The organism is Chitinophaga sp. 10T418, assembly GCF_056394125.1.
Map to the genome: position 1 here is coordinate 57,672 of NZ_JBFTHG010000004.1, position 230,686 is coordinate 288,357.

201 protein-coding genes, 2 tRNA genes and 1 pseudogene are annotated in these 230,686 nt (G+C 43.7%); 74 read left to right on the top strand and 130 right to left on the bottom strand.

Annotated elements, in window-relative coordinates:
• Positions 1-234 precede the first annotated feature (234 nt).
• Positions 235-816, top strand: a complete 582-nt coding sequence (locus AC1DCV_RS12330; protein WP_331964447.1) for a sigma-70 family RNA polymerase sigma factor — start codon at positions 235-237, stop codon at positions 814-816.
• 108 nt (positions 817-924) lie between these two features.
• Here AC1DCV_RS12330 and AC1DCV_RS12335 read toward each other — a convergent pair whose 3' ends face one another.
• Positions 925-2,124: a thiolase family protein gene (locus AC1DCV_RS12335; RefSeq protein ID WP_477023454.1), complete on the bottom strand. Its 1,200-nt coding sequence runs from the start codon at positions 2,122-2,124 to the stop codon at positions 925-927.
• A 209-nt stretch (positions 2,125-2,333) separates the two neighbouring features.
• Between AC1DCV_RS12335 and AC1DCV_RS12340 the strand changes: the two genes are divergently transcribed.
• From AC1DCV_RS12340 to AC1DCV_RS12355, 4 genes are all read left to right on the top strand, one after another.
• A complete protein-coding gene (locus AC1DCV_RS12340; RefSeq protein WP_477023455.1) occupies positions 2,334-4,280 on the top strand; it encodes a hypothetical protein in 1,947 nt (648 codons plus the stop codon).
• 151 nt (positions 4,281-4,431) lie between these two features.
• Positions 4,432-5,475 carry a dual-specificity RNA methyltransferase RlmN gene (gene rlmN, locus AC1DCV_RS12345; protein ID WP_477023456.1) on the top strand — a complete coding sequence of 348 codons (1,044 nt, stop codon included), beginning with the start codon at positions 4,432-4,434 and terminating at the stop codon, positions 5,473-5,475.
• A gap of 57 nt (positions 5,476-5,532) precedes the next feature.
• Positions 5,533-7,305 (top strand): pseudouridine synthase, encoded by a 1,773-nt coding sequence (locus AC1DCV_RS12350; RefSeq protein WP_477023457.1) that lies wholly within the window; start codon positions 5,533-5,535, stop codon positions 7,303-7,305.
• Between the two features lie 15 nt (positions 7,306-7,320).
• Positions 7,321-8,067 carry an RluA family pseudouridine synthase gene (locus AC1DCV_RS12355; protein WP_477023458.1) on the top strand — a complete coding sequence of 249 codons (747 nt, stop codon included), beginning with the start codon at positions 7,321-7,323 and terminating at the stop codon, positions 8,065-8,067.
• Positions 8,068-8,731: 664 nt separating this feature from the next.
• On the opposite strand, the gene AC1DCV_RS12360 is transcribed toward AC1DCV_RS12355, so the two are convergent.
• Positions 8,732-9,367 carry a peroxiredoxin gene (locus AC1DCV_RS12360; RefSeq protein WP_133807389.1) on the bottom strand — a complete coding sequence of 212 codons (636 nt, stop codon included), beginning with the start codon at positions 9,365-9,367 and terminating at the stop codon, positions 8,732-8,734.
• 215 nt (positions 9,368-9,582) lie between these two features.
• Complete coding sequence (locus AC1DCV_RS12365; protein WP_441576447.1) at positions 9,583-10,203, bottom strand: hypothetical protein; 621 nt, start codon at positions 10,201-10,203, stop codon at positions 9,583-9,585.
• A gap of 139 nt (positions 10,204-10,342) precedes the next feature.
• On the opposite strand from AC1DCV_RS12365, the gene AC1DCV_RS12370 reads away from it, so the two are divergent.
• On the top strand, positions 10,343-11,347 hold the full coding sequence (locus AC1DCV_RS12370) for a helix-turn-helix transcriptional regulator (RefSeq protein WP_441576446.1): 1,005 nt from the start codon (positions 10,343-10,345) through the stop codon (positions 11,345-11,347).
• A 69-nt stretch (positions 11,348-11,416) separates the two neighbouring features.
• Here the strand turns inward: AC1DCV_RS12370 and AC1DCV_RS12375 are convergent, their stop codons facing one another.
• Entirely contained in the window at positions 11,417-12,133 is a 717-nt protein-coding gene (locus AC1DCV_RS12375) for a hypothetical protein (RefSeq protein ID WP_477023459.1), read from the bottom strand.
• A gap of 119 nt (positions 12,134-12,252) precedes the next feature.
• Here AC1DCV_RS12375 and ade point away from each other — a divergent pair, with 119 nt between their 5' ends.
• Positions 12,253-13,896 carry an adenine deaminase gene (gene ade / locus AC1DCV_RS12380; protein ID WP_477023460.1) on the top strand — a complete coding sequence of 548 codons (1,644 nt, stop codon included), beginning with the start codon at positions 12,253-12,255 and terminating at the stop codon, positions 13,894-13,896.
• A gap of 104 nt (positions 13,897-14,000) precedes the next feature.
• On the opposite strand, the gene AC1DCV_RS12385 is transcribed toward ade, so the two are convergent.
• Positions 14,001-15,089, bottom strand: a complete 1,089-nt coding sequence (locus tag AC1DCV_RS12385) for an anhydro-N-acetylmuramic acid kinase (protein ID WP_477023461.1) — start codon at positions 15,087-15,089, stop codon at positions 14,001-14,003.
• A gap of 99 nt (positions 15,090-15,188) precedes the next feature.
• On the opposite strand from AC1DCV_RS12385, the gene AC1DCV_RS12390 reads away from it, so the two are divergent.
• From AC1DCV_RS12390 to AC1DCV_RS12410, 5 genes are all read left to right on the top strand, one after another.
• Positions 15,189-17,114 carry a vWA domain-containing protein gene (locus tag AC1DCV_RS12390; RefSeq protein WP_477023462.1) on the top strand — a complete coding sequence of 642 codons (1,926 nt, stop codon included), beginning with the start codon at positions 15,189-15,191 and terminating at the stop codon, positions 17,112-17,114.
• Positions 17,115-17,157: 43 nt separating this feature from the next.
• Positions 17,158-17,811: a uracil phosphoribosyltransferase gene (gene upp, locus AC1DCV_RS12395; protein ID WP_477023463.1), complete on the top strand. Its 654-nt coding sequence runs from the start codon at positions 17,158-17,160 to the stop codon at positions 17,809-17,811.
• A 171-nt stretch (positions 17,812-17,982) separates the two neighbouring features.
• Positions 17,983-18,996: a PorP/SprF family type IX secretion system membrane protein gene (locus tag AC1DCV_RS12400; protein WP_441576440.1), complete on the top strand. Its 1,014-nt coding sequence runs from the start codon at positions 17,983-17,985 to the stop codon at positions 18,994-18,996.
• 188 nt (positions 18,997-19,184) lie between these two features.
• Positions 19,185-19,949, top strand: coding sequence for an EI24 domain-containing protein (locus AC1DCV_RS12405; RefSeq protein ID WP_477023464.1), 765 nt, complete (start codon positions 19,185-19,187; stop codon positions 19,947-19,949).
• Positions 19,949-20,662, top strand: coding sequence for an SAM-dependent methyltransferase (locus tag AC1DCV_RS12410; RefSeq protein WP_477023465.1), 714 nt, complete (start codon positions 19,949-19,951; stop codon positions 20,660-20,662). Before AC1DCV_RS12405 ends, AC1DCV_RS12410 begins: the two co-directional genes overlap by 1 nt.
• A 104-nt stretch (positions 20,663-20,766) precedes the next feature.
• On the opposite strand, the gene AC1DCV_RS12415 is transcribed toward AC1DCV_RS12410, so the two are convergent.
• Positions 20,767-21,156 carry a hypothetical protein gene (locus AC1DCV_RS12415; protein WP_477023466.1) on the bottom strand — a complete coding sequence of 130 codons (390 nt, stop codon included), beginning with the start codon at positions 21,154-21,156 and terminating at the stop codon, positions 20,767-20,769.
• A gap of 23 nt (positions 21,157-21,179) precedes the next feature.
• Positions 21,180-22,553, bottom strand: coding sequence for a M20/M25/M40 family metallo-hydrolase (locus AC1DCV_RS12420; protein ID WP_477023467.1), 1,374 nt, complete (start codon positions 22,551-22,553; stop codon positions 21,180-21,182).
• Between the two features lie 221 nt (positions 22,554-22,774).
• On the opposite strand from AC1DCV_RS12420, the gene bshA reads away from it, so the two are divergent.
• On the top strand, positions 22,775-23,914 hold the full coding sequence (bshA, locus tag AC1DCV_RS12425; RefSeq protein WP_441576435.1) for an N-acetyl-alpha-D-glucosaminyl L-malate synthase BshA: 1,140 nt from the start codon (positions 22,775-22,777) through the stop codon (positions 23,912-23,914).
• On the opposite strand, the gene AC1DCV_RS12430 is transcribed toward bshA, so the two are convergent.
• The 8 genes from AC1DCV_RS12430 to porU all read right to left on the bottom strand — a co-directional run bounded on the left by AC1DCV_RS12430 (position 23,911) and on the right by porU (position 35,321).
• Positions 23,911-25,296 (bottom strand): murein hydrolase activator EnvC family protein, encoded by a 1,386-nt coding sequence (locus AC1DCV_RS12430; RefSeq protein ID WP_477023468.1) that lies wholly within the window; start codon positions 25,294-25,296, stop codon positions 23,911-23,913. The genes bshA and AC1DCV_RS12430 overlap by 4 nt on opposite strands.
• Before the next feature lie 89 nt (positions 25,297-25,385).
• Positions 25,386-26,840, bottom strand: a complete 1,455-nt coding sequence (locus AC1DCV_RS12435) for a murein hydrolase activator EnvC family protein (protein WP_477023469.1) — start codon at positions 26,838-26,840, stop codon at positions 25,386-25,388.
• Between the two features lie 90 nt (positions 26,841-26,930).
• On the bottom strand, positions 26,931-27,767 hold the full coding sequence (gene lolB1 / locus AC1DCV_RS12440) for a lipoprotein insertase outer membrane protein LolB1 (RefSeq protein ID WP_477023470.1): 837 nt from the start codon (positions 27,765-27,767) through the stop codon (positions 26,931-26,933).
• Between the two features lie 26 nt (positions 27,768-27,793).
• Positions 27,794-29,530 carry a tetratricopeptide repeat protein gene (locus tag AC1DCV_RS12445; protein WP_477023471.1) on the bottom strand — a complete coding sequence of 579 codons (1,737 nt, stop codon included), beginning with the start codon at positions 29,528-29,530 and terminating at the stop codon, positions 27,794-27,796.
• A 3-nt stretch (positions 29,531-29,533) separates the two neighbouring features.
• On the bottom strand, positions 29,534-29,977 hold the full coding sequence (gene dut / locus AC1DCV_RS12450) for a dUTP diphosphatase (RefSeq protein ID WP_429042288.1): 444 nt from the start codon (positions 29,975-29,977) through the stop codon (positions 29,534-29,536).
• Between the two features lie 37 nt (positions 29,978-30,014).
• A complete protein-coding gene (ispF, locus tag AC1DCV_RS12455) occupies positions 30,015-30,503 on the bottom strand; it encodes a 2-C-methyl-D-erythritol 2,4-cyclodiphosphate synthase (protein WP_441576429.1) in 489 nt (162 codons plus the stop codon).
• A 129-nt stretch (positions 30,504-30,632) separates the two neighbouring features.
• Positions 30,633-31,808 carry a type IX secretion system outer membrane channel protein PorV gene (gene porV, locus AC1DCV_RS12460; RefSeq protein WP_477023472.1) on the bottom strand — a complete coding sequence of 392 codons (1,176 nt, stop codon included), beginning with the start codon at positions 31,806-31,808 and terminating at the stop codon, positions 30,633-30,635.
• A gap of 105 nt (positions 31,809-31,913) precedes the next feature.
• A complete protein-coding gene (porU, locus tag AC1DCV_RS12465; protein ID WP_477023473.1) occupies positions 31,914-35,321 on the bottom strand; it encodes a type IX secretion system sortase PorU in 3,408 nt (1,135 codons plus the stop codon).
• Positions 35,322-35,474: 153 nt separating this feature from the next.
• On the opposite strand from porU, the gene AC1DCV_RS12470 reads away from it, so the two are divergent.
• A complete protein-coding gene (locus AC1DCV_RS12470; protein WP_331972568.1) occupies positions 35,475-37,025 on the top strand; it encodes an SUMF1/EgtB/PvdO family nonheme iron enzyme in 1,551 nt (516 codons plus the stop codon).
• Between the two features lie 75 nt (positions 37,026-37,100).
• Here AC1DCV_RS12470 and bcp read toward each other — a convergent pair whose 3' ends face one another.
• The 7 genes and pseudogenes from bcp to AC1DCV_RS12505 form a co-directional block, all read right to left on the bottom strand.
• A complete protein-coding gene (bcp, locus tag AC1DCV_RS12475; protein WP_477023474.1) occupies positions 37,101-37,562 on the bottom strand; it encodes a thioredoxin-dependent thiol peroxidase in 462 nt (153 codons plus the stop codon).
• A gap of 1,367 nt (positions 37,563-38,929) precedes the next feature.
• Positions 38,930-39,319, bottom strand: a pseudogene (locus AC1DCV_RS12480) (M23 family metallopeptidase); the annotation flags it as partial.
• Between the two features lie 128 nt (positions 39,320-39,447).
• Complete coding sequence (locus AC1DCV_RS12485) at positions 39,448-40,257, bottom strand: ABC transporter ATP-binding protein (protein WP_477023475.1); 810 nt, start codon at positions 40,255-40,257, stop codon at positions 39,448-39,450.
• Positions 40,257-41,033: an ABC transporter permease gene (locus AC1DCV_RS12490; protein ID WP_477023476.1), complete on the bottom strand. Its 777-nt coding sequence runs from the start codon at positions 41,031-41,033 to the stop codon at positions 40,257-40,259. The genes AC1DCV_RS12485 and AC1DCV_RS12490 overlap by 1 nt, the downstream gene beginning before the upstream one ends.
• An 85-nt stretch (positions 41,034-41,118) precedes the next feature.
• A complete protein-coding gene (locus AC1DCV_RS12495) occupies positions 41,119-42,885 on the bottom strand; it encodes an OmpA family protein (RefSeq protein ID WP_477023477.1) in 1,767 nt (588 codons plus the stop codon).
• A gap of 31 nt (positions 42,886-42,916) precedes the next feature.
• Entirely contained in the window at positions 42,917-43,906 is a 990-nt protein-coding gene (locus AC1DCV_RS12500; protein WP_441576422.1) for a hypothetical protein, read from the bottom strand.
• A gap of 4 nt (positions 43,907-43,910) precedes the next feature.
• Positions 43,911-44,591, bottom strand: a complete 681-nt coding sequence (locus tag AC1DCV_RS12505; protein ID WP_477023478.1) for a hypothetical protein — start codon at positions 44,589-44,591, stop codon at positions 43,911-43,913.
• A gap of 358 nt (positions 44,592-44,949) precedes the next feature.
• Between AC1DCV_RS12505 and gldA the strand changes: the two genes are divergently transcribed.
• The 8 genes from gldA to AC1DCV_RS12545 all read left to right on the top strand — a co-directional run bounded on the left by gldA (position 44,950) and on the right by AC1DCV_RS12545 (position 51,982).
• Positions 44,950-45,864, top strand: coding sequence for a gliding motility-associated ABC transporter ATP-binding subunit GldA (gene gldA / locus AC1DCV_RS12510; RefSeq protein ID WP_477023479.1), 915 nt, complete (start codon positions 44,950-44,952; stop codon positions 45,862-45,864).
• Between the two features lie 137 nt (positions 45,865-46,001).
• Entirely contained in the window at positions 46,002-47,291 is a 1,290-nt protein-coding gene (gene eno / locus AC1DCV_RS12515) for a phosphopyruvate hydratase (protein WP_441576419.1), read from the top strand.
• Between the two features lie 99 nt (positions 47,292-47,390).
• Positions 47,391-47,705: an FtsB family cell division protein gene (locus AC1DCV_RS12520; RefSeq protein ID WP_477023480.1), complete on the top strand. Its 315-nt coding sequence runs from the start codon at positions 47,391-47,393 to the stop codon at positions 47,703-47,705.
• Positions 47,706-47,812: 107 nt separating this feature from the next.
• Entirely contained in the window at positions 47,813-48,031 is a 219-nt protein-coding gene (locus tag AC1DCV_RS12525; RefSeq protein ID WP_331969349.1) for a hypothetical protein, read from the top strand.
• Positions 48,032-48,071: 40 nt separating this feature from the next.
• A complete protein-coding gene (nth, locus tag AC1DCV_RS12530; protein ID WP_477023481.1) occupies positions 48,072-48,719 on the top strand; it encodes an endonuclease III in 648 nt (215 codons plus the stop codon).
• Positions 48,720-48,721: 2 nt separating this feature from the next.
• The gene (locus AC1DCV_RS12535) at positions 48,722-49,450 is read left to right on the top strand and encodes a YqjF family protein (RefSeq protein ID WP_477023482.1); all 729 of its coding nucleotides are present in this window, start codon (positions 48,722-48,724) and stop codon (positions 49,448-49,450) included.
• Between the two features lie 103 nt (positions 49,451-49,553).
• Positions 49,554-50,771, top strand: coding sequence for a nucleoside permease (locus tag AC1DCV_RS12540; RefSeq protein WP_477023483.1), 1,218 nt, complete (start codon positions 49,554-49,556; stop codon positions 50,769-50,771).
• Positions 50,772-50,791: 20 nt separating this feature from the next.
• Entirely contained in the window at positions 50,792-51,982 is a 1,191-nt protein-coding gene (locus AC1DCV_RS12545; protein ID WP_477023484.1) for a Gfo/Idh/MocA family protein, read from the top strand.
• A 96-nt stretch (positions 51,983-52,078) separates the two neighbouring features.
• On the opposite strand, the gene AC1DCV_RS12550 is transcribed toward AC1DCV_RS12545, so the two are convergent.
• Positions 52,079-52,669, bottom strand: coding sequence for a DUF6134 family protein (locus AC1DCV_RS12550; protein ID WP_477023485.1), 591 nt, complete (start codon positions 52,667-52,669; stop codon positions 52,079-52,081).
• A gap of 135 nt (positions 52,670-52,804) precedes the next feature.
• The gene (locus tag AC1DCV_RS12555; protein WP_441576412.1) at positions 52,805-54,655 is read right to left on the bottom strand and encodes a 2-oxoacid:acceptor oxidoreductase subunit alpha; all 1,851 of its coding nucleotides are present in this window, start codon (positions 54,653-54,655) and stop codon (positions 52,805-52,807) included.
• 281 nt (positions 54,656-54,936) lie between these two features.
• Between AC1DCV_RS12555 and AC1DCV_RS12560 the strand changes: the two genes are divergently transcribed.
• The 3 genes from AC1DCV_RS12560 (at position 54,937) to AC1DCV_RS12570 (ending at position 57,211) form a co-directional block, all read left to right on the top strand.
• On the top strand, positions 54,937-55,683 hold the full coding sequence (locus AC1DCV_RS12560; RefSeq protein ID WP_477023486.1) for a Bax inhibitor-1/YccA family protein: 747 nt from the start codon (positions 54,937-54,939) through the stop codon (positions 55,681-55,683).
• Between the two features lie 257 nt (positions 55,684-55,940).
• Positions 55,941-56,258 carry a carboxypeptidase-like regulatory domain-containing protein gene (locus AC1DCV_RS12565; RefSeq protein ID WP_441576410.1) on the top strand — a complete coding sequence of 106 codons (318 nt, stop codon included), beginning with the start codon at positions 55,941-55,943 and terminating at the stop codon, positions 56,256-56,258.
• A gap of 206 nt (positions 56,259-56,464) precedes the next feature.
• Positions 56,465-57,211 (top strand): head GIN domain-containing protein, encoded by a 747-nt coding sequence (locus AC1DCV_RS12570; protein ID WP_477023487.1) that lies wholly within the window; start codon positions 56,465-56,467, stop codon positions 57,209-57,211.
• A gap of 106 nt (positions 57,212-57,317) precedes the next feature.
• Here AC1DCV_RS12570 and AC1DCV_RS12575 read toward each other — a convergent pair whose 3' ends face one another.
• The 6 genes from AC1DCV_RS12575 to AC1DCV_RS12600 all read right to left on the bottom strand — a co-directional run bounded on the left by AC1DCV_RS12575 (position 57,318) and on the right by AC1DCV_RS12600 (position 67,128).
• Positions 57,318-58,739 (bottom strand): 2'-5' RNA ligase family protein, encoded by a 1,422-nt coding sequence (locus AC1DCV_RS12575; RefSeq protein WP_477023488.1) that lies wholly within the window; start codon positions 58,737-58,739, stop codon positions 57,318-57,320.
• A gap of 9 nt (positions 58,740-58,748) precedes the next feature.
• Entirely contained in the window at positions 58,749-60,017 is a 1,269-nt protein-coding gene (kynU, locus tag AC1DCV_RS12580; RefSeq protein ID WP_477023489.1) for a kynureninase, read from the bottom strand.
• Between the two features lie 391 nt (positions 60,018-60,408).
• Complete coding sequence (locus tag AC1DCV_RS12585) at positions 60,409-63,960, bottom strand: efflux RND transporter permease subunit (protein WP_477023490.1); 3,552 nt, start codon at positions 63,958-63,960, stop codon at positions 60,409-60,411.
• A gap of 29 nt (positions 63,961-63,989) precedes the next feature.
• A complete protein-coding gene (locus tag AC1DCV_RS12590; RefSeq protein WP_477023491.1) occupies positions 63,990-65,114 on the bottom strand; it encodes an efflux RND transporter periplasmic adaptor subunit in 1,125 nt (374 codons plus the stop codon).
• Positions 65,115-65,150: 36 nt separating this feature from the next.
• Entirely contained in the window at positions 65,151-66,512 is a 1,362-nt protein-coding gene (locus AC1DCV_RS12595) for a TolC family protein (RefSeq protein ID WP_477023492.1), read from the bottom strand.
• A gap of 4 nt (positions 66,513-66,516) precedes the next feature.
• Complete coding sequence (locus AC1DCV_RS12600) at positions 66,517-67,128, bottom strand: TetR/AcrR family transcriptional regulator (RefSeq protein WP_477023493.1); 612 nt, start codon at positions 67,126-67,128, stop codon at positions 66,517-66,519.
• 243 nt (positions 67,129-67,371) lie between these two features.
• On the opposite strand from AC1DCV_RS12600, the gene AC1DCV_RS12605 reads away from it, so the two are divergent.
• The 12 genes from AC1DCV_RS12605 (at position 67,372) to AC1DCV_RS12660 (ending at position 79,639) form a co-directional block, all read left to right on the top strand.
• Positions 67,372-67,980 (top strand): DUF502 domain-containing protein, encoded by a 609-nt coding sequence (locus tag AC1DCV_RS12605; protein ID WP_441576402.1) that lies wholly within the window; start codon positions 67,372-67,374, stop codon positions 67,978-67,980.
• A 112-nt stretch (positions 67,981-68,092) separates the two neighbouring features.
• Entirely contained in the window at positions 68,093-69,073 is a 981-nt protein-coding gene (locus AC1DCV_RS12610; RefSeq protein WP_477023494.1) for a zinc dependent phospholipase C family protein, read from the top strand.
• 152 nt (positions 69,074-69,225) lie between these two features.
• Positions 69,226-70,335 carry a 3-phosphoserine/phosphohydroxythreonine transaminase gene (serC, locus tag AC1DCV_RS12615; RefSeq protein WP_477023495.1) on the top strand — a complete coding sequence of 370 codons (1,110 nt, stop codon included), beginning with the start codon at positions 69,226-69,228 and terminating at the stop codon, positions 70,333-70,335.
• Positions 70,336-70,472: 137 nt separating this feature from the next.
• Positions 70,473-71,717, top strand: a complete 1,245-nt coding sequence (locus AC1DCV_RS12620) for a DUF1015 domain-containing protein (protein ID WP_477023496.1) — start codon at positions 70,473-70,475, stop codon at positions 71,715-71,717.
• Between the two features lie 65 nt (positions 71,718-71,782).
• Positions 71,783-72,616, top strand: a complete 834-nt coding sequence (locus tag AC1DCV_RS12625; RefSeq protein WP_477023497.1) for a lysostaphin resistance A-like protein — start codon at positions 71,783-71,785, stop codon at positions 72,614-72,616.
• A 98-nt stretch (positions 72,617-72,714) separates the two neighbouring features.
• Positions 72,715-73,788, top strand: coding sequence for a tetratricopeptide repeat protein (locus AC1DCV_RS12630; protein ID WP_477023498.1), 1,074 nt, complete (start codon positions 72,715-72,717; stop codon positions 73,786-73,788).
• Between the two features lie 94 nt (positions 73,789-73,882).
• Positions 73,883-75,538, top strand: coding sequence for a phenylacetic acid degradation protein PaaN (gene paaN, locus AC1DCV_RS12635; protein WP_477023499.1), 1,656 nt, complete (start codon positions 73,883-73,885; stop codon positions 75,536-75,538).
• 64 nt (positions 75,539-75,602) lie between these two features.
• Positions 75,603-76,268, top strand: a complete 666-nt coding sequence (locus tag AC1DCV_RS12640; RefSeq protein ID WP_477023500.1) for a YceI family protein — start codon at positions 75,603-75,605, stop codon at positions 76,266-76,268.
• A gap of 84 nt (positions 76,269-76,352) precedes the next feature.
• Positions 76,353-76,640: a 2TM domain-containing protein gene (locus AC1DCV_RS12645; RefSeq protein WP_477023501.1), complete on the top strand. Its 288-nt coding sequence runs from the start codon at positions 76,353-76,355 to the stop codon at positions 76,638-76,640.
• A gap of 31 nt (positions 76,641-76,671) precedes the next feature.
• The gene (locus AC1DCV_RS12650; protein ID WP_477023502.1) at positions 76,672-78,489 is read left to right on the top strand and encodes an AMP-dependent synthetase/ligase; all 1,818 of its coding nucleotides are present in this window, start codon (positions 76,672-76,674) and stop codon (positions 78,487-78,489) included.
• Positions 78,490-78,540: 51 nt separating this feature from the next.
• Positions 78,541-78,615 (top strand) — tRNA-Arg (locus tag AC1DCV_RS12655).
• A gap of 280 nt (positions 78,616-78,895) precedes the next feature.
• Positions 78,896-79,639 (top strand): hypothetical protein, encoded by a 744-nt coding sequence (locus AC1DCV_RS12660; protein WP_477023503.1) that lies wholly within the window; start codon positions 78,896-78,898, stop codon positions 79,637-79,639.
• A gap of 376 nt (positions 79,640-80,015) precedes the next feature.
• Here AC1DCV_RS12660 and AC1DCV_RS12665 read toward each other — a convergent pair whose 3' ends face one another.
• A complete protein-coding gene (locus AC1DCV_RS12665; protein ID WP_477023504.1) occupies positions 80,016-80,705 on the bottom strand; it encodes a hypothetical protein in 690 nt (229 codons plus the stop codon).
• A 296-nt stretch (positions 80,706-81,001) separates the two neighbouring features.
• Here AC1DCV_RS12665 and AC1DCV_RS12670 point away from each other — a divergent pair, with 296 nt between their 5' ends.
• The 3 genes from AC1DCV_RS12670 (at position 81,002) to AC1DCV_RS12680 (ending at position 83,180) form a co-directional block, all read left to right on the top strand.
• Positions 81,002-81,904, top strand: a complete 903-nt coding sequence (locus tag AC1DCV_RS12670) for a helix-turn-helix domain-containing protein (protein ID WP_477023505.1) — start codon at positions 81,002-81,004, stop codon at positions 81,902-81,904.
• 220 nt (positions 81,905-82,124) lie between these two features.
• On the top strand, positions 82,125-82,709 hold the full coding sequence (locus AC1DCV_RS12675; protein WP_477023506.1) for a 2'-5' RNA ligase family protein: 585 nt from the start codon (positions 82,125-82,127) through the stop codon (positions 82,707-82,709).
• Between the two features lie 33 nt (positions 82,710-82,742).
• Complete coding sequence (locus AC1DCV_RS12680; protein WP_477023507.1) at positions 82,743-83,180, top strand: GNAT family N-acetyltransferase; 438 nt, start codon at positions 82,743-82,745, stop codon at positions 83,178-83,180.
• Positions 83,181-83,229: 49 nt separating this feature from the next.
• On the opposite strand, the gene AC1DCV_RS12685 is transcribed toward AC1DCV_RS12680, so the two are convergent.
• The 5 genes from AC1DCV_RS12685 to AC1DCV_RS12705 all read right to left on the bottom strand — a co-directional run bounded on the left by AC1DCV_RS12685 (position 83,230) and on the right by AC1DCV_RS12705 (position 86,291).
• Entirely contained in the window at positions 83,230-83,589 is a 360-nt protein-coding gene (locus AC1DCV_RS12685) for a DUF4180 domain-containing protein (RefSeq protein WP_477023508.1), read from the bottom strand.
• A 74-nt stretch (positions 83,590-83,663) separates the two neighbouring features.
• The gene (locus AC1DCV_RS12690; RefSeq protein ID WP_477023509.1) at positions 83,664-83,951 is read right to left on the bottom strand and encodes a hypothetical protein; all 288 of its coding nucleotides are present in this window, start codon (positions 83,949-83,951) and stop codon (positions 83,664-83,666) included.
• Between the two features lie 175 nt (positions 83,952-84,126).
• Positions 84,127-84,867, bottom strand: coding sequence for a hypothetical protein (locus AC1DCV_RS12695; protein WP_477023510.1), 741 nt, complete (start codon positions 84,865-84,867; stop codon positions 84,127-84,129).
• A gap of 78 nt (positions 84,868-84,945) precedes the next feature.
• Positions 84,946-85,893, bottom strand: coding sequence for a polysaccharide deacetylase family protein (locus AC1DCV_RS12700; RefSeq protein WP_477023511.1), 948 nt, complete (start codon positions 85,891-85,893; stop codon positions 84,946-84,948).
• Entirely contained in the window at positions 85,893-86,291 is a 399-nt protein-coding gene (locus AC1DCV_RS12705) for a DoxX family membrane protein (RefSeq protein ID WP_441576378.1), read from the bottom strand. The genes AC1DCV_RS12700 and AC1DCV_RS12705 overlap by 1 nt, the downstream gene beginning before the upstream one ends.
• Before the next feature lie 85 nt (positions 86,292-86,376).
• On the opposite strand from AC1DCV_RS12705, the gene AC1DCV_RS12710 reads away from it, so the two are divergent.
• Positions 86,377-87,222 (top strand): AraC family transcriptional regulator, encoded by an 846-nt coding sequence (locus AC1DCV_RS12710; RefSeq protein ID WP_477023512.1) that lies wholly within the window; start codon positions 86,377-86,379, stop codon positions 87,220-87,222.
• A 60-nt stretch (positions 87,223-87,282) separates the two neighbouring features.
• Here the strand turns inward: AC1DCV_RS12710 and AC1DCV_RS12715 are convergent, their stop codons facing one another.
• Positions 87,283-87,564, bottom strand: coding sequence for a hypothetical protein (locus AC1DCV_RS12715; protein WP_441576376.1), 282 nt, complete (start codon positions 87,562-87,564; stop codon positions 87,283-87,285).
• Positions 87,565-87,710: 146 nt separating this feature from the next.
• On the opposite strand from AC1DCV_RS12715, the gene AC1DCV_RS12720 reads away from it, so the two are divergent.
• Positions 87,711-88,298, top strand: coding sequence for an SMI1/KNR4 family protein (locus tag AC1DCV_RS12720; protein WP_477023513.1), 588 nt, complete (start codon positions 87,711-87,713; stop codon positions 88,296-88,298).
• Here AC1DCV_RS12720 and AC1DCV_RS12725 read toward each other — a convergent pair.
• A complete protein-coding gene (locus tag AC1DCV_RS12725) occupies positions 88,286-89,281 on the bottom strand; it encodes an AraC family transcriptional regulator (RefSeq protein ID WP_477023514.1) in 996 nt (331 codons plus the stop codon). The two genes, AC1DCV_RS12720 and AC1DCV_RS12725, sit on opposite strands and share 13 nt — an antisense overlap.
• Before the next feature lie 144 nt (positions 89,282-89,425).
• Between AC1DCV_RS12725 and AC1DCV_RS12730 the strand changes: the two genes are divergently transcribed.
• Positions 89,426-89,821: a nuclear transport factor 2 family protein gene (locus AC1DCV_RS12730; RefSeq protein WP_477023515.1), complete on the top strand. Its 396-nt coding sequence runs from the start codon at positions 89,426-89,428 to the stop codon at positions 89,819-89,821.
• Positions 89,822-89,971: 150 nt separating this feature from the next.
• Here the strand turns inward: AC1DCV_RS12730 and AC1DCV_RS12735 are convergent, their stop codons facing one another.
• Positions 89,972-90,538, bottom strand: a complete 567-nt coding sequence (locus AC1DCV_RS12735) for a hypothetical protein (protein WP_477023516.1) — start codon at positions 90,536-90,538, stop codon at positions 89,972-89,974.
• A 21-nt stretch (positions 90,539-90,559) separates the two neighbouring features.
• Positions 90,560-90,706, bottom strand: coding sequence for a hypothetical protein (locus AC1DCV_RS12740; RefSeq protein WP_477023517.1), 147 nt, complete (start codon positions 90,704-90,706; stop codon positions 90,560-90,562).
• Between the two features lie 523 nt (positions 90,707-91,229).
• Here AC1DCV_RS12740 and AC1DCV_RS12745 point away from each other — a divergent pair.
• Positions 91,230-91,535 carry a hypothetical protein gene (locus AC1DCV_RS12745; protein WP_477023518.1) on the top strand — a complete coding sequence of 102 codons (306 nt, stop codon included), beginning with the start codon at positions 91,230-91,232 and terminating at the stop codon, positions 91,533-91,535.
• A gap of 43 nt (positions 91,536-91,578) precedes the next feature.
• On the opposite strand, the gene AC1DCV_RS12750 is transcribed toward AC1DCV_RS12745, so the two are convergent.
• On the bottom strand, positions 91,579-92,148 hold the full coding sequence (locus AC1DCV_RS12750; protein ID WP_477023519.1) for a GNAT family N-acetyltransferase: 570 nt from the start codon (positions 92,146-92,148) through the stop codon (positions 91,579-91,581).
• A 21-nt stretch (positions 92,149-92,169) separates the two neighbouring features.
• Here AC1DCV_RS12750 and AC1DCV_RS12755 point away from each other — a divergent pair, with 21 nt between their 5' ends.
• Complete coding sequence (locus AC1DCV_RS12755) at positions 92,170-92,496, top strand: hypothetical protein (protein WP_477023520.1); 327 nt, start codon at positions 92,170-92,172, stop codon at positions 92,494-92,496.
• Between the two features lie 14 nt (positions 92,497-92,510).
• On the opposite strand, the gene AC1DCV_RS12760 is transcribed toward AC1DCV_RS12755, so the two are convergent.
• The 8 genes from AC1DCV_RS12760 to AC1DCV_RS12795 all read right to left on the bottom strand — a co-directional run bounded on the left by AC1DCV_RS12760 (position 92,511) and on the right by AC1DCV_RS12795 (position 101,974).
• Positions 92,511-93,731 carry an ABC transporter permease gene (locus AC1DCV_RS12760; RefSeq protein ID WP_477023521.1) on the bottom strand — a complete coding sequence of 407 codons (1,221 nt, stop codon included), beginning with the start codon at positions 93,729-93,731 and terminating at the stop codon, positions 92,511-92,513.
• 13 nt (positions 93,732-93,744) lie between these two features.
• Positions 93,745-94,497: an ABC transporter ATP-binding protein gene (locus tag AC1DCV_RS12765; RefSeq protein ID WP_441576367.1), complete on the bottom strand. Its 753-nt coding sequence runs from the start codon at positions 94,495-94,497 to the stop codon at positions 93,745-93,747.
• The gene (locus AC1DCV_RS12770; RefSeq protein WP_477023522.1) at positions 94,494-95,720 is read right to left on the bottom strand and encodes an efflux RND transporter periplasmic adaptor subunit; all 1,227 of its coding nucleotides are present in this window, start codon (positions 95,718-95,720) and stop codon (positions 94,494-94,496) included. The genes AC1DCV_RS12765 and AC1DCV_RS12770 overlap by 4 nt, the downstream gene beginning before the upstream one ends.
• Positions 95,721-95,733: 13 nt before the next feature.
• Positions 95,734-97,083 (bottom strand): TolC family protein, encoded by a 1,350-nt coding sequence (locus AC1DCV_RS12775; protein WP_477023523.1) that lies wholly within the window; start codon positions 97,081-97,083, stop codon positions 95,734-95,736.
• Positions 97,084-97,272: 189 nt separating this feature from the next.
• A complete protein-coding gene (locus AC1DCV_RS12780; RefSeq protein ID WP_477023524.1) occupies positions 97,273-97,734 on the bottom strand; it encodes a DUF983 domain-containing protein in 462 nt (153 codons plus the stop codon).
• A 14-nt stretch (positions 97,735-97,748) separates the two neighbouring features.
• Positions 97,749-98,627, bottom strand: coding sequence for a helix-turn-helix transcriptional regulator (locus AC1DCV_RS12785; RefSeq protein ID WP_477023525.1), 879 nt, complete (start codon positions 98,625-98,627; stop codon positions 97,749-97,751).
• A gap of 170 nt (positions 98,628-98,797) precedes the next feature.
• Positions 98,798-101,194, bottom strand: a complete 2,397-nt coding sequence (locus tag AC1DCV_RS12790; RefSeq protein WP_477023526.1) for a S9 family peptidase — start codon at positions 101,192-101,194, stop codon at positions 98,798-98,800.
• An 84-nt stretch (positions 101,195-101,278) separates the two neighbouring features.
• Positions 101,279-101,974: a sterol desaturase family protein gene (locus tag AC1DCV_RS12795; protein WP_477023527.1), complete on the bottom strand. Its 696-nt coding sequence runs from the start codon at positions 101,972-101,974 to the stop codon at positions 101,279-101,281.
• An 87-nt stretch (positions 101,975-102,061) separates the two neighbouring features.
• On the opposite strand from AC1DCV_RS12795, the gene AC1DCV_RS12800 reads away from it, so the two are divergent.
• The 12 genes from AC1DCV_RS12800 (at position 102,062) to AC1DCV_RS12855 (ending at position 113,350) form a co-directional block, all read left to right on the top strand.
• Entirely contained in the window at positions 102,062-102,742 is a 681-nt protein-coding gene (locus tag AC1DCV_RS12800) for a FadR/GntR family transcriptional regulator (RefSeq protein ID WP_477023528.1), read from the top strand.
• Positions 102,743-102,940: 198 nt separating this feature from the next.
• Complete coding sequence (locus AC1DCV_RS12805; RefSeq protein ID WP_477023529.1) at positions 102,941-104,161, top strand: MFS transporter; 1,221 nt, start codon at positions 102,941-102,943, stop codon at positions 104,159-104,161.
• Positions 104,162-104,234: 73 nt separating this feature from the next.
• Positions 104,235-105,107 (top strand): EamA family transporter, encoded by an 873-nt coding sequence (locus AC1DCV_RS12810; protein ID WP_477023530.1) that lies wholly within the window; start codon positions 104,235-104,237, stop codon positions 105,105-105,107.
• Positions 105,108-105,174: 67 nt separating this feature from the next.
• Positions 105,175-105,825 (top strand): tetratricopeptide repeat protein, encoded by a 651-nt coding sequence (locus tag AC1DCV_RS12815; protein WP_370908523.1) that lies wholly within the window; start codon positions 105,175-105,177, stop codon positions 105,823-105,825.
• A gap of 110 nt (positions 105,826-105,935) precedes the next feature.
• A complete protein-coding gene (locus tag AC1DCV_RS12820) occupies positions 105,936-107,879 on the top strand; it encodes a TonB-dependent receptor plug domain-containing protein (RefSeq protein WP_477023531.1) in 1,944 nt (647 codons plus the stop codon).
• Positions 107,880-107,896: 17 nt separating this feature from the next.
• Positions 107,897-108,490, top strand: a complete 594-nt coding sequence (locus tag AC1DCV_RS12825) for a DUF6580 family putative transport protein (protein ID WP_477023532.1) — start codon at positions 107,897-107,899, stop codon at positions 108,488-108,490.
• A 186-nt stretch (positions 108,491-108,676) separates the two neighbouring features.
• Positions 108,677-110,011, top strand: a complete 1,335-nt coding sequence (locus tag AC1DCV_RS12830) for a DUF5074 domain-containing protein (RefSeq protein WP_477023533.1) — start codon at positions 108,677-108,679, stop codon at positions 110,009-110,011.
• 103 nt (positions 110,012-110,114) lie between these two features.
• Positions 110,115-110,627, top strand: coding sequence for a bifunctional adenosylcobinamide kinase/adenosylcobinamide-phosphate guanylyltransferase (cobU, locus tag AC1DCV_RS12835; RefSeq protein ID WP_477023534.1), 513 nt, complete (start codon positions 110,115-110,117; stop codon positions 110,625-110,627).
• A 13-nt stretch (positions 110,628-110,640) separates the two neighbouring features.
• Positions 110,641-111,687 carry a nicotinate-nucleotide--dimethylbenzimidazole phosphoribosyltransferase gene (cobT, locus tag AC1DCV_RS12840; RefSeq protein ID WP_477023535.1) on the top strand — a complete coding sequence of 349 codons (1,047 nt, stop codon included), beginning with the start codon at positions 110,641-110,643 and terminating at the stop codon, positions 111,685-111,687.
• Positions 111,684-112,460 (top strand): adenosylcobinamide-GDP ribazoletransferase, encoded by a 777-nt coding sequence (locus AC1DCV_RS12845; RefSeq protein ID WP_477023536.1) that lies wholly within the window; start codon positions 111,684-111,686, stop codon positions 112,458-112,460. Before cobT ends, AC1DCV_RS12845 begins: the two co-directional genes overlap by 4 nt.
• On the top strand, positions 112,427-113,002 hold the full coding sequence (gene cobC, locus AC1DCV_RS12850) for an alpha-ribazole phosphatase (RefSeq protein ID WP_477023537.1): 576 nt from the start codon (positions 112,427-112,429) through the stop codon (positions 113,000-113,002). The genes AC1DCV_RS12845 and cobC overlap by 34 nt, the downstream gene beginning before the upstream one ends.
• A 129-nt stretch (positions 113,003-113,131) precedes the next feature.
• On the top strand, positions 113,132-113,350 hold the full coding sequence (locus AC1DCV_RS12855; protein ID WP_441576350.1) for a Sec-independent protein translocase subunit TatA/TatB: 219 nt from the start codon (positions 113,132-113,134) through the stop codon (positions 113,348-113,350).
• Positions 113,351-113,427: 77 nt separating this feature from the next.
• Here AC1DCV_RS12855 and AC1DCV_RS12860 read toward each other — a convergent pair whose 3' ends face one another.
• From AC1DCV_RS12860 to AC1DCV_RS12875, 4 genes are all read right to left on the bottom strand, one after another.
• Entirely contained in the window at positions 113,428-114,777 is a 1,350-nt protein-coding gene (locus AC1DCV_RS12860; protein ID WP_477023538.1) for a DUF5690 family protein, read from the bottom strand.
• A gap of 193 nt (positions 114,778-114,970) precedes the next feature.
• A complete protein-coding gene (locus AC1DCV_RS12865) occupies positions 114,971-116,557 on the bottom strand; it encodes a SusD/RagB family nutrient-binding outer membrane lipoprotein (protein WP_477023539.1) in 1,587 nt (528 codons plus the stop codon).
• Between the two features lie 28 nt (positions 116,558-116,585).
• On the bottom strand, positions 116,586-119,798 hold the full coding sequence (locus AC1DCV_RS12870; RefSeq protein ID WP_477023540.1) for a SusC/RagA family TonB-linked outer membrane protein: 3,213 nt from the start codon (positions 119,796-119,798) through the stop codon (positions 116,586-116,588).
• A 110-nt stretch (positions 119,799-119,908) separates the two neighbouring features.
• Positions 119,909-120,493 carry a helix-turn-helix domain-containing protein gene (locus tag AC1DCV_RS12875; RefSeq protein WP_133807488.1) on the bottom strand — a complete coding sequence of 195 codons (585 nt, stop codon included), beginning with the start codon at positions 120,491-120,493 and terminating at the stop codon, positions 119,909-119,911.
• Between the two features lie 86 nt (positions 120,494-120,579).
• Here AC1DCV_RS12875 and AC1DCV_RS12880 point away from each other — a divergent pair, with 86 nt between their 5' ends.
• From AC1DCV_RS12880 to AC1DCV_RS12895, 4 genes are all read left to right on the top strand, one after another.
• Positions 120,580-121,146: a MarC family protein gene (locus AC1DCV_RS12880; protein ID WP_331960556.1), complete on the top strand. Its 567-nt coding sequence runs from the start codon at positions 120,580-120,582 to the stop codon at positions 121,144-121,146.
• A 47-nt stretch (positions 121,147-121,193) separates the two neighbouring features.
• Positions 121,194-121,265, top strand: a tRNA-Arg gene (locus AC1DCV_RS12885).
• Positions 121,266-121,578: 313 nt separating this feature from the next.
• On the top strand, positions 121,579-122,589 hold the full coding sequence (locus AC1DCV_RS12890; protein WP_477023541.1) for a phage integrase SAM-like domain-containing protein: 1,011 nt from the start codon (positions 121,579-121,581) through the stop codon (positions 122,587-122,589).
• A 93-nt stretch (positions 122,590-122,682) separates the two neighbouring features.
• Positions 122,683-123,129: a hypothetical protein gene (locus AC1DCV_RS12895; protein WP_477023542.1), complete on the top strand. Its 447-nt coding sequence runs from the start codon at positions 122,683-122,685 to the stop codon at positions 123,127-123,129.
• Here AC1DCV_RS12895 and AC1DCV_RS12900 read toward each other — a convergent pair.
• Positions 123,126-123,341 carry a helix-turn-helix domain-containing protein gene (locus tag AC1DCV_RS12900; protein WP_477023543.1) on the bottom strand — a complete coding sequence of 72 codons (216 nt, stop codon included), beginning with the start codon at positions 123,339-123,341 and terminating at the stop codon, positions 123,126-123,128. The genes AC1DCV_RS12895 and AC1DCV_RS12900 overlap by 4 nt on opposite strands.
• A gap of 1,402 nt (positions 123,342-124,743) precedes the next feature.
• On the opposite strand from AC1DCV_RS12900, the gene AC1DCV_RS12905 reads away from it, so the two are divergent.
• From AC1DCV_RS12905 to AC1DCV_RS12915, 3 genes are all read left to right on the top strand, one after another.
• Entirely contained in the window at positions 124,744-125,229 is a 486-nt protein-coding gene (locus AC1DCV_RS12905; RefSeq protein WP_477023544.1) for a hypothetical protein, read from the top strand.
• An 11-nt stretch (positions 125,230-125,240) separates the two neighbouring features.
• On the top strand, positions 125,241-126,077 hold the full coding sequence (locus AC1DCV_RS12910; protein WP_477023545.1) for a hypothetical protein: 837 nt from the start codon (positions 125,241-125,243) through the stop codon (positions 126,075-126,077).
• 426 nt (positions 126,078-126,503) lie between these two features.
• The gene (locus tag AC1DCV_RS12915) at positions 126,504-127,901 is read left to right on the top strand and encodes a hypothetical protein (protein WP_477023546.1); all 1,398 of its coding nucleotides are present in this window, start codon (positions 126,504-126,506) and stop codon (positions 127,899-127,901) included.
• A gap of 57 nt (positions 127,902-127,958) precedes the next feature.
• Here AC1DCV_RS12915 and AC1DCV_RS12920 read toward each other — a convergent pair whose 3' ends face one another.
• The 23 genes from AC1DCV_RS12920 to AC1DCV_RS13030 all read right to left on the bottom strand — a co-directional run bounded on the left by AC1DCV_RS12920 (position 127,959) and on the right by AC1DCV_RS13030 (position 154,600).
• The gene (locus tag AC1DCV_RS12920; RefSeq protein WP_477023547.1) at positions 127,959-128,630 is read right to left on the bottom strand and encodes a carboxypeptidase-like regulatory domain-containing protein; all 672 of its coding nucleotides are present in this window, start codon (positions 128,628-128,630) and stop codon (positions 127,959-127,961) included.
• 201 nt (positions 128,631-128,831) lie between these two features.
• Positions 128,832-130,742 carry an ABC-F family ATP-binding cassette domain-containing protein gene (locus AC1DCV_RS12925; protein ID WP_477023548.1) on the bottom strand — a complete coding sequence of 637 codons (1,911 nt, stop codon included), beginning with the start codon at positions 130,740-130,742 and terminating at the stop codon, positions 128,832-128,834.
• 243 nt (positions 130,743-130,985) lie between these two features.
• Entirely contained in the window at positions 130,986-132,566 is a 1,581-nt protein-coding gene (locus AC1DCV_RS12930) for a hypothetical protein (protein ID WP_477023549.1), read from the bottom strand.
• A gap of 95 nt (positions 132,567-132,661) precedes the next feature.
• Positions 132,662-133,588, bottom strand: a complete 927-nt coding sequence (locus AC1DCV_RS12935) for a GDP-L-fucose synthase family protein (RefSeq protein ID WP_477023550.1) — start codon at positions 133,586-133,588, stop codon at positions 132,662-132,664.
• Position 133,589: 1 nt separating this feature from the next.
• Positions 133,590-134,702: a GDP-mannose 4,6-dehydratase gene (gene gmd / locus AC1DCV_RS12940; protein WP_477023551.1), complete on the bottom strand. Its 1,113-nt coding sequence runs from the start codon at positions 134,700-134,702 to the stop codon at positions 133,590-133,592.
• Positions 134,703-134,750: 48 nt separating this feature from the next.
• Positions 134,751-135,806: a DUF1972 domain-containing protein gene (locus tag AC1DCV_RS12945; protein ID WP_477023552.1), complete on the bottom strand. Its 1,056-nt coding sequence runs from the start codon at positions 135,804-135,806 to the stop codon at positions 134,751-134,753.
• A gap of 38 nt (positions 135,807-135,844) precedes the next feature.
• A complete protein-coding gene (locus AC1DCV_RS12950; RefSeq protein ID WP_477023553.1) occupies positions 135,845-136,786 on the bottom strand; it encodes a glycosyltransferase family 4 protein in 942 nt (313 codons plus the stop codon).
• Between the two features lie 176 nt (positions 136,787-136,962).
• On the bottom strand, positions 136,963-138,192 hold the full coding sequence (locus tag AC1DCV_RS12955; RefSeq protein WP_477023554.1) for a hypothetical protein: 1,230 nt from the start codon (positions 138,190-138,192) through the stop codon (positions 136,963-136,965).
• 4 nt (positions 138,193-138,196) lie between these two features.
• Positions 138,197-139,396, bottom strand: a complete 1,200-nt coding sequence (locus AC1DCV_RS12960) for a glycosyltransferase family 4 protein (protein WP_477023555.1) — start codon at positions 139,394-139,396, stop codon at positions 138,197-138,199.
• An 8-nt stretch (positions 139,397-139,404) separates the two neighbouring features.
• Positions 139,405-139,935: an acyltransferase gene (locus AC1DCV_RS12965; RefSeq protein ID WP_477023556.1), complete on the bottom strand. Its 531-nt coding sequence runs from the start codon at positions 139,933-139,935 to the stop codon at positions 139,405-139,407.
• Positions 139,936-139,966: 31 nt separating this feature from the next.
• Entirely contained in the window at positions 139,967-141,079 is a 1,113-nt protein-coding gene (locus AC1DCV_RS12970) for an N-acetyl sugar amidotransferase (protein WP_477023557.1), read from the bottom strand.
• Positions 141,072-141,836, bottom strand: coding sequence for an AglZ/HisF2 family acetamidino modification protein (locus AC1DCV_RS12975; protein WP_477023558.1), 765 nt, complete (start codon positions 141,834-141,836; stop codon positions 141,072-141,074). Before AC1DCV_RS12975 ends, AC1DCV_RS12970 begins: the two co-directional genes overlap by 8 nt.
• Before the next feature lie 10 nt (positions 141,837-141,846).
• Positions 141,847-142,464 carry an imidazole glycerol phosphate synthase subunit HisH gene (hisH, locus tag AC1DCV_RS12980; protein ID WP_477023559.1) on the bottom strand — a complete coding sequence of 206 codons (618 nt, stop codon included), beginning with the start codon at positions 142,462-142,464 and terminating at the stop codon, positions 141,847-141,849.
• 254 nt (positions 142,465-142,718) lie between these two features.
• Positions 142,719-144,107 carry a lipopolysaccharide biosynthesis protein gene (locus tag AC1DCV_RS12985; RefSeq protein ID WP_477023560.1) on the bottom strand — a complete coding sequence of 463 codons (1,389 nt, stop codon included), beginning with the start codon at positions 144,105-144,107 and terminating at the stop codon, positions 142,719-142,721.
• On the bottom strand, positions 144,104-145,252 hold the full coding sequence (locus tag AC1DCV_RS12990) for a glycosyltransferase (protein WP_477023561.1): 1,149 nt from the start codon (positions 145,250-145,252) through the stop codon (positions 144,104-144,106). The genes AC1DCV_RS12985 and AC1DCV_RS12990 overlap by 4 nt, the downstream gene beginning before the upstream one ends.
• On the bottom strand, positions 145,233-146,381 hold the full coding sequence (gene wecB / locus AC1DCV_RS12995; protein WP_477023562.1) for a non-hydrolyzing UDP-N-acetylglucosamine 2-epimerase: 1,149 nt from the start codon (positions 146,379-146,381) through the stop codon (positions 145,233-145,235). The genes AC1DCV_RS12990 and wecB overlap by 20 nt, the downstream gene beginning before the upstream one ends.
• Before the next feature lie 11 nt (positions 146,382-146,392).
• Positions 146,393-147,046 (bottom strand): methyltransferase domain-containing protein, encoded by a 654-nt coding sequence (locus tag AC1DCV_RS13000; RefSeq protein WP_477023563.1) that lies wholly within the window; start codon positions 147,044-147,046, stop codon positions 146,393-146,395.
• Between the two features lie 11 nt (positions 147,047-147,057).
• A complete protein-coding gene (locus AC1DCV_RS13005) occupies positions 147,058-148,095 on the bottom strand; it encodes a Gfo/Idh/MocA family protein (protein WP_477023564.1) in 1,038 nt (345 codons plus the stop codon).
• Complete coding sequence (locus AC1DCV_RS13010) at positions 148,095-148,664, bottom strand: acyltransferase (protein WP_477023565.1); 570 nt, start codon at positions 148,662-148,664, stop codon at positions 148,095-148,097. The genes AC1DCV_RS13005 and AC1DCV_RS13010 overlap by 1 nt, the downstream gene beginning before the upstream one ends.
• Before the next feature lie 13 nt (positions 148,665-148,677).
• A complete protein-coding gene (locus AC1DCV_RS13015) occupies positions 148,678-149,805 on the bottom strand; it encodes a DegT/DnrJ/EryC1/StrS family aminotransferase (protein ID WP_477023566.1) in 1,128 nt (375 codons plus the stop codon).
• A gap of 8 nt (positions 149,806-149,813) precedes the next feature.
• Entirely contained in the window at positions 149,814-151,097 is a 1,284-nt protein-coding gene (locus AC1DCV_RS13020) for a nucleotide sugar dehydrogenase (protein WP_477023567.1), read from the bottom strand.
• Positions 151,098-151,116: 19 nt separating this feature from the next.
• Positions 151,117-152,193 carry a lipopolysaccharide biosynthesis protein gene (locus tag AC1DCV_RS13025; RefSeq protein ID WP_477023568.1) on the bottom strand — a complete coding sequence of 359 codons (1,077 nt, stop codon included), beginning with the start codon at positions 152,191-152,193 and terminating at the stop codon, positions 151,117-151,119.
• A 31-nt stretch (positions 152,194-152,224) separates the two neighbouring features.
• Positions 152,225-154,600, bottom strand: a complete 2,376-nt coding sequence (locus tag AC1DCV_RS13030; protein ID WP_477023569.1) for an SLBB domain-containing protein — start codon at positions 154,598-154,600, stop codon at positions 152,225-152,227.
• A gap of 637 nt (positions 154,601-155,237) precedes the next feature.
• On the opposite strand from AC1DCV_RS13030, the gene AC1DCV_RS13035 reads away from it, so the two are divergent.
• Entirely contained in the window at positions 155,238-155,738 is a 501-nt protein-coding gene (locus AC1DCV_RS13035; protein WP_441577800.1) for an RNA polymerase sigma factor, read from the top strand.
• 68 nt (positions 155,739-155,806) lie between these two features.
• On the opposite strand, the gene AC1DCV_RS13040 is transcribed toward AC1DCV_RS13035, so the two are convergent.
• The 13 genes from AC1DCV_RS13040 to AC1DCV_RS13100 all read right to left on the bottom strand — a co-directional run bounded on the left by AC1DCV_RS13040 (position 155,807) and on the right by AC1DCV_RS13100 (position 177,506).
• On the bottom strand, positions 155,807-157,024 hold the full coding sequence (locus AC1DCV_RS13040; RefSeq protein ID WP_477023570.1) for a sterol desaturase family protein: 1,218 nt from the start codon (positions 157,022-157,024) through the stop codon (positions 155,807-155,809).
• Between the two features lie 223 nt (positions 157,025-157,247).
• Positions 157,248-158,660, bottom strand: coding sequence for an RtcB family protein (locus AC1DCV_RS13045; RefSeq protein WP_477023571.1), 1,413 nt, complete (start codon positions 158,658-158,660; stop codon positions 157,248-157,250).
• Positions 158,642-159,412: a hypothetical protein gene (locus tag AC1DCV_RS13050; RefSeq protein ID WP_477023572.1), complete on the bottom strand. Its 771-nt coding sequence runs from the start codon at positions 159,410-159,412 to the stop codon at positions 158,642-158,644. Before AC1DCV_RS13050 ends, AC1DCV_RS13045 begins: the two co-directional genes overlap by 19 nt.
• An 88-nt stretch (positions 159,413-159,500) precedes the next feature.
• The gene (locus tag AC1DCV_RS13055; RefSeq protein WP_477023573.1) at positions 159,501-160,289 is read right to left on the bottom strand and encodes a hypothetical protein; all 789 of its coding nucleotides are present in this window, start codon (positions 160,287-160,289) and stop codon (positions 159,501-159,503) included.
• 87 nt (positions 160,290-160,376) lie between these two features.
• Positions 160,377-161,441, bottom strand: a complete 1,065-nt coding sequence (locus AC1DCV_RS13060) for an AAA family ATPase (protein ID WP_477023574.1) — start codon at positions 161,439-161,441, stop codon at positions 160,377-160,379.
• A gap of 1,000 nt (positions 161,442-162,441) precedes the next feature.
• On the bottom strand, positions 162,442-163,011 hold the full coding sequence (locus AC1DCV_RS13065) for a DinB family protein (protein WP_477023575.1): 570 nt from the start codon (positions 163,009-163,011) through the stop codon (positions 162,442-162,444).
• Between the two features lie 578 nt (positions 163,012-163,589).
• Positions 163,590-164,672, bottom strand: a complete 1,083-nt coding sequence (locus AC1DCV_RS13070) for a PA0069 family radical SAM protein (protein WP_477023576.1) — start codon at positions 164,670-164,672, stop codon at positions 163,590-163,592.
• Positions 164,673-164,717: 45 nt separating this feature from the next.
• On the bottom strand, positions 164,718-166,565 hold the full coding sequence (locus AC1DCV_RS13075) for a glycosyl hydrolase family 28-related protein (RefSeq protein WP_477023577.1): 1,848 nt from the start codon (positions 166,563-166,565) through the stop codon (positions 164,718-164,720).
• A 123-nt stretch (positions 166,566-166,688) separates the two neighbouring features.
• Positions 166,689-168,467 carry a MutS-related protein gene (locus AC1DCV_RS13080; RefSeq protein WP_477023578.1) on the bottom strand — a complete coding sequence of 593 codons (1,779 nt, stop codon included), beginning with the start codon at positions 168,465-168,467 and terminating at the stop codon, positions 166,689-166,691.
• 130 nt (positions 168,468-168,597) lie between these two features.
• Positions 168,598-170,028, bottom strand: coding sequence for a glycoside hydrolase family 125 protein (locus tag AC1DCV_RS13085; protein ID WP_441577791.1), 1,431 nt, complete (start codon positions 170,026-170,028; stop codon positions 168,598-168,600).
• A 64-nt stretch (positions 170,029-170,092) separates the two neighbouring features.
• Positions 170,093-172,522 (bottom strand): beta-propeller fold lactonase family protein, encoded by a 2,430-nt coding sequence (locus tag AC1DCV_RS13090; RefSeq protein ID WP_477023579.1) that lies wholly within the window; start codon positions 172,520-172,522, stop codon positions 170,093-170,095.
• 213 nt (positions 172,523-172,735) lie between these two features.
• The gene (locus AC1DCV_RS13095) at positions 172,736-176,137 is read right to left on the bottom strand and encodes a methylmalonyl-CoA mutase family protein (RefSeq protein ID WP_477023580.1); all 3,402 of its coding nucleotides are present in this window, start codon (positions 176,135-176,137) and stop codon (positions 172,736-172,738) included.
• A gap of 649 nt (positions 176,138-176,786) precedes the next feature.
• Positions 176,787-177,506 carry an NUDIX hydrolase gene (locus AC1DCV_RS13100; protein WP_441577788.1) on the bottom strand — a complete coding sequence of 240 codons (720 nt, stop codon included), beginning with the start codon at positions 177,504-177,506 and terminating at the stop codon, positions 176,787-176,789.
• A gap of 165 nt (positions 177,507-177,671) precedes the next feature.
• Between AC1DCV_RS13100 and ligA the strand changes: the two genes are divergently transcribed.
• Positions 177,672-179,786: an NAD-dependent DNA ligase LigA gene (ligA, locus tag AC1DCV_RS13105; protein ID WP_477023581.1), complete on the top strand. Its 2,115-nt coding sequence runs from the start codon at positions 177,672-177,674 to the stop codon at positions 179,784-179,786.
• A 114-nt stretch (positions 179,787-179,900) separates the two neighbouring features.
• Positions 179,901-180,338: a nucleoside deaminase gene (locus AC1DCV_RS13110; protein WP_441577786.1), complete on the top strand. Its 438-nt coding sequence runs from the start codon at positions 179,901-179,903 to the stop codon at positions 180,336-180,338.
• Here AC1DCV_RS13110 and AC1DCV_RS13115 read toward each other — a convergent pair whose 3' ends face one another.
• The 3 genes from AC1DCV_RS13115 to AC1DCV_RS13125 form a co-directional block, all read right to left on the bottom strand.
• Positions 180,339-181,268: an SPFH domain-containing protein gene (locus tag AC1DCV_RS13115; RefSeq protein WP_477023582.1), complete on the bottom strand. Its 930-nt coding sequence runs from the start codon at positions 181,266-181,268 to the stop codon at positions 180,339-180,341. It abuts the gene before it with no gap.
• A gap of 196 nt (positions 181,269-181,464) precedes the next feature.
• Entirely contained in the window at positions 181,465-181,680 is a 216-nt protein-coding gene (locus AC1DCV_RS13120) for a hypothetical protein (RefSeq protein ID WP_477023583.1), read from the bottom strand.
• A 286-nt stretch (positions 181,681-181,966) separates the two neighbouring features.
• Positions 181,967-182,671: a LuxR C-terminal-related transcriptional regulator gene (locus AC1DCV_RS13125; protein ID WP_477023584.1), complete on the bottom strand. Its 705-nt coding sequence runs from the start codon at positions 182,669-182,671 to the stop codon at positions 181,967-181,969.
• A gap of 301 nt (positions 182,672-182,972) precedes the next feature.
• On the opposite strand from AC1DCV_RS13125, the gene AC1DCV_RS13130 reads away from it, so the two are divergent.
• On the top strand, positions 182,973-183,578 hold the full coding sequence (locus AC1DCV_RS13130) for a superoxide dismutase (protein ID WP_477023585.1): 606 nt from the start codon (positions 182,973-182,975) through the stop codon (positions 183,576-183,578).
• A gap of 105 nt (positions 183,579-183,683) precedes the next feature.
• On the opposite strand, the gene AC1DCV_RS13135 is transcribed toward AC1DCV_RS13130, so the two are convergent.
• From AC1DCV_RS13135 to AC1DCV_RS13240, 22 genes are all read right to left on the bottom strand, one after another.
• Positions 183,684-185,078: a Gfo/Idh/MocA family protein gene (locus AC1DCV_RS13135; RefSeq protein ID WP_477023586.1), complete on the bottom strand. Its 1,395-nt coding sequence runs from the start codon at positions 185,076-185,078 to the stop codon at positions 183,684-183,686.
• 183 nt (positions 185,079-185,261) lie between these two features.
• Positions 185,262-186,935 carry a S41 family peptidase gene (locus AC1DCV_RS13140; protein WP_477023587.1) on the bottom strand — a complete coding sequence of 558 codons (1,674 nt, stop codon included), beginning with the start codon at positions 186,933-186,935 and terminating at the stop codon, positions 185,262-185,264.
• 50 nt (positions 186,936-186,985) lie between these two features.
• Complete coding sequence (yidD, locus tag AC1DCV_RS13145; protein ID WP_441577780.1) at positions 186,986-187,216, bottom strand: membrane protein insertion efficiency factor YidD; 231 nt, start codon at positions 187,214-187,216, stop codon at positions 186,986-186,988.
• A 111-nt stretch (positions 187,217-187,327) separates the two neighbouring features.
• Positions 187,328-187,720, bottom strand: coding sequence for a ribonuclease P protein component (locus tag AC1DCV_RS13150; protein ID WP_477023942.1), 393 nt, complete (start codon positions 187,718-187,720; stop codon positions 187,328-187,330).
• Positions 187,721-187,733: 13 nt separating this feature from the next.
• On the bottom strand, positions 187,734-187,889 hold the full coding sequence (rpmH, locus tag AC1DCV_RS13155) for a 50S ribosomal protein L34 (protein ID WP_012788729.1): 156 nt from the start codon (positions 187,887-187,889) through the stop codon (positions 187,734-187,736).
• 180 nt (positions 187,890-188,069) lie between these two features.
• The gene (locus AC1DCV_RS13160) at positions 188,070-188,579 is read right to left on the bottom strand and encodes an OmpH/Skp family outer membrane protein (protein WP_477023588.1); all 510 of its coding nucleotides are present in this window, start codon (positions 188,577-188,579) and stop codon (positions 188,070-188,072) included.
• 57 nt (positions 188,580-188,636) lie between these two features.
• Positions 188,637-189,152 (bottom strand): OmpH/Skp family outer membrane protein, encoded by a 516-nt coding sequence (locus tag AC1DCV_RS13165; protein ID WP_291925254.1) that lies wholly within the window; start codon positions 189,150-189,152, stop codon positions 188,637-188,639.
• A gap of 66 nt (positions 189,153-189,218) precedes the next feature.
• The gene (locus AC1DCV_RS13170) at positions 189,219-191,975 is read right to left on the bottom strand and encodes a BamA/OMP85 family outer membrane protein (protein WP_477023589.1); all 2,757 of its coding nucleotides are present in this window, start codon (positions 191,973-191,975) and stop codon (positions 189,219-189,221) included.
• Positions 191,956-192,717: an isoprenyl transferase gene (locus tag AC1DCV_RS13175; protein WP_477023590.1), complete on the bottom strand. Its 762-nt coding sequence runs from the start codon at positions 192,715-192,717 to the stop codon at positions 191,956-191,958. The genes AC1DCV_RS13170 and AC1DCV_RS13175 overlap by 20 nt, the downstream gene beginning before the upstream one ends.
• A 219-nt stretch (positions 192,718-192,936) precedes the next feature.
• Entirely contained in the window at positions 192,937-193,803 is an 867-nt protein-coding gene (porG, locus tag AC1DCV_RS13180) for a type IX secretion system protein PorG (RefSeq protein ID WP_441577776.1), read from the bottom strand.
• Between the two features lie 155 nt (positions 193,804-193,958).
• The gene (locus tag AC1DCV_RS13185) at positions 193,959-194,849 is read right to left on the bottom strand and encodes an NAD kinase (RefSeq protein WP_441577775.1); all 891 of its coding nucleotides are present in this window, start codon (positions 194,847-194,849) and stop codon (positions 193,959-193,961) included.
• An 86-nt stretch (positions 194,850-194,935) separates the two neighbouring features.
• A complete protein-coding gene (locus AC1DCV_RS13190; protein WP_477023591.1) occupies positions 194,936-196,348 on the bottom strand; it encodes a POTRA domain-containing protein in 1,413 nt (470 codons plus the stop codon).
• A gap of 185 nt (positions 196,349-196,533) precedes the next feature.
• Positions 196,534-197,193, bottom strand: a complete 660-nt coding sequence (locus AC1DCV_RS13195; protein ID WP_331959711.1) for a CBS domain-containing protein — start codon at positions 197,191-197,193, stop codon at positions 196,534-196,536.
• A gap of 118 nt (positions 197,194-197,311) precedes the next feature.
• Positions 197,312-198,088 carry an alpha/beta fold hydrolase gene (locus tag AC1DCV_RS13200; RefSeq protein ID WP_441577773.1) on the bottom strand — a complete coding sequence of 259 codons (777 nt, stop codon included), beginning with the start codon at positions 198,086-198,088 and terminating at the stop codon, positions 197,312-197,314.
• Between the two features lie 71 nt (positions 198,089-198,159).
• The gene (locus tag AC1DCV_RS13205; protein ID WP_477023592.1) at positions 198,160-198,702 is read right to left on the bottom strand and encodes a CvpA family protein; all 543 of its coding nucleotides are present in this window, start codon (positions 198,700-198,702) and stop codon (positions 198,160-198,162) included.
• 100 nt (positions 198,703-198,802) lie between these two features.
• Entirely contained in the window at positions 198,803-199,255 is a 453-nt protein-coding gene (locus tag AC1DCV_RS13210; protein ID WP_441577771.1) for a GatB/YqeY domain-containing protein, read from the bottom strand.
• 18 nt (positions 199,256-199,273) lie between these two features.
• Entirely contained in the window at positions 199,274-199,621 is a 348-nt protein-coding gene (gene gldC, locus AC1DCV_RS13215; RefSeq protein WP_477023593.1) for a gliding motility protein GldC, read from the bottom strand.
• 118 nt (positions 199,622-199,739) lie between these two features.
• Complete coding sequence (locus AC1DCV_RS13220; protein WP_477023594.1) at positions 199,740-200,855, bottom strand: glycosyltransferase; 1,116 nt, start codon at positions 200,853-200,855, stop codon at positions 199,740-199,742.
• Between the two features lie 76 nt (positions 200,856-200,931).
• The gene (locus AC1DCV_RS13225; protein WP_477023595.1) at positions 200,932-201,366 is read right to left on the bottom strand and encodes a hypothetical protein; all 435 of its coding nucleotides are present in this window, start codon (positions 201,364-201,366) and stop codon (positions 200,932-200,934) included.
• A gap of 47 nt (positions 201,367-201,413) precedes the next feature.
• Positions 201,414-202,535: an ABC transporter permease gene (locus AC1DCV_RS13230; RefSeq protein WP_477023943.1), complete on the bottom strand. Its 1,122-nt coding sequence runs from the start codon at positions 202,533-202,535 to the stop codon at positions 201,414-201,416.
• A gap of 20 nt (positions 202,536-202,555) precedes the next feature.
• Positions 202,556-203,698: a glycosyltransferase gene (locus AC1DCV_RS13235; protein ID WP_477023596.1), complete on the bottom strand. Its 1,143-nt coding sequence runs from the start codon at positions 203,696-203,698 to the stop codon at positions 202,556-202,558.
• A gap of 5 nt (positions 203,699-203,703) precedes the next feature.
• Positions 203,704-204,480 carry an alpha/beta fold hydrolase gene (locus AC1DCV_RS13240; protein WP_477023597.1) on the bottom strand — a complete coding sequence of 259 codons (777 nt, stop codon included), beginning with the start codon at positions 204,478-204,480 and terminating at the stop codon, positions 203,704-203,706.
• Positions 204,481-204,762: 282 nt separating this feature from the next.
• On the opposite strand from AC1DCV_RS13240, the gene AC1DCV_RS13245 reads away from it, so the two are divergent.
• Positions 204,763-206,556, top strand: coding sequence for an acyl-CoA dehydrogenase family protein (locus AC1DCV_RS13245; RefSeq protein WP_477023598.1), 1,794 nt, complete (start codon positions 204,763-204,765; stop codon positions 206,554-206,556).
• Between the two features lie 159 nt (positions 206,557-206,715).
• Positions 206,716-208,461 (top strand): N-acetylmuramoyl-L-alanine amidase, encoded by a 1,746-nt coding sequence (locus AC1DCV_RS13250; protein WP_477023599.1) that lies wholly within the window; start codon positions 206,716-206,718, stop codon positions 208,459-208,461.
• A 123-nt stretch (positions 208,462-208,584) separates the two neighbouring features.
• On the opposite strand, the gene AC1DCV_RS13255 is transcribed toward AC1DCV_RS13250, so the two are convergent.
• Complete coding sequence (locus tag AC1DCV_RS13255) at positions 208,585-210,801, bottom strand: transferrin receptor-like dimerization domain-containing protein (protein ID WP_477023600.1); 2,217 nt, start codon at positions 210,799-210,801, stop codon at positions 208,585-208,587.
• A 235-nt stretch (positions 210,802-211,036) separates the two neighbouring features.
• Between AC1DCV_RS13255 and AC1DCV_RS13260 the strand changes: the two genes are divergently transcribed.
• On the top strand, positions 211,037-211,381 hold the full coding sequence (locus tag AC1DCV_RS13260; RefSeq protein WP_133807561.1) for a carboxymuconolactone decarboxylase family protein: 345 nt from the start codon (positions 211,037-211,039) through the stop codon (positions 211,379-211,381).
• A 64-nt stretch (positions 211,382-211,445) separates the two neighbouring features.
• Positions 211,446-212,486 (top strand): 2-oxoacid:ferredoxin oxidoreductase subunit beta, encoded by a 1,041-nt coding sequence (locus AC1DCV_RS13265; RefSeq protein ID WP_477023601.1) that lies wholly within the window; start codon positions 211,446-211,448, stop codon positions 212,484-212,486.
• 72 nt (positions 212,487-212,558) lie between these two features.
• Here AC1DCV_RS13265 and AC1DCV_RS13270 read toward each other — a convergent pair whose 3' ends face one another.
• Both AC1DCV_RS13270 and AC1DCV_RS13275 read right to left on the bottom strand, forming a co-directional pair.
• Positions 212,559-213,197 carry a LysE family translocator gene (locus AC1DCV_RS13270; RefSeq protein ID WP_441577761.1) on the bottom strand — a complete coding sequence of 213 codons (639 nt, stop codon included), beginning with the start codon at positions 213,195-213,197 and terminating at the stop codon, positions 212,559-212,561.
• A gap of 29 nt (positions 213,198-213,226) precedes the next feature.
• On the bottom strand, positions 213,227-214,765 hold the full coding sequence (locus AC1DCV_RS13275) for a GH3 family acyl-acid amido synthetase (protein WP_477023602.1): 1,539 nt from the start codon (positions 214,763-214,765) through the stop codon (positions 213,227-213,229).
• Positions 214,766-214,944: 179 nt separating this feature from the next.
• On the opposite strand from AC1DCV_RS13275, the gene AC1DCV_RS13280 reads away from it, so the two are divergent.
• Together AC1DCV_RS13280 and thiL are read left to right on the top strand one after the other, a co-directional pair.
• On the top strand, positions 214,945-215,715 hold the full coding sequence (locus tag AC1DCV_RS13280) for an inositol monophosphatase family protein (RefSeq protein WP_477023603.1): 771 nt from the start codon (positions 214,945-214,947) through the stop codon (positions 215,713-215,715).
• A gap of 2 nt (positions 215,716-215,717) precedes the next feature.
• Complete coding sequence (gene thiL / locus AC1DCV_RS13285) at positions 215,718-216,752, top strand: thiamine-phosphate kinase (protein ID WP_441577758.1); 1,035 nt, start codon at positions 215,718-215,720, stop codon at positions 216,750-216,752.
• An 83-nt stretch (positions 216,753-216,835) separates the two neighbouring features.
• On the opposite strand, the gene AC1DCV_RS13290 is transcribed toward thiL, so the two are convergent.
• From AC1DCV_RS13290 to tatC, 12 genes are all read right to left on the bottom strand, one after another.
• Positions 216,836-218,515, bottom strand: coding sequence for an ArnT family glycosyltransferase (locus AC1DCV_RS13290; RefSeq protein ID WP_477023604.1), 1,680 nt, complete (start codon positions 218,513-218,515; stop codon positions 216,836-216,838).
• Positions 218,516-218,555: 40 nt separating this feature from the next.
• Complete coding sequence (gene nagA, locus AC1DCV_RS13295) at positions 218,556-219,659, bottom strand: N-acetylglucosamine-6-phosphate deacetylase (RefSeq protein WP_477023605.1); 1,104 nt, start codon at positions 219,657-219,659, stop codon at positions 218,556-218,558.
• 11 nt (positions 219,660-219,670) lie between these two features.
• Positions 219,671-220,069 (bottom strand): SMU1112c/YaeR family gloxylase I-like metalloprotein, encoded by a 399-nt coding sequence (gene gloA2 / locus AC1DCV_RS13300; RefSeq protein WP_477023606.1) that lies wholly within the window; start codon positions 220,067-220,069, stop codon positions 219,671-219,673.
• Positions 220,070-220,196: 127 nt separating this feature from the next.
• On the bottom strand, positions 220,197-221,000 hold the full coding sequence (locus AC1DCV_RS13305) for an amidohydrolase (protein WP_477023607.1): 804 nt from the start codon (positions 220,998-221,000) through the stop codon (positions 220,197-220,199).
• Between the two features lie 65 nt (positions 221,001-221,065).
• A complete protein-coding gene (locus AC1DCV_RS13310) occupies positions 221,066-221,524 on the bottom strand; it encodes a regulatory protein RecX (RefSeq protein WP_441577753.1) in 459 nt (152 codons plus the stop codon).
• Positions 221,525-221,640: 116 nt separating this feature from the next.
• A complete protein-coding gene (locus AC1DCV_RS13315; protein WP_441577752.1) occupies positions 221,641-223,974 on the bottom strand; it encodes an ATP-dependent helicase in 2,334 nt (777 codons plus the stop codon).
• 199 nt (positions 223,975-224,173) lie between these two features.
• A complete protein-coding gene (locus AC1DCV_RS13320; protein ID WP_477023608.1) occupies positions 224,174-225,244 on the bottom strand; it encodes a fatty acid desaturase family protein in 1,071 nt (356 codons plus the stop codon).
• Between the two features lie 405 nt (positions 225,245-225,649).
• Positions 225,650-226,150, bottom strand: coding sequence for an RNA polymerase sigma factor (locus AC1DCV_RS13325; RefSeq protein ID WP_078669945.1), 501 nt, complete (start codon positions 226,148-226,150; stop codon positions 225,650-225,652).
• A 299-nt stretch (positions 226,151-226,449) separates the two neighbouring features.
• Positions 226,450-226,983, bottom strand: a complete 534-nt coding sequence (locus AC1DCV_RS13330; RefSeq protein ID WP_477023609.1) for an HdeD family acid-resistance protein — start codon at positions 226,981-226,983, stop codon at positions 226,450-226,452.
• Between the two features lie 594 nt (positions 226,984-227,577).
• On the bottom strand, positions 227,578-229,104 hold the full coding sequence (locus AC1DCV_RS13335) for a M28 family peptidase (RefSeq protein WP_477023610.1): 1,527 nt from the start codon (positions 229,102-229,104) through the stop codon (positions 227,578-227,580).
• Positions 229,105-229,233: 129 nt separating this feature from the next.
• On the bottom strand, positions 229,234-229,692 hold the full coding sequence (gene rpiB / locus AC1DCV_RS13340; protein ID WP_477023611.1) for a ribose 5-phosphate isomerase B: 459 nt from the start codon (positions 229,690-229,692) through the stop codon (positions 229,234-229,236).
• A 29-nt stretch (positions 229,693-229,721) separates the two neighbouring features.
• Entirely contained in the window at positions 229,722-230,579 is an 858-nt protein-coding gene (gene tatC / locus AC1DCV_RS13345) for a twin-arginine translocase subunit TatC (RefSeq protein ID WP_477023612.1), read from the bottom strand.
• Positions 230,580-230,686 lie beyond the last annotated feature (107 nt).

A 230,686-nucleotide genomic window follows, 5' to 3' on the forward strand; every position in this document is an offset into this window, starting at 1 on the left:
GCGTCCACAATACGCTATAAGCTAATAACGAAAGGCGAAAAGCTATTTTTTATTATTTGTTTTATTGAACTATTCTTTTATATTTGCATAGGACCAGATCTATCTCGCTGGATTTACCAAAAATTTATCTTTAACTTAAACTGTTCAATATCGCCTAAACTCTACTTAATTAAAACAACCAAACTGGCTGTAATACTGTAATTTATTTACTAACCCGCCTAGTTGTAGAAGTTTATGCAAGTAATGTACAAATTGTGCGATGAGCAGTTGATTACTCTCTTTAAAAAGGGACATTCTTCCGCATTAGAAGAGTTGGTGCACCGTCACAAAGACAAGGTGTTCACTTCTATCCTATTACTGGTGAAAGATTCTTTCCTCGCAGAGGATATTTTCCAGGACACCTTCATTAAGATTATTGATACTATCAGAGCTGAACGTTATACAGAGAAAGGGAAGTTTTTACCCTGGGCGATGCGCATTGCACATAATCTGTGTGTAGATCATTTCAGGAAGATCAAGCGTACACCTATGATAAGAACAGGTGATGATAAAGACATCTTTGATGTACTGGGATTCAGTGACAGTTGCGCAGAAGAAAAAATGATTACCCGCCAAAGCCATGACCGCGTTCGCAGAATGCTGGACATGCTGCCGGAAGAGCAACGGGAAGTAATTATTCTCCGCCATTACGCAGAACTAAGTTTTAAAGAAATTGCAGATCTCACGCAAGTGAGTATTAATACAGCATTAGGTCGGATGCGCTACGGTCTGATCAATCTCCGGAAAATGATGACGGAGAAACAAATCTGTCTATGATGAACCCTTTTTTTTGCTTGCCAGCAACGAGCGGCCGGATGTAATGTCCGACCGCTCGGTATTTTAGGGAAACCCTACTGAACTTTTCCTGCTCCTCTTATTCAAAAACTACACCTTTTCAAATATCATTGCAGCGCCCTGCCCTACACCCACACACATGGTAGCAAGGCCGTATTTAGCCCCTGGTCTGCGTTTCATTTCATGTAATAACGTGGTAGTAATACGTACACCGCTACAACCCAACGGATGCCCGATGGCAATCGCTCCTCCATTCACATTTACGATATCAGGATTCAACGCCAGGTCACGTATACATGCTATTGATTGCGCCGCGAAAGCTTCATTCAACTCCGCCAGGTGCAACTGATCTATAGTGATACCTGCACGTTGCAACGCTTTCGTGGAAGCTGGTACCGGACCTATTCCCATGATAGAAGGGTCCACTCCCGCCACCGCCATACTCTTTATCTGCGCCAGTGGTTGCAGGTTAAACTGTTTCAACGCTTTTTCAGATACAATCAATACTGCAGCTGCACCATCATTGATACCGGAAGAATTTCCCGCTGTCACAGAACCATTTTTTGCAAAAGCAGGACGCAGTCCGGAAAGCTTTTCCAACGTGGTTTCCCGGGGATGCTCATCTTTTGAAAAGATCACCTGTTCCTCTTTATTAGGTGTAATTTCTACCGGCACAATTTCATCCTGCCATCTACCGGCATCCAATGCCTGTTTGTAAAGGGTTTGGCTGCGTAAAGCAAAAATGTCCTGTTCTTCTCTTCCGATATTCCATTGGTTTGCTACATTTTCTGCTGTTTCTCCCATTGCGTACGGATGATACATGTCTGCCAGCTGCTTATTGGTAAAGCGCCAGCCGATAGTAGTATCATATATCTCCGTTTTGCGGCTGAAAGCTCCATCTGACTTCGGCATTACAAATGGTGCCCGGGTCATACTTTCCACGCCGCCGGCCAGGTACACATCGCCTTCTCCGCACATCACTGCACGGGCAGCATCCATAATGGCCTGCATACCGGAAGCGCATAAACGATTTACGGTATTACCAGCTACTGTTACCGGTAATCCGGCCAACAAAGCAGCCATACGGGCAACATTCCTGTTATCTTCTCCGGCCTGATTGGCTGCTCCGGCTATCAGATCTTCAATTACAGCGGGATCTAAAGTCGCATTTCTTTTCATTAATGCTTTGATCACATGCGCCAGCAGGTCGTCCGGGCGGACAGTGCTTAGAGCGCCACCATAGCGGCCTATAGGTGTACGTACTGCATCTACTATGTAAGCAACTTGCATGTAAGTGTTTTGGTTTATATGCAAATAAAACATATCCTGCCAACTCGGCCAATAAAACATCGCCCTCATTTATTGCGGCAGAAATACAAAACCCGCCAGATATAATCCTATTACCGCCTTTCACGAAATGGTGCTTGATCCATTTCCGCAGTTAGTTAGCTTTGCAACCTATCATTTATCATATTTAATAAATATTAACCCCAAAAAGAATGAAACACGTACGTAGCCTCCTGTGGCTCGCAGCCCTGCTGTGCACCATTCCCATGATCACCAAAGCGCAGGTACCACCAGGAGAAAATGATGCAAATCTGTCTGAATTACTTTACAGACCTATTAAGCCTACCGCTAAAATGATGGAAGGTGAAGAACCTTCCCGGCAACAAAAACCGGTAGCTAATCCTGCTTTACGCAGCAATGTTAATGTAAGGGCGCTGAGGGCCGCGCCTAAATGGAATCGCATTACTGACGGCAAAGCTGAGCTGATCAGTGTAGACAACCTCCATTTACTTCCCCCTAACAAGGTGACTGTTATGAAGGGAAATATGCCTGCATTCTGCACCACACCTACCGTTACAATTGGATGCTGTGGCTATACCATTAAAGACCAGGCAGCTAATAAAAATCTCTTTTATGCATCGCCCGCTTCTGTATTTGGCAATGAAGCAGATGCGCGGACCTACGCAGAAAGCCTGACGCCCAAAGTGCCTTTCTTCATGCCGTTTACAAATAGTAAAGTGTATCCTGCCGGCGCCTGGATCTATGACAGTGGAAGCGGCCATGGCTCTGTAGATTTTCTTAAAACATCCGATGCCTATGGTCCTGGAATTGACCCCACTTTTGGTGTGTATGCCTCGGCTTCCGGCAAAGTGGTAACCGCCATGTGGGATGCCTTCTTTGGTAATGTGGTGATCATAGAGCATACCGGCTCCGATGGAACGCTTTACCGCACTGGCTATTTCCACCTGCGCGGTGGTTTTGATCATGATGTACAAAACGCGAAAAATACACCTGTAAGCGACCCATCTAACAAAGATGCGCGGGATACCAAGTACAAGAAATTCGCTAATCTTCCTAACCCTTCCAAACTGTTATGGGGTACCAATGAACAGAAGCTGAAGGTAAAAGCCGGAGATCAGGTATATGCAGGCCAGCAGATCGCCTGGTCCGGCAACACCGGCTTTGGCGGCGCAGGATGGGGGCTTAACCAGGATGGTACGCCCAGTGATCCTAATACCGCTAATAATCACCTTCACTTTATGCTATGGATTAAAAGCCCTAATCCTTCTACAGGTGTAGACTGGATGGAGGTAGATGCCTATGGCGTTTACGCTAAAGCTGATAACAGTAACATTGATTGTTATGACATAGGTGCCAACAGTGCCTTTAACCGCTTCTTTGCACCTTTCTATCCTTCTTTTCACAATGTGCCGGTAGAGCATATCACCCGCTACTGGGGCTATTATACCGGTATGGGCATGGCGCTGCAAACCCTGAGCGTACATAAGTCAGGCAACAAATACCTGGCCTCCGGCTCTTTCCAGTATGGGCTGCCATCGCAATGGTATTGCCGTATTAATATGAGCGCCACCCAATACCAGCAATACTTTGATGAGTATTATGGCAAGGGCTATATTCCCCGTCAGATTTCTGTGACCAACGATAATTCCGGTAATCCACTGTTTACCGTGATCTGGAAGCAACGTGGTGGTGAAAACTTTGCAGCCGTACACAATGTTACAGATGATGTTTACGCCGCCAAATGGAAAACTTACGTAGAGCAGGGAAAAATGCGGGTAACAGAACATGTAGCGTATTATGTGGGAGGCAAACGCTATCATGCCGGTGTTTTTGGTAGCAGCAATCCGGGTGGATTTTATATGTATTATGGCATGAATACCACCGATTTTGCCAAAAAATTCGATGAAATGAATAAGGCGGGTCTGATGACCGTGAATGTGAATGTGGAGGAAAACGGTAACCAGAACAACGTAGGAGGACTCTGGTGGCCTAAAAGCAAAGCATATTATTCTTACATGAATATGAGTCCGGCTGATTACCAGGCCAAATTCAACGACCTCACAGGCCAGGGATTTCAGTTGTATCGTATCCAGGGATACGACAATTCTTCCCGCTTTGCGGCGATATGGATGAAATAAACYGAATACATAACTTACACAGATGCCACAGCTGGAAACGGCTGTGGCATTACTTTTAAAGGCACATTCTGTCAGTACGCCAATATTACGTATCTTTGCCGTTACTTTCCGACTGCCGTAAGGCAGCCATTTGCTCAATTAATGGTCAATAATGAAGTCTGACAATAAAAACATCCGGCATTTAAGTTTACCGGCTTTACAGGAATATTTCGGGTCAATAGGTGAAAAGCCTTTCCGCGCAAAACAGGTGTATGAGTGGCTCTGGCTGCGTCATGCTGATAGTTTTGAAGCTATGACCAATCTCTCCAAGGAATTAAGACAAAAGCTAACAGAACATTTTTCATTGCCAGCTGTAAAGGTGGATACTGTACAACAGAGCAGCGATGGTACCATTAAGAGTCGTTTCCGCTTACATGATAACCACCTGGTAGAAGGTGTGCTGATCCCGACAGATAGCAGGCAAACCGCCTGTGTGTCTTCCCAGGTAGGATGTAGTTTAAGCTGTAAGTTTTGCGCTACGGGCTATATGGATCGTGCACGTAACCTGGACTACGATGAAATTTATGATGAAGTGGCGCTGATAAACCAGCAAGCCCTGAAATCATATGGCAAAAAACTGAGCAATATCGTATTTATGGGCATGGGTGAGCCCCTGCTCAACTATAAGAACGTATTGCATGCCATAGAACGCATTACTTCTCCTGATGGTTTGGGAATGTCGCCCAAGCGTATTACCGTGTCAACCGCTGGTGTGGCCAAAATGATCCGGCAGCTGGGTGACGATAAAGTACGTTTTAACCTCGCCATTTCTTTACATGCCGCGAATGATAAAAAGCGCAGTGAAATCATGCCTATCAACGATTCCAACAATTTGAAGGAATTGATAGCTGCACTGAACTACTTCTACAAGGCTACCGAAAATGAAATTTCTTTCGAATATATTCTCTTCAAAGATTTTAACGACTCAAAAGAAGATGCAGATGAGTTGATTAAAATTTACCGGCAGGTACCTGCCGACCTGGTGAACATTATCGAATACAATCCGATCGATGCGGCCCGTTTTCAAAAGCCGGATTCACAGACCGCAGAAGAGTTCATGGAATATCTTACAAAAAACCGGGTGAATGCAAGGCTGCGCCGCAGTCGTGGTAAAGATATCGATGCTGCATGTGGACAACTGGCCAATAAAGGCTGATCATACAATAATATTTCTATTGGTCATGCACGCATGATCATCAATCAATAATAATTTATGAAGAAAAAACAACCTGCTAAAAAAGGGTTTGGCCCATCAAGGGATAATAAGTTTGGTAAAAGCGACAAACCAGCAGGCAACCGCAACCGCTCCTCCGCCGATGGCGAAAGGCCAGGAAGGGCATCTGCAAAAGATAACCGCAGTGGAGATGACAGACCATCTTCCCGTAAACCACGCTTTGAAGGCGAGAAATCGGGTGATGAGAAACCTTCTTTCCGCAAACGCACCTTCGACAGTACCGGCAGGCCAGCCCGCAAACACGGACCGGCTACCGATAGCCTAGGCAACGATAAGCCGCAGCGCAAACGTACTTTCAGCAGCGATAGTGAAGATAAACCTAAGCGCAGCTTTGGTAACAGTGAAGACAGACCTAAGCGCAGCTTTGGGGATAAAGATGAAAGACCTAAACGCAGCTTCGGTAACAGTGAAGACAGACCTAAGCGTAGCTTCGGTGATAAAGACGAAAGACCTAAACGCAGTTTCGGTAGCAGCGAAGACAGACCTAAGCGTAGCTTCGGTGATAAAGACGAAAGACCTAAACGCAGTTTCGGTAGCAGCGAAGACAGACCTAAACGTAGCTTCGGTGATAAAGACGAGAAACGCTCTTTCGGCGGCCACAAACGTGACGACAAACCTGGCGCGCGTAAACGCTTTGACAGCGATGAAAAGCCTGCACACAAACGCGGTGGCTTCGACAGCGACAAAAAAGACAAACCAGCCGGTGATCGTGCATTCAGCGCATTCAGAAAAGATGGCGAACGCCCGGAACGTACCCGTAGCTTCGATAAAGAAGACAACGGTGGTGCAAAACCACCACGTAAACGTACCTACGGAGCAGGAGCCAAAAAAGGCGACGATAGCGCTTTCCACTTTCACGGTGAAAATAAAAAAGGTGGAAAATCCGCCGAAAGAGATACTCCGAGCGGGTTTAACCGTAAAAAGTTCTTTGATAAAACCAATGAACGTTTCGCGGATAAACAAGATAAAAAAAAAGGCGGCAAAGTAAGGGGCGATCAAGAACAAGAAGGTAAGGAAAGCATTTTTGGCCCCGGTGAAATGCCGTTGAACAAATTTGTAGCCCATTGTGGTCTTTGCTCCCGCAGAAAAGCGGTAGACCTGATCAAAGAAGGAAAGGTAACCGTAAATGGTAAGGTAGTAATTGAACCGGCTACCAAAGTTACCAGCAGTGATGTGGTAACAATGCAGGATAAAAAGATTACGCCAACCAAAAACCTGGTATACATTCTTCTCAACAAACCGAAAGGCTACATCACCACTACTGATGATCCTGAAGGCCGCAAAACCGTAATGGATCTGATCCAGGACGCTGCTGAAAATGAAAGGGTGTATCCTGTGGGCCGCTTGGACCGCAATACTTCCGGTCTGTTGCTGCTCACCAACGATGGTGAACTGGCACAAACATTGGCACATCCCAAGCACAACATCAAAAAGATTTACCAGGTAGAACTGGATAAGCCGCTGACAAAAGGCGACTTTGAAAAAATCGTTGAAGGTGTCACCCTGGAAGATGGTGTTGCCTTTGTAGATGCACTCGGCTACGTAGATCCTAAGGATAAAAAGCAAGTGGGCATTGAAATTCACAGCGGTAAAAACCGTATTGTGCGTCGTATTTTTGAGCACCTGGAGTATACGGTAGAAAAGCTGGATCGTGTAATGTACGCAGGTCTTACCAAAAAAACATTGAACCGCGGCCAATGGCGCTTCCTCAATGAAAAAGAGGTCATCCTGCTGAAACATTTTAAAAAATAACTGCCGAATAACCTGATGCGATTAGTTGATCATATTATACTCGAAACGCCTGATTTTGTTGTTGTAAACAAGCCGTCAGGAATGCTTACCCTGCCTGATCGTCATGATAATGAGTTAGCATCGCTGATTGCTATCATGAAAAAGGCTTATGGTGAAATATTTACGGTGCATAGACTGGACCGTGAAACCAGTGGTATTATCCTGTTTGCACGCAACGAAGCAGCACATAAATACTTCTCTCAGCTTTTTGAAAGCAGGGACGTGAAAAAGTTTTACCTGGGGCTGGTAAGTGGCCAGCCTACGCCCAAGCAAGGCAATGTAAGTGAAGGGATTATGGAACACCCAGTACAGAAAGGTAAAATGGTCACCAACAGAAAAGGCAAGCCCTCCTCTACTGATTATGAAGTGTTGGAAGAATTTGGTCTTTATAGCCTGGTAAGAATGCAGATTCACACCGGCCGTACGCACCAGATCAGGGTTCACATGAAATTCCTGGGGCATCCAATTGCTGTAGATGAATTTTATGGAAGTGCTGAACCAGTGCTGTTATCCAGTATCAAGAAGAAATTCAAACTGGGCAAGCATACAGAAGAAGAGCGTCCTTTATTGAGCAGACTGGCGTTACATGCGTCAATGCTGATCTTTAAGGATCCAAATGGCAAAGAATATACTATTGAGGCACCTTTGCCGAAAGATATGAGCGCCCTGCTGACGCAGTTGCGTAAGCATCGTGGCAAACAGCCTGTGGGCAGCGAAGAATAATGCGGGTTTTGTCTTTGTTCAGGATGATACTGATGTAGATGATTTTCACGATTTTTTCTTTGTGATACAGATGATTTTAAAAGAAGAGGGAAGATATAAGCGGATAAGTTCGCTAATATCTTCCCTCTTCTTTTTAGCCATAATCCGGAAAATCGTGAAAATCATCTACATCAGTATCATCCCGTCCCAAGGCAAAAATGGTATATCTCTTTCCATTGCTTCAGCCTGGTACAGAAGCAGTGCTGCTGGCCAGTTCTGACCTCCATCCATCTTCTGATGCAATTTCATCCTGGTCATATATCCGGAACTCGCCCCTGCATCAAGTCCACCTCATCCCCGCATCAAGTCCACCTCAAGTCCACCTCTACTGTAGTGATACTATACGTACTCAGCGGGTGCTAAGCATAGCATCGATATCCGTGATGCAGGCTGTCAGGTAGCTACTAGCCTTAGATCTGCAGCATTCTTCCTTTATAGATTGACTAAACTTTATGCTTAAAATTTACACTATCTCCCTGGTTTTCAACTTGGTCTGGTATAATCCTGAGCAAAGACAAAAACTTACGCGCATAAAAAAAACGGGGAGAAATCCCCGTTTCGTAAAAATCAAAAACMAACCATTAAAAAATCTTTATAAGAAGAGCCTTTCGGCTTCTTTGTGGTATTATTTGTTTGGCTGCGGTGTTGTTCTCAGGTAAGGCTTGATAATTTTATGGCCTTTCGGAAAACGTGCAGGGATATCTGCAGTAGGCACTGCTGCCGTAACGATTACATCTTCACCATCTTTCCAGTCTGCCGGAGTAGCTACACTGTATTTAGCAGTCAACTGCAGAGAATCAAGTACACGCAGTACTTCAACGAAATTTCTGCCGGTAGAGGCCGGATAAGTGATGATGAGTTTTACTTTTTTGTCTGGTCCTATGATAAACAAGGATCTTACTGTAAAAGTTTCAGAGGCATTTGGATGAATCATGTCATACAAATTAGCCACTGTTTTATTCTCATCTGCAATAATAGGAAAAGTTACGTCACACTGTTGTGTTTCGTTAATATCATTTATCCAGCTCAGGTGTTTATCCAATGGATCTACACTGACAGCCAGTACTTTAGTATTGCGTTTTGCGAATTCCTCCGCTAATAAAGCCGTTTTACCTAACTCAGTAGTACATACCGGAGTAAAATCTGCCGGGTGCGAAAACAATATACCCCAACCCTCACCGAGGAAATCGTAAAAATCTATCTCTCCTAAAGTGGTATTGGCTTTGAAATTAGGAGCAACATCTCCCAGTCTTAAACTCATAGTACTACGATTTAATTGACCAAAAATAGCATTTTCCTACAAAATTTATAGACTTTAAGGGAATTTTTTCTCAATTTAACTGATATTTTTTCCTGGGAGAGGGAATTGGGGCTAACAAACAATGTACAACAGGGTTAATTCAAATGGATACTAAGGGGTTAAGGTCAACAGATAAAAGGGGCACTACAATAGATAAAAATATGGATGACAGGGGTTTAAGTATTTGAGGTATGTAGCTGCCAGGCATAATAAGCCATACTGAATTTGTTATCATCCTCCAATCCGGCTTTTATTCGGGCAGCTTCATCCCCGAGTTCTATCTCAATAAATCCAAGGTATAGGTTATAGGCATCATGGAGTAATTGTATGCAGTACTCCATTCTCTCGTGAATATCATCGGCATCATAGCGTGCAGCGGGTGGCAGGATGGGCACAACAGGTAGTTGTACTACCCTTTCTATATAGTAACACTCTTCATCCGCATATGCCTCCCAGTTATCATCCTGCTGCAGGCAGGGCCTTCTCATATAAAAAATCAGGTTATCAAAAACCACTGTCGTGCCCAGTTCCGCTTCCAGATCAATAATATCCGGAACACGACACATGTCTTCCAGCTTTTTCACAATCGTCATCTGCACAGCGTCATGCTTATCCTGGCTGAAACGCAGCATGGTATTCATTACTTCATAAGTCGTTACAAAATCACAGGGGTACCACACATTATCCTGTAGCACCTGGCCCCAGAGCGTCAGGTAATTGGAATCATCCATAATGATCTGCCCAATTGAAATAGCCTGCATCTGCGTAATAGCTGTTGTTGTATTTACCTTATTCATAACCATCAGGTTTTAATAACAATACAAATCTAACCGCGCTGCACGCAAAGAATTTGCGTAGTGATCTTTTCGCTATAATTTTTTTATTCCTGTTTGCAAAAGCTGGAATTGCGTATTTTTATTACCTAAATTTTATCTTTTGCCAAAGAACAAAGACGCGGTGTCGCGCTACCGTTGGATTGACGAGCGCCTGCGCAACAAGCAGAAGCCCAAACCTACCCTGGAAGACCTGATAGAATATGTATCTGATAAAATGGGAACAGGAATATCTGTCCGTACCATCCAGAAAGACATCCAGGACATGCGCCAGGACCCGGAACTGAATTATATGGCGCCTATTGTGTACGACCGCAGTAGTGGCACCTACCGCTATTCGGAAGAAGGTTTTTCCATTGGTAACTCTCCTATTGAAGAAGCAGATCTGCAGGGACTGGAAATAGCAATCGGCATACTGGAACAATTCCGCAGTTTACCGGTGGTACAACAGTTTGAAGATGCTATTCTGAAAATAGCCGCCAGCCTCAAAATGAACAGGGAAGCCCTGCAACATAAAGGCCTGATCAAGTTTACCCGCACGTCTCAATACAAAGGAGCAGAGCATATTCCGGAAATAGTAGACGCCATCAAAAACCTGGAAGTTATACGCATCGCCTACCAGAGCTTTGACCGCGATGAGCCCAAGGAACATTGGGTAGAACCTTATCACCTGCGTGAATATCAGCACCGCTTTTACCTCATCGGAAAAAGCCAGCAAACCCGCGGAGGCGCTGTAGTTACATTTGCACTGGACAGGGTCGTGAAACTCTGGCCTACCAATAAACATTTTGATGAAAAGAATTTTGATGATGCCAGCTATTTTCAACACGCTATCGGCATCACGGTACATGACGGAGAACCCGAAAATGTACTGCTGAGTTTTGTGCCCCGGCAAGGGAAATATGTGAAATCACAGCCTATTCACGCTTCTCAGAAAGTAGTAGAAGATAACAGCAAAGAATGCCGTATATCCCTGAACGTTGTTATCAACCCGGAACTCACCATGACCCTGCTCAGTTATGGCGCCCAGGTAAAAGTGCTGCAGCCGGCACACCTGGCAAAAAAAATGGCAGAAGAAGCCAAAGCAATGACCACACTATATAAATAATGAGCAATTCAGATCAGCCGGTGATAAAGAAACATTTCCGGTAACACCAGCTGATCTGAATGAAAAATATTACTGTGGCTTTGAAAACAGAGTATCTGCCACCGGCTGATTCGTTTCTATCTTCATAATGTTGATTTTCACTCCACCCGGACTCTGTTCAGTAGTACCCGGATACGCAAGCCCGTCCGGCGTTTTCTTATAATCAGACATCATTGTTACTACTTCCACATCCTGCCCCTGGAGATTCACATTATTAGTAGCTTTCACTAACAAATAAGTTTTGGCATCCAGGAAAGCGGTACCCACTAAACCATCTGCTGACGTGATTTTCAGCTTATAGGCAGGAGATCCGTTTACAGAATCTTTTCCTAACAACTCTACCTTTTTGCCTTTGTTTTTATAATCATACAACTCTCCTCTTACATCCAGCTGGCTCTGCATCAGCTTCTGCATCTGAGGATCCATATCCTGTGCCTGCGTTTGCATCATCACCGGCATCAGGCTCCATCCATTGGTCCGCGTTACTACCTGAATGTTATCCGATCCCTGTACAGTAAACACTAAACGCATGGCTTCATCCTGCTTCACCCATCTTTTGATAGGTACCGTCATACCCTGCACTTCCATGTTGCCCTCTATATACTGCGATTTAATATCTTTCAGCTTCGATTGTCCGCCCATGGCGACAATATTCTTTGCGATGATTTCATCTACAGTTTGAGCATAAGTGGCTGCCCCTGCTATCAACAGCGCCGCTAACAGCGTAAAAAATTTAATCCTTGTCATAAAAGAATTTTTGATGCCCGTTTTTTAGGCAAATAAAGATAACCAAAAAACATCTCCTGCGCATCTTTCCAAAAAATAAGCCAGGCTTGAAAATGCGACCTATTCCTTAGATTTACAGCATGAATACATTCCAGATTTCAGGCAACCTGGTTGATATACTGCAACAGGAAATATATCCGGCCACACTGCATATCGAAGAAGGCTATATCCGCAGGATTGAACGCAACAACAACAAATATCCGAACTACCTGCTCCCAGGCTTTACAGATGCTCATGTACACATAGAAAGCTCCATGCTCATTCCTTCGGAATTTGCGCGGCTGGCGGTTGTTCACGGCACCATTGCTACTGTCAGCGACCCTCATGAAATCGCCAATGTAATGGGCATAAAAGGAGTGGAATACATGCTGGAGAATGGGAAAAAAGTACCTTTCCGGTTTAACTTTGGTGCGCCCTCCTGTGTACCGGCTACGATTTTTGAAACAGCTGGCGCTACTGTCAGCGTGGCCGACGTGGAAACACTGCTGCAACGCGATGATATCAAATACCTTACTGAAATGATGAATTTCCCGGGCGTACTGCACAAAGACCCGGAAGTACTGGCCAAAATAGCCGCCGCCAAAAAAGTGAATAAGCCCGTGGATGGCCATGCTCCAGGCCTTCGCGGCGAAGCTGCCCGCGAATATATCGCAGCCGGCATCAGCACCGATCATGAATGTTTTACGATAGAAGAAGCACTGGATAAACTGCAACATGGCATGCATATTCTCATCCGGGAAGGAAGCGCCGCCAAAAACTTTGAAGCACTATATCCCCTGTTGCACGACCATGCCACCAGGATCATGTTCTGCAGTGATGACAAGCATCCTGACAACCTCGAAGAAGGACATATTAACCTGCTGGTAAAACGCTCGCTGGCTTACGGCATTGATCTCTTTAAAATATTACTGGCCGCCTGTATCAACCCGGTACTGCATTACAAGCTGGATAACGGGTTACTGAAGGAGAATGATCCGGCAGATTTTATTATAGTAGATGATCTTCAAAACTTTAACATTCTCGCAACATATATCCGCGGTATAAAAGTCGCGGAAAACGGCCATACACTCATCGATTCCATTCCTTCTACACCGGTTAACAATTTTGTATGCGCACCAGTAAAGGCAGATGATTTTCGTATACCCGTTAGTGATAGTAGCGCTACCATCCTGCCGGCAAAAGTGATAGAAGCCTTGGACGGACAACTGATTACCAATGCCATCACCGCATCATTACCTGTCAGCAATGGTGTATTACAAGGCAGCACCGAAAAAGATATTTTAAAACTGGCAGTGGTAAACCGATACCGGGCAGCACCACCTGCAGTAGCATTTATCAGGGGATTTGGTCTGCAACATGGCGCCATAGCATCTTCTGTTGCCCACGATAGCCATAATATTATTGCAGTAGGTACTGATGATGAAAGTCTTGCTGCTGCCATCAATGCCGTGATAGCCGAACAGGGTGGCATCAGCGTGGTAACCAACAACACAGCACAGGTATTGCCATTACCCGTAGCCGGATTAATGAGTAACCTCGACGGATATACGGTGGCCGCACAATACAGCGCACTCGACAAAGCAGCCAAGGATCTGGGTTCCACACTGGCATCTCCTTTTATGACCCTGTCGTTTATGGCCCTGCTGGTCATCCCCCATTTAAAACTGAGCGACCTCGGACTATTTGATGGAGATACTTTTCAGCTTTTAGCTGTTAGCCATTAGCTTTTAGCAAAAATGCAGCGAAAACATCAGCAAAAGTTAAACAATAACTACGCTCATGTCTTCGCTGCATTTTTGCTAAAAGCTAAAAGCTAATGGCTAAAAGCTTAACAGGTCCATAGTGCTCCGTTAATCGAATCTCTCGAAGCACCTGTAACCCCACTCAATATATTATCTTCCTGTCTCCAGCGCAAAGTTCCAATCAGGGCCATTATCAGCGCTTCTTTAAAACTCACGGCCTGTTCATCAGGTATTTCAATAGTAATGCCCAGTGGTTCCAGCTGTTGCTGAATAGTATTAACGAGAAAAGTGTTAAAAGCGCCCCCACCGGTGATCAGCATTTTTCCCGGTCCTTCCGGCATTTGTGCTTTCAATGCTTTTACGGCATTTGTTACCTGCGTAGCTATATGCTCTACATAGGTACGCAGCTTACCCTGCACAGATATGCGCATAGGTGCTATTATAGGCAGTACGGTATTTATACCAAAGTCGTTGGCCAGCGATTTGGGCCAGGGGGCGGTATAATAAGAGAGTTGATTCAGTTGCTCCAGTAAGCTATTGTCCGCTACCCCACCTGCTGCCAGGGCGCCACCGTCATCATATGGCTTGTTCAGCGCTGCCGCCAGGGCATTCAGCACCCTGTTGGCCGGGCAAATATCGAAGGCCACAAATTGCTCCGGCAGTTGTGCCGAAATATTGGCAATGCCACCCAGGTTCAGCCAGTACTGGTATCCCGGGAACAGGTATTTTTCACCAATAGGGACAATAGGTGCTCCCTGTCCGCCCAGCGCCACATCTACGGCACGCAGGTCCGAGATGACGGGTAAACTGGTCACCGCCGTGATAGCTGCGCCATCTCCCAGTTGTGCCGTCATTTTATCTGCCGGCATATGGAAGGTAGTATGGCCATGGGAGGCAATGAAATGTATTTTATGATCCAGTTGATTCTTTTCTATAAAAGAGAGGATACGTTGCCCGGTATAATGTCCGTAAGCGGTGTGCAGCAACAGGTAATCCCTGGCCGACAGCGTAGTGGCCTGGGACAGTTTCTCCACCCATTCCGGCTCATAAGGCAGGCTCTCCGAGGCTTTGATCGCATAGGTCCACTGTCCGCGTATCTCCGTCAGTTCTGCAAAAACTATATCCAGTCCGTCTAATGAGCTACCAGACATGGTGCCAATCACGTTATATACCATTGACAAAAATTTCAGCAAAGGTAGTTTTAAAATATTTTTTTTACGATTTATGGAAACGGGGACCTCCAGACCATCCTATTGGCAGAAAATGATATCGCCATGAAAAAATATCTTGCTTTACTATTGCTCAACTGCCTGGTGGCATTTACTGCGGCTGCCCGGCAACAGCGAACCATCACCGGTATAGTAACCGACAAAGTTGCCTCCTCCCCCATCGCCAATGCAGTGGTACGTGTAAAAGGCACAGATTTTTTAACGGCTACAGACGCCAAAGGAGCTTTCAGCCTGAAAGTACCGGCAGGGGCGTTAACTATTGAGATAACTGCTACCAATTACAAACAGGCGGAGGTAAAACTCACCGCCACCCAAACCACCTTGAATGTGAAGCTAAACAAGCTACAGCAGGTGATCAAAGCAGGTCAGAAGAACCGGTATGTTATGAAGGAAACTCAGACTCTATATGGTTCCAGAGCCCCTTCGGCAATTGTTGAATATGCTGTTCCAGCTACACAGGGAGATAACGTACAAAGGGCATTGGCTGGCCGTGTTGCCGGTGTAACCGCCAATGCAGCTCCTCCCAGTTATTATTACAGCCCGACTCCTAATACAGAAGATTACAGCACCATCAACGAAAATACCTTCCACGCCGCTACTGATCAGCCTTTAAGCACCTTCAGTATTGATGTGGACCGGGCCTCCTACAGCAATATGCGCCGATTCCTGAATAATGGCGAGCTGCCACCTCCGGATGCGGTAAGAGTAGAAGAAATGATCAATTACTTTGATTATCGCTATAAGGCGCCCACTGGTAAAGATCCGGTGGCCATTTATGCCGACATGGCCGTCTGCCCCTGGAATACCGGCCACCAGCTGGTTCGCATTGCTTTAAAAAGCAAACAGGTAGACACCAAAGACCTTCCTGCCACCAACCTGGTATTCCTGCTGGATGTTTCGGGCTCTATGGATGAGGAGAATAAATTACCCCTGGTAAAACGGGCATTTAAAGTGCTGGCGGAACAACTGCGGCCTCAGGATAAAGTAGCGATTGTAGTCTATGCCGGTGCAGCGGGTGTAGTATTACCTGCTACCAGTGGTAACGACAAGAAAAAGATATTGACCGCATTAGAACAATTACAGGCTGGTGGCTCTACCGCAGGTGGAGAAGGAATAAAACTGGCCTATAATATTGCAAACGAACTACATTCCAAAAACAGTAACACCCGGGTGATACTGGCCACAGACGGCGATTTTAACGTAGGTATTTCCAGTGAAGGAGACCTCACCAGCTTAATAGAAAGCGAAAGACAAAAAGGCGTTTCCCTTTCTGTGCTGGGCTTTGGCATGGGTAACTTAAAAGATAATACGCTGGAATTGCTGGCCGATAAAGGCAATGGTAACTACGCTTACATTGATAATTTTGAAGAAGCCCGCAGAACGTTTGTGACCGAATTTGGGGGTACCCTCTTTACCGTAGCCAAAGATGTGAAACTACAGGTAGAATTCAATCCGCAGTTCGTGCAGGCATACCGGTTAGTGGGTTATGAAAACAGGATGTTGCAGAATGAAGATTTCAACAACGATAAGAAAGATGCCGGTGATATGGGCGTAGGCCATACGGTGACGGCACTTTACGAGATCATTCCCTCCGGCAAAAAAGGAGAAACCGTCAATTGGGTGGATCCGCTGAAATATCAGCAGGGCAAAATACTGGGCAACCAGAGCGAGGTATTGACGGTAAAGCTGCGCTACAAGCAGCCTTCCGCTGATGAAAGTCAATTGATGGAAAAGGTATTGCCTTATAATAACCAGGCCATCACCGCTGCACCGGAAGATTTTCGTATGGCTACTGCAGTAGCCGCTTTTGGTCAATTGCTCCGCCACTCCGCATTCAAAGGCACTGCTACTTACGAACAGGTACTGTCCTGGGCCGGAAATGCACGTGGTGAAGATGCCGAAGGCTACCGGGCCGAATTTATACAGCTGGTGAAGAAAGCCAGGTTGCTGGACAAAGAGGACAAAGAGTAGTTACACTATTTTTTGGTAATTTGCGGCCTCAAAGGGATAGCTCATGATTATCAATTTAAGTGAAACCAATTCATTGGTTGGAGAATGGTTAAGCGAGATCAGAAATGTGGAGGTTCAGCAGGACCGTATGCGCTTCCGGCGTAATATGGAACGACTGGGGGAAGTAGCAGCATATGAGATCAGTAAAACGCTGGATTACGAAGACAAAGAAGTGACTACCCCTATGGGTATTGCTACTTGCCGGGTATTGAAAGCACAGCCGGTATTGGCCACTATTTTACGGGCCGGACTGGCACTGCACCAGGGTTTGCTGCATTACTTTGATAAAGCAGATCATGCCTTTGTTTCTGCCTATCGCAAACATAATCACGATGGTTCTTTTGATATCAGCCTGGAATATGTCAGCACCCCTTCCATAGATGGACAGGTACTGATCCTTTCCGATCCAATGCTGGCTACCGGCGCCTCCCTGGTGAAAACAATCGAACACCTGGAAGAAATTGGCAAACCCAGTCATATTCACCTGGTAGTAGCTATTGCCTGCACCGTTGGAATCGAATATGTGCTGCGTAATACGAAAGCTAATCTGACCATCTGGGCCGGAGATATTGATGACGAATTGACTGCCAAGGGCTATATAGTACCGGGGTTAGGTGATGCAGGAGATCTGGCTTTTGGAAATAAATTACAACAATAACACTGAATATATCGTTTTACGAATAGCAGTTTTGTATCTTTAAAAGAGCATAGCTGCTATTCGTATTTTATTTCATCAACTTTTTTATACATGGATTTAATTTGAGATATGATTTAATTGACGTACCTTCACCCGTATTGCATAATACCCTATGCTTTAAGCTTTACTAATATGAAAAGAGCTTTACTATTCCTGGCCATATTGCTTTATGTGAATCCTTTGCGGGCGCAAGACCCGCACTTTTCGCAGTTTTTTGCCTCACCGCTTACACTTAATCCAGCTTATACAGGTTTGTTTTCAGGAGATTATCGCTTATCAGGTAACTACCGTTCACAATGGCGTAGTATTGCCACGCCGTTTGTAACAGGTACCGCTGCGATAGACTTCGGCATCCTGAAAAATGTCATTTCTTATACCGATATCTGGGGAGTGGGCTTTATGGCGATGTATGACAGAAGTGGCGGTGGTGCGCTTACTTCCAGTTACCTTTCTTTCAGCACAGCCTACCACAAAGGACTTGATCCGGAAGGAAATCATACGCTGGCGATAGGTTTGCAAGGTACACTGGTGCAAAAAAGATTGGATAACAGCAAACTGCAGTTCGAAAATCAGATAGACAATAACGGGTATAATCCTATGATTCCCAGTAATGAAACGCTGGTGAATCCTAAAATATCTTATTTCGATCCTAACGTTGGTATTTTGTACAACGGCCTGATCGGGGAATCTTCCAATATTTACCTGGGAGCCTCCTATTACCATATTACCCAGCCTACAGAGTCTTTTATGAACCTCACCCAGAACCGGCTCAGCTACCGCTGGACGGTACACGGCGGAGGATCTGTTCCTGTTAATGGAAAAGACCGCTTTCACGGAAGTATTCTGTATATGAAGCAAAGTACTGCCTCTGAACTTACTTTTGGCGGTGCCTACGGATTCTCTCTCAGCGATATGGACGACAACCCTACCACTTTTTATGTGGGTAGCTGGTATCGCCTGAAAGATGCGATCATCCCCTACATTGGTATGGAAATCAAAGGTTTCCAGGTCGGTCTCACCTACGATACCAACGTATCTACCCTCAACCCTGCCTCCCATTACCGCGGTGGTATGGAAATCTCACTGATCTATATTCATACCCGGAACGAAAATAATAAGTACAAGACGCTCTGTCCACGATTCTAGTGGAGCAGAAAGCAAAAGGCAGAAAGCAAAAAGCGATCGCTTTTTGCTTTCTGCCTTTTGCTTTCTGCTCAGTTAAGCAGGATATTCATTAAAACTATAGTAATCATAGTTATTTTTGCCTTAGTTTCGTTGCTCTTTCATAAAACAGGAACAAACACACATTTAGTTACACTAAAAATAATCAGGCGTTGTTTTCATTCAGAGAAGTACTGTCGGCTGTTCAGTCTTACGGAAAAGCCCACCAATTTATACTGCAGCATAAATTATGGAAATGGATACTGGTACCAGGTATTATTTATTGCCTGTTATTTTTTACCGGCTTTTACTTTGTATGGGGATATTCTGGTGACTTCGTGGAATATCTGACTAAGCTGATGCACATTACAGAGTGGGTACAGGACCTGGAAAGCAGCTGGATAAGTTTTCTTTTTATATTAGTCGCCTTCTCTATCAGAATCGTTTTTGTTTTCTGGTATTTCTCTTACTTCAAATATTTGTTCCTGATAGTGGCATCTCCTGTTTTTTCTTATTTATCAGAGAAGACAGAGGCCATTCTTGATCACAAAGATTTCCCCTTCAGTTGGTCGCAACTGGGACAGGATATCCTGAGAGGTATCAAAATGTCCTGCCGCAATATTGTTTATCAGACAGCCGCCATCCTGGTATTGTTACTGGTATCATTTATACCTGTGATTGGCTGGCTCACTCCGATGGTAGGATTCTTTATTGAATCTTATTTTTACGGTTTTTCTATGATGGATTACAGTTGTGAACGACATAAATTAAATATGTCGCAGAGCATCGATTTTATACGGCAGCACCGGGGCATGGCCCTGGGTAATGGAATGGTGTTTTACCTGTTCATGCTTATTCCTGTGTTGGGTTGGATGCTGGCGCCTTCTTATGCAGTGATTGCTGCTACTATTGACTTACAAGCTAAAAGATTGAAATAATGAATACCCCTGGCAAAGTGTACCTTGTTCCTACTGTGCTGAGCGCCGATGCCTTGTTTAGCATTCCTGCATATGTAACTGCTATTGTGCAGCAGCTATCTGTTTTTTATGTAGAAAATGAACGCACCGCCCGCCGCTATTTAAAAGCGCTGGACAGAAATATAAATATAGACGCCCTGCAGTTGCTGATCATGAATGAAAATCAGCCACCAGACCTGGCACTCGCAAAAAAGTTATTACTCGAAGGCAAGGATATTGGTGTGCTGAGTGAAGCCGGATGCCCTGCTATTGCAGATCCGGGAAACCTGATCGTACAGGTGGCTCACAGCATAAATGCGAGGGTAATACCAATGATTGGCCCCAACTCTATGCTGCTGGCCCTGATGGCGTCTGGCTTGAATGGTCAAAACTTCCAGTTTGCAGGCTATCTGCCCATCAAACCACCGGAAAGAACAAAAATGATCCGCGAACTGGAACAGGAATCTGAAAAGAAAAACCAAACACAGCTGTTTATAGAAACCCCTTACCGCAACAACCAGTTAATGAAAGATATACTGGATAACTGCAAGGACTATACGAAAGTATGTGTGGCAGCAGATATCACTGCTCCTACTGAATATATTAAAACGAAGACTGTGAAAGAATGGAAACAACAGATACCTGACCTTCACAAGAGGCCAGCCATATTTTTACTGTTGGCAGCAAGCGAATAAAAAATTACGAATTACGGATTTGCAGGTAGATGATAAACGCGGATATTATCCTATAGTTTATCTACCTGCAAATCCGTAATTCGTAATATGAAATTCGTAATTCTCTATGGAAGCTCCTGCTTGTTGGGATCGTTAATAGAAATAACACTGTCCACAATAAACGGACTGTAACCTCTCCAGGGAATAGCACCCAGGTACTCTTTATAATGCAGCTCTACTACTTTACCACTGGCAGTCATCAATTGCTGCGCAACCCGTTCATTGCTCACGGAAAACTGGAATTCATTTGACTGAATCGTTCCTACCACCTTCCCCCGGTATCCTGACTGTATCAGTTTTCCTTCATAGGTTTTAAAGACAAACCCCTTATTCACAAAATAATTCAGCTCACCTGCCTTTACTCCCTGTCCGAAAACAAAATAGTATTTATAGAAGAATATACCTCCCAGTACCAGTATAATAATACTTACAACAATAAAGACAAAGCGACCCATAAGGACATTTTAGTGATGGATGATCAGAAATTCAGATCTACAAGATAAATCAAACCGGCCATACCAAAAGCACCCAATTCCAGCTCTCTTTTATTCACCGCTTCAAATACATCGTTCGCGGCATGATGAATGTCGAAATAACGTTGTGAGTCAGGATAAAGTTCAGCCATAGGTGTACCCAATGCCTCATTCAGCTGACCTACATCTGTTCCACCTCCTTCTTCTGCAAAATCATAGATACCGTAGGGCTCAAACAGCGGTTTCCAACTGGCGATTTTTGCTTTTTTAGCAGCATCCATGGTAGTGGAAAAACCGCGTGGAGTAAAGCCACCTGCATCACTTTCCAGGGCAAAGATGTGTTTCTCGTTCTTCGCCTTGGCTACTGCCGCATATTTGGTACCGCCACGGGTGCCATTTTCTTCGTTGGCAAACAATACCACTCTTAATGTATGTTCCGGCTTTATTCCCAGCGCTTTGAAAGCCCTTAATACTTCAATAGACTGCACGCAGCCCGCTCCGTCATCATGTGCGCCTTCAGCTACATCCCAGGAATCGAGGTGGCCCCCCACGGTGAGGTATTGATCCGGATATTTGCTTCCCTTCAGTTCCCCGATCACATTATGACCCACTACATCTTTCAGCATTTCGCAGTTGGTACGCAGGAATACTTTGGCATCGATGTCGTCTTTAATGCGCTGGCTCAGGCGATCGGCATCTTCCAAACCAATGGCCACTGCAGGGATCTTAGGATAGGCACTGTCGTAGCGCATAGCGCCTGTATGCGGGAAGTTATTGGCGCCGTGAGACATAGAGCGCACAATGACTGCCAAAGCGCCGTATTTAGCCGCCCTGCTGGCTCCCACCCCACGATACATCACGGCATCGCGATAGGAATGGAATGTTTTTATATAAGTGGGATTGAAATGAACATTATAGAAAACGATCTTTCCCTTTACCTTGTCTTTTTTAGCTTCCAGGTCATCAAAAGAAGCGACTTCCAGCACTTCTGCCGTCACTCCGTCCGGGCCGCTGCCAACAGAGTTTCCCAAAGCCAGGACATTCAGTGGTGGTATAAAATCGCGGCGTTTGGAGATAATACGGGCTTCTTCCCTGGCTCCCCTCACCCAATGCGGCACCATGCACTCCTGCAGGTATACCGTATCAGCACCTGCTGCCTTCAGCGCAGCTACACCCCATTGTTCTGCCTTCGGCATCTGAGGAGATCCGGCTAAACGGCCACCAATGTTTTTGGTGAGGTTGCGCAGATTTTCGTAAGCAGTGCTGTGAGTTAAGACTTCGTCAGCTAATTTTTTCAGGGTGGCTGAATCTTTCTCCTGCGCCATTGCCAGGGCAGGCAATGAACAGGCTAATAAAATTGGCACAATATATTTTCTCATGTAGCAGGTTAATTTATGGTTAAAACTACTAAAAAAGCCGAAGGCAAAAAGCATAAAGCCAAAAGCTACCAAAGCGGATAAGCAAGAAGGGCTCTTGCGAATATATGATAAATAAAAGCACTTTATGTCTCCTGCCGTTATCATCCGCTTCAGTGGCTTTTTGCTTTATGCTTTAACCTTTCTGCTTTTTAGTACCTTTGCAGAATGCAAAAAATTAACTCATGCGCATAGGAATAGTATGTTACCCTACTTACGGTGGTAGTGGGGTACTGGCCACCGAGCTGGGTAAAGCTCTGGCAGACAAAGGCCACATGGTCCACTTTATCACATATCAACAGCCTGTAAGGCTTAACGCGTTTCACGCTAATATATATTATCACGAAGTACAGGTTCCCACATATCCACTTTTTGACTTCCCTCCTTATGAGTCTGCACTGAGCAGCACCATGGTGGATGTGATCATTAACCAGAAGCTGGATCTGCTGCACGTACATTATGCGATTCCACATGCCTCTACGGCATATATGGCGAAGCAAATCGTGAAAAAACATGGCAGAACGGTTCCCTTCATCACCACTTTGCACGGTACTGACATTACCCTGGTGGGTAAGGATAAGACCTACGAGCCGGTAGTTACCTTTTCCATCAATGAATCAGATGCTATTACCGCAGTATCTGAAAACCTGCGGGATGAAACCTACAAGTCCTTCCCAATAGAAAAGGATATCACGGTGATCTACAACTTTGTGGATACCCAGCGTTTCAGCCGCCGGGAACTACCTCATTTCAGGCAGGCGATAGCTCCTAACGGTGAAAAAATATTGCTGCACGTATCCAACTTCCGTAAAGTGAAGCGGGTACCTGATGTAGTGAAAATATTTGCCCTGGTACGCAAAGAATTACCTGCCAAATTACTACTGGTAGGTGATGGTCCGGACAGACCTTCTATTGAATGTCTCTGCCGGGAACTCGGTATTTGCGAAGATGTAAGATTTGTAGGAAAACAAGAGCAACTGGAAGATGTGATGTCTATCAGTGACCTGTTCCTGCTGCCATCAGAATATGAAAGCTTCGGTTTGGCGGCGCTGGAAGCCATGGCGGCACAAGTGCCCGTGATCTCTTCCAACGCAGGTGGTTTACCTGAGATCAACATTCCCGGCCAGACCGGCTACATGAGTAATGTAGGCGATGTGGAAGGTATGGCGGCTCATGCCATCAAGTTGCTGACAGACGAAACATTGCTGGCACATGTACGGAAAGGTGCGTTGGAACAAGCCCAACGCTTTCATATAGATAATATCATTCCTCAATACGAGGCTTTATACGAAGAAGTATTGCTAAAACAGGTACAATTGCTTTAACGGGAACGGATCCATTTTTCAGGATTCTGTTTCACCATATTCCGGTATATCTGTAATTCTATCTCACCGGTATTACTACCAGGCCCGGAGGCGGCAGCACCCAGTGTTTGGCCACGTTTTACATTAGCACCTTTGCTAACACGTACATCCAGTAATCTCACATAATTGGTAAAATATTTTCCATGGCGTAGGGTAACCATATACCCTGCGCCTGGTACCATAAATACCATAATTACTTCTCCGTCAAAAATGGCTTTTACCGCAGCACCTCTTGCTGTAGCGATGATAATGCCATTATGATCTACTTCAATTTTACCCACCCTTCCGGTGCCGAAATGCCCGGTAATACGACCAGCTTCCACCGGCCATGGTAAACGGCCACGATTGGCTTCAAAGTCGCGCGACAGCGATAATGCTTCCGGTGTAGCTACCAGCACATCTTCGCTGGAGGTCTTCGCTACCGGGGCATCCTCTTCTTCTTCCTTCTCCTCTGCTACTGGTTTCGCAGGTGGTTTTTTATGTGCTTTTCTGGCTGCTTCCAACGCCGCTTTTCTACGGGCTGCCGCCAGCTCCCGCTGCTGTTTACGTTTTGCATCAGCAGCCTTTTTCCTTGCCAGTGCCTGTGCGGCGGCTTTTTTCTGTGCAGCTGCAATTTCGCGCCGGATGGCATCCTGGATGGCCTGGTCTACCTGCCGGGCTTCTGCCTTACTTTTATTGATACGCTGCTGTAGTTCCTGTTCCTGGTCTTTCAGCTGGGCAATAGTTTGATCCGTTTCCTTTTTATCAGCAATAAGGGTTACCCGCTGTTGCTGTTCTGTATGTAATGCACCGGCTTTTTGTGCCTTTTGTTCCTGTAATACCACCAACTTTTGTCCCAGTAACGCTTTGGTAGACAGGAGGTTTTCGGCCTGTTTCCGTCTGTTTTCCCGGTATTGCTGCAGGTATTGATAACGGCGCAGTGCATCATTAAAGCTGGTAGCGGAGAAAAAGAAGCTCAATACATCATAGGAGTCCCGGGTTTTATAGGCATACACTACCAGCTGCGCGTAGCGGGCCCGCAGGGAATCGACTTCTTTCTCCAGCGTTTGTACGTTATCGTTAGTACTGCTGATGTCTCCTTCAATTAAGCTGATTTCTTTGTTAATATTTACGATCTGCGCATTGCGGGAGGCAATCTTATTTTGTAACTCCCGCTGCAGACTGAGGTTCTGGCGGGTAGATTTTTTCGTTTGCTGCAGGGTTTTATTGGCTTCTTCTATTTCTTTCAACAGTTCCTGCTTACGGTTTTCCAGTGCCGTGCGCGATTGCCTGTCACCCCGCTGTGCATACAACAGCGCAGGCAATAGCCATAGAGCCATCAAAAGAGGGATCAACTTTCTCAAAAAAAATGCATTTGGTTAGTAAGCGCAAAGCTGAAAGCATCATCAAATGCTTCCAGCTTTTATCTCTTATAGTTTCAGTTCTAGTTAAATTATCTTCTCCGGATCCACTGCTCAGGATTCTGTTTGGTAATACCTTTCCATATCTGCAGTTCCACCTCACCGGTGTTTTCAATATCGTTGGTGCTGGCAGTACCTATCACCTGACCGGTTTTAACATTATCACCTTTCTTCACCCGGGTAGTTTGCAAACGTACATAAGTAGTGAAGTATTGTCCATGACGGATAATAATTACATATCCAGAGCCTGGCATTACCACTACAGATTTCACTTCACCATCGAAGATGGATTTCACGGCGCCGCCTTTGTTGGTAGCAATCACAATACCATCTGACGGTACCTGGATATGTTCCATTACGGCGTGTTGGTGAATACCAAAATGTTCAATGATGTTACCGGCATCTACCGGCCATGGGAGTTTACCACGGTTAGCTTCAAAACTTTCTGACAATGCCAGTGCTTCCGGTGTTGCTTCCAGTACGTTTTCGGTACGGGTAGTTTTTTCCGGTTCCGGGGTCGGCTCAGGTGTTCTAACCGGAGCTGGGGCCGGTTTTTCCGGCGCAGGGGCAGGGGTATTGTTAGCAGTATTATTGTTATTATTTGCAGCAGCGGCGGCAGCAGCAGCCCTGGCTTTTTCTGCGGCAGCGAGTGCAGCGGCTTTACGTGCCTCTTCATCGCGTCTGCGTTTTTCTTCTGCGGCCTTACGGCGGGCTGTTTCCTCCTCTATAGCTTTACGGCGGGCATCTTCAATTTCTTTACGGATTACCGCCCTGATAGCCACCTGTACTTTCTGGGCATCTTTATTACGCTGGTTGATATCTGTTATCAACTCTTTTTCCCGTCCCTTCAGTTTATTTAAAACTTCATCTTTTTCTTTCTTATCTACTTCCAGGGTAGTTCTTTGTTCCTGTTCTGTTTTAAGTGCATCGGAACGTTTTACCCGTTGTGATTCCAGGTTCTGTATTTTCTGATTTAGCTGATCCTGTGTGCTCACAATATTATCTGCCTGTCTACGGCGGTATTCGCGGTATTGTTTTAGATACTGGAAGCGTTTCACTGCATCATTAAAACTTTGGGCAGAAAATACGAAGTTCAGCATATCGTAGGAAGAGCGGTTCTTATAAGCATATACCACCAGGAGTGCATATTGTGCTTTCAGGGTATCCAGGTCTTTCTGCAGGGTTTTTACATCCCGGTATGCGGAGTTGATATCGCCGTTGATAAAGTTTATTTCTTCATTGATATTGTTGATCAACCGGGAACGCAGCGTAATTTTATCACGTAGTGCACGAAGTTGGCCAAGACTTTCCCTGGTAGACTTCTTGGTTTCCTTTAGTTGTTCATTTGCCTCATCTATTTCTCTTTGCAGCTCCTTTTTTCTTCGCTCCAGTTCCTCCCGCGATTGCTGCTGCTGCCCATTATTCTGGGCAACCAACATGGCTGGCATTAACCATAGCATCAACATCAACGGGATAATCTTCTTCAAATACAACATGACTGATTTTAGTAACTGCAAATTAAATAAATATACAACGTTTATTAGTTTAATGAAGATGACATTTGCTCAGTTGCCATTTTACATGCGTTTATAGCTTGATGGCATACTAAACGGAAAACTGAGTGGGATATCAAAATCATAGCGCGTAAAATCCAGCGCTACTTTCGTTACATTTTTCTCTTCCACATATATACGGCGGGTAGTAGGGAATTTACGCCCGGCTACTTTGGTATAATCTCCATAGGTAAGTTCACAGGAGCGCTTTACGGCGCTGGCGCTATCCTTATCCATCACTTTGCTCTGTTGTAATCCGTAATCATCTGCAAACACATTAAACAGGCTTACAAACTTCGAATGATTACAACTGAACGAAATAATAGAAGGCGTTTTCACCACCTGGTATACAGAGTCTGTCAGGTATACCGGATTCCCAATGAGCATATCCTGCAGGGTCTGGAAATCAAATGGTATATTCAGCAGCTCCTCTGCATCAGACATCTTCCGGAGAAATAATTGTTTATCCAGACGATTATACATTTTAAGGCTATCCGGCGTAATCACTGCCCTTATCACTTCATCTACAATCGGAGCCGAAATAGATATCCAGATGATGCTATCTTTTTTAATACGAAAAGTAGCATTCAGGTTATTATGGCTTTTTTTATCTGTTTCAAATGCCAGCTTCATTTTGCCGGAAAAAGTATTAAAATCGATATGATTGGCATGTATTCCCTTCAGCATATCGCTGGTAAACCGGGCCAGTTCCTCGTTAGATGAACTGTCTTTTACCACTGTTACCTTACTGGTATCAGCGGCCGGAAAGGAACTACGGGCCAGTTTTTTGGGATGGCGGCAGGCCACCATACCCAGGCCTATGGTTACTATTAAAAGTGTGACGATCGTTTTTCTCTTCATTGAGCGATGAACTTATAGCTAAAAGCTTATTGAATATATCTTTTTTCAGCGATCTTACGGGCGAGGTCTACAGAGGAAGCTCCTTTGTCTTTCGCCATCTGCCAGTATTCTACTGCTTTTGTTACTTCTTTCAGATTAAACAGGATATCCCCGTAATGCTCCAATACATTCGGGTTTTTCTGTGCGTCCGGATATTGTAGTGCTTTTTCGATCCACTGTTTTGCTTCTCCAAACTTTTCCTGCCGGAAAAGAATCCAGGCGTAGGTATCCATGTAGGTTGGACTTTCCGGTTCCAGATCCAGGGATTGTTTTGACAACTCAGCGGCTCTATCCAGGTTTTCCCCCCGTAAAGAGAGGTAATAGCTGTAATTGTTCATGATCAGCGCATCTTTAGGGCGGAGTACCAGTGCCTTTTCGTAGCTGCTGTCTGATTGACGGTGTTGCCCGGTAGCATGGTAAGAATCACCCAGCAGAGAATAAATATCTCCCAGGAATTTCTTTTCCCCGTTACCGATTTCCAATGCGGCATTCAAAGAATTAATCGCATTAGAATATTGTTGCAAAAGAAAACTGGCTACACCTTTAAAATAATAGCCCATAAATTCTTTCGGGAATTTGGTGGTCACGTTATTGCTGAGTGTCAGCAAAGCGGTGGGATCTTCTTTGCGGGAGTAAATCCACATCAGTTGATACCAGACAGAGAAGCGGGTATCATCCAGGCTCAGGGCCTTTTTATAGCTGGCTTCTGCGCTGTCGAGCATATCGGCCTGGGAAAACATATCACCGCGCAAGGCGTATGCTTTGGCGTCTTTCGGGTGTGCTTTAATAATCAGGGAGGTAAGATGCAGGCCTTCTTCCAGCTTGGTAGTATCCGTGTTCATCATCTGGAGATAAGGATACACGTAAGCTACTTTTTCATCGATGCTATAACCCGGATTGGCAAATGCTTTGGTAAGATTTGCCCAGTAAGTGTTGATATCATTATTCTTCTTTGCGTAAGAAGCTAATGCAATCAATGCTCTTGGATTGTTCGGATCTTTTGTGAGGATGGTACGGTATACATCTGCTGCATCTACGATACGATCGTTGGCGTCATATATTTCTGCCAGCAGGTAGTAGTACCTGATTTCCTGAGGCTCCTGGTTAATGAGTTTTTTTATTTCCGCTGCAGCTTCATCTACCATGCTCATTTTGAGCAACAGTTTTTGTTTTTGGTAGATGAGTTCTTCGACTATGCCTACTTTACTTTCCAGCTGATTAAATGCAGCCAGTGCAGATGCCGCTTTATTGGCCTTTGCCAGTAACACGCCCTTGTTGTAGAGATAGTCTTCGTTATCAGGATACTTATTGGTGAGTCCTTCGAAAACGAAAGCGGCGCTGTCGAACTTTTCATTCACTGCATATGCATCGGCCAGGGTTACCTGGAACCAATGGTTTTCAGGATCCAACGCTACCGCACGGCGGGCAAAAATGAGTGCGTTGCCGGCGTTTTGTACTTCTATGAAGAGACGAGCCAGTTCATAATTAACAGTAGCATTATTTTTATTCAGCCGCAGATAGTCAGCATACTGGGTTATAGCCGTGCGATAGTCGCCCAGCATTTTAGATCGCTGAGCGGCAAAGAAAAGGCTATCTGCCCGCTGTGAAAGCACAGCAGCATTCTTAACGGAAGTGTTGCCACGTGATGCAGATTGTCTGGCACCACTACACGCCCCCATTAATAAAATACCTGCCAGCCCTATAACGGTGAAGTATATCCGCATTTATCAGGATTTACCGGTATGTCCAAAACCACCTACGCCTCTTACTGTTTCAGTGAGCACAGTTACCGGTTCTATTACCGCCTGCACAAAAGGGGCGATGATCATTTGGGCAATACGATCGCCGGGTTGTATGGTTTGCGGTTCGTTGGATAAGTTGATCATAATGATTTTAATCTCCCCGCGGTAGTCGGCATCTATGGTACCGGGCGTATTCAGCAGGGTTAATCCCTGTTTGATCGCCAGKCCGCTACGGGGACGGATTTGAGCTTCATATCCTGTTGGTAATTCCATGAATAAACCTGTAGGGATCAGCATCCTTTCCAGTGACTGTAATGTAACTGCTGTTTCCAAATGTGCGCGGAGGTCCATTCCTGCCGCATCTGCCGTTGCATAAGCCGGTAATTCATTACCAGACTTATTGATGATTTTCACTATAATATCCGCCATTTAACAAAGATATTTTAAAATAATTACGAATTGCGAATTACTGGGTGATATGCTCCAGCAATACTACAGCGTGTGCTGTAACGCCTTCCTCGCGGCCTACGAAGCCTAGTTTTTCAGTAGTGGTAGCCTTCACAGATACGTCTTCTATACCGATATGCAGGGTTTCTGCAATCACGGCCTGCATAGCAGCTACGTATGGTTTTATTTTAGGCGCCTCCAAACAAAGAGTGCTATCTACATTTACCACCTGGTAACCTTTCTCCCCGATCAGTTGTGCACAACGGGCTAATAATATTTTACTGTCGATGTTTTTATAGGCATTATCCGTGTCCGGAAAATGTACCCCGATATCACCTAAGGAAAGCGCACCCAACATAGCATCACAGATAGCATGTAACAGCACATCGGCATCACTGTGTCCCAGCGCTCCTTTATGATGAGGTACCAGTACACCGCCCAGCCAGAATTCACGGCCTTCTACCAGCTGATGAAAATCTACCCCCAGTCCAATACGTATCCTACTCATATTTGTAATAATTTAATCATTTGCCAATCCGCAAGGTAAGGCAATAAATATAAAAATCCCCCCGTTTGGCGGAGGGATTCAACCGTTTAACCAGTTAATTATTTAGTTAAATAAAAGACAAAATGTTCATTACCAGCCTGTACGGGAATCCTCATCTCTTGGCCCCAGGTCAAAAGTCAGTGTAAACCGCAGCGTATTGGATAGCGGATTACGTTGAATACCAGATCCTGAAGGCACGAGGTAAGAAAAGTTCAGGCCGAAGATGTCATATTTCACCCCAATACCAGCGGTAAAATACTTACGATTGCCCTTATTCTTATTTTCATTGAAATATCCTGCTCTTACTGCAAACTGCTGGTTATACCAGTATTCCATACCCACGGAATACATCAGTTCCTGCATTTCTTCCTTAAAGCCTCCCGGTGCATCGCCAAAGGAACTGAACATTCCTTCCAGTGAGCTTTTGCTTTTATATTTTCCTGCAGAATCCGGCGTAGGCACCAGTAATTTATTAATATCCAGGGCAAATGTTAACTGATTGGTTTCATCCAGGGCGATGGTGTAGGCAGTACCAATCCCCAGGTTGGTGGGTATAAAATCTTTTTCCTGCGCAGAGCTCAGATAAGAAATTTTGGTACCCATATTGGAAATAGCCATCCCGATGTTTAATTTATTCACCAGGCCATCTGATTTCTCAAAATCCTTGGTATAGAACCCGGATAAGTCCACGGCAAATGCCTTAGCGGCTTTCACCTGAACACCATCCACAGATTGTCCGTTGGCCAGATTGGAATAGATGAAATGCCCGGTTAACCCAATAGAGAAGTGTTCTGACAGCTTACGGGCATAACCTGCATCCAATGCAAATTCACGTGCATGAAAATCCTGGATGGGATTTCCATCTCTGTCAGTGAAAGCAATGGTGCCCAGCGAAAAATAACGCAGGGATCCGGAAATGGCCTGTTGCTCATCCAGCTTGGTATAACCATTCAGGCTGGCCAGGAACACATCGTTCACCAGTTCTTTTAACCAGGGAGTATAAGTAACTGCAAGACCAGCGCTCTTTTCGGCAAATGGCAGCTTGGCAAGATTGCTGTATATGGAATAGGCATCTGCAGAAGTTCCCAACCCCACGTCTCCCATGGCTCCACTGCGTGCATCCGGTGTAATGCGCAAAAAAGGTACAGCGGTGTTAATAGGTACTGAACGACCATCAATTTGCCCCGTAGAAATTTGCGCTGAGGATTTAAAACTTATGAAAGTGCCGTAAATGAACACGAGGCCCATTGTTACCTTTCGGATCATGCAGATTTTGTATTTGATAAGGATGTAAAAATAATCTTATTTATTAATATAATACAGAAAGGGGTTTAATTGGGATAATGGCAAAAATTATCTTCCTTGCATAGGCTATAATAACACCAGCTTACCGCCCTTTATTTTTGTTCTTTTCGTGGTTCTGATTGTTAATCTGTAAACATATACTCCCGGGGGTAACTTTGCTCCCGAATCACTACGTCCGTCCCAGGGCATGCCATCATAACGACCGGCTGTGGAAATTATTGTACTACGCATTGTTTTTACCAGACTTCCTGCAACTGTAAATACCTGTAATGTTAGCTGTAGTTCCTCTCCCTGCTGATTATGCAGGAAGGTAAAACGTGTTACATCGTGGAAAGGGTTCGGATAGTTCCTCACCTCCTCTACTGCCAGCGCTTCCTGTTCAGTTACTTTAAAATAAATAGTAGTGGTAGCAGCATTGTTGTAGGTATCCCATGCTTTAATTGTTATCCTATGTTCTCCTGCTAACAAACCATTCAAAGGGTACAATATATTCCCTTTTTTGTAACTGTTCAAAGATGACTCAAAATAATCATTTAATACAATATATCCAGTACTATCCAGAATTGCTATAATACTATGATTATCATTATTCCCTGACATATTGATACCACTACTGTCTGCCAGATCGATGATCAGCATAGGATCCGGGCCGGTTATATCTCCGCTTCTGAACTGGCGGTTATCCAGCCAGGCGTTTATAGCAGGTCCTGTTATGTCGGCGATAGGTCCAGCAATGATTCCACCGGTCGTAAAATTATCAAAATAACCATTTCCATCCAGCTGATCATTATTGGTATAATAGCTGATCTTCCCCTTTCCGGTACCTTCGCGAATATCGCGGGGAGCCACAAATGTAAGGGAAAACTTGCCTGCTGCTACTGTTTGTGTTCCCTGAAACAAAACATTACGCTGTACCTTATAGCCCTCCACACTGCTCCCGGCATCATTGCCCCGAGTTTTCTGCAGTGTGGGCTGGTCGTATATAGTCGTATAGAGGACACCGTTATAGTCCGTTACGGCATTTCCCTGTGCATCAGCAATATGCCCCCTGATAGTATAGGTCCCTAACCCTTTCAGCGTATCTATGCCCATCGGTGCTACTCCATTTATAGAATCTGTGATTACTTTATAAGCCGGAAATGCCAGCGTTAATGCCGGATCCCCCAGCAGCTGAAATTTACGATTATTGACTGCATCCGCAGAGGTATTGTAAGTAACATTTTTAGCGAGCATAGCAGCGGTTCCCAGTGCAGGCATCTTCCCATTGGCTGCAGGAGTAAAAGCCACTTTCAGGTAATTGGCATTCATGAGCTGATTGGAAGCCGCAAAAACGGCCCGGGTAGTGGTCATCAGCGCAATAGCACCTCCGGATTGCTGTAATAGTATTTTATGTCCCAACGAAGTTATTCCCGGATCATCATAAGGGGCAAAGTCGCAGGTAGCGGTAATGAACAGGGGCAATTTATTATCGTTATGCCAGGCAGTAATGCTGTTAGCGTCCATAATATTTTCGGCTGCCAGGCGGGAATTGCTGCCATGACCGGAATAATTCAGCACCAGCGTCCCCTTGTTGATCCGGTTGGCAATAGCCGTATTCACCAGGGGATAAGTGGCGCCCCCTGAACTTGTTTCCTGCGGATAAGCATCCAGGTAAATCTTTTCTGTATTTAATATGGGGGCATTACCTGCAATGACGGTGGCCATTTTCTCGGCGTCCTCGAGGTGCAGGTTTTCATCTTCATCGTCTGCCAGTATGGTCACCTGGTTACGCCAGGGGCCAAAGGCCGCCGGTTGCCGGTACCGTACTATCTTATCTACAGCCAAAGCTGCTTCACTCACATTGCGCGCCGGAATACGTCCTATTCCTATATCCAGCCGATCGGGTACACTGGTTTGGGTGATATCTCCCCCATCCTTCAGTATTCCAAAATAATCATCTGATACGTAGGAGCGGATAGCATCCAGAGAGGCTTCACTTTGCCAGGAGGGGACATCATTGGTATTATTTTTTATACGCTGCCGGTAATCATACGAGGCCGCTCCAAACAAAAGGAGGTAACGGGGTGCTGGTCCCCGGTCATAAAACATCTTTACATAGTCCCGGATGGCAGTGGGATCGGGCGTACCAGAAGCAAATTCATTATATACCTGGTCAATGGTAGTTACCTGTACCGATAGCTGATCCAATGCACGATGCATGGCAGCCAGTCTTTCTGCAGGCCCTTTTAATGCGGTTGTAGTAATGATGATCATGTCTGCTGCGCCATTCCCATGCAGATCCTGGTTAGGCACCTGGCCTGCAAATACGGGCAGCAGCGCGGCCTTGTCATAGAAAGCAATGTATTCATGCAGGCGCTCATTCTTTCCGGTAAACAGCAGGGAATCTCCCTGTGGCTGATACTTGACGGCGACCGGCTTTACCGGATCGGTGACATCCCATATTTTCGTTTGCACATCAGCGTTATGGAGTGCAAAGCGACTGTTTTGCCCGCTACCCACGTAAAGGGCACTACGAAAATCGAGCATTCCTCCTACCGGCATTACCAGCGGACAAGGGGCCTGTACTTCCAGGTAATCCAGCCATCCCCGGTCATTAATATTATTGGGGGCGAGCTCCACTCCTATATCCAGCTGCGCCTGGGACGCATTGGCGCTGCCGGTGGCAGCAGCCGCAGTAGCTACGCCTTCAAAAATATTATCTGTTACCGGCAGCAGGTATAAATTGCTGACTGCTGTTGCATTATTCACGGTGGCATTAAAATTACATCCACCCCCACTACGGGCGGCCGCCCGCATACTCACTGTAACCGGTCCTGCCGGTACCGTCGGCAGCGTAAAACGATAGCTGCGGGATAACCCCAGCACCTTACTGAATTCCGTTCCCCACCACTGTTTGCCACTACCCAGGAAGTTAAAGCTATCGCGTTCATAAAACGCGCGATAAGTGAAAGCGTATTCGGGTGTGCCGGTTGCCGGCGGGTTATTGTCTACCTGTACCCGTAATCCTTCTCCCCCCACTGTTATATAATAAAAAGAAGCATCCGAGTAGAGATTACGCTGGTGGGTAAATGTCCGGGAGACCATATTATACGACCAGCTATGTGGACCAGGGGCATAAAAAAGCAGGTAATCATTTCCGTCCAGGATACCATCTCCGCCATCTTGTGCATACATGGCTACTTCCGGCAAATCGTCATTCCGTGGGGTATTGTTGGGCTCCCCCAGCATTTGCCCCCCATTACCAAACAGCCGGATGGCGGTAACCGGTAGCTGCTGGGTATTGATACCCATACTTTTCAGGAAGGCAACATCTATTTTATAGACCCCGGGATCGGTGATCGACAGCTTGTACCAGCTCCCGGCAGCCAGGGCGGAGTTTTTTTTATATTGACGAATACTGCTTTGGGCATATATTTCATGTTGCCGCAGCAAAAAAATCAGGAACATCCCGATAAAAATATAATTGAGTTTCATTATCTTAATCGCAGTTTTTCGACTGGTTGATGTAGAAAACCCTTTATCAGCAGGGACGAATGGCAGCAAATTACAAATTAATTTTTTTCGCCATAAAATAAAAAAGAGTACATTTGCGTTTACTGTAAATATACTAGACTAAAGCTGTATCGCATGCGTAGATTAACCTCTTTATCATTGCTCGTAGGTACCAGCGTAATGCTATCCATGAGTGCCTGTCATAAAGACGGCGGGGGACTTTTCGGTAAGAAGAAGGAATCTTCTTCCGCTACGGGCTGGAACTACAACGACCAGAAAATGGGCGGTTTCAGCGTAGCTAAAAACGTTGCCCAGCAAACGGGGCCCGGACTTGTTTTTGTACAAGGTGGTACCTTTGCGATGGGAGCAACGGAGCAGGATGTAATGGGCGACTGGAATAATATTCCACGTCGTATCACTGTTTCCTCTTTCTACATTGATGAATCTGAAGTAGCCAACGTACATTATCGTGAATATCTTTACTGGTTGAACCGCGTTTATGGCGAGTCATTCCCGGATGTTTACCGCAATGCACTGCCCGATACCCTGGTATGGCGTAGTGAACTGGCTTACAACGAACCATTGGTAGAATATTATTTCCGCCACCCGGCCTACAACGACTATCCGGTAGTAGGTGTTACCTGGAAACAGGCAACCGACTATTGTAAATGGCGTTCCAACCGTGTAAACGAAAAGTTGCTGATGGACAAAGGCCTGCTTTCCAAAGCAGATGTCGGTAACCAGTCAGACGACAATACTTTTGACACCAAGTCATACACTGCTGGCTTGTACGAAGGTACTCCTGGCAAGTTGTCTAAAAGTGCCAAAAATCAATTTAAAAACGCAGACGGCACTCCCCGTAATGCTGCCTTTGAAGATGGTGTAATGTTACCAAACTACCGCCTCCCGACAGAAGCAGAATGGGAATACGCCGCACTGGGTTATATTGGTCAGAACCCTGGCCCTTCCAAAAAAGAAGGCAAACACGGGGAAGAGCTGATCATGAACAAACAGGTATATTCCTGGGGTACCAACACCAGCGGATTACGTGATATCCGCCGCGGTACCATGCAGGGTCAGTTCCTGGCCAACTTCAAACGTGGTTCCGGTGATAACATGGGTGTGGCCGGTGGTTTGAATGACCGTGCTTCTATTCCAGGTCCTATCCGCTCCTTCTACCCTAATACGTTTGGCATCTATAACATGTCAGGTAACGTAGCAGAATGGGTACTGGACGTTTACAGACCACTGAACCCGATCGATGGGGAAGACTTCAACTACTTCCGTGGTAATAAGTTCCAGACTGTTTACCAGAATGAAAATAAAGAACTGGAAAAAGATAGTCTCGGTCACCTGAAAATGCGTGACGTAACAGACGAAGAAAGTGCTAACCGTCTTAACTACCAGAAAGGTGATGTAATCAACTACCTGGATGGTGACTCCCTCTCACAGGTGGAATATGGTTACGGTGTTACTACGCTGATCAACGATAAATCACACGTGATCAAGGGTGGTAGCTGGAACGACCGCGCTTACTGGCTTTCACCAGGTACCCGCCGTTACATGCAGGAAGATATGGCCACTAACACCGTAGGTTTCCGTTGCGCCATGGATCGTGTAGGTAGCCCTGAAGGTAATAAGTTTAAAACCGGTAACCTGTTCAAGAAACAGCGCCAGAAGAGATAACAGTTATAACTGAACATAAAAAAAGAGCGAAGATCAGTGATCTTCGCTCTTTTTTTATGTTCGTTTTTTCGCTGACTATTTCCAGAGGTCCAGAATTTCTTCTGTATGATTTTTGGTATCCGGCTTTTTGATGATGTGAGCAATTACACCCTTTTCATCAATGAGAAAGGTAGTGCGGTGAATACCATCATACGTTTTCCCCATCATCTGTTTTTCGCCCCAAACACCATACTGGTTCACGATCTTCTTGTCTTCATCTGCCAGTAAAGTAAAAGGCAGGTCAAACTTTTCTATAAACTTCTGGTGGCTTTGCTCGCTATCTGTGCTTACGCCTACTACTACATATCCTTTTTTCAACAGCGCATCGTAATTATCACGCAGGTTGCAGGCCTGAGCCGTACATCCCGGGGTATTGTCTTTCGGATAAAAATACAGAACCACCCGCTTTCCTTTAAAGTCCGTCAGCGATACGGTTTTGCCGTGCTGATCATGTCCTTTAAAAACCGGGGCTTTATCGCCTTCATTTAAGTTTCCCATATATAAGGTTTTAGCTGTTTAAAATTATGTTCCTACCGTTTAAAAGATAGTCTGTATGTTCCTTCGTTGCCGGCAATATCTGTTACTTTCATCACCAGGATATGTGTACCCGGCTGGCAATGCTCATCAAACGTATAGGTAAGCACGTTACTCCTACGGGAAAACAATAACCATTTGCCATCCAGTTCTGCCCGGTAACTTTTAATGCCGCTGGCATCGTTCATCGCAAAAGCTATTTTCGCGGCTTTAGCCAGGTTCGCCCCCGGCTTCACGCCCAATGGCGTTACCTTCGGCGCAATGGTATCCACTTCCAGGTGGAAGTTGCCAAAGTCACGGAACGTTCCTTTATACCAGCCGTTTTCCAGCGTAGTAGCGGAAGCATTGCTGCCCATTCCTTCTCTCACCATCACAACTTTAGGTTGCAGGTTTTCAGGAACCGTACGGGAAGCTCGCAAACGTACATTGAAGAAATCATGCACCGGCACCAGTGGGTTGTGAAGATGATATACATTAGAATATGCTTTGGTGCTGACAGATGGCGTTTCTGCATAGTTAAAGCATATCTTGTCGTACAACGCCTCTTCATCCAGGTAAAATTCTACCTGGTTATTTTCGAAGATATTACGTGAATCAGGATACATAAGGTTGGCGCAACTTCTATCTGCGGCTTCAGGCCCTCCCTGCTGCAGATGCAGTTTCACGGTAGATGTATTCCCGTAAGCATCTTTTACCAGCAGCTTTACTTCGTGTACAGCACCATCCTCCAGGTGAATAGTACCATCTCCTTTCAGATCGTGGTAGATATCCAGTTTATTGCCTGGTAAAGAGAAGAGCAGTTGGTAGTAGGGCCCACCACCCTTCTTCACTTTATAATCTATATGCGCATTGAGGTAACGGGTTTCTTCATAGCCGATGTTATCCAACTGAAAGTCGATATCCGGTTCCCCATTTTGCAATAAAGTAACTTCGTATATGCCATAGATGTTACCGCTATTCATGCGATCTACTGCACTCACTCCTAATCCTGCTTTCGCCGCATTTATTTTAATGACTGGCTGGGTAGTCACATATTCGCCTCCTGCTTTTTTCACCGGCAACATAATAGGCTGCTGCTCATAAACACTTTTCTCCCGGTCGTAGATAGCGATGCGATATACGTCCGGCGCGTGGGTATCTGCAATATCGAATCCAAACAGCAGCGGGTTCAGCGGTTTTTCCGACTGGGTATTCCTGATTTCAAAGTGCAGGTGCGGGCCGGCAGAACCTCCGGTATTACCACTCCAGGCAACAAAGTCGCCTTTCTTTACCGGGAACAATCCGGCAGGAATGGCCAGATCGCTTGCCCAGCTTTCCGCCTGGTATTGTTGCTTCTTTACATATTGTTGCAGCGCCGGAAAAAAGGCGTTCAGATGCGCATACACGGTCGTATATCCATTGGGGTGAGTGATGTATAATACATTCCCGAATCCCGTATGTGAAACGCCAATACGGCTTACATAACCATCTGCGGCAGCATGTACCGGCAGATTCTCCTTTTGCTGGGTTTTAATATCCATTCCCGAGTGGAAATGGTTAGGACGCAGCTCACCAAAATTCCCTGCCAGCTCTATTGGAACATTCAACGGATTTCTGAAATAGCCCTGGGGATAGTCCTTTACCGGAATGGTTTGCGCCTGTAATAATTGCGGTAGTAAACAAAATAGACCGATGACTCTCTTCATAATATTGCAAATGTAGGGAAAAGAGAAGTTTGTCATGCGGATGCCCTTTTTCCCTACATCAGTTTTAACAGTTTTTAATATATACCATAGGAAAAAGATTTGGGGAGATGGATACCGCCGCGGCAGTATTCATCTCCCCAAAAAATTTAAAACTTATTGGTAAGCTACAGCTGTTTTTTAATCGTGCCGATAAGCTCCTGGAATCCTGGTTCCTTACGGATTTCAGGCTGCCAGGCGAATCCCATTTTGCACAGGTCATATTCCTGTATGATGGTAGCCCCTTCTTTATTTTCTTCTTTTCCCAATACCCAAACGGTATCGGAAATAGCGGCCGCATTTTCAATATCATGGCTCACAATGATCAGCGTGTTCTCTTCATGCAGTGTTGATACTTTTATCAACAGTTGAATCACCTTATCTATCATGAGAATGTCCAATCCGGAAAAGGGTTCATCCAGTAAAATGAACTTGTTGCCCGTAAGCACCTGTTGAATGATACTAACACGCTGACGTTGTCCACCACTGATTTGCGCCGGGTATTTGTTCAGGTGCTCTGTCAGTTGAAAGGTAGCCGCATAATCTTCAATGATACGTTTTTTCTCGTCTTCGGTCAGTTTCACGGCTGCATTATCCAGTCCTATTTTCAGGTTACGATAAATAGTACGATGGTTAAAGAGGATATAATTCTGTGGTACAATGCCCACCTCCCCTGCTTTCACCGGGTGTTGGTCCGTATCTATTTTCACCACTCCTTGTGTGGGCTGAATCAAGCCTGACAGGATTTTGAACAACTGGGTTTTGCCAATACCACTGCGACCAATCAATGAAACCACCTGTCCCTGTTGTATATCAGGGCGATGAATATCATGAATACAGAAATTAATATCGCGGAGAATGGTTTTTTCACCGTATTGCAGTGTAACATGTTCCGCACACAGCAACGGCGCGTGTTTCGTATATACGTTGGCGTTCATCAGCGGGTCGTGAGTTTAGTGTAAGGAAATAACCACTCCCGGAATTTGCCGAGAATATAGTCAAAGAAGATACCCAGCAGAAAGATGATCACCAGGGTACCGAATACCACATCCAGCTGTACATACTTATTAGCGCGGATCAGCATTACACCAAGTCCCCCTTCACTCATGCTCAGTCCTTCTACGGAGGTGATCATGAGCCAGGCAATGGCAAAGTTCTGCCGCATGACTTCAAAAACCTGGTCCAGCCGTCCTACAATAATTACTTCCCACAAGGTTTTCCAGCTGTTCATACGCAGTGTGGTACACAGCTCAAATTCCTGTTTATTAATGCCATCGATCACAGACAACAGCGACGTAACGAAGAACGGAACGATACCAAAAATCAGCAGACTGAGTTTCAGTTCGTGTCCATCCTGTGTCCACAGGGTAAAGAGAAACGTCAGACCGGTAAGCGTCAGGTAACGGCATTTGATCACAAAACGTGCGATCGGATTAAAAAACGGAACAATAGAAAGATAGCTGATCACCAGGGCGATGACAATAGAAATAAACATGCCTTTGATGGTCAATACCAGACTACTGAAAAGGTTGTCAATGAAAGACGGATCCTGCACTATCTTACCCAGTGTTTGCAATACTTTTACCGGAGTCGGAATTAAACCACCTCCACTCAGCTGCCAGCATACCAATGCTATTATAGCCTCAGCAATCACCAGCGACAACATCGCGCGGCGGTTGAGTATACGCAGTGGTTCAAAAAAAGATTTTATCACGTCTGAAGTTATTGAGTCAAGCTGTAGATGGGTCGGAGAGAAAATTGTCTGAACAGTGATGATTCACCATTCAGACAACTTCATATTATTGACCTAATACGATCTGTACGCGACGGTTTTTCGCGCGACCATCATTGGTAGTATTATCTGCAATAGGCTTGGTATCACCATAACCTTTTGATTCGATACGTGCTTCAGGTAAGCCTTTATCCAGCAGGTATTTTTTCACCGCTTCGGCACGTTCATTGGATAATTTTTCATTGGCAGTTGGATTACCTACGTTATCGGTATGGCCATACACACCTACTTTCAAACCTTCCGCTACTACAGCACTCTTCAGGATTTCATCCAGTATAGCGTGCGAAGCAGCTTTGATTACGGAACTACCAGTTTCAAACTGTATCTGGTATGATTTGGAAGATACTTCTGAAGTGATGCTTTCCGCATATTTTTCCTTGATAGCAGCACCTTCCAGTAACTCAGGGTGGTTAGCCACCACAGAGGCGAGGAAAGATTTATCTACCACCTGGGTATATCCAGGATAAGTAGGCATAATTTCAGGGTACATCCTGGTGAGGATTTCGCCGAAAGTATTGTACACAATTTTGTAACGATCAATGGCGTCTTTACCCATACCAAAGGTGTTGGCAGCATCTGTCAGGTTAAATGCCATGGATCCTCCCAAAGGAATATTCAGGCCCTGCACATCTTTTTCTTCCACACCATTGTAGTATTTCAGCCAGTAAGCACCATTCTGCTCGTTGTACACTTTCGCAGATACGTCACCTGCAAAAGCTTTTGCTTCGTTGTAGGAACGAACCTGGTCGCCGGCCTGCGCCAGTGCGATGATCAGGTTTTCCATGTCTGTACGGTGATCGTAAGCAAATTTCTTAATGGTAATGGTGATATTTGGCATCTGTGAAGAGTATTCTTTGGTAGATGCAATGTTCACCAGACCACCTTTCTTCTGTGCAACATTCACGTCACCAGGTGTCCAGGTAGCCACACCGTCTACACCAACAGTAGTGTCTTTGCTGGTTTTCTTACCATCGATTACCAGCTTACGGGTTTCTTTGTAGCCTGCGATGTATTTCGCACCGGCATCCAGGAAGTCGTTGGCAGCAATGATGTTGATCGCGTTGCGGTCATAAGAAGTTTCGTCCGGATTTACAGGGATGTTGTTGTCACCAGCCCATTTCAGCATGATGTTGATATCACCATCGCGCAGTACACCGGCAACAGTTTTACCGATAGCGGTTTTAGGATCTCTTTTCCACTCTACAGGTCCCATTAGTTTATCTTCACCATAGCTTTTACCCATGGTATAGAAAGCGATAGGCTGGTAATCAGCACCCAGTGGTTCCAGTTCCTTTGCCAGTGCGGCAAAGAAGGCCGGCATACCATCTCCCATGAAGGAAGCAAATACCCCTGCGGTGTTAGGATTCTTTTTATAGTCCTGTGCAAACTTTACCATGTCTGCCAGTGATTTATTACAGTCGTCCTGGCGTACCAGTTGCAGCTGCAGTTTTGCTTTATCTATCAGTGAACCTTTGGTGGTATTTACACCACCGTTGGCGTACATCAGCGCGAACTGAGAGTTCCACGCCATCACGCGCCAGGATATTTTAGTACCGCCATTTAATGCTTCTGTACTCTCCGGTAAAGGCAATTTCACGGCATTACCACCCAGGGAAGCTTCTGCCGCATCCGGCAAGGCTACTTTCCCAATTTCGGTAGCTGCTTTAGCTTCCTGTGGGCGTTTATCCCACCATAACACTTTTCCTGCATAGATGGCACCTAACAGCAGTACGATGCCAAAAACCTTTCCACCGGGTTTTACTTTCACGGCCATAGTTGTAATATTTGTTGATTAGAGGTTATTGTTAACTTAACAGATCGTTGTAGTTGTCAGTACGAACAGTACCCGGTTGATGGGGTTCACGGGAAGGCTCCCACTTCTGTACATCCAGTTTATACGTTTTATCAGGGTCGTAAGACTCCAGCATTTTCAGTCCCTGCAGCTCATAGGTGGCATTATCCAGGTCTATAGAGCGCATGAAGTCTGTAGAATAGTTGATGGCTTTTTTCATGCTGGCCAGTTTGGTCGCAATATCCTCTTTCAGGAATTCCATAGACTGTTCTACCATCAGTTTTTTCTCCGGATCGCCGTTGAAAATTTTGAGTGCAGATGATAACGCTTTGTTACCGGAGGTGACAGACTTGTAAAGGTCTTTTTTCAATTCCAGTTCATTGCGGGCATCTTCAATCATGTAACCACTGTTCTTGTGCACCTTGGTGAGGTAGTCACCAATGCGGGCGAGGTTATCACGTATCGGCGTGAGCTGTGCGATGTATTCTTTCACACGGGCAATCTGCCTGGTAGCGTTACCCAGTTCCGGCAACATGTTATTGTTTTGGGCGGCTTTGGCGCGGCTCAGGAGCTGCGTCATTTCCTTTTCCTTTTCGCTGATTTTGAGGTCAATCTTTTCCTTCTGTGCGTCTACATCAACGGATTGGGCGTACAGCTTTTCGCGCTGTTCTTCCATGTCGCCGATATAATCTTCCGCAATGAGGAAGGGGTCGAGTTCAATCACCAGTCCTACGAGTTTCTTCATGAGCCACTCATACAGGTAAAACAGGCTAAGGCGAAGTTTACGATGCGTGATACAGTACAGGAATACGCCAAGGCACACCAGTGCGATACCGAAGTTGAGTGTGTTCCAGACAACGGCGGTGAGGATAGGGATTACATAATACCCGATGGCTACCAGGAGTCCTAATCCAATCAGGAGTCCAAATTTACCACCTGGTCTGTTCCAATAAGATTTCAGTTTCTGCCCCGATTCAGCGGCAGGAAAAATTTGCGTTTCCATAGCGTTAAAGCGATGTTTCTATTTTTTGAATGTCTGTGTTTATTTTTCTAACCATAGCCTCACAAGCCACCTGGTAACCCTGGCGGTTCGCTACTATTTTCTCTTCCTGTTCTGCCATTTGCGCCTTGAGCTGTTCTGACTTAGCCTGTGCTTCGGTGATTTCTTTGGTAAGTTGCTGGATCAGGGCGGCGTTATCGGCCATTTTCTTTTCCATGTCCTTCAACTGTTGATGACGACCATCTACTTCCGTAGCAGCTTTGTCGCTGGCAGCTTTTTCAAATTCAGCCTTATCTTGTTCAATGATTTGTTTGTACTGGGCCGCGCTTTCAATCAGCCTGTTTTTGGTGAGGCCCTGAATGCTGAGTGTAGCATACACGGCTGCCATACGGGCGTTTTCGTCCTTTACATGCGCTTCCAGTGTGTCCATCATTTTCCAGAACTCGTAATAATCAGGTCCGGGAAAGTTGCTTTTTTCAAACAGCGCACTGAAATGCTGCTCAAACTTGTCCATATCTGCGGCAGATAGGGCAACAGGTCCTGGTGGCCGGGCTGGCGCAGATCCTGAAGGATTACTAAGCGGGAATTTTTGCGACAGGGAAGGCTGTTCAGGCCTCCTGACATCGCTGTTTTCATCGGGTTCAAATTCCACAAAAAGGCCCATTGCTTTTTTTAGAAAGTTTGACATCAAATATTGGGTTGAAGCATGAAAGTGATTTTATATGTAGTGCTTTGCCTGTATAGGTTATATAACGTATAGGTATCAGGTTAAATGCAAGTTATATGCCAATGTCAGTGCAGGTATTTCTGTTCACATATATGTGCTAGTTAATTTGGCTATAAATATATATATATTTCAGAGAAGTAGTACCATATTAGTGTAAAAGCGTGCCGGAAGGCTTTAAAACCGTTCCGGATCCGGTAAAAAACGTACTAACAGGCTGTATTTTTACCACGAAAAGTCCACTCAATCCCCTGCTGGCGGCAGCGTTATAGTTTATCCTCTTTTTATAGTACATTAGTTCCCGCAAAACGTGCAAGCATACATGTCTATCCAGGTATCAGAACTCAGTAAAGTATATGGCGAACAGCGGGCGGTAGATGGGATCTCCTTTGAACTCAAAAAGGGCGAAATCACTGGTTTTCTGGGGCCCAATGGCGCCGGAAAATCCACCACCATGAAAATGATTACCGGTTTTTTGCCGCCTACCAGCGGAAAGGCCAGTGTATGTGGTTTTGACATTGTCACCCAATCGCTGGAAGTACGCAAAAGAGTGGGATACCTGCCGGAATCGAATCCTTTGTATTACGATATGTATATCCGGGAGTTCCTGGAGTTCGTAGCTGGCATTCACCAGCTGGGAAAGGCAGGAGCAGAAAGGATTGCAACGGTTATGCAGCTCACCGGGCTGCAACCGGAGCGTCACAAAAAGATTGGCGCATTGTCTAACGGCTACAAACAACGGGTAGGATTGGCGCAGGCCTTACTACACGACCCGGAAGTGCTGATCCTGGACGAGCCCACCACGGGCCTGGATCCTAATCAGCTGGCGGATATCCGGCAACTGATCAAAGAGCTGGGGGCCAACAAAACAGTGATCCTTTCCACGCATATCATGCAGGAAGTAGCGGCACTTTGTGACCGGGTAATCATCATCAACAAAGGAAAAATCGTAGCAGATGATAAATTATCCATTTTACAGCAAAACAATACGGCCAACGGTTATTTACAGGTTACCTTTGCGGAACCTGTTACGGAAACCGAGTTGCTGACCATCGGCGGAATCACCCGCGTGGTCGCTCGGGAAGACCATAGCTGGCAATTATTTACCAGCCAGGTAGACGAAGTGAGAAAAAACCTGTTACAATTTGCTTTGATTAATAACAGGAACATACTTTCTTTGCAGAGCAATTCACAAAGCCTGGAAACCATTTTCCGGGAAATGACGAAAAGCCATTAGCCGTTAGCTATTAGCTGTTAGCAAATGCAGCGAAKACCACCATATGTTAATCTTCGCTGCATTTGCTAACAGCTAATAGCTAATGGCTAACAGCTAACCCGCTATATAAATCGCTAACAATAATAACTTTTCGAATTATGAGTACTATTTCAGAAATCCATGCCAGGCAGATTCTCGACAGCCGTGGTAATCCTACGATTGAGGTTGATGTAACCACAGAAGACGGCCATTTTGGTCGTGCAGCCGTTCCATCCGGTGCTTCCACAGGTAAGCACGAAGCGGTAGAACTGCGTGATAATGACAAAAGTGTTTACATGGGCAAAGGCGTACTGCAGGCCGTTAATAATGTAAATGACATCATTGCTGAAGAGCTGATTGGCTGGGAAGTTACAGACCAGGCCGGCATCGATAAAATGCTGATTCAACTCGATGGTACTCCAAATAAAGCCAAACTGGGCGCTAACGCTACCCTGGCAGTGAGCATGGCCGTAGCTAAAGCTGCTGCTGAAGAAAGCAACCAGCCACTCTACCGTTACCTCGGCGGTGTAAACGCTTTCACCCTGCCTATTCCTTTGATGAACATCATCAATGGTGGTGCGCATGCGGATAATAAAATTGACTTCCAGGAATTCATGATCGTACCGGTAGGTGCTCCTTCTTTCTCTGAAGGCCTGCGCTGGGGCGTGGAAATATTCCACCACCTGAAATCCGTACTGAAAAAGAAAGGTTACAGCACCAACGTAGGTGATGAAGGTGGCTTTGCTCCTGAAATCCAGAGCAACGAAGAAGCTATCGAAACTGTACTGGAAGCTATCAAAGCAGCTGGTTACGAACCAGGTACCCAGGTAGCTATTGCCCTGGATGCTGCCAGCAGCGAAATGTATGATGAAGCTACCAAGAGCTACAAATTTTACAAAAGCTCCCAAAAAGTAATCAGCAGCGATGAAATGGTCGCTTTCTGGACTGACTGGGCTAACAGATATCCTATCGTGTCTATCGAAGACGGTATGGCGGAAGATGATTGGGATGGCTGGAAAAAACTGACTGAATCTATCGGTAACCGCGTTCAGCTGGTAGGTGACGATTTATTCGTAACCAATGTACTGCGTCTGAAAGAAGGTATCGACAAAGGTATCGCTAACAGCATCCTGGTAAAAGTAAACCAGATCGGTACTGTAACAGAAACAATTGATGCAGTAAACATGGCACACAAAGCTGGTTATACTTCCATCATGAGCCACCGTTCCGGCGAAACTGAAGATACTACCATCGCTGACCTCGCAGTAGCACTGAATTGCGGTCAGATCAAAACCGGTTCTGCTTCCCGTACTGACCGTATGGCGAAATACAACCAGTTACTCCGCATCGAAGAAGCGCTGGGTGAAGTAGCGATTTATCCTACMAACTCTATCAGCGTTAAAAAATAATCATTGCAAATAATCATTACGGATTTGTGGGAAGCAATCTTCTTCCTGCAAATCCGTAATTCGTTATTTACAATTCGTAATTCTTTAGTAAATTGCCATATGTCCTGGTCTACATCTATCAAAAAAGTGCCGAGTTTCCTGAAGAATAAGTTCTTCATAGCTTTCGCTGCCTTTGTAATATGGATCGCATTCCTGGACAAAACCAACCTGATGTCCCAATATCAGTTCCAGTCAGAAGTAAATAAACTGGAAAGTCAGAAGGAATTCTTTATCCAGGAAATCAAACAAACCAAAGAAGAGCAACAGGAACTGCTTTCCAGCCCTGAAAAACTGGAAAAGTTCGCCCGTGAGAAATATTATATGAAAAAAGATAACGAGGACCTCTTCATTATCACCCCCGCCCCTAAGCCTTAAGCACGCACTGCCCTTGCATTTCTTAAAAATTTATCTTAAATTAACAATAGATTCCGCGCTTATTTCGTTATAAAACAGAACCTATTTTAGTATTAAAATAATAATGCATGAGTAATTTTACACTTTCTGTACTATCAACCCTGTGTCTTGTTACAAAAAGCGACATCAAACATCACCAGGAGGAGCTTTCTTTAACCCAGGAAGAGCAGGCTTGTTTTGACAACACCAAAGCCGCCCTTAACACGGTACGTTATGCTCCCCGGGTTGCCACCCTTCAGCTGATCTTTGATTATGCTGCCAACAAACAAACTCAGGAAGAAAAGTAGTAGCTGACCTTACTTTTTTCATTTTTCCTATCTTTATGGCATGACTCAAAAAGAGCGTTATGCATTTGTTCTCAAGTACTTTGAGGAACATGCTCCCAATGCCGAAACGGAACTCATTTACGACAATCCTTACCAACTGCTGGTAGCTGTTATCCTGTCTGCTCAATGCACCGATAAACGGGTGAATATGACCACTCCTGCCATCTTTGCACAGTATCCGGACGTATATGCCCTCAGTAAGGCCACCTTTGACGACCTGTTTCCCCTGATCCGGAGTATCAGCTATCCCAACAACAAAACCAAACACCTCATAGGAATGGGGCAAATGGTGGTAGAAGACTTCAACGGGGAAATACCTGCTACAGTACCTGAACTAATCAAGCTGCCCGGCGTAGGCCGCAAAACGGCCAATGTGATTACCTCTGTGGTACATCATCAGCCCAATATGGCAGTGGACACCCACGTGTTCAGGGTATCCGCCCGCATTGGCCTCACTACCAATGCAACAACGCCGCTGCAAACAGAGCTGCAACTGCTGAAACATATTCCAAAAGAGAAAGTACATATTGCACACCACTGGCTCATTTTGCATGGCCGATATATTTGTGTGGCCAGAAGCCCCAAATGTGGTGAATGCGGACTAAGACCAGCATGTAAGTATTATGCCAAACTTATAAAAGCCACTTAACTATGCGCCCATTTCTGACTGCTGCCTGGAGAAACTTACTGATGATCAACTTTGAAGCTGATCCGGCAGTACTCAAAGCATATTTACCAGCTCATACAGAACTGGATACGTGGAATAATACCAGCTATGTAAGCCTGGTAGGCTTCCTGTTCCAAAACACACGGGTAAAAGGGCTGAGTTTACCCGGCCACCGTACTTTTGAAGAAGTAAATCTTCGTTTCTATGTCCGCTATAAACAAAACGGAGTATGGAAAAGGGGGGTGGTATTTGTAAAAGAGCTGGTACCTAAACCATTTATCACATTTGTGGCCAATACTATTTACAAGGAAAAATACGCTACGCATGTCATGGAACACAGCTGGGAGTACCCGGATGCAGATACGTTGAAAGTAGCCTATAAATGGAAAGTAAATAATGAATGGAATCATTTAACAGCCACTGCATTACAAGCCACACAACCTATCATCACCGGCAGTGAAGAAGAATTTATTACAGAACATTACTGGGGTTATACGCGGGTAGATGACCTTACTACCGGCGAATACCAGGTTACCCATCCTCAGTGGCATACACATCCGGTTACCAGTTTCGATTATCACTGCAGTACCCGGGCGCTCTATGGTGCAGATTTTGAAAACATGCTGCAGCAACCTCCCCGCAGCGCCTTGCTGGCGGCAGGTTCCGAGATTTCGGTGATGCCCGGCACAAAGATCAGAACCAGTACTTTGTGAACGCAAAAAGTTTCTTTTGTCCATCATTAATTTAAGGGGCAACTCCCAATTTTTATTAACTTAAGCAGTTCATTAAGATTCAATCAATAAAGCATTAGTCGTTATGAAATCAGCTGTTAGGGTACAACTATCGTTCATGATGTTCCTTGAATTCTTTATCTGGGGAGCATGGTTTGTAACGTTAGGCACGTTTGTGCTAAAAAATCTGCAAGGCACCACCGATAGCCAGGTGGGCGTAGCTTTCCTTACGCAATCCATCGGGGCTGTGATTGCTCCTTTCATTGTAGGTATTATTGCCGACCGTTTCATTTCTGCACAGGTGATCCTGGGCGTAATACACCTGGTGGGAGCTGCATTGCTGTGGACATGTTCAGGTATGACCAGTTTTGATAGCTTCTATCCGGTACTGTTGGTGTATATGATCCTTTACATGCCAACACTGGCGCTGGTGAACTCTATTTCCTTCCGGCAGATGAGCGATCCCAGCAAAGAGTTTTCCTTTATTCGTGTATTCGGCACCGTAGGATGGATCATTGCAGGTTTGCTGATTGGCTGGCTGCAATGGGAAAAAACAAATTCATTGGATCTTACCTTTAAAATGGCCGCCGGCGCATCTTTACTGCTGGGGCTATTTAGTTTTACCTTACCGAAAACACCTCCTGCTAAAAAAGGCACACAGATATCTGTAAAAGAAATTCTAGGACTGGATGCGATCCGTATGTTGAAAAACCGTTCTTACCTGCTGTTTTTCCTGGCCTCTATTGCGATCTGTATTCCGCTGGCATTTTACTATAATTTCACCAATCCATTCCTCAATGAAATAGGCATGAATGCCGCTGCCGGCAAGCAATCCATGGGACAGATGTCTGAATTCCTGTTTATGCTGGTGATGCCGTTATTCTTTGCACGGTTAGGTGTTAAAAAGATGCTGGCCTTAGGTATGCTGGCCTGGGTAGTGCGTTATACTTTGTTTGCTTACGGCAACATTGATTCCAATTACTGGATGTTGATTGTGGGTATCGTACTGCATGGTATCTGTTATGATTTCTTCTTTGTAACCGGTCAGATTTACACCGATAAAGTAGCTGGCGAAGAATTCAAAAGTTCGGCCCAGGGCTTTGTTACACTAGCCACATATGGTGTGGGTATGCTGATAGGATTTATTATTTCCGGTCCTATTGTAGCGGCTTATAAAACCAGTGAAAAAATGCACGACTGGCATACTGTCTGGCTCATACCTGCTGGTATTGCAGCGGTAGTATTAGTACTGTTTATGTTATTTTTCAGAGATAGCAATAAAGAGAAGGTTCTTAAAAATTAATCATCGGCAAAACGGTTTCTATGGCAAAAATAGCAATGCTTGGCTCAGGCTTTATTGCGCGGTTTTATGCAGATTCATTGCAGGGACAGCGCAGCCGCGATAAAATAGTAAGTGTGTATTCCCGGCGGGAAGAAAGTGCAAAGAAATTTGCGGAAGACTACCAGGTAGCACACCAAACAACAGAGATGGAGGCGGCGGTATCTAATCCGGAAGTGGAGGTAGTATGTATATCGCTGCCCAACAATTTGCATGAGGCCGCAGTGCTGCTTTGCTGCAAACACAAAAAGGCGGTCATCTGTACCAAACCCCTGGGCCGCAATGCAGCAGAAGCAAAGAGAATGCTGGAAGCCGTTGAAAAAGCCGGCATCTTCCATGGTTACCTGGAAGACCTGGTATATACACCCAAATTTTTGAAAGCATTAGAAAGTGTACAGCGTGGCGCCTTGGGCAGGATACTCTGGGCCAAGTCCAGGGAAACGCATCCTGGCCCGCACAGTGAATGGTTTTGGGATAAGGAACAAGCCGGTGGCGGCTGTATCCTCGACCTGGGCTGCCATTGCGTGGAGATTGGCCGAAACTTTATCGGGAAAGATATCAGACCGGTAGAAGTGATGTGCTGGGCAGATACACAGGTAAAGCCTATTGATGCAGAAGATCATGCTATCGGACTGGTAAAATATGAAAACGGCGCCATCGGGCAGTTTGAAGTGAGCTGGACTTTCCGCGGCGGACTGGATCTGCGTGATGAAGTCATGGGCACAGAAGGAACTATCTGGACCAACAGTTTTTTACGTACCGGCTTTGATATGTTTACCACCGGCAAAGGTGATGATTATGTAGCTGAGAAAGCAGAGAGCAATACCGGCTGGTTATTTCCGGTAGGTGATGAACTCAATGAACTGGGATATAATCACATGTTCACAGATATGTTTAATGCAATGGAGGGTGGACATGCAGCCAAAGAAACATTCTATGATGGTTATGTGGTAAATGCGATCCTGGATGCCGCTTATAAAAGTGCCGCTACCAAGCAATGGGAGCCGGTACAATTAGACATATGGCGTGGACAGGAAGGTGTTACCAAAATCAAAACATTAACAGATTATAACGATCAATACTACCTGGTGAAAGAAGAAATGACGCATTTTGGGGCAAGGAAACTGATCCTGAAAGATAAAGTGTCCGGGCAGATTATTGAGCAAACAGTATAGATCTTTTTATGATAAACCTGGTGTGGGAAGATGATAGCATTGTCTGCCATCTTCTTCGCCCATCGGGGGAAATCACCATCATTGGCAAACAAAGTGTTAGCTGACTTTCACAAAGAAAGCTTTGCCGAAAGTGTGGTTCACTTCTACCAGCACCAGTGTACCGTTTTCGTATTTAAACACGTTCTTTTTCCCCTCGGGCAATATTAGCTCATACATTCCCCCTCCGATAGATTTCAGCGGCAGAAACTTGCCCAATGTTTCAGAAAACACACGGGTGATCTGTTTGGGTTCCGCAAAGTAAAGGTCTGCCACACATTCTTCTATTTCGGCATTATTAATCACCGATTTTTCCCCGTTCACTGTAATCGTATATTCTTTACCGTTACGAATGGTCGTGGTGTTTTTATCTTCCCCGTTTTTACCGGATATACGGGAAGATTTAGAAGAAGAGAGCACATTGTTACTGTATTCATTGGCAATATCGCTGTTAATTTTAGACAGCATCACCTGGATACGCGTTTTGATAATGATACTTTTTACCGGTCCGTTCGTTTTCCGGTTAGCTTCTATTGTACCTACCGCATGGTTTGCGATCCGCACTTCAAAAGTATTAGTTTGGGCATTTGCCTGCAAATACAATACAGCTACTGTTACAACGGTTAGCAATACACGAAAAAGGCTATACATAATAGTAAACTTAAACTAAAAAAATCCTGGCAGAAGTAGCTGTGAATAGTCTGCCGATACAGGAAAATACAAAAAATCCTGTCACAACGGACAGGATTTTTTATTGTGCAATAAAATAATATGTTGTGGAGGAGCCTATGCCAGCATTTCTTTGATCTTAGTGATCAGTTCACCTTTGGTAATAGGAACACCCATAATCTTATTATAACCCTGTGCATCGATCAGGAATTGATCACGTATAATTTTGATCAGCTGACCATTATTAATTTCCGGGATCAGTACTTTATCGTAGCTGTGGAGTATTTCGCCCAGGTTTTTAGGGAAAGGACGGATATAGCGGATGTGTGCATGCGCTACTTCGTGGCCTTCTGCTATCAGGTCCAGTACGGCGCTTTTGATAGCACCATAGGTAGATCCCCAGCCGAGTACCAGTACTTTTCCTTTTTCCGGACCGAGTTCAATTTTTTGTAGTGGAATATGATCTGCGATCTTGTCTACCTTCTCCTGACGGATCTTCACCATCAGCTGGTGATTTTCCGGGTCGTAGCTGACGTTACCGGTGATATTTTGCTTTTCCAGACCACCGATGCGGTGTTCCAGGCCAGGTGTACCAGGAACAGCCCAGGGGCGTACCAGGTTTTCATCACGGTGATAAGGCAGGAATTGTTCTTCTCCTTCTTCCAGTCCTTTCTTGAATTTCACTTCAATAGACGGGAGATCAGCAGCTTTAGGGAAGCGCCATGGTTCGGAACCGTTGGCAATGTACCCGTCGCTGAGGAAAATAACCGGCGTCATATGTTGCACGGAAATGCGAAATGCTTCAAACACCGCCTCAAAGCAATCTGCCGGGGTGGATGCAGAAACGATAGGCATCGGGCACTCTCCGTTACGGCCGTAGTAAGCCTGTAACAGATCGGATTGTTCTGTTTTGGTAGGTAAGCCGGTGGAAGGACCTCCACGTTGAATATCAACGATTATCAACGGAATTTCCAGCATTACTGCCAGTCCCATGGCTTCGCCTTTTAATGCCATACCCGGGCCGGAAGTAGTGGTAATCCCCATATGTCCGCCATAGGAAGCACCAATAGCAGAGGTAATCCCTGCAATTTCGTCTTCTGCCTGGAAGGTGCGGATACCAAAATTCTTAAAGCGGCTCAGTTCATGGAGGATATCAGAGGCCGGTGTAATAGGATAAGTTCCCAGGAACAGGGGCAGGTTGGCTTTCTGGGAAGCTGCTACCAGTCCGTATGACAGGGCCGTATTTCCGGTGATGCTGCGGTAGGTACCCGGTTCCATACGGGCTTTTTCCACCCGGTAGCGGGTAGTAAAGGCTTCTACGGTATCGGCAAAGTTATATCCGGCGTGCAGTACCCTCAGGTTACTTTCCAGGATATCTGGTTTTTTACCAAACTTATCTTTCAGGAATACCTCGGTATTCTCCATGTTACGGTCGTATAACCAGTAGAGGAATCCCAGTACAAACATATTTTTTGCACGGTCTTTCTCTTTCATACCCATGTTCATGTCCTTAAGCGCTTCGCGCGTCATTTTGGTCACGTCCATGGTATGGAGCTGATAGGGAGCCAGGGAACCATCTTCCAGCGGATTAACGCCTTCCGGATAGTTAGCCAGGCGGAGGTTCTTGGAGTCAAAACCATCGGTATTGGCCAGGATGATCCCTCCTTTCTTAAGTCCTTTCAGGTTAGCTTTCAGCGCAGCAGCATTCATGGCTACCAGTACATCACAGGCATCACCCGGGGTAAATATTCTGTTAGAAGAGAAATGTAGCTGGAATCCGCTCACGCCGGGCAAAGTACCTATTGGGGCACGTATTTCCGCCGGAAAATCCGGGAATGTGCTGAGGTCATTGCCGAACAAAGCGGTGTTGTTTGAAAACTGGGTACCTGTTAACTGCATCCCGTCTCCACTGTCGCCTGCAAATTTTATCACTACATCCTCCAGCTGTTGAATCGAAGTATTAGGCATCTATTTATTCTTTTAAGGTATTCTTTTTAAAGATGTAAATTTAGGTAATCGGGCGGTAGTATTATGCTACCCGCGAATATTATTCCCGATCTGATCACAAAAGTACACAACTTCAGTAGACTATTACGGTATAAATAGCGTATTCCCATTACTTCTGGTTATGGGTGATAACCGCTAGTTATTGGTTATAGAAATGCTAATTTTGGCAGTGTTTACCGGATTCTAATGTCCTTTTATCAAATCAAATCGTATTTTTAACCCATAAATTTAAACTATACTTTATGGCACTGTTTCAATCGAACAACCCTGTACTGAATCAAGATGTGTACAGTCGTGCAACGCCTGTCCAGGGTGAATCCATGACGATACGTGGCACTGTTAACAAAATGTCTTTCCTGTTTGTGTTATTACTGGCCGCAGCCGTATATAGCTGGGGCTTAATCACCAAAGGAGAAACCGGTCAGGCCGGCTTACTGGCAATAGGTGGCGCTATCGTTGGCACCATCCTGGCGTTTGTAATGATTTTTAAGAAAGAATGGTCACCATATATCGCTCCCGCCTATGCGCTCGCGGAAGGTTTGTTCCTGGGATGCGTTACTGCTTTATTTAATGCTAAATACCAGGGTATTGCTTTCCAGGCAATAGGTCTGACGCTTGGTACATTTGTGGCCATGCTGGTATTATATCGTACTGGTGTGATACGGGCTACTGCAAAACTCAGGGCGATCATTTTCACGGCAATGCTGGGAATCCTGATCTTTTATCTGGCCACCTTTGTATTAGGTATGTTTCATGTAAGCATGCCTGCATTAGCACCGGGTAGCCCACTGAGCATTGGTATTTCCMTTTTCATTGTAGCTATTGCTGCATTAAGACTCATTCTGAACTTCGATGAAATCGAAACAGGAGCATCTATGGGCGCACCAAAATATTTTGAATGGTATGCTTCCTTCTCTTTGCTGCTTGCATTGATCTGGTTGTATCTCGAAATACTGCGCTTATTAATGAATCTRAACAGTAGAAGATAATAAACGTCTGTATATATAATTCCCAGCCCTGTCTGTATGGACAGGGCTTTTTGTTTTATTTCATGTCTTATCAGATTTGTTAATGTCTTCCAAAAGATATGTTAAATGGCAGGCGATCAAAATATTATGGCATCGTAATTGCAAAATTGGGTTTCAACAACAAGTTCTTTTACATCTTTAAAAACAGGATAAAAACAATGCTAACACCTTTACTTACCATATAACCTTTATTGTTAAACCATTTAAAATTGTAAGCTATGAAGAAGATAAAAGTAAGCATGTTAGCACTTGCAGCTGTAGCGTTTGGAGCATTCGCATTTAAAGGCGTTGATGGCGGATCCATAGCAGGTAAAGTAACACCGGCAGAAGGAGCCACTGAAGCCTGGGCCATTCAGGGTACAGATACATTAACATCACCCGTTACCGATGGCGCTTTTAGTTTTGAACATGCGAAAGTGGGTGCATATACCGTTATTATAGGAGCGAAAGCGCCTTTTAAGCCTGCAACTGTTACTGATGTAAAGGTGGACGAAGGAAAGTCCACTGATTTGGGAGAAATTAAATTAGCACATTAAATAAGAGCAATAGTTTGTTTTCATAGGGGTTAATCAAAAGCCGGTTCCGTACGTCTGTACGGCCGGCTTATTTTTTTATGCCTGTTTCCGCGCGGATGGCCATTCCCGCTCTTCCTCTCTCCTTCTCTTCTCCGGAAAATATTTTCTTGCATAGGGGTATGTTCTTCCATACACGTCATTTCTTAAAGCTCCTTAAAAGTGACGATATGAAAAAGCAATTTATAATTACATACACCAGCTTAAGTATTGGATGGCTGCTTTTGATGATAGCGATCTTCAGCATTATACTTTCCAGCTGTACCAAAGATAATATCAGCGGTTCCGGCCATGTAGTGTCTGAAACCCGCAGTATTAGTGCGCTCACGGATGTGGAAGTATCAGGAGATTTTGAGGTACACCTGAAACAGGCTCCGGTGACTGCTTTGGAAATAAAAGCAGAAGATAATATTATAGGCGTGGTAGAAACAGGTGTACGTGGTAATACGTTGTATGTACGTATCCGGGAGCGGACACATATCAAGAATCATCTGCCTATAAAAGTATATGTACAGAGTCCTATTTTTCAACGGCTGCAGTTTGATGGATCAGGTACGGCAGATAATCAGGATACCATACGTAGTTCTCTTTTCAAGTATGAAATTAATGGCAGTGGTAAAGGATGGCTTACGTTGACTACTACTAATCTGACTACCACAATTAACGGTTCAGGGGATATGGTACTGAAGGGCAATGCCGATACGCATAACAGCGAAATCAATGGCAGTGGCAGCATAGCTGGTATTGATATGGAAGTACAAAAAGCCAATATCACGATCAGCGGTTCTGGTGAGCATGAAGCATTTGTGCGTCAGTACCTGGATGTGGATATCAGCGGCAGCGGGGAGGTTCATTACAAGGGTGAACCTGTAGTAGTAAGTAATATAGTAGGATCCGGCAAAGTGATCAAACAATGAGCTATTAACTTCGTATAACCTACACTGTTATACTGTCTGTGTATATAAAACGAAAAGGGCCCCCGCATTAGCGGAGGCCTTTTTTTATTTTACAGGGGGGGCTTTATCAGGCACCACCTAATTTGCATTTCTGCAGCACTTCCCATGATTTACCGTTGTGACGGAGGAAGTAGAGGTTATTTACCTTGAAGGTAGCCTCGTATTCCTTGTTTTCATAGTCAGGCCATGCTTTATTAAACTGATCATCTTCCAGGTCTTTAAAGGCCACGGTAACGTGAGGTGTAAATCCTGTACGAGCCAGCATCGTACTGAAACCAAATTCCTTACGCAGGAAGTTGATCAGTTGACGGTGCATTGCAGACATGGTTTCACTTTTTTCCACGTTGATGAAGAGTACACGGTTTTGTTTGTTCGGGAAAGTACCGAAGCCTTTCAGGGAAACTTCGAAAGGTGCCTGTGTTTTGGCAAAATCCGTCAGTTCATCACAGAAAGCTTTTTCCAATGCCGGATCAGCCGTGAAAGGTACCTGCAGGGTAATATGTGGAAGCACTTTCAGTGCGTACATAGGACCATATTGTTCTGCAAATTCCTGTTTGATTTTTATGATTTCTTTACCTACTTCTGCAGTTGGCAGAAGGGCGATAAAGTAAATTTTGTTATCAGGTTTTGGTTCAAAGCGTTGAGGTCTTCCACCCTGTCTTGGGCTTCCGCCACCACGGTAACCACCGCCACCGCCGCCGCGATCGTAACCACCGCCGCCACCGCCACGGTTGTATCCACCGCCGCCACCGCCGCGATCGTAACCACCGCCGCCACCGCCGCGATTGTATCCACCACCACCGCCGCTGCCGCCACGATCGTAACCACCGCCGCCACCGCCGCGATTGTATCCGCCGCCGCCACCACCGCGATCGTAACCACCACCGCCGCTGCCGCCGCGATCATAGCCACCACCACCGCCGCCACGGTTGTATCCACCACCGCCGCTTCCGCCGCGATCGTATCCACCACCGCCACTGCCGCCACGATCGTAACCACCACCGCCGCTGCCACCGCGATTATAGCCACCACCGCCGCCACCGCGGTCGTATCCACCACCACCGCTGCCGCCACCATAGCCGCCGCCACCGCGATTGTAGCCACCACCGCCGCTGCCGCCGCGATCATAACCACTACCACCGCCGCCGCTATAGCCGCCACCTGCGCCATCACGGTTGTAGCCACCGCTACCACCATCACGGTTGTAGCCGCCACCGCCATCACGGTTGTAACCACCACTTCCGCCTTCACGGTTGTAGCCGCCACCAGTGCCGCCATCACGATTGTAGTCTGTGCGCGGACGATATCCGCCTTCTCGATTGTAACCAGGGCGCCCCTCAGAGCTTCCACTGTTGTAGTCGGGTTTGCCGCCTTCCCGCTCGTTATTTACATTGGGTTTGTCATCGCCTTTCTCCTTATTGGGATCATTCTCTTTGTTGGTATCAGAAGAATAAGGCCTGCGGGGGCGTTCGTTTCTCTCAAAAGTCATCTTACTTAATTAAGCGTTTGAAGCAATATTAGCTATGATTTCATAAAAATGAAATACGTCTTGATAGGAGTTATATAAGGGTGCCGGTGATACCCTGATAACTCCAGGCTCTCTCCAATCAACGATTATTCCGGCATCGGTCATTCGTTGATGTATTTCTTTACCCTTATCCAGGAACAATAAAGATAATTGAGCGCCTCTTTCATTAATTTTTTCCGGTGTAATAATCTGGAAATCTATGCCTTTTAACTGTCGTAACAGGAATTCAAGATAATTGGTCATTCCTTCACTTTTGATACGCAAAGCGCCGATACCGGCCGCTTCAAATAATTCCAGGGAGGCTTTCAGGCTAACCATATTGAACACCTGAGCGGTGCTTTGTTGCCATCCTTCAGCTTCTTTTTTAGGCACAAACCCTTTTTCCATTTTAAAACGTGCACTCTCTTCATTGCCCCACCAGCCACCTAAACGAAGAAAATCGCGGTTACTGGCATGTTTCTCATGCACAAAAGCGCCTCCTACTGCGCCGGGACCGCCATTCAGGTACTTATAAGAGCACCAAACGGCAAAATCTACTTCCCAATCGTGCAAAGTTACCGGTATATTTCCAGCTACGTGTGCCAGGTCGAAACCTGCGTAAGCGCCTGCCTTGTGAGCAGCAACTGTTATAGCGGGTATATCAAAAAACTGTCCGGTATAGTAATTTATACCTCCAAATAAAACTAATGCTAAGCTATCACTTTCTCTGTTAATAATCTCTAAAATATCTTCCAATCTTATCAAATGTTCTCCGGGTCGCGGGGAAACTTCTATAATCGCACTTTCAGGATCGTAACCATGAAACTTAACCTGCGTTTCAACCGCATATTGGTCACTGGGAAAAGCTCCTGCCTCCATTAACACTTTAAACCGCTGTTTGTTTGGCCGGTAAAAACTGAGCATCATCAGATGCAGATTTACCGTGAGCGTATTCATTACTGTCAACTCCTGCTGGCTGGCCCCTAAAATGGCTGTCAACGGTTTACTGCAATATTGTTGATAATATAACCATGGATTCTTAGCCGCCCAATAACCTTCTACCGCACATTGTTGCCAATCCGTCAATTCCTGTTCTATAGCCGCTTTCACGTTCTTTGGCTGTAATCCGAGCGAGTTGCCACATAAATAAATAGCATCCTTTCCGTTACGCTGTGGGAAATAAAACTGGTCTCTGAATTTATTTAACGGATCCTGTTGGTCCCTCTCTTTAGCAAATGCTAACGATGCTACGTACTCCATGGTCTTCCAATCTTGCGCCTTGGTATTATCTTTTAATGGCGATTCTGCTGTTTGTCAAGAAAAGCTGAACTTCTTATGTATATCTATCTTCTTTCTACTATTACTATTACAGGCAAATGGCCTAAGTGTTCAAAACAGACTGTCTTTTAATATTTTAGATCTTATTTATCATATGGCATATAAGGCTAAGGCTGTATATGGCTAGTAACGTGTAACTGTCTGAAGGGTCAAAAGTAATAAAGGCTATTCAAATGCCACTCATTCCAAATGTTAAAATTTGTTAATGGAATAAAAAAAACCAATTCGGCTACAATATACAAAAAAAATCCGTCCCGAAGAATCGGGACGGAGACTGTTAACCTACAACTGTTACACTGTATTGAAAAAAAACTTAATTAACGGAGATTCCACCCACTTTCTTCCCATTCACCGGCTCTTCTTCTACTTCTGGTTCCGGAAAGAAATCATATGGCTTGGCAGACAAATATTTAGGATCGTGTAACATCCTTACGTCTGACCGTTTCATGAATATTTTTATAAATAACACCAGGAATGGCACGTATTTGAGCCACCGTGGCATGTTATACTTATCCAATACATCTATAGACCGCTTGTTCATGGCATACATTACCGGCACCATAATCAGTGTCAGGAAAGTCGCAAACACCAACCCGAATACCATAGTCCAGGCCAAAGGACCCCAGAACGCCACGTTATCTCCCCCAAAGAAAATATGTGGTTTGAACTCACTGAACAATGACGCAAAGTCAATGTTAAAGCCCACTGCCAGCGGAATAAGACCCAATATCGCGGCAATAGCGGTTAATACCACCGGCGTCATACGGGTTTTACCTGCTTCCACTACCGCCTCATTTACCGGCATCTTTTGCTGAATCAGCAGATCCGTAAATTCCACCAGCACGATACCATTACGCACCACGATACCCGCCAGCGCCATAATACCCACCCCGGTCATTACAATGGAAATACTCATCTTAAAAATGGAGAAGCCCAGGAATACCCCGATGATACTGAACAGGATTTCCATTAAGATGATCATTGGACGGCCAATAGAGTTAAACTGGGTTACCATGATCATCAGGATCAGGCCAAATGCACCCAGCATCGCCATCAACAGGAAGTTCATGGTTTCCTGCTGGTCTTCCTGCTCTCCCGTCATTTTAATCAATACCGAAGAAGGATGCGTGAAATCATGCAGGGATGTTTCGATATGCTGCACCACCTCGTTAGCATTGAAACCCGTTAATACGTTGGAATAGAGCGTAATAACACGTTTCTGATCTATACGTTTGATACCTGCATAGGTATTGGAATAATGAATGTCCGCTACCGCCGACAGTGGCACCTGGCGAATAGCCCCACCCATATTCATATCCCTGTATACCAGGTTAAGGTTCATCAGGTTATTGATATTATTCCGTTGAGCCTCATTTAATCTGACCATGATCTTATACTCATCTTTCGCATCACGGATCTTGGAAGCCTCTGCACCAAACAAGGCGGTACGGAGGGTTCCACCAATCTGTCTGGTGGAGATACCTTCTGCGTTAGCTCTTTCACGATCAATGTTCACCACTATTTCCGGCTTGTTATCTTCGAAATCACTTTTCAGTTCTTCCACTCCACCAATCTGTAAGGAGTCGAGGTAACGTTTAAGTCTGAACGAAGTACTGGTTAACTCATCGAAGTTATCACCCGTGATTTCGATATTCACTGGTTTACCTGTTGGCGGACCGCCCTGCTCCTGCTCTACCGTGATATTGGTACCTGGTATTCCTTTTACGGCATCCCTGATTTTATCAAGATACTGTACGGTAGATTGGTTATTTCTGGCGCCAAATTCCACGAAGGCTACAGTTACTTTACCTTTCTGTGGCTGTACACTCATGTCCATCTGTGAAGGATCTCCGGCACCTTTGGCCACATTGGAGATAATGGATTCCACAATGGGATTCTTCGTTCCTACTACTTTGGTAATGCGGTTTTCCACAATCTTGGTAATAGAATCCGTGTATTTCTGATCAGTACCGTTCGGTAATTCTATGTAAGTGTATATGAAGTTAGGATCTGCCTGCGGGAAGAATACCACCTTCGGATTTCGTATAGCCGTTAGCACGATACTGAAAAACAGCAGGCCGAAAGCACCTATCACAATCCATACAGGACGCCATCCCAGCAGGCACCACTTCAGGATAATTTTATAACGCTCCTGCACTTTAGGCCAGAAACCATGTTGGAAGCGACGTGCCACGCCACCTAACCAGAAGCGTTCCAGCAAAATGACCAGGTAAAGGAAGATCACAAAGTTCCCTACCCCCACGCTGCCATTGGCATATCCGATGAGCGCAAATACCGCAAACACAGCGGAGAGAATCGTGAATTTCTTATCGAACTTCGGCTTGGGATGATTCTCCCCTTCATGCCGGTCCATAAAATCAACAGCAAAAACGGGGTTGATGATATAAGCTACGACCAGTGAAGCACCCAGCGTGGTAATGAGCGTTACCGGTAAGTAAAACATGAATTTACCGATGATGCCAGGCCAGAAAAGTAAAGGAACGAAAGGCGCCAATACTGTAAGCGTACCCGAGAATACCGGCAGGAAGACCTCTCCCGCGGCTATCTTGGCCGCCTTCACAATACCCAGGTCTTTTCGCTCATTATATATCCGATGTACGTTTTCTATAACCACAATGGCATCATCCACCACAATACCCAATGCCAGCAGGAAAGAGAACAGCACCATCATATTCAGCGTAAAGCCGTACGTGGGCATCAGCAGGAATGCGATGAACATCGAGATAGGTACCGACAGTGCCACGAAGATCGCATTCACTGCTCCCATGAAGAACATGAGGATAAGAGTTACCAGCAGGAAGCCGATAATGATGGTATTAATCAGATCGTGCAAGGTTACACGGGTAGATTTAGACTGATCTGCGGTGATGGTTACGTTCAGATTTTTAGGGAAATAATTTTCCTGCATATCTTTCGTAATCGCCTGTATCTTATCGGATGCATCGATCAGGTTTTTACCACTCTGTTTGATCACATTCAGCGTGATTACATTCTTACCTGCCAAACGGGCGTAGCTTTCCTGCTCCAGGAAGCCATCCACTACATTGGCAATATCTCTGAGATATACAGTAGCACCTGACTGTCCGCGTACAACGATATTACCAATCCGTGCAGGATCTTTATATTCTCCTTTTACACTGAGGGTACGTTTCTGACCATCCATTGCCACTAAACCGCCGGAGATGGTAATGTTTTCGCCCTGTATAGCGAGAATGATATCATCGAAGCTGATTTTAGCCGCATCCATTTTATATTTATCCACGTTGATCTGGATCTCACGTTCCAGTTCACCTACCAGGTCTACACGGGTAATTTCATTGAGTGCCTCAATACGGTCTTTCATATCATCTGCATACTTTTTCAGGGTTTGCAGGTCGAAGTCACCGGAGAGGTTTACGTTCATGATAGGAATCTGCGACACATCGATTTTTACAATCTGTGGTTCCTGTGTGAGGTTCGTTGGCAGATCCTTTTTGGCATCGTCTACTTTTTCACGCACCCGTTGACGGGCAGCTTCAATATCTTCATTGGCATTGAACTCGATGGTGATCGCAGAGAAATCCTGCATGGATGTACTCTTGATTTTTTTCACACCGGAGATACCATTCAGTTGCTTTTCAATAGGTTTCGTCACCGTTGTTTCCATATCTTCCGGAGAAGTACCGGCATTGATAGTATTGATATAGAACTGCGGGAACACTACTTCCGGAAATTGTTCCTTCGGCAGGCTATTATAGGAAAGGATACCCGCGAGCGCAATGATAATGGTGGCCACGTAAATGCTCACCTTATTATCAATGGCCCAACTGGTAGGCTTAAATTCTTTATTGAGATTATCTTGCATACACTTGATTTTAGCTGTTTAAAGCAGCTTTATAATTTAATCAGGTCGTTATCGTTCAGCCCCTGAAAACCTGTAGTGATGATTTTATCACCTTTACCCAAACCAGTTTTTATTTCTGCCCTGTCATTATAAGTGCGTCCCAGTTCAATTGTTTTACGCTGTGCTACCAGTTTACCGTTAGCATTTTGTGCAACAATTACATATGGTTTACCGGAAGTATATTGAATCACGCTTACGGGGATCACTACTGCATTTTTGGCGGTGTAATCTACGATCCTGATGTGTGCAATCATGTTAGGACGCAGGCCGTTATCCGGTTTCAGCGGCACTTCAATTTTAATGGTGCGGCTCAGCGGATCGATGGTTCTGGAAGCGAAGCTGATGTTGCTGCGTATTTCGCGGTTAATATCCGGGAATGCAATCACTACAGCGTCGCCTGTTTTCAGCAGGCCTGCATATGCTTCTGCTACGTTAGCAGTAATCTTCAGGTTATTGGCGTTTACTACGCGGAAGGCGGGGTTGCCTGGTGCAGCGTTATCACCTACTTTGGCGATCACAGCATCCACTGTACCACTGATGGGTGCAATGATGCGGGTTTGTGATTGCTGATCCTGCAGGGTAGCCATTTTCCTTTCCAGGCCTTCTTTCTGATTTTTGGCGTTCAGATATTGTACTTCAGATCCTATTTTCTGCGACCACAAATTCTTTTGTTTTTCAAACAGGGTGTTGGCGAGTTCCATCTGTGTGCGGAGTTCTGCCATGTTAGCTTTCAGCACCTGGTCATCTACCTGGGCCAGTGTCTGTCCCTGGCTTACAGCTTGTCCTTCTTTTACGGATATGCTGGTGATCACGCCTGGTACACGGGCAGAAACGTTCACGTTTTCGCGGGCATCTACACTACCTTGTACATCAATATAATGTTCGAATAAAGTATCAGTTACTTCAGTAACGGTGACGTCTTTCATTTTCTGCACAGAGTCTGTTTTGCCTACCGCTTTTTCGAGTGCAGCAATTTTCTTGTCAATGTCTTCATTATATTTTACTTTCTCCTGTTTCAACTGCTGCAGCTGTTCCGCTTTATTTCCGCCACCGCCGCCGCAGGCAGCCAGTATAAGTGTGATGAAGGGGATCAGGAAAGAATATCTTTTGGTCATGTTATTAGTAGTGAATGGTGATTGAAATAATTGAGCTTATAGTTTGCCGTATGATTTCAGCAGATCTATTTTAGCAACGATCGCATTGAACAAAGCAGTGAAATAATTATTTTGTGCAGTGAGCAGATCGTTTTCAGCAGTCGTCATTTCCAGGCTGGAACCTACGCCCTCCCTGTATTTGATCTGGGTGGTATGATACACGTCCTGCGCCAGCCCCATATTTTTTTCCTGTGCTTCCAGGGTGAGTACGTTGTTACGGAAAGTAGAGGCAGATTGTTCTCTTTCCAGGTCTATTCCTAATTTGGCATTTTCAATAGCCACTTCACTTTTCTTAACGGTCAGCCATGCCTGATCTACCTGGCGCTTGCGTTGCAAGCCGGTAAAGATGGGTACGGAAAGATTGAGTCCTGTATTTACGTAACCATACCACATCGGGCTCTGGAAGTAATCGAATTTATCACTACCCCTGAGCGCACCGGTAGATGCGAACAGTTGCAGCGATGGCAGGGCTTTCATCTTATATCTTTTCAGATCATATTCATTGGCCTTCTTCTGTGTTTCCAGCAACTGGTATTCGATACGTTGGGAGTAATCGAATTTATCCATGTCGAGTACATCTTCCACAATCTTTTGGGTGGACAGTGTATCCTTCAAAATAATCGCCTGTTTAAGTGGCATTCCCATCTGGTATTTCAGAGAGGCAATACCTAATTCAATCAGGTTGCGGAGCTTGGTTTGTTCTGTCTGCAGATTGGTGTATTGTACTACGAGACGATCTACATCCAGTTTTTCCGCCAACCCGTTCTTATAAATCTCTTTGGTTTCACCGAGGATTTTTTCCAGTGAGCTGACATTTTCAGAAAGAATGCTCAATGCTTTGTTGGCAGAGAGTACATTGTAGTATGCTTTGTATACCTCTGACTTTACATCAATCTGGCTTTTTGTAACGCCTTGTGACACCAGTATTTCCAGTGTTTTCCGGGCCTGCAATGCTACCAGTACGCTGGGGTCAAAGAGTGTTTGCGTCAGCTTTACTTCTCCCAGCATATTGTGTTTGAGCTGGAATGATACGGCAGTAAAGGAATCGACAGGAGAACCAAAGTTTTTGGCATTGAACATTTGTTTCTGCACCATTGGGTTATACTGATAAGAACCCGTTCCTGCGATATTAGGCAACGCCAAACCACTGATCTCCTTATTTTTAGCCAGCTGTATCAGTTCATCCAGTTTGGCAGTTTTCACGGAGCTCTGATTAGCCAGCGCGTAGTCTACCGCTTCTTTGGCAGACAGGCTGATTGGCTCGGTGAGGTTCTGCTGTTGCTGGGCCCTGACGTTGATGGCCACTGACAGCAGCCACACCATAAAAGCCATACTGGTGAGCCTTTTGATTGATAGCATAGTATTATTTATTTTGCGATAGTTGTTTATATTCTTCAATAAGCTGATATCCTTTCAGAGAAGCCACGCCGTATAAAAAATTCTCGAGCAACACTCTCTGTACTTTATTCATATCATATCCACCCGGGAAGACTTCCGGTTTAAAACAGATCATACAGGCGTGAATGCGGTAATGTGTTAATATTCTGATGTCGATATCCGGCCGGTATAATTCTTCGCTGATGCCTCTTTCCATATTTTCCCGGATCATGGTGGCGAGTGTGTTATTCTGATACTCCTCGAAAACCTGGAAAGCTTTTGTATGAAATTTATGGAGATCCAGCATAATGACGGGATTCATATTGCGCAGCCGGCGATCAATCATATCCATTACCAGGAAAAGCTCTTCGATAGCATCCCTGGATTTTTGGCGATCTGCCAGGCATTCTTCATTTACCACTTCTATGAACCGGCTGATGGTCTGGGTGACCATATCATCCTTATCGGTGAAGTGGGCATACAATGTTTTCTTTGAAATGCCCATTCTTTCAGCGATATCATCCATGGTAATTGAGCGGGTACCAAATTGACGAAACAGGCTGAAAGCCGTGTCCATAATACGTTCCTGTGCTTCCATAGTTTTACAGCAATAACCCTGTTGTTATGCACAACAAAACTATGGAAACTTTCCAAACTTCCAAAGTTTCCAGTAATTATTTTTTATATGTGGCAACATTCAATAATAAACTGATATTATAAAGGCTAACAGTTAAAACCTTAGCGGAAAATGATCGGGACGGGGTATGATATGATCGCGCGGATGCATGGCTTTTATACTTTCCGCGCATTATTGACTAATTTGCGCTTCTAATTATGAACCATGTCGCCAAAGCTTAGATTTAAAGTATTTGCATCAAGACTGTTGCGTTACTTCTTTCAGGGACTGCTCATACTGGCGCCCATTGGGATTACGGCGCTTACACTGTACTGGGCGTTTGTTACCATAGATAATATCATTCCTAAAGAATTAATTCCGGAAGGCGCTTCTTTTAGTTTTCTGAAATATAAAGGGGTAGGATTCGCGGCGGTATTGCTGTTGATCATTGGAGTAGGTTACCTCAGTTCTTCCTTTATTATAGGGCGGATTTTTGACTTATTTGATCATCTGCTGGAGCGGACACCGTTTATCAAGTACATCTATACTTCTATCAAGGATGTGTTTGATGCGTTTGTAGGTGAGAAGAAAAAATTTGATCATCCGGTGCTGGTGCAGATTTACGGAGTAGATGTTTGGGAGATGGGATTCATTACACAGGCGGATGTAAGCAATTTTGGCTTGGAGGGATACATGGCAGTATATGTGCCGCACGCCTATGCTATTACCGGCAAAGTGTTTATGGTGCCTAAAGACAGGGTGAAAGCGCTGACCAATGTATCTGCCGGAGAGGCGATGAAATTTGCCGTAAGCGGTGGCGTAACAAATATTTAATACGCGTTGCCGGCGGATGATAAAATGGTTTTTCCGGTTGGAAAAAATCTGGTTATCCGTCGGTTTGAAAAAGCGAAAATGGCTATATTCGTCTTCCCAAAAATATAGCCATATGTTAACCCACGCCTACGTACGTATTTCCGTATTATTTGTTGTAATGATATTATCATGTGCAGAAGCCCGTGCCTGGGGGTTCTTTGCGCATCAGCGAATCAACCGGCTGGCAGTATTTTGTTTGCCGCCGGAAATGATGGTATTGTACAAGCCGCACCTGGAGTACATTACCGTGCACGCCACGGATCCGGATAAGCGCCGCTATGCAGTAGCTGCAGAAGGAGCCCGGCATTTCATAGATATTGATTTATTTGACAAACCTCCGTATGATCATATTCCCCGCAACTGGACAGATGCAGTAGCACGGTATACGGCAGATTCGCTGAACCGAAATGGCATATTGCCGTGGCATCTGGAAAAGATGATGGCGATGCTCACCAAAGCTTTCCGGGAAAAAGACCAGCAGCGCATTTTGCGGTTATCGGCTGAGCTGGGCCACTATATTGCGGATGCGCATGTGCCGCTGCATGTCTGCTCCAATCATAACGGTCAGTTTACCGGTCAGCAGGGGATTCATGGTTTGTGGGAGTCGCGCATTCCTGAGCTGCTGGCTGATCAGGAGTTTGATTACTGGGCCGGCAAAGCGGAATATATTCCAGAGCCACGCAAGTTTATCTGGGACATCATCCGGGTAAGCGGAATGGAGGCAGACACAGTACTGCTATACGAAAAACGACTAAGTGAACAATTTTCTCCGGGCCGTCGCTTTGCTTATGAAAACCGAAATGGGTTATTAGTACGTACTTACGCCGATGACTATACGAAAGCTTATTATCTTTCTATGGGAGACATGGTAGAAAGGAGAATGAAAAATGCCATTGCAGGGGTAGCTGCTGCCTGGTATACTGCCTGGGTAAATGCAGGGCAGCCATCTTTACGGGAGCTGACACATACAACCCTTACTACGGAGGAGTTACAGGAGGTGGAAAAGCTGCAACAGCAATGGCTGGAGGGTAAGCTACGGGTAAGGGAAGAGTAAACCGGTTAAAATATTTAGGGTAATACTTAATAATTAGAAAAGAAATTTTATCTTTGCCCATACCATCTTTTAGCCTATCCTACACCACGCACCTTAGGTTTTAAAATACCCGTGCCGTTTTTTTTCCGTTTCCTTAGAAAAACCAAAACAAAGTGGAAAGATCAAAAAATGAATTTAATCTGAATCGCAACATGAAGGTGCATAATTTTAACGCAGGTCCTTCTGTATTACCCAACGAGGTATTGTACAAGGCCAGTAAAGCTCTGATTGACTTTGAAGGGTCAGGGATGTCTATACTGGAAATTGGCCACAGAACGCAACCGTTTATAGCGGTGATGGACGAGGCGCGCAACCTGGTGAGGGAACTGATGCAGCTTGATGACGACTTTGAAGTACTTTTTTTACATGGCGGAGCCACCACGCAGTTTATGCAGGTGCCAATGAACCTGCTGGAAAGCAGTGAAACGGCCGCTTATGTAGATACCGGAGTATGGTCTAATAAGGCTATCAAAGAAGCAAAATTGTTTGGCTTCGCCGACGTTGTGGCGAGCTCCAAAGAAAGCAACTACAATCACATTCCCAAGCAGTTTACCATCCCTCCCCAGGCTAGTTATCTGCACATTACCACTAACAATACCATCTATGGTACGCAGTGGCATATGACACCTGTTACCGATGTTCCCCTGGTAGCAGATATGAGCAGTGACATTATGAGCCGCAGCATGGACTTCAACAAGTACTCGCTGATCTATGCAGGTGTACAGAAAAACATGGGCGCCGCCGGCGCTACCATGGTGGCCATACGCAAAAGCATATTGGGCAAGGTATCGCGCAAAATACCCGCTATACTCGACTACAGGAACCATATAGAAAATGGCTCCATGCTGAATACGCCTCCTGTTTTTGCAGTATACATTTCTATGCTGACACTCCGCTGGTTAAAAGAGCAGGGAGGTATTCCTGCCATTGAAAAAATCAATGATAAGAAAGCAGCATTACTCTACGATGAAATTGACCACAACCCGCTGTTCCGCGGCACAGTGGTAAAGGAAGACCGTAGTAAAATGAACGCCTGCTTTATTATGGATAAGCCTGAAATGGAGGATGAGTTCCTGAAATTCTGTAAAAAAGAAGACATTGTAGGTATCAAAGGACACCGTCTCTCCGGCGGATTCCGCGTATCTATGTATAACGCCCTGCCTTATGAGAGTGTAGAAGTAATGGTAGAAGCCATGAAATACTTCTCCCTGAAGAAGGCGTAAAAAATTTTACACACCCGGTAATTACGGAGCTGCGGATAGATAATCTCACTGATATCTGGCTGCAGCTCCGTAATTCGTTAATGATTATTCATTGTTTTTTATTATTACATTTACCCCTCACTCATACATCATTCATCATGGCTATTATCAGACCCTTTAACGGATTAAGGCCAACAGAAGAATTGGCAGCAAAAGTAGCATCAAGGCCCTACGACGTACTCAGCTCGGAAGAGGCAAAAGCTGCAGCATCCGGTAACCCTTATTCATATTATCATGTTTCTAAATCCGAAATCGATCTGCCGGAAGGGATAGATACCCACAGCCAGCAGGTGTATGACAAAGCAGCAGAAAACCTGCATCGCCTCGTAACTGAAGGGGTGCTTTTCCTGGAAACACAACCAGCTTATTACATCTATAAACTGGTCATGAATGGCCGTGCACAAACAGGACTGGTATGCGTGTCTTCCATTGCCGATTATAATAACGGCATCATCAAAAAACATGAGTTTACACGCCCGGACAAAGAACTGGACCGTATTAACCATATTAAAACCACCAAAGCGCAAACCGGCAACGTATTCCTGGCCTATAATGATGTGCCGGAAATCAATGCCCTCGTAGATCACTGGCAGGAACATAATAAGCCGGTATACGACTTCACTGCAGAAGATGGTATCCAACATACCGTATGGGTGATCAACGCTCCTGCAACCGTAACTGATATCACTTCCCTGTTTGCAGAAAAAGTCCCCTGCACTTATATCGCAGACGGTCATCATCGCGCCGCCTCTGCCAGCCTGGTGCAAAAAGAGTTTGAAGCAGCCGGAAAAATTACATCCGTAGAAAATCCAATCAACTATTTCCTGACCACCATATTCCCCGCCAGCCAACTGGCCATACTGGATTATAACCGCGTGGTAAAAGACCTGAACGGCCTTAGCAAAGAAGCGTTGTTATCGCGGCTGGACTATGACTTTACAGTAGAAGAAATTGGTCATTTGCCACAACAGCCTTCCATGCTACATGAATTCAGCATGTACCTCGATGGCAGGTGGTATCGCCTGGTGGCCAAAGAAGGGACCTATACTACTGATCCCATTGGCATCTTGGACGTGACCATTCTTTCTGACAACATACTTGATAAACTGCTCGGTATCAAAGACCAGCGCACCGATAAGCGCATTGACTTTGTAGGCGGTATCCGTGGATTAGGTGAACTGGTAAAGCGTGTTGACAGCGGCGAAATGAAAGTAGCGTTTGCACTGTTCCCGGTGACTATTCAACAGCTGTTTGATATTGCCGACAGCGGAAACGTAATGCCACCCAAGAGTACCTGGTTTGAACCGAAGCTGAGAGATGGGTTGATTACACATATAATTTAATATCTTTATAGCCCCTGCTTATCCCGGCAGGGGCATTTTTTTAATCACCTATATCGCCATTACCCATGTCTGTTGTGCAGCAACCTGATCTTCTGAAGGATGATTTTGAGTTGACCGTAACTCCTTATCCTTCCATGAAACAAGCATTTGTCTTTGGCGGTGCGCTCTTTTTCGCCAGCCTGGCGCTTTTTTTATTTTTTGCTAATTATGCCTCTTTCCTACTTTTGGCATTAGTACGCCCGGCATATTTGCTGAATGTAATGCTACCCATTGCGCTGTTAGCCTTATACTTGTATAATCAACAAAAAAAGCGGAACGAGCCCCCACTCTCTTTAAGTATTCCCCAGGGAAATAATTTATGGATGTTGCTACTGATGGTGCCGGCTTTATATGTAATTGTAGCGATTCTAAAATATTTTCTTGAAACCAGTCCATTCGACTGGACGGGGTATGGATACTCCCGACGTCATCCGCTGATCTATTGCATGATATTCATATTCCTTCTTCCCGCCCTGCAGGAATACGTTTTCCGGGGAATCATTCTGAATGGGTTATTAAAAAGATATCCTGTCAATAAGGCTTTGGGAGCCATTACGCTGATAGCTGCGCTTCCCTATATTTATCCTACATCCATACTACTTTACCTGCCCATCTCCCTTTTCCTCGGCTGGCTTTATTACCAGTCCCGCAGCCTGATCTTTACTTTTATCTCCAACGCTATGCTCAGTCTTATTTCTTTGCTCCTTAGTATGGGTGAAAAAGATAATTTGAATATACTGGGCGAGTTAACGAGGGTGGCAGGCTTCCTGCCGGTGATAGCCATGGCTGTCATTATTTTCGGGGTGACGATTATTTTCTTCAATAAAGACATCATCGAATCAAATAAACAAATAAATTAATATAGAAAATATATTTTCTCCGCCTCGCCTGCTCATCGATTGATCCGTGGGACATTACCCCATTTTCCTTACTTTTACAACAAACGAACAGACAAGGAATGAACAAACGGTCATCTTTATTGAAAGCTTTTATAGTTGCAGGAGTTTTATTCTCACAGGTAGTGGTTGCACAGGATGCCAAAGAGTTGTACAATACAGCTTCCGGCTTCATTCGCAGTGGAGACTATTCTAATGCCATCCTGGTGTTGAACCAGGCTTTACAATTAGAGCCGGATAATTATGAATATAAAAAACAGCTGGCTTTTACATTCTATCTGAAAGGTGACCTTGTTAAAGCGAAAAGTGTAGTTGAGCCGTTACTGAACCACCGGGACGTGGATGTACAGGCGTTCCAGATTGCCGGTAATATCTATGTGGGCAGGGAAGAATGGAAAACCGCTCAACGTATGTATGAACGGGCACTTAAGAAGTTTCCCAACAGTGGTGAGTTATACAACGACAACGGCACCCTGCTGATGAACTTTAAAATGTACGATGGCGCATTACGCAGCTGGATCAAAGGCATTGAACAGGATCCTGCATTTCCAGGCAACTACTACAATGCCACCAAAACATATGATTTCAGCAACAACCCTTTGTGGTGCATATTATACGGCGAAACCTTCATGAATATGGAAAGTTTTACCACCCGCACGGCCGAAATAAGGAACATTGTGCTGGAATCTTATAAGAAATTATTCAATGACCCATCGCTGTTTGATGCCATGCTGCCGGATGATAAAAAGGGCAAAAAAAGCAACGCTGACTTTGTAGAAGCATACAAAACGAGCATGGGCAAGCAGATGAGTGTGGTAACAGGAGGAATAGACCCGGAAGTACTGGTAATGGTACGCACCCGGTTTCTGCTGGATTGGTTTAGCTTTTATGGCATGAAATATCCTTTTGCCCTCTTCGATTTTCAACGCAACCTGTTGCGGGAGGGGATGTTTGAATCTTACAACCAGTGGCTCTTTGGCCCTGCGGCCAACCAGGCCGGTTATAAAGCATGGATAGGATTACATAAACAGGACTATGATGCATTCCTGAACTACCAACGTAACAATCCTTTAAAGCCAAGACCAGACGAATATTATAACGACGGAAGGTTTACGCTGATAAATTCGGGATATTAGTATTTAGACATTTTTTGATTTATAGATTTAGTCATTTAGTTGCTGTAGCAACTGAATGACTAAATCCGTAAATTGTAAATCTCAAATTCTGAATATGCTCGTTAACAAACACCAAAACATTATTGACAACGCTGTAAAAGCGAACCACGAACGAACTTTCTATTCGCAATATCCGGAGCATCCTAAAGCTTACGGCGAAGATGCCCATGCCAAAGGCGTTCAGAGCTATCAGCAACTGCTGGGGAAACCTTTCAAACAACTACTGCAAACCGGCGAAACCGGCTGGAGCGGAGAAGAGGTATCTCCTTATACCCGCGAAGTGCTGGGCGTTACCTATCCCATTTTTGCCGTTAATGACCTGCTCGCAAAAGCAGCCATAGCTGGGAAAAGCTGGGGCAAAGTAGCCGTATCAGAAAGAGCTGGTATTCTCACCGAAACACTGGAACGGGTAAAAGACTACTTTTTTGATATTGCCAATGCCACCATGCACACCACCGGCCAGAGCTTTATGATGAGCTTCCAGGCTTCCGGCCCCCATGCCAACGACCGTGCACTGGAGGCTGTAGCCACCGGCTATCATGAGTTACAACGCTACCCGCCCAATCTTACCTGGGAAAAGCCCATGGGCAAAACCAGTATCAAACTTTACAAAACATTTAAACCCATCCCGAAGGGTACCGGCCTGGTAATAGGCTGTTCTACCTTCCCGGTATGGAATACCCTGCCCGGTGTGTATGCTGATCTGATTACCGGCAATGCCGTAATCGTAAAGCCACATCCCAGGGCAGTACTTCCTATAGCCATTGCTGTTAGTGCCATTCAACAGGCATTACAGGATAACGGATATGATCCGAACCTGTGCCAGCTGGCAGCAGATAGCTCTGAACACCTGATCACCAAAGAGTTGTGTGAGCATCCGGAAGTTAGATTAATAGATTATACCGGAGGCAGCCCCTTTGGCAATTACATAGAATCACTACCCGGCAAAACCGTATTTACTGAAAAAGCCGGGGTGAACTCTGTGATACTGGACAGTGTGAAAGACCTGGATGCTGTTATCCAGAATCTCGCATTTTCTGTTAGCCTGTATTCCGGGCAGATGTGCACTGCGCCACAGAACTTTTTTATCCCCGAAAACGGGGTACGTACCGATAATGGACAAGTACCCTTTAACGAAGTAGTGCAGAAATTTAAGGATGCCGTAGTAGGCCTGGTCAACCACCCCAAGATGGGCGCCGGCACATTAGGCGCCATACAAAACGACAGCACCCTTGCCAGGGCTAAAGAAGCCCATCACCTGGGCGGAAAAGTGATACTGGAAGGCACGCCGGTGGTGAATGAAGAATTCGCCAATGCCAGGGTATGTGCCCCTACCATTTTGGAGGTCACCAGCGCAGATACGGCCATCTATGAAAAAGAGCTTTTCGGACCGGTCATCCTGTTGATTAAAACCAGGGATACAGACCACAGCATTCAACTGGCCAGACAAATGGCCCTGAAATATGGCGCTATTACCTGCGGTGCTTATACCACCGATGGAGATACAAAAGAAAAGATTGCGGAAGAGATGAACAGCGTGTTTACCCCCGTATCTTTCAATCTCACTGGCTTTATATGGGTAAATCAACATGCTGCATTTTCTGATTTTCATGTTACCGGCGGTAATCCGGCAGGCAATGCCAGCTTTACCAACCAGGAATTTATAGTGAAGCGATTTGTGTGGGTAGGCAACCGGGAACTGGCTGAATAGTAAAACCTACTAACAAGCGTCCCGGTTTTAAGGGGCGCTTGTTTTTTAAAGCATACATGTATTTATGAAAAAACTGCTATGTGTAATATTACTTTTTATCGTTGGCATCATTGCCTGCGAACAGGCGCCTAAAGCTGACAAGGCGAAAATTACGGAAGCACAAACCGTACAGGCAGGTACCGGCAACGCTTATTTGCCGGATACGGTCAACAGCCTGGTAACGTGGACAGGCACCAAACCAACTGGTAAACATCACGGTTCACTGAAACTGGCCGGTGGCGCCCTTTATGTCAAAGACAGTAACATTACAGGCGGACAGTTTATTATTAATATGAATTCCCTGCAAGACCTCGACCTTGCAGCAGATACTGCCATGCAACGCAAACTGGAAACTGAGCTGAAAGGCGAAATGTTTTTCGATGTTAAAAAATATCCTGTTGCCACTTTTGAAATCACCAGCGTTGCACCTTTCCATCAGGCGGTGGGTGATGATCTCACCTTAAAAAACGCCACCCATACTATTAACGGCAACCTGACGCTGAAGTCCATTACTAAAAACATCTCCTTTCCTGCACGGGTAACTTTCAGCAGTAACGCCCTCAATGCCATAGCCAACTTCAATATTGATCGTACTCAATGGGGTATCAGTTACAGAGCTGATAAATCTCTGCAGGACAAATTGATCAACTCTCAGGTGAATATCAACTTTAGTATCAAGGCCACCCGCTAAGTCCGCTTTTTTCGTTTTTTTCTCCCTGAAGCCAATAAAATATTTTAAATTTAGTACAACCACTATTACCTAACACTGACTTCAATGGAAACTACACAAGAAAGAGACGATCGACTTTGGCGTATAGCGAAGGCCAGGGCTGGATTCAAATCACATCTTATCATATATCTCGTTATTAATATGGGGTTATGGGCAGTTTGGTTTCTTACAGACAGCGATAAAACAAATGGCACACCATGGCCTGTATGGCTGTCGCTGGGCTGGGGAATAGCGTTATCTTTTCAATACTTTAATGCCTATCATAAAGACCCTTTCGGAGATACACTGAAAGAATATGAAAAGCTGAAAGAACAACAACACACGCGCATTTGACATATTTGAGCCAAAACAAAATTACAGCAGCATGAAGGACCAACCGCAACGACTATTTGATGTGATTTCTTACCAATTAGCTAACTATCCTAAAACAGATATGTTAGCCGGCAAAGAAAACGGGGAATGGAAAAAATATAGTACAAAAGAAGTAGCGGACATTACCCTCAAATTCAGTTCCGGACTGCTCAAACTGGGTATCCGGGCTGGAATCAAACACAACGAAGAAAAAGATAAAATAGCGATCATTTCGCCCAACAGACCAGAATGGATGATCACGGACCTGGCCTGTCAGCAACTGGGTGCTGTGCTCACTCCTATTTACCCAACAATCAGTGAAAACGAACTGGCCTACGTGCTAAACGATGCAGAGGCACGAATTCTCTTTGTGAGCGACAAAGAACTCTTAAACAAAATCAATGGCATGCGCGATAAGTTCCCGACCATCCGGGAAATATTCACCTTTAACAAAGTGGAAGGCGCCAGACATTGGAAAGAAGTGGTGGATCTCGGCAATGAAGCGGATTTTGAACAGATAGAAACTGTAAAGAAAAATATATCTCCCGAAGAACTGGTAACGATTATTTATACATCCGGCACCACAGGTACGCCTAAAGGTGTAATGCTCAGTCACCATAACATCATGAGCAATGTGCTGGCCTGTCAGCCTTATTTGCCTGTAAATAACAACGCGAAAGCCCTCAGCTTCCTTCCGCTGAATCATATATTTGAAAGAATGGTCACCTACCTGTATCTCACCTCCGGTGTGCCCATTTATTATGCAGAAAGCATGGACTCCATCGGTGATAACCTGAAAGAGGTAAAGCCGACCATTTTTACTACCGTACCACGACTCCTGGAAAAAGTATACGAAAGGATTATGACTACCGGTCTGGAACTCAAAGGCATCAAAAGAGCTTTATTTTTCTGGGCAGTAGACATCGGCAAACGATATGAAATCAACAAGAACCAGGGAGCCTGGTATAACCTGCAGCTCAAACTGGCTAACAAACTGATTTTCAGCAAATGGCGCGCCGCCCTGGGAGGTAATATACAATGCATTGTGAATGGCGCAGCCGCCTGCCAGGTGCGCTTACTGAAAATATTTACCGCTGGAGGCATTCCTATCATGGAAGGCTATGGCCTCACAGAAACATCACCTGTTATCAGCGTAAACCGCTATAATGTGGAAGACAGGATGTTTGGCACTGTAGGTCCTGTTATCAGCAATGTGGAAGTTAAGCTGGCTGAAGACGGAGAAATTCTCTGTAAAGGCCCTAATATCACTATTGGATACTATAAACGCCCCGATCTCACCGCTGATGCCATCAAAGATGGCTGGTTCCATACCGGCGACATAGGCGTACTGATAGATAATAAGTTCCTGAAAATAACGGACCGCAAAAAAGAACTATTCAAAACCTCCGGTGGCAAGTTTGTGGCACCGCAACCCATTGAAAACAAGTTCAAGGAATCCCCTTTCATAGAACAGATCATGATAGTAGGTGAAGACCGTAAATTCACTGCAGCACTGATTGTTCCTTCTTTTGGCAACCTGCGCAACTGGGCGGCCAAACATGGTATTTCTACCCCCTCCAATGAGGAGCTGGTGAAAAATACCGAAGTACTGGACCTCTTCAAACAAGCGGTAGACAAGTACAACCAGTTTTTCAGCCATATTGAACAGGTGAAAAAATTTGTACTGCTCCCCCATGAATGGACAGTTGATGCCGGCGAACTCACGCCTACACTGAAAGCAAAGCGGAAAGTGATCCTGGAAAAATTCAAGAAAGAAATCGATGGTATCTATGCCCCTGCCAACGGGAAAGTAGATATAGAAAGTCTTTAAATATTAATTTAAAACCCTTACTTTTGCCACCCGATCCCAGAAATGGGGTATGGCCTCATAGTTCAATGGATAGAATAGAAGTTTCCTAAACTTTAGATACAGGTTCGATCCCTGTTGAGGCTACCAAAATGCTTATTCGCTCAATTTCAGCTTTACTGAAATTGAGCGTTTTTATTTACTGGATTATGTTTCAAGGGCAAGAACGGGATCAGGTTGAAAACCTGGTGAATACCTTTCTCAATATTCCTAAATGCCCATCCACTCACATTTGCCATTCTCAAATCCCCATTGAACAATCGTTGAATATTAAACAATATCCATTACACCCCCTGTAGCTAATCTTCCATCTGTCCCGAAAACACGTTCCCCGAATTGTGTTATATTTATCTTATCAAAATAATCTCCTATGGCAAAACAAATGTCTATCATTTCTTTTACGGGAAAACTCGGTAATCTCATAGGGTATAAGCGCAATGGCGAATACTTCCTGCGCTCCATGCCTGAAAGCGTGCAGCAAACTGCTGCTACCCGCCGCGCATCCCGCCGCTTTGGCATCGCCAGCAGGAAAGGCGCTTTTATCCGTAAAGCTTTCTACAGTAACCTGGATATCCAGTGTGACGGCGCCCACATCAATCGGCTGAATAAGGTACTCATTGCTGCCGGCGATCATCACGAAGCCATCACAGGCTTCCGCTTCAATCAACATACCGGAGTAGATCGTTTTTTTACGGTGGCCCCCCGCCTTTTGAGCAACGGAATATTAAATATTCCCGCACAAACCATCGCCGGGCATAAAGGCATTGCTGCCCTGGAAGTAAAAGTGATCGCAACGCGTATTGATTTTAAATCACGCCAGGTGGCAGGTAGCGAAACGGTTACGCTCATGATAGAACCCGATACCGCTTTCCAGGAAACAAATGTTTCACTCGATATACCCGGAGAGGGTTCACTGGTAGTCGTTTTCCAGGTAAGAGCCATGTACAAAGATGGCCCATCGGGCAACAGACAATATATGGCGGCCGATATTATTGCGGTGGCACCGCCACAGGTACCCAAATATGCTCATAAACGCACTTACCCAAAGCGGACGAAATTGCTTCCCAAACTTGCCTCTACATATGCATATCCAGCTGTCATTCAACTGGAATAAAGCGATCTTGCCACCCGGAGATATTTCGATGAACAAACCTTTATGCCTGCTTCCTTTCAATAATACATTTCTTCCCACAGCTACCCCCTGGTACTGAAGTAGCCCTGCTATGGCCAGTTCTGACCTCTATACATTTGCTGATGCAATTTCATCCCGGTTATACACCCGGACCTCATCCCCGCATCAAGTCCACCTCTCCTGCACTGCTTCGATAGGTACTTAGCGAGTGCTAAGCATAGGCTCGACGGTGTCTACATAGTGAAAAGGGAATGCTGACTATAATGATGGGGGGCTTAATGCACTAAGCGGGAAAAATAAACCAGGTTTATCATTCAAGCGACGGGCTGTTTCGCCGATATGCCTGCCCGTGATGATGCTAGTGGATACCCCTTGAATAGATCTCTTTCCCTGCGCTGTTATATTGCTTGATCAGTGGAGGCTGCGTGCTGTCTGTCTGCACCCTCAACTGCTCTGTGCCGCCGGTATCAGTTATCTTTAGGAATGATTGCTGAGACTTCCTGATGACACCCATAGTAAGTGCTTCCCGATAAACGCCAGGTTTACTCCAATGAAATAGGCCGATAGCAGCGAAATGATCATCAGCCGATAATGCCAGTGCTTCCCCTGTTTTGGGCCAGTCAAGCGTCAACAAAGCCCTATCATCGTCCAGCACACCATAACCACCACGCTCCACACCTGCTTTATCGTGAATCAGGATGCCTACACCCCCCACATACCTGGGCTTGATACCACCTGCTGTCATAGGATCAGGCTCTTTCCCGAAAGTAAGGCGGTCAGCTCCATTCTCATCCATATAGGCAATACCTGTGAAATCATCCGTACGCGTCCTTCCTGGTACTTTGGGTGCCGGCGCTCCCATGATAATACGTGCTCTCCCCTGTGCATCTTCAATGATTAATCCTTTTACACGCAAAATATCATCATTGCTCCTGGTAGACATGCAAACCACCGCCCCTACAACCAAAAGAAGTATAATGCAACCTGCCCGGTATATTCTTAACTGGCGCTCAATGTTTTTAATACGTGAAATCATAGATGTATCCATCGCCTGGTGATTTGAGATTTGTTAGTAAATAATAAAGTCCCAATAATATACGAAAAGATTCGTACATTAATATTCGCCCAATCTTCGTAAAACTGAAATGGGGCATTTTTCTTTACCGCATCCCTCAAAAATCTTCCCCCATTCTCCCCATGAATTGTAATGAGCTCCAATAATCACTACTTACAGTTGTCAATAACAACCATAAGTAACATACATACAACCATAAGTTGCTGCTTTTTTTTGATCCTGGAAATACCTCAGAATACCTTTGTAGCATCGAAAAAATAAATAAAGAGATGATGCTAAATACTAAAATGATTGGCGATAAAATTGCCGAAGCACGAAAGAAAACAGACATTTCTCAAGCGCAACTTGCGCTACGTTTATCCATCAGTTCCCAGGCAATCGGGAAGTGGGAGCGCGGAGAATCAATGCCGGACATCACTACTTTTAATCGTCTTGCGAAAATTCTGGGTGTTGACCTTAACTATTTTTCAGAAAGCTTCTCATCTCAAGCCACTGAGGTGGCGCCTGTAGATCTCTCGCCTGGGCAATCGGCTGAATTGCCATCCGGAAACCAGCCCAAAAAGCCCAGATGGAATATGTCAGGCGAACACTGGGTAGACGCAGATTTTTCCGGGACGAAAAATCTGCATGAAAAATTCAACTCCTCCCACATGGAGCGCTGCAGGTTTATCGGTTCAGATTTGTCGGGGCTTATTCTAAAAAGCAACCATGTTGATAGCTGCGACTTCTCAAACTCCGATATCGGCAGCAGCGATATTCAGACTTCTCACTTAGAAAACAATATATTTAAAAACTGCTCCCTGAAAGAAGCTGAATTTTCAAGAAGCCATATCAACCGCTGCGATTTCTCCGCGGCCAATTTTACCGGAGCGGATCTTAAATCCGGGGTTTTTATGAATAATACAATTGCAAATGCAGTGTGGAATCGTACCTCTTTTAGTAGAATGCAGATTGAAAATATAGTTTTCGATGGCAAATTAGAGGACTGCTATTTTGAAAATTGCGCCTTTGACATGGTGACATTCCGGAACGCAACGCTTATTAACACCTACTTTAAAAACAAGAGCTTGAAATGGGTCCGGTTTATTGACTGTCAGGCAGATCGGATGACATATGAATTCCTGAAAAAAAACAGGGACGTAGATGTAACTGGTATCACGTTGTTAACATGATAAAGAAGGAAATAAAGATGGTACAAATGTTAGCAAGTCAGCATCTTTACAGACTTTACTTTTTTATCTAATTATTTAGCGGAACTATCTCACATTTTCCTTTCACACTTTCCGCGTAAAAAGCTGTGTAATAAAAGTAATACAATCAGATCTAAATTACGTTATACCCACAACCATTTGAATGCCTGCATTGTTATTATATGCCTCAATGTTCATTTATATGCGTCATGGAAATCCGAACCAACTAAGTTTATTCCATTATGAAATGGTGCCTGTCAGAGGCACATCTTACTTTATTATTCTTTCTCCCATTGAAAGAATAAAGGAGGTCGTGCGAGCTGCAAAAGAGGCACTGAGCAACCAGATTTCCTTGTCTGTAAACAATCTGAAGTCAATTGCACATATCTCTTTATTGAAGTTCACAGCTCCCGATGATGATGAACGAATCCGCAAACAGATAAAAAGTGTGCTATCGTCTTATCCTGGTTTCGACATTGTACTGGGCGGAAGCTTTATTTTCAAGCATGGAGATCAATCCAAATCGCTGGTATTAAAGATCAATAACCCCGCTCCCATTCACCGGCTTCATATGCAGCTATTAGCTGCCTTCTTTCCCAGGTCGTCTAAAAGAATTACGCCGCATATTACCATTGCCAGGGCCATCGCAAATGAAGATTTCGACAAAATAGATTTATCAGCTTTTAATTATCATGACTCCTTTCCATGTCAGGAAATCACGGTACTAAAGAAAGGACCGGGCGACCGGCGATATAAGATCTGCTTTAAATTATCGTTCTCTAAATAAGAATGTTTATATTCTATATCCAATCAACAACATATGATACGCCCTTATAAAGGAACTGACAAAAATGATTTACTCACAATTTTCAAGCTCAATACGCCGGAATATTTTGATCCTAACGAACTGGCTGACTATGAAACATATTTAAGCGAAAATGCCCATCTCTACTTCACGATAGAACACGAGGATAATATTGCAGGAGGTATGGGATACTATATAAATGAGGCGAAGAAAGTAGGTCAGATCACCTGGATATTATTTCATCCGGCATATGCAGGACATGGGCTGGGAAGAAAAGCGGTCGAACATTGTCTGACAATTTTTAAATCAGATCCAACTATTGAAAAGCTGGTTGTAACTACTTCTCAAAAAGCATATAAATTCTTTGAGAAATTTGGTTACAAGCTGGTAGAAACACAAAAAGATTATTGGGGCCAGGGCCTCGATCTATACCTGATGGAGCGGGAACTTTAATCCCCCCAAGAAGAATAAAAGAATTGCCATCACAATTTCAATAGTAATTTCATCGGCTTAATTTCTCGGTTGCTTCTGCTACCGTATTAACGAAATTAACCCTGCCCCCTTTATTACTCTCGTAGATAAAATCTTTCAGGCTTTGGCTGCTATACTTTGAGAAATCACCCACTATCGCTAGTCGAATATTATAAGTAGAAAACTTCTGCAGGATCTCCCCTGCTATCCTTGTTTTTAAATCAAAGAAATCCGGAATGATATTCTTCTCATGCAAAATGATATTGTCCGCCCCCTGGTAGCTGCAATTGCCTAATATATCCAAAGCATCTTCCGTATTGTTTACTTCCATATTATCCGATATTATTTCAGCAATTCCTTTCCCATTTATATTAGTCAGTTCAATTCTCATGATGATGATATTTCCTGCAATAGTATTGCTTTTATGGAAACAAAGCTCATGATAAGTCAGGTACTTTGTAATTCTCAATAACTCGCCTGCCCTATCTCCAGCCGGGATATCTTCCCGGCTTTATTCAACTGAAATTTAAAGTATGTTTTAAAATCACCCCAGAAATATTCTTTTATTTTGAGCAGTAGTACTACAAACAGGTTCCCTATCATCCGTGTTCTATAGGGACAAGTTGACAAATAGTCCTTCTCTATCTGCCCGTATAATTGTTCAAATTCCGCAAACACCTCCGGCTTCAATACCCTGGGAGGTACAATTTCCGCCAGCAGGAAAGGGAATTCTTCAAATATTTTCGGATGCACATTTTCTTTCAGGAAGGACTCACTTAAGGTAATCAGGTAAAATCTGTTTTAGCATCAATGCTTTCAGTAGCCAGCCCCTGATAGATGTACTGATCCAGCAGGTTGTTAAATATCACTTTCTCTTCCGGCCGATGTGTAGGTTTTCTCATGCTTTCATAGTTTCCGGAATGTTAAGTTAAGTATTCATCTCCCAAAAATCATTTACCCATCCCAGCTTCATAAGTATGGCCATGATCACCGCTGCAATCAACAGCAATGCGATCCAGATACTGCGTTTGTAGCGTTCAGGAACGTTTTTGTTACGATACCCTGTCATAAAACCCCAGATGAGCAGTACAATGAGCAATAGACCACTTATTATGACTACTACCTTATTTTCTACAAATCTGATCACCACCATCAATAGGATAGCGAGTACACCGGTGATCCATCCAAAACGTTCCAGCAGTGAGCGCTGATCGCCTTCTGAGAAAGGCATGATACGCAAAAGCGCTGCTTCCAGTTCATCTGCCCGTTCCATGCCGGCGGGAATCTGGATCACATCGTACTGGTCCATTCCCCTGATAGTGATCACGCCGGTACGGTCTTTACTGATACTGGAAATTTCCAGGCGGTTCAGCGCCAGCTCGGGTGTATCGTCCTGGGTTCTGATAACAGTATCTTCATTCACTTCAACAGAGAAGCTATCGAATAATTTTCTTCTTCGCTTCATCCCTCTGGAAATACCTATTACCACAGCAAGCAGCATAACCGGGAAGGTGATTAAGAGAGTGTCCATATCAAAGCCAGCTGCTGCTGATTTGAAATTTGCGGCCAGTACAACGATTACCCCGAACAACATCACCGGTGCAAATCTGAGCAAGGCTTGTTTTCTGATAACAGCAAAGCCTTCGGGTTGTGTTTTAAATACGTTCATAGCATATGTGTCGTGGCAACAAAATAATACAATATTCATTGCAAAATAAAAAGACAGGCTCCTTGCCTGTCTTTTTATTTACTCTCTGATGGTATGTTTATCAGTCAATGCCATTTTCGCGATGTCGTCTTTTCGTTTGAATACTACCCCCGGATGTTGTTTCATATAAGCAAACAGTTCACTGGTGGCCTTTACCAGCTGAGGGGTACCTCCTATGCGATCATGAAAACTGATAGACATCATGCGCCGGCGCCGGGCAGATTCTTCATAGAGCTGATCAAATTCCATCTTTACCTGTTGCAGAAACTGATCGGTAGAAAACCATTGTCCGGCTACCAGCTGAATATCATTACAGCGCAGCGTGTAGGGCACTACTGCAAAATCAATGTTATTCACTTTTGTGATAAAGGGCTCATCGCGGCTCAGGTCATCGATATGATACAGAAACCCCAGTTCCTGGAGTATGGTGAGGGTATTTTCGCTACGGCGCATCCAATTGGCATTGTAGCCTACAGGAGTAACGCCGGTGGCCTTTCTCACGGCTTCCATACCTTCCTGTATAAACTGCTTTTCTTCTTCATACGGCATCATATATTGCGATGACCAGTCGCGGCCATGTGCAGCCGCCTCATGACCACGTTGCACAATTTCTTTGGCCAGGGCAGGGTTCTTTTCTACTGCACTGCCTACCATATGTGAGGTAACCTTGATGCCATGTTTATCCCAGTTATCGAGCATACGGGGTATACCTTCCTTGTAGCCGTATTCATACCAGGTGTTCGCAGGCAGGTCTTTGTATCCCTTGAGCATATTTTGCGGGAAAGGGCTTTCCGGGCGTTCTTCCGGTTGTCCGCCGGCTTCAAACTGCATAGATACCGATACTACGAGGCGGGAGCCATCTGCCCAGCCGGGACCGGATTTAGGTGCAGGACGATGGTCAGACTGTGCAATAACAGCGCCCGGACTTACCATGCCGGCTAATCCAACGAGGCCGGCTGTTTTCAGGAATTCTTTTCTTGTAGCCATTATTTTTTTATAAGATGATCAACAGCGATGGTGTTATATTGAATAAAAGCCAGCAGTCCGGCGAAAAAAACAGCATGTATGAGCTGAGTAGGTATTGCTTCCCAGTTTTCTATCATAGCAGTACCGAATATCAGCACTATCATGACTACACTGCCACCTATAAGAGAACCACGGGTAAATAAGCCCAGCAGTAGCAATAAACCGATGATGAATTCCGCAATGGGTAATACATAGCTGAAGGGAACTACCAGCAGGTTGGGCAGCATAGATTTTTCAAAGCTTTTTACCATCCAGGCACTGAAGCCGTTTAGTTTGGGGAGCCTTACCAAACCGTGGCCAAACATACTGGCAGCTACTGTCAGGCGGAGCAAAAAGAATACAATCGCATTATTTTCCATTTGTATGAGTTTATATAGCAAAGATCAATAGGAACCTGGTAAATAAAATTGTACAATTTTAGGATCATTCTGTATTTTTGCGGGTATGCTACAAGAGAACTTATATCAGCCTTTTGAGATTGAATACCGGGAATGTTCTGAATGCCCGATTGATCCTCATAAGCATAACTTTTTTGAACTCGTGTACATTGTGGAAGGCAGTGGCATACAGTGTGTTAACAAAAATCAACTGCCTTACAGTCCGGGTAAACTGTTCCTGGTAATGCCGCAGGACTGTCACTCTTTTGATGTAAAGGAAAGCACGAAATTCTTCTTCATCCGCTTCAATAACATCTACCTTAAGAATCAGCAAAAAGAATGGATACAGCAACTGGAGTTCATTTTCCAGAATCACAATCATATGCCGGGCTGCATCTTAAAAAACAAAAACGATAAGCCCCTGGTAAAATCGCTGGTGGAAGCATTGATCAGGGAGCTGGTCAATCAGCAGCCGTATCATCGGGAAATGGCCCAACAGATCGTGAATACCATGATCATGGTCATTGCCAGGAATATATTACTGCAGATGCCGGAACAGCCCAAACATCCGGCGAAGCACGAAGCCTCCCTGAATATACTGCATTATATACACGAAAATATCTATTCACCGGAGAAGCTGCGCGCAGAGCAGATTGCATCTAATTTTAACATTTCGCCTACTTATCTAAGTGAGTATTTTAAGCGTAATAACGGCGATAGCTTACAACAATATATTACGCAGTATAAGTTAAAACTGGTAGAAACGAGGCTGCAGTACAGCAGCATGCGGGTGGGAGAAATTGCTGATGAACTGGGCTTTACAGACGAAAGTCATCTTAACAGGATGTTTAAAAAATACAGAGGCGTAAATCCCTCTGCCTACAGGAAAGAGTTACAGACGGCGATAAACTAAGCCGGGCATAAAAAAGCGCCCGTTGTAAACGGACGCTTTTTTATAATTCCTTCGTTGTTACTATTCTTCGTCCTCTTCTTCCTCACCGTCATCTTCCAGCCACTCCATGTAAGAGAAGTACCATTCTTCGAGCTGTTCCAGCAGTTCCTGTTTCTTCTCCGGTGTGTTTTTATAGAACTCTTCTACATTATCAATTTCGTGAACGATATCGATGTAGGCAGTTTCTTCATCTTCTTCTACACGTTTGGCGAAGAAGCGGGGTTTTTCGGTATGAAAAATATATTCATTTTCCGGATCTGTTACAGGATCGTCTGCAATCAGAAATTTAGGTAACTGTACCATAAAGGAGTTATTTACTTTTAATGATGTTGTACTCTTTTCAAGAGCTACAAAATTATTGATAATTACCTTATAAAAAACATCTGCGAAGAATGAATAAAATTATAGATAAAATTTCACATCTTTATAGTCGTTAAAACCCATACCATATGCAGCAATATTGGACCAGATGGGAGAATTGGATGCAACAGCATGCCCCAAGACTGCTCAACATCCTTCATCCCGGCGTTACCTTTGAGGCGGTGGAGTCACTTGAAAAACTAATAGGAACGGCCCTGCCGGCCTCTTTCAAAGCATTTTATTCCATACACAACGGACAGCAGAAAGCCAGGGCAGGACTCGTAGATGCGGATCAGCTATTGGGTGTAGAAGACATTATTGTACAATGGCATCACTGGAAAGACCAGCTGGACGCCGGCAATTTTACCTGGCATGATGAACCTATTCTTGCCGCACCAGACACGGGCATCAAAAACGATTGGTGGAATCCTTTGTGGATACCGTTTACCAGCGATGGCTTCGGCAATCACCTTTGTATTGACCTGGACCCCGCTCCCGAAGGGAAACGTGGGCAGATCATTACACTCTGGCATGATGACGGTCACCGCGTTATTGAAGCCGGTTCCTTTGAAGAATGGCTGCAGGACTACATCACTGCCCTTGAAAAAGGAGAATATATTTTTGTGAAGAAATGGGGTATTGTACACAAAGATACCTTCCTGAACTACAACGATTGATAATTGACCGGTGTACTACCCGTCCACCGCTTAAAAGCTCTTGTAAACGCACTTAACTCATTATAACCAAGCATCCACGAAATATCTTTCAAAGGATAATTACCGGAAGATATGTAATACACCGCCAATGAACGCCTTACGGCATCTGCAATATCCTGATACTTTACTCCTTCGTCCTTCAGTTTCCGCTGCAAACTGCGTGGGCTGATATTGAAGTTGGCTGCCATATCGTTCAGCGAAGAAACTCCCAGGTAAGAATTGGCCAGGAGATAGTTGTAAATCCTTGTTTGCAGTGCTTGCGGCTGAGCCGCAGGCTGGGGCATACTGCTGACCTTTTGCAGTAGTAGGCTCTGTAATTCATAATTAGCCGTTAAAAGCGGTTCATCCCAATATTTGATATCAAATACCAGCACATACTCTCCCGCCCGTTTTGAGGGCTTACAACGAAAAACACGTTCATACTCCACCGGATCAGGAACTGTATAGGCCAAACGTACTGCCTGCGGAACAATTTTTTCCAGCAGCAATCCATCCAGTTCATGGATAACCAGTACCAGGAGTAAATCTATCAGTTGCCGGAAAGGATAAGGAGGTGTAGCCCCATAGTCAGTTGCCGGCAACAGTTTCACGGTAAATGTTTTGGCGGAGCGTTGTACTTCTATCCTGCATTCGTCTGTTACCAGGTGAGTGAGGGCTGCCGCATGCGTTAATGCATCTCCCGCGGTGGCACTGCTTTGTATAATCTCTCCTACCGTGCCCAAAGCTGCGGGCTGCAGCGCTTCCCCAAAATGAAGCCCAAACAGGGGATCATTGGTGAGCCTGCTGGCATTTAACCACAGGTCATGCAATTGCTGCACGGTTACCGGCGCCGCATTTTTCCGTTTCAGTGCCGTCAAATCAATGCCCGCCAGTTTACATAACTGTGTGGCATCTACATCCCGCTGCACCGCATAGGCAATCATACTTAATACCAGCTGTTTCATACTATAAAGATATTCATCTCCCTGTTTACAAAAAACAGGTTGTCGTTAAATGGTAAGTAATTGTCGTGTTAAGGTAAATGATAAAGGAGTATGCCGGAGTAGCTTTGCATTATCAATTTATCAACAAACTAAAAAATTATAAAAATGGAAAAGCAAACATTACAGGTAGTTACTGAATTTGTAAACGCAGTTCAACAGGTAAACCTCGAAAAATTAGGCGCCTTATTACACCCCGAAATCAGCTGGGATCAGCCAGGCAGCAACCGTTTCTCCGGCACTAAAAAGTCCAGTGGGGAAGTATTCCAGATGGTAGGCGGTATGTTTGAAGTATCACAGAATACCATGTCCCTGTCTGATATTAAAACCATTGCAGTAAATGGCGACCAGGCTTCTGTAGTACTTACCTGGAAAGCCAGCAGGCCAGGTGCAGAATTACACACCGATAACGTGGATGTATATACGGTGAAAGACGGCAAAATCATCGCCGCTAAGATATATGCTGCAGATATACAGCAGGAAAATATTTTCTGGGGTAATTAATACCAGAAAGAAGAGCTGTCAACTAAAAATTGGGCAGACACGCATACGGGCAAAACCTTCCAGGCTACGGGCCGCCTGGAAGGTTTTTTATTTGCCTGCCATGTTGCATGTTATGCAAAAAGATGGCTGGGGAAAGGGAATTTATATTCATCAGAAAAACAAGAATCGTTTTTTCTTTTTCTTTTTTTCCGATACCGGTTCATCTTTATAAGTAATTGGTTGGGCAACCAGGGGCTTATCTCCACTTTTTACTTCTCCATAAGTTATACACACCACCCCAGTACGCCTTACCACGCCCAAAGCCGTTACCACCACTTCCGGCAGATCATGGGTTTTAGCCGCAATGCTGGTGTCGGCCAAAGGCGTTGGTACTACGTTCATTTCAATTTGTTCCAGTCCTCTTGTCTCAGCATAGCTTGCTGTTGCGATACCAACCGCTAACCCTGCTGTCATAATCATAGCAGGAACAAATGAATGCCGTGGTGGTACAGGCATTGCAATACTTCTGTTCAGCTGGTCATCAGAAAACCGGCCGCAAATAGCGCCCTTGCTACTGTGAATAGCCGCAAAGATTTCCGCATCTGTTAATAAAGAAAAATCTATGATGGTTTTGCTGCAACTGCTGCAATGCCTGCCGCCCAATACAGGCCGCATGTCATTCCAGCTTTGGTCACACGGAGTGGGAAGAGACAGGTACAATGCTTGTTTTGACTTCATTGCCATGGTTCTGTTAACATGTTAAGATACGCCCGCTACTACTATTTCAGGCAGGTTGCGGATTTCAGTTGAGGTGATATCAGCAGCAGATACTACACCAACGGGGGATGCGGTATCAACAAATGATACACTTCCAACAGATGATGCAGGAATACTCCCCATTTCCATACACGTTAATTCTTTTTTTCTGCATGGCCGAAGTCGCAATACCTCCACAAGTCCTGCTATGATCACTATAGCGGACACAAACTGGTTACGCACTGCTATCGCAGGCCTAACTTTTTTATGGGGCTGATCATCGGAAAGTCTGCCACAAACATTCCCCCACTGTTATTAATAACAGCAAAAATTTCAGCATCGGATAATTAAGGAGAGATCAACTACCGTTTTTACAGCTACTACAGTGCCTTCCGGCCGCAGTGCAGGTTATTTGAGTCCAATTCTCCTCGCAAGGTGTAGGAACAGATAGATACAGACCTTTAATCGTTGACTTCATAGGTATTTGGTTACCGGACATGAATATACGAAAATAAAATGGATACCATGGGGGGAAAATCCCCGGTCTGTCACGTCAATACAGCAAAAATCATATTTGTAAAAAACTGGCTGTCATAGAACAAATGATATGGCATTATTGTTGAAATTAACCTACAAACAGGCAATCATTTTATTAAACATTAAAAGTAACAACATGAAAACTCCAATGCATATCTCAAAATTCTTATTTGCTGCCGCCCTTGGTGCAGTTATTTCCCTGGCTGGCCAGCATACATTTGCTCAGGGCATTGACAGTACCGCTAAAAAAATAGGCAATAAAACCGCTTCTATTGCAGTAAAAGGCGCCTCCGCAATAACAGATAAAGTGTACAAAGACAAGGAAGGTCCAAACGGTGAAACCGTTTACATCAATAAAAAAGATCAGAAATATATTGTGAACGGAAAGGGAAAGAAAGTGTATCTGAAGAAATCACAAATTCATGATAAGAAGAAAGACTAATTTTTCCATCAGAATAATATACAAAAGGCCGGAACAGGGAAACCTACCGGCCTTTTTGTTGCTTATAATCTTCTTCCAGTATAGCATACGTAAAACCATCTATCCAATTGCCCCTGATGGGCAATACCTTGCGCTTACAGCCTTCCCGTTGCATCCCCACTTTCTCCAACACCCGTGCTGAACCTACATTATCTATCGCACAACCAGCCTCTACCCGATGCAGCTGTAAATTGTCAAAAGCATACTGCAGCAATACTTCCACCGCCTCCGTGGCCAAGCCTTTGCCCCAATAGGCTACATCGATCTTGTACGATATTTCCGCACTCCTAAAACGAGCGGCTTTAAACTTCATCGCAATCAAGCCAATAAATTCCCGTGTATCCTTTAACGTTATACGCCATACTTTTTGATCCGCATCATTCAACCATCCTTGTACCACGGCGGTCGTAACGTCCACCGATGCGGGGATGCCCAACGTATTATATTCATCCGTTTCCGGCATACTATGCAGCCGGTGTATAGCAGCGATATCTGCGGTTGATACCGGGTTTAACAACATTCGAAGGGAGCTTAATTCCATCTTTACAAGATAGTAATTGTTCCGTATATTCATATCATCGTTAAACATCCGCTTATGCAACTCACACCAGGCACCTGCTACAAAATAAATGCCCGCACCATCACTGCACTGCAACAATTCGGGGAATACGAGTTTATTGTGGCAGTGATCCACGCCAACGATACCTCAGACAGTGTAGTATTTGAATTCAGAAAAATACTCGGCGCCACTTCCGGGGAACAGGAAATCGCTACCAGACAGGCCGTAGAAACACATGCAGACGGCTTTCCCCTGGAAGATATCACCGGGAAACCATTGAACCTTTTACAATTTGAAAAAGAAAGTGCTTTCAGCAAATGGATAGCTGAAGGAATCGCTACGCTTTGTGATTGTAATCAGTAGGAAAAACATTGTCATTACTCATACCGTAATGCCTCAATAGGATCCAGTCTGGATGCGGCCTGTGCCGGGTAATATCCAAAAAACACACCTGTAAACGCACATACCACAAAAGACAGGATAATAGAAGATTCAGATACCATGGTAGGCCAGCCCAACGTAAGCGTAATTACTTTGGCAGAAGTAATACCTAATGCCACACCTATCAAGCCGCCGGTAATACTGATGATAATTGCCTCTACCAGGAACTGCAGTAAAATATCAATTCCACGTGCGCCTATAGACATCCGCAAGCCTATTTCGCGGGTACGTTCTGTTACTGATACATACATGATATTCATGATACCAATACCGCCTATAACAAGGGAAATACCGGCAATAGCCGTTAACAGGATGGTTAGCAGGCTGCTGGTAGAACTCAGTGTCTTAATCAGCTCTTCCATGGTTCTTACCTGGAAATTATTTTCATCGCTGGGACGCAGCCGGTGCGTGGTTCTCAGGATATCTATAATTTCATTTGTCGCAGCTTCAGAGGCGCCTTCACTTACCGCTGAGGCATAAATACTCTGAAAATAAATAGTGGCCAGGATACGCTTCTGTACCGTAGTATATGGTGTAAGGATGATATCATCCTGATCCTGTCCGAAGGAACTTTGCCCTTTAGGCGCCAATGTGCCTATTATCTGTAAGGGAATAGAGTTCAGCCGGATAACTTTTCCTACAGGGCTTTCACCACTGGGGAACAGGTTGTTGATCACGGTTTGTCCCAATAAACATACTTTGGCGGCCGTAGCCACATCTGCATCGGAGAAGCTGATGCCATCGCTGACCGTAAGTTTACGGATGTCAAAATAAGAAGGAGCTACGCCCTGCAGCGTAGTGGGCCAGTTCAGTGCGCCGAAAATCGCCTGTCCTTTGGTGGAGGCAACCGGCGATACGCCATTAACATATTCTGCGTTTTTCTGTATGGCCAATACATCTACGATGGTCAGCGACTGAAAACTGGTGCCACCTATTCTTACCCCCCCGGACACGTTACTACTGGGCAAAATCGTGATCATGTTGGACCCCATATTACCCAGTTGTGATTGAATGCTTTGCTTGGAACCCTCTCCTATTGCCACCATAGCAATCACCGCAGCCACACCAATGATGATGCCCAGCATGGTCAGGAATGCGCGGAGTTTATTCCGCTGCAAAGCCCTTAAAGCGATCATTATGAGATTAATTGCACTCATCCTTACGGGTTAATTAATAATCTTCTGCCGGCGGCAAAGAGGCCAGTGCTTCTTTTGCCGAACGTACGTTTTCATTCTTACTGTCTTTTACTACCTTTCCATCGCGCAACATCACTGTTCTGCTACTGAATGCGGCAATATCCGGCTCATGCGTTACAAATACGATCGTTTTCCCTTCCTGCTGATTCAGCTCCTGCATCAGCGCCATAATTTCGTAGGAAGTGCGGGTATCGAGGTTGCCGGTAGCCTCATCTGCCAGGATCATCACCGGGTGATTCACCAAAGCCCGTGCAATCGCTACACGCTGTTGTTGTCCGCCGGAAAGCTGACTGGGTGTATGCCCTTCCCTGTCTGCCAGCTTCACCGACCCAAGTGCTCCCAATGCCCGCTCCCTGCGCTCTTTGGTTGTCAGCTCCGGATTGTAGAACAAAGGCAGTTCTACATTTTCCAGAGCAGATGTACGGGGCAGCAGGTTATATGCCTGGAATACAAAGCCTATTTTATGATTGCGTAACCGCGCCAGTTCATTGCGCGACAAACTACTCACATTGATACCATCCAGCAGGTAATTCCCGGAAGTAGGTTTATCCAGACAACCGAGGATATTCAGCAGGGTAGTTTTACCGGAACCACTACTGCCCATGATGGTAACAAACTCTCCTTCAAATACATCAAAGGTGACCCCTTTCAGTGCACGCACGATTTCTGTGCCCATCACAAATTCACGCTTGATCTGCTGCAATTCTAATATTTTGCCGTTGCTCATCGTCTACGCCCTCCCATTTTTGGTAAAAACGGACTACTGGTACCTCCCGCCCCTACTACAGTACCGACAGCATTTACACCCACTACTACCACATCATTTTCGTTTATCCCTGCCAGTACTTCGATATGTGTATTATCATTTAATCCTGTTCTGATACGCTTCTGTACCAGTGTATCGCCCCGCAACAACCATACATAGTTGGAAGAGCCAATGCGTGCAGTACTTTTAAATGTTCTGCCGGTAGTATCTTTTCTTTCTGCCGGCGTTTTACGCACGGCACTTTGTATAATGTAATCCTTTAACTGTGCGGAATCCGGTCTGAACTTGAGCGCCTTTACAGGCAACAGCAAGGCTGAATCTTTCTCTGCAGTATAAATGGTTACGTTGGCCGTCATGCCTGGCTTTAACTTCTTGTTATCGTTAGGTGCATTGATGATAGTATTGTAGGTCACCACATTAGCAGAAACAGAAGGCTGCAGCCTGATTTCCTGCACCCGCCCTGCGAACACATCTTCCAGATAAGCATCCACGGTAAAGGTTACACGCTGAGAGTCCATGACGTTACCAATATCTGCTTCATCCACACTGGCTTCTACCTGCATTTTGGTAATATCTTTTGCTATTACAAATAAGGTAGGTGTATTGAAACTGGCCGCTACAGTTTGTCCTACGCTTACATTCCTGTTTAATACCACACCCTCAATAGGAGAATGTATTTCTGTAAAGGAAAAATTCTTTAGTGCTGATGCCAGCTGTGCACTTACGCTGGCCACATTCGCTTTGCCCTGGTCCAGCTGGTTGCGGGCTACATCATAATCTGCTTTGCTGATGGCACCAGTCTTATATAATAGTTCCTGTCGTTCATAATTGTTTTTCTGATACGCGAGATTCGCCTGCGCTACCTGTACATTCGCTCTCAACTGATCTACCTGCGCCTGGAATAAATCTTTATCCAGTTCTCCCAGCAACTGTCCTTTCTTTACCTGGCTGTTAAAGTCCACATACAGGTATTTGAGTGTACCAGACACCTGTGTACCTACAGCTACGGTATCTACCGGCTGAATAGTACCTGTAGCGGTAACGGTRGTAGCAATATGTCCGTAGGTGGGTTGGGCCGTTTCAAAAGAAACCGGTACTGTTTTTTTCCTGATAAAGAAATACCAGATAGCCACCACCAGCAGTATGATCACTATAGTTATGATAACACCTTTGTATTTTCTCATACCTCATTTGCGTTTATAGTTTGACCGGTATGCCCCTGTAAAAATCATATATCCTGATATTCAGCGCAGCATTGTATTTAGCCTGTATATAAGATTGTAATGCCTGTATATATAAATTCTTCTGCTGTAGAAAAACCACAATATTGGCGGCTCCTACTTTCAGTTGTTCGCTGGCGATCCGATAGCCTTCCTGTGAATACTTTAACTGTTCCACTGCAGCATCGTATTGTGACTGTGCATTCAGCACATTGATATAAGACTGTTCTATTGTTTGCGAGAGATTGGTTTTGGTATCCTGTAGTGTAAGCCTCGACTGATCTATTTCTATCTTTGCTTTTTCCACATTTGTTTTTACTACGCGGCGGGTGAAAATAGGGACAGATAAAGTGAGTCCTATCTGCTGATAAAAATTATTATCCAGCTGCTTAAAATAGTTACTACCGGTACCACCACCATTATAAGAGGAGCCTAATGCGCCACCGGCTGTCAATGTAGGCCAATACCCTGTTCTAGCCTTTGCCAGATCCAGGTTAGCGACCTGTATACCCAGTTCACTGCTTTTTATTTCAGGCCTGTTAGCCAACGCAGAATCCTGCGCTTCCTGTAAGGCGTACAGATGTGTATTAGAGATAAGTGTATCCGGTTCCGTTATTTCAAAGTCGTAGCCGCTGGGTAATTGCAACAATTGTTTCAGTACCAGCTTATTTTGCCGGTGCTGGTTTTCTGCGGTAGTCAGCAGGTAACGATCGTTAGACAACTGTGCCTTCAATTGCACCAGCCCTATCAGTGCAATACTGCCTACATCGTATTGTTGCTGGCCTTGTTTTACCTGGGCCTCGGATGTGGCTACCACATCTTTTACATATACAATGTTTTCTCTTGCCAGTAAAATATTGAGATAGGCCTGTGTAATGAGTACGGTGATATCATTGACCTGCTGTGCGATGTTCAGCCCTGCTACCTGTGTTAACAGGTCCTTTTGTTTGATATCATAATTGAGGTAACCACCCTGAAAAATGGTGACGTTGGAATTCACGGAGTAATTGCCGGAAGTATACACTTTGTATGGAGTCCCACCGGAAGCATTCAATGTTTTACCACCGTTGAGCGACTGGGATCCCGACCCTGTAAGGTTAGGCAGTTTGGCAGCCCGGGACAGCAACTGGTCCTGCTCTGTGCTCATACGACTCAGACGTAAACTGTTTAGCTGAATATTATTTTTCATGGCATAGTCAAAACACTGCTGCAGGGTCCACTGTGCGGGGAGATTCACCGTACTGCTATCCTGTGCTTTGAGCAGGGGGTTGACTAAAAAGAAAAATAAACAGAAAAGTAAAATTCCCGGCTGTCTGAACCACATCATCGTTTAAGCATTGATGTTAGTAAAAGCTACTACTGGAATAAGGGGCTAAATAGCTATACAATATAACGAATTATTCATCTTCATACATCAATTGGCTAGTTCATCCCTGGGCGATTGCTTTAAACAAATTGCGGATTCACAGTATATAACCTGCAAATCCGCAATTTGTTTAAAGTAATCCCACATTAATTATATCGCATTCTTAAATGTTGCATTTGATCTGCCAGTGCCTTCCGGTGGGCCCTGGTGCCAGTTTTCATCGTAATACACGAAGAAAGCCATCCAGATGGTGCGGGACCAACGCATGAGCATAGGCTGCAAAAGCAGCAGCAACAAAGCATTTACCCCCAGCCACCAGAAAATACGGTTATCATAAATAGAGAAACCTATGAACAACCACCAGGCTATGAGGCTCGCCACACATACAGCTATTGACAGTGCATAACTCACATAGCCGGTACCGTAGTAAAAGCCTACCTCTACTTCTACCTGCTGTCCGCATACCGGGCATTTTTCCGGCATCTTGAGACAGTTTTTCAGATCGTAGGGATTGTTGGTGGTATAAATAGATCCACGTCTGCAACGGGCACACTTGTTCCCCAACAGGCTTTTCAGCAGGTTGGGTTTTTCATGGTTTTTATCTGCACACATATAATGAAGATTTATCAGGAAATATTTTTCCGGAATTCCTCCGGTGTAACTCCTGCGTATTTTTTAAAAAACTTGGTGAAGTATGAGTTGTCTGCAAAATTCAGCTGCCAGGCGATGGCAGCAATACTCATATCTGCATTGATCAATAACCTTTTTGCCTCCAGCAGTACCCGGTCGCGGATAATTTCTCCGGCAGATTTCCCGAGCATATCCCGGCAAAAAGCATTGAGATAATTGGGCGTTACATACAGCAGGGCAGCATATTCCTTTGGCAGCCGTAACTGCATATAATGCTGATCTACCAGTTTACGGAAGTTGCGCAGCAATACGTAATTATGCGGCGGCTCCTGTTTGGATAGTCCCTGCCTGCTGGCGCGACTTACTGCGATAAACATTTCCAGTACCTGTAGTCGCAACATGTCCTGGCTGTAGGCCTGCGTTCCGTCCATTTCCTTCAGCATGGATTCGAACAGCGCGGTTATCACAGGAATGGCAGGTTTAGGCAATTGTACCACTCCTTCTGCGCTTACGCCGCTGAAAAAAGGGAATCGTTCCACATAGGCTGCATCCTGTAAAAAGGCATTAAAAAAACCAGCGGATACATTCATCACATAGCCCTCTATCTGCCCTTCAAAAAACCAGCTGTGCACCTGCCCGGGCACCATAAAATATAACTGCCCTGCTTTCACCGGGAAACGTTCAAAGTCAATGGTATGACTGCCATCCCCGGCAGTAAAAAACGCCAGATGATAGAATGAGTGCCGGTGAGGAAAATGAATGTCCCTGTGTGCCGCCAGGTATTCAGAAAAACGGGCCACCAGGATATCTTCAGATGCCGGCATTCCCATAGCCAGAGAACAAATGTCGTATGTTGGAATGAGTGCCTTTGACATGATGAGACAAAGGTACAACGGAAGTTGTTAAAGGGGTTGTGGTATTAGGGGGTTTAATGGTACTTTTTACTTATTGTGATTTTTTGTCTTGTTCAGGATGATACTAATTCAGATGATTAAAAATTCCTGTAATCATCTGAATTAGTATCATCCTGAACAAGACAAAAAGCCTAAGGCTTTACATATTTCATTAACCATTCGTCCATCTCCCACAGCATATGCAGGATACTTTCCTTTGCAGCATAGCCATGACTTTCCTGTGGCAGAAATACCAGGCGGGCAGTACCACCATTTCCTTTGATAGCATTGTATAACCTTTCGCTCTGGATCGGGAAAGTACCGGAGTTATTATCTGCTTCGCCGTGAATCATCAGAATAGGTGCTTTGATCTTATCAGCATAAGAAAACGGAGACATCTTATAATATACCTCCGGCGCCTGCCAATAGGTACGCTGTTCATTCTGGAATCCAAAAGGTGTTAAGGTGCGGTTGTAAGCACCACTGCGGGAAATACCGGCTTTAAACAAGTTCGTATGTGCCAGCAGGTTAGACGTCATAAAAGCGCCGTAAGAGTGACCACCAACAGCGATGCGGTCTTTATCCCCCACCCCCATTTCAGTGATCTTGTTTACTGCAGCATCGGCATTCATTACCAGTTGCTCAATAAAAGTATCATTGGGTTCTTTATCCCCTTCTCCTACAATAGGCATTTCGGTGGCGTCCATGATCGCAAAACCGCGGGTTACCCAGAAAATGGGAGAACCATAATTTACACGGGTAAATCTATAGGCAGATCCACGCACCTGTGCGGCATCGCTGGCAGATTTATATTCACGCGGATAGGCCCACATCAGCACTGGCAGGCGACCGTCTTTAGCTGGATCATAGCCTTCCGGCAGGTATAACATGGCGGTGAGGTCTACCCCATCCTTACGCTTATATTTCAGTAGTTGTTTCTGTACTCCTTTCAATTGCGGCTGCGGATGAGGAAATGCCGTAAGGGCCACGGATGTTTTTTTCTTCAGGTCCTGCAGGTAGTAGTTTACGGGAGATGTAACAGACTCACGTGCCACCACTACTACGAGTTTGGCCGGATCTATCACACTCGCTACCTGTTCGTAATACGGCGCCTGTGAGCGCCACAGGATGCGTTGTTTACTGTTATCCAGGTTGAATGCCGAGAGGAAAGGGCGATCTCCTTCAGGAGATGCACCCGGCGCGGTCATCAGCAATTCATGTGCAGGGGAAATGTATAATACGGACCTGTTAAACTGATTCTTCATCATTACCGGATTTCCCGGATCATTATAACGATCATTTTCAGAACGGTCAATAATGGTCACCGGAGCCTGTTCCGGATGAGAAGGATCAATGCGGCTCACCCTTGTTTTTTGTTGTGTGCTGTTGGCATCAGACACCAAGGCCAGTTGACTATTGGCCCAACTGATTCCTGCAAAACGATTTACTGTTTTTACCAATGCTGTTGGGTCGGCGGTAAACGGCGCCGGAAGTATATTCACCACATCATGGAAAGGCACGTCTTTTTTAGGATCGCCACCATCCAGGGCTTGCACCCACCAGATAGTAGCCGCAGCATCATTGCGCCAGGAAAAATGACGTGGATAATTGCTGGTAGCATCAAAACCTTTGGGTCTTACTTCGTCCAATGGATTGCTGGCTATTTTTTTTACCAGTTCCCCATTTATTTTCCAGATCTCTGTTTCTGTTGGGAAGCGGTCGGCGCCCACCAGGTATGAATACGGGCGGTGCAGACTTCCTACCAACAGGTATTGATTATCGGGTGATGGAGCAACTGTTGTATAAATAGCAGCTTTACCGATTACCTGTTCTGTATTATTGCTGATGATCACCGGTTCAGATTGAAAATAATAATCCACCAGTTTTTCATCGTATGGATTCTTTAGCATATCCTGGAAAGTAGCTGCCGGCGCTGCTTTTCCACTGGTTTGTTGTACTGTAGGGCCTTCCGGCGCTACCGGTTTTTCCGGCGCGTTGCCAATGGCAGCAGGAACAGCTAATGCCAGTATACGACTATCATCTATCCAGGTAAACACCGGTCCTGCAATATCATTCAGGTGGCGGTTACTTAGCTGGGAAGCTGCCCCCGTAGCAATATCTGCTTTCCATAAAGTAATGGCGTTATTATCAGTAACGGTAAATGCAATACTTTTTTGTGAAGGCGACCAGCTCACATGGCTGATGCGCACATTGGCAGGAAGTCCGGATACCGCATATTCTTTATTGCCTTTGATATCTTTAACACGAATAGCTGTCACATAACTACCCCTGCTGGGTCCGAAGTTCGCCGGGTTAATACGCAATCCGGCCAAACGATATTCCGGTTGTGATAATTCTTCAATTGTTGGGAAAGTAGCGCGATCCATCACCAGCATCACATCACCTTTACTACTAAAGTCCGTTTGTGGTGGAGGTGCAGCCATGGCTAATTGCAGTATACTTTCAGGAGGAGCCTGGTACTTCAGCGCATCTTGTGCATAGGCGCGAAAAGTAATGAATAAGGATAATGATAAAATCAATTTTCTCATATAGCGGTTGATGTTTATAAGCAGTTGGCCAAAATAAACTTATTGCTACAGAGAACAAAGCAGAAAGTGATGAATGTGTTATTGTCAGCGATTAAATGTGTGAAAGACACGGTCCCATATGCTGGTATAAAATCCAAAGTTACACTGCTCATTCCGGTGATGTGTATGATGAAAAGTGGAAGTACCAAGATACTTCAGCACCGGCCACTGACGCATCTTTTCAGGCAATGGTTCCATTCCCAGGTGCCCCGTCATACCAAAAATAACATTGATGACCAGGTAGATGATAATGCCATAAATATTCAGCGGAAACAATAATAATAACAGCAGCCATAAAGCACCAAAACTGAGTGTTTCCAGTGGATGCAAAATAAACAGATCTATCGGTTCCGGATCAATAGCTTTATGATGTAAGGTATGCAGCAGTTGATACAAGGGCGTTTTATGAATCACATAATGGAATACATACATCAGCAAATCCATGGCGAAAAAAAGGAAGGCCGCATCGAGTAAGATCCTGCCTGAAAAAGCGGTAGTGAGACGGATGGTATCCTGTGTCCATAACCAGTATCCTGCATAGGTGATGGCGGTATTGAGGATAGTGGTAACGGCTGCAATACGCCACTGCCGCCGGGTATAGGCAAACATGTGACGGGATTTCCGCTGCAATTTGTTCCCCCAGGCAAGTACTCCTATTAAAATAGCAGTATTCTCCACCAGGAAAATAACCCATAGCAGCCAGGAAGGCCAGTTTCGCAAGGTATCGAGCAGTGTATCCATCTGTTTTCAGGAACCAATCTCCCAAAAAATCTTCTCAAAAAAATAAAAAAAATAAAAAAGCGCTTATCTTTGCAATCATCAGATGATATGACGAATTTAAACATTTCTCCTTTAAAGCGACTCAGTCTGGCTGAGGAAGTAGCAGACAGGCTACAGGAATTAATCGTTGCCGGCAAATACGTGGTGGGGCAGCAACTCCCTACGGAACCAGAACTGATGACACAGTTTTCCGTTGGGCGATCCAGCATCCGGGAGGCCGTGAAAATACTGGCGCACAGAGGACTGGTACGTGTACAGCAGGGGCTCGGCACCTTTGTATTGTCTCAGTCAGGCCCCGGAGAGGCTTTATCGCAGCGGCTGCAACGTGCAGATTTTGAAGACCTGAATGAAGTGCGTTTTTTACTGGAAGTAAAAATTGCGGAGAAGGCAGCGATGCATCGCAATAACAAAGACATAGAAAAAATGAAGGGCTTTTTGAAGAAGCGCTTTGAATATGCCGCCAGTAATCAGCTAGAACCTTGTATACAGGCGGATATCAATTTTCATAATGCGATCGCGGAAGCGGGCAGGAATGAGATCATGCGCGACTTGTACCGAACCGTATCAGAACACTTAAAGAATTCGTTTCTGTTGCGTTATACCAACACGAATACTTTCATAACAACCCAGCATTACCATGATGCGCTCTTGCAAAGTATTATAGATAAAGATCCAAAGAGGGCACTGGTTTGGGCCACCAAAATCAGTGACGTGCCGCGAAGTATTTAGTGATGGAGGCGTGCTTTGGATCCATGTTAGCTTGAATTGGTTTTTGTTTATTTAAAAGGCGTTGGACGCAAGCCTGTCCAGCTTACAAAAAGATATATACTTAACCTTAACAGCACTGGTTTTGGAAATAAAACCATCACCAGCTTAAATAATTTTTTACCCTTAAACATCAGATGATCTGATCTCAAAAGAACAGAAATGGAAACAACATTTACCGATCAGCCCAAAGCCGCTGCACAGCAGGTAGCACAGCAAACGGTGCTGTCTATCCTTTTGGCATTAAGCTTTACCCACTTCCTGAACGACACCATGCAGTCGCTCATCCCCGCTATGTATCCTGTACTGAAGGATTCACTGAAACTAAATTTTACACAGGTAGGTTTAATTACCCTCACGTTCCAGATGTCGGCATCTTTGCTACAGCCACTGGTAGGCTTGTACACTGATAAAAAGCCGCAACCCTATTCACTGGCCATTGGCATGGGCTTTACGCTGATGGGACTTGTCAGTTTGTCTATGGCGCATAGCTTCCCGATGGTACTGGTATCCGTAGGACTGGTAGGTATTGGATCGGCAGTATTTCATCCCGAAGCATCCAGACTGGCTTACATGGCATCCGGTGGTAAGCATGGTATGGCGCAGTCATTATTCCAGGTAGGTGGTAATGCCGGTAGTTCACTTGGTCCCTTACTGGCCGCCATGGTGATTGTACCATTCGGTCAATTCCATGTGATCTGGTTTTCCGTAGCCGCGTTAATTGCTATTGTGATCATGTTGAACATCAGCAAATGGTACCTGAACAACACGCATCGTATTAAGCCAAAGAAAGTAGTACAGCAGCTGGATCAGCCTACCCTGTCTAACACACGGATTGTTTTCTCCCTGGGTATATTACTGGTGCTGATTTTCTCCAAATATTTTTACATGGCCAGCATGACCAGCTACTATACTTTTTACCTGATGGATCGTTTCCATGTATCAGTACAAAGTGCGCAGGTATACCTGTTCATCTTCCTGTTTGCCGTAGCAGCAGGCACTTTCATTGGTGGACCCATCGGTGATCGTATTGGCCGCAAATATGTGATCTGGATTTCTATCCTGGGTGTGGCACCGTTTTCTTTATTGCTGCCACATGCTACCCTGATGTGGACTGCTGTATTAAGTGTATTCATTGGCGTTATACTCTCTTCTGCATTTTCTGCTATCCTGGTATATGCGCAGGAACTGGTACCAGGTAAAGTAGGCATGATTGCCGGGCTGTTCTTTGGTCTTGCATTTGGTATGGCTGGTGTAGGTTCTGCTTTACTGGGCCGCTTAGCCGATGCCACCAGTATTTCTTATGTATATGAAGTATGTGCGTACCTTCCTTTAATAGGAATCCTCACTGCACTTTTACCTAATCTGGAGAAAAAGAAATAACCGATTTTGTGTTACTCCTGTTCAAAGGGAGTAACACAAAATTCATCTACTTTCGCACCCTAAAACAATTGTTATGTGGAAAGGCATACTGCTGGTACTATTAGGTGCCTGCAGCTTTGGGATATTATCAACGATCGTTAAATCAGGGTATCACCAGGGATATACATTGGGAGAATTGTGCAGTGTGCAGGCGGGATTCGGCATGCTGGTATTATGGATACTTCATTTATTATCGGGCCGTAAAACATATGGACTTAATAATAGGGATGCACGTACCTGTTTTATACTGGGTAGTTCCACCGGTTTGGTAAGCATTACTTATTATCAGAGTGTACAATATATTCCGGCTAGTGTAGCCATTATACTGCTGATGCAGTTTACCTGGATGAGCATGCTCGCGGAGTGGGTTATTTACAAAAAGCGACCTTCTCCTATACAGTGGCTGGCGGTATTTTTTATTCTGGGTGGTACATTGCTGGCAGGCGGGATATTCAACGCAGGAGAAACGCCTCTTAACTGGAAAGGAATAGGCTTTGGGATGTTGGCGGCCATATGTTATACCGTGTTCATTGTGGTGAGTGGCCGGGTAGCCGCATCGCTTGGGCCGGTGTTGAAAAGCGCGTGGCTGGTTACCGGCGCTTTTGTAATTATCTCCCTGATCTTTCCCCCGCTTTATCTGTTTAACGGCCGCTTTTCCGGTACCAACCTATGGATCTGGGGAATTCCCCTGGCACTCTTTGGTACGGTACTGCCTCCTTTCCTCTTTTCCAAAGGGATGCCGCAAACAGGGGTATCTCTGGGCGCTATCCTCAGTGCGGCTGAATTGCCGGTAGCTATGCTGGCGGCCACCATTTTTCTGCATGAAAGCGTATCTGCCCTACAGATACTGGGGGTGGTGATCATATTAAGTGCTATTGCTATGGCGAATCTGAAACGTCGTAAATGAAAACCCATGAGGTGTTTTTTTTATTTATCTTTGCACCCTCTATTAGTGATTTACGAACTGTTTTTTCATGAAAGCATTTAATTTTTTTATTCTATATCGCCTCCCAATAGGTATTATATTATTAGCAGGCGGTATTGCACTGGGCTTAACTGTAGGCTGGTGGGAAGCTACCATTGTGCTGGTGCTGGCACTGGTATGTTTGGTTACACACGTGATGTTTGGTCCCATGAGAATGGTACAGGAAGCCGTGGAAGCCGGAGATATTGAAAGGGCTACTGCCCTGATGAACCAGGTGAAATTCCCTAAGCTGCTGTACAAACCTATCCGCTCTGTATATTACTTTATGCAAAGCAACATGGCCATGTATTCCAATGACCTCGATAAAGCTGAATCTACTATCCGTCAGAGTATTAACTCCGGTAGTCCGATGAAGGAATACGAGGGCATGCAGTACTTTCAGCTGGGCACCATCGCCTATCAGAAAAATGATTTGAAAACGGCTGATCAGAACCTGAAAATCGCCATGCGTAAAGGTTTACCTGACAAGGAAAACACGGCTGCCGCCCTGTTAACCCTGGCCTCCATTGCCATGAGCCGTCGTGACTTCAAATCTGCCAAAGAATACTTCCGCAGAGCCAAGGCACAAAAGCCTACCACTGCGCAGATCGTGAGCCAGATTAAAGAAATGGATAAATATATTTCCCGGATGCCGGGATAAGCTTTAGCAGTTAGCTTTTAGCTTTTAGCTTTTAGAAATGCAGCGTAGATGAAGTAACCTAACTTTTATCTTCGCTGCATTTTTAGTTTTTCTACATAAAAATTTCGCGGATGCAATTAAAACTTTACACGACTTTTCTTTTTACGCTGCTATACGTAGCCGCTATCGCACAGGATTCCAGCCGGATTAGTCAGTTGAATGAGGTCACTGTAACGGCTAACAAAGGCCCTCAAAAAGCCAGTGAAACCGGCAAAGTAGTTACCATTCTTTCTCATGAATACCTGCAACAGAATAGCGGGAAGAGCATTGCCAGTATCCTGAACCAGCAGGCAGGACTGGTATTGATAGGATCCGAAAATACACCCGGCACCGTACCATCTGTGATTATGCGTGGTGCTGCCAGTGGTAATGCGCTGATCCTGGTAGATGGCTTACCAGTTAGTGATGCCTCTCAGTCTAACAACAGCTTTGACCTTAATTTTATTACCCCGGATCAGGTAGAAAGAATTGAAATACTCCGTGGCAGCCAGTCTACATTATATGGCTCCAACGCCGTAGCCGGTGTGATCAATATTATTACCCGCAAAAGCGGAGATAAGAAATTTGGCGTGGGCTTAAACGGCAGTTACGGCAGCTACCGTGATTTCCAGGGCAATGTAAACGTACATGGCAACATACAACGCTTTTCTTACCTGGTAAGCTACAAGCATGAAAAGACCGATGGTTTTTCTGATGCACATGATTCTACCGGCAAGGCTGGTTTTGATAAAGATGGCTTCCGGCAAAATGCCGTATTTGCCAAATTGGGGCTGAGTGCCGGCTCCCGCTGGAATTTTCAATACCTGCTGAACTGGAACGATTATCATCACTCCCTGGATGAAGATCGCTATGTGGATGATAAAGATTATACTGGTACCTCCAAATACCTGCTGAATGGCTTCAGTAGTGAATACCGTTTTAAGAATGGATCCTGGCATGTGCTGTACAGCTATCAGCGCACCAAGCGCGCAGTGGTGAACGACTCTTCCTTCCAGGTGCCTACTGCCTATGCGAAATTTGACAGCACCCTGTTTACCGCTAATACCCACCAGGTAGAAACCTATGTGAACTGGGATGTAACGAGCCAGATACGGCTGATTGGCGGCGCCTCGTATACCCGCTCAAATATGAAGCAGCAGGACTATCTGCAGTCGTTCTACAGCTCCAGGCCGGATACCACCTCTTTGTCTCCGGACAGCTCCCATACCAATCAAACCAGCCTCTATGCCTCCCTGCTGTTACACAATCTCGGGGGCTTTAACCTGGAACTGGGCGGCCGGTTTAACTACCACAACCTATATGGAAATAACCAAACTATTTCCATCAATCCGTCTTACCTGATCAACGATCATCATAAACTATTTGTTAATATATCTTCTGCTTACAGTGTACCTTCCCTGTACCAGTTATATACAAACGGGTATGGCAACACCGGACTGAAGCCAGAAACCACTACCAGCTATGAGATGGGCTACCAGGCCAATGTGGCGCATAACCGGTTAGACTTCCGGGTAACCGGCTTTGCGAGGGAAACCCGCGACCTGATTATCTTCTTTTATGATCCGGCCACCATGGTCAGCCAGTATCGGAATGCCAACAAGCAAAAGGCCTATGGGGCTGAAGTGGAGGCTAGCTGGCTGATTACAAAGGGATTAGTACTGACCGCCAATTATACTTATGTAGATGGCCGTATTACCGTTTCACAGGATAAAAAAGATACTTCTTACTACAACCTGTACAGAATACCTAAACATGCGGTGAATGCGACTTTAGGCTACCAGGCCACCCCCGCCCTGTATGTATCGGCTACATATAAGTATACCGGACAGCGGTTCGAAGCAAAAGTACCTATGGGGGATTATTATACCCTGGATTTATACGGTGAATATAAATTTGGTAACTTGCTTAAAATTTTCGCCGGATTTAGAAATATTACAGATTATCAGTATTTTGATATTTCCGGTTATAATTCACGTCGGTTTAACTTTACCACCGGCATCACAGTCAATTTGTAAACATTAAAACCAACATAATGTCTTTAAAGAATCTTAATCCGCGCTTTGGTGTATTGTTGCTTTTTATTCTGGCAGCAGGTGTAATACGCGTCTTGTTGGGAGCTGATGCGAACATGTCACCAATAGCTATGTTCACGCCTGTTGGCGCTATGGCCTTATTTGGCGGGGCTTCCTTTTCACAAAAGTGGAAGTCATATGCTTTTCCTTTACTGGCCTTGTTTATCAGTGATATTATCCTGATGCAGTTTTTTCATAAGCAATATGCAGATGGCTTACTGTACAAGGGTTGGATCTGGAACTACGCCAGCTTTGTGCTGATCGTATTACTGGGACAACTGATGATCAAAAAAGCAAGTGTGGTAAATATCCTGATGGGTTCTGCGGGCGCTGCACTCATTCACTTCCTGGTATCCAACTTTGGTGTGTGGATCAGCGGATCTACCGATATGCTGACCGGATTGCCTTACACTAAAGATCTGGCAGGGTTCAGCAGTTGCTATATCCAGGCGATCCCTTATATGTGGTATACCCTGGTTGGCAATCTTATCTACAGCACTATTTTCTTCGGCAGCTTTGAAGTGGTAAAACGCAGACTGCGTTTTGCGCAATAATATTTTGAATTTGTTTTTTAGAGATTTGGATATTGGGCAGATGACTACATTTGTCTGATTCCAAATCTCTAAATTATTATAGGGATTTCCCTCTTCTGCATCAGCATTCTGTACAGGCACCATCAATACAGTCACTAACTGTAATACCCATACGAAAACAAGACATACGTAAATAAATAACTAAACATGCGCAGCATTTCACGCAAATTCCAACTTTCTTTTATTGTAGCAGCCATATCTATAGCGGGTTTAGCCTCCTGCTCAAAAGATAACCAGGCAGAAGTAGTCGTTCCTCAGATTGTAGCTCCGGGTTTAAAGAATGGTAAAGACACGATCTATATTGGTGACAGCAGGGTATTGAATCCTCAACTGGCGGATGTTAAAAATCCAACCTTCCAGTGGCTGGTGAATGGTGTACAGAAGAGTACTGATTCAACCTTTACGTTTACAGCAACAGAAAGAGGTGATTATACCATCTCTTATAAAATAATTTCCGGCAATGCCATGGCCAGCTATTACTACCAGGTAAAAGTGCTGGGTAAATTTGAAAATGGATTTTTCCTGGTAAATGAAGGCTGGTTTGGACATGAGCCGGGTGATGTGAACTTCTACCGCAACGGAGAAGATTCCGTTTACCAGCATGTATTTCAACGTAATAATCCGGGTAAAACATTAGGCACCACTACAGAGTATGGCGCCGTTTTCAATAATAAAATTTACCTCGTATCCAAAGCTGGAGCAGGTTTGGTAGTAGCAGACGCCGGCACCATGAAAGAAACCGGTCGTATCGATCAACTGCCGTCCAATGGTAATTCCTTCCTGGGTGTAAATACGGGTACTGGTCTTATTGGTACTGTTAATGGTCTGTATCCTATCAACCTGAATGCATTGACCGCAGGTAGCAAAATAAACAATGTAAACGGACAAATAGGTGGCCTGACAAAGGCGGGTGCCTATATATTTGTAATGTCTCAGACAGATGGGGTATTAGCATTAAACATCAATGATTTCAGTGTGGCCAAACAAGTGCTTAAGAAGGCAGATGTAGGTTTTGCCATGACACCCGATGGCCGTATCTGGGCTGCAGAGGGTCAATCACTCTTTGCCATTAATGCACAAACACTGGGAGTAGATACCATCGCTGTTCCATTTGCAGTGAACGGTTCCTGGGGCGCATGGAATGCTGGTATGCTGACTGCCTCTTCTGTTGAAAATGCAGTATTCATTGGCAAAACGAATAGCTGGGGAGCTGGTGGCAGAGAAATCTACAAATATACCGTAGGTAATAGCACCTCCCTTTCCACTCCATTCCTTACTATTCCGGCTGGTCGCGAACTGATTGGCGCCGCCGTAAGATATAATCCTGGTAATAACACCCTGGTAGTAACAGATGTGAAATCGGGCTATGGCGACAATTATAAAGATAATGCACTTTACATCTATGATGCTTCCAGTGGTGGCCTGAAGAAAAGTGTTGCCTACACCGGCTTCTTCTTCCCCGCGATGCCAGTATTTAACTAGCAGTATTTAGCTTTTAGCCATTAGCAGGAAACTACTAATGGCTAAAAGCTAAACAAAATTGCATTAACAATTACTTATCTAAAAGCTAACTGCTAAAAGCTACATGCTGATTCTAATTACAGGCGGTGCGCGGTCCGGTAAAAKCAGGTATGCGCAGGAAATGGCGCTATCACTGAGTGCACACCCGGTGTATGTGGCAACCGCCAAAGTGTGGGATGATGATTTTGCACAACGGATACAGCGGCACAAAGCAGAGCGGGGCGCCATGTGGATCAACTATGAACAGGAATTGTATGTAAGCCGTTTACCACTGGATGGCCATACTGTAGTGGTAGACTGTGTTACCTTATGGCTTACAAACTTCTTTGAACAACAGGCGTATGATGTGAACAGTACCCTGGAAGCTATAAAAGCAGAAATACATGCACTACAACAAAAGGCCGGTACTTTTATTGTAGTAACCAATGAGATAGGCATGGGCGTACATGCGGAAACTGCAGTCGGGCGACAGTTTACAGATTTGCAGGGTTGGGTAAACCAATACATTGCACGTATAGCCGACACCGTAGTACTGATGGTATCCGGTATACCCGTAGTCATAAAAAAGGAAGCGTAATAAATTCACCCGCATGATGAGCAATATCCGCATAACACCTGTGTCACAGGAATTGAGAGGGGCATTACAGGATAAAATAGATCAGAAAACCAAGCCGCCCGGATCACTGGGAAAGCTGGAAGGGATAGCATTGCAGGCAGGTCTGGTACAAAATACGCTGACGCCGGTTATCAAAAACCCATCTATTATTGTATTTGCAGGCGACCACGGTATTGCCGCTGATGGACAGGTAAACCCTTTTCCACAGGCAGTTACTGCGCAGATGGTGAATAATTTTCTGCAGGGCGGTGCTGCAATCAATGTTTTTTGCCGTCAGCATCAGCTACAGTTGACCGTAGTAGATGCTGGTGTAAACCATGTTTTTGCACCACATCCGCTGTTGAAAGACCGCAAGATGGGCATGGGTACGCAGAACTTTCTGCATATGCCTGCCATGTCACTCGATCAGTGCAAGCTGGCGATGCAGGCTGGTGCGGAAGAAGTAAAACTATTATACGAACAGGGTTGCAATATTGTAGGCTTCGGGGAAATGGGAATTGGCAACACCTCTGCAGCAGCATTGCTGATGAGCCATTTTACCAAAATACCTGTAGCCGAATGTGCGGGCGCCGGCACCGGCAGTAATGCACAACAGCTGGCACAAAAGCGGGCTGTATTACAACAGGTGGTAGCCAAACATGCTTCACCTGCATCACCGGAACAGGCATTAGCTACCTTTGGTGGTTTTGAGATAGCCATGATTTGTGGCGCCATACAGCAAGCTGCTGCGCTGCAGATGCTGGTGGTGATAGATGGGTTCATTGTTACCGCAGCGTTGCTGGTAGCAGCCAACATACAGCCTGCTGTAAAAGACTATTGTATTTTTGCGCATTGCTCAGAAGAAAAAGGGCATAAAGCAATGCTGCAGCACCTCGAAGTAACACCTTTATTACAAATGGATATGCGCCTGGGAGAAGGCACCGGCGCGGCACTGGCGATACCGCTGGTACAAAGTGCCGTAGCATTTCTAACAGAAATGGCCAGCTTTAACAGTGCGCAGGTATCAAATCGTACCATATGAAGAAACAATGGCAGTTGTTGCTAACCGCTATCATGTTTTATACTCGTATACACGTTCCCGTTAGTGTTCCATATACACCGGAAATGCTAAATAAAGCTACCCGTTTTCTCCCCCTGATAGGATGGATAACGGGTAGTTTCATGATTGCCTTATTGTACATCCTGGGCACCATTGCTCCGCCGATGGTCAGCATTTTGTTGTCTATTATTATGGGGGTATGGGTAACCGGCGCCTTTCATGAAGATGGCTTTGCTGATATGTGCGATGGTTTTGGTGGTGGCTGGACAAAAGAAAAGATCCTGGATATCATGAAAGACAGCCGTATCGGCACTTATGGTATGCTGGGGCTTTTGCTGATTATGACGCTGAAATTTTTAGCTCTGCGGGAGCTATCATTGCCGCTGGTCATGATTACTATTATTACGGCGCAGCCACTGAGTCGCTTTATGGCCATCACTGTAGTGTACACACACCGGTACGTACGCGAAAACGACGATAGTAAGGCCAAGCCTATTGCGCAAGGCATCAGTTTATCTGATCTGGCGATAGCCGCTATATGGGGCTGGCTGCCTTTTATAGGCGCCATTATTTATCTGCATAACTACACCCTCCTGTTGACCATTCCGGCGCTGTTACTGGCCCGCTGGTACCTGGTGCGGCTAATGCAGAAGTGGATAGGAGGTTATACAGGCGATTGCCTGGGGGCCGTGCAACAGGTATCGGAAACCGTTATTTATTTATGCTTTTGTATTCTCACATGGAAATATACCTGATCCGGCATACCACACCGGCAATCGAAAGTGGCGTTTGTTACGGAGCATCTGACGTGGATGTTGCCACTGGCTTTGACATAGAAGCAGCCAGGGTAAAGCCCCTGCTGCCAGCGAGAACAATGGACATATATACCAGCCCTTTACAGCGTTGCGAAAAGCTGGCTGCTGCCTTGTTTGGCAACAATTATATTAAAGATGACCGTCTGAAGGAAATGAATTTCGGCGACTGGGAAATGCTTCCATGGGATAATATCAGCCGTACAGCGCTCCGTAAATGGGCCGACAACGTGGTTTTTGAGCACATTCCGGGTGGAGAAAGCTATGAAGAACTGTATACCCGCAGCATTCAACTACTGGAGGAAGTAATCGCCAAAGGAAATGATGCCGTATTGGTGACACATGGCGGAGTGATCCGGTGTATATTAGCGCATGTGACCGATACTGCATTGGTGGATGCTTTCGATATTCAAATCGATTATGGCCGGATTTCGCATTTACAAGTGGAAAATGACGAGGTAAAAGTGATATTTTCTAATTTGTAACTAATTGCCAGTAAGTCAATTATGTTAAAATATTTAAATATCTTCCTAAAAAACAAAAAAACTGGTAAATCGTGCTAACTTTATGTTTGCATTCACCGTATATAAAAGAACACAATTAAATCTGATATAATGACAACATCTTTTCTGAATATCCCGCTTTTATTTTTGCAGGAAATAGGTATCAAAGAATTGCTGYTGATAGCATTAGTAGTATTGTTATTGTTTGGTGGTAAGAAGATACCTGAGCTGATGCGTGGTTTGGGTAGCGGCATACGTGAATTCAAAGATGCCAAAGATGAACCATCAAAGAAAGGAAGCAATGCTGATGCGACAGACGCAAAAAGCTAATTGAATTCCTCTTATAAAAACAAAAGGCAAATCGCTCATATAGCATGAACGATTTGCCTTTTTTAATGCGCCTATGATCAGGCAGCCAGCTGCACATCTGTTGTTAATGTTGCAGCATTTTTATTGTTCACTGATTCAAATCTTTTTTTAAAATACCAAGCTGCCACTATCATCATCACAATACCAGTAACGGATACACCAAGTACTGCATCCATAAAAAACTGGCTCCACGACAACGACATTCCACTGAAATTCTTAAATAACATCACACACACACTACCCAGGTAGCCAAACGAATCTGCCACATAAATAATGAAGCCTACGTTGCTCACGTATTTAAATACTGCAATCAACCGTTCGAAAAAAATACAGTTAAAAGGAATATAGCCCATATATAAACCGAGGCCTGTTAAAGTCATCCACCACACAGGATCCAGGTGATGCTGCTTGTACAATAATGTACTGATAAAGGCTATCGCAAAACCCGTAATCACAATAAAATGATTCAGCATAAACGCATGGAAATTATTCTTCACAAACACCAGCAATCCCATAATAACAATGATAGCAATAGAAATAGGGATTTCTGTTTGTGTAAAAATTCCCGCCTGCGCACCGAAGCCCAGGTCCTTCCAGATATCAGCAGCAAAATTATCCCGCATATCTCTCAATACAGTTAACAGCACATAACTGGCTATCAGCAGTACCAAACCGGGTAAAAACGCTTGCAGAAAATCTTTTCGCTCCTGTTTATTCATCGGTGCACGTCGGGTTCGTAATTGCTCATCTTTTTCACTTGGCGGCGGTATTTGTTCCAGTAATATTACACAAATAATGATGGGCAGTGCAAATATCAGCCCCGTTACAAACGGCATCCAGTATTCTGTTACATGCCAGTCCACTACCGTCATTTTACCTACCGACTTTACAAATCCTGACGAAAAGATGAAACTGATAGATAATACTGCTCCCATAAACTCAGTGCTGCGCCTGCCTTCCAGGTAACTAAATACCAATCCCCATATCATTCCTAAAGGGAAGCCATTTAAGAAAAGAAAAGTAATATTATAAGGTGCCGGCACTATCGCAAAACAGAGTAACGCCAGCCAGGAAATGGCCATCAGCACGATGATACTCCGCGCCCTTTTATTCCCCTTCATTTCCGCAATAAAACGGATGCCATAAAACTTACTGCAGGCATACCCGATGGTTTGCGTAATCACCAACCATATTTTATAATCTATCCCCAGAAAAGTTACGCCTTCGAAAATACCCGCTGTAAAGGGCTTACGAAAAGCGTACATGCAGGAATAGGTACCAAAAGCTACTAAGGCAGCATATAAGGAAAATGTAAGGTGATGTGCGTGCTGCAATCGTTTCTGCAACCAGGGAATATTCAGCATATCGTAACGAATGGTTTGGGACAAAGGTGAGGGTTCAATGTAAACACATTGTTAACAATAGCTGAACTTAATGTTAAGTTAAACTAAACTTCGTTTAGTTTAACAGCGTTTAGCCATTAGCTTTTAGCTTTAAATAAATACAGCGTAGATCAACAATTGTTAATCTACGCTGTATTTATTTAAAGCTAAAAGCTAATGGCTAAACGCTATCAATCGGTTACTTTAATAGCCACATACTCGCATTGATATCATCTGTAGTCCCTTTAAACTGATTTTGCAGGGAAGCCGTCCAGTTAATAGTGTTAGCAGAGCGCTCTGAGTCAGGGTACTTAAAGCGTTTAGGGATAACACCACTGTTGCCAGTACCGGCACCTACGCTGAAAGTAGGTACACCGGTTCTTCTCCAGTTGATATACGCTTCCCAGCCGGAATTTTCAAAGAAGGCCAGGTATTTCTGCGTCAGGATCTGCGCAAGCCCCTGGGCATTATCGCCCTGGTACTTAACAGTTGCCTGTTTGTAATAGCTGTTTTCGAAATCAAAAGGTATTTCATAACGTTTACCGCCATACGTTTTTACGATAGATCCTGGTGCTTCTGCAGGAACACCATAGAAGCCCAACGAAGCCTTAATACCTTTTTTATACCAGGCCTCTGCATCACCATCTACCCATTTACGGTTGATGGCTTCTGCCATATTAAAACACAGTTCCGGGAAACCAAGGATAACACCAGGTTCTGCGGCATAATTGCTATAGTAACGGCTGCGGCTGCGAACGGAGTATACCGCTGTATCTACGTTAGACATATTGGCCGACATATCGCTCTGACTGATACCTGATTCTGCACCTACATAAGCAGTAATATCTGCCGGTGTTTTGTGCGCCACTTTCAGTTGTGCGGTAGCTGGTTCAGCAGTGACATAGGCACGTGGATCATTCAGCTTTACCAACGCATTGAGGTAGGTAGCAGACATATTATAACGCGTAGCATCAAAGCCCAGGTTATCCGGATTGGAGGGATACTTATTGATGTTATTATAGATAAACTGCAGGTTCTGGTCCATTGATTCTATCAACGGGTATTTATTAGGATTACTAACAATTGCTTTGAACTGTTGCGCCACTTTAAGATCAGCATCGGCTGTTTTCTGACTCAACGTAATGAGTACGCGTAAATGGAAAGTATTTACCGCACGTTGCCATTTAGTCATATCATTGCCATAATAGAAATCTCCTTTCAGTAACTGTCCTTCTGCGGTAATGCTTTTATCCGGATTGGCGATTTGCTGTGCCAGTTGTGCATTTGCATCTTCCAGCCATTGCAGGATCTGCATAAATACGGCCTTCTGATCATCATACTTAGGGGTCAGCCCCAACTTGCCCTGTAAGGCATCTTTCATTGGCAAATCTCCTACCAGGTTAGTCATACGATAAAAGAACCAGGCACGGAAAAACTTGCCGAGTGCATTATATGGATTCACGGCTTGTCCTCCGAGGCGGCTAGCTTCCCCTTCCATTTGTTGCACGTTCATCATGGAGTAATAGCTGTTAAAGTCGGCACCGCCCCAATCGTAGCGCTGATCACCATAGTAGTTGTAATTGCAGCAATCGAACTGGTTCCAGCGCATAATGTTGCTCCAGGGTTTATCTGCATTCATATCTGCCAATACTCCACCTAACACCAGGCTTGGCGGTACTTTCGAAGGTTTGTTGGTATTGACTGCGTAATCCTCATACTTCTTGTTACAACTGCTGAGGACAGCACCTGCTAAAGCGATGATGGTAAATATTTTAAATGATTTCATACAAAGCGTGTTTAATAATTGAAACAGATCAGAAGCTAACATTCAGGTTAAAGCCATATCTTTTGGTAGTAGGTGTTTGCAGCGTAGAAGATCCCTGATCTGCACCCGGATACTGGTCGAGGTCCACATCTTTATTCTTCGCGAAATAGAGCAGGTTCCTGCCCACAAAGGATATGCTGGCTGCTCTGATGAAAGTACCTTTCAGTAAAGTTTGTGGCAAAGCATATCCAATAGTTACTTCCCGGAGTTTGGCAAATGTTTTACTGATCACATTCGCTTCGTTGGTTTTATAGTATACGCTGATATAATCCTGCAGGAATGCTTTGGTGTTATTGGGTGCGTATTGCAGCTTATCGTAGTTGGTAACGTTACCGTTATTGTCGTATTGGATAGCCACATTATTACTTACCACTACTCCTTGTCCCTGATAAGATTTCACACCTTTGTAATCCTGGTAGCGGGCTTCTCCCATAGCGCCTTCTGTGGTAAGGATATTACGTCCACCGCGGAAAGTTTGCTGCTGAATATAGTCAATCATGCTGCCACCTACGCGGCCATCAAACTGGAAACTGAGACTGATACCTTTATAGCTGAAGTTGTTATTGATACCCCAAACCCAGTCAGCACTAGCATTACCAAGGAATTGCTGTGTAGGGTTTACAATCGGGCGGCCATCGGAACCATTAATGATCTGACCATCGGCTGCTCTTACGAATTTAGTACCATAGATCTTATCTACCCTGTCTCCCACACCTACATAAGCATTCAGTTTGGTTTCGTTACCATAAATGCTCACATATTTTTCCTGGAAGGTAGACCAGTTGGCAGTAACGTTCCAGTTCAGACCGTTGGGGTTTCTTAGCGGGGAACCATTAAGGGATATTTCATATCCTGTTTTCCGTGTATTCACACCATTGATACGGTTTTTAGCAAACCCTGTGGTGCTGGATATAATCACATCATAGATCTGTGGACCATTCTTACTGGTGAAGTAGGTAGCGTCAATGCCTATACGATTTTTAAGAAAACGTATATCCATACCGGTTTCAAACACTTTGGTGGCAAAAGGTTTCAGATCAGGGTTGGCAATAGTTTGTGAAAGTGTGGCGCCTGCCTGATTCTGGTATACCGGTGTTACATTATAGAATGGCGTATTATAAATAGGACCATCATAAGAAGACTGGTATTCAGAGCCATATCCGAGTGGGTAACTAGCCAATGGTGTAGCGCCGATAGTGGCCTGGGTAAAGCCTCCCTTCACATTGGCATAAGAGCCTCTGAGCTTCAGGAAGGATATTGCAGCCGGTAAATCTACATAATCAGATACCACTGTGCTTAAAGCTACAGAAGGATAGGAATAAACATTATTCTGAATAGGCAGGTTTGATGCTTTATCAATACGATCTGTCAGCGATATCGTGGCATATTTTCCCAGATCAATATCTACATAACCATAAGCACTCAACACCAGCATTGGCGCCTGGTAATTGGTGGCAAACAATGGATCACGTGTGTTACCAAATCCATACCATCCTGGTGCATTCAGGTAGTTGGTAGATACGTAGCTGGAGTTGTATTTGTAGGAACGTGCATTACCGCCTACAGAAGCATGGATACCTATTTTGCGAGGGAACATGTTGGTGTACGATAACAATACGTCTGTGTTGTTTTCAAACATAGAACGCTTATCTTCCCTGTAGTCCCMTTTACCTTCTTCACGACCATAAGGATGAGCAGAGAAAGGTACTTTCTCATTTCTCATCAGATCATAGCTGGTAATTTGTGTACGGGCCAGCAGCTCCAGCTTATCATTAATTTTGTAGTTCAGTTTTGCGTAACCGTTGATATCTGTTTTATAGTGACCACGTAACCATTCATAGGTCATGAACCAGGGGTTATGGTAGCGCTGGTACTCTGCGTAAATAGACTGAATACCTTCTTTACCTGGCTGCCAGTAGTTGCGCATGTCATCCATGCTCCAGTCGGCGCCGGCCCATATCAGGGTGTTATAAATAATACTGTTGGGGCCATAGGTTACATCCGGGAAATTATTGGAATACTGCCGGTTGTAGTTCATATAGGCATCCAGGCGCAGGCGGGAAGAAAAGTTGTAGCCTGCAGAGATATTGAAGTTGGTAATATTCAGGGAAGTGTTGGGAACAATTCCTTTCTGATAAGAATGCGACAGGGAGAAGCGCAGGTCAGCCTTTTCGGTATGTGATGACACTGCGATGTTGTTGGTGCTCAGCATACCTGTTTGCAGAAAGCGTTGCAGGTTATTTTTACCACGTGCAATCCAGGGGGTACCCGCACGTACTCCTGTAGTAGGATCTACAGGGCTATCGTACTGCGGTATCGGTTGGCCTTCAAATTTGGGTCCCCAAACATCGTAGTCGCCATCATTGGTACCATTACCTTTACCATCAACAAAGGCATATTTTCCATGGTCGCCGGGGCCATACTCATCCTGCACTTTGGGGATGGCATTAAACCCCTTTTCGAACATGGTGCTGGAGTTAAAATCAATAGACAGGCCGCGTTTATCTTTTGTTCCTTTTTTAGTGGTGATCATAATGGCACCGTTCAGACCACGGGAGCCATACAGTGCAGAAGCAGTTACGCCTTTCAGTACAGTATAGCTTTCAATATCATCCGGAGCAATGTTCCAGGTATCAGAATTGATCGGTACACCATCCACTACATAGAGGCCTATATTATTACCACGTAATAATACCAGCGGGGCAGACAGCAATTCGGCAGAAGCTCCTACGGTGAGTCCTGCTACTTTACCTACCAGGCCGTTGATGGGATTGGGTTCGCGGGCCTTGATCAGGTCCGCTCCTTTTATTTCCTGTACAGAATAACCTACACGTTTTACTTCTTTTCGTATACCCAGTGCTGTTACTACTACTTCATCCAGCGCTTTTTTATCTGGCTGAAGGGTGATAGTGACATCAGTAGCGCCTTTAAGCGGGTATAATTCGGGTAAGAAGCCGATAAAGGAAATTTGCAGCACATCGGTACTGGCAGCCGAGATAGCGAAACTACCGGTGGCATCGGTAACAGCGCCGCGGTTAGCTCCTTTTACTTTCACTGTAGCTCCGATAACGGGCTGACGATCGTCACCTGAGATGACTTTCCCCGTAATAGCTTGTTGTGCATAAAGAGTGGTGGTAATGGATAGCAGCAATATTAAGGCGCATAGCTGCCTTTTGAGCGCCCGATGTAGATTTGATTGCATGTAAATGTAGGTTTGGGTACTATTTTATTTACATGCGAAGTTTGCGCTCTAATGTGATCAGAATGTTAACATATACTAAATTTAATGTTAAGTATTTGTATCTGTATAGTTTACTTTTCGCTGTCGAGGAAGAAGTAAACCACCAGGATGAGTGCATTTTCTGCGCCTATATTACTGGGTTTATGGCCCAGGCGACCATCGAAGAACAGGGAGTCCCCTTCTTCCAGCACATATTTTTCGTTGTCAATGAGGTATTCTACTGATCCTTTGATGATGTATTTGTATTCATAGGCATCTGTTTTTACGGTCTGGGCACGGGTAGCTCCTTTTTTTAGTTCCAGCAGGACGATATCTACCGGGAAATTTTTCACATTTTTGGTGAGGACTCTTTTATATATAAATCCTTTAGCAGGTTCTTTTTCAAACTCCTGATAGGCCGCCTTTTGTTTGATGATTACTTTCGCGCTCTGGGTTTGCTGATCAATTTCATTGAAGAATTCGTTCATATCCAGCTGGAGAGCCTTAATAATATTGATCAACACCAGAAGCGAAGGGACAGTTCTGTTGTTCTCTATCTGGGATATCAGCCCCTTGCTCACCTGTGCCCGGTCTGCCAGTTCCTGGATAGTAATGCCTTTTCCCTTTCTTTTCTCCTTGATCTTATTACTGATCTGAATGATAATATCCTCCGTCATATAAGTAGTATTAAAACAAATATAAGCAGAAAGCCGCTAGCATAAAACGTTCTGCATTCTGCCTATATTTACACAAATTAGCATTCATGTTCAGTATCGACCAAATTCTGGCTATTACCTTTACTTTATTTGCGGTCATTGACATTGTAGGCTCCATACCAGTACTCGTTTCCCTGAAAGAAAAGCTGGGTCATATAGATGCGGGCAAAGCCACGCTGGCCTCAGGCTTCCTGATGATCCTGTTCCTGCTGGTAGGGGAACCTTTTCTGAAATTACTGAGTGTAGATGTGCATTCCTTTGCTGTAGCAGGGTCTATTGTTATATTTGTTATTGGGCTGGAAATGATCCTGGGGCTGGAATTTTTCAAAACTGACCAGGACGCTAAAGCCGGTAGTGTAGTACCTATTGCCTTTCCACTGATAGCTGGTTCGGGTACCCTGACCACCATTATGTCGCTAAAAGCTAACTTCGGACAGTATAATATCCTGGCGGGGATCTGTTTAAACCTGGTGATTGTGTACATCGTATTACGCTGCTTAAACTATATAGAACGTATGCTGGGCAAGGCTGGGTTGATGGTACTGCGTAAATTTTTCGGTGTAATTCTGCTGGCTATTGCGGTTAAAATATTCAAGAGTAACATCAATCTTTAATGTGATTTGGGATTATACTTTAGAAAATGTAGTTTTGCGTACTTTCCGGCCTCGTAGTACAATGGATAGTATAAGAGTTTCCGAAGCTCCAGATTCAAGTTCGATTCTTGACGAGGCTACAAAAAACTTAATTCGCCCAATTTCAGCTTTACTGGAATTGGGCGTTTTTCATTACTGGACGTGTGTTTCATAGGAAAGAGCGGTAAAGGGAGATAAAGCGGAATTAAGCCAAAATGTCCCCAAAACCTTCCCCATTTTTCCCCACCAGATTCCCCAGAAAAGATTAACTATATTGCTTTTGCCAATGGCAAAACGTGCTACTTTCCCCAAATGCTCCCTTTTTATAACCTGTTAACCCTATAATCATGGAGATCAAATTTTATTTAAAGAGACCCAAAGACACGGAAAGCACCATTTTCGCCAATATCAGCTATGAGGGCGAAGCACTACGGTATTACCTCTCAGAAAAAATCCCCACCGCTTCTTGTTGGAACAAAACTATTCAGCGGGCAAACAAGGGAGGGAAAGATTTTCCCGAGTATCCGGGAGTTTAACGCCAGATTAGACTATTTGGACCATGCTATTAAAAGCGCCTACCGAAAATTCAGGAATGATAATAATCACCTTATCCCCTCCCCTGAAGAGCTAAAAGCATTGCTTGATATAGTTACAGGAAAAAAGGAATTTCAACAGGTAACCTTCTTTTCTTACTATGAAGATTTTAATAAGCGATCTGAAAAAGGAGAACGGATCAGCCCAAAGACCAAACAGAAAACATCCCCCAACACTAATAAAGGGTATGTTACTACCCTGAACCATTTAAAGGATTTTCAAAAGACATATGCCCGTAAAATTGACTTTGGTACTATTGATGTACGCTTCCATGGGGATTACATGGGATATCTGACATCAACCGTCAAGCTAGGCATAAATACCATAGGTGACCATATAAAACGAATAATTACGGTCATGGGTAAGGCAAAAAGCCGGGGGATCTTAGTTTGTAATGATTTTGAAAGCGACTATTTTTTCAAGCCACAGGAAGAAACAGACAGCGTGTATCTGACTGAGGAAGAATTAAAGCTTATTGAAAAGTTGGACTTATCAAATGACCTAAAACTTGACCGGACAAGGGATTTATTTTTGATAGGATGCTATACCGGATTACGCTTTTCTGATTATTCTATATTAAGCCCCCATCATATCAAAGATGGACTTATAGAAATCCGGCAAACAAAGACACATAACAAAGTATCTATTCCGGTACACCCTGTCATACAGCAGATCAGGACAAAATACAATGGTGACCTACCCCGTGCTATTACCAATCAGAAAATGAATCAGTATATAAAGGATTTTGCAAAGAAAATCCCGGCCTTGGAAGCTCTAATAACTGTTACCAGCACTATACTCTTTTGTTTGATACAAACTAAGAATAGGTGAAAGTAGTAAAGATTTGGCTGATGGAATATGAAAATGCCTTAATTCCATCATAAATACCTCCATTTCTAATTGTAATAATTCAATGTTGCTTATATGAGTATTGATGATTTATTGTGCTTGGATCAAGGAGCTTTTCTGCGATATGAAGATACCGTTAAAACTGGGTTTGCTAGTTTTCAAGCGGTAGAAGCGAATCATATAAAGATAAATAAACCCCCAAAAGTTTGTATAGATCTTTATTTAAATTCAGAAACTATAAATAATCTATCCGTAAGATCTGAAAATCTTTTTCCAATCAGTATTATAGCCAAAGATCTTCTAACTTTCTTGAGTGAGAATGAAAATGTTCAAGTGCCTTCTTACTCTTTGGATGAACTGAGAGAAAACTTCGCTTATCAGCGAATGAGATTGCATTTATTTCAAGAGAAGTGGAAACTTACTCCTGGGGTAAGCCCTTTAAATTCTAAAGAAATAATAGACTATTTAACCACTTGTAAAGAGATCAAGGAACCCGATTGCTTTTTCTATACCTTGATTTAGCAATCAAAAAAAACGCAAATCTTTACTTTCAGTGCTTCCGCCAAATTCTCTAAAGTAACAGCCGTAGGACTTATTTGTCCAATCTCAATCCTATGTATCTGGCTATAATCGGTATCTGCAAGGGCTGCGAGTTCTCGAAGGCTTAAATCCTTCTCATCCCTTAGCTTGCGCAGCTTTTCACCCAATCTTCTTTTTCTAGCTTCTGTATCCATTTAGGTAAATTCCGGTATTACAGAAATATCTTGAACTAAATTCGCAGCACATAAAATATTAGAAGCTGCTTCTTGATTCTCTTCCGGCGAACCTCGGAAATTCACCACGGAAAGGGAGATGATAGGAAAAAGCTCACGTTTAAAAGCGTGGGCTCTTCTTTGTCGTTTCCCAGCCCTCCGAGGGGCCGCCGGCGGCATCGCAAGAGTTCCGCGCTTTTTTATGCATAAAAGCCCCGGTTCTCCACTTATAAATTTTCTAACCTTTTCAATCCTCTCAAAGGATCATCACTTTCATTACCATATGAAGGCGGCTATCCATTGCCCTTATCAAACAATCGAAAACAATCACTATTCAAAATACCCGCTATGACAAACAAAAAACAAACCCTACAAAAGAACAAGAACAGAGAAACAAACCAGAATCTATTAACCAATCCCGGCAATATGCTCTTTGACCTACACACAATGCTAACAGATTTGCCCGTTCGCTTCAGGGAACAAATTACGAAGGAATGCGGCCTGTCGACGCCTACATACTACAGGTATATGCGCCCATCAGTCAGAATAGTTAACGGTGAAAAAGTACATGTTATTCAAAGCTTCTCGAATGCTGAAAGATATATGATCCGGAAGGTCTACGACGAACTATTCAAACATTTTACGAACTACCATGCAGACTTTATGAAGTCCGAATAATAGTCTGCAACTAAAAATGAACGATGAGCAATAAAAGTTTAACCGCGGATCAATCGCGCTTATTGTATATAAAACATGGGACGTATCACCCTGACTATTCCTAGTCGGGGTTTTCTTTCATTGGGAATTTTTGGAGTCATTAAAAAGAGACCGTATGTTAACAATTGTTAGGGTTTACTAAGGTTTATAATGTAGCAGATGTAGGAAATGTAGCTCCAAACAATAAGCCTATAACCTGAGAGCCTTTATTCACAGCAACCCACCAAATAATATAAAATGAATGATAAGGATATTGAAATGTTGAAAATAGCCATAAAGGAGGCTGCATATCATGCAGAACTACGTATCCGGCATCAATTCGAAGAACAGCTTAACAGCGATAAAAGGCTATGTACCGTGCTGATAATAGTGTTATCTGTTATTGCTTTGTGTTCTGTCTTGCTGAATATAAAACTATTCTGTGAAGGAGTCCCAGCATTGCCAGGCTTAAAGAACTATGTTGGGTTTATATAGAAAATTATGGAGGTCATGGGCTATTTACGTAAATAGCCTACCTAGATAGGTTAATAAAAAATATTACGCATGGTGAAAATAAAAATATCTAACTTAAGAGAGTCATATGATATCGTAACATATGATATGGGCATCTCTMTGAAACCCATACCCACAATAAGTAAGAGAAAACAACAATGAAAAAAAGCAAATTATGATCAAGTCCATTTTACCCAAAGTAATGACAGTATTCTGTTTATCACTATTTTTAATTAATTCAGCAAGCAGCCAAACTTCAACGCCCCAGAAACAAAATCCGCAACCAAGTAGCGCCGGTGATAACTTAGATGGCTATCCGGTTCCGTATTTGCTCCCAGAAGGCGTTACGTCTGGAACTCAGGAGTTTACATGGAATGTTGCAGAGCACATAAATAATTTATGGGTGATTAAATCGAAGGAATCAGTTACAACAACAAACAAAATTGTAAGTATTACGCACTTAAGTTCATGGCTTGAGGGCATCGTCCTCGGCACTTACAGCGAAGTAGCCACCCAAGGTTTTGGGCCCTGCGGTTGCAATTCCGTTACAATTAGGGTAACCGGCCAAATTGTAGCCCTGATTTTCGATGTTCCCGTTGGAAAAACGTTTCCCAATTCCCGTACTTTTGCAACAGAAAAATTCACACAAATAGTTGATTAACGGCATCTAAGATGATAAAAAAAATATTTTTCCCCCTTAGTATTAGCCTACTCTTAATCGCACCTTTTTTAATGGGATATAACAATAAGAAAACCTATTTTGAAATTCGTTCCAAATGTAATTCCGAAGTAGTATTATCTTATTTATTAACTATGACTCTTCAAGGTCAAAGATTAATAATGGGAGACACCATTTTTTTGTGCGATGATTACTCGTTAGAACCCCTTCACGATATACAGAATGGAGATATTGTAGTATTGGATTCTACCAGCAAGACGATACAAAATGCAAGCAAGTCTGATGTAGAAGTTTATCCAAGTGCATATTATCTAACAGCCATCAACCAAAAAGTGGGTATGGCATTTGATACAAATGTAGTTCCAAATGTGACCAGAGTATACACGAGCAATAATAAACAATTAGGGTATGGCTTTTCTGATGAACCTTTTCTGAAAAGCAACAAAGATCTTTTAGATGATTTGAAGAAAGAGAAAGATACCATCATCAACAATCAGCACTGTACGATTTTTCTATGCACAAAAGATATCGCTACAACCGCTAATAACCATCCGGATATATTAAAGAGAACTAAAATTATCATTAACAATGAACAGCAGGAATTTTGCTACTCTTTTATAAGTAAAAAAATCTGTGAGCGGTTTAGAGGGTCAGTTGTTTATATTGAAAGCTATTATGCCAGTGGATTACATTCAACAATGCAATATAGCTACAAGAAAGGATTTACACCAAGAGAGAAGGTTTCGATGGATAAGTATATTAACTTATACAATGCAAACCTACATTTGCTTGACACGTTAAAAACCAGAGCAGAAAAACGTGGATTGTAATTCGGAAGTGCAGAACAAATTTGCTCAAATTTATTTATACCTAATCAAGTATGTCCCGTTATTAGATGATGTTTTTGCGGAAATACACATGTCATTCCCAAACCGCAAAGATATCATCTAATAATGGGCTTTCTACGTCCTACTTGCTAATATTTGCGAAGGTTTTGAATGTAGCAGATGTAGAAAATGTAGCTCCAAACAATAAGTTTTTTTACTTTTAGCCCCAAGGGGGCAATTCCCCAAAACCTTACCCCAACGTCAAAAAAAATTCACAAACAAATAAATATCAATTAGTTATGTACAATTCAAATATTCTTGACGAGGCTACAAACTAAAACCTTCAATGACGCTTAAGTGTGTATTGAAGGTTTTTTTTAACCAAATGATGTAACTTATATTTATTAAACATCCCTAAACGGTGCCTCAATGAAAAAGATGCTTCCATGTCTGTTTGCCCTGTTTTGTTTAGCCATACAAAGCCAGGCACAGACGTATATTAACAACCAAACGACCTTACAGCCTTCTGCTAATTTTTACATCGCGGGAACTGCACAGTCAAATACATTGAAAACTTTTGCAGGAACCAGCGCCAACGGAGTAGCTCACTTCCATCTGTTTAATGGTGATGGCAACTTACCTGCTAACCTAAGATGGACCAACTCCTTAATTGGCTTAGAAGGTGCAGGCAATACCGGCTCTGACTTCAGATTATTCAGGTATTCCAATACCGGTACCTATCTTGGTTTCGGCCTTGCTATTGAAAGGGCTACCGGTAATGTAACTGTTGGTAACCTTACTGCGGGTAACTTATCTAAAATTCAGGGGAATGGCACTACCGCCAATCAGTCTATACTGCAGTTCATGCAAAACGATAACACCACGCGAGACGGCTATATTGGAGTTAATCCTGCCAGTAAGGAGATGTTTATTCTCAGTGATGCGGGCAACGTGGGCATATATCCTTCCAGCGGAACAACCGGAAGTCTGAAAATATCGAACACGGAAGTTACGAACAGCACGGGTAGCCTCACCATGACTAACAATACTTCCAATTTACTAAGCTTTAATCCTGTTGGGGTGAGTGCACCCACCTTTACTTCAAGGAGCGTTGGCACCAGGATTACACTACACCCTGCGCTGGGCAGTGCCTCAGGAGATTATGCAATTGGTATCGAACCGCAGCATATGTGGCTTAGCGTTAATGTCAAAAATAATAATAACGGCTTTAAATTTTATGCGGGCACTGATCAGATAGCCAGAATAGATGGCTTTGGTGCAAGCGACTGGGAAGGACAAGGCCGATTCAAAGGTTGGTATACTGCCAATGGAACGGGCATGGCAGCAGAATTGGGAGTTTCAGGTGGAAGAGCAACGTTGATCGGCTTTGATAGAACGACTGGCGCCACAAAGTACATTCCGCTATATCTTGCCGGGGGAACCAGCCCTACAAACCAAACAATTGTTCTCATTAACGATGTAGGTCTTGGCATTGGAACAGTAAATCCTCAGTCCAAACTGGCTGTAAATGGTACCATCACCGCCAAACAGGTAAAAGTAACGCAGACTGGCTGGTCTGATTACGTGTTTCATAAAGACTATCAACTGCCAACTTTAGCAGCAGTAGAAAAATACGTGGCCACTCACCAGCACCTGGAAGGGATTCCATCTGCAGCTGAAGTGGAAAAAGATGGCATTGATGTAGGGGATATGAATAAAAAATTGCTGGCAAAGGTAGAAGAGTTAACGCTGTACCTTATTGAGCAGAATAAGAAGATAGCTGCATTGGAAGAATGGAAAGTGCAACAGGAGAAGAAAAAAAAGTAGCTTACAAATTATTATCGGATAGCCGTAAGCGTTATATTAAGCGCTTGCGGCTTAATATTATTGTTTCCCCCATAGCCGCTTCCATCTCATTTTCATTCTTTCCCGAAAGGTTGCTTTACGCATACAGGTGACCGCCACCTCACCCAATATACTTGCACTCATTTCTATTTCGATTGTAAGCGGCCCATTCTCCCGCACCAGTAACTCCTTTCTATTATATCCAATGTACGCAAACTCAAGGGTTACCTCCCTGTGATGCAAATTTTCCGGAACCCGCAACCGGAAGTTTCCCGCCGCATCAGTGGCAGTGCCGAAGGTTGTTCCTTTTATTATAACAGAAACGCCAGGTAAGGAAGTTTTGCCCTGGCTGTCAATTAACTTTCCGGTGATGATGCGGGGTGTATCAAGTTTCTGCGGTATAGCTGTTTCAGTTAGTTCCGTAAACTTAGCAAATGGCATATGTATAAAGGGCACTTTAACCGGGCTGCCAGTGGCTTTTGAAAGATCGCTGAATACCAGTAAAGTGGTTAAAACAGTTGCAGGGAGCAGGCTTCCCTTTCGTTCCCGCTTATCCAGTATGCGATCCAGCTGAAAAGGATTAAAACGGCCACAAATTTTTTGTGATGGCCCACTGAAGATATTGACAATTTCCGCATCAGTTAACGTGCTAAAATCAATTACTTTCTTTTGACAGCTACTGCAAAATTTCCCACCATCTGATGGGCGCATATCCCCCCAGGGTTCCTTGCAGGGCTGGGGAATTGCGGCGKAAAAAGTAGCTGATCTTTTCATGAAGTATAGTGACTATTCTAAAGTACATTTTTCCCGAATGATTACCAATATTCACTACCTGTATACCTAAGCGATATATTCCATAAACAAAGAAGCAGGTCATTGCTGACCTGCTTCTTTGTTTATGGAAAGACTGATTTATTCGCTCATTTCACTCAGCTCCAGCCAGCGCATTCCCTTATCATCCAGTAATTGGATGATCTCTCCTATTCTGTGAGTCATGGGCTCCATTTTATCAAAAGCCAGTTCTCCGTTGGCTAAAGAGGCCTCAATAGTTTTCTTTTCTGTTTCCAGTTTTTCTATTTCCTTTTCCAGCAATTCCAGTTCTCTTTTTTCTTTAAAAGACATTTTTTTGCCTTTATTCTCAGCCACAGGTGCGGCTACTACTACTGGTTCTGGCACCACTTCTTTTTTGGGAGCGATGGCCTTTTTCTTATCTTCCTCTTTCTGCCATTCGCGGTACTGGGTATAGTTTCCAGGGTAATCGCGGATTTCCCCATCCCCCTCAAAGACAAACAGGTGTTCTACCAGTTTATCCATGAAATAACGGTCATGGCTTACAATAATTACACAGCCCTGGAAGTCCTGTAAAAAGCTCTCCAGGATACTGAGTGTTGGCAAATCCAGGTCATTGGTAGGTTCATCCAATACCAGGAAGTTCGGGTTGCGGAATAAGATGGAAAGCAGGTGTAATCTTCTTTTTTCACCACCACTCAACTTGGAAATATAAGTATATTGTTTTTCCGGAGGAAAGAGGAATAGTTCCAGGAACTGGGCGGCACTCACTTTAGTACCATCTGCCAGCGGAAAATTTTCTGCGATATTCTTCACAAACTCTATCAGGCGCATATCTTCCTTCACCTCCAGACCTGTTTGAGAATAGTTACCAAACACAATGGTTTCACCTATGTTGATCTTACCGGAGTCTGGCTGTTCCGTACCCAATAACATGTTCAGGAAAGTAGATTTACCCACCCCATTCTTACCTACTATACCTACCCGTTCTCCTTTTTTGAAGGTATAATCCATGCCTTTCAGGATTTTGAGGTCGCCGAACGACTTGTATACCTTCTTCAGTTCAAGGATCTTTCCACCCAGACGAGTCATTTTAACATTCAGCTCCAGTTGTTGATCAGCTACCTTGGTGCTGGCCTTTTCCTTTACTTCGTAAAAAGCATCCTGCCGGGATTTGGATTTTGTAGTACGGGCTTTCGGTTGCTTACGCATCCATTCCAGCTCTTTACGGTACAGGTTACGGGCTTTATCTACACTGGATTTATCCATCTCCTCCCTTGCGGCCTTCTTTTCCAGGTAATTTTCATAATCTCCTTTGTAAATAAATAACTGCTCCTGATCTATCTCCATTACTTCATTACATACACTGTCGAGGAAATAACGATCATGCGTTACCAGTAGCAAGGTCACTTTTTCCTGGTCTAGATAATTTTCCAGCCACTCGATCATAGATACGTCCAAATGGTTGGTTGGCTCATCCATGATCAGCAATACATGCTTATGTTCGAAGCCAATTTCGATCAATACCTTCGCCAGGGCAACTCTCTTTTGTTGTCCGCCAGACAAAGAGCCCACTGGCTGATCGAGATTGTGTATATTAAGTTTTCCTAATATCTGTTTCACTTTGGTATCAAAGTGCCAGGCATTCAATTCATCCATCCTGCTGATGGCGTCTGTTAATTTATCAAGGTCCACAATGTCCAGTTCATGGCCTTCCTCTGTGAGCAGCTCATATTCTTTAATGGCATTCAGAACAGGGTTATCATGATTGAAGATATTCTCAATCACTGTTTTAGACATATCGAAATCCGACTGTTGTTCCAGCATTACCACGGTTACATCCTTATGTATCCATACTTTACCACTGTCGGGCACGTCCTTTCCTAATAAAATCCGCAGCAAGGTGGATTTACCGGTACCGTTCAGCGCTACCAGCGCTATTTTATCTCCTTCTTCTATATGAAAAGAAATGTCTTTGAATAATGGTTTGGTCCCAAAAGATTTGGTAAGCCCTTCTACTGTAACGTAATGCATACCGCGAAGTTATAAATTATCAGCAACACTGTAAGGAAAGCGGGGATTATGTATTTGATATTATGTTTTTTTTCGTATATTCATTATAGGATAAGTGGAGTTTCCCGTACCTCATAACTTTTTATAGAAATACAGCATTTCGGCCCTTTGTCCATTATTATCCTCCCCCTCTTTGCGTTAAAATAATAAAAAAGCCCTTGCGCTGATAAAGCGGAAGGGCTTGTGTATATTTATATCTTTTGGCTAAAAGTCGTAATAAAATTGCCTGAAGCTACTACGCAAACCAAACTGGAAGATGAGTTCCTTATTATCATAAAGGTCATTTTTCTCCCGGCGGCCAGTAACTGACATCTCTAAACGTAAATTATACTTTGGGTTAAGTAAAAAAGCAACAGAGCCCTGTACATACATCAGGTTGGTTTTAAGTCCCTGACCTATGTGGTTACCCAAATCGTTGTTACGTGTATTATAGGACTTATAAATATCCTTTCCGTAATTAATACCTGCCGTATCAAGACCATACTTTGCCACCATTATTTCTCCTTTGAAGAACCATCTCCTGTACTGATAGTCTGCAATATTTACCCACTCTATAAAGTTTGCGCCCATAGGGTGAGCCAATGGTTKGTTATAATGTCCATAGTTGTTTAATGTTGAACGCTGAGAGTAGGTATAAGGTCTGGCAGCATTTACTTCGGTCAAAACGTTCAGTTTAGGAAGCTTAAATATATTATTTGAACGGAAGCCTATTTGTCCACCAAATTTATTCGCCCACCAGCCACTACCACTGGTAATTTCATTAAACTTAAATTCATCCAGTACAAATTGTCCATATATAGAGCTATTCTCAGAGGGAGCATACTTTACATTTAGTCCCATTATTGCATTATCAGGAGAGCCTATTGAAAACTCTACGGGGCGGAGAAAAACAATAGGGTTTATATAACTCATATCAAACCCTCTCTTACCGGATGAGTCGGAATCCTGCCATATTACAGCTTCAAAGAAACCTATTGACACCTTTTTAGAGACATTCCAGTCCAAATAATTAAATACTCCCCATTTCTTACGATAGCCATTATCATAAGAAGCCTTGGGATATTGCATATCAATAAACTGTGCCCACATTGTTGTATACTGGACCCTTCCTACATTGGCAATTATTTTCAGGAACGGATAGTTAAATGAGTTGTCTGATAACAGCATAGATCTGTAACCATCACCAATAAAATTTCTGTCATAACCCAATTGAAAATCCAGGAATTTACCTGCTTTATAATCGATTAATGCAGACGAATAGGCAAAATCAAATGCTTTCCCATTATTATATAATTTCCATTCGCTCTGACCGGGAATTATTCTTGCATTTCTTGCATAGGTGTCAAGATATTTAGGAAATTTACCCTGATTCTCATAAAACTCGGTCCGGAAGGTCAAATTCTTTCCCAGTCTCCCTCCTGCGATTACCCCACGTGTATTCAACCACGTAGTTCCATTATCAGAACTATGCCCGGCCACAAAATCCGGTAAAAAACTCGCATAGAAATCATAGTCTTCATGATGAAATTCCAATAAATGTTCGTTAAACAGCTTACGGTGGAACCAACTTCTCCTTTTGGTGGTATCTCTTTCATGTGGAAGATCGAAGACGGGCTGTATCAAATAGTCCCGTTGGGATGAGTGGTAGCTCCGCCAATTAGTATCTCCTACAGGCTTGTAAAAGCCAAGTGAAAATTGTCTTCCTGCACTTTGGGCATCAGCTTTTGAGGTTATAGCCAGAAAACAAACGGTTAACAGCGCTAGTAGATAGCTTAGTTTATTCATAAGATATATTTTGCTTGCTAATGAGCAAATATAATGGTTTCCAGATCAAGGAAACTTATTGGGTAATTAGATTCTCGTTAAACCAAGACCTACTATTATAGCTGATCTTTTACATTTTCGTAAACACTTCGTATACCTGCTTCCAGAGATATCCCGGCTTTCCAACCGTAGCTATTCAATTTTGATACATCCATTAATTTTCTTGGCGTGCCATCCGGCTTTGATTTATCGAATACCAACTCCCCTGTATAACCAACTATTGCTTTTATAAGAAGCGCGAGGTCATTGATACTGATATCTTCACCTATCCCAATATTAATCGGACCAGGCTCACTATAATTTTGCATCAGGAAAAAACAAGCATGAGCCATGTCATCTGCATGCAGAAATTCACGTTTAGGCATTCCTGTTCCCCAGATCACTACTTCTGGCTGATTACTCATTTTTGCTACATGCATTTTACGCAGCATAGCGGGTAATACATGCGAATTCGCCAGATCGTAATTGTCATTAGGACCATATAGATTGGTGGGCATTACAGATACAAAATTCCTCTCGTATTGTGCCCGATAAGCATCACACATTTCTATCCCTGCTATCTTTGCAATAGCATACGGCTCATTAGTAGGTTCCAGAGGACCGGTTAACAAGTACTCTTCCTTCATCGGTTGAGGGGCCATTTTAGGATAAATACAAGATGAGCCAAGGAACATCAATTTCTTAGCATCATTCAAATGTGCGTGATGAATAACGTTATTCTGTATCATCAGATTCTCATAGATAAACTGTCCCCGGTATGTATTATTTGCCATAATACCCCCCACCTTGGCTGCTGCCAGGAAAACATAGTCAGGTTTCGTTTGTTCAAAAAAAGCAGCAACTGTGGCCTGATCTCTTAAATCCAGTTCTTTCGACGTACGGGTAATAATGTTATTAAAACCTTCTTGTTGCAAKCGTCTTACAATAGCAGACCCAACCATTCCTCGATGACCGGCTACATATATTTTGTCCTGGGAATTCATCTTACTCAAATTGATTTAAAACTTTATAACCTGCATCCTTCAGCAGCTTTTCACGTTGAAACAGTTCCACGTCTGCGGCCACCATTTCCTTTACCAATGCAGGTAAATCATACTTGGGTTCCCAACCTAACTTTGTTTTTGCTTTTGTTGGATCACCAATCAGTAGCTCTACTTCAGTAGGTCTGAAGTACCGTGGATCAATAGCGACTACCTCCTGCCCCGCTCTTAAAGGAGCATCCACTTGCTGATTACTTTTTACATATCCCTTTTCATCCAGTCCTTCGCCCCGGAATTCAACTTCAACTCCTACTTCTGCAAATGCCATAGTGATAAAATCCCGTACAGTAGTGGTGATACCTGTAGCAATTACAAAATCCTCCGGTGTGTCCTGTTGCAAAATAAGCCACATCGCTTCCACATAATCCTTGGCATGTCCCCAGTCCCGCTTCGCATCCAGATTTCCCATATAGAGTTTGTCCTGCATTCCCAGCGACAGTTTTGCCACTGCGCGGGTAATCTTCCTGGTTACAAATGTTTCACCGCGTAAAGGACTTTCATGATTGAAAAGTATACCATTGCAGGCAAACATATCATATGCTTCCCGATAATTTACCGTAATCCAGAAGGCATACATTTTGGCAACTGCATATGGAGAGCGTGGATAGAAAGGCGTTTTTTCCGACTGAGGAACCTCCTGTACTAGGCCATATAATTCAGACGTAGATGCCTGATATACTTTTGTTTTCTTAGTCAGACCCAATAACCGGACAGCCTCCAGAATACGAAGTGTGCCAACCCCATCTGCATCAGCTGTATACTCTGGTGCTTCAAAGCTTACTTGTACGTGGCTCATTGCACCCAGGTTATATATCTCATCTGGTTGTACTTCCTGTATAATTCGGATAAGATTGGTACTATCTGTCAAATCGCCGTAATGAAGCTTGAAGCGTACATTAACCTCATGCGGATCCTGATACAGATGATCAATTCTATCAGTGTTAAAAAGTGAACTMCTTCTTTTTATACCATGCACTTCATATCCTTTCTTTAGCAGTAACTGCGCAAGATATGCACCATCCTGACCCGTAATACCTGTGATAAGGGCTCTTTTCATATATTGTGAAAAATTAATAGTATACTTATACAAAAGTAAGGGGAACCACTATAAATCATCAAATAATTTACTATACCGTTCACTTATTATTGACCATTTATACCTTCTTTTAGCAACTTCCTCCATATCTACTGCTATTGTTGCAAGGAGGCCATCAGTGCTATCTTCCAAAAGATTTTTCAATGCCGCTTTATCATTGAAATAAAGACATTTTTCCTCAGTTGTAGCACGATTATATGCTACGTCAAACGCAAAAATGGGCAAGCCAAGATACATCGCTTCCACCAGTGAAGGATTGGTCCCCCCGGCTGAATGACCATGTATATAAATTCTACAGCCTGATCGAAGTAAATCCAGTTTCTCCTGATCATAAATAGGTTGCAATAACTGGATGTTATCAAAAACACTATATTTTTCGAACAGCGCTTTCCCATAGGGGGATCTTTCCCAGTTACCTACAAACTTAATCGGATGATTGCTTTGCGAGAAGGCTTCCAGTATAACATGCACATTATTCTCAGGTTCTATTCTGCAAACAGAAAAAGCATACCCATTTTTTGTTGTACTCAGATTTTGTATGATATGATCTGCGCCATACTCAATCAGGTAACTATCTTTTTTATATTCATTTAGTATATAAGAACTAATTACGTGATTATCAGCAATGATTTTATGTCCGAATTTCACGCCTATAGACTCGGAAAATTTCAAAAATTTCTTTGCGAATGCATTCCATTTATTCCGCTTCCATTCTAGTCCATCTATATGAACTACCAGTTTTTTGTTTGTAAATAACCTGATTAGTGGCAGGAATAGTGCACCTGAAACACCCAATACAAGTAATATATCATGCCCCGAAAATATAGCAGATGTCATGGAAACAATATCGTAGGGTATGCTCTGAGCTCCATTAGCATTCAAATTGATATACTTCAATTTGGTTTTCCCAAAATGCGTTGGCTTATCTTCATATGCCAACGCACTGCAATAAACTGTAAAATCGAATTTATTGTCCAGATGCTGCACAAGATGATGAACTAAAGTTTCAAAGCCACCATAAACTGCCGGTATTCCAACAGTACCTATTATCGCTACCCTTTTCATTTCCAATTTATATAATTATACCATATCAGTTTTGCTCATTATTGATGTTTCTCCAATATCCTTTTATAGGCAGCATAAGTACCTTCAGCTGTTTTTTGCCAGGTGAAATTTTCTTCTATATGTTGTCTCAGCTTTTCAGGAACACCTGCATTAAATGCAGCATCAATGGCATTTTTTATGGAGGATACATTACCTGGTTCGCAATAGAAAGCCATATCTTTAAAGTAATCCCTGGTATCACCATTAGGAGTCACAACGATATTTGTTTTCATTGCGCCTGCCTCCAATGAAGAAAGACCGGGTGTTTCCATCCAGCTCACTAACGCATGCACCTTCGCCAGTTTATAGAACTGGGGCAATTTCTCATGTTCCAGGTGATTAATGAATATCACATTATCACCCGCCTCTTTTTTCAGGTGCTCGAAATACTGCACATGGTTTTTCCCGGGCTTGCCAAGAATAACGAGTTTGTATGAAGTACCTGCGACTGCTCTAACAAGGTCCAGTTGACATTTCCTTCCTTCTATCCTGGCAACAGACAGAATGCAATCTTTATACGGCAGATATTTTTCTTCAATTTCCACCTTATCAGGATCAAATAATGACAGATCAACAGCATTTGGAATAACTTCATATGCCGGCGCATTGATCTTAAAGTCATGGATAACCCGATCCATTTCTGATTGTGAGTTGGGCAGGAAGATATCAGTATTCTCAGTAATTTTCTTAAGCGTTGTATAATAACCTCTCAACAATAGCTGTAAACTTCCTTTATGAAACTCTCCACCTATCAATGCCCGGGCGGCAATCTTTACATATTCTATCTGAAATGGGTTTAATAACCTGAACAAACGACTGCCCAAACCTTGCCTGCCATAACGATCAAAGTCTGTATACAAGCCATATATAGTAGATAGCGCTACTGGCTTACCATATTTTTTTGCATTCATTACCTGCATCAATGATTCCTGTGCCCTCATCAGATTAAACACATGCACCAAATCATATGCTGATAAATCAGGAGTAAGGTCAGTTGACACATCGATAACTACACCATGTGCTTCTAAATATTTTTTGGTCTTTAATAATTGAATTGTATCTCCTCCAGGAGCGTCAAATAATGTTTTCCGAGATTGAAATAATACTCTCATATTAATTATTGCAGTGCTATTTCATACTGCTTACGTTTTTTACTATGCTTTATTATCAATAAAATAAATACAATTCCTGTAGCAGATAGACCGTTGTATAATGTGTGGCCGGCAAAAACCGAATGGGCAAACAGCGTAAGGCTACACCATCCTAATATTCTACTCTGGCGAAAAGCCATCCTCGTACAATAAAATATCAAAGTAAAATATAAAACCAAACCTAGTATCCCATAGAAAAAAAATGTATCGAAACTATCCATTTCAAGCATTTTATAATTTAGGGTAAGTTCACCAGGTAGCTCGTAAGAAAGAAATGAACCTGCACCAAAAAAAGTTCTCAATGCTAAAAAAGATGATCTGTTGAAAGAGCTGAAGGCCGTAGTTAAATAATCTTCACGACCACTTAATATAAAGCCCAACCAGGATGATTTATTCTCAAATCTAAAAATAATAAGTTCGAAAGCCACATTTAAAGCATTATTTATTGGAATCCAGTAAATCCATCCTATTATAATAAATAATATTAGAAATGTATATCTAATAATAACGGGCAATTTTCCAACAGCAAAAATAAGATTTACCATCAAAAAAACTACGGAGGCTTTAGTGGCAATCAGCACCAGGCATATAAGAGATAGCCAGTAAACCAGTTTGTGGATAGTTTCTGTTAAGTATTCCTTTTGAAATCCGTATCTCAATAACAGGGATAATACGCCAATAAGCACTCCTAATCCATTGCCTGAAGAAAACAAGCCCTGTGATCTGAAAAAGGAACCGGAAATACCTGTTTTAATGGCAAGAACATTTCCTATCAGAAAAATCACGCACAAAAACCAGGTAAACTTATACACTAGCAAAAGGATATCCTTTTCAGTATAACCTTCTTTTGTGAAAATCTTATCTAATGCAAAAAATACGAAAGCGGCATATATAAACTTATAAGAAAAAACCAGTCCGATCAATAAGCCTTGTATACGCTGATGTGCAATGAAGGAGATCGTTTCCATCGAAACGAGATACAGAGAAGCTAATATGAGTATTACATAACGTTGCCTCGACTGAATGATGATGATAGATAAAGCAATGAGAACAAAGCGAATCAGCTGTGATGGAGTACCTATTCCTCCGCCGGACAAAGTATCTCCTCTTACTAATAGACCAGTTAAACTGTCAAAAATTGGGACTAATATCACCAAAATAAATAAGAAAAATCTATTAAGAGCATATCCTCCCATAAAATTAACCAATTCTATTAACGTAAACAGTCCTAACAATATCGCCTAATAAACGAACATGATTCTCTATTGAAAATGAAGTTGCATACTCTTTTGCACTTTCGGCTAAATGGTAATATTTCTCAGGATTTTCAGCAATCCGGGCAAAACAGGCTGCGAGTTCTTCATTATCATTCTCTTTTACGAATAACATAAAATCCTTTCGGGGAAATTGATTGAAAATTGAATTATCTGCAGCAATGATAAGCCTCCCGGTTACCATAAGTTCCAACAAATTATTCGAAACACCACTTCCTCCTGCTTCGTTACTATTAGCTTTTGTTAAGGCTACGCCACAGTGAATATTACCGAGCAGCTCATGCATTTTGTCATTTGATACCCGTCCGATCAATTCACAATTTGATGTTGTACTCGCAAAACTTTCGATGCTTTTTTCTCCCCATCCCACAAAAACAAATGAAACGGCTTCTTTCAGGGCAGGATACTTGTGATTAAATATGCGAATAGCTTCTACGAAATTATGTACACCTTTAGATTCATAAAACCTACCAATAAAAGCAATTTTTATTGGGTTATTGCTACCTTCTTTCAGGGGAGGTACTTGAGCGTACCTGTTAATATCGATGGCATTGGGTATGACTTCCGTTTCTAGCTGATATTCATGAATATAATTATCTCTGGTATCCCAGCCATTTGCAATCACTACATCAGCATCTTTTAATGCCTTATTTTCCATAAACAAAATAGGTCTGGAAAAAATACGTGATTGATGATTCCGGATGTGTCTACTAAGGGTTGTTCTCAGCCAAACAAGGTGTCTGACTTTATTACGATATCTCAACAGGCGCAGGGAAATCCAATTAAAAATACCTGTCGGATAGCTTCCAATCGAAATGACAAGTGATGCCTTCTCATTTTTGATTTGTTTCATTGCTTCATGATGGAATCTGAATAGCTTTAAAAAATTAAAAAATAATCCAGTTCTTTCAGAAATCAATATTGGTTTGTAATTAATCTGTCCCTCTATATTACTGAAAACTAGTGGAACCTTATTTTGTGGATCTTCCCTATAGAAAATATTAATTGTATCAAAATATTGTTGTTCGCTGTTGGCCTTTATTTCATTTAGAAAAAGCCTTAGCCAGGTTTCCACTCCACCACTGCTTGGATCAAGATTGGAAAAAATTATAATATTTATATTCATATTCAGGCCTATTCTCTTTTCTTAATTACTCGCGCAGGATTTCCTCCTACTATTACGTAAGGAGGAACATCCTTTGTTACAACAGCCCCAGCAGCTACAATTGAGCCCTGGCAAATACGAAGGCCTGGTAAAATAATAGCATTTTGCCCTATCCACACATCATCCTCAATAATTACTGGCTTCTCTGGAGTAGCCCCCTGATAATACATAGGCGTATCCAGGCGTGAAAAAATATGGTTTTGAGTCAAAATAGTCACATTGGGTCCCATTAAAACATAGTTACCAATAGTAACCTTTCCCCTAATCCAGGCATTGGTTCCAATTGCGGAATAGTTACCTAATGAAACTCTTTTACCGAACGATGCACCTTTATCAACGGCCACAAAATCACCACACTTTTCAATAAATAACCGGGTAAATAAAACCCTGGATTTTCCAAATAGCTTTAACCCAGATATAGGAATATCTGGAATATTCTTAACTATTCTGTAACCCACAAAACCTATTAACACACGGGCTTTACGAAGAACAGGCGTCATATTTATTTTACGATTTACAATACTTTTCCAGCTAACTTACTTTTTTCTTCCCCATTATTTTTAACCAGAGAAGGATCAGCCATTCGTCACTTTTATAATCCAGATGAGCTTTGGGCTTTTCTTCCATAATCTGATCAAACTCAGCTTCCGCAAAGCCCAACTTCTTTAAAACATAAGATTTATCCTTTTTAAGGTCCGCAGGATCATAGCGTGTAAGCGCTAGTTCTTTCAGCGCATCCTCGCGTGAGATCTMATTATTTCTGATTAAAGCTGATAAATGTACCTTTTTTTTATCAACATTAAACTTTTTTGGTAAAATGTATGCCTGATAAAACTTGGTGAAGGTAGATTCATAGTGTTTGCCCCCATAGTCTTCCCAACCAAATTCAGCCTGAAGCACTTTTATTGCCTCTTCCTTACTGTAATTAATTTTATTAAGTATTTCAACATAGACACCGCCCAGTTTTAAAAGCTTCGATAGCTTTAATCTAACAGAACTCATGGTAGGAAATGCCTTAATTGGCATTGTACCAAATTTTTTTTGAATATCCTTAATATTTATCAAATCCTGCTTTCTCCAGAGCCAGCTATTGGGCATTCCATTCTCGGTGCGTATATTCACGCCTGATATAACATATCTTATGCCATGCTTTCTCCTAATCTCGAACATGGTGGCCATAATTGCATGGTCTGTCAACATTTCTATATCGATTACGCCCGCTTTAAAAAAGGAGCGCTGCAAATCCCGAAATTCCGGCCAGTTAATAACAAACGTTTCCAGATCAAATCCATACTTTTCCACCATTTTTTTAATATTGGACACAGCCATTGATGAGTTCCATCCATTATCAAAATGTACACATAAAGGATTCAGCCCCATTTTATGGGCGAGATAAACAGTATAAGAACTATCCACACCACCACTAACGCCGATAATAGAATCATACTTTCCTTTTCGATCTCTTTCAATCTGTTGCTTAATTTCAAGCAAACTCTTCTCTTCCTGTTCCTGTGTAAAATGGTAAGCAGGTAATATTTTTTCAAGATACAGACAATAATTGCATACGCCATTACCATCAAAAACAATTTCCGGATCAGTAGTATCCATGACACAGCGGGTACATACTTGGATGTTATTAGACATTGGGTAATAATTCTTTTAATTTATTAAAACTAGGGTAAGATATCAAAACGGCCCGATGTGGCCCCTGGTAAACAAAAAGGCTTCCAATAGCCACAGCGGAGGCACCAGCATTTGCAGCTAAAGTAATATCAGCTAGATTTGAAGCTCCTCCGCAGATCGTTACTGGAATTCTAACAGCAGCTGTTATAAGCTCGATAATTTTCAAATCGAATCCCAAATAGGTACCCTCCCTATCTACATTATTCACAAACAGCTMCCCGCACCCTAATGATTCCAGACGTCTGGCGTAGTCAACCGGAGATATATCTGTAGTTTTCTTTCTTACATGATCATATACCATGTAATTTCCCCATAGATTTTTCTTTATATCCATAGCACCAACAATAGTGGATTGTGCAAAATTCTGAGAGGCTGCTTGTAAAAACTCCGGGTGAGAAAGCGCATAGTTGTTAATTACCACTTTCTCCACCCCTATCTTCAAAATCCGTTCAATTTGCTGCAAGGAATTGATACCACCTCCATAAGAAAGCGGCATAAAACATTCCGATGCGAGGTCCTTAATGACTTCAAAAGGAGGTTCTTTTTTTTGCTGAGAACACTGAATATCAATAAAGATGAGTTCATCAACTTCTTTATCGTTAAAAATTCTCACTGTATTGATTGGATCTCCAAGATATTTGGCATTCTTGAATTTTTCCGTCTTCACCAATCCCCCGTCTTCTAATAACAAACAGGGTATAACTCTTACTTTAAGCATGGGTTAATAACTATAACGTCGAGAAGTTATTTAAAAGTATCAAACCGAACTGATGGCTCTTTTCGGGATGAAATTGCGTCCCGAAAATATTCTTATATTGAAAAGCGGCGCAAAATCCTCCTCCATAATCACACGAAAAAATAGTATTTTCCGTTTCAAGCGGTTGAACAAAGTAGGAATGAACAAAGTAATACCGGATCTCTTCCAGTTCAGTCAATTGATGATGAAGCGGGCTATCCCCCAACACCTTTACCTTATTCCATCCCATATGCGGTATTTTCAAACCAACCTCAGTAGGAAATGTGAATTTTCTTGTTCTGGCATTTATCCAACCCAGTCCCTTTTCTACACCTTCGTCACTGGCCTGGGTCATTAACTGCATCCCCAGACAGATCCCTAGCACAGGTATTTTTTCGTTAAGTACTTTCTGATTGAGAATGGGCATCCAGCCTCTTTCGTGCAGTGCTTTCATTCCCTGATCAAAAGAACCTACTCCAGGCAGTATAATTTTACTGCAGTGAGTGATTTGTTGCGGATCTTCAACAATTTCATTCTCATGTCCCAGCCGGTCTAACATGTTTTTAATTGATCCTAAATTACCAAAACCGTAATCAACGATTGATATCATATACCATTCCCTTTATTTTACCCAATAATATACAGCACAGAATTAAGTGAAGTGGATCGGCATCAAGAGCGACCAAGATAAGATGACCAACAAATGATTACCACTACTAATGTTTACGCGCAAGATCGCCTAGCCCCCTAGTCGGGTAGTCATAATATTGGGTTAAATAAAAAAAACAGGCATCTGGAAAAGATTTTTATACGATTTTTTCACACCAGAGGTATATAGCCATCATTTGCTAATTTCTTATATATCTAAATTTTCTTAATATTTAAAAGATCTTTTTTATACATTAAGAATAGCATTACTATCCCCAAAATGCATATCAAATAGAAAAAGGGAGAAGAAATTACTGCCAATATAACAGCCAGGGATATAACAAAGAGGGAAATAATCAACTTTTTAATGTCTAAATCTATATAGTAGTTCCTCCTGCCAAAGTACGACCTGCAGCTAAAGAAAACGACATATCCACCCAGCATAGAGATAGCAGCCCCGATTGCGCCATATGGCTTAACGAGAAAAAAAGCAATCACCCCATTGGAAATAAGAGAAGAGGAAATAATGTATAAGTGCTGGAAAGTTTTCCGTTTATAGTTAATTCCCACAACTGTAACTTCCGAAAGTGTGTAAAGCATAGGAATAAAAAGAAGAATTGGAAAAATTGGCAAAACTCCAAAATAGGATTTGGGCAATATCATGAGCACAACATCCTGAAACAGAATAATTAACAGAATGAGTGTCCCAAATGTAAAAACCAGTCCATTAAAAATAGTTTTATAAATGCCTGTATTTTCCGGGTGATTTTTATAGCGTTCCAGAGAATACGGAAACCAAAAAGAAGTAAAACCAGTTTGTATTACATTCAAACTAAAAGCAATTTTGGACGCGGTAGCATATAATCCAATTTGAGTGAAATCGCTATAGCTACGCAAAAAAGTCCTATCTACCCCTTGAAATAACCAATCAAGCAAAAAAGTAGGTACGAAGGGCAAGCTATAAAGCAGTATCTGGCCGATCAGTTTTTTGTCAATCACCCCTTTCTTAAAAAGAGTCAACCAAAGCTTGGAATTGAAAGCAATTCCGAATATTAACCCAACAAGTTGAGACAATATCAACCCAACAAGAATAGCTTTAAAATTTGGAGTGACGAACTTGGCATATGATATAACAAAGATGAAATTGAAAATTGCCTGAATGACCTGTATAAAAGAAAACTTTGAGGCGTTTCCCTGCATCCTTAATGTCATCGTTGATATTCGCAATAACACTCCTATTATTAACGCTATTGACAATAAATGTACGTCTTTGCCATCAGGTGTATCAAAAAGAAAAGGGCTTATGATATGTTTACACAGCTCAATCAGTGTTAAACTTAATGTGCAGGTAAATACAATGGGTAACAAAGATGCCCGTAGTATACTGCCTTTATCAGTTGATTCATTGTAGAATCGTGCATACCCCTGATCTATCGCCAGCAAGGCAATATTGAGGCTCAAACTAAAGGCAAGGGTAAACATAGATGCCTTCCCAAACTCCTCCGGTGTAATGAACCAGGCTATAATTGGCGTAGTAATAAGACCGAGTGCAGCCTGTATCCAGGTACCTACAGAAAACTTCGCGAGTGTTTTTAGAAAATTCATTTATGTAATCCCCCGTTCAATAATTTTAGCTCTGCACAAATAACTGTTTCATGACCTGATTTTACTTTTATTGCGTCAGAAGCACTTTTTGAAACAGTTGAGAATAGCTCATAATCATTCACCAATTTCTCAATCGCCATAGCTAATTCCTGTGCATTATTTGTCAGGCACCCCGTTCTTTCATCCTCCACAAACTCAGGTATAGCGGTATTGTTAGTTGTAACCGGTACTAACCCGCTAGACATCGCTTCGCACATGGAAACACCTTGTGCGTCTTGCCTGGTAGGGCATAAAAAGATTCCAAATTCACTATGAACCGCAGGTATCTCATGGTTGGGAATAAGATGATTATGCAGACTCACATTGTCCAGATCTTTAACGGAAGCTGTTATTTTATTAAAAAATTTGCCCTTCCCATAAATATCGAATTGCAGGGTCCTAAATATTTCTTTACTTCTCAATAAATTAATGGCCTCAACTGCTATATCATTGGCATATTTCCTTGTTTCGAAAGACCTGATGAGAAGTATCTTTCGGGACTTTTCCACGTCTTTAACTTTATATTGAAAAAGATTGGTGTCAATCGGGTTGGGAATAATATTGAAATATTTAATCTTACTTATTGTGTCAGTTTCTGCAATTTTCTTCATCCAGTTTGAAACAAAAATAAACTTAATGTTTCCTGCTTTATTAGAATGCTGAATGATCCGACGCAAATGGAACAGTTGGAAGATGTTTTTTGCCGCAAAAATGAAGAGTTCATGGATTCTCTTCAAATTAAAATAATACAGTCGTCTATACCAACCCAACGCCTCCTCACCATGCACCCAAATAAATATCGGGATGGTGAGTTTCTTCAGAAAAGCATCATAAAACCATCCGCCTACAAAATGAATCGCCATTACATCAGGATTCTCTGCGTGAATATCTGCTACAAAATCTGATTTCCTGGAAAAATTGTGAACAGTTATTCCCTCATAAACATAACTTTTTGATGCTTCAAAAGGTCTGTAGCCAATTACAATGATATCAAAATCATTTGTGTAATATTTTAACCTTGAGTGTACAAAGCCATCTCCATAGTGATTTTCATAACTTGGATAATTGCTGCTTAAAACGACTAGCTTAGGCCTCTTGTTCAACATCACTTGAAATATTAACTTGTTTTTTCATGAATTCCAAAATGCGTTTAGTTGCTTTCCCATCACCATAAGGATTTTTAAGCATACTCATTGTCTTGTAGTGCTCCTTGTCTTCCAGCAGCTTTTTGCAATTCAAAAAAATCTTTTCCTTATCTGTTCCCACCAGAATGACGGTACCTGCTTCCACAGCTTCCGGCCGTTCTGTGGTATCACGCATTACCAGAACAGGTTTACCCAGGCTTGGAGCTTCCTCCTGCACTCCTCCACTGTCTGTTAATATCAATTTGGAGCGATTCATTAACCAAATAAAACTTGGATAAGATAAAGGGCTTATAAGCTTAATATTATCACAACCGAATAATTTCTCATAAACCACATCTTTCACATTGGGATTTAAATGTACAGGGTAAATGATCTGTACATTGTCGAGTTTACTTATTTGCAGTAAAGCTTCACAAATATTTTCAAATCCTTGTCCGTGATTTTCCCTTCTGTGTCCCGTTACCAGGATAAGGTCTTTATCTGGTAACAGAATGCTTTTTAATGATTCTATTTCTTGACTTGCGAATCCGCTTTCCACTTTCTCAACGCTTTCAAACAAAGCATCAATCACTGTATTTCCTGTAACACAAATGCTTTCAGGCTTTACCCCTTCTGCAAGAAGATGTTTTTGGGCCGTGGCTGTTGGCGCAAAATGGTAATTCGTTAAAAGGCCTGTAAACCGTCTGTTAATTTCTTCCGGAAAAGGTGAGTAAATATTATAAGTCCGTAAACCTGCTTCCACATGACATATTTCCACTCCTGAATAGAAGGCCGCAAGGCTGGTGGCCATAGTAGTAGTAGTATCGCCATGCACAAAAACGAAGTTTGGTTCAAACTCATCAAAGACTGGCTTTATCGCTTCAAGGAGTTTGGCTGTTAATCCATGCAATGTTTGTCCTGTCTGCATTACATTCAGATCATAGTCTGGCTGGATTTGGAAAAAGTCTAATACCTGATCCAACATCTCTCTATGCTGAGCTGTAACACATACCTTCACTTCAAAAAATTCATCATTCTTCAATGCAAGCACCAGAGGGGCCATTTTTATGGCTTCCGGCCTTGTTCCAAACACTAATAATACCTTACTCATTAACGACAGATTTACGCTATTTTTTTATAAATAAAGAAATTGGCAAATGACAGCTGTACTCCTACTCCTGGATAAGGATTTTCAATTTCCTTCATTAATGTCCAGTCTGGTTTATTTGCTGCCACCCAGTCTGTAAATTTTCTATGAAGAACGTGGTCCGCATCTTTCTTATCAACGTTTGTAGAATATATGATTACAAACTTATCTGATTGTGCAAAGAGCGCATTCATGTAATTTTCAAACAAACTATCTTCTATTAGATGATAAAGCACATCCATAGAAATGCTTAGTTCAACTTTGCCCGCTGATTTCAAAAAATTGATTCCTTCTTCATTATTGACCAGAAATTTCTTCGAGCTATCATTCGAATACTTTTTCCTGCAGGCTGCAACTACTKATTCAGAAATATCAATTCCTATGTAATTTCTGTAATTTATCAACCCCAGTTGATGTCCATCCCCGCATCCAAATTCTACTACACTTTTAATACTATTTTCTTCTAAAAAGCTGTTTAAAACATTGGCTTTAAACACGGCTAATCTTCCGTAAGATCCGTCCCCGGAGTTACCTCCTGACGCGTATCTAGTCTCCCAAAAATCCTGTGTACTGATAAAAGGTTTCTGTTTTTGAAAAAAAGTCTTCGCTAAAGAAAATAGTTTTATCATAGTCGGTTGTTTTATTTCAAACGAGAAATCGCACCGGCACTATAAATCCTTTCTATTATTTCAACTACCTTCAAGCCTTCCAGTGCATTTGTTGTAATGTACGACCGTCCTTTCAAAACATCAATAACGTTATCAATCACGTAATGATGGTTTTGAGCCGAACCTTTATATGCTCCATAGTCATTACCTGGATTAGTCGGAGCTAACTCAGGAAGTGTATAATCTTTTACATGACAGTATTCTACTTCGTTCATATACTGCCCTCCTATCTTAATACTTCCATTTTCTGCGATAAGCGTTAGGGAGCTTTCCAGATTTGTATCCCATACTGAGGTGGAAAAATTGATAGCACCAATTCCTCCATTTATAAAATTGAATGTTACAAAGCCACTATCTTCGAACTCTGTTAATTCTTTGTGATTATGATCTGCCAGGTTGGAATGGATATTTTCAATATCCCCAAATAACCAATACATAATATCGATGAAATGGGAAAACTGGGTGAACAATGTTCCACCATCTAAATCTTTTTTGCCATGCCAGCTATCTGCCTTATAATAACGTTCATCTCTATTCCAATAACAGTTCAGTTGCATCATATAAATCTTGCCAAGTCTGCCAGATTCAACCATGTCTTTAATCCATACTGATGGAGGCGAATAGCGATTCTGCATCACAGCAAATACATGTTTATGCATTTGCAATGCTCTGTATATTACTTTCTCTGCATCCTGCTTACTCAAACCCATTGGCTTTTCAATCACCACATGCATACCTGCATTCAGGATTTTCAATGCATGCTCAGAATGATAACCATTGGGAGTGGCAATATTTATAACATCAACACTATTCCCTGATAACAAAAAAGCCTCCAAAGAGTTATAAAGAGGTACATTAAATTTTTCAAGTTTCAATTCCTCCTCTGGCTTAGTATCAATTAAGGCTACCAATTCTGCTTCAGGATTACGTTGAATCATTTCAGCGTGACGCTTTCCAATGTGGCCACAGCCGATAACAGCAAATTTTACTTTCTGATCTTTTGCTACCATTATTTAGTCCTTTTAACTGTTTGATTTTCTAATGTATATTCCTGATTGCTTTCCGGACAAACCGCGATATTATCATGAAACTCCAGACGATGCCCGTATTCACTAATCCAGCCTATTTGTTTGGCCGGGTTTCCCACCACAAGTGCATACGGAAGTATATGTTTTGTTACCACCGCTCCGGCGCCAATAAGCGCATACTCTCCAATATTATGTCCACACACAATTGTAGCATTTGCACCAATTGAAGCGCCTTTACCTACCCTTGTTTCTGCATACTGCCCCCTGCGATTAACGGCACTTCTCGGATTCGTAACATTAGTAAAAACGCAGGATGGACCCAGGAAAACATCATCTTCACATATAACACCCGTATATACCGATACATTATTTTGAATCTTTACATTATTCCCTAATATCACTCCCGGAGACACCACCACATTTTGTCCTATATTACAACCAACACCAATGATGCAATTACTCATGATATGTGAAAAGTGCCAGATTTTTGTTCCTTCTCCAATTTGACAATCATCATCTACGATAGCTGTAGCATGAACATAATAATTCATAAACTGAGATTTCTTACTTGAAAAATCTTTTAATAACATCAATGATCACATCCTGTTGTGCCTGATCCAGCTCCGTATGCATAGGCAGAGAAAGTACACTATCACACAACTGCACTGTTACCTCCAAGTCGCCTGCCACCTTACCAATTTCTTTAAAAGCATCCTGGTCATTTAATGGTACAGGATAATATATCATACTTGGAATACCTTCTGACGCCAGGTAATCTTTAAGCTCATTTCTTTTGTTATTCTTTACCTGAAGCGTATATTGATGAAAAACATGAGTTGAGTCCGGGCTGCGGAATGGAATTATTAAAGCATCACATTGGCCTAAATGCAGATCGTAATAATCAGCAGCTTCCTTTCTTGCTTTGGAAAAATTATCGAGCAGCGGAAGTTTTACATTTAAAATTGCAGCCTGCAGTGAATCCAAACGTGAATTTATTCCTATGTACCTGTGCACATATTTTTTCACCTGACCGTGATTGGCAATTATCTGCATTCTTTCTGCCAATTCCGTACTGTTAGAATAAATAGCTCCCCCATCACCATAACAACCCAGGTTTTTTGATGGGAAAAAGGAAGTGCATCCAATATGACCGATAGTACCTGCCATTAGCTGCCGCCCATCACTCATAGTATATTTTGCACCAATCGCCTGTGCAGTGTCTTCAATAACATAGAGCCCATGTTTTTCCGCCAATTTCATAATTGGTTCCATGTCGGCGCATTGCCCAAAAAGATGCACTGGAACTATTGCCCTTGTTCGGGAAGTTATTGCTGGCTCAATTCTTTCTGCTGTAATATTATAGGTTTCAGGGTCAACATCCACCATTACAGGTACAAGCCCCAAAAGGCCGATCACTTCTGCAGTAGCAACATAAGTAAATGCTGGAACTATAATTTCATCCCCCTTCTTCAGATCTAATGCCATCATAGCAATCTGCAAAGCATCAGTACCGTTTGCGCAGGGGATAACCTTTTTAACACCCAGGTATTGCTGCAACGCTTCTGAAAAATTCTTTACCTCTGGTCCATTGATAAACGACGTAGAATCTATACACGCAGCGATAGCGTTGTCTATTTCTGATTTAATTTTTAAATATTGACCCTTGAGATCAACCATTTGAATATTTCCCATAGCAATTATTATAAGCGGGCATCTACAAGTGTCCTTTCCAGAAATGATTTTGTGTCAAAGACCACCGCACCGTCGTCATTCTTTAACTTCTTATAATCCAGTTCCTTGAATTCTTTATGGGCAACTGCAAGTATTATTGCGTCATATTCATTCATAACAATCTCATTCAACAGGTCAATACCATACTCCTCTTTTACATTCTCTTTATTAGCATGAGGATCATATACACTTACAGATACACCAAACTGATCCAGCTCTTTGTAGATATCTACTACACGCGAGTTTCTAATATCAGGGCAATTCTCTTTAAACGTTACACCTAAAATCAATGCTTTTGAACTATTAATTCTAATCCCGCTTTTTATCATCAATTTAACGACCTTATTAGCAATAAATACCCCCATATTGTCATTAACCCTTCGGCCTGATAATATTACCTGAGGATAATATCCTAATGATTCAGCCTTGTGAGCCAGGTAATATGGATCTACTCCAATACAGTGACCACCCACCAACCCAGGTTTATATTTCAGAAAATTCCATTTGCTTCCGGCGGCTTCAATTACGTCATCAGTATCAATGCCTATTCTATCAAATATTAGCGCTAATTCATTGACGAAACTGATATTGACATCCCGCTGTGCATTTTCAATTGCTTTAGAGGCCTCTGCCACTTTAATGCTGGGGGCTTTGTGAGTACCTGCATGAATAATTGTAGCATAAAGACCATCAACAGCATCTGCAATCTCAGGGGTAGAGCCCGAAGTAACTTTTTTAATCTTGGTCAGTGTGTTCACTTTATCTCCCGGATTAATTCTTTCAGGAGAATATCCGCAGAAGAAATCAACATTAAACTTAAGTCCTGAATATTTTTCTAAAACGGGTACACAATCATCTTCTGTGCAACCAGGATATACAGTGGATTCATAGATGACAATATCATCTTTCTTCAATACCTTACCTATCATCGCAGATGCACTACGTAAAGGTCCCAAATCAGGGGCTTTAAACTGATCGATAGGAGTAGGCACTGTAACAATATAAATGTTGCAAGTCTTAAGATCCTCTATATCGTAACTAAATGTCAAGCCATTGTCCTCATTCTTGCTTACTGCCTTCTTCAGTTCAACAACGTCTGCCTCCTTTGTATGGTCATCTCCGTTATTAAGTTCTGCAATTCTCTTTTCATTGATGTCAAAACCCAGAACATGATAATATTTACCAAACTCAATTGCCAGGGGTAATCCAACATAACCTAATCCGATAATAGCTATTTTATATTTCGAAGCCATTTAAAAGGGTTTTAATAAATTAATTCATTATCTCTCTGTAAAGCTTACCAAGAGTCAGGAAAACAACTATAAAAAAGCCACCTATCACGCCACCAGCAACAAGTCCCTTTAGCTTGCCTAATTTTTCCTTCTTTAATGGTAAAATAGGAACATCAACCAGTTGTATTATTGGCGTTTCCTGCGTCATCGTAATCCTACTCAGTTCCAGGTTCTTTACCACCTCAGCATACATGGTTTGTAATACCATTTTGTCCCGATTAACTAATTCAGAGCTAACTGTTGCGACTCTTCTGCTCGGATTAATATTAAAATCCTGCGTAACTGCCGCTGAGTAAGTTTTTTTGTTTAATAATATTTCGAGGGAATCAGCTCTGCTCTGTAGTTTATCAACATTATTTTTTGAGCGCTGTGTTTTGGTGGATAAATAAAAATTAATCGCTTCTTTCACTAATCTCTCTGTAAACACTTTGGAGAATTCTTCGTTCAGTGTAGATACCTTTACTTCTACAAATGAAAGTTTTTTATCTGGCTTGTTAACATTCAATGAATTCTTTGAAATTGACTCATAAATTGTGTTTAAGATACTATCCTGCACAACTGTAAAGCTTTCCCTTTTTAAACCCGCTGGCAAATGAATGCCCTTGAGTTCGGGTTTCCTATCAAAGCTTTTTCTGATATCATATATGTCAATGTATAAATCAGCAAGACTTATGGTCTTTCCATTGTGTTGAATTGGAGATAACAGCGTTTTTTCAATCATCAACCTTGTCTTCAAAAATTCAAGTACATTTTCGCCGGAGAAAATATCACTTCCTCCACCGCTTAAATCCAGTCCAAACTGACTTGCTAAACCAGCGTAAGAGCCAAGTGGATTACTTGAACTTTCTTCTACCACAAAGGTTAATTTGGCAACATATTCAGGCTTACTGAAAAATGCTAAAAGGAGACCTATACCAGCTCCCAGTAATCCAAACAAACCTATAATCAACCATTTACTTAAAAGAAACTTACTCCAATCTTTAAGCTTAAGAATTAGTTCCTTCAGCGACATCTCATCGTCTTGCTTTGATATTTGAAGATCTTGTTGGGATTTCATGTATTATCCTTTCGTAGAATAAATTAAATAATTACTTCACTGTATTCAGTATGGTAACAACAATCAACGCAATTGATGCCAAACCACTGGTTAGACCAATAGCCTCTCCGGTAGTCAACCCCTTTCTCCCTTTTCTTGTTGGAACATAAATTTCGGCACCCGGTTTTACTTTAGGATAAGCATTAAAGAAAAGTACTTTTCTTGTATTTTTCACATCTCCATTAGCGTAAACTATATAGCTTCGTCTTTTTAGTGCCTGAGACGTAAAACCTCCCGACCCTCTCACGAAGTCCCTGAATTTAAAATTCTTGTCAAAGCGTATTTTTTTAGGGAAATATACTTCTCCGAACAGCTGGACTGTTTGCAATTTCAAAGGAACTTTAATCTCATCACCTTCTACCAAGAGCAGATCATACTTTGAGCCTGGATGCTTTAGGATCATATCAAGATTAATACCAAGCAATTGTTCATGTTGCTGCACCGTACTTTTCATTCGCGCAATATCAGAACTATCCTGAAGCTTATTATAAAACAAGGTTAACTTGTTAGACATTAAAATACTATCACTTTCATTCACAAAAATTTTGCGAAGCATAACAGCTCCTTCAGCATAAGCCTCCGGGCGCAAGCCTCCAGTTCGTTTCATCACATCAGAAATCCTTTCCGAGCGGTTGTTTATAGTATAATTACCAGGATAAACTACTTCTCCTGTTACCTGAACACTGGATTGAACAGAGTAAGCAGCTGAACGACGTACAATTACTTCATCGAATGGCTGCAATACAAAATCCTTGGCATCCTTATTATTAGCAAGATCTGAATTCACATCAAACTGCAACACAATAGCTTTTACACTATCTTTAGGATCATATCCTCCTCCCCGTATTCTACGCGATACTTCAACCCTGCTGTTAGAGGCCGCGTCCTTAAATCCCTTTGCCAAAAGAATTAAGTCTTCCAAACGCATGCTATCCCCATAATTATAGTATCCGGGATTATTTACCTGACCATCGATTCTTACATAATAAGCCTCTCTCAAATCCAATTTAGAATATATAATTACACTGTCCTCTTTTGCCAATAATATATTGGCCTTACCAGCTAAGGCATCCTGCACATTAAAGTTAATGTAAGCAGGGGTAAAATCCGCCTGCAACCGCCTGATTAAGCCTCTTGATAAAACAGCAGTCTCCTTTACACCATCAGCCTTTTTTATCAGGTCAGATACCGTCATATTATTTTCCAATGCATAATCTCCGGGATGAAATATGGCACCTCCAATTGTTACGCGATTACTAAATCTGTTCAAAATAGAATCTACAAAAAACTGATCTCCGGATTTCAATTTAAATGTTCCTACCTCGCTGGCTGCAACATTCACTACTTCCCGCTCTTTATTGTTAACCCGGACTGCGCGGATAACATCCCTGAAAGAAATATCTGTATAGCCCCCCGCGTAACCAATAATCTGCTGAAGCGTTTCATTTCCCTTCGCCTCAAATATAGCAGGACGCTTTACTTCTCCCGATAACTCTACTCTTGTTATATAAGGATTAACTTTAACAATGTCCTGATCCTGAAGTATTATATTATTAGTCAGATCACCATTTGCAAGAAAGTCGTATAAGTCAAAATTCACAATCACTTGTCCATTCCTGATTACCTGGATACTACGGAATGACCCATTTTCATTTGGCCCCCCGGAAACATATAATGCGTTTGCAACAGAAGCGAGAGAAGGGATTGTATAGGATCCTGGCTTATTGATTTCTCCAATTACTAATACCCGGATACTACGAATATTGCCAAGGGATATTTGCACAAATGTATTTCCTGTTTTAATTCCTCCATATATGGTACCCAATTGTTTGGTGATACGGTTTTTGGCATCCTCGATTGTAAGCCCGTTTACATAAACAGGTCCAAGATTGGGAATACGCACATATCCGTCAGGTGTGACTTTAAGCCTATGCTGAACCTCCGAATAACCATAAACATCAATTAAGAGCTCATCGTCAGCTGCGAGTCGGTAATTAGAAGGGGTTGGTATCCTGAGGTTGGGCTCGAAAGTAAGGTTCTTATTTGAAAAAAGCTCTGATCCAAAAATGCGTTTACCCTTTTCAGATTTCGATTTTAATTTGCTGTCAATACTAGCATTATCTCCTGTGTCATCAACTTTACGCTCACCGAACTCGTCCTCATCTGCATTATTTTTTCTTTTAATTTGTTGATCTAATTCTTTGTCAAGACCAAGTTGCTGTATCCTTGCTTTTAATTTAATCACTTCGGTATCCGGAATTCCTTTCTGCTGTGCATAAGCATCAATATCATCCATTCCCATCTTATTCTTTTTCATCTCAGATACTAACTGCCTTATCTGATCATCACTCAGGTCATCAACCTTCATGTTTTCCGCCTGACTCTTGGGAAACGTAGACACCTGTGCATTAACGTGAACACAATAACCTATAAACAGGAACAGTTGGACCAACAGTAATTTTCTTAACATGTATAATAGGATCTAAACTTTCTCGAATACCTTTTTGGAAACAATCTTATCTGACGCCGGCCAAATAAGGTGCAAATCTATTAAAAATAACATATAAATGTTAGTTCCATCAGAATTCCTAACACTTTTAAGCTGAAATCATTATGAACTATCAGTTGAATGTTTAAACATATGGTCTGAAGATACGGGCAGCACTATGCAAATATGCGTCCAAATATTATTCGGCTCCTAATTTTAAGATAATTATAATATATGATTTTACTTAATACAATAAATCCTTATTATTAAAATCCTTTTGTTATTCTTTTACGTTTATCTATCTGAGAGTCGTCCATGAATTACCTGTTTAGAAAAATTACGATTACTACTTAAACTACCACCGTTTTTATTGATCTAAGTACTAGCCTGGGATAAATTGCTTGAGAATCAATTGTATTAACTAAAAAATGTCATGTTTTAACCGCCCCTCGGCATCCTCTGAATACATCTTTTACCCCTTTTTTGTTTAAATTAGTTAAGGCAAAACTTAAACATTATGTCGTCTGTTGAATTTAACACCTTGCTTATTGGAAACGCTGATTTCCTGAAACCCTTTGCTTTTACCCTCACGAAAGACGCCGAACAGGCAAAAGATCTTTACCAGGAAACCCTTTTCAGAGCCCTTTCCAACCAGGAGAAATACCTGGAAGGCACCAACATCCGCGCCTGGCTATTCACCATTATGCGGAATATTTTTATTAATCATTATAGAAAAAAACTGAAACATCGCATGGTCGCAGAACCCAGTGCCAGCGATTTCTTCATTAATTATCAGCAACACACAGTCACCAATAAAGCGGCCTCTAACTTACAGATGAAAGATATCCATGTGGCTGTATACCACTTGCCCAATATCTTCAAAAAGCCATTCATGCTTTATTACGAGGGTTACAAATATTTCGAGATTGCAAATATTCTACAGGAACCATTGGGAACTATCAAAAGCAGAATACATTTCGCCCGGAAAATACTCAAATCGCAGGTTCCAAGACAATAATTTATCCCTAAACATTAACATGAACGTATCATCCAGCCCGAACTAACTTTCAGGCCGGACTATCTTAGCTATGAACGGTAGTAACCATAAACCAGCCGCAGATAATGTTCTTTCAGATGTGACTGGAAATAAAAAGCAGTAATCATAATAATGGCAGCTGCACAAAGGAACCCTGGATGAGGCCACACATAGTAACCCGCAAAACATAACACCAGGTAACGGGCATACTCCAGATAAAATACCCACTTCTTTTGCTCCATAATAGCACCACAGTTGATCAGCGTAAGCACTATCAGCAAGGCTACACATACCTGTATAAATACAGGTACATAATGCTCCAGTAACAGGAAGGAAAATAGTACCAGCAGCGTGACTACTATTTGCCACAATACATAATTAAACAGCTTAGGCGTTTCCGTTATATGAGGGTTACGCAGCAGGAATTTCTCCTCCAGTACCTCCCGTGCTCCCGGATCAACATTGTCCGGCTTACCAAAAATAATACGCAGCTTGTTGCGCCATCCCTTCGCCTGCCGGGCAGAATAAAGCATCTCCAGTATAAAATGAAAATGCTGCCATAGAAAACTATTACTTTCCAATGGCTTGGTTAAACCATAAACAGGTTCCTCCTCTTCTTTCACAAAAGTGCCGAATAACTTATCCCAGATGATAAATACGTCTCCATAATTCTTATCGAGATACTGAGGATTGCTGGCATGATGTACCCGGTGATGAGATGGTGTAACCAGGATATATTCAAGGATACCCAAATTACCAATAGTACGGGTATGTATAAAAAACGGATATAACCCATGCACCAGCAACATACTCGTGATCATGGCGGGCGGGAAACCTATTACCGGCAGTATGGCCCAGAAACCAGTACGTACAAATGCCTGGAAAACCGTAATACGTGCAGATACGGTATAATTAAACTCTTCACTCTGATGATGCACTACGTGCGCACACCAAAAAACCGTTACTTCATGCGCCAGCCGGTGATACCAATACCAGATAAAATCAGTACATATCAGTAACGCTACCCATAACAATACACTGGATTTAATATCAAATATGGCGTAATGACGATACAGATAATCGTATACAAAATAGAAAAGGCCCACGGTAAACGTATCCAGTAAGMGCTCGGCAATACCCACACTCAGGTTGGTAATGGAATCATTAAACTTAAAATAAGCCTTGCCTTTTTTACGCGACACCAGGTATTCCAACCCAATGAATGTCAGGAAAAAAGGAACTGCCAATGCCAGGTAGTTTAAATGCACTTTATTAAATTTTAAATCCGGAAATCCTTGATCATAAGACATAGGCTCATACACGGTGCCAGCCCATGTATAGGTATCATAAATAAGTATCTGGTGGTGGTAAACTACCACAATGATAAGTAATAAAAATTAAATATCCTACTATTTTACTAGACTAATAAAAACGAAAAGCGGAAAACAACTTTCGTCATCTTCCGCCATCGCGTCATTGCATATATCGTTATTAGTCCTCCGGAGGTCCGCCATCGGCCATTCTCACTACCTTAGGAACAAACTTCCCTATCACTTCCACCAGGTCTGTTTGGGCGGCCATCACGGTATTGATATCCTTGTACGCACCAGGCGCTTCATCCAACCCTCCTCCAATCAACGTAACCCCATGCTCCTGCAATACCTGCGTTAACTGCTGGTCCGTAATTGATTTCTGCGCCTGAGTGCGGGACATCAGTCTCCCTGCACCATGCGATGCTGATTGCAGACTGCTTACCTCTCCTTTTCCCCGCACAATAAATCCAGGTGCCGTCATAGATCCCGGAATCACTCCCAGTACGCCTTTACCTGCTGGTGTTGCACCTTTACGATGCACAATCACTTCTTTACCCTCATATGTCTCTTTCCACGCGAAGTTATGGTGGTTCTCTACTCTTGCCAGCAAGGTAGCGCCCATCGCATTGATAAGCCGTTTATGAATCAAATGGTGACAGGCAGATGCGTAATCACCCGCCAGGTTCATAGCCAGCCAGTATTCCTGTCCTGCTTCTGAATTCAGATCCAGGTAAGCCAGATGTCTTGCCTTCTCCGGCAAGGGACAAAGATCTTTTGCCACCTGTGTATAATGCCCCGCTATCTGCGCCCCCAGTCCTCGGGAACCGGAATGCGATAACAACGCCACATAATTACCCGGTGCCAATCCCCACTCATTCTGTGCATCTGTGATAGTCGCAATTCCCCACTCCACAAAGTGGTTACCGGAACCGGAAGTTCCCAATTGACCAGCAGCTTTATCAAACAGATTCTTCACGAAACGTATTTCCTTAAACTCATTTCTTTCCAATACCGGATCGGCTTCTCTTTTCTTCCACTCTACTCCCGCACCAAATTTAGTCCAGTTCACCAGCTGCTTCTTGTATTCGCCTTCATTTATCAACAATGACTGCTCTGGCAAATCCAGTATACTCAAACACATACGACAACCGATATCCACCCCCACACCATAAGGAATAACCGCATTATCGGCTGCTAATACCCCACCGATAGGCAGTCCATATCCCTGATGCGCATCCGGCATTAAAGATCCAGCTACGGCAACGGGTAAACGAACCGCATTATTCAACTGCTGTATCGCGCCGTCCGCAATATTGTCCAGCCCGAAAACGGCGTATGGTACCGGCGTTTCACGCAATGCAATTTCTTCCGGTGCAGTTGGGCTCAACAACTGTTCAGCCACCTTTCCTAACTTATCATCCGCTACATAAGCAGCAGGATCTGCCAACACTTTCTTCAAAATATCTATCGCTTCGTCACGGGTCAGATGACTGAAATGTTCATCCATTACATTGATGGCTAAACGAAACACAGGACTTTTGGAGTAACCTAATTCCAGTAAGGTTTTACCGCCTACTTTAAAATTTGACATATGGGGTTATTTTTGTCATACCATTCTTCCTGCAACAGTTGTTGCAGGGTCTTCTGTTTAAATTTATATTTTTCATTACCGCTAAAAGACCATCTTCTCCAACTGGATCCTCTGCTCCGTGTAAGCTTTCTGATTTTATGGTTCAGATAATGCTGCTCCACGTAATTATCCAGATGCTTGATTTGCGATAGCAGTTCTGGTACCATCATTCTCGTTTGCGTAATCATATTAGGTCTGATACGCAATACGAATCGCCAAGACTCTTTAACAACCATTCGCTTCACCGGTAGGAGACTATTCTTGTGAAAGAAAAGCCGTTCTTCAAAACAGTTTGCTTCTCTATCAGTAAATTCTAACTTTTTGAAATGACTTTCATCAGGCTGTAACAAATGCTGTTCTCTTAATACCAACTTTTTTCTGCCATGTGACCTTTTCTTTACTTTAAAATCTTTACGATGACTGTAGCCATAGGTATTGATCTTCTTTAGCAACGCCTGGTAAAAGTCAGCGTGCTTACCCCTTGCCACATCATCTCTCAACACAAAGAATCGCTTATAACCTTTCATTACCGGCGGTTCCAATGGTACATAGCCACGCTTGTACCAGGCCAGGCTCAACTCCTTTCTTTTTTTATCGAGCGCTAATAAGTGTTTCTCAAATTGCGTCCGCGCATCACGTGTTCTTCTTCTGGCAGTTCTTATTCGTGATGCTGCAATATAGTTTTCAATTTCCGTTTGTATCGGATTGTCCATAACCAATGATTCATTTCCCACTTAATTGCTTCCATTTTTTTGTAGAAGCGATTGCTCAAGCTGTTGTATATGGACATTTGATTTTTTCTCATGACTTCATTTTTTTAAGGTTAACAAATATGTTTGCTCCAATTCCTTCTTCTACTTCTTTTCTTATAAAGGCATCCGGCAGCAGCCACTTATCCACAAGGTATCGCCCATTGCAGTCGCCCAACCATTCTCTCCGTTTGCTGTTATAGCTCCCATACTTTAACTTAGACAGTTTGGGACGCAGCATATTTCGCTTCAGAAAGCCTTCTATCTCATCCATCTGTGCAAGTAATTCCGGCGCCTCAGCTCTTTGCTGTGTGATTACATTGGGTCTTACTCTCAGTATAAAGCGCCAGGGTTCTTTAAATACGTATTTTTTTACCGGCTTCTTTGTACGTTTATCCTGTTTAATGACTTCCTCAAAACAATTCGCAGCACGACGGCTGAATTCCATTTTCTTGAAGGCGACTTCATCTGGCTTGTACAATTTCTGCAGGTATACAATATACCTCCATCTCCTTTTGCGCCGTTTACTCACACGGAAACTCTTCTCCGCACAATAAGTGCGGGTATTGATCTTGTCAAGAATACCCTGATAAAATCCGGCATCTTTACTACGGGCTACATCATCTCTCAAGACAAAAAAACGTATGTATCCTTTTACGACAGGCGGCTCCAGTGATATATATCCACGGCTGTCATAAATTTTACACAAAGCACTGTACTCCCTGTCCAGTTTCAGCAATTGCTTATCCTGGTGCGCGATGGCAACACGCTTCCTCTGTCTGGCACTTCTTATACGCGAAGCAGACAGCAGTGCATCTAATTCCAATAAATAATCGTTCATAAAACATGTTTAGGTGTTCGATCGGAACTCCCTTAACATGCTGATATAGATGGACAAATATTTTCTCTTATTAGTCATATTTTCATTTTATGCTATTTCTTCCAGCGCTTCTCTTCTGAACCCAATCACATGTTGCTTTCTTTCAAAAGAAGGCTCATGCTGATTCGCTATTTCTGCAATCGTCATCGGTTTATTAATCACGCTGTCGAAGCCCATGTGCTTTGATAATTGTTGTGCTTTATCTACCTGTAACCGTTTAAATTCATACTTGGCAATCAACCGGCCCTTACGCAACAATGCACTGTCTATGGCAGATAAGTCGCTGTTAAAAGAACATACGAGTTGTATATTCAAACAGTCTGCCAGCAAGCCATCCGATAAGTTCAGTAAATTAGATACCGATGAATTGCCGGAAAACTTACGATCCATAATTACATTTTCTGCATCTTCAATAATCACCACACAATTAGGGTTATCAATCAACAGTTCCATGAATTCCGGATTCATAATATTGTTAGCCAGGTCGGGCGAAACAAACAGTACCCGTTTCTTAATTCTGCCGATCAGGTAACGCAGATAAGTTGTTTTTCCTGTTCCTGGTAAGCCATGCAGCAATACAATCCCTTTGTCTTTATCCTTCTTCAGTCGTTGCTGTATTACTTTATCGATCTCTTTAAATTCTTCATCATAAAACATCCCGATATCCAGGCGGGTACGCTTTATTTCCAGGCTTTTCAGCTCCAGTCCTTTGCGTCCACTGGTGATGAGATTTATTTCATGTGGTTCTCTGCGCTGTTTTTCTTTATAGCGTGTAACCATGTCCGTTACTTCGGTAACGAAAGCAGGAATTTGTCCATTGTGCAATATTTCGCACCATGATTGCCAGAACGCTACTACGCAGTTATTATTCAACACCATCAGTGTTTGATTATGCTTATACTTTTTCTTTTTGTTATCATAATCAGTATAGCGATGGGTATGCGTAATAATATTTCCATATGTTTTTGCAAAAGCTGCGGCGGCTTTATCGCCATCTACTTCATAAATATTGTTGATATCCGGAATCGCATTAAAATTAACGGTATACACTCCCTTCGGATCAAAATGCTCACCATCAGTGATTTCGATGTTATTATTAACTATATGCTTCATGTTACGTTATCTCTTGAATGTGAATACTTCCTGCTGATAAAGATTTCCCAGGGCGATGAGCCCTGGGTAAATCATATTTATCATGGGGGAAATTACAAGTTATCCTTATGATAACCTGATTGTTGGGGGTTAAATTGCAAACAGAGACGAAAAAATATATCTTCAAAAGGAGAAGAAAGCGGAGCAGGATTACTCCGCCTGCCTGTTTTATATGTACCTCCTCAAATAATCTTTTTTTTTGCAACACAAAAAAACCCGGTCTGTTTTCACGGACCGGGTTACTAACGTTAACGTATACACTACGTTAAGACATAACCCGGCCATTTAACATTAATTGAATTAATGCTATCCTGAAACCATTTACTGCGGCGGATCTGAACCCGTTCTGTAATTGCTGGCAAATTCATTGTCATAAAAACGATAACAAAAAAGCCCGGATCCAAGGACCCGGGCTTCTGTTATTTTTACAAATATTTCTGATCTACCTGTAAACATAAAACGCCCGGAACCCACCACTGCCTTGCTCGTAGCAAGGAATTGCGTTGTCCATATATAGATTGAAGCGTTTCATTTTTATAAGTTTTCTTTTATTATCAATTTTAACGATGCAAAGATAACAGGATATATTTTGATATTGCAAATTTTTAACAAAATATTTTCAAATATTTTTTCTATGCTTTATTCAGCAGTACTTTTTTACTTAAAAAATTAACGGCTGTATCTATGACCAGCAGGGGGTTTCAAGATTTAGACGCCGGATCGCAACTATTCATGTGCAGCATTATATATGCCCTGTCCACTTATCTCGTTGCTGTTAACATTAATTGTAAATGATCGTAGATATACGTTATTTGACGATCCTGCTGATCTACGCTCTTAGCGTATATCCTTTGGAGATAGGCTGTTTTAACGGCAGCAAAAAGCCGGAAGTGTGCATACTTCCGGCTTCAGTAACCAATCGGGACTAACAAATACAGATGTTGATGGTCGACCTTAAAAATTATATTAATACCGCACTTTCTTCGAACTCTGTCTGGAGCCGTTGCATCTGACGGATATGCCGTTCAATATGCTTGGTGAGGAAATAGATGTATTGGTATATATCGAGCTTACCCAGCTGATTTACAGACATGTTAGTGAATACAAGTACACCTTCTCCATTTTTCAGGAGGGACAGATTATACATGCATTGTGCATATTGCTGTTTCAGGAGGGCTTTTACCTCTTGTATATTTTTAAATCCGGTAGGTTCCATATGTTCAGGTCTTACCCAACCAAAGGATTTGCTACCGATGACGTCTATCTGGCTTAATTTATCCTGGTAATCCGCGGGGAGAATCACGGTGTGGCCGGTCTTTTTACGTTCCAGCGCGCGACGGGTACTCTTATTAATGATCAGCAGCAGGAAATAGTTGGTCAGCGTAATATGCTCCAATACTTCTCTGATGTTCCATTGATCGCGGTCTGGTTTGAAGTGCAGTAATGCCTGGTCTTTTTCAAACCACTGATCCAACTCTTTGAAATTGGTGAGTAAAGCCTCTCTTACAATTTGAATAACGTTTCTCATCATCTAACGTTTTTGGGATTATGCACTTTGCTGTTTGCTAATGAAATGGGTTAGCGCATAACTTCATTTAAAAAATATTTTGTTTGCCATTTTTATGCCGGATTTGGCCACAAAAAAACCCGGCCGTATTTACGGACCGGGAGTAATAATGTATAGAGAGTGTTCTCACATTACCGCATACCATGTCCGTATGACTTTTTAAAGGCAAAGCCATCCCGTTTACACCACGAGGTGTATTTTTTTTGCATTACAGTTATCTTTTGAAATTCTTTCAATGTCGTCATTTCAGTACTGCTTCAAAAGCAAAAAGTCCCACACTTTCTCTAGTGCGGGACTTTTGTTTATATCGTTTGATAACTTTTTCTATCGTTAACAATCGGTGCAACACGCCCGCAATCTGGCCTTGACCTGCTTTTGCTTGCAGGCCATCGCTAAAATCTTGTATGTTGATATAAGTTGCACAGTTCTTTTTGTTCTTGGAACAAAGATAATTTTTATTTTTTTTATTACACAAAAAAACACCCTACTTTTTTCCTAGACTTAACATTTAGTTTAAACTGCAACTATTTCATACGATTATCTCAGAACAAACTCAATTGTGAATTTGGCCGTCGGAACGCATCTGTATTGAATTCGAAGCGATCCTGGTTCAATCCGTTCTTTTTAGTGTGAATTTTAAATTGTTGCTTAATCAGGTCAGCGAAGTTTCCTTCTCCTCTCATCCGGCGTCCAAATTCGCTATCATTCACGGTTCCTCCGTGCATTCCTTCTATGAGATGCCATACTTTATCTGCCCGGTCGGGGAAGTTTTTATAAAGCCAGTCGTTAAAAATGGTCTTCACTGCATCGTTGAGCCTCACCACCGTATAGCCTGCATACCTGGCCCCATTGGCCGCTGCCGCTTCCAGCAGGCGGGGAATCTCATGGTCGTTCAGTCCGGGTATAATGGGGGCTGTCATAACGCCAACGGGTACACCAAGATCGCTCAGCTCTTTCACCACTTTAAGTCTTTGTGCCGCAGTAGCCGTACGGGGCTCCATTTTCAATCGCAGATCCTCCTGCAGCGTGGTAACGGACAGGTATACGCATACCAGGTTTTCCTGGGCCAGCTGTTGCAGCAGGTAGCGATCCCGCAATACCAATGAGTTTTTAGTGATGATGCCCACCGGCTGTTTGTACTCCAGCGCTACTTCCAGCAGCTGACGGGTAAGCCACATCTTGCGCTCCACCGGCTGATAGCAGTCGGTATTGCCCGACAGGGAAATGGGCTTGGGTACCCAGTTCTTGTTATCCAGAAACTTACGGAGAAGTGCAGGAGCATTATGTTTCACTATGATTTTACGCTCGAAATCAAGACCGGCACTCAGGCCCCAATATTGATGCGTATTCCGGGCATAGCAGTAAATACAGCCGTGCTCGCAGCCCTGGTAGGGGTTCATGGAAAACCACATTCCCACATCAGGACTATCTACCTTGTTGACAAGGGTCTTTGCATGTTCTTCAAATATCTGGGTGGGTACATCCGCCTGCCACCACTCATCAATACCTTCAGCGTGTTCCTGCGCATATTCGTCTGTCAGAAATTTATTCTTCGGATTTATCTGCGCACCACGGCCTTTATAATATTGAGGCTCTGATCCCCCTTCCTGGAACGGCAAAGTCATATACTAAATATTTTAGTAAAAATACTAAAATATTTAACAAAATCATTAATTACCTAAATCAACTGTGGTACCGGGAAGTAAGGATTTTCTGATATCTCCGGGTAAAACGACCTTCACTTTTTTCAAATCCCCGCCAAAGGGGCTGACCAGCTGTAACACCTCGAAAACTTCCCCTTTACTATTACGGACACACTTAATGCTATTCGAGCCCCGCGTTCCTATAATATTCCCTACCAAAAAAGTGTTCTGCGCCTGTAGCCCTTGCTGTAAAACATTTATGGAAAACGACTTAGTATTAAAAACAAGGCTGTTACTCAAAAGACTTGTATTCAACTGACGAGCTTTACTGGGAGCCATCGACAACTGGTTTCCATTCACATTATTGGACGCCATAAACGCCGTAGGCACCTCCGCCGAATTGATGATGCTATTAGGTATACTTCCCTTATTCTGTACAACATTTAACGCTACAGGAGCCGAATGCCGCTTCATGTTGTCATACTGTCTCACAAGAATCGGATACTTTCCGTCGATCGTGTTTTTTTGTAGGTCAATATTTCCACCGCCATAAAAGCTCATGGTGGAATCAGCGGTGCCATTAAACCTTGAATTATTTATGTTAATATCAGTTTTATCAGCTGCATAAACATACCGGTTTCCCCCTATGAAATCGGAGTTCTTTATCTTCAATTTCACAGATACCATGTAACTGGCATTTACGATACCAGTAGTTTTGCTATACACAGCGTTGGGAGAGGAATTCCAGACACTTACCGGCGCCTGGCTGAACGTGCATCCATCAATTAAAATAGTCCCTCCCCCCTTGGAAGCAGAAGATATATATATTCCGCAATATTTATTATTCTCAAAAGTGCTATTGGAAACCGTGATATTGACAGCGTTATTTATTTCGCCTCTTTGTACAAGCCGCAAACCCACATAATTACCAGCGCCTTTTACGTTTGTTGCAGTAAGATTGGTGTTCTCAGCAGAAATAGCAGCGCCCAGACTTTGGGCATTCCCTCCGGTATAACAATCCTGAAATTCTCCACCTGTTATGGTACAGTTTAAAGCCCGCCCCATATCTCCTTCCATTACTATTCCACCCTTTGCTGCATATTTGCCATATTTTTGCGATTCTGCATTTACCTTACAATTATTAAAAATATATCTCCGCCCAGGCAAAAAGTCAACAGCTCCATTGGCAAAATTGTCCACCGCAAATCCCGCATACCCTAAAGAAGCAGCATTTGCAAAACAACTATTAAAAGTCACCATATCACATGAGCTCGCATAAAATACACCAGAAGACCCACAAAACCTTGCAATAACATTATTGATGGAAATACCCGTGCTTCTTGTAATTAGAACAGCATGGCCTCCTTTATTGATCATCCAATCTGTTCTCTGATCCGGCTCACTGAACTTCCCTCCAGCATCAGCATCACCCCAGTTTTCGCCCCGGCTCTCAATACATAAATTTTTAATGATCGAATTACTACATTCGTCAATAGATAGTGTGCTATAAAATGTTGTTTTTGAAGTTCTCGTTTGTTGCTTGTCGACAAATAAACGACTGGCATTCCCATCTCCTAAAATTGTAACGCTCTTTTTATTCCTCAATATCAGCGCATCGTTTACCAGGTAATTGCCAGCCGGAAAGTACACTGTTTGTCCTGCAGTTACCATATCTAGAACCTTATTGATTGCTTTGCTGTCATCTGATACGCCATCTCCTTTTGCGCCAAATTTTTTCACATTTAATTGTGTCGCATACCTGTTATTTTCAATGACAGCTTTTCCCTTGGCAACTTTATCTGGTTTAATATCTATTGTCGATGCGGAAACTGGCTTAAGCAACATTATAGTCAAAAGCGGAAATACTGCAAGCATGGTGGTTAATTTTTATTCGAAATAAACTAATACTGGAACATGACAATTAAAGTTAACTCAAATTGCCCTATTTACTACAGGGCAAGATGTCATTTAGCAAAACCGGTTTTAAGCATATATTTTTTAAATAATCTCCATCTGCTTCATCAGGAAGGTGGCATTCTTATTACGAGCAATCCCTTCCCGGATACGATAGTCGAAGTAAAGATGATTGTCCTGTATAGTGCTTTCGAAGCAATAGTTGCGGATCTGGTTGGGATACGCACCTTCCAGTTGCCCCAACTCCAGGTCGTGCGTAGCAATCATCCCCAGGCAATTATACCGTAGGAAATGCTCTATCAGGCTGCGGGAGCCGGAGAGCTTGTCTTCCGAATTGGTGCCTTTGAGAATTTCATCTAACAAAATAAATACCCGCTCCCCTGTTTTCAGTTGACGGATAATATGCTGTAAACGCAGCAATTCTGCCTGGAAATAGGAAGTATGGCTGGCAATGGAATCTTTAATCCGCATAGAGGTCATGATATGCATAGGGCTGAAAATCAGGCGTTCCGCACATACCGGCGCACCACACATGGCCATCAGCAAATTGGCGCCCACACTGCGCAGGAAGGTACTCTTCCCGGACATATTAGAACCGGTAATGATCAGGAAGCTGTCTTTTTTCCCGGCAGTACCGTCGTTCTTTACACATTCGCTGGCGGGGATCAATGGATGCCCCAGCGCAGTAGCCTCCAGTACACGCGCCTCCTGTGGTTCCGGCCAGGAAAACTGCGGATGATTATACGCATAAGTGGCCATACTATTCCATAATTCGAACTGCGTAATCACATCAAACCATTTGGCAATATGGAGCTTGTGTTGCTGCTTCCAGCGCTCCAGTCGCAGGATGCAATGAAAATCGTACAGCATCAGGGAATTGAGGATTAACCCTACCAACAGGTTCAAACGCTGATCAAAGGCACCGCTTACACGCGCCAGCCCTTTCAAAGCCACATCGGCCTCTTTCGCAATATCCTGCTGCTCCTGAAGCAATGTCGACTCTTTGAAAGAACCGCCTTTAATAAGGTTGAGCAAAATCGAAAACTTATCCAGTATACGCTCCTTATGAGACATAAGCCCATACTGCGCCATGATATCCTTTTGATTAATGCCCAGCAAGAACCAATTCACGACAATCATAATTGTTAAGGGGTACCAATGTCCGCTCAAGCTACCATACACAATGGCTGCCACTGCCAACGAAGGACTTGCCCAGATGGCAATATTGATCAGTTTACTGTTAATAAAATGGAAAGGCATTTCCAGCCACGCGGCAATTTCGCGGCGGTCACTCTCCTCTTCTTTTGCCAGCAGGGCATTAGCCGTGAGCTGTTGCCGGAACTCCAGTTCGGGCGCCAGCACTTTCAGGGCCTGTTGTGTATCCATAATAGCAGACCCACTTTTAAGCGGCGTACGCAACGCTGCTGCCAGCATGCGTTTGCCGGACAAAGTACCGGTTCTGTTGATATGTTGAAAAATAGAAGACGGTCCAAATACATCCAGGTCACTGGTAAAATCATGCCTATCATCCACAAATTCATTCCCGTCTTCAAATGATGACTGCCAGGTGGTGACAAGCTGTAACTCCTTCCTGTTAAGCTCCAGCAAGGTTTCGAATAATTGAAGTCTTTGCAGTGCTTTGGTATAAAGTATCAGTAACCGGGCAAATGCAATAACCCCTGCTATGGCTAATACCAGCCAACCGACCATCCATCCGTTCCTGATCAGCTGTACCACGCTGGTGCCTACCAGCAGGAAACTAATTAACCGGGCCCACGATAAAGTAGAGGTCAATCTTTTCTCCTTTTTCATCGATTCATTGAACTGATCTATCCGTTGCTGGTAAATATTTGCTGCTACCATTAATACTGTCAGGTTTATTGATTTAAGAATACCGGGTACTATCTAATAAAAAATCAGGGATCTCATGATTTATGTTCACAATTTATTGAACATACCTCATAAAATCCCTGATTAAAGTTATCTGGATGATTTATGCGTATTGTCTTTTCAGCAGATCAGGATATTCCTGGCTTACTTTCAGGATCAGTTCACCGAATAAGGTATTCACCCAGGCAAACCAGGGGCGGGTAAACTTAGTCGGATCGTCCTTGTGATAAGATTCATGAATAAAACCAGTACCACCGTCAGTATTGCGTAATGTTTTGATACAGTCAGCTATTTCTTCTTTATCATGGCTGGTTAAAGCTCTCATGATAACGCTCATTGGCCAGATATAGTCATTCCCGGTATGCGGACTGCCTACGCCATCACCATATTTACCTCTGTAAAACCAGGGCTGGAAATTGCTCCATACAAAATGCCTGGATGCCTGGTACAGTGGATCATCGATGCCTGTGTAGCCCAGGTAAGGGATGGATAAGAGACTAGGTACGTTGGTATCATCTAGGAATAAACGATTTCCAAAGCCGTCCACCTCAAAGCCATACATCATGCCCAGCTTGGGATGTTCCACAATAGCATATGCTTTGATAGCACGGTCTACTTCATCTGCCAGCGCAGTACATTCTTTTGCAAAGGCGGCATCTTTATAAATAGTTTCGCTGATTTCCGCCAGCTGACGCAGAGATACTACGGCAAACATATTGGAAGGAATCAGGAAAGGAAATACGGTGGCGTCATCAGAAGGACGGAAAATAGACACGATAAGGCCTACCGGAGATATTGGGTTCCCCCAGCCTCCATTTGCCACTGTATCCGACTGCACAGCAGAGATACGCTGGAACTTGTACGGACCATGGCCATCTTTACGCTGCTGTTCCTTGAATGTTTTTACGATAGACTGAGCCGCCTGTTTGTATTTAGCATCAAAGGGCGTATTGTCGCCACTTATTTTCCAATAATTATAAGACAAACGTACCGGATAACACAAGGAATCAATTTCCCATTTACGTTCATGCAGTTCCGGTTTCATATCAGTCAGATCTTTATCCCACTCACTACCGGTTGGGCCTTCGTTGAAAGCATTGGCATATGGATCAATGAGAATACATTTTGTCTGACGATTAATCACGCCCACTACCATTTCCTTCAGTTTCGCATCATCCTTTACCAGTGGCAGATAAGGCCATACCTGGGCAGAGGAGTCACGCAGCCACATCGCATTGATATCGCCGGTGATCACGAAAGTATCGGGTCTGCCGTTTTCTGATTTAAAATTAACGGTGGTATCAAGTGTATTAGGAAAACAGTTCTCAAACAACCAGCCTAATTTGGTATCTGCGATCTGCGCTTTTACCTTCACAATCGTTTTTTCCACTGCTTCGCTGGTAAATTTCCGCTTTGCCAGTGGTGGGCGCTGGGAGGTATATCCGTTCCAGCCAAATACTGTTTTGGGCAGTCCCAGCCCAACAACGCCTGCTACCAGGGCGCTGTTCTTTAGAAAATCTCTCCTTGCAACCATAACGTTTTTTGAATTTAGGAACCCCTAAAATAGAAAAGTTTCCTGGATTTGCTTAATCGATTTATCAATCGTCATCTTCTTCTGTAGCCTGTAACTTCACAAAAGCACTTCTCCTGGGGGCTGGCATTACTGAATGCTCTCCATGGATGGCCTTCCACACCACTTCATTCAACTCCAGGTCCGGTACCCGGTCTTCGTGCGCCAGATCAAAAGTAGCAGAACGACGTGCACTTTCATTCCAGGCCACATTTCTTTCATGAATGTCTACCTGGGCGGGTAAAACGGTATAAGGTGTCAGGTCAGGTGTGGAAGAAAATAACTCCCACATAGGATTGGCAGCTGCATCATACTGACTCATAGGAGGCAAACCCAGTATCAGTTCTATGGTGCGCAACATTCCTGAAGTAGAATACATATTATGACTGACTGCATTTCTTTTGATGTAAGGACTGATAACATAGGCCGTAGAACGGTGAGCATCTATGTGATCAGGGCCATTCTGGGCATCATCTTCCAGAATAAAAATGGCGCTTTCCTTCCATATCTTACTATGGGAGATGTAATCAACCAACTGCCCTACTGCCAGGTCATTGTCCGCCACGGCAGCATAAGGCGAATAGGCGCCTTTCCGCATACCACTCGTATGGTCATTGCCTAAACGGATACTATTGAAATGTGGCACTGCGTCAATCGCCAGCAAAGAATCAAAATCATGTTGCCAGATTTGCTGCCGGACTACATCCTGGATATTCAGATCAAAAGATGGATAATCTGTACAGAAATTATTCTCCAGTGATTTGAGCGCCGCTTTTCCTTTACCCGCAAACTCACCATAAGTACGGTAAGTCACGCCTGCACGATTACAATAATCCCAGATAAATCCTTTTTTTGGATAGGCTATTTTACGGCTGCCTTCATAATCATAGGTGCCACCACGGCCACCATAGCTGGTAGGCCAGGTTTTCTCCACGTAATCGGTAGCATAGGCCGCCATACTCCAGTTATGTCCATCTGCGCTGACTTCTGCATCTACATAAAAATTATCCAGTAACACAAAATCACCGGATAAACGATGCTGATTAGGCGTAATACGCTCAGGGAAAATACACAAGCTGCTATCTCCGTTTCCTGCGGTCATATCCCCCAATACCTGGTCGTAGGTACGGTTTTCCTTTATAATGTAAAAAACATATTTAATGGGAGAAGTTTGTCCGGCAGTCCGTGGAATCGGGTTACCAGCTTCTCCTGCAGCAGTATGTTCTTTCACTTTTGTATAAGGTGTATTCTCATATACCCATCCGGACCAGCGGCTCAACAATGCATCTGTTGGTTCATTAAAAACAGACAACGTCCCTTTAAACAACCCACCGATATATTGTACTGGTCTGTCTTTCCTTGTATTCGCCTGATGTGATCCACTCTCCTCTTTTTTGTTGATTGGATTAGGACCATCAGGATTAGCCATAGAAGTAAATCCTTTACCATTGGCAACGAATACTTTCTTTCCCGTTACTCTTACACAGGTAGGATACCAACCTACTGGTATAAATCCCTTAGACCTGCTTTTGCCAGGATTGGTCACATCAAAAACGGCCAGGCAATTATTATCTGCGTTGGCAATGTACAGCTGTTTATTATTAGCTGATAATGCCAGTCCGTTTGTAGTAGACCCCGCGGGTGCATCCGGGTACAATGCCGTTTGCAACGATTCAATTACTTTATGATCTGCGGTATTGATAACGGCTACCGAGTTATCATTTGCATTAGCTACATATAAGTATTTCCCATTGGCAGATAGAATCATTTCATTGGGATGACTGCCTACGGTAATCGTATTGCTTATTTTCTCTGAAGCGATGTCAAACACAGCCACTGCATCACCACCCCAGAGGGAAATATACAGGTGGCTTCTATCTTTTGACAGCAGGACCGTATAAGCTTCTGCCGCCAAAGGAATATGTGAGATGACTTTATTTTGCTGCAGATCGATCACATAAAGACTATTGTCTTCCTTGGTTACTACGTATAGCCGGTTACGTGATGGGTCTATTACCATACCTGTAGGACAAATTTTTTCTTTCGGCCAGGCGAGGCCCAGCCGGATACTATCTGTTACCTGCAATTTATTATTAGTGATCGCATATTGCCAGATTACATTATCGTTGGCCCCGGAAGCATACAACTTCTTTTCATCCTTGCTAAAGGCCAATCCCAGCCATGACTTCGGAATCGTTACTTCGTCCAGCAGCTGCTCTTTTACGGCATCTATCAATTGGATGGTTTGCCGGCTTTGCCCATTATTGGTAACGGCCAGATACTTCCCGGAAGGCGACAGTATCATGTTCAATGGTAAATCACCCAATGGCAATGAACGCCCCACAGGCGTTAAAGCCCAGCCATTGGGTAATGTAATACGTTTTGCCACTGTATCTTTGATTTGTGCAGTTGCTTGTAAACCCACAAAAAACAGGAAAACGAAAAATATTTTCTTCATAACGATGATGATAAGTGAAGCTGTAAAAATAGGCGCCCTACTCTATGGAGATAATGGTTCAATAAAAGGTAATACTAATATAATGTAAAGAGCGGAAAGCAAAAAGCAGAAAGCAAAAAGCTATTGAAGCGAATTATCAGAGCGGGTATTGTTTCCACTTTAGTTATTCGCTTCAATAGCTTTTTGCTTTCTGCTTTAAGCTTTCCGCTTTAATTACATATTTCTCCGGTACTGTCCACCTACTTCGTACAGTGCATGTGTAATCTGTCCGAGGGAACAATGTTTTACCGTTTCCATCAGTTCTGCGAAGAGATTACCATTGCCCACTGCTACCAGCTGCAGCTGCTTCAGCGCTGCAGCACTCTTGTGCCGATGTCTCTCCTGGAAGGCTTCCAGCGTATGTATCTGGAATTCTTTTTCTTCTGTAGTAGAACGGATTACTTCCGCCGGGATAATTGTAGGTGACCCATTTTTATTCAGGAAAGTATTTACGCCTACAATCGGGAATTCGCCCGTATGTTTCAGTGATTCATAATACAGGCTTTCTTCCTGTATTTTATTACGCTGATACATTCTTTCCATCGCTCCTAAAACACCGCCACGTTCTGTGATACGATTAAATTCGTTGAGTACGGCTTCTTCTACCAGGTCTGTTAGCTCTTCAATAAAGAAAGCGCCCTGCACCGGGTTTTCGTTTTTAGCGGTACCCAGTTCCCGGTTGATGATGAGCTGTATAGCCATGGCCCTTCTCACACTTTCTTCTGTAGGCGTGGTAATGGCTTCATCGTATGCGTTGGTGTGCAGGGAATTGCAGTTATCATAGATGGCGTACAATGCCTGCAATGTGGTGCGGATATCGTTGAAATCAATTTCCTGTGCATGCAGACTGCGGCCGGAAGTCTGGATATGATATTTCAGCTTCTGTGAACGATCATTTCCTTTGTATTTATACTTGATGGCCTTTGCCCAGATGCGGCGGGCTACACGGCCTATTACCGCATATTCAGGATCCATACCGTTGCTGAAGAAGAAAGACAGGTTAGGCGCAAAATCATCAATGCTCATGCCTCTGCTCAGGTAGTACTCTACATAGGTAAATCCGTTGGACAGGGTGAATGCCAGCTGTGTAATAGGATTGGCGCCGGCTTCGGCAATATGATAACCGGAAATACTCACAGAATAGAAGTTCCGTACTTTTTCTGTGATAAAATATTCCTGCACATCCCCCATTAACTTCAGTGCAAACTCAGTCGAGAAAATGCAGGTGTTCTGAGCCTGGTCTTCTTTCAGGATATCTGCCTGTACGGTACCACGAACGGTACTTAATGCGTGTGCTTTTATTTTTTCATATACCTCACGGTCCAGTACTTCTTCACCGGAAATGCCCAGCAACTGGAGTCCCAGGCCATCGTTACCTGCTGGCAGGTCGCCGCTGTAATGCGGCAGCGGATGATCTTTGAATTTCGTTTTTATCAGTGTGGTTACCTTGTCGGTCAACCCATTTTCTTTGATGTATTTTTCACATTGCTGATCAATAGCGGCATTCATGAAAAATGCCAGCAGTATGGGCGCTGGGCCGTTGATCGTCATGGATACAGAGGTTTTTGGATCACAGAGATCAAATCCGCTGTACAATTTTTTAGCATCGTCTACAGTGGCAATGCTCACGCCGGAGTTACCTACTTTACCGTAAATATCCGGTCTTACTGCAGGATCTTCGCCGTAAAGAGTTACGCTGTCAAATGCAGTAGACAAGCGCTTGGCCGGTTGATCCAATGATACATAGTGGAAACGTTTATTGGTTCTTTCCGGTCCGCCTTCTCCGGCAAACATGCGGGTAGGATCTTCTCCTTCTCTTTTTAATGGAAATACGCCCGCAGCATAAGGGAACTCGCCAGGCAGATTTTCTGTGAGCTGCCAGCGAAGAATATCGCCCCAGTCTTTGTACTTAGGTAAACTAACCTTAGGAATCCTACTATGGCTAAGGCTTTCGGAATAGAGTGGTAATTTAATCACTTTATCCCTTACCTGGAATTCGTAAAAATCAGCGGTATATTTTTTCAGCAGGGCAGGCCATTCTTCCACCAGTTTTTTACACTCCGGGTGTAATGATTTCTCCAGGTGTGCTTTGATGTCGGCGAGGGAGGCGGCGAGAGCTGGCTGCAAAGCGATGACTCCTTCTACCTGGTACAGCTGCGTGGCGATTTTGCATTGCTCATCTGTCCATTTGCTGTAATCACTGATGGCTTCTGCTATTTCGGCGAGGTAGCGTACCCTTGCCGGTGGAATGATCTGTGATTTAGTAGAAGTAGATTTCACGCTTTCATGGGCCATAGGGCCGAAGCTGGTACCGGTTTTCTCTTCTACTTTCTCCATTACCCTTTCAAACAACAGGTTAATACCCGGATCATTGAATTGAGAGGCAATGGAACCGACTACTGGTAATGCATCTTCTTTGGCGTCCCAGAGGCCGTGGTTGCGTTTATATTGTTTGCGCACATCATGCAAAGCATCGAGTGCGCCGGCTTTATCAAATTTGTTGATGGCAATCACATCTGCATAATCCAGCATGTTAATTTTTTCCAGCTGGGAAGCAGCACCATACTCTGGTGTCATTACGTACAGGGATACATCGCAATAGTCGGTGATAGCAGTATCGCTCTGTCCTATACCGGATGTTTCGAGGATGATAAAATCGAAGGCAGCCAGTTTGCAGATGTCGATTGCTTCCTGTATATGCTCACTGATGGCTTTATCGCTTTCGCGGGTAGCCAGGGAGCGCATGTAGGCACGGGGGTGGTGAATGGAGTTCATACGGATCCTGTCGCCCAGTAAAGCGCCACCTGTTTTCTTTTTGGATGGATCCACCGAAATTACGGCTACCGTTTTATCATTTGTATGATTCAGGTAGCGGCGCACCAGTTCATCGGTGACGCTACTTTTACCGGCGCCACCTGTTCCGGTAATGCCCAGTACAGGAGATCTTTCCGGGTCAGCTGCGGTATGGGTGATATGTGCTGTTGCCGTTTCATCCACCGTTACAGCGGTGCTGGTTTTCTGTCCTTTGAGCAGTGCTACCGGCATATCATTTTCTGCCAGGCTGATAGACCGGGCGATGATTTTCGGGTTCTTTTCTTTTTGCAGTTGCGGGATATCTTCCACATTACCACCTTCTGTGAGTGGTTTCACGGCAATGTCGCACTGGCTGATCAGGTCTTCAATCATGCCTTCCAGTCCCATCTGCCGGCCATCATCGGGCGAATAGAGGCGTGCAATGCCGTATGCATGCAGTTCTGCAATTTCCACCGGCAGAATGGTACCACCGCCGCCGCCAAAAATTTTTATATGGCCACAGCCTTTTTCCTGCAGCAGGTCATACATATACTTGAAAAACTCCACGTGCCCACCCTGGTAGGATGTTACCGCTATTCCCTGTGCATCCTCCTGAATAGCACAGTCTACAATTTCCGCTGCAGAACGGTTATGCCCGAGATGAATTACCTCGGCACCTTTTGCCTGCATAATGCGCCGCATAATATTGATGGCCGCATCATGACCGTCGAATAAAGCTGCTGCTGTTACAATGCGAACCTTATGTTGTGGTGTATAAGACATAATATGATGGTAAGTTTTAGGTATCCGTTAGTCGTAATCCAGTCTTTGTCATTCCTCCACAGGAAGAATGCAAGTTACGGAAAAACCTGCTGAACTGCCGGTATAGCACGGGTTTACCCAGAATTAGAATTGATTGAACAGGGGCCTTGTCTTGTTGCAAAATTTTTAACTGATTCCGAAATCGCTTAGTATTTCCCTAAAACAACTTTCCCCTGTACAATGCCTGTACAAGGGAAAGCGTAAAGTAAGACACAAGGCAGTAATGCTTAGCAGTCTTATGATTCATAACGTGGAACTATAAAATCAATTTATTGATGAATGATTTTGTAGTCTTTAAATCTTGTTTAGTGGAATTTTCTACATACGAAATATACTGTGAAAAAATCTTAGCGCGAATCAGTCCTAAATTTTGGTTTTATGTCTAATAATAAGTTGCTTTCTGGGATGTGTATATCTTACACAATCTTACTTAAATTTTTGTTAAATACAAACTTTTTTTTCTTTTTCTGAAGAAAAAGAATGCTGCAAATTATTTGCAGGTACGCACCTTACCAAATCCTTATTGGTAAAGGATTTTGACCTCATGAAAATTAACGGAAATAATAAGAAACAGGTGTGTGCGGGCTAAAAAAGTACCATCACAACGTCACTAGAAGCCTATACCCAGGTAGCGCTTCTTACGCTGGTCATATTTATCAAAATTAAATTTGTAGAGCTTGGCAGGACGGTGCGGTACATCTTCCTCTTCTTCGTTTAAATCCATCAGTAAATCCATGGATAAAAACTTTTTTCTGAAGTTGCGGCGGTCCAGTTCCATATCCAATATGGCTTCATAAAGATTTTGCAGCTCACGGAGGGAGAACTTACGGGGTAACAGGTTAAATCCGATAGGCTGTACCAGCACCTGCTGTTTCAGGCGCTCATGGCAGGTATCCAGGATTTGCTTGTGGTCAAAGGCCATGTCTTGCAGGTCTTTAACGCTATGCCAGTGCAGTTCGTTATTATGCGTCTTCAGCTCTACATGTTCAATATTCACCAGAGAGTAGTAAGCTACCGTAACCACCCTGCCTGCAGGATGCCGCTGAATAGCACCAAAGGTCTGTACCTGCTCCATATACACAGTATCCAGCCCTGTACGGGCTTTCAGCACGCGATAAGCAGCTTCGTCCAGCTCTTCCTCCGGCCGGACAATATCGCCCAGCAGCGACCATTTCCCTTTGTACTCTTTCAGATCTGATTCGATCAGTAATACCTTCAGCTCATCGTTGTTAAAGCCGAAAATAACGCAGTCTACAGAAATCGCCACCTTGAAATAGTCTTTTATTTCTACAAGGTGCGTATTGATGTTCTTGGTGTACATAGACATCATAAGGAACGTGGAATTACAGAAAAACGCAGTTAATTGTTCTTACGCAGAATTATAATCAAATGAAAGAAAAAATTACCACATTTAAAACAAAATCCACCGAATTTTTTGAAGAGATATCCCTAACGTGAAAGATAAGTTTAAATTTACGTCTCAGTTTCACATATTATGTACACAAAGGAGATAGAAATAACCCTGGCGCAGCTGGCCAAAGATCTGCTCAGCCACTTACAGCAGCAGCAACTGCTGCAATCCATTGATGAAACCCTGGATGCCCTTCGCCGTGTGATCAGTTACAACGACTGGCGCTACTACGTGCAGAGCGAACCTGTGATAAGTGATTATGAATACGATCAGCTTTTCGCCTGGCTTAAAAAGCTGGAGCTGGAACATCCGGATCTCATCACAGCCGACTCCCCTACCCAGCGTGTAGCCAAGGGGCTTACCAAGGAATTTGTTACAGTACCTCACCTGGTACCTATGCTCAGTCTGGAGAACTCCTACAATGCAGATGATCTGCTTGACTGGGACCGCAAAGCCAGGGAAAGCGCCGGCATTCCTGAAATAGAATATTGCATTGAACCTAAGTTTGATGGCGCCAGCATTTCCCTGATTTACGAAGATGACCAGCTCACACGTGGCGCCACCCGTGGCGATGGCGTAGCGGGAGAAGATATTACTACCAACATTAAACAGATCCGCTCTATTCCATTGTCTGCCAAGTTCTCCAAATACGGCATTCACCAGATAGAAATCCGCGGGGAAGTATTGATCAATAAAAACACCTTTAGTGCCTTCAATGAAAAACGTATTGCCGACAATCAACCACCACTGGCTAATCCACGCAATGCCGCCTCCGGTTCCCTCCGGATGGTAGACCCTAACGAAGTGGCCAAACGTGGACTGGAAGCTTTTCTGTACCATATGAGCTATCATACCATAAACCCGGGGCAAACAGAACCCGATGCGCTTACAACGCATAGTGGCACGCTGGAACTATTATCTACGCTGGGATTCCGCAGTCCGGCCAAAGAAAAAAAAGTAGTCAAAGGCATTCAGGCGGTGATTGATCATTGTTTGTGGTTTGAAAATGAACGCGATAACCTCCCATATGAAATAGATGGTATGGTGGTAAAAGTGAACGACTATAACCTGCAGGATAAACTGGGCATGACCACGCATCACCCACGTTGGGCTATTGCCTATAAATTCAAAGCACGACAGGCTACCAGCAAGCTGCKCAGCGTAGAATTTCAGGTGGGCCGCACCGGCTCTGTTACGCCTGTGGCAAAGATTGATCCTGTGCCCATTGGCGGCGTTACCGTTGGCTCCATTTCTCTTTTTAATGAAGAAGTGATTAAAGAGAAAGACCTGAAGCTGGGCGATACTGTACTGGTAGAAAGAGCGGGAGATGTGATACCTTACATCGTAAAATCTGTAGCCGACCTGCGGGATGGCAGCGAACAGGACATTGTGTTCCCTACCCACTGCCCGGTATGTCACGATAAGCTGGTAAAAACAGCAGACGAAGCTGTGTGGCGCTGCACCAACATTAACTGCGAAGCACAGGTAGTGGAAAGAATGATTCACTTTGTGAGTAAAGACGCCATGGATATTAAAAGCTTTGGCGAAAGCAATGTGCGCAAGTTCTTTTCATTAGGACTACTGAAAGATATTCCGGGCATCTACGAACTGGACTTTGAGAAAATAGGCGCACTGGAAGGCTTCGGCAAAAAATCACTGACCAACCTGGAAACGGCCATTGCACAATCCAAAACACAACCGCTGCACCGGCTCATATTCGGACTGGGTATACGCTATGTAGGTGAAACCACCGCTAAAACACTGGCCAACGCAGTAACGCATATCATGGATCTTCAAAACTGGACAGAAGAACAGATCCTGGCACTGGAAGATATAGGCCCGAAAGTAGCCGGCTCTATCCGTGTGTTTTTTGCCAATGAAGATAACATCGCCATGCTGGATAAACTGGCCGCGCTGGGCATCAACATGGAAAACACTAAAAAGTCAGCACCTACATCAGGTAACCTCAACGGACAAACGTTTTTATTTACCGGCACCCTGCATAAACTAAAACGTAGTGACGCAGAAGAAATGGTTGAAAAAGAAGGGGGTAAAATAGTGAGTGGCGTGAGCAGCAAACTCAACTACCTCGTAGTGGGAGATGATGCCGGCAGCAAACTGGAAAAAGCCAAGAAAATCAATACCGTTAAAATACTTTCAGAAGAAGAATTCATTCAGCTGTTAGATATTAGCCTCTAGCTTTTATTCTTCAGCTATTCAATAGACATCATTCACTAAAAGCAGTTGGCCGTTCGTCTATCACTACTCCGGTACCAAGACTAACCGCCAACTGCCAACAGCTAAGAGCTATATATGACCGATGAACATTTTATGCGGCAGGCGCTGCAGGAGGCACGCAAAGCCTTTGAAGACGGAGAAGTACCTATTGGTGCAGTAGTAGTATTAAATAACCGGATCATTGGCCGTGGCTATAATCATGTGGAAAGATTAAATGATTGTACGGCGCATGCGGAGATGATTGCATTAACAGCCGCGTTTAATACACTGGGTAGTAAATATTTAATGGAAGCTACTTTATTTGTAACCGTAGAGCCTTGCCTGATGTGTGCGGGAGCCCTTTACTGGAGCAAGATTGGCAGGATTGTGTATGCGGCTGCAGATGACAAGAACAGCTATCGCAGAGCTACCGGTGACCGGTCCCCGTTTCATCCTAAAACAAAACTGGAAGCCGGTCCGTGCAGCGAAGAAAGTTTACAACTGATGAAAACTTTCTTTGAACAAAGAAGATAATTATTTCTTATTGGAATCCATCAGTTTATTCATCCCCATCATTTGCTTCATGGTATGATCCATACCTTCAGAAGAGCCATCCAGGAAAATGACGTTTCCTTTTGAGTTTTCAGCAAAATGTTTAATGGCTTCTGTCCACATGGAAAAGAGGATCACCGAGGTATCCAGGTTAGCCTGCTGCATTTCTTTAGCGGCCATACTCATACCCTTGGCTACTTCTTCCCGGAACAGTGCCACACCCATACCACGCAGCTGAGCGGCCTGGCGTTCAGCTTCTGCAGCAATTTTGATGGCATTACCATCTGCTTCTGCTGCTTTGGTTTTAGTGATCAGCAATGCCTGTCCTTCGTTCTCAGCAGCTGCTTTCAGATTATTGGAAGCTACTACCTGTGCCATGGACTTCATAATCACTTCATCAAAAGTGATGTCGTTCATTTGCAGATCCAGCAGATGGAAACCCCATTCTTCCAGGGTTTTGTCGATCTGCTCTTTTACGTGCTCGGTAATATCTTTGCGCAGGCCCAGTACTTCTGCTTGTCTTTTTGTAGCCACAAATCCACGGATAGAACCTTCAATAGTGCGCACCAGCGCCTGCATAAAGCTTCTTTCATCCATAAACTTGAAAGCCACATTCTTAATCGTTTCTTCCTGCTGGTTCCATACGGCATATAACAGCATGGCTTTGAAGTAAACGTTCGCCTGATCAATGGTAATTGCCTGGAATTCCAGTTCTACAGACCTGTTCTGGATAGATACTCTTTTAAATACCTTTTCAATAACAGGTATTTTGAAGTTCAATCCTGGAAACAATACCCGGTTGTATTTACCGAAGATGGTCGTTACGCCGATGTTACCCTGTTGTACAGTAACGAAGCACGACATTAAAACCAGGAACGCCAATACCAGTAAAGTAATCAAGTACACATTCATAGTATGATTGTTTAGGTAGGGTTTAAGCTCGTAAATATACTGAAATAAAGCCAACAGGGGTAGATAGGCATAGTTTTCCCAACGGATATATTAAAAGAAGAAAATTTGGAGGTAGTAATAAAGAAAATAACAATGGATGAAAGCTGAGCTTAAAAACACAACGAATGAATAATAAAAAAGCTTAGTCAGTTATCCTTTATATTCTTTGTTTTCTTCTGAAATAGATAAATACGTCGTCCAGTTCTATTTGTTTTAATTGATAGGCGAGCCGTGTTCTAAGGTCTTCTGTTTCATCTTTTATCCTCCTGTATTGGTCTTTCAAAATTTCATAGCGGGCCACAATTTCTTCAGCAGTTGCAGATTCTTCCAGTTGCAAAATATAAAATGCTCTTTCCTCGGTTATCATAGTCATAGGGGTATTTCGGCTAATAATCATGTCGGGCGTTTAAAAAACACACGTAATATTTAATTCACTAAATTAGTGGAGTTTGAAAAACGAGCAAATACCCAAGATTGGGTATTTTTAAAAAATTTAGCAATTTTTAGCAAAAATCTTTTTAACAAATTTTTAGGCTAGTTATTGGTTGACAGGAAAATACGATTTAGAATTATGGGTTCTACGCACAAGGTCTAAAAAAAGTGTGAGGCACCTACGCGGGTGCAAACGTACATGTTGATACTATCTTCTCCTTTCTATTTTATTCAAATCCTATCTTGCGTGCAATGGTTACCAGCTCGGAAGTATTACGCACTTTCAGTTTCAGACGGATGTTTTTCCGGTGGGTTTCTACGGTATAACGGCTAAGGTTCAACGAATGGGCGATCTCCTTGTTATTGAGTCCTTTTACGGCCATGGCCAGTACATCTTTCTCTCTTGGTGTCAGCTTATTAAACAGGTTTTCATTCTGCCGGCGCAGGATAGCGCTCAATGCTTCTGATAGCTGTGCATTGGTATCAATCGCATTGGTCAGATCCAGGAAGGCACAGATGATTTCTACCACCCGCCCATTCTTATCATGCGTAAAGGGTACTTCCAGACCCAGCAACCAACGGTAATCTACCTCACCCTTTTTGCGTATGCGGGCCAGGCCTCCAAATTGCGCCTTGTTATTAATGAACGATTGCTGTGCTACAGCTGCCAGTTTAAAATCCTCCGGATGCATGATGTGCCGGAAAAACTCCATCCCCATGCCTGTCATCTCTTCTGAAGAAAATCCGACTGTTTCTGCCAGGCGTTCATTACACCAGGTAACGGATTTGCTATTATTGTCGTAGCTGTAAATCATGGCGGGTACATGATGTAAAACGCTCTCCAGCCAATTAATACGATTTCTTAAATACTCATTTTCCTTTTGTAAGGCATTGAGGGAAAAATTTTGCCCTGAGTCCGAGCCTGTCTGCATACTATAAGTTTTAAACAAACAATAGGTAAACAACTACCAAGCACACACGAAATATGCCTAATGTTACGTCCTGTTAAACCGAGTATCCGTAAATATAAAATAATTTTCCATATGATCAAGCCCAGGCATTAGTTGATTTCCCTATTTTACTGTTGCGTTATTGGGTTTTACAGATATAAGCGGCTAACTGAAACTAAATATCTAAATAACTAAATAATTAAATGGCTAAATTTTAACGGATTGGCAGTAAATTTGGCGACTATCAAGAAATCATATTTTAAAACCCATAAAAAATTGAGTTATGGCATTTACACTTCCGAGCTTACCATACGCAACTGACGCGTTAGAGCCGAATTTCGATAAACTGACAATGGAAATTCACCACGGTAAGCACCACCAGGCTTATGTAGACAATCTGAACAAGGCAGTTGCAGGTACAGAAAACGAAAACAAATCACTGGAAGAACTGGTAGCTAATGCCGGTAAAATCAGTCCTGCTGTAAGAAACAATGGCGGTGGTCACTGGAATCACAGTTTCTTCTGGACCAGCCTCGCTCCTAATGCAGGCGGCGCTCCAAGTGGTAAACTGGCAGATGCTATCAACAGCACCTTTGGTTCTTTTGAAGCATTCCAGGAAAAATTCAACACTGCCGGTGCTACCCGCTTCGGTTCAGGTTGGGCATGGTTGCTGGTAAAAGATGGTAAACTGGAAGTTTCTTCCACACCTAACCAGGACAATCCACTGATGGACGTTGCTGAAGTAAAAGGCACGCCAATCCTGGGTGTAGACGTTTGGGAACATGCTTACTACCTGAAATACCAGAACCGCCGTCCGGAATACCTGAAAGCATTCTGGAATGTAATTGACTGGAACGCTATCAGCAAACGCTTTGAAGCAGCGCAATAAGGCCTGAAGCCGAAGGCAAAAAGCAAAAAGCTATTATGTACGAGATATAAGCGGTTATACGCTTTACTCTACTACACAATAGCTTTTTGCTTTTTGCCTTCGGCTTTACGCTTTGCTCACCACTTTAAGATTTGTTGGATCCCAGTGGATAATCTTATTTTCGAAATAGCTTTCGTTACACAGCAATGCCGGTGCAGCAGCGCGGAAACCGAAAGTAGGATTTTCTGCTACTTTACCACCAGTACGCATCGCATTAAACAGGTTGTAGAAATGATCGAAGTGAGCACCTTTATAACCCTTCTCTGCTTCATACTCCATTTTTTCCTGTGGAAGTATCTCTGCACGGTGATAGGCGTATGATTTGCCTGTGTTGGCTGCCGCTGCATTCGCTGCTGCCAGCGGATCATTCTCGTCTACATGTACGTTGTTCCGATACAGGGTTACTTTATCCCACTCTACTGTCATGGAGCCCTCACTACCCACCATACGCAGGTAATTGGTACCACCGGTACCATCCACAAAGTTTACGCGGAGCGACAGGTTAAACGCAGGGTGTATAGCTGTTTCAGGATAATCGAACATACCCAGCATTACATCAGGTACTTCCCTGCCATCTTTCCAATAACGTAAGCCACCGGTAGCCATTACTTTGTTGGGACCAAGGGAGCCGGTTACCAGGTGAAGGCTGGAAAACAGGTGTACGAACAGATCACCTGATACGCCGGTACCATAATCTTTATAATTACGCCAGCGGAAGAAACGTAATGGGTCAAAATCGCGCTTTGGTGCGTTCTTGAGGTAAGCCTCCCAATCAACAGTTTTAGCGGATGCATCAGCCGGAATCGGGTACTGCCATGCACCGGTAGGCGACATACGCGCCCAGAAACCTTCTGCATAGTTCAGTTTACCGATAGCGCCATCTTTCAGCAGCTGTCTTGCTTTTTCATTTCCGAGAGAACTCATCCCCTGGCTACCCACCTGATATACTACTTTTCCATTGCGTTGTTGTGCTTCTACTACCGCAGGTCCTTCAGTGATATCGTGCACCATTGGCTTTTCGCAATACACGGATTTGCCTTTGTTCATAGCAGCCACAGAAATATCCTTGTGCCAGAAATCAGGTACTGCAATAATTACAGCGTCAATATCTTTGCGGTCAAGAATTTCCTGGTAATTGCGGGTCGTATAAATATCATTCCCCCATTTCTTTTTAGCATCTGCCAGGCGGCCATCGTAAAGGTCGCAGGCGGCTATCAGCTTCACACCCGGTACAGTAATCGCGGTGTTGGCGTCTGCAGTACCCATTCCACCAGCGCCTATCAACGCTATCTGAATCTGGTCGTTTGCACTATACTTTTCCCTTAAACGGGAAAGCGATTCAATATTTCTTTTTTTGTCAGCAGCAGTCAGAATACTGGGTAGCAGCGATGCGCCCACTACTCCTTTGGCAAATTTGCTGATAAAACTCCGGCGAGAGTCTTCATTGGAATTTACTGGCATGATTTAACCCTTTTAGGTTGTAAATGATAACTGTTTATTATTCACTGAGATTTCTCAAAATATAAACAATTCACCGGAATTCATAATTTTAGTAACCCGGCAAAAATATAAAGCGCGCATTCCGGCTGGTCTGGAATGCGCGCTTTATATTTTCTTATTCTCAATAAATCAGTAGCCGTGTTTTTATTTCGCAGCTGTCAGCAACTGTTTATATTTAGCCTGATTATGCAGGATGTCTGAAGCTGTATTTACTTCATTATCCCATTCCAGTGATTTGATAATACGACCTCTCTGTAAATAGTACCGGTTAACGATCTCTTCTTCCAGCAAGCGTTTTATCTCTTCTTTATTTTTCAGCAGGTCCTGCTTTTTATCATGTTTCATTTTAGTTTCCAGCGTTTCCAGTTCTTTGGCAACCGCATCATAATACTTTTCTTTCTTAGCGGTGCTTTTGAAAGAGTCCAGTGCTTCTTCACTACGGGTTTTATAGCTGTAATCTTTGTTGTCGAGGTAGCGTTCGAAATCATCGAATTCCGCATCCGTGAGCGTGAAACTACCGGCAGCAGCTATTTTCGGATGGTTGTAATAATAACTGGTAGCATAATCGAAGATAAATTGTTTGCGGATGAGGCTAATCGCTACCTGGCTGATGTAGGTAGGTTCTACTTTCGCATCCGGTTCTATACCACCACCATCTTTCACTGCGCGGCCACCAATGGTGGTAAATGATTTACGCAGGGAATCCGGTACATAGTCTACGCTGCCATCATCATTGCGGTGAGAATAATCTATTGCCTGGATACAACGGCCACTGGGCGTATAATATTTAGCGGTGGTTACCTTCAATTTGGTGTTATAAGGCAGCTGCCGGGTGGTTTGCACCAGTCCTTTGCCGTAGGAGCGCTGGCCGATTACGAGGCCGCGATCCAGGTCCTGAATGCTGCCTGCCACTATTTCTGAGGCAGAAGCAGAGGAATGATTGGTGAGTACTACTAATGGCAGATGTACGTCTACCGGCTGATCTGATGTTTCGTAGCTGCGATCCCAGTTTTTCACTTTACCACGGGTGCTGACAATGAGTTTGTTTTTATCTACAAAAATATTGGCTACGACTACAGCTTCATCCAGCAAGCCGCCGGGATTGCCCCGGAGGTCCAGCACCATTCCCTTCAGGGAAGGATTGGTTTGTTTCAGTTGTTCTACCGCCCGGCGTACCATGGCGCCACTGTTTTCGGTGAACTGGGTCATTTTTATGTAGCCGATGTCGTTTTTCAGTATGCCGGCGTAGCTCACGGACTTTACGTTAATTTCTTCGCGGATGATCTTTTTTGGGGTTTCCACGCCGGTTACCGGATTTCTGAAAACCATGTCCAGCGGGGTACCTGCAGCGCCTTTCAGTTGTTTGCTCACGTCTTCCTGGGCCACATTCTTTATGGATTTACCGTCCATGCTCACAATGATATCACCTGGTTTTACGCCGGCTTTATCCATTGGGCTGCCTTCGTATACATCAGTGATAGAGGTCCATTCACCGTTGGTATTGATGGAGGCGCCTACGCCGCCGTATTTACCGGTAGCCATGAATTTGAGGTCATCGAGGTTTTCTTCGGAAACAAAATCTGTAAAAGGATCCGTTTCTTCCAACATGGCCTCAATGCCCTTGCGCATCACTTTTTCAGGAGGCAGATCATCTACGTAGTAAGTGTTCAACTCCCGGTAGAAAGCCGCGAATATGTCCAGGTTCTTGGCAATCTGGAAGTATTTATCGTTTTCATTGAAAGCAAAGATGCCTGCTGCTGTAATCAGCAACAACAGCGCTGCTGTCAGTTTCTTTCTTTTATTAAAAAACGCACGCATGCAAGAATGTATAAGATGAACGATTAATAGTTGGCAACCGGTTTCACTGTTCAGGGAACCGGATCATATCCATGCCCACCCCAGGGATGGCATGACAATATACGCTTTATGGTGAGATAGCCACCTTTGAGGGGCCCATATTTTTTAAATGCTTCGATCCCATACTGAGAACAGGTGGGCGTATAACGGCATTTACTGCCCAGCAGGGGCGAAATAAACCATTGATAGATCTTTATCAGGAAAATAAATGGGTAAGTCAGCCAGCGCACTACACGATTCATATAAACAGCTTTTAGCTCTTAGCAATTAGCTTTTAGTGACAAAATATTGATGCATTCCGCGATATCGGATACTCCATTTGCTGCAATCAGCTAAAAGCCAATTTCCAAAGGCTAAATACTGGTTTGCAGCTTCTTTAAAATTACCGAAATTTTGCCTTGCAGGGTAGAAAAGGAGGCTATTTTTTTGTCGGTGTAGATCAGGAAAACGGCGAGCTGCCGGGATTGTGACTGGAGGTGGTCATATAACTCCTGCTTTTGCAGGCGCCAGGCTTCACGGCCCAGGCGTTTGATGCGGTTACGGTCTACTGCATGTGGGAACTTGCGGGTAGCGGCACTAAAGCCTACCTGCACAGGATATTTACACGGCTCCTGTAGGGGCATGTATACCACACGGTATGGAAAAACAGAAAACGCTTTTCCTTCACGAAAAAGCGTTTCAATAAGTTTTCTGCTTTTTAACCTTTCTTCCTTTCTAAAAGAATAAGTTTTTATGGCAAATAGTATTTAGCTACTATAATTATTTCAGCTTACGCTCGTCAGAAACAGTCAGCTTCTTACGACCTTTTGCTCTACGGGAAGCCAATACCTTACGGCCATTAGCGGTTTCCATTCTCTTTCTGAAGCCGTGAACGCTCTTTCTGCGTCTGTTATGCGGTTGAAAAGTACGTTTCATTTCTTTTTTTTGTTTTTACCTGTACTATACTAAAACTCCCGAATTAAAGTATACTGTTTTTTAAAACGGAAGGCAAAGGTAGCAGAAAATATTTAGAAAGTAAAATTAAAATCCAAATTCCTAAATGTAAAGGTGGAATGCAGTGTTAGCCGCATTCCACCTTTACATTAAAATAATTAATTATTTAACGCCTAATTTAGTCTTAACGGCTGCCAGGATATCATCTGCAGCAGGAGAAACCAGCAGCATACCAGCTGAGCTGTCGATTACATAACCGTAACCTTTTTCCTTTGCTACATCTTCAATGGCTTTGCGTGCTTTATCGTAGATAGGTTTCAGCAGTTCCTGCTGTTTAGCCTGTACTTTCTGTTCAGCAGCTTCGCGGTAGTCCTGGATACGTTTCTGAGCATCCTGGATTTCACGACCTTTGATTTCTTTCATATTGTCGGTCATAGTGGCCGCCTTGTCATCAAAATCCTTCATTTTCTTTGTGTACTCATCCACCATAGTTTTACCCTCACCTTCCAGGCTCTGAGCAAAAGTCTGTAGATCAGTTTCTGCCTTCTTAGCTTCCGGCATGCTGGCTACCAGTGCTTGTGCATTGATATGCGCTACTTTGGATTGTGCCATTGCATTCACGCTGAACAAACCGGTAACCGCCACAAAAGCAATAATTACGTACTTCTTCATGATGTTGTCTGTGTTTAAAAAAATTTAAATACTTATAGTTAAAAAATAGGTACACGATTATTTCTTTACCCCTAAGGATTTCAGAATCTCTTCGCTTTTGTCCAGCTTGGGATCAGAGAAAATAACGGTGGCACCTGCGGCCTTGTCCAGTACAAAGTCAAACATTCTGCTGGCAGATAACTTCTGTACAGCATTGTAGATCCTGTCCTGGATTGGTTTTACCAGTTCTTCTCTTTTCTTGAAAAGATCTCCTTCGTAACCAAAACGCTTCTTCTGCAAATCCTTTGCCTCTTTTTCTCTTGCTACAATCTCGTCTTCACGTTTCCGCTTCAGTTCTTCCGTCAGCATTACCTGTTCGGCCTGATAAGACTTGTACATCTTATCTACTTCCTGGAATTTAGCGTCAATTTCCTTCTGCCACTGTTCAGCAACGGCATCCAGCTTTTTCTGCGATTCCTTGTATTCAGGAATACTTTCCAGTATATATTTTGTATCTATCACGCAATAGCGCTGTGCACTTGCTGCACCGCCCATAGCCAATACAATAGCGGCTGTAATAAATATTTTTTTCATGCTACAATAGATTTTTTGCAAAACCAAAACAACGGTTAAACTTGCAATATATAATTTATTTTCACATTATTCTGGTTCAAAGCCGAGCATAAAGGTAAACTTAGCCGCGTCTTTCAGACCACCACCTGGCGTAAGACGGTCAAACCCAATACCGTAATCAAATCCAAGTAATCCGAACATTGGCAGGTAGAAACGCATACCAATACCAGCAGAACGACGTAACAGGAACGGATTGTATTCTTTAATATCCTTATAACCATTCGCAGCCTCCAGGAAAGCCAGACCAAAGATCGTAGAACTTGGATTCAGACTGAATGGATACCGCAGTTCCATCACAAACTTATTAAACACCGTGAAACCAGAGTAGTTGGCAGGTTGTCCGTTTTCAGGATTAACACTTGGATTGGAAGTATAATACACCGGATAACCTCTCTGGGAGATGATATCACGATCGTAGATAGCAAAGTTACTCAAACCATCACCACCCATTTCAAACCTACCGAACGGAGACAACGTTGTACGGTTGTTGTAACGGCCAATATAACCAAACTTTGCCGCCACTTTCAATACAAACGTTTTGTTATCACTACCCATCGGACGGCTCAAAGGAACATACCATTCTGCGTTAAAGCGATACTTCTGGTACTCGATAAATTTAAACGCCTCAGAAGCCGGTTCCTTGGAATAGTCCTTATCAGGATTAAACAAGGAATATGGAGGCGTATACTGCGCTGATAACATGAAGTTGGAACCACTGCGCGGGAAGATCTGCTGATCCACAGAAGACCGTGCCAGCGTCAGTTTAATGTTCACGTTATTAGAGGTACCATTTTCAAAACCCTGGATACCAAAATAGTTATAGTTCTTCAGTTTATACTGTTGGTAGTTCAAAGAGTAAATCAGGGTGAAATAGTCATCCGGCCATTTCAGCTGTTTACCCAGTGATACAGAAGCACCTAATACCTTGAAGTGACCATTGGTGGAAGTAGTGGTATCTCCGGGCAGTTTGTAATAATCATTATAAGCATAAGGATTCTGGTAGCTGCTATAGAAGCTCACAGAAAACTGGTTTCTCTTTTTTCCACCCAGCCATGGCTCAGTGAAAGAGAAGTTATAAGAACGGTAAGCTTTACCATTGGAAGATACACGAACAGACAGTTTCTGACCGTCTCCACTTGGTAAAGGATCCCAGGTTTCTTTTCTGAAGATGTTACGTAGAGAGAAGTTATTGAACGTTACGCCGAGGGTACCGGTTAACCCGATATAACCACCCCAACCAGCAGACAGTTCCAACTGGTCATTGGCTTTTTCTTCTACAGTATAGTCAATATCCACGGTACCATCCTGTACGTTAGGTACGGGGTTCATACCAATCTTTTCCGGGTTGAAGAAGCCGAGGTTGGCAATTTCACGATTGGAACGGATCAGATCCTGACGGCTGAATTTTTCACCTGGTATAGTGCGCAGCTCACGGCGGATAACGTGTTCATTTGTTTTTTCGTTACCGGCAATGCGTACCTCCTTGATGGTAGCCTGCGGACCTTCACGCAAACGGATTTCGTAGTCGATGGTATCTCCACGGATCCCGATTTCCACCGGATCGATCTGGAAGAAGAGGTAACCGTAGTCCATATAGTAACCACTGATATCGCCACCTTCCTGTGACATTTGTTTACCAATTCTTTTTTCGAGCAATTCCAGGTTGTACACATCCCCTTTCTTGATACCGAGTAAGCGGGTCAATACAGAGTCGGAATAACGGGTATTACCTTTCCAGGTGATATCACCGAAATAATATTTTTTTCCTTCAGAGATCTGCATATCAATATTCAGATTCTGCGTGCGGGTTTTGTAAGTAGTATCCCTTACGATGAGGGCATCACGATAACCTTTGGAGTTATAGAGACCGACTACTTTACTTTTATCTTCCAGGTATTTGGTTTCGTTGAACTTGGCAGAGCTGAACAGTTTAAAGCGGAAATAAGGATCCAGCTTTTCCAGTGCACGGGTAGGTTGCAGGAAACCATAGGTTTGCCAGAAATCATCCGGCTGGGCCAGGGAGTCTTCATACACATGTTCCGTATCAGGATGCAGGGTAAAGCGGGAGCGCTCTTTTGTACCCTTCATCTTTTTCTTGATCTTGTTATCGGCAATGTTATAGTTGCCCACAAGATTAATTGTTTCGATACGTACTTTACTTCCTTTAGTAACAGTAAAGATCACATGTTTAGAGTTCACCTGTCCACTATCGGCTCTTTCTTCAATTTTTACACTGGCGTTGCCAAAACCTTTATCCGCATAGAATTTATGTACTACCCCGATCACGTTTTGTTTCATCGCCTGGGTAATTACACTTCCTTTACGCAAAGTTGCTTTGGCAGCAATATCGTCTGCTTCGGTTTTTTTAATTCCTTTGAAGGAGAAAGTGGACATACGGGGCATTTCCGTTAATCCTATTTCCAGCCAGATCTTATTGTCTTCAATTTTGGTTACGTAGATGGTCACGTCTGCGAACAGTCTTTGTGACCAAAGGCTTTGGATGGCCTTGGTAAACTGGTCACCACCCGGATAGGTTACCTTGTCACCTACACTGAGGCCGGAAAGCGACAGCAGCAATGACTTATCCAGGTATTGGGTACCGGCAACGGTAATATCGGCAATTTCGTACTGTTGCGGATTTCCCATGTTAATAGGAGAAACGGCCGGCGGATTAGCAGGGGGCTGCGAGGGGGGCACGGTATCTTTTTGCTGAGCGGATACACGAATGCCTGCACTGCAACATAATGCTATAGCCAGAAGGCCCTTAGGAAATAATTTCTTCATTCTGCTGAATTTGTTCGCTTGTTTTGCCAAAGCGCCGTTCTCTGGTTTGGTAATTTAAGATGGCTTGGTAAAGATGTTCATTGCGGAAATCCGGCCAACGGGTATCTGTAAAATACAGTTCCGCATAGGCCAGTTGATATAGTAGGAAGTTACTGATCCTGCATTCCCCACTGGTACGAATCATTAATTCAGGGTCCGGCAGGCCGGTGGTACAGAGATATTTTTCCCATACCTCAGGTGTAACAGCTGCTGGGTCCAGGGCTCCATTTTTCACGTCCAGGGCTATTTTCCTGGCCGCATTCACGATTTCCCACCTTGCACTGTAGCTGAGAGCCATAATGAGATTGAGGCCGGTATTCTGGCTTGTAAGGGCTATTGCCTCCTCCATTTCCCGTTGAGCCTGGGGAGGTAACATATCCATGTCACCTATTACACTCAAACGGATATTATTTTTTGACAATGTATTCACTTCCATCCGGATAGTGTTTACAAGCAGTTCCATGATGCCATTAACTTCGTAAACCGGGCGGTCCCAGTTCTCGGTAGAAAACGCGTATAGGGTCAGATAACCTATCCCAAGTTCTGCACAGGTCTCCACTATATTTCGCACACTTTCTACCCCCTCGTGGTGTCCGTACAGCCTGTCTTGTCCCCGCTCCTTTGCCCAACGGCCGTTCCCGTCCATAATAATGGCTATATGGCGCGGTAACCGTTGTAAGTCCAATTTATCCTTCAAGCTCATTTGTGTCAGGCGTATTATAACAGATTATAACAGATTTACTAAAAGGGTGCAAAGATACAAAAATAGAGTAATGACTTTTTTGGCAAAGCCTAAGAAGGTGTTTTAACGTAGTTTTAACAGCGAATTCAATACCAGTGGGGATTTTAGCAATTTCGGAGACCGATGAAGGCGGTTCGCAGGTATGGAAAGGCCGCCGGCAGAAAGTATTTTCTTCTTAAATTAAAATTTACAGTTGTAAGAAGTAAAAAGAATGCTGATCGTGAGCTCAATCGTTAAAAACTGATCCTTATCCCGGCTATTCCCGCGCTGCCGGCCCATTACCCCGATAGGTGTACCTTTTACCCCCGACCTGTCCTGCAATTGCGCTGCTACCGTTGGCTGCCCGTTAGGTAAGGCAGGAAAAGCAGCAGGGCCGGCGTAAGTAGTACTTACATCGTCCAGGTAATCAGTTTGCGTAAAACGATACAGGGCTTCGAGACCCACATTCACCTTTTTGGAAATATTATATTTAAAGCCCCCTCCTATTAACCAGGCATAAGATACCAGGCTATAGGGCTTGCGATCCGGATACAAGGCAGTTCCCTGCCCTTCGGTACGCATAGGCTGTAAAAAATATTTCACGCCGCCAAGATAAGTATAAGGGTTGTAATAAAAAATACTGGCTCCCCCTGTGAGATAGGGCGAAAACCGCTCATATAGGCTTCCGGGCTCAAACCGGAAAAAATTAAAGTCCCCCTGCAGGGACAATTCAAACAAATTAGTATTGAAACTGAGGTTGCGGCGATTTTGAAATTCATTTTTGTTGTACACGTCGGAGTAACCCAACTGCATGTACCGACCATGCACCCGTACACCTACATAATCATTCATATACTTTCTATAGTATATACCCACAGCAGGTTTCAGCGTATTCAACGCTCCCCGGGTATTCAGATCCCCAAAGTATTGCGCCCCGCCAATGGATAAACCCAACTCCCCTACATATGACAACTCATTCTGCGCAGATGCACGATTTGCAAACAGACAACCTGTCGCCAACAGCAATAATAAGGGGATATATTTTAGATATAGAAAAGGTTTCAGCATAAATCAGTTCTACTTAAACGCTAAAATGCCGGATTTATTTAATGTATGGCTGATGATTATGCTTACTGTTTAAACGAACGCCTCAGTCCCGGGCATAATTTATATTACAATCAGCGGGCAATATATTTGTAAATGTAACAATATATTTTACATTTCTATATTTTAATCGTGTTCCGCGCGTCAATACCCCATAATAATTTATTGCGCAACGTGTGCAGAAAATTGCTGTCATCCAGCCTTAGCAAGCTCAGCTTGAATTCTTCCTTTTTAATAGCCAACTGCACAGTATTATCAATTGTTTCCATGCGACTATCCATAGTACACAGAAACTGATCACTGCGTCCTTCTACTTCGAAAGAAATGATATTATTATTTGGAACAATGATGGGCCTTACATTCAGATTATGCGGCGCCACCGGGGTAATTACAAAATTGCCGGCATCCGGAAATACAATAGGGCCGCCACAACTCAGTGAATATCCGGTTGATCCGGTAGGTGTAGCCACTATCAGTCCATCTGCCCAATAAGTATTCAGGAATTCTCCGTTCAGGTAAGTATGGATCTTCACCATGGCAGAAGTATCCTTTTTGTGAATGGTAAACTCATTCAGGGCATAAGGCACATCTCCGAAAAGGGGCACATTAGCATCCAGGTGCAACAGCGACCGCTGATCTACCACATAGGTACGGTTCAGCAACGCCTTTACCAGCGCATGAATTTCCTCTTTACCAATACTGGCCAGGAAGCCCAGGCGCCCAAAATTAATACCGATCACAGGAATATTGGTATCGCGCACATAACAAACCGTATCCAGCAGCGTACCATCGCCACCAAGACTCATCAGAAAGTCAATTTTCCCCGGCAAATCTTCTGCAGAACTAAAAAGTAAAGGAACGCTTTCGAAGGGAATATGCTGCTGGAGGGTACGGTAAAAAGGCTCATAAATGATGGCCTCTATTTCTGCCCGCTGCAATTCTTCCAGCAATAAGCGGATGTTTGCGATATCTTCTGTAATAAATCCCCTGCTATATAGTGCTACCTGCATAATTTTTCTAAGCTTTTAGCTGTTAGCTGCCAGCTGCTAGTGCCGCTTTTCTAAAAGCTAACGGCAAAAAGCTAACAGCTCCACAGTTACATATCCACGCTCGTGTGTAAAAATAGTCCTTTTTGCCCTAACTGGTTAAAGCTATACTCTATCCGCAGGCAGGTATCGTAGAACGAAACAATGTCTACCCCCACACCTGCGGTATATAACATCCGGTTATTGAGGAAACCATTGCCCGGGTACTTACTGTAGGCATAACCCGCGTCCCCGAATACTTTTGCAAGGATGCGCACCGGAACGGTGTTGAATTTTTTAGGAACGATGGGAAGCTTTAGTTTAAAAGACAATAATTCCTGACGGAGGGTGGATTTAAGCACTGCGAAGCTGGTGCCATCTATCACATAATATTCCAGCCCGCGCAGGTAATCATCGCCGTAACCCAACGCCTGCTGGTTAATATATGGCTGTTCATTCGAGAACTTGGCCTGACTGCGAATACCAAGTGCCGCAAAGGTTTTGGGGCGTAGTTCCCAGTATTTAGCCATGTTAAGCCGGAAATGAACATCATTAATATCGTCCCAGGGGCCCAGTCCTTTTTTACCCACTTCTGCCACCAGGTTAAAACCTTTCAGGGGATATACCCAACTATCAGCTTTAATATAGGTTAAGCGGTAGGTAATATCGAGGAAACGTATACGGGTACGGCCATGCCCCAGGTAGTTAGGGTTAAGAATGGCGACAGAATCCGCTACTTTTTCGTAGTTATAGTTCACAAAAACCTGGTGCCGTGTATTAATCGCCGGACGATAGCTGTAGTTAAGTCCTACCACATATACCTGGCGTAAGAACTCATCTTTCCGGAAAAACTGTTGTTTATTATTGCTGGTGCTGTCGTTCACCTCACGGTTACGCTTATAGGAAGCGATGATGCCTATCCCATGACGAAAATGTTTATCGATATAGGGCAGATTATATTGAAGAGCAAAGCGTTGGGTGTAGCCGAACTGTAAAGCAGCATTCAGCGCATCATTGCGGCCGGTCAGATTCTCCTGGTTACCGCTTACGCCTATATTAACGCGGCTGAGACTATGTTTTTTTTCTACCCACCACTGGTTAAAGTTGCGATCTGCCAGTTTAAAGATCGGATAGGCAAAGGTGTACCAGCGTTCCCATACTTCAAATACGAGGTCGGCATTATCACCGTTCCAGTTTTTTATATTGGCGGTAACGTTCAGAAAGAGGGAGGTATTGAGCAGCTGTTTACGCCGCTCTTCGAGGGTATTGGCCAGGTCGCGATAATAGATCGTATCTCCTGGTACAGTGCTGATTTCACGTAAAATAATCGAGGTGCGGGTTTGTTTATTTCCCGTTACGATGATATTACGTACCACCAAGTAGCTGCTATCCTTTGCAGCAACAGACTGTCCTTCAGCAATTTCCGGTAACACTATTCCCAACAGGCAGATCATGGCCAGCAGGTAGTAACAGCATCTCAGCATGTAGGTCCTGTAAAATTTTAAAACATGTTGACAATATCCAAATATAATGAAAAGCAGTATGCGGATTTTATCTTGCTGCTGATTAAAAAAATCAGCGAAGACAGATGTGGATATATCCACATTTATCTTCGCTAATCATTATAAATCCAACAAAATAAAATCAATGTAATCCGGCTCCGGAAAAACTACATGCTGATATAATTCATCAGCAGATCGTAATTCTTTTTGAGGAGTTCTTCTTCAGGTTCTTCCGCGAAAATGTATTTAATCACGTAGTTAAACCTTTCGAAGGTGGCCACCAATCCCTGTAATTCCTGTCTGTTTGTTTTCAATATCACTTCCAGCTTACCGGTAACCGGGTTGGTAATGGTATTTACGCTCAGCAGGGTTACATCATTTGACTCTGCTATACGGGCAATTTCACTGAGGGCGTAGTCGCGCGGATCTACTTCAAAAGAGATGATACCACCGGGTTCCTTCACCCCGTTATATCTTGCTAAAGCTGCCAGGAGGTTATCTTTGGTAATGATACCGAGGTATTCATTTTCCTTGGTAACTACCGGAAGGGCAGACAGTTTAAAATCGTAAAAAAGTTTAAGCGCTTCAAAGAGATGAGCATATTCCATGACAGCCGGGCGGGTACTTCCGTACTCCATAGATTCCAGGGGTACATCAGGGTCTTCGAGATCCATGATCTCGTCTTCCTCCACCAGGGCCAGGTATTTGCTATCTACTACCATTGGTAGTTGCGTCAGATGATATTCGTTCATCAGACGCAGCGCCTTTGCTCCTGTATCCGAAGGATGCAGAACAGGTACTGAAGATATGAGTTCTCTGGCAATCATGTGTAGCGTATTCTTACACAATAATAGGAAAGAATATGCCAACAGAAAAAGAAATTACATGTACGCGAAACCACTGCACCTTTTGGTACAGTCAGAAAGCAACCGGGAAAATACCGGTTTAACTGGCAGGATGATGTTTCAGTTTCTCCAGGAAAGCATGCAGGATTTTGTTGAATTCATCGGGTACTTCCATCATAGGAGCGTGTCCGCATTTATCAATAAACTGCAATTCAGAATTAGGTATCAGCTTTTTAAATTCTTCTCCTACCATTGGGGGCGTTACAGTATCGTTCATACCCCAGATCAGTAAGGTTGGTTGTTTGATGTCCTGCAGCTCATCGCCGAGATTGTGGCGGATGGCGGATTTTGCCAGGGTGATAATTTTAATCACTTTCAGGCGGTTGTTTACAATTTCGAACATTTCATCTACCAGCTCTTTGGTAGCGATTTTCGGATCGTAAAAAGTAAGTTCTGCTTTTTTGCGGATGTATTCATAGTCTCCGCGTTTAGGATAGGTTTCGCCCATTCCATTTTCGAACAAGCCGGAACTGCCGGTCAGGGTCAGTGATTTAATAGATGCTTCAGGGTGTTTCAGCAGGTATACCAATGCCACATGACCTCCCAGTGAATTGCCCAGCAGGTTTACATTTTTGTAGCCCCTGGTTTCAATAAACTTGTGCACATATTTGGCCAATCCCCCTACCGATGTTTCCAGGATGTTTAAATCGTACAGGGGTAACATCGGGATCACCACCTTATTATATTGCCTGAAATATTCGATCATGTGCGAGAAATTGCTCAAAGCACCAAAAAGTCCATGCAATAATACCAGCGGTTCTCCTTCTCCTTCTTCTATAAAATTAAACTTACCCTGTGTTTTGATTTCGTAATCCATTGCCAAATCTTGAAAGTCAATTTTACGCTAAAATAATTCTTTTTATTAATCTAAATAATCTTTGAAACGAGTTATCCAGGTTGGATATGATGCGCCGCCGTCTCGAAAAATGACTGCAATTGGGCAAACATATTCTTAAAAACCGGAATCACTTGTCCAATATGATCCAACACCCACGGGCCAATATTCTCAATATATGGATATACAACAGATTGCAGCTTTGTTTCGGGGCTAAGCCAGTATACCTGGTTGGCCATCCATAGCATTACACTATAAATTATTATAAATATAACGCTATACAACAGTATTCCCCCCAGTTTATTCAGCCAACCCAGCATCACCATTTCCACCAGCTTCTGTAACATCCCGGCACCCAGCCTTACCAACAGGATCACTCCCAGGAACAGGCAAATGAAACAAAGAACAGGCACCCAACGGGAATGCATATCCCAATGCTGCTGTACATACAAAGCGGTAACCGCCGATAATTTCAGGGCGGCGGCCAGTCCCAGTATGACTGCTACCAGCGAAAACAAGGCTACTATCAATCCACGGGTATACCCTCTGTAAAGGGCAAAGACCATGATAATAGCAAAAATAATGTCTATAGGCATGATAGAGCTATAAGGACGGGTCATTTTCTGACAGAAACCAGTGACCCGCCTTTCGGCCAGCACCCATTATCCTGTCAAAAAATGCCCGGCTCCTTTCAAATTATTTGCTAAGCAGTTCTTTTACCAGCGCGGAAATAGCCTTTCCATCAGCTTTGCCGGCCAGTTGTTTGGTAGCAGCGCCCATTACTTTACCCATATCAGCGGGTGAGCTGGCGCCGGTGGAGGCAATAATATCGGTAATGGCTGTACGTAATTCAGCCTCGCTCATCTGCTTGGGCAGGAAACGTTCAATAATAACCAGTTCTTCTTCTTCTTTTACTGCCAGGTCTTCACGGTTCTGTGCACGGAAAATTTCCAGGGAATCTTTTCTTTGCTTGGCCAGCTTCTGCAAAATCTTCGACTCGTCAGCTTCTGTCAGATCTCCACTTGCTCCTTCAGCAGTTTTAGCAACCAGTATAGCCGCCTTGATTGCACGGAGTGCACGCAGGTCAGCTTCCTTTTTACCCAGCATCGCAGTTTTGATTTCTGCGTTGATATTTAATTCTAATGACATATGGTAAGGTTTAATGGATTATTGTCCTTCTGCTGCCTGTTTATCCTGGAATTTCTTAAAGAAATCCTTGGCAAAAGCACGCATTTCATCGGCCTGGTCTTTATAAGGAGTGGCTCTTCCATAGGTATCGGCCATGGTCATCATAGTCTGAAAAAAGAAATCCGCCATTTCATCCACCATCATATCTTTTGTCCACAGGTCAATGCGGAGGGCCACCTTTTCAGCCGGATCCCAGAAAGATACGATCATGCCCTTGGCTTTGATCATTTTTTCGTCTTTATTATCTGTAGCGCTCCACTCTATTGACTCGGGCACCTTCTGATCGTCCAGCCCAACCTGGATCTTTATAGTAGATATCGTACTCATGATTTTCAATTAAAGCGCAAAAATAGCCATCATTTGCTGATTTTCAGACGCCGGTTTTCCGGAAACCGGAAATTGGCTGGCGTTAACAAGGCCATTCGGACATAAAATATCGTCTCTTTTATGCGGTTAAATGTGTCCACAATTGCGCTGCTGCCTGCTCCCAGCTACTGAAAGGCTTAATGGGAGGCACTTTGGCCAGCAGTCGTGTACGCAACTGCTCATCTTTATATAAAAGACTCATCTTTTCGGATAAATCGTCCAGGCTGGCCGGATCAGCATACAACACGGTATCCCCGCCTGCTTCCCGGGCCGCCGCACTATCCAATGCAATCACCGGCACTTCGCAACGGTGCGCTGCATAGATGGGCAAAGCCAATCCTTCGAACCTGGACGGATACACGAGCGCATAAGCTGCACCCGTTAACCTCGCCAGGGTATCTTCGTCTGCCGCCTCCACATTAACTACGTCCTGCCGGAACTTATAACTTTGCAAGGCAGCAGCAATATCGGCTCCTGCAGTGGTAATAGTTCCAGCCAGCACCAGCTTGATATTACTACGCTGCCGTTTCTTCAATGCCGAAAAAGCTTTCAGCACCGGGATAATATTATTTCGTGGATGCAGACTCCCTGTTACCAGGAAATATTCCGCTCCGCCGGTAAACGCTTTCTTCACTGCTTCCCGCTGCTCCCATTCCAATGGTTTGTAAAGCATGCTTAAACCGGTATCCAGTCTTGTCAGTTTATCTTTCACGGCCGGCGCATAGCGAAGTATTTCGTCCCTGCTGGTATCAGATAACGCCGCTATTCTCCTGGCACGTTCCAGGTATTTCGCGGTATTCTTCTTCAGCGCCCGCTGTTGTACGCGGGGTTGTAAACCAGCATCTCTTAAAAAGGACAGATCCCTTACCAGCAAGCCGGCAGGGATTTTACTGCGCAGGGGTAATGCGCCGTCCAGTCCCAGGAACATGTCCGGGCGGAAAGGCTTCATAGCCCGTACCAGCTGCCATTCCAGCCACCAGTAAAGATGCCAGGCTTTATTACCTTTCAGGGGCAATATTACCTTGGTCACATTTGCCGGGAAGCTTAGTCCGGTTGGTATCTCCCCATCAAAAAATAAAGTGAACTGATGACCTGGCTGTTGCCGGCACATCGCCAGTATTATTTCAGTTGCCACTCTCCCGGTATCGGCAGGCATGTCCTGTCGTAAACAAGCGGCATTAACAGCAATTTGCATAAACGATTCCTTTGTCTGCGAGCTTGCAAACCTACACAATTTTAGTTTCGGGAGAGACTGATTTTGAGATTATCGCTTATTCCGCAGACTTATTGGTAATATTAAACACCTTTGGAGACGTAACATTGGCGGTATTACCCAGGGAGGCCAGCGTAATTGTTACCGTGTATGTTTTTAACGGTTTCAGGTGCTTCAGTGTAATAGTAAAAGGCGTCGTCTTTATATCGGCAATGGCGTCCTGCCCCAACGGAATATTACCCGTTTCTGTGGCAACATTCAGCGTCACCTTTACCCCTTTATCAGGTATTTTCGAAGTGATGCTTACCTTTAAACCATAGGTACTGTCCAGGACTTGATTGTACTGACCCACCTTTATCTCCGGCAGTTCAAATGCCAGTGATTCCTCCTGCGTACTAGGCGCAGGATCGCTTCCTTTCTTCTTCTTACAGGAAGAAAAAGTTATTAGTGCAATGGCTAAAATTGCTGGGAGGTAGGTTTTCAATAATATCATCTCAAGTGTATATAGGAGTATGAAATTAGCTTTTTTTTATATGCAAATCAAATTTTACTTCGCACATCAAGAGCATCGCGCAATCCATTTCCCAATAAATTGAATGCCAGCACCAATAGCATAATAGCGATGCCAGGTGCCAGCGCCAGCAAAGGATTGTGGGTGATAATAAAGTTATAATTCTCCTTAATCATCAATCCCCAGGATGGCTGCGGTGGTTGCACCCCTACCCCCAGGAAGCTAAGCCCCGCCTCTACTACGATGGCGGTTGCGAAATTACCGGCGGCAACTACCATTACCGGCCCCATAATATTAGGTAAAATATGTTTTGCAATGATTCTTATATGGCTGTAACCCAGCGCACGGGCAGCTTCTACAAACTCCAACTCCCGGATGGCCAGCACCTGCCCGCGGATAATACGGGCTACCCCTACCCACATGGTTACCCCAACAGCAATAAATACCTGCCAGAAACCTTTGCCCAGCGCCAATGTGAGCGCAAACACCAGCAACAGCGTAGGCATGGACCATACCACATTCACCAGCCACATGACCACGTCATCGGTTCGTCCTTTGAAATAACCCGCTACCGCACCCAGTATCACACCGATGCTAAGGGATATGACAACGGCGATGCAGCCTACACCAAGACTTACACGGGTGCCTACTATCAAGCGACTTAAAATATCCCGGCCAAATTTATCGGTGCCCAGCCAATAGGTGCGGAAAAAAATGCGTTCCTTCCTGATGTTTGCCTGTAAATCGCGGGTTGAAAGCGGAGAAACCGGAGGCTTCCCATACCAGATAGTGGTGAGCGGATAAATTTCTTCCCGACTGGTAGATTCATCCACGTAGCGTTGAATGACGAGTACGCTATCCCTGAACTGCCAGGACCGTATTGGGATCCAGGTCATGTCAGATTCCGCGCCGAACAGCAATCGAGGGAAAACAGCGGTAGCCTTTACCGGCTGTTCTTTCCGAATGGCCAGCATAGTTACCTGGAATCCGGGATGCTGCCCCTCTATTTCCAATACCATCCTGTTGGCATCCGGTGTATGATCGGGTGCAATGAAATAGGCCGTTACGCTGATAAATACAGAGAGGGTAATGACCAGCAAACCAGCCACCGCACCCTTATTGCGGCGTAATCGTTTCCAGGAAGATTGCATATTTGACAAAGGAGGCGTATTTAGTTTACCTGGCGGCCCTTCCACTGATAACTACCAAACTTCCCCAGCCAGCCTGCAATTACAATATAAGGAATATGAAATATCTGCCCGGGAATAAACCATAACAGGAGTTCTGTTTTATTGAAAAACCTGGCTACGGGCAGCAGGAAATATAGTTCCAGCGTCACTTTAAATAACAGAATGATCAGGAACCAGGGCCACCACACCGGCAGAAAAAGTGCAATCACCGCCATGGCCAGCAACCCCGCATTGAAAAGATATACCAGCAATAAAACCCAGGTCAGTCTTTTATCTTCATACTTATCTGCTTTGGATGACCAGCGGATACGCTGATTCATGAAGTCTTTCAGAGTGTCTACAGCCAGGGTGCGTACAATGGCATCCTCACATTTCAGGTACATCACGCCTTCCGGATAAGCGCTATAGATTTTGTACATCAGCAGCATATCATCACCGGAAGCAATATTGTCGATCCCACCGAATCCCCCTACATCGTGAAACGCCTGCTTTTCATAAGCCAGGTTAGCACCATTGCACATAGTGCCCGACGCCAGTGCGGCCGCAGCGCCGGTAATGCCCTGCATGGTCATGAAGTCCAGCGACTGTAATCTTTTAAAGAAGTTATGTTCTTTGTAGAAGCTTACTGGTGCCGCTATAAATTTAGGTTGATGTTGCTCATAGTATTGTACCAGGGTTTCAATCCAGCGCGGCCCCATTACACAATCTGCATCTGTTGTAACTATAAGATCGCCGGTGGCCTGTGATATGGCTATTTCAATGGCCTTTTTCTTATAGGAATTAAGACGCTCCTGTTGATCCAGGTGCTGACTTAGCTCCAGCAGGTGAATATTTTCTGCCGGGTAATTACGGATAACTGCAGCCGTATCGTCTGTTGAAAAATCATCAATGATAATTACTTCCAGGAAGGTGGCATGATACGTTTGCCGGTGCAATGCTTCCAGCAGGGCCGGCAGGTTATCGGCTTCATTTCTGGCGGGGATAATCACAGTTACCTTTGTATGCCCGACAGGGTGTGCCACCGGGGAAAACTTCTTCAATCGCTTCCAGCCCAGGCTATACCAAAGCATCAGTATACCATAGCCTAAGGCCAATCCAATTACTATTATTACAAAAAAATGCATCCAGGTTAAAGATTTTCTTTGATGATGAGCCCAAGCTGCTCCGATATCAGCTGATGCCCTTTTTCCAGTACCAGAATTTTAGAGGGAAATGAATCATCCGCAAAGCGGGTACCTAATACAGGTGGAATTACACGATCATATTTCCCAAAGATCAGGAGGGTTAAAACGTGATAACGTGATAATAATTGTTTACAACGCTTTTTATCCGGCATCATATGTCGCAGATTTGTCCATACGTTATACACCAGCTCCCGCTTCTCCACCTCATTCATCCGGTGCAGCGCAAATTTATAGATGCTCTGATTCAGCAGTCCTAATTTGCGCCACGTATGCAACAGGGCAAAAAACAACTGCGGGTGATAGGTATTGTATTTAAATAATTTGTTGCCAACCGAGGTTTGAGTCACAAACATATGCCAGGGGTTATTTCTCAGTCCATCTGCTGCTGCCAGGATCAGGTGATCGATGCGATCCGCCAACTTTTCTACCAGGCATAACGATAGCCGTCCACCCATGCTGTAGCCTAACAGTGAAAATCTTTCCTTGCCCTGCTGCTGCAATACCATCTGCACCAGGGCTACCAGGTCTTCTTTCTCAAATACCCGGTTTTCGGCCCATTCGGTACTTCCGTGTAGCGGCATGTCCAGGGCCACCATGGTAAAGGTATCCCCTAAAGTGGCGATAAGCGGACGAAAATGAGCAGCACTTTCACCAAAGCCATGCAAGCAAATCAATAGTTCGCTGCCTGCACCTTCGCAGGTGCCGTGAAACCGGCTTTTCAAATATGACAGATAAAAATCAGGCATAAAAGGGGGACAATGATAGTGAATAATGCGCAAAGCGGGTAGTTAGCCGCGGAAATTGTCTGAACCAGGATTACTGATTATGCTGATTTATTTTTTGTTAAAAATTACAAGCTGCAAAGATGAGTAATCTAATTGGTTTACATTCAGTTAAAAATAAAGGAATCCAGGGAATCAGTATAATCAGTATAATCCTGGTACAGACAGATTTCCCTTTCTGCTTTTTTCAGTAAATTACAGAACTACCAAAAATTCAGTAACATGGACGCAACAGTTGAAAATAAGACTGCGCTGAAAGGCGCAGAATTCCTGGTCAAGGAAAGTGCTCCTGAGGATGTGTTTACTCCCGAAGACTTTTCGGAAGAACAGCTGATGATCAAAGACATGGCAGATCAGTTCATCAGTAAGGAGGTAACACCTATTGTTGAAAGAATAGACAAACAGGAAGAAGGTTTGATGCAATCGCTTTTGGAGAAAGCGGGTGAACAGGGTCTGTTAGGTGCTTCTTTCCCGGAAGAATACGGCGGACTGGGTAAAGATTTTGTGACAGCTACAATCATCAACGAAGGACTGGGTGCAGGTCACTCTTTCTCTGTTGCCATGGCAGCGCATACCGGTATCGGTTCCCTGCCGATCCTTTACTTTGGTACCGAAGAACAAAAACAAAAATACATTCCGAAACTCGCCAGTGGTGAAATGAAAGGCGCCTATGCCCTTACAGAACCAGATTCCGGCTCTGATGCGCTGGGAGCCAAAACCACTGCTAAACTGACGGAAGACGGCAAATACTACATTTTAAATGGCCAGAAAAGCTGGATCACCAATTCCGGTTTTGCAGATGTATTTACTGTTTTTGCAAAAATTGATGGCGACAAATTCACCGCATTCATTGTAGACAAGGGCACACCCGGATTTACACTGGGCGCGGAAGAACATAAAATGGGTATCAAAGGTTCCTCTACCCGCCAGATCTATTTCCAGGATGCAAAAATACCTGCAGAAAATGTACTGGGAGTAATTGGCAAAGGTCACCTGATAGCCTTCAACATCCTGAATATAGGCCGGTTGAAACTCTGCGCCGCCGCACTGGGCGCCTCAAAGAAGTGCATCAACACCTCCGTACAATACGCTAATACCCGTACACAGTTTAAACAACCAATCGCCAACTTCGGCGCTATCAAACATAAACTGGCGGAAATGGCGATCCGTACCTGGACGTCAGAATCAGCATTGTTCCGCACCGCTCAACTGATAGATGATAAAGAAAGAGAATTGCTGGCCGCTGGTAAACCCTTCAATGAAGCCTTATTAGGTGCCGCAGAAGAATATGCCGTAGAATGCGCCATCCTGAAAGTAAATGGTTCCGAAGTACTGGACTATGTAGTGGATGAAGGCGTACAGATTCACGGTGGTAACGGCTTCAGTGATGAATACATCATCTCAAAAGCTTATCGTGATTCCCGCATCAACCGCATCTTTGAAGGCACCAATGAAATCAACCGTCTCCTTACCATCGACATGACACTGAAACGTGCCCTGAAAGGTAAACTGGACCTGATGACACCGGCCATGAATGTGATGAAAGAACTGGTAAGCATTCCAGACTTCGGCAACGATGATGAAACTCCTTTCAGCCAGGAAAGAAAAATGATTGTCAATTTCAAGAAAGCAATACTCATGGCTGCCGGCGCCGCCGCTCAAAAGCTGATGGCAAAACTGGAAAATGAGCAGGAAATCCTCATGGATATCGCTGACATGGCCATTGAAACATTTGTGGCAGAAAGCGCCCTCCTGCGTTTAATCAAACTCACTAACAGCAAAGGCGAAAGCGCTGCTGAACTGCAGGCCGATATTGTACGTACCTTTATTTATGACGCAGCAGACCGTATCAATAAATCAGGTAAAGATGCGATCAACGGCTTCGCAGAAGGCGATGAACAACGCATGATGTTACTGGGCCTCAAACGCTTCACCAAAGCAGCTTCCTTTAATGCAAAAGATGCCCGCAGAAGAATTGCAGACAAGCTCATTGCAGATAATAAATACAGCTTTTAGCTGTTAGCCATTAGCTTTTAGTAAATGCAGCGAAGATCAACATTACATCATCTTCGCTGCATTTACTAAAAGCTAACAGCTAATGACTAAAAGCTTTTTCTCCTATTCCCCTCACCTGCTTATCTTTACACTCTTTCAAGATATTGATGACAGGTTATTATGCTATCAGCGAAGTTTTTTCCTCAGATTGTTGTTGTACTTTGTATCCCCTTTATAGCCAGCAGCCAGGCATCTCTGCGCCTCAGCCAGCCTTCAAGGGATCAAAATAATGTAAGCACCTCCAAACAGTTTATTGCCGGTCGCACCTGTATTGGCTGTACCGTCCGCATTAATAATGATACCGTACACGTATACTCCACCGGTACTTTCGCCGCTAAATATGAGCTGCCCACCGGCAGAAGCAGTTTTGCCGTTACCAGCGAAACACCTAACGGTGAAACCTACACGAAAAACATCACCTATTATTACAACCAGCCACCGGCAGCAAGTGCTACCAATGTTTTCCGCATAGACTTTATAGAGATATCACCCTCCGGGAACCTTCAGTTATCAGAAGGCGACACATTGCGGATAAGAATGAAGGGCTATCCGGGTGAAGAAGCCAGCTGGTTTAATAACGCCCCCCTCCGCGAAATGCCCACCTCCCAAACGGGTGGGGTACCCGGCTATTACGGTGGCAGCTACATCATACAACCATCCGACTCACTGCTAAATGGCAAAATAATAGTACGGTTGCGTAAGCGCAGCGGAGAAACAGCTATACTTGGCAGCCCATACCGCTACAGTGTTATGCGCAATGAAATACCACTGACCGGCCGTACCATCGACAACATGACCTATCTTACTTCCAGCCCGCATGGCGACCGCCTTGGTCCTGATAAGATTGGTTATCTTGATAAAGATGTACTACTGCACATTGTTGGCAAGCAAGGCGACTACTATAAAGTAAAGCTATCTTCCAAAACAACCGCCTTTATACCGGAGCCTTTGGTAGATACAGAAATTCCACAGGAACAACTCCCCATCAGCATTGCAGACGATGCTAAAATATGGGGCGATGACAAATACGATTACGTTTCTGTAGCCTTGTCAGACAAGTTGCCCTATACTTCCACCCAACTCGTTTCTTCTAAAAAAATCATACTGGATATACATGGTGCCTATGCAGAAAAAGGACTCAATACCCTGCTGCAAAACACCAAAGAAATTACTTCCATCGCCTGGGGACAGCCCTCCCCGGATGTTTGCCGCCTGGTAATTTCGCTGCAACATGCGCCCTGGGGGTACCAGGTATACTACGACAATAACCGCATAACGGTCAAGGTTAAACGTGTACCTGAAAAACTATCGCTGAAAAATATCGTTATCGGCATTGATCCGGGCCATGGAGGAAGCAATCCCGGTGCTACCGGTCTTACCGGTGCGGTGGAAAAAACCCTTACCCTGGCACTGTCGCTGCAACTGAAAGCAATGCTGGAAAGAGAAGGCGGTACCGTGATCATGTCGCGTTACACAGAAAAATTTGTAGCCAACGAAGACCGGTTATCGTTCTTTCGAAGAGCTAACCCCGATTTGCTACTCAGCATTCACCTGAATTCATCCGTGAATCCTGTAGATGTAAATGGTACGGCCACTTATTACAAACAACCTTTCTGCGAACCACTTAATGCCGCTATCCATGAGCGTTTACTGCAAACAGGCTTGCGTGATTTCGGGAACAATCCCGACTTTAATTTTATTCTGAATAACCCTACTGAATTTCCGGATGCACTGATAGAAACCCTGTTTCTCAGCAACCCCGGAGATGAAGAAAAGGTGCTGCAACCTGCGTTTCAGCAACAGATGGCAGAAAAGATCCTGGAAGGTGTGAAGGATTACCTGAAACAGGCTGCTGCGGGAAGATAGTAGCGGATATTGCCTTATCCGGGATTACACTGATGCTGATGATGTTGTTTAAAAGAATAGGGAAGATATACGCGGATAAATCCGTTCATATCTTCCCTATTCTTTTAAATAAAAAAGTAACAACTAGGACCCGTGGGATAGGGTATTTAAATAGTTAGACAACCTTTTGATGGCCTCCGCAGCAATGCTGATCTGCTCCTGCGCTTCCGTCCACCGGCGTTGTTCAATGGCTTCTCTCACACCGGGAATTGTTTTCACACCGTAGCCGGTATAGAAACCGGGAGCATACAAAGTATGCTTATACCATGCACGGGCAGGGAGTCCTTTTTCACTTAGCAACTGCTGTTCTGCCTGATACAGGGCTTTATTGAAAGCGGCACCTGTGAGGTTCTTTTTAGCTGCCAATGCCACGGTAGTTGTATCTAAACCAATCAATGCATTTTGCAGGGGAGAGAAATCCAGGTAAGGCACTTCAGACTTCTGTGCCGGTGGCAATAAATGCTTTGCGGTATCTGTGGTGAGCTGATATTTACGCTCACGGATCAGTTGATTATCTATAGCAGTAGATTCCCTCAGATTACCCGCCAGTTCGGTTAACTCGTTTACATATCCATTTACAGTTTCATAGAGTTTACGGAAGTCGAACGGCAGATTAACGGCATCGGCTAAACGTAATACAGTATGTCCGGCGGTTTGAGAAAGTGCCACACCATAACTGAAGCTGGGATCTTTGAAGCGGGAGTAGTCGTCGTAAGAATCGTAGATGGAGTGATATTCTCCGCCTGCGTCTTCTCCACCAAAACCCAAATCAAGAGAAGGCACACCCAGGTGCTGCAGGAAAGAGGAATAGTCGGAACCGGAGCCCATGGCGCCGATAGCAATACCTTGCTTAGCGAGTTTTTCTTTCTTTGCTTTCGGCGTAGCAGCTTTGAGCACATCCGCCGCCTGTTTGCGGGCGAGAATGCTCACCTGTGTCTGAGGGTCAGTAATATCACGGGCCACCTCATTCACCAGGGTTTCCAGCGCATGTGAGCCGCTGGCATTCAGAAAACCGCGGCCATTACCATCAGAGTTGATGTAAACAACCGCTTTTTCTTTCAGTTCAGCTGCATGGTCTTCCACCCATTCTGTAGAGCCGAGCAGGCCGGGTTCTTCGCCGTCCCAGGCGCAATATACCAGCGTGCGGCGTGGCTGATAGCCTTGTTTATGGAGTTCGCCAATGGCTTTGGCCTCTTCCAGCAGGGCAGCTAAACCGCTGATGGGATCGGCGGCACCATTTACCCAGGCATCGTGGTGGTTACCACGTATCACCCACTGGTCGGGTTGTTCACTGCCTTTCAGCTTCGCAATTACATTATTGCAGGGACGTATCTGCCAGTCGAAGGCCAGTTTCAGGTGTACCCGGGCTTTTCCACCACCAATATGATAGGTAAATGGTAAAGCGCCCCGCCATTCTTCCGGTGCTACAGGGCCTTCCAGCGCTTTCAGCAAAGGAGTGGCATCGTGATAGCTGATGGGCAATACGGGTATCTTCAACAGGTTAGGCGCCTGCTGGCGGTCCAACCGCTGGGCATCGGCAGTAGCACCTATGTTAGGAGTCAACGGGTCACCGGGATATATCACGATATCCATCACAGAACCACGTTGTACGCCATATTCATTTTTGAAAGCTCCTTTCGGATATACGTCTCCGTTATAGTAGCCATCATCTTTGGGATCGGAGTAGATGATGCATCCGGCAGCTCCGTGTTCCTGTGCTACCTTGGGCTTGCTGCCGCGCCAGGAGCGGCCGTATTTGGCGATCACTATTTTGCCTTTTACGCTGATACCGGCACGATCCAGGTATTCATAATCTTCCGGAAGGCCATAGTTAACATATACCAGCTCTCCTTCTACATCTCCGTCTGCACTCCAGGCGTTGTAGGTAGGCAGTTGTCCTTCCTGGCCGGAGGTGGCATCTTCTTTCAGGGCTGGTTCTTTCAGGAGCGCTTTGTAGGTAGTGGGTCCTTTCAGTTCCAGCAGCCTTTCCTTAGGCGTAGGGAACAGCACCTGGTAGGTCACGATTTCAGCATCCCAGCCATAGCTTTTGAAGCGCTGCAGGATGTCTTCTGCTACGGCTTTGCCTCTTGCGGAGCTAATATGATGCGGTTTGGAAGATAGTGACTGAATAGTTTGGCCTATATGGCTGCTGCTCAGCTGTTTGTCGAATTGGTTTTCCAGTTGTAATTGCTTTATGGCGGCGCTGTCGGTATATCCCAGTAGTTTCTTATCCTGCGCCTGAGTAGTCCCGCCGGCGCATAACAGAAGCGCCAGCAAACGAACAAAGTTGGTTGTAGTCATAAGTGATGCAGATCTTGTTGTTAAAGAGGGTTTATCTACTCAATATACAAATAGTCTATAATATCAATAGACTATTTTATTGGCATAAATAAACGTAATAACTTTTGGTTATGATCCATAAATACAGGTTATAGGTCAAATAGTCTACTTAGCCAGTAGATTAGTCTATATTTGTAAATCCTTTCATAGCTTTATTGTGTGAAACGATTAACGTAACAACATAAACAGCAGTTATATGGCTAATGCGATTCAGGAGTTTAACGACTACCGTGGTAAAATGAACGAAGTAATACTGGGGAAACAGAATAAAGTCATCAACCGTCTTTTTAACCTGGACACGAATACTTACGCGGAAGGCGCGCTGAGTACCAAAACCAAGGAGATGCTCGGGCTGGTGGCGTCTATGGTACTGCGCTGTGACGACTGTATCAAATATCACCTGGGTAAAGCATTTGAGCAGGGAGTGACTACGGACGAGATGTATGAAATCTTTGCAGTGGCCAATATCGTGGGTGGAACAATTGTAATTCCGCATACGCGCAGGGCAGCAGAATATTGGGAAGAATTACAGGCCCAATGATCTCAATTTACAGGTATCTATCGTAACTTTACAGACTCTATAAAATTATATTTAACTCATACTAATGTCAACAGCAACTATAGCTCCGCAGGCAGCCCTTACGGCAAAAGACTTTGCAACGGACCAGGAAGTACGCTGGTGCCCTGGCTGCGGCGACTACTCTATACTTAAGCAGGTACAAACAATTATGCCTGGCCTGGGGGTTCCCCGCGAAAATATTGTGATTGTTTCCGGTATCGGCTGTTCTTCCCGTTTCCCATACTATATGAATACCTATGGTATGCACTCGATTCATGGTCGTGCTACCGCTATTGCGTCCGGCCTGAAGGCAACCCGCCCCGAGCTGAGTGTATGGATCGTTACCGGTGATGGTGATGGCCTGTCTATTGGCGGTAACCATACTATCCACCTGCTGCGCCGTAACTTTGATGTGAACATTATGTTGTTCAATAACCAGATCTATGGTTTAACAAAAGGACAATACTCTCCTACTTCAGAAGAAAATAAAGTGACCAAATCTACCCCAATGGGTAGTATTGACCATCCGTTTAACCCAATGGCCCTGGCCCTGGGTGCAGATGCCACTTTTATTGCCCGCAGCATGGACCGCGATCCCAAGCACTTGCAGGAAATGCTGAAACGCAGCCATGCACATAAAGGCGCTTCTTTTCTGGAAATATACCAGAACTGTAACATCTTTAATGATGGCGCTTTTGAAGCATTTACAGAAAAAAGCAGCAAACTGGATGAAACCGTTTTCGTAGAACAGGGTAAACCACTGGTATTTGGTGCAACAAAAAATAAAGGTATCCGCCTGGATGGCTTAAAACCAGTTGCAGTGGAGTTGGGTGGTGAATACTCAGAAAGTGACCTGTGGATACATGATGAAAGCGATTTCTATAAGGCGCAGATACTGACCCGCATGTTTGATGATGTGCGTATTGAAGGCCACTTACCACGTCCTTTTGGTGTTTTCTATCAGGCAAACCGTCCTACTTACGAAGAAATCATGCAGTTCCAACTGACCGAAGCCCTCGAGAAAAAAGGCCCTGGCGATCTGGATAAGTTACTGGCTGGTAGCGAAACTTGGACAATCAACGGATAATAATATCTTCCTATAAAGTAAAAGCCTTCCGTTTATCACGGAAGGCTTTTTTATGCTTTGGCAATTATTTATTTAGTGTCCCAACGACCCTACGTCAAACAATACTTTATAGAGTAATACCACCCCAAAAATAATCATGCTTACCCCGGCAATACGGTTAAGCCATTCTACATTGGTAAGGGTGAGCTTATGGCGGATCTTATCAGAAACGAATACCTTAAGAATATCTGCAGATAAAACCATACTCAGACATACCCCATACATCACCACACGGTGGCTTATAGAGGTGGCGCTGTAGCCGATACACACGGGCAACCAGAAAATAACCACACCCGGATTCAGGGTGTTCATTAAAAAACCTGCCAGCCATATTTTGAGATAATCGTGCGTGCCGAACATTTCCGGTTTTTCTTCCCCGGTGCTGATCTTCACCTTCTTAAAAAGTAACCCGTAAATACCCATACAGATGAGTAATATACCGCCTACTATTCCGATAGTGTGATTGTATCCTTCCAGGCCACTGATAAAGGCGGTGGACAGATTACCAACCAGTACGAACATGATATCGCTCACAGACACGCCCAATGCGAAACTAATGCCTGCTTTAAAGCCATTATTAACACTGTATTTTATAATTGCGAATATAACCGGGCCTACCGATAATGATAGAACCAATCCCAGTCCTAATCCCGCTACAATTGCTGCTATCATGCTTATAATTTCCGTGTCACAGGTGCTACTTAATTCTTAACGGTTTTTCCGACCAGAAATTTCTCCCAGTCTTTCAGTTTCTCACCTTTCATTACACGTGGAAACTTGTTCATGGCGCCTTCCTTGCCTTTGCAACGGAGGTAATCTATAAACACATCATTCGGCAATATTTCTACAAATACTTCCTTCAGTGCGGCAGAACGTTCTACGGCATAATCATCGTTTACCTCGCTGAGAGTTTGATCAATGATTTCACGTACACTGCCTGCATCTACACCTGGTGTATCTGTACCCACATACCAACGATGCGCGAACAGGTTCTGATAAGGGAAACCAGCTACTGTAAACTCTCTTACTGTGATACCCAGTTTCTTCTGTACATTATCGATGGCTTTGTTCATGTTGTCGATACTCATATGCTCCCCACAAAGACTGAGGAACTGTTTGGTACGGCCAACAATCACAATTTCATGCTCTTTTACAGAGGTGAATTTCACCACATCACCAATCAGGTAACGCCATGCGCCAGCGCAGGTAGACAACATCACCGCATACTCCACATCTTCCACCACCTCGTTGATCATGTAAGACTTAGGATTAGGCTTTACCTCTCCCTCTGCATCAAAGTTCTCTTCGTTAAAAGGAATAAATTCGTAGAAGATCCCTGCATTCAGTACCAGCTTAATCCCCCTGGTACCCGGACGGGCCTGGAACCCAAAAGATCCTTCGGAGGCCATATACGTTTCGATGAACGCTATTGGCTTTCCGAGCAGCTTCTGGAAGCTGTCGCGGTAAGGTTCAAAGGATACGCCTCCGTGAATATACACCGCCAGATTAGGCCAGATTTCGTGGATATTCTTCACCCCATGATATTTGATGATTTCTTCCAGTACAATCTGTACCCAGGCAGGTACCCCACAAACAGTACCTACGTCCCATTCCCGGGCCTTGCGTACGATGAGCTTAATACGCTGTTCCCAATTGGGTTTACGGGAGATTTTGCCCCCCGGCTTATAGAAGCGGCGAAACCACTTAGGGATATTTTTGGCCTGAATGCCGCTCATATCGCCTTCATAGTAGTCCCCCTTCTCATATAATGAAGTAGTTCCACCCAGCATCAGAATCCCTTTTTCAAAGGAACGGGGTGGTATGTTGAAGTTAGCCATGGAATACAGCTGCTTCACACCTACTTTCTTCACAGTTTTAAGCATTGCTTTGGTAACGGGTATATGCTTACTGGCAGATTCCGAGGTACCTGAACTCAATGCAAAATATTTGATTTTCTCCGGCCAGCTCACATTAGCTTCACCTTCCAGACAGCGATACCACCATTCATTGTGCATTTTTGTATAGTTATGCACGGGAACTTTTTCACGGTATTGTCCTATGAAATTGGGACTATCCAGAATTTCCTGAAATTGATAGTGCTTACCAAACTCCGTCTCCTTGGCCTTCTCCAGCAAACGATGCAGTACCTGCAGCTGGTATTGGCGAGGTGTTCCTAATTTAAACGTGAACTTCTTCCTGATGCGTAGTGACCTGGAAATAAGATTACCTATAATGGCCATTAACTTTCCCTCTCTTTAATTGAACTACAAAAATAAGTGGAATATTGAATATAAGTTGACTGATAATTCGGAATTACAGGTTATGAGTTATCAATAAGTCCTCTATACATAAAAAATATCCAAAGATGTAGGCTATAATTCGCAATTCATAATTCGTAATTCGTAATTACCTTTGCGGCATGTTAAAAACAACTTTACTCAAAGCTACTGAAGCCAGCGGAAAAATACTGCAACAATATTTCAATGGCCCTTTCGAGGTGAGCAGTAAAAGTTCCGTTAACGACCTGGTAACGGAGGTGGATAAAAGATCAGAAACGGCTATCATCAACATTATCAGGGAAACTTATCCAGATCATTTTATCCTGAGCGAAGAAGTAGGTGAGATAAAGACAGACTCCCCTTTTAAATGGATCATAGATCCAATAGACGGTACCGTCAACTACGCAAACGGTATCCCCATCTGCTGTGTATCCATAGGAGTGGAAAAAGACGGGGAAATGATACTGGGCGCAGTATATAATCCTTTCATGAACGAATTATTTGTGGCGGAGAAAGGAAAAGGAGCCACCCTGAATGACAAAACCATTCATGTTTCTACCAAAGCCGAAGTAGCCACTTCCTGCCTCGTAACAGGATTTGCCTATCAATGGCAGGATATGCCCAATAACCCATTACAGGTGCTGGGGCACATCATTAAACAGGGCATCCCCGTGCGCCGCCTGGGATCCGCAGCTATTGACCTTTGCTGGGTAGCCTGCGGCCGGTTCGATGGGTTTTATGAACATTCCCTCCAGGCATGGGATTCCGCAGCGGGCTACCTCATCGTAGAAGAAGCAGGGGGCAAAGTCACCGACTTCTCCGGTAACCCATACTCCCCTTATCAGAAAGAAATACTGGCCACCAACGGCCATATTCATAGTGCATTACAAGACCTTGTTAACGGTAAATAAAGATGGAAGAGGAAAGAACAGAAATACAGGACCTGGGAGAATTCGGATTAATCGACTATCTGACCAGGAACATAGAAATACAAAATGCCAGCACCGTATTAGGTGTGGGCGATGATGCAGCTGTTATTGACCACTTTGGCAAACAAACAGTCATCAGCACAGATATGCTGGTAGAAGGCATCCACTTTGACCTGATGTATACCCCGCTGAAACACCTGGGATATAAGTCAGTAGTGGTGAACATCTCTGACATCTATGCGATGAACGCCACTCCCACCCAGATTACTATGAGCATTGCTTTCTCCAACCGTTTCTCCCTGGAAGCGCTCAACGAATTTTACGAAGGTGTATATGCTGCCTGCGAAAAATACGGCGTAGACCTGGTGGGCGGCGATACCAGCAACTCACAAAAAGGCTTCGTGATCAGCGTTACCGCCATCGGCGAAGTAACCCCGGATACTTTCGTGAAAAGATCTACCGCTGAAAAAGGTGACCTGCTCTGCGTTACCGGCGACCTCGGTGCGGCATACCTGGGCCTCACCCTGCTGGAAAGAGAGAAAAAAATCTACCTCGAAAGCCCCACAGTAAAACCAGACCTGGAAGACCAAACCTATATCATTGGCCGCCAACTGAAACCGGAAGCCCGTAAAGACATTATAGAATTCCTCCAACAGGAAGATATTCTGCCTACTGCCATGATGGACGTAAGCGATGGACTCAGCTCTGAAATACTCCACATCGCCAAACAAAGCAACCTTGGCGTGGTATTATACGAAGATAAAATCCCTATTGCACAGGAAAGCAAGGAAATAGCCATGAAGTTCGGCCTCGATCCTACTGCCTGCGCATTGAGTGGCGGAGAAGACTACGAACTGCTGTTTACCATGAAACAACAGGACTACGATAAAATTGTACTCAATGAACAAATCAGTGTAATTGGCTACATGACCGATATCACAGAAGGAGCACATATCCATACCAAAGGAGGCAACAAGTTTAAACTGGTAGCCCAGGGCTGGAACGCGTTTCAACAGTAGCCATTAGCTTTTAGCTTTTAGTAAAAATGCAGCGGAGATCTCCGCTGCATTTTTACTAAAAACTAAAAGCTAATGGCTAAAAGCTATCGCACTATCTCTACGGGTATCACCGGACTGTTGTGAGTCGGCGGCATATCTCCTGCAAAAACAGAAAACTTCAGCTGGTACTTACCCGGTTTATCCGGCATCACCACTTCCAGGTTAATTAACCGGCGCAGCACGGCCTTTTCCAGCGTCATAGTAGACTTTACGGGAGGCAGGGCTTCGTCTTTCATCATAAACCCGTAACCCAACACTGGCTCATTGGTTCTGTCTAACCGGATTGGCTGATGATAATCATTCGTAGGCTGCAGGATGACATTCACATGTTCACCACGTTTTGCCTTAATGGTTTTCAATGCCGGCTTTAACTGTATAAGTGAGTAAGAATAATAATCGTTCTGGATATTATAGTCCCAGGTGCCTTGTGTGGTTTTCAGGCTGTCGGTAATCGGAATGCCGGTACCAGGATCAAATACCACCATCACCGGCTTACCCCATAACTCCGTTTCAGTATCCCAGAAATTATATTGACTTCTCCGGGAATACCTGCTGTTAAGGCTATAGGATAGCTGCCCGGTATAAAACATATACTTCGAGGGCTTTTGATAACTATTTACAAATACTACCGGTTTACCCTGTGCACGCGTGGCCACTGCTGACGTCCATTCGCGGTTATGATGTATTTCCGGTCTTATTTCCACTCCTGGCATAAAGTCCCAGATCATATACACCCTTACCACCAATACCAGCAATAGAGTAACCGGCAACGTATAGAGCAGCCATTTCTGCGATAAGCCTTTTCTTACAATCGCCTGATGCGCCAGGATTACCACCGGCGTAAAGAGCATCACCGTCCAGTTGGCCTCTACCCTGCCTTTGAAGGTGCTTAGCAGGAAAAATGACAACACACCTATCACACAGAATTTAAGCGCCCGCTCAAATGAATTTTGAATAGGACTACGGAAAGCATAGTATAATATCAGCCAGCCCAGTAAAGGCCCGAACAACAAGAGCTGCCCTCCCAGGTAATCCAGCGAAAAACTGATATCATAGGAAGATGCATTGCGATCTACCAGGTGATATTGCAGAGAAGGGAAACCATGTGTATACTGCCAGTAGATATGTGGTAAGAACAGCAGCGTAGTAATGATCACCGCCACATAAAACTTAAATACCTTCAGCAGGTTGATATTGGATAATAATGTGAAGAAGACCAGCAATATACCGTGGTACTTGCTGTAAAACATCAATGCCATGGAAAGCCCCAGCAGGATGGTATTCTTCCAGGTTTGTTCATTTACGAAGTTGCGGTATACCCAGAAATAGATGGCGGCAAAAAATATCAGCGGCACATCCGGCACTGCCAGAATTCCACCTATTTGCATGGCGCCCATACTACCTATGAGCAGGTAAAACAGTTTATTGTCTTTGGAAGCAATGAGCCGTGCTGTAACCCATAGGGTGAGTGTATTCACAAATACGATCAGCAACCTCACACCCAGCTCGTTATGAAAAATACCGTATCCTATTTTGATCAGCAGGGCAATCATAGGCGGATGATCAAAGTAACCCCAGTCGAGGTGACGTGAATACACCCAATAATAGGCTTCATCATCCCATAACTCGGAGAAGCAGGCCTGTAAAAGGCCCAGCACCAGCCAGGTTAGCAGGAACAGATTTTTATACCGGTCTTTTCTAAAGAAGCGAGTTAGTGCACTCATGTGGATATACAGTATGATTAATCCTGCGAAGATAGCGCTATTAACAGTATACTGTAGTATCCCAGTTTGAGTCAATTGCCACCAGTGCCGCATCGTAGCCCACAGCAATGCGGCCTAAAGCCTGCTCACGGCCTATTGCACGCGCCGGATACAGGGAAGCCATACGCAATGCCTCCTCCAGCGGAATACCTACCTGCTCCACACAATTACGAACCGCTTTGGTCATAGTTAAGCAGGATCCCGACAATACCCCGGTGGCGCTTACATAGCGATCCTTTTCCCGGATATAGACGTAGCCGGCTTCCTTATCCTTGTTCTCCTCTACTGCGTCTGTAATCAGAAACAGGCGGTCCTTCATTATTTTTTTGCTGATACGGATAGATGCAAAGTCTACGTGTACGCCATCAGCTACTATGCTGGCGGATACAAGCGGATGATCATAAATGGCGCCCACAATACCCGGTGCACGGCTTTCCAGCGGCGACATGGCATTAAAAAGATGGGTGGCATGGTGAATGCCATTATCAAATGACGTATAGGCCTGAGCGTAGGTAGCGTTACTATGACCGGCAAATATTACAATACCGGCAGCAGCTAATTGTCTTACCAACTCCGGGTCACAGCATTCCGGCGCCAGCGTCATGATCTTCACCACATCTTTGCCGTTTTCCAGTATCCAGTTAATATCTTCCTGCGTAGGGGAATGTATATATTGTTCCAGGTGCGCCCCCTTTTTGGCCGGATTCATAAAAGGCCCTTCCAGGTGTAATCCAAGCACTCCTTGTCCGCCCTGCTCCCAGTATGCTCTTATCGCTTTCATGGCATCCAGCATTACTTCAGGACCAATAGTAGCTACTGTGGGCATGATCCAGGCAGCTCCCCCACCTTTACTGTAGGCCACAGTAGCTGCCAGGGAAGTAACAGAAGGGTACAGGGAAAATATATGTGCATTTCCACCGTAAATCTGTAAATCAATGAAAGCCGGTGCCAGCAACGCACCCTGCAGGTCAATTTCATTTCCCGTTGCCTCTCTTTCTGCATACGGCCTGATGCTGGTAATTTTACCCTCACGGGTGCTCACAGCATGATCTTCCAATATCTCCTCGCCGGTAAATATCCTTGCGTTGATGAAGGTGACTGACATACAATAAAATTTTACGGGTGTGAATTAACTTCGTATAGCTCTAAGGGCAGCCCGTCGGGATCTGCAAAAAACGTAAATCGTTGCTGGGTATGAGGATCGATGCGTATAGGTTCTGTAGTAACCCCTTTTTGCAGCAGCTGTGCCACAGCGCTGTCAATGTCGGCAACTGCGAAAGCCAGGTGGCGTAAACCGGCAGCTTCCGGGCGACTTACCCTTGCCGGTGGATCGGGGAAAGAAAATAATTCAATAATGTACTGGTTACCCAATGCGAGGTCCAGTTTCCAGGAATCGCGTTCTTCCCGGTACACTTCACGTATTACCTGCAGCCCCAGCACATCGGTATAAAATGTTTTACTACGGGTGTAATCAGAACAAATAATAGCGATGTGGTGGACGGATTGCAGGAGCATTTTTATATAATTTATCGCCTTTCCAGCTGTTAGCCTTTGGCTATTAGCTGTTAGATTAAAGCGGATGGACTGATGCGGATGGGTTTACCATATCGGAGCATGCAGCCCTGTTAAAGGCCGCATTGGCTTATCCTTTTGGCAAAATCGTGAAGGCGTCCGCATCTTTCAGGAAAGGAATATTCTTCCTTACTTCTGTGAGGCGCTCACGTTGAAGGGTATACGTAAAAATATCTTCGTCATCAGACTTGCGGTAAATAATCTCCCCCATTGGATCAATCAGGCTTGATTCTCCACTGTGGTAAATCTCTTTTCCATCGTTACCTACTCTGTTGACACCAATCACAAAGCATTGGTTTTCAATAGCACGGGCTTGCAACAAGGTGGTCCAGGCAGTTTTACGCCTTTGCGGCCAGTTGGCTACGTTTACCAGCACATCATAAGCCGGTTCGTTGGTATCTGCTTGTATGTTATTGCGGGCCCATACCGGGAAACGCAGATCATAACAGATACTCAGATTAATTTTCCAACCCTTTACCTGCGCTATCAGGCGCTTATCACCAGGTTGGTAATGATCCTGCTCACCAGCATAACCAAACAGGTGCCGCTTATCATAAGTACCATAAGTCCCGTTAGGAAGCATCCACACCAGGCGGTTCAGGTATTGACCGTTTTCTTCAATGATCAGACTACCAGTGATAATAATATTTTTCTCTGCTGCCTTTTTCTTCATCCACTGTACGGCGCTACCATCCATAGTTTCGGCCAGGAGTGATGACTGCATGCTAAAGCCGGTGCTAAACATTTCCGGTAAAAAAACCACCTCTGTTTTTTCCTTGATGCTGTTGATTTTCTCATCAAACATGCGGAGGTTGGCTTCCTTATCTTCCCAGTGCAATTGCGACTGTATGAGTGTTACTTTCAGATCTGACATTGTCGGTTATTGTGATCACAAAATTACGGCCTGACTGATTAGAAACTTTTCAAATTATTGCCTGCTTATACGGCTTTATTTGCGATTTGTTCAAGCGCATCATTTATTAACTCAGATTCGAAGCCTCTTTGCAAGAGGTATTGCATTGTTTTGTACTTACGCTTCATCGGGATTTCGCCCTTCAGCGACTCGTATTTTTTCTCCGTAAGCTTCAACAGAACTGCAGCATAGTCATCCGGATCAATTTCTTCCATCCCTTTTTTGATGCAATACGCGGACACCTGCTTCTGTTTCAGCTCCATGAGGATTTTTTTCCTCCCCCATTGTTTGATACGGAATTTACCGCCGGCATAGGCTTTGGCAAATCGTTCTTCATTGAGGAAATTTTCGGCTATCAATTCGGCAATAGCTTCATCCACCTCATTCCCCCTCAATCCCAGTTCCAGGCATTTGTATTTGGTTTCCTGGTGACTCCGTTCCTGGTAGGCACAAAACTGCCGGAGTTTTAATATAGCACTTAGCATTTAGCTGTTAGCTTTTAGTGATTAACCAGAAGATCAGTGAGAAAAATCTGCCATCAGCTTTGAGCCAACCCTGGCACAAAATGCTAACGGCTAACCACCAATGGCTGATAGCTACCCTATCTCACAATTCTCAGCTTAGCATAGTTAAGCATGATTTTCTTTTCGCCGCCGCCCTTAGGGAATATGATGGTAGCAATCCTGTTGTTGGGTGCACCTTCCATCGCTGCGATGGTACCAAAACCAAACTTCTGATGTTCTACCTGCATGCCAGGTTCCATACCTGCCGGATCATCCGGGGTAAAGTTATCTGAAGGCACGTGAGTGGTAGCCCCTGAAAAAGTAGGTTTGGCGGCAGGCTTCTGAGCAACAGGCTGCGATTGTTGCGCAGGCGTTTTCTTCTGAATGCGGTCAAACATATTATTGCTGTTACTCCAGCCGGAAGTATTGCCACCACCAAAGGCGTTGCGCACACTACCTCCACCAGCATAACTGCGGTCTATGAATTTCTCCGGCATTTCTTCCAGGAAGCGGCTGGGCTCATTTTGCACCAGGTTCCCAAAACGGTAACGACTATTAGCATAAGTAAGCCATAAGCGTGCTTTTGCGCGGGTAATGGCTACATAAAACAAACGTCTCTCTTCTTCCAGTTCCTCCCGCGTGTTGATAGACATACCACTGGGAAACAATGTTTCTTCCAGTCCTACGGTGAATACAACCGGGAACTCCAGTCCTTTCGCCGCGTGAATGGTCATCAGTTTCACCACATCGCTGTTTTCATCGGTACCCTGGTCAGCATCTGTCAGCAGGGTAATTTGCTGGAGATAGGAACCCATGCTTTTATCGAGCAACTCACCTTCTTCATCGGGGGTTTCTGTAAACTCTTTAATGGAGTTCAGTAATTCCTGCACGTTCTCATAACGGGCAAGCCCCTCCGTAGTTTTATCGTTAAATAATTCTTTTACCAGGTTGGTGGATTTGCCTACCATCACTGCTACATCATACGCATTATGATTGGCAAGCGATGCCTGAAAACTTTTGATCATGATCACAAAAGCCTCGATGGCTTCTACAGTACCTCCTTTGAAACCAAACTCCCTGGCTCTTTCCAGCACCTCCCACATGGTGATGTTGTGTTCATTGCTCAGGATGATTGTTTTTTCAATGGTTGTTTTACCAATACCACGCACCGGATAATTGACGATCCTTTTCAGGCTTTCTTCATCACGGGTGTTCATGGTAACGCGGAGATAGGCTACGAAGTCCTTGATTTCCTTACGCTGGTAGAACGACAAACCGCCGAAGATGCGGTATGCAATGGCTTTACGGCGCAGACTTTCCTCAAAGGAACGGCTCTGGGCATTGGTACGGTAGAGGATAACGAAATCGCGGTTATCATAATGATTTCGCAGCTTTTGTTCTGCAATGGTATCTGCTACAAATTTACCTTCTTCGTTATCTGTCATGGTGCGTACCAGTTTGATGGTATCACCTTCTGTATTATCTGTCCAGAGATTTTTTTCTATTTGTCCTTTATTGTGCGCAATCACTTCATTGGCTACATTCAGGATAGATTTTGTACTGCGATAGTTTTGTTCCAGTTTCACCACTTTCACATCATCATAGTCTTTTTCAAACTGGAGGATATTTTCTATCGTAGCGCCGCGGAAGGAGTAGATACTTTGTGCATCATCTCCCACTACACAAATATTTTCGTTTACAGCACCCAGTAATTTGATGATTTCATACTGAGCGGGGTTGGTATCCTGGTACTCATCAATCATGATGTACTTAAACTTGTGCTGGTATTTATGCAGTACTTCCGGGAATGATTTAAGCAGGATATACATTTTAAACAGCAGGTCATCGAAGTCCATGGCGCCGTTCTTAAAAGTACGTTTGGCGTACATGTCGTAGATCTTGCCGATAAGCGGCCTGTTGGCACGCATATCTTCCTGCTGTACCAGATTGTCCAACTGGTATTCATCCGGTCCCATCAGGCTGTTTTTGGCAGCGGAGATGCGGTTGTATACGAAGGTGGGTTTATAGTGTTTATCATCGAGATTGAGCTCGTTGATAATTGTTTTGATTACACTTTTGGCATCATCAGAATCGTAGATGGTGAAGTCATTCGGATAGCCCAGCCGGTGTGCTTCTGCACGGAGCAGTCGGGCAAACACGGAGTGAAAAGTACCGATGTAAAGATTACGGGCTTCGCTGCCGCCGAGTATCTTTTCCACACGTTCTTTCATTTCACGGGCAGCCTTATTGGTAAAGGTGAGTGATAAAATATTAAACGCATCCACGCCATTCCGCATCAGGTGTGCTATACGGGTGGTAAGCACCTTGGTTTTTCCCGAACCGGCGCCCGCTACAATCATCAAAGGGCCGTTGATATGTATTACTGCTTCCCGCTGTTGTTCGTTAAGCTCGTCTAAATAATTTGCCTTCATCACGACTGCTGTTTATATTTTATTTATATGTAGAAAGATGTAGTATTCCAGAAGGGTGTAAAAGTACGAAAAAGGAGCAAAGGAATAAATTACAAATAGCGATTAGCTTCCGTCAGTTAGCTTTTAGCAAAAATGCAGCGAAGAACCTATGTTCTCCGCTGCATTTTTGCTAAAAGCTAACTGCTAAACGCTAATTGCTTTATGGTTTTGCGCCCAGTGCTTTCATAAAGCGAAAGTGTGATACAACGGCTCCCTGCATAGTAGGAATGGAGTTGTAAGGCAAATTATGTTCCTGACATTTCGCTGCCACTATTTTACTGAGGGCAGGATAATGTACATGGCTGATACGTGGGAACAGGTGGTGTTCTACCTGGTAATTCAGTCCGCCTACGAACCAGGAAATCAGTTTATGACCGGGTGCGAAGTTAGCGGTGGTTTTGATCTGGTGGATAGCCCACTCATTCTCAATCATTTTAGCGTCTTCTCCTACTGCTTCAAATTCGGTTTCTTCTACCACGTGCGCCAGCTGGAATACAATAGCGAGGGTAAAGCCCATTACTACGTGCATCACTGCAAAACCGATAGCCCAGGCTTGCACGCCTACCAGGTAGATAGGAAGTGCAATGTAAAATATCAGGTATAATACTTTGCTACCCCAGAAAATCATATGATCGGTGAGGTTCATGGGTTGTAGTGGTGTGGTGTACACTTTGCGGCCCAGGTATTTTACGAAGTCCATGATAAACACCCAAGCAAAAGAAGAGATGGCATATACCAGTATTACGTAAATATGCTGGATACGATGCATAGGCACCCATTTCTGGGAGCTGCATTGTCTCATCAGCGGGCTTTTTGCGATATCGTCATCCAAACCGTCTACGTTGGTGTAGGTATGGTGAATAATGTTATGTTTCTGTTTCCAGATGAAGGCGTTACCGCCCAGTGCATTCAGGGTAAGGCCCAGTGTATCATTTACTTTGCTGTTGGTAGAGTAGCTGCCATGACAGGCATCGTGCATCACATTAAAACCGATACTTGCCAGTACAAAGCCCAGTAAAGCGCATAAAGTTACCGAGATAGCCGCTGGCATTGCTATAAATAATACCGAAATATACAACATAATGGCTACCGGAATAAGGATAGCCGTTTTAAGATATAATTTCCAATTACCTGTTTTCTTGATGTTATTTGACTTAAAATAGTCCTCCACAGCGGATTTCAGCGCTGGAAAGAACATAGCATTCTTGTTGTTAAAAGTTACTTTCGGCATATAAGCATTGTTGGACCCGGCATACAGATAGTGTAGGATATCCGGAAATATTTTGAATATGTGTATGCTAAATAACGGTTTAAAACCCGTAATTGTACATTTTCCTCAATAATAAATGGTTATTTAACAAAGAATTGGGTGTATGGGCGAGATTAGGGAGAAGATACATGGGGTTTTCCGGACGGGACCGGATAACGGAAGTCCGCAAACAAGCATACAGCATAAATGCCGCTTATCTGCGGAAACAGACAGATAATACAGCATGGTATTACTAACAATCTTAAGCTTACTACCGGGTGTTCATAGTACTTTTAGCAGCAGCTGACAACGGTCTTGCTGAGAGTTTGCAGACTTCTGCTATCCAAAAATCTGAAAAGTTTCAATAATATTATTCAATACAGTACATCAGTGTCTGGTAATGCGGGTTTTCAGCATTTTACGCGCAAAGTGAATACGGCTTTTTACGGTTCCCAAAGGTTCATTCAGGATAGCCGCTATTTCATAATATTTATAGCCTTCAAAATATAACAGGAATGGTTGTTTAAAGATGACAGGCAGATTGTATACGGCCATTTGTACATCTTTTACGCGCAGATCTGATTCTGCAAAATTCCCGATAGCTGATGGCTGATGACTCAACAGGTAATCTCCTACCGCATTATCCAGCAATTTGTATTGCCGGTTGCCGCGGCGGTAGTTATTAATAAAAATATTTCTCATGATCGTATACAGCCAGGCGCGGATGTTAGTGCCAGCAAGGTACTTATCACGGTTCGACAGTGCTCTGAACAGTGTTTCTTGATAAAGGTCCTTGGCTGATTCTGAGTCTTTAGTCAAGGTAACTGCGTATGGGCGCAGAAAATCGGCGTTTCCTAGTAATAAGTTATTAAATTCGGTGGATGACATAACGGTTAACTTTAAATTATTCATAATTAGCTACGGCGACAGCCTTTTGAGGGGCCGGGAGAAAAGAGTCAGACAGTAATGGTAAGTCACCGGATCTCCAGCCAGTGAGTACTGTCAGGCACCTGCAACGCTTTAAATCAACAGGGAGGTATCAACACCCTGAAAGCAGCAGATACAGGTGCCTTAATCAGGTGTTGCAATAATCATCAGGTATAGTTTTAGTTAAAGAATAAGCTTGCATATGGGGTGGTTTTAAAATAGTAAACAGGGTATCTTATCTTAGTTTTTAGCTATCGTTTTTAATGCCTGCTGCGCAGTCTGAATGATAATGAAATGAGCATAATACCTGTGATAATGGCATATATACCAAACATCCAGGTAAGCGTTACTGCAGCTGCCACTGGATTTGAGACCAGGAGAATTCCAAAAATAATTGTCAACAGGCCCCCCGCCATGTACCAGCCTTCGCCGGTAGTAACTTTCCTTAACCTGATAGCAATAATTAATTCAAACAAACCGGCCAGCATGGCCCAGAAAGCGATCAGGTAAATGAGTGCAGCACCTGTAGCAAACGGATTGTAAAATGTGAGGATACCTAATATAACGCCCAGTAATCCAGAGAATAAAAAGAGGCCCCAGTTTTCAGTTGTTTTGCGGGCGGCAATCGCGCCGATGATGGCAAAGAATCCCGCAATAAAAAGATATGCTCCAATGAAAACGATCAGTGTGGCAAAGGTAGCGCCAGGCCAACCAACGGCCAGTACACCCAGTACCAGGGCAAAAATTCCTCTCAATAAAAAGATCCACCAATAAGCGTTATAAAAATTATGCATGCATTCTCAGTTTAAGGTTTCACAAAGAGTAGCTGTATCATGGCAGGGTTTACCATTGCGTGCAATAAGCGTTTCCGTTTTCCATCATTCTGAACAACCAGGACTATAAACTAGGCTTCTAAAAATGCATGTATACTAGGTGTTTCCGTCACAACATCGGTCAATAGGACACAAGGGTGCTCTCCTTGTGGAATAGCATTTACTTTCAATCGAAAAGGTGGCAGGTGTTTTCATACTGGTAAGTTTATATGGTTACAGATAGCGAATACCGGCATGATTTCTCATCACCAGTGAAAAATTATCGCATGATCCTATAAATACCGATTGAACAACAACAGCTTAGTTAAAAATGTTTAATGGGGGAGCCCGACTCTCGAAAAAATAATGGTCTGAAAACACTTTACCAGCTGATCCCTACATTCACCGATTCTACAAATACAAAAAAAGAATTATGTATTGATTCCTAAAGAATAAAGACTCTATACACAATTTAAAAAATTTTGTTAAAATAAACAAAAAGGTTTTCCAGCAGGCCTAAAGCCAGTACTGTAGCTATTTTGCAGGCTTTTCACTTATTGCAGCGTACGCTGTTTCTTATTTTTCGTGTCTGTCCACTACCAGTTTACGCTCCCGGTTGGCGATGTCCCAGGCGGTATAAAAAACGAGGCGAGCCCGTTTTGCCAGCAGCTCATAGCTGATTTTCTCTACCGTGTCTGTAGGTGCGTGATAGTCGGCATGCGTGCCGTTGAAATAGAAAATAATGGGAATGCCATGTTGTGCAAACATGTAGTGATCTGATCGGTAGTAGAAGCCTTCCGGATCGTTGGGGTCGTTGTATTTATAGTCCAGTTTAAGATGGGTGTGGCTATCGTTTGCTCTTTCGTTAACAGGCCGCAGCTCAGAGCTGAGTTTATTATCGCCAATGATATACAGGTAATTGGTGTCTTTTTCATGCGCCGGATCTATGCGTCCGATCATATCAATGTTCAGGTCTGCTACCGTACGTGTGAGTGGATAAATCGGATGCTCCGTATAATACTGAGATCCCAGCAATCCTTTTTCTTCTCCGGATACTGTCATAAACACCATGCTTCTGCGGGGGCCATGACCGGCCCTTTGGGCACGGGCAAACGCCGTGGCGATCTCTATTACCGCACTCGTACCTGATCCATCATCATCTGCCCCGTAAAAAATTTTATCACCTTCTTTTCCGAGATGATCATAATGTGCTGTCACAAACACCACTTCCTCTTTTTTATCGGTGCCTTCCAGGTAAGCCAACACATTGGAAGGATGCAGTACTGTGGCGGCTTTATCAAATACAATATGAATATTTATTTTAAGCTCAGCGGGTATCTTTTTCCCTTTATCGAGGTCTTCCAGCAGGCTGTCACTGTTATCAATACCCATAATAGCAGATGCCAACGCAGGTGTAATAAAGTATACGTTCGGACGCGCCGTTGTATCTTTTTGCCAGTAAAGCCCTGTTGTCCGGAGTTTTTGCTGATTTAATGCGCTGAAACGTCCGGCAGATGGCGAGATAATGAGTATGGCGGCTGCGCCTTTTTCTTTCGCGGTTCTTATTTTATCTTCCAGGCTGCCTTTATCACGATGCAGCCCTTTTCTCACGGCATCTCTGATCATGATTACCTGGTCTTTTACATCGAGGCGGTTGTAATCATTACGATCAGTGCTCACAACCCCCATGTCTGCATAGATAACCCGGGCAGCGCTGATGTCCTGCGGCTGGCCCGAGCGCAGATCTGACAAAAAATCGCGTCCGTATAAAAAGGTTTTGTCTTGTACGGTGATAGTGCTTTTGAGAAGACTGTCTTCATACAATGGGTAATGCTGTTCCCACTTACCATTTGCGCCTGGTTTTAAGCCGGCTGCTTCAAACTGGCTGATAATATAAGCGGCTGCTTTTGCCTGTCCGGGTGTAGCGGTTTCCCTTCCTTCCATGGCTGGTCCGGCAATAATATGCAGTTGTTTGCTCACGGCAGCAGGCGTAATGGTTTCGCCATACCTGGCAGCTGCTGTATTATTTTCCACAGCGGTGTTTTGCTGCGCTTGTGCAGCTGTGATAAAGAGTAAACAGATGACAGTAAGAACAACTCTCATGGAGCATTTTTTAATTGACAGATCACATGCCTTGAAATAAAAAAAAGAGCCGGTTGATAGCCGGCTCTTTAATATTACTACATTTTCGTGTATTCGTTACAGTAAAAAATGATATGTGGCTTTAAACCTTTACAGGCAGGCCATTTTACGTACCCTGTCCTGGTGGCGTCCACCTTCAAAAGGGGTGCTGATAAACATCTCCACCATCTCCGTAGCTACCGGAATATCTACAAATCGGGCGGGTATACACAATACGTTTGCGTTGTTATGAGAGCGGGCCAGTCTTGCCAGTTCCGCGCCCCAGCAAATAGCTGCACGGATGCCCTGGTGTTTGTTTGCTGTAATAGCTACTCCGTTTGCACTTCCGCAAACCAGGATACCAAAAGCAGCAAAACCTCTTTCAACTGCAGTAGATACCGGGTGTGCATAATCCGGATAATCTACGGAATCTTTGGAATGGGTACCATAATCCTTTACCTGCAAGCCTTTTGATTCCAGGTATGAAATCACTTCTTCTTTATACTCAAACCCTGCATGATCTGAGCCAATAGCCACAGGCAGTGTAAGATTAAATATAGTATTTTCCATTTCAGTTACTTATTTACAGTTAGAGATAATTAAGACCACTCTTCTACTTCGGTTTTAGTCATCTTGTCTTCACGATCTTTCAGCGCCTTTTTGGATATAAAGATACTGATTTCATACAGACAGTATAATGGCACAAATACGATCAGCTGATCTACCAGATCCGGAGGGGTAATAATAGCCGCCAGGATCAGGATCACCACAATCGCATGGCGTCTGTAAGCACGCAGGAAATCCGGTGTGAGGATGCCTAATTTCGTAAGGAAGAATACCAGGATAGGTAATTCAAACAACAATCCCATACCTAACACGATCTGTGTCATCAGATCAAAGTAATCATCTATAAAAAACTGGTTAACCGCTTTGGTAGTTACGGTGTAAGATGCAAGGAAGTTAATGGTGAAAGGTGCCATCAGGAAATAGGCAAAACATATTCCCAGGAAGAATTGAAAAGATACCCAGAAAATAACGCCCCTGGCGCCTTTCAGCTCTTTCTCCTTGAGGGCTGGTTTAACAAAGCGCCAGAACTCCCAGAAAATGTAAGGAAAGGCACAAATAAAGCCGATTATAAACGCCAGTTTAAATTGCAGCATAATCTGCCCAACCATCTTGTAATTCAAAAATGTCACCTTTACAGGGGTAATACAGAGCTGATTTCCCAGTCCTACCCAATGGCTGATTTTGCACAGTGCTACATAAGAAGGAAAATCTGCGTTGGTTGGTCCGAAAATAACATTGTCAAGAATTTGCTGCGTATATATAAAGCCGAACGTGCTAAATACAACAAGTGCCAGGGCAGATCTGACGAGGTGCCACCTTAGATCTTCCAGGTGGTCGAAAAAAGACATCTCTGCCTTATCCTCATTATTTGCGAAAAATTTCTTTAACATACTTTATACGGTCAAACGATGTTGAATACAGTTTCTTCTTAAGGATCACAAATATAGCGGTTGAATACTACAAATTAGAGTAGGCAATGATAAAGTAACCTATTTTA

Coding starts and splice junctions, on each gene's coding strand:
- AC1DCV_RS12740 (WP_477023517.1), bottom strand. CDS start 90,706: ATGGAAATGGGGAGTATTCCTGCATCATCTGTTGGAAGTGTATCATTT.
- AC1DCV_RS13280 (WP_477023603.1), top strand. CDS start 214,945: ATGTTAAAAACAACTTTACTCAAAGCTACTGAAGCCAGCGGAAAAATA.
- AC1DCV_RS13325 (WP_078669945.1), bottom strand. CDS start 226,150: ATGTCATCCACCGAATTTAATAACTTATTACTAGGAAACGCCGATTTT.
- AC1DCV_RS13120 (WP_477023583.1), bottom strand. CDS start 181,680: ATGACTATGATAACCGAGGAAAGAGCATTTTATATTTTGCAACTGGAA.
- AC1DCV_RS12525 (WP_331969349.1), top strand. CDS start 47,813: ATGAGTAATTTTACACTTTCTGTACTATCAACCCTGTGTCTTGTTACA.
- AC1DCV_RS12990 (WP_477023561.1), bottom strand. CDS start 145,252: ATGTTGAACAAGAGGCCTAAGCTAGTCGTTTTAAGCAGCAATTATCCA.
- AC1DCV_RS12565 (WP_441576410.1), top strand. CDS start 55,941: ATGAAGAAGATAAAAGTAAGCATGTTAGCACTTGCAGCTGTAGCGTTT.
- AC1DCV_RS12765 (WP_441576367.1), bottom strand. CDS start 94,497: ATGAGCAACGGCAAAATATTAGAATTGCAGCAGATCAAGCGTGAATTT.
- yidD (WP_441577780.1), bottom strand. CDS start 187,216: ATGAATCGTGTAGTGCGCTGGCTGACTTACCCATTTATTTTCCTGATA.
- AC1DCV_RS12780 (WP_477023524.1), bottom strand. CDS start 97,734: ATGTGTGCAGATAAAAACCATGAAAAACCCAACCTGCTGAAAAGCCTG.
- rpmH (WP_012788729.1), bottom strand. CDS start 187,889: ATGAAACGTACTTTTCAACCGCATAACAGACGCAGAAAGAGCGTTCAC.
- AC1DCV_RS12640 (WP_477023500.1), top strand. CDS start 75,603: ATGAAAAAACTGCTATGTGTAATATTACTTTTTATCGTTGGCATCATT.
- AC1DCV_RS13170 (WP_477023589.1), bottom strand. CDS start 191,975: ATGAAGAAATTATTTCCTAAGGGCCTTCTGGCTATAGCATTATGTTGC.
- AC1DCV_RS12745 (WP_477023518.1), top strand. CDS start 91,230: ATGAAAACTCCAATGCATATCTCAAAATTCTTATTTGCTGCCGCCCTT.
- kynU (WP_477023489.1), bottom strand. CDS start 60,017: ATGGAGTACGTAGCATCGTTAGCATTTGCTAAAGAGAGGGACCAACAG.
- ade (WP_477023460.1), top strand. CDS start 12,253: ATGAATACATTCCAGATTTCAGGCAACCTGGTTGATATACTGCAACAG.
- AC1DCV_RS13095 (WP_477023580.1), bottom strand. CDS start 176,137: ATGTCTTATACACCACAACATAAGGTTCGCATTGTAACAGCAGCAGCT.
- AC1DCV_RS13250 (WP_477023599.1), top strand. CDS start 206,716: ATGCTATCAGCGAAGTTTTTTCCTCAGATTGTTGTTGTACTTTGTATC.
- AC1DCV_RS12965 (WP_477023556.1), bottom strand. CDS start 139,935: ATGACGCCTGTTCTTCGTAAAGCCCGTGTGTTAATAGGTTTTGTGGGT.
- AC1DCV_RS12595 (WP_477023492.1), bottom strand. CDS start 66,512: ATGCTATCAATCAAAAGGCTCACCAGTATGGCTTTTATGGTGTGGCTG.
- AC1DCV_RS12660 (WP_477023503.1), top strand. CDS start 78,896: ATGGCAAAACAAATGTCTATCATTTCTTTTACGGGAAAACTCGGTAAT.
- AC1DCV_RS13320 (WP_477023608.1), bottom strand. CDS start 225,244: ATGCCGAAAGTAACTTTTAACAACAAGAATGCTATGTTCTTTCCAGCG.
- AC1DCV_RS13220 (WP_477023594.1), bottom strand. CDS start 200,855: ATGCAAATTGCTGTTAATGCCGCTTGTTTACGACAGGACATGCCTGCC.
- porV (WP_477023472.1), bottom strand. CDS start 31,808: ATGATCCGAAAGGTAACAATGGGCCTCGTGTTCATTTACGGCACTTTC.
- tatC (WP_477023612.1), bottom strand. CDS start 230,579: ATGTTAAAGAAATTTTTCGCAAATAATGAGGATAAGGCAGAGATGTCT.
- AC1DCV_RS13080 (WP_477023578.1), bottom strand. CDS start 168,467: ATGGTAGCAGCAAATATTTACCAGCAACGGATAGATCAGTTCAATGAA.
- AC1DCV_RS13185 (WP_441577775.1), bottom strand. CDS start 194,849: ATGCAGGTAGCACTATATAGCAGGGGATTTATTACAGAAGATATCGCA.
- AC1DCV_RS13110 (WP_441577786.1), top strand. CDS start 179,901: ATGACCGATGAACATTTTATGCGGCAGGCGCTGCAGGAGGCACGCAAA.
- AC1DCV_RS12605 (WP_441576402.1), top strand. CDS start 67,372: ATGTCGCCAAAGCTTAGATTTAAAGTATTTGCATCAAGACTGTTGCGT.
- AC1DCV_RS12890 (WP_477023541.1), top strand. CDS start 121,579: ATGAGGGCGAAGCACTACGGTATTACCTCTCAGAAAAAATCCCCACCG.
- bcp (WP_477023474.1), bottom strand. CDS start 37,562: ATGGGAAACTTAAATGAAGGCGATAAAGCCCCGGTTTTTAAAGGACAT.
- AC1DCV_RS13270 (WP_441577761.1), bottom strand. CDS start 213,197: ATGATAGCAGCAATTGTAGCGGGATTAGGACTGGGATTGGTTCTATCA.
- gldC (WP_477023593.1), bottom strand. CDS start 199,621: ATGAGTACGATATCTACTATAAAGATCCAGGTTGGGCTGGACGATCAG.
- AC1DCV_RS12815 (WP_370908523.1), top strand. CDS start 105,175: ATGAAAGCATTTAATTTTTTTATTCTATATCGCCTCCCAATAGGTATT.
- AC1DCV_RS12775 (WP_477023523.1), bottom strand. CDS start 97,083: ATGATGTGGTTCAGACAGCCGGGAATTTTACTTTTCTGTTTATTTTTC.
- AC1DCV_RS12960 (WP_477023555.1), bottom strand. CDS start 139,396: ATGAATATAAATATTATAATTTTTTCCAATCTTGATCCAAGCAGTGGT.
- AC1DCV_RS12335 (WP_477023454.1), bottom strand. CDS start 2,124: ATGCAAGTTGCTTACATAGTAGATGCAGTACGTACACCTATAGGCCGC.
- AC1DCV_RS13025 (WP_477023568.1), bottom strand. CDS start 152,193: ATGAAATCCCAACAAGATCTTCAAATATCAAAGCAAGACGATGAGATG.
- AC1DCV_RS13195 (WP_331959711.1), bottom strand. CDS start 197,193: ATGATTGCCAGAGAACTCATATCTTCAGTACCTGTTCTGCATCCTTCG.
- AC1DCV_RS12575 (WP_477023488.1), bottom strand. CDS start 58,739: ATGACTTTTGAGAGAAACGAACGCCCCCGCAGGCCTTATTCTTCTGAT.
- AC1DCV_RS12385 (WP_477023461.1), bottom strand. CDS start 15,089: ATGGTATATAACGTGATTGGCACCATGTCTGGTAGCTCATTAGACGGA.
- AC1DCV_RS12470 (WP_331972568.1), top strand. CDS start 35,475: ATGCGTAGATTAACCTCTTTATCATTGCTCGTAGGTACCAGCGTAATG.
- upp (WP_477023463.1), top strand. CDS start 17,158: ATGATTATCAATTTAAGTGAAACCAATTCATTGGTTGGAGAATGGTTA.
- AC1DCV_RS12360 (WP_133807389.1), bottom strand. CDS start 9,367: ATGAGTTTAAGACTGGGAGATGTTGCTCCTAATTTCAAAGCCAATACC.
- AC1DCV_RS12800 (WP_477023528.1), top strand. CDS start 102,062: ATGACGAATTTAAACATTTCTCCTTTAAAGCGACTCAGTCTGGCTGAG.
- AC1DCV_RS12725 (WP_477023514.1), bottom strand. CDS start 89,281: ATGAAACAGCTGGTATTAAGTATGATTGCCTATGCGGTGCAGCGGGAT.
- AC1DCV_RS13190 (WP_477023591.1), bottom strand. CDS start 196,348: ATGCTGAGATGCTGTTACTACCTGCTGGCCATGATCTGCCTGTTGGGA.
- AC1DCV_RS12590 (WP_477023491.1), bottom strand. CDS start 65,114: ATGACCAAAAGATATTCTTTCCTGATCCCCTTCATCACACTTATACTG.
- bshA (WP_441576435.1), top strand. CDS start 22,775: ATGCGCATAGGAATAGTATGTTACCCTACTTACGGTGGTAGTGGGGTA.
- AC1DCV_RS12415 (WP_477023466.1), bottom strand. CDS start 21,156: ATGGGTCGCTTTGTCTTTATTGTTGTAAGTATTATTATACTGGTACTG.
- AC1DCV_RS12700 (WP_477023511.1), bottom strand. CDS start 85,893: ATGGCTACAAGAAAAGAATTCCTGAAAACAGCCGGCCTCGTTGGATTA.
- AC1DCV_RS12340 (WP_477023455.1), top strand. CDS start 2,334: ATGAAACACGTACGTAGCCTCCTGTGGCTCGCAGCCCTGCTGTGCACC.
- AC1DCV_RS12680 (WP_477023507.1), top strand. CDS start 82,743: ATGATACGCCCTTATAAAGGAACTGACAAAAATGATTTACTCACAATT.
- AC1DCV_RS12755 (WP_477023520.1), top strand. CDS start 92,170: ATGCAACTCACACCAGGCACCTGCTACAAAATAAATGCCCGCACCATC.
- AC1DCV_RS12570 (WP_477023487.1), top strand. CDS start 56,465: ATGAAAAAGCAATTTATAATTACATACACCAGCTTAAGTATTGGATGG.
- AC1DCV_RS13315 (WP_441577752.1), bottom strand. CDS start 223,974: ATGAAGGCAAATTATTTAGACGAGCTTAACGAACAACAGCGGGAAGCA.
- nagA (WP_477023605.1), bottom strand. CDS start 219,659: ATGTCAGTCACCTTCATCAACGCAAGGATATTTACCGGCGAGGAGATA.
- AC1DCV_RS13245 (WP_477023598.1), top strand. CDS start 204,763: ATGGACGCAACAGTTGAAAATAAGACTGCGCTGAAAGGCGCAGAATTC.
- AC1DCV_RS13065 (WP_477023575.1), bottom strand. CDS start 163,011: ATGATGAGAAACGTTATTCAAATTGTAAGAGAGGCTTTACTCACCAAT.
- paaN (WP_477023499.1), top strand. CDS start 73,883: ATGCTCGTTAACAAACACCAAAACATTATTGACAACGCTGTAAAAGCG.
- AC1DCV_RS13050 (WP_477023572.1), bottom strand. CDS start 159,412: ATGGACAATCCGATACAAACGGAAATTGAAAACTATATTGCAGCATCA.
- AC1DCV_RS13230 (WP_477023943.1), bottom strand. CDS start 202,535: ATGCAATCTTCCTGGAAACGATTACGCCGCAATAAGGGTGCGGTGGCT.
- AC1DCV_RS12785 (WP_477023525.1), bottom strand. CDS start 98,627: ATGTCAAAGGCACTCATTCCAACATACGACATTTGTTCTCTGGCTATG.
- AC1DCV_RS12790 (WP_477023526.1), bottom strand. CDS start 101,194: ATGAGAAAATTGATTTTATCATTATCCTTATTCATTACTTTTCGCGCC.
- AC1DCV_RS13075 (WP_477023577.1), bottom strand. CDS start 166,565: ATGCTTGCAGTATTTCCGCTTTTGACTATAATGTTGCTTAAGCCAGTT.
- AC1DCV_RS13060 (WP_477023574.1), bottom strand. CDS start 161,441: ATGAAGCATATAGTTAATAATAACATCGAAATCACTGATGGTGAGCAT.
- AC1DCV_RS12805 (WP_477023529.1), top strand. CDS start 102,941: ATGGAAACAACATTTACCGATCAGCCCAAAGCCGCTGCACAGCAGGTA.
- AC1DCV_RS12820 (WP_477023531.1), top strand. CDS start 105,936: ATGCAATTAAAACTTTACACGACTTTTCTTTTTACGCTGCTATACGTA.
- AC1DCV_RS12705 (WP_441576378.1), bottom strand. CDS start 86,291: ATGGAAAATAATGCGATTGTATTCTTTTTGCTCCGCCTGACAGTAGCT.
- AC1DCV_RS13160 (WP_477023588.1), bottom strand. CDS start 188,579: ATGAAGAAGTACGTAATTATTGCTTTTGTGGCGGTTACCGGTTTGTTC.
- AC1DCV_RS12920 (WP_477023547.1), bottom strand. CDS start 128,630: ATGCGCCCATCAGATGGTGGGAAATTTTGCAGTAGCTGTCAAAAGAAA.
- AC1DCV_RS12825 (WP_477023532.1), top strand. CDS start 107,897: ATGTCTTTAAAGAATCTTAATCCGCGCTTTGGTGTATTGTTGCTTTTT.
- AC1DCV_RS13130 (WP_477023585.1), top strand. CDS start 182,973: ATGGCATTTACACTTCCGAGCTTACCATACGCAACTGACGCGTTAGAG.
- AC1DCV_RS13100 (WP_441577788.1), bottom strand. CDS start 177,506: ATGATGTCTATGTACACCAAGAACATCAATACGCACCTTGTAGAAATA.
- hisH (WP_477023559.1), bottom strand. CDS start 142,464: ATGATATCAATCGTTGATTACGGTTTTGGTAATTTAGGATCAATTAAA.
- AC1DCV_RS13070 (WP_477023576.1), bottom strand. CDS start 164,672: ATGACTTTGCCGTTCCAGGAAGGGGGATCAGAGCCTCAATATTATAAA.
- AC1DCV_RS12410 (WP_477023465.1), top strand. CDS start 19,949: ATGAATACCCCTGGCAAAGTGTACCTTGTTCCTACTGTGCTGAGCGCC.
- AC1DCV_RS12720 (WP_477023513.1), top strand. CDS start 87,711: ATGCAGCAATATTGGACCAGATGGGAGAATTGGATGCAACAGCATGCC.
- gldA (WP_477023479.1), top strand. CDS start 44,950: ATGTCTATCCAGGTATCAGAACTCAGTAAAGTATATGGCGAACAGCGG.
- AC1DCV_RS12540 (WP_477023483.1), top strand. CDS start 49,554: ATGAAATCAGCTGTTAGGGTACAACTATCGTTCATGATGTTCCTTGAA.
- AC1DCV_RS12880 (WP_331960556.1), top strand. CDS start 120,580: ATGTTCAGTATCGACCAAATTCTGGCTATTACCTTTACTTTATTTGCG.
- AC1DCV_RS12830 (WP_477023533.1), top strand. CDS start 108,677: ATGCGCAGCATTTCACGCAAATTCCAACTTTCTTTTATTGTAGCAGCC.
- AC1DCV_RS12650 (WP_477023502.1), top strand. CDS start 76,672: ATGAAGGACCAACCGCAACGACTATTTGATGTGATTTCTTACCAATTA.
- AC1DCV_RS12900 (WP_477023543.1), bottom strand. CDS start 123,341: ATGGATACAGAAGCTAGAAAAAGAAGATTGGGTGAAAAGCTGCGCAAG.
- AC1DCV_RS12875 (WP_133807488.1), bottom strand. CDS start 120,493: ATGACGGAGGATATTATCATTCAGATCAGTAATAAGATCAAGGAGAAA.
- AC1DCV_RS12610 (WP_477023494.1), top strand. CDS start 68,093: ATGTTAACCCACGCCTACGTACGTATTTCCGTATTATTTGTTGTAATG.
- cobC (WP_477023537.1), top strand. CDS start 112,427: ATGCTTTTGTATTCTCACATGGAAATATACCTGATCCGGCATACCACA.
- AC1DCV_RS12925 (WP_477023548.1), bottom strand. CDS start 130,742: ATGCATTACGTTACAGTAGAAGGGCTTACCAAATCTTTTGGGACCAAA.
- AC1DCV_RS12630 (WP_477023498.1), top strand. CDS start 72,715: ATGAACAAACGGTCATCTTTATTGAAAGCTTTTATAGTTGCAGGAGTT.
- AC1DCV_RS13140 (WP_477023587.1), bottom strand. CDS start 186,935: ATGCGTGCGTTTTTTAATAAAAGAAAGAAACTGACAGCAGCGCTGTTG.
- AC1DCV_RS13210 (WP_441577771.1), bottom strand. CDS start 199,255: ATGTCATTAGAATTAAATATCAACGCAGAAATCAAAACTGCGATGCTG.
- AC1DCV_RS12500 (WP_441576422.1), bottom strand. CDS start 43,906: ATGGAAACGCAAATTTTTCCTGCCGCTGAATCGGGGCAGAAACTGAAA.
- AC1DCV_RS12715 (WP_441576376.1), bottom strand. CDS start 87,564: ATGGTACAGTTACCTAAATTTCTGATTGCAGACGATCCTGTAACAGAT.
- AC1DCV_RS13010 (WP_477023565.1), bottom strand. CDS start 148,664: ATGAATTATTATGTTCATGCTACAGCTATCGTAGATGATGATTGTCAA.
- AC1DCV_RS13260 (WP_133807561.1), top strand. CDS start 211,037: ATGGCTAATGCGATTCAGGAGTTTAACGACTACCGTGGTAAAATGAAC.
- AC1DCV_RS12910 (WP_477023545.1), top strand. CDS start 125,241: ATGATAAAAAAAATATTTTTCCCCCTTAGTATTAGCCTACTCTTAATC.
- AC1DCV_RS13020 (WP_477023567.1), bottom strand. CDS start 151,097: ATGGCTTCGAAATATAAAATAGCTATTATCGGATTAGGTTATGTTGGA.
- lolB1 (WP_477023470.1), bottom strand. CDS start 27,767: ATGAAGAGAAAAACGATCGTCACACTTTTAATAGTAACCATAGGCCTG.
- AC1DCV_RS12420 (WP_477023467.1), bottom strand. CDS start 22,553: ATGAGAAAATATATTGTGCCAATTTTATTAGCCTGTTCATTGCCTGCC.
- AC1DCV_RS12355 (WP_477023458.1), top strand. CDS start 7,321: ATGCGATTAGTTGATCATATTATACTCGAAACGCCTGATTTTGTTGTT.
- rpiB (WP_477023611.1), bottom strand. CDS start 229,692: ATGGAAAATACTATATTTAATCTTACACTGCCTGTGGCTATTGGCTCA.
- AC1DCV_RS13055 (WP_477023573.1), bottom strand. CDS start 160,289: ATGAACGATTATTTATTGGAATTAGATGCACTGCTGTCTGCTTCGCGT.
- AC1DCV_RS13165 (WP_291925254.1), bottom strand. CDS start 189,152: ATGAAAAAAATATTTATTACAGCCGCTATTGTATTGGCTATGGGCGGT.
- AC1DCV_RS12895 (WP_477023542.1), top strand. CDS start 122,683: ATGAGTATTGATGATTTATTGTGCTTGGATCAAGGAGCTTTTCTGCGA.
- AC1DCV_RS12810 (WP_477023530.1), top strand. CDS start 104,235: ATGTGGAAAGGCATACTGCTGGTACTATTAGGTGCCTGCAGCTTTGGG.
- AC1DCV_RS13205 (WP_477023592.1), bottom strand. CDS start 198,702: ATGCCTATAGACATTATTTTTGCTATTATCATGGTCTTTGCCCTTTAC.
- AC1DCV_RS13085 (WP_441577791.1), bottom strand. CDS start 170,028: ATGGTTGCAAGGAGAGATTTTCTAAAGAACAGCGCCCTGGTAGCAGGC.
- AC1DCV_RS12795 (WP_477023527.1), bottom strand. CDS start 101,974: ATGGATACACTGCTCGATACCTTGCGAAACTGGCCTTCCTGGCTGCTA.
- AC1DCV_RS12350 (WP_477023457.1), top strand. CDS start 5,533: ATGAAGAAAAAACAACCTGCTAAAAAAGGGTTTGGCCCATCAAGGGAT.
- AC1DCV_RS12985 (WP_477023560.1), bottom strand. CDS start 144,107: ATGAATTTTCTAAAAACACTCGCGAAGTTTTCTGTAGGTACCTGGATA.
- AC1DCV_RS12400 (WP_441576440.1), top strand. CDS start 17,983: ATGAAAAGAGCTTTACTATTCCTGGCCATATTGCTTTATGTGAATCCT.
- AC1DCV_RS12330 (WP_331964447.1), top strand. CDS start 235: ATGCAAGTAATGTACAAATTGTGCGATGAGCAGTTGATTACTCTCTTT.
- AC1DCV_RS12865 (WP_477023539.1), bottom strand. CDS start 116,557: ATGAAATCATTTAAAATATTTACCATCATCGCTTTAGCAGGTGCTGTC.
- AC1DCV_RS13330 (WP_477023609.1), bottom strand. CDS start 226,983: ATGCATAATTTTTATAACGCTTATTGGTGGATCTTTTTATTGAGAGGA.
- AC1DCV_RS13175 (WP_477023590.1), bottom strand. CDS start 192,717: ATGAGCTTGAAGGATAAATTGGACTTACAACGGTTACCGCGCCATATA.
- AC1DCV_RS13045 (WP_477023571.1), bottom strand. CDS start 158,660: ATGTCAAATTTTAAAGTAGGCGGTAAAACCTTACTGGAATTAGGTTAC.
- AC1DCV_RS13290 (WP_477023604.1), bottom strand. CDS start 218,515: ATGAGTGCACTAACTCGCTTCTTTAGAAAAGACCGGTATAAAAATCTG.
- AC1DCV_RS13005 (WP_477023564.1), bottom strand. CDS start 148,095: ATGGTAGCAAAAGATCAGAAAGTAAAATTTGCTGTTATCGGCTGTGGC.
- AC1DCV_RS12390 (WP_477023462.1), top strand. CDS start 15,189: ATGAAAAAATATCTTGCTTTACTATTGCTCAACTGCCTGGTGGCATTT.
- AC1DCV_RS12685 (WP_477023508.1), bottom strand. CDS start 83,589: ATGAGAATTGAACTGACTAATATAAATGGGAAAGGAATTGCTGAAATA.
- AC1DCV_RS12665 (WP_477023504.1), bottom strand. CDS start 80,705: ATGGATACATCTATGATTTCACGTATTAAAAACATTGAGCGCCAGTTA.
- AC1DCV_RS13335 (WP_477023610.1), bottom strand. CDS start 229,104: ATGAGAGTTGTTCTTACTGTCATCTGTTTACTCTTTATCACAGCTGCA.
- AC1DCV_RS12555 (WP_441576412.1), bottom strand. CDS start 54,655: ATGCCTAATACTTCGATTCAACAGCTGGAGGATGTAGTGATAAAATTT.
- AC1DCV_RS12645 (WP_477023501.1), top strand. CDS start 76,353: ATGGAAACTACACAAGAAAGAGACGATCGACTTTGGCGTATAGCGAAG.
- porG (WP_441577776.1), bottom strand. CDS start 193,803: ATGCTGAAACCTTTTCTATATCTAAAATATATCCCCTTATTATTGCTG.
- AC1DCV_RS13200 (WP_441577773.1), bottom strand. CDS start 198,088: ATGGATTACGAAATCAAAACACAGGGTAAGTTTAATTTTATAGAAGAA.
- cobT (WP_477023535.1), top strand. CDS start 110,641: ATGATGAGCAATATCCGCATAACACCTGTGTCACAGGAATTGAGAGGG.
- wecB (WP_477023562.1), bottom strand. CDS start 146,381: ATGAGTAAGGTATTATTAGTGTTTGGAACAAGGCCGGAAGCCATAAAA.
- AC1DCV_RS13015 (WP_477023566.1), bottom strand. CDS start 149,805: ATGGGAAATATTCAAATGGTTGATCTCAAGGGTCAATATTTAAAAATT.
- AC1DCV_RS12730 (WP_477023515.1), top strand. CDS start 89,426: ATGGAAAAGCAAACATTACAGGTAGTTACTGAATTTGTAAACGCAGTT.
- AC1DCV_RS12710 (WP_477023512.1), top strand. CDS start 86,377: ATGCTACAAGAGAACTTATATCAGCCTTTTGAGATTGAATACCGGGAA.
- AC1DCV_RS12675 (WP_477023506.1), top strand. CDS start 82,125: ATGCGTCATGGAAATCCGAACCAACTAAGTTTATTCCATTATGAAATG.
- AC1DCV_RS12905 (WP_477023544.1), top strand. CDS start 124,744: ATGATCAAGTCCATTTTACCCAAAGTAATGACAGTATTCTGTTTATCA.
- AC1DCV_RS12545 (WP_477023484.1), top strand. CDS start 50,792: ATGGCAAAAATAGCAATGCTTGGCTCAGGCTTTATTGCGCGGTTTTAT.
- AC1DCV_RS13255 (WP_477023600.1), bottom strand. CDS start 210,801: ATGACTACAACCAACTTTGTTCGTTTGCTGGCGCTTCTGTTATGCGCC.
- AC1DCV_RS13030 (WP_477023569.1), bottom strand. CDS start 154,600: ATGAAGGTTGATGACCTGAGTGATGATCAGATAAGGCAGTTAGTATCT.
- AC1DCV_RS12485 (WP_477023475.1), bottom strand. CDS start 40,257: ATGAACGCCAACGTATATACGAAACACGCGCCGTTGCTGTGTGCGGAA.
- AC1DCV_RS12945 (WP_477023552.1), bottom strand. CDS start 135,806: ATGAAAAGGGTAGCGATAATAGGTACTGTTGGAATACCGGCAGTTTAT.
- AC1DCV_RS12845 (WP_477023536.1), top strand. CDS start 111,684: ATGAAGAAACAATGGCAGTTGTTGCTAACCGCTATCATGTTTTATACT.
- AC1DCV_RS12760 (WP_477023521.1), bottom strand. CDS start 93,731: ATGAGTGCAATTAATCTCATAATGATCGCTTTAAGGGCTTTGCAGCGG.
- porU (WP_477023473.1), bottom strand. CDS start 35,321: ATGAAACTCAATTATATTTTTATCGGGATGTTCCTGATTTTTTTGCTG.
- AC1DCV_RS12950 (WP_477023553.1), bottom strand. CDS start 136,786: ATGAGGGCACAGGAATCATTGATGCAGGTAATGAATGCAAAAAAATAT.
- AC1DCV_RS12365 (WP_441576447.1), bottom strand. CDS start 10,203: ATGAATAAGGTAAATACAACAACAGCTATTACGCAGATGCAGGCTATT.
- AC1DCV_RS12445 (WP_477023471.1), bottom strand. CDS start 29,530: ATGCGGATATACTTCACCGTTATAGGGCTGGCAGGTATTTTATTAATG.
- ispF (WP_441576429.1), bottom strand. CDS start 30,503: ATGAGTAGGATACGTATTGGACTGGGGGTAGATTTTCATCAGCTGGTA.
- AC1DCV_RS12600 (WP_477023493.1), bottom strand. CDS start 67,128: ATGGAAGCACAGGAACGTATTATGGACACGGCTTTCAGCCTGTTTCGT.
- AC1DCV_RS12375 (WP_477023459.1), bottom strand. CDS start 12,133: ATGACAAGGATTAAATTTTTTACGCTGTTAGCGGCGCTGTTGATAGCA.
- AC1DCV_RS12915 (WP_477023546.1), top strand. CDS start 126,504: ATGAAAAAGATGCTTCCATGTCTGTTTGCCCTGTTTTGTTTAGCCATA.
- AC1DCV_RS13135 (WP_477023586.1), bottom strand. CDS start 185,078: ATGCCAGTAAATTCCAATGAAGACTCTCGCCGGAGTTTTATCAGCAAA.
- AC1DCV_RS12505 (WP_477023478.1), bottom strand. CDS start 44,591: ATGTCAAACTTTCTAAAAAAAGCAATGGGCCTTTTTGTGGAATTTGAA.
- AC1DCV_RS13225 (WP_477023595.1), bottom strand. CDS start 201,366: ATGATATTATTGAAAACCTACCTCCCAGCAATTTTAGCCATTGCACTA.
- AC1DCV_RS12750 (WP_477023519.1), bottom strand. CDS start 92,148: ATGAATATACGGAACAATTACTATCTTGTAAAGATGGAATTAAGCTCC.
- thiL (WP_441577758.1), top strand. CDS start 215,718: ATGGAAGAGGAAAGAACAGAAATACAGGACCTGGGAGAATTCGGATTA.
- AC1DCV_RS12625 (WP_477023497.1), top strand. CDS start 71,783: ATGTCTGTTGTGCAGCAACCTGATCTTCTGAAGGATGATTTTGAGTTG.
- AC1DCV_RS12585 (WP_477023490.1), bottom strand. CDS start 63,960: ATGCAAGATAATCTCAATAAAGAATTTAAGCCTACCAGTTGGGCCATT.
- nth (WP_477023481.1), top strand. CDS start 48,072: ATGACTCAAAAAGAGCGTTATGCATTTGTTCTCAAGTACTTTGAGGAA.
- AC1DCV_RS12620 (WP_477023496.1), top strand. CDS start 70,473: ATGGCTATTATCAGACCCTTTAACGGATTAAGGCCAACAGAAGAATTG.
- AC1DCV_RS12670 (WP_477023505.1), top strand. CDS start 81,002: ATGATGCTAAATACTAAAATGATTGGCGATAAAATTGCCGAAGCACGA.
- AC1DCV_RS12955 (WP_477023554.1), bottom strand. CDS start 138,192: ATGGGAGGATATGCTCTTAATAGATTTTTCTTATTTATTTTGGTGATA.
- rlmN (WP_477023456.1), top strand. CDS start 4,432: ATGAAGTCTGACAATAAAAACATCCGGCATTTAAGTTTACCGGCTTTA.
- AC1DCV_RS13035 (WP_441577800.1), top strand. CDS start 155,238: ATGTCGTCTGTTGAATTTAACACCTTGCTTATTGGAAACGCTGATTTC.
- gloA2 (WP_477023606.1), bottom strand. CDS start 220,069: ATGCTCCTGCAATCCGTCCACCACATCGCTATTATTTGTTCTGATTAC.
- AC1DCV_RS12535 (WP_477023482.1), top strand. CDS start 48,722: ATGCGCCCATTTCTGACTGCTGCCTGGAGAAACTTACTGATGATCAAC.
- AC1DCV_RS13090 (WP_477023579.1), bottom strand. CDS start 172,522: ATGAAGAAAATATTTTTCGTTTTCCTGTTTTTTGTGGGTTTACAAGCA.
- AC1DCV_RS13115 (WP_477023582.1), bottom strand. CDS start 181,268: ATGAATGTGTACTTGATTACTTTACTGGTATTGGCGTTCCTGGTTTTA.
- AC1DCV_RS12735 (WP_477023516.1), bottom strand. CDS start 90,538: ATGAAGTCAAAACAAGCATTGTACCTGTCTCTTCCCACTCCGTGTGAC.
- AC1DCV_RS13275 (WP_477023602.1), bottom strand. CDS start 214,765: ATGGCCATTATAGGTAATCTTATTTCCAGGTCACTACGCATCAGGAAG.
- AC1DCV_RS12695 (WP_477023510.1), bottom strand. CDS start 84,867: ATGAACGTATTTAAAACACAACCCGAAGGCTTTGCTGTTATCAGAAAA.
- AC1DCV_RS12550 (WP_477023485.1), bottom strand. CDS start 52,669: ATGTATAGCCTTTTTCGTGTATTGCTAACCGTTGTAACAGTAGCTGTA.
- AC1DCV_RS13310 (WP_441577753.1), bottom strand. CDS start 221,524: ATGCTAAGTGCTATATTAAAACTCCGGCAGTTTTGTGCCTACCAGGAA.
- AC1DCV_RS12520 (WP_477023480.1), top strand. CDS start 47,391: ATGTCCTGGTCTACATCTATCAAAAAAGTGCCGAGTTTCCTGAAGAAT.
- AC1DCV_RS13125 (WP_477023584.1), bottom strand. CDS start 182,671: ATGCAGACAGGCTCGGACTCAGGGCAAAATTTTTCCCTCAATGCCTTA.
- AC1DCV_RS13265 (WP_477023601.1), top strand. CDS start 211,446: ATGTCAACAGCAACTATAGCTCCGCAGGCAGCCCTTACGGCAAAAGAC.
- AC1DCV_RS13305 (WP_477023607.1), bottom strand. CDS start 221,000: ATGTCAGATCTGAAAGTAACACTCATACAGTCGCAATTGCACTGGGAA.
- AC1DCV_RS12495 (WP_477023477.1), bottom strand. CDS start 42,885: ATGGCCGTGAAAGTAAAACCCGGTGGAAAGGTTTTTGGCATCGTACTG.
- AC1DCV_RS13235 (WP_477023596.1), bottom strand. CDS start 203,698: ATGCATTTTTTTGTAATAATAGTAATTGGATTGGCCTTAGGCTATGGT.